The sequence below is a fragment of the Paenibacillus sp. J22P59 genome, assembly GCF_059383895.1.
In genome coordinates this window covers 1-230686 of record NZ_JBXENX010000002.1, presented here as the reverse complement: position 1 = coordinate 230686, position 230686 = coordinate 1, and the positions used below count along the sequence as shown (strand labels likewise).

172 protein-coding genes and 2 pseudogenes are annotated in these 230686 nt (G+C 45.0%); 121 read left to right on the top strand and 53 right to left on the bottom strand.

Annotated features, from left to right (window positions below):
* Window positions 1–124: 124 nt before the first annotated feature.
* Window positions 125–580 (top strand): annotated as a pseudogene (locus tag AC50YO_RS04310) (protoglobin domain-containing protein); the annotation flags it as partial.
* A 51-nt stretch (window positions 581–631) separates the two neighbouring features.
* Window positions 632–1126, top strand: coding sequence for a methyl-accepting chemotaxis protein (locus AC50YO_RS04305; RefSeq protein ID WP_494844116.1), 495 nt, complete (start codon window positions 632–634; stop codon window positions 1124–1126).
* 77 nt (window positions 1127–1203) lie between these two features.
* On the opposite strand, the gene AC50YO_RS04300 is transcribed toward AC50YO_RS04305, so the two are convergent.
* Window positions 1204–1707 carry a C40 family peptidase gene (locus AC50YO_RS04300; protein ID WP_494843643.1) on the bottom strand — a complete coding sequence of 168 codons (504 nt, stop codon included), beginning with the start codon at window positions 1705–1707 and terminating at the stop codon, window positions 1204–1206.
* Between the two features lie 283 nt (window positions 1708–1990).
* On the opposite strand from AC50YO_RS04300, the gene AC50YO_RS04295 reads away from it, so the two are divergent.
* The 13 genes from AC50YO_RS04295 to AC50YO_RS04235 all read left to right on the top strand — a co-directional run bounded on the left by AC50YO_RS04295 (window position 1991) and on the right by AC50YO_RS04235 (window position 19353).
* Window positions 1991–4822, top strand: coding sequence for an eCIS core domain-containing protein (locus tag AC50YO_RS04295; protein WP_494843641.1), 2832 nt, complete (start codon window positions 1991–1993; stop codon window positions 4820–4822).
* A 53-nt stretch (window positions 4823–4875) separates the two neighbouring features.
* A complete protein-coding gene (locus tag AC50YO_RS04290) occupies window positions 4876–8580 on the top strand; it encodes an eCIS core domain-containing protein (RefSeq protein ID WP_494843639.1) in 3705 nt (1234 codons plus the stop codon).
* Between the two features lie 328 nt (window positions 8581–8908).
* Window positions 8909–9703, top strand: coding sequence for a nicotianamine synthase family protein (locus tag AC50YO_RS04285; protein ID WP_494843637.1), 795 nt, complete (start codon window positions 8909–8911; stop codon window positions 9701–9703).
* Between the two features lie 220 nt (window positions 9704–9923).
* Window positions 9924–10898 (top strand): ABC transporter ATP-binding protein, encoded by a 975-nt coding sequence (locus AC50YO_RS04280; RefSeq protein ID WP_494843635.1) that lies wholly within the window; start codon window positions 9924–9926, stop codon window positions 10896–10898.
* Between the two features lie 3 nt (window positions 10899–10901).
* Window positions 10902–11711 (top strand): ABC transporter permease, encoded by an 810-nt coding sequence (locus tag AC50YO_RS04275; RefSeq protein ID WP_494843633.1) that lies wholly within the window; start codon window positions 10902–10904, stop codon window positions 11709–11711.
* 3 nt (window positions 11712–11714) lie between these two features.
* On the top strand, window positions 11715–12524 hold the full coding sequence (locus AC50YO_RS04270; RefSeq protein WP_494843631.1) for an ABC transporter permease: 810 nt from the start codon (window positions 11715–11717) through the stop codon (window positions 12522–12524).
* A 30-nt stretch (window positions 12525–12554) separates the two neighbouring features.
* Window positions 12555–13838 carry an ATP-grasp domain-containing protein gene (locus AC50YO_RS04265; protein ID WP_494843630.1) on the top strand — a complete coding sequence of 428 codons (1284 nt, stop codon included), beginning with the start codon at window positions 12555–12557 and terminating at the stop codon, window positions 13836–13838.
* A 55-nt stretch (window positions 13839–13893) separates the two neighbouring features.
* Window positions 13894–14994, top strand: a complete 1101-nt coding sequence (locus tag AC50YO_RS04260; protein WP_494843628.1) for a hypothetical protein — start codon at window positions 13894–13896, stop codon at window positions 14992–14994.
* A gap of 64 nt (window positions 14995–15058) precedes the next feature.
* Window positions 15059–16168: a radical SAM protein gene (locus AC50YO_RS04255; RefSeq protein WP_494843626.1), complete on the top strand. Its 1110-nt coding sequence runs from the start codon at window positions 15059–15061 to the stop codon at window positions 16166–16168.
* A 22-nt stretch (window positions 16169–16190) separates the two neighbouring features.
* Window positions 16191–17201 carry a Gfo/Idh/MocA family protein gene (locus AC50YO_RS04250; RefSeq protein WP_494843624.1) on the top strand — a complete coding sequence of 337 codons (1011 nt, stop codon included), beginning with the start codon at window positions 16191–16193 and terminating at the stop codon, window positions 17199–17201.
* A 13-nt stretch (window positions 17202–17214) separates the two neighbouring features.
* On the top strand, window positions 17215–17472 hold the full coding sequence (locus tag AC50YO_RS04245; RefSeq protein WP_494843622.1) for a phosphopantetheine-binding protein: 258 nt from the start codon (window positions 17215–17217) through the stop codon (window positions 17470–17472).
* A gap of 48 nt (window positions 17473–17520) precedes the next feature.
* Window positions 17521–18693 (top strand): radical SAM protein, encoded by a 1173-nt coding sequence (locus tag AC50YO_RS04240; protein WP_494843620.1) that lies wholly within the window; start codon window positions 17521–17523, stop codon window positions 18691–18693.
* Between the two features lie 390 nt (window positions 18694–19083).
* Entirely contained in the window at window positions 19084–19353 is a 270-nt protein-coding gene (locus AC50YO_RS04235; RefSeq protein WP_494843618.1) for a hypothetical protein, read from the top strand.
* A gap of 126 nt (window positions 19354–19479) precedes the next feature.
* On the opposite strand, the gene AC50YO_RS04230 is transcribed toward AC50YO_RS04235, so the two are convergent.
* Window positions 19480–20454, bottom strand: a complete 975-nt coding sequence (locus AC50YO_RS04230) for a hypothetical protein (protein ID WP_494843616.1) — start codon at window positions 20452–20454, stop codon at window positions 19480–19482.
* A gap of 160 nt (window positions 20455–20614) precedes the next feature.
* Here AC50YO_RS04230 and AC50YO_RS04225 point away from each other — a divergent pair, with 160 nt between their 5' ends.
* The 10 genes from AC50YO_RS04225 to AC50YO_RS04180 all read left to right on the top strand — a co-directional run bounded on the left by AC50YO_RS04225 (window position 20615) and on the right by AC50YO_RS04180 (window position 37265).
* The gene (locus tag AC50YO_RS04225) at window positions 20615–21901 is read left to right on the top strand and encodes an amidohydrolase (protein WP_494843614.1); all 1287 of its coding nucleotides are present in this window, start codon (window positions 20615–20617) and stop codon (window positions 21899–21901) included.
* 944 nt (window positions 21902–22845) lie between these two features.
* Window positions 22846–23529: a response regulator transcription factor gene (locus AC50YO_RS04220; RefSeq protein WP_494843612.1), complete on the top strand. Its 684-nt coding sequence runs from the start codon at window positions 22846–22848 to the stop codon at window positions 23527–23529.
* Window positions 23526–24785: a HAMP domain-containing sensor histidine kinase gene (locus AC50YO_RS04215; RefSeq protein WP_494843610.1), complete on the top strand. Its 1260-nt coding sequence runs from the start codon at window positions 23526–23528 to the stop codon at window positions 24783–24785. The genes AC50YO_RS04220 and AC50YO_RS04215 overlap by 4 nt, the downstream gene beginning before the upstream one ends.
* Before the next feature lie 106 nt (window positions 24786–24891).
* Window positions 24892–25677 (top strand): ABC transporter ATP-binding protein, encoded by a 786-nt coding sequence (locus tag AC50YO_RS04210; protein ID WP_494843608.1) that lies wholly within the window; start codon window positions 24892–24894, stop codon window positions 25675–25677.
* A gap of 1 nt (window position 25678) precedes the next feature.
* Window positions 25679–28024 carry an ABC transporter permease gene (locus AC50YO_RS04205; RefSeq protein WP_494843606.1) on the top strand — a complete coding sequence of 782 codons (2346 nt, stop codon included), beginning with the start codon at window positions 25679–25681 and terminating at the stop codon, window positions 28022–28024.
* A gap of 145 nt (window positions 28025–28169) precedes the next feature.
* Window positions 28170–31235 (top strand): ATP-binding protein, encoded by a 3066-nt coding sequence (locus tag AC50YO_RS04200; protein ID WP_494843604.1) that lies wholly within the window; start codon window positions 28170–28172, stop codon window positions 31233–31235.
* Window positions 31216–32313 (top strand): response regulator, encoded by a 1098-nt coding sequence (locus AC50YO_RS04195; protein WP_494843602.1) that lies wholly within the window; start codon window positions 31216–31218, stop codon window positions 32311–32313. The genes AC50YO_RS04200 and AC50YO_RS04195 overlap by 20 nt, the downstream gene beginning before the upstream one ends.
* A 145-nt stretch (window positions 32314–32458) precedes the next feature.
* Window positions 32459–35665, top strand: a complete 3207-nt coding sequence (locus AC50YO_RS04190; protein ID WP_494843600.1) for an S-layer homology domain-containing protein — start codon at window positions 32459–32461, stop codon at window positions 35663–35665.
* Window positions 35666–35835: 170 nt separating this feature from the next.
* On the top strand, window positions 35836–36609 hold the full coding sequence (locus AC50YO_RS04185; protein WP_494843598.1) for a hypothetical protein: 774 nt from the start codon (window positions 35836–35838) through the stop codon (window positions 36607–36609).
* A gap of 146 nt (window positions 36610–36755) precedes the next feature.
* Window positions 36756–37265 carry a hypothetical protein gene (locus tag AC50YO_RS04180; protein WP_494843596.1) on the top strand — a complete coding sequence of 170 codons (510 nt, stop codon included), beginning with the start codon at window positions 36756–36758 and terminating at the stop codon, window positions 37263–37265.
* Between the two features lie 11 nt (window positions 37266–37276).
* Here the strand turns inward: AC50YO_RS04180 and AC50YO_RS04175 are convergent, their stop codons facing one another.
* The 3 genes from AC50YO_RS04175 to AC50YO_RS04165 are packed head-to-tail and all read right to left on the bottom strand — an operon-like array spanning window position 37277 to window position 40941.
* Window positions 37277–38371, bottom strand: coding sequence for a Ger(x)C family spore germination protein (locus AC50YO_RS04175; protein WP_494843594.1), 1095 nt, complete (start codon window positions 38369–38371; stop codon window positions 37277–37279).
* The gene (locus AC50YO_RS04170) at window positions 38368–39444 is read right to left on the bottom strand and encodes a GerAB/ArcD/ProY family transporter (protein WP_494843592.1); all 1077 of its coding nucleotides are present in this window, start codon (window positions 39442–39444) and stop codon (window positions 38368–38370) included. The genes AC50YO_RS04175 and AC50YO_RS04170 overlap by 4 nt, the downstream gene beginning before the upstream one ends.
* 12 nt (window positions 39445–39456) lie before the next feature.
* On the bottom strand, window positions 39457–40941 hold the full coding sequence (locus AC50YO_RS04165; RefSeq protein WP_494843590.1) for a spore germination protein: 1485 nt from the start codon (window positions 40939–40941) through the stop codon (window positions 39457–39459).
* A gap of 157 nt (window positions 40942–41098) precedes the next feature.
* On the opposite strand from AC50YO_RS04165, the gene AC50YO_RS04160 reads away from it, so the two are divergent.
* Genes AC50YO_RS04160 through AC50YO_RS04150 form a run of 3 tightly spaced genes read left to right on the top strand, consistent with a single transcriptional unit; the run spans window position 41099 to window position 44830 of the window.
* Complete coding sequence (locus AC50YO_RS04160; RefSeq protein ID WP_494843588.1) at window positions 41099–42700, top strand: spore germination protein; 1602 nt, start codon at window positions 41099–41101, stop codon at window positions 42698–42700.
* Entirely contained in the window at window positions 42627–43727 is a 1101-nt protein-coding gene (locus tag AC50YO_RS04155) for a GerAB/ArcD/ProY family transporter (protein WP_494843586.1), read from the top strand. The genes AC50YO_RS04160 and AC50YO_RS04155 overlap by 74 nt, the downstream gene beginning before the upstream one ends.
* Window positions 43728–43729: 2 nt before the next feature.
* A complete protein-coding gene (locus AC50YO_RS04150) occupies window positions 43730–44830 on the top strand; it encodes a Ger(x)C family spore germination protein (protein ID WP_494843584.1) in 1101 nt (366 codons plus the stop codon).
* Between the two features lie 109 nt (window positions 44831–44939).
* On the opposite strand, the gene AC50YO_RS04145 is transcribed toward AC50YO_RS04150, so the two are convergent.
* From AC50YO_RS04145 to AC50YO_RS04125, 5 genes are all read right to left on the bottom strand, one after another.
* The gene (locus tag AC50YO_RS04145) at window positions 44940–46394 is read right to left on the bottom strand and encodes a SpoVR family protein (RefSeq protein WP_494843582.1); all 1455 of its coding nucleotides are present in this window, start codon (window positions 46392–46394) and stop codon (window positions 44940–44942) included.
* Window positions 46395–46462: 68 nt separating this feature from the next.
* Window positions 46463–47293 carry a GGDEF domain-containing protein gene (locus AC50YO_RS04140; protein WP_494843580.1) on the bottom strand — a complete coding sequence of 277 codons (831 nt, stop codon included), beginning with the start codon at window positions 47291–47293 and terminating at the stop codon, window positions 46463–46465.
* 267 nt (window positions 47294–47560) lie between these two features.
* Window positions 47561–48031, bottom strand: a complete 471-nt coding sequence (locus AC50YO_RS04135; RefSeq protein WP_494843578.1) for a C40 family peptidase — start codon at window positions 48029–48031, stop codon at window positions 47561–47563.
* A gap of 224 nt (window positions 48032–48255) precedes the next feature.
* Window positions 48256–49503, bottom strand: a complete 1248-nt coding sequence (gene odhB, locus AC50YO_RS04130; RefSeq protein ID WP_494843576.1) for a 2-oxoglutarate dehydrogenase complex dihydrolipoyllysine-residue succinyltransferase — start codon at window positions 49501–49503, stop codon at window positions 48256–48258.
* A 5-nt stretch (window positions 49504–49508) separates the two neighbouring features.
* Complete coding sequence (locus tag AC50YO_RS04125) at window positions 49509–52385, bottom strand: 2-oxoglutarate dehydrogenase E1 component (protein ID WP_494843574.1); 2877 nt, start codon at window positions 52383–52385, stop codon at window positions 49509–49511.
* Window positions 52386–52660: 275 nt separating this feature from the next.
* On the opposite strand from AC50YO_RS04125, the gene AC50YO_RS04120 reads away from it, so the two are divergent.
* The 3 genes from AC50YO_RS04120 (at window position 52661) to AC50YO_RS04110 (ending at window position 55763) form a co-directional block, all read left to right on the top strand.
* Window positions 52661–53911, top strand: a complete 1251-nt coding sequence (locus AC50YO_RS04120; protein ID WP_494843572.1) for an MFS transporter — start codon at window positions 52661–52663, stop codon at window positions 53909–53911.
* 117 nt (window positions 53912–54028) lie between these two features.
* Window positions 54029–54985, top strand: a complete 957-nt coding sequence (locus tag AC50YO_RS04115; RefSeq protein WP_494843569.1) for a 3'-5' exoribonuclease YhaM family protein — start codon at window positions 54029–54031, stop codon at window positions 54983–54985.
* A 97-nt stretch (window positions 54986–55082) separates the two neighbouring features.
* The gene (locus tag AC50YO_RS04110) at window positions 55083–55763 is read left to right on the top strand and encodes an HNH endonuclease (protein WP_494843566.1); all 681 of its coding nucleotides are present in this window, start codon (window positions 55083–55085) and stop codon (window positions 55761–55763) included.
* Between the two features lie 89 nt (window positions 55764–55852).
* Here AC50YO_RS04110 and AC50YO_RS04105 read toward each other — a convergent pair whose 3' ends face one another.
* Both AC50YO_RS04105 and glsA read right to left on the bottom strand, forming a co-directional pair.
* Window positions 55853–56221 carry a DUF4190 domain-containing protein gene (locus AC50YO_RS04105; RefSeq protein ID WP_494843562.1) on the bottom strand — a complete coding sequence of 123 codons (369 nt, stop codon included), beginning with the start codon at window positions 56219–56221 and terminating at the stop codon, window positions 55853–55855.
* 104 nt (window positions 56222–56325) lie between these two features.
* Complete coding sequence (glsA, locus tag AC50YO_RS04100; RefSeq protein WP_494843558.1) at window positions 56326–57273, bottom strand: glutaminase A; 948 nt, start codon at window positions 57271–57273, stop codon at window positions 56326–56328.
* Between the two features lie 120 nt (window positions 57274–57393).
* Here glsA and AC50YO_RS04095 point away from each other — a divergent pair, with 120 nt between their 5' ends.
* On the top strand, window positions 57394–58098 hold the full coding sequence (locus AC50YO_RS04095; RefSeq protein WP_494843556.1) for a copper homeostasis protein CutC: 705 nt from the start codon (window positions 57394–57396) through the stop codon (window positions 58096–58098).
* 720 nt (window positions 58099–58818) lie between these two features.
* Here the strand turns inward: AC50YO_RS04095 and AC50YO_RS04090 are convergent.
* Entirely contained in the window at window positions 58819–60174 is a 1356-nt protein-coding gene (locus tag AC50YO_RS04090; RefSeq protein ID WP_494843554.1) for a dipeptidase, read from the bottom strand.
* Between the two features lie 343 nt (window positions 60175–60517).
* Between AC50YO_RS04090 and AC50YO_RS04085 the strand changes: the two genes are divergently transcribed.
* The 5 genes from AC50YO_RS04085 (at window position 60518) to AC50YO_RS04065 (ending at window position 64405) form a co-directional block, all read left to right on the top strand.
* Window positions 60518–61921 carry an ABC transporter substrate-binding protein gene (locus tag AC50YO_RS04085; RefSeq protein ID WP_494843552.1) on the top strand — a complete coding sequence of 468 codons (1404 nt, stop codon included), beginning with the start codon at window positions 60518–60520 and terminating at the stop codon, window positions 61919–61921.
* A 126-nt stretch (window positions 61922–62047) separates the two neighbouring features.
* On the top strand, window positions 62048–63370 hold the full coding sequence (locus tag AC50YO_RS04080) for an ABC transporter substrate-binding protein (RefSeq protein ID WP_494843550.1): 1323 nt from the start codon (window positions 62048–62050) through the stop codon (window positions 63368–63370).
* An 84-nt stretch (window positions 63371–63454) separates the two neighbouring features.
* Window positions 63455–63685, top strand: a complete 231-nt coding sequence (locus tag AC50YO_RS04075) for a hypothetical protein (RefSeq protein WP_494843548.1) — start codon at window positions 63455–63457, stop codon at window positions 63683–63685.
* A gap of 30 nt (window positions 63686–63715) precedes the next feature.
* A complete protein-coding gene (locus AC50YO_RS04070; RefSeq protein ID WP_494843546.1) occupies window positions 63716–64039 on the top strand; it encodes a hypothetical protein in 324 nt (107 codons plus the stop codon).
* 18 nt (window positions 64040–64057) lie between these two features.
* Window positions 64058–64405: a hypothetical protein gene (locus AC50YO_RS04065; RefSeq protein ID WP_494843544.1), complete on the top strand. Its 348-nt coding sequence runs from the start codon at window positions 64058–64060 to the stop codon at window positions 64403–64405.
* Window positions 64406–64570: 165 nt separating this feature from the next.
* Here the strand turns inward: AC50YO_RS04065 and yhbH are convergent, their stop codons facing one another.
* Both yhbH and AC50YO_RS04055 read right to left on the bottom strand, forming a co-directional pair.
* Window positions 64571–65734 (bottom strand): sporulation protein YhbH, encoded by a 1164-nt coding sequence (gene yhbH / locus AC50YO_RS04060; protein ID WP_494843540.1) that lies wholly within the window; start codon window positions 65732–65734, stop codon window positions 64571–64573.
* 879 nt (window positions 65735–66613) lie between these two features.
* On the bottom strand, window positions 66614–67363 hold the full coding sequence (locus tag AC50YO_RS04055) for a glucose 1-dehydrogenase (RefSeq protein WP_494843537.1): 750 nt from the start codon (window positions 67361–67363) through the stop codon (window positions 66614–66616).
* Between the two features lie 174 nt (window positions 67364–67537).
* Between AC50YO_RS04055 and AC50YO_RS04050 the strand changes: the two genes are divergently transcribed.
* The 3 genes from AC50YO_RS04050 to AC50YO_RS04040 all read left to right on the top strand — a co-directional run bounded on the left by AC50YO_RS04050 (window position 67538) and on the right by AC50YO_RS04040 (window position 72523).
* Entirely contained in the window at window positions 67538–68176 is a 639-nt protein-coding gene (locus AC50YO_RS04050; RefSeq protein WP_494843534.1) for a TetR/AcrR family transcriptional regulator, read from the top strand.
* A 91-nt stretch (window positions 68177–68267) separates the two neighbouring features.
* Window positions 68268–69434, top strand: coding sequence for an exonuclease SbcCD subunit D (locus AC50YO_RS04045; RefSeq protein ID WP_494843530.1), 1167 nt, complete (start codon window positions 68268–68270; stop codon window positions 69432–69434).
* The gene (locus tag AC50YO_RS04040; protein ID WP_494843525.1) at window positions 69431–72523 is read left to right on the top strand and encodes an AAA family ATPase; all 3093 of its coding nucleotides are present in this window, start codon (window positions 69431–69433) and stop codon (window positions 72521–72523) included. The genes AC50YO_RS04045 and AC50YO_RS04040 overlap by 4 nt, the downstream gene beginning before the upstream one ends.
* A gap of 75 nt (window positions 72524–72598) precedes the next feature.
* On the opposite strand, the gene AC50YO_RS04035 is transcribed toward AC50YO_RS04040, so the two are convergent.
* Window positions 72599–73096, bottom strand: coding sequence for a hypothetical protein (locus tag AC50YO_RS04035; protein ID WP_494843522.1), 498 nt, complete (start codon window positions 73094–73096; stop codon window positions 72599–72601).
* A gap of 79 nt (window positions 73097–73175) precedes the next feature.
* On the opposite strand from AC50YO_RS04035, the gene AC50YO_RS04030 reads away from it, so the two are divergent.
* Both AC50YO_RS04030 and AC50YO_RS04025 read left to right on the top strand, forming a co-directional pair.
* The gene (locus AC50YO_RS04030; RefSeq protein WP_494843520.1) at window positions 73176–73559 is read left to right on the top strand and encodes a DUF423 domain-containing protein; all 384 of its coding nucleotides are present in this window, start codon (window positions 73176–73178) and stop codon (window positions 73557–73559) included.
* 281 nt (window positions 73560–73840) lie between these two features.
* Window positions 73841–75745, top strand: a complete 1905-nt coding sequence (locus AC50YO_RS04025; RefSeq protein ID WP_494843518.1) for a putative bifunctional diguanylate cyclase/phosphodiesterase — start codon at window positions 73841–73843, stop codon at window positions 75743–75745.
* Window positions 75746–75784: 39 nt separating this feature from the next.
* Here the strand turns inward: AC50YO_RS04025 and AC50YO_RS04020 are convergent, their stop codons facing one another.
* Window positions 75785–76258 carry a hypothetical protein gene (locus AC50YO_RS04020; RefSeq protein ID WP_494843516.1) on the bottom strand — a complete coding sequence of 158 codons (474 nt, stop codon included), beginning with the start codon at window positions 76256–76258 and terminating at the stop codon, window positions 75785–75787.
* 164 nt (window positions 76259–76422) lie between these two features.
* Between AC50YO_RS04020 and AC50YO_RS04015 the strand changes: the two genes are divergently transcribed.
* Complete coding sequence (locus AC50YO_RS04015) at window positions 76423–76728, top strand: YunC family protein (protein ID WP_494843514.1); 306 nt, start codon at window positions 76423–76425, stop codon at window positions 76726–76728.
* 94 nt (window positions 76729–76822) lie between these two features.
* Here AC50YO_RS04015 and mtnA read toward each other — a convergent pair whose 3' ends face one another.
* Both mtnA and mtnK read right to left on the bottom strand, forming a co-directional pair.
* Complete coding sequence (mtnA, locus tag AC50YO_RS04010; protein ID WP_494843512.1) at window positions 76823–77875, bottom strand: S-methyl-5-thioribose-1-phosphate isomerase; 1053 nt, start codon at window positions 77873–77875, stop codon at window positions 76823–76825.
* Between the two features lie 24 nt (window positions 77876–77899).
* Window positions 77900–79114, bottom strand: a complete 1215-nt coding sequence (gene mtnK / locus AC50YO_RS04005; RefSeq protein WP_494843510.1) for an S-methyl-5-thioribose kinase — start codon at window positions 79112–79114, stop codon at window positions 77900–77902.
* A 154-nt stretch (window positions 79115–79268) separates the two neighbouring features.
* Here mtnK and AC50YO_RS04000 point away from each other — a divergent pair, with 154 nt between their 5' ends.
* From AC50YO_RS04000 to sufB, 6 genes are all read left to right on the top strand, one after another.
* Window positions 79269–79850 carry a DUF1802 family protein gene (locus AC50YO_RS04000; protein WP_494843508.1) on the top strand — a complete coding sequence of 194 codons (582 nt, stop codon included), beginning with the start codon at window positions 79269–79271 and terminating at the stop codon, window positions 79848–79850.
* Window positions 79851–80028: 178 nt separating this feature from the next.
* Entirely contained in the window at window positions 80029–80808 is a 780-nt protein-coding gene (sufC, locus tag AC50YO_RS03995) for a Fe-S cluster assembly ATPase SufC (RefSeq protein ID WP_494843506.1), read from the top strand.
* Between the two features lie 24 nt (window positions 80809–80832).
* Window positions 80833–82140: a Fe-S cluster assembly protein SufD gene (gene sufD, locus AC50YO_RS03990; RefSeq protein WP_494843504.1), complete on the top strand. Its 1308-nt coding sequence runs from the start codon at window positions 80833–80835 to the stop codon at window positions 82138–82140.
* Window positions 82137–83363, top strand: a complete 1227-nt coding sequence (locus AC50YO_RS03985; protein WP_494843502.1) for a cysteine desulfurase — start codon at window positions 82137–82139, stop codon at window positions 83361–83363. The genes sufD and AC50YO_RS03985 overlap by 4 nt, the downstream gene beginning before the upstream one ends.
* Window positions 83350–83775 carry a Fe-S cluster assembly sulfur transfer protein SufU gene (sufU, locus tag AC50YO_RS03980; RefSeq protein WP_494843500.1) on the top strand — a complete coding sequence of 142 codons (426 nt, stop codon included), beginning with the start codon at window positions 83350–83352 and terminating at the stop codon, window positions 83773–83775. Before AC50YO_RS03985 ends, sufU begins: the two co-directional genes overlap by 14 nt.
* Before the next feature lie 30 nt (window positions 83776–83805).
* Window positions 83806–85203, top strand: a complete 1398-nt coding sequence (sufB, locus tag AC50YO_RS03975; protein ID WP_494843498.1) for a Fe-S cluster assembly protein SufB — start codon at window positions 83806–83808, stop codon at window positions 85201–85203.
* Window positions 85204–85322: 119 nt separating this feature from the next.
* Here sufB and AC50YO_RS03970 read toward each other — a convergent pair whose 3' ends face one another.
* The 3 genes from AC50YO_RS03970 to AC50YO_RS03960 all read right to left on the bottom strand — a co-directional run bounded on the left by AC50YO_RS03970 (window position 85323) and on the right by AC50YO_RS03960 (window position 88280).
* Window positions 85323–86384: an HD-GYP domain-containing protein gene (locus tag AC50YO_RS03970; RefSeq protein WP_494843496.1), complete on the bottom strand. Its 1062-nt coding sequence runs from the start codon at window positions 86382–86384 to the stop codon at window positions 85323–85325.
* Between the two features lie 90 nt (window positions 86385–86474).
* On the bottom strand, window positions 86475–87545 hold the full coding sequence (locus tag AC50YO_RS03965) for a ThiF family adenylyltransferase (protein WP_494843494.1): 1071 nt from the start codon (window positions 87543–87545) through the stop codon (window positions 86475–86477).
* Window positions 87546–87551: 6 nt separating this feature from the next.
* A complete protein-coding gene (locus AC50YO_RS03960) occupies window positions 87552–88280 on the bottom strand; it encodes a molybdenum cofactor biosynthesis protein (RefSeq protein ID WP_494843492.1) in 729 nt (242 codons plus the stop codon).
* Between the two features lie 99 nt (window positions 88281–88379).
* Between AC50YO_RS03960 and moaA the strand changes: the two genes are divergently transcribed.
* The 9 genes from moaA (at window position 88380) to AC50YO_RS03915 (ending at window position 96206) form a co-directional block, all read left to right on the top strand.
* Complete coding sequence (gene moaA, locus AC50YO_RS03955; RefSeq protein ID WP_494843490.1) at window positions 88380–89381, top strand: GTP 3',8-cyclase MoaA; 1002 nt, start codon at window positions 88380–88382, stop codon at window positions 89379–89381.
* A 6-nt stretch (window positions 89382–89387) separates the two neighbouring features.
* The gene (locus AC50YO_RS03950; protein ID WP_494843488.1) at window positions 89388–89843 is read left to right on the top strand and encodes a hypothetical protein; all 456 of its coding nucleotides are present in this window, start codon (window positions 89388–89390) and stop codon (window positions 89841–89843) included.
* A gap of 11 nt (window positions 89844–89854) precedes the next feature.
* Window positions 89855–91336, top strand: coding sequence for a bifunctional metallophosphatase/5'-nucleotidase (locus AC50YO_RS03945; protein WP_494843486.1), 1482 nt, complete (start codon window positions 89855–89857; stop codon window positions 91334–91336).
* Between the two features lie 111 nt (window positions 91337–91447).
* Window positions 91448–92566, top strand: a complete 1119-nt coding sequence (locus AC50YO_RS03940; RefSeq protein ID WP_494843484.1) for an HD-GYP domain-containing protein — start codon at window positions 91448–91450, stop codon at window positions 92564–92566.
* Window positions 92567–92707: 141 nt separating this feature from the next.
* Window positions 92708–93838 (top strand): radical SAM/CxCxxxxC motif protein YfkAB, encoded by a 1131-nt coding sequence (gene yfkAB, locus AC50YO_RS03935; protein WP_494843482.1) that lies wholly within the window; start codon window positions 92708–92710, stop codon window positions 93836–93838.
* 107 nt (window positions 93839–93945) lie between these two features.
* Window positions 93946–94977: a sporulation integral membrane protein YtvI gene (ytvI, locus tag AC50YO_RS03930; protein ID WP_494843480.1), complete on the top strand. Its 1032-nt coding sequence runs from the start codon at window positions 93946–93948 to the stop codon at window positions 94975–94977.
* 125 nt (window positions 94978–95102) lie between these two features.
* A complete protein-coding gene (locus tag AC50YO_RS03925) occupies window positions 95103–95333 on the top strand; it encodes a spore coat associated protein CotJA (RefSeq protein WP_494843478.1) in 231 nt (76 codons plus the stop codon).
* Between the two features lie 15 nt (window positions 95334–95348).
* The gene (locus tag AC50YO_RS03920) at window positions 95349–95612 is read left to right on the top strand and encodes a spore coat protein CotJB (protein ID WP_494843476.1); all 264 of its coding nucleotides are present in this window, start codon (window positions 95349–95351) and stop codon (window positions 95610–95612) included.
* Between the two features lie 24 nt (window positions 95613–95636).
* Entirely contained in the window at window positions 95637–96206 is a 570-nt protein-coding gene (locus AC50YO_RS03915) for a manganese catalase family protein (protein ID WP_494843474.1), read from the top strand.
* Between the two features lie 646 nt (window positions 96207–96852).
* Here AC50YO_RS03915 and AC50YO_RS03910 read toward each other — a convergent pair.
* A complete protein-coding gene (locus AC50YO_RS03910; RefSeq protein ID WP_494843472.1) occupies window positions 96853–98163 on the bottom strand; it encodes an amidohydrolase family protein in 1311 nt (436 codons plus the stop codon).
* 153 nt (window positions 98164–98316) lie between these two features.
* Between AC50YO_RS03910 and AC50YO_RS03905 the strand changes: the two genes are divergently transcribed.
* A complete protein-coding gene (locus AC50YO_RS03905) occupies window positions 98317–98745 on the top strand; it encodes a MarR family winged helix-turn-helix transcriptional regulator (RefSeq protein WP_494843470.1) in 429 nt (142 codons plus the stop codon).
* A gap of 401 nt (window positions 98746–99146) precedes the next feature.
* Here the strand turns inward: AC50YO_RS03905 and AC50YO_RS03900 are convergent, their stop codons facing one another.
* Both AC50YO_RS03900 and AC50YO_RS03895 read right to left on the bottom strand, forming a co-directional pair.
* On the bottom strand, window positions 99147–100067 hold the full coding sequence (locus AC50YO_RS03900; protein ID WP_494843468.1) for an NmrA/HSCARG family protein: 921 nt from the start codon (window positions 100065–100067) through the stop codon (window positions 99147–99149).
* Between the two features lie 28 nt (window positions 100068–100095).
* Window positions 100096–101106, bottom strand: coding sequence for an LLM class flavin-dependent oxidoreductase (locus AC50YO_RS03895; protein ID WP_494843466.1), 1011 nt, complete (start codon window positions 101104–101106; stop codon window positions 100096–100098).
* A gap of 343 nt (window positions 101107–101449) precedes the next feature.
* Between AC50YO_RS03895 and AC50YO_RS03890 the strand changes: the two genes are divergently transcribed.
* On the top strand, window positions 101450–101797 hold the full coding sequence (locus AC50YO_RS03890) for a winged helix-turn-helix transcriptional regulator (RefSeq protein WP_494843464.1): 348 nt from the start codon (window positions 101450–101452) through the stop codon (window positions 101795–101797).
* A gap of 382 nt (window positions 101798–102179) precedes the next feature.
* Here the strand turns inward: AC50YO_RS03890 and AC50YO_RS03885 are convergent, their stop codons facing one another.
* On the bottom strand, window positions 102180–103373 hold the full coding sequence (locus tag AC50YO_RS03885) for a GAF domain-containing protein (RefSeq protein WP_494843462.1): 1194 nt from the start codon (window positions 103371–103373) through the stop codon (window positions 102180–102182).
* 601 nt (window positions 103374–103974) lie between these two features.
* On the opposite strand from AC50YO_RS03885, the gene AC50YO_RS03880 reads away from it, so the two are divergent.
* The 3 genes from AC50YO_RS03880 (at window position 103975) to AC50YO_RS03870 (ending at window position 105840) form a co-directional block, all read left to right on the top strand.
* A complete protein-coding gene (locus AC50YO_RS03880) occupies window positions 103975–104742 on the top strand; it encodes a nucleotidyltransferase domain-containing protein (protein ID WP_494843460.1) in 768 nt (255 codons plus the stop codon).
* 253 nt (window positions 104743–104995) lie between these two features.
* On the top strand, window positions 104996–105307 hold the full coding sequence (locus AC50YO_RS03875) for a MerR family transcriptional regulator (protein ID WP_494843458.1): 312 nt from the start codon (window positions 104996–104998) through the stop codon (window positions 105305–105307).
* 128 nt (window positions 105308–105435) lie between these two features.
* Complete coding sequence (locus AC50YO_RS03870) at window positions 105436–105840, top strand: DUF5071 domain-containing protein (RefSeq protein WP_494844113.1); 405 nt, start codon at window positions 105436–105438, stop codon at window positions 105838–105840.
* 223 nt (window positions 105841–106063) lie between these two features.
* Here the strand turns inward: AC50YO_RS03870 and AC50YO_RS03865 are convergent, their stop codons facing one another.
* Entirely contained in the window at window positions 106064–106480 is a 417-nt protein-coding gene (locus tag AC50YO_RS03865) for a VOC family protein (protein WP_494843456.1), read from the bottom strand.
* A gap of 511 nt (window positions 106481–106991) precedes the next feature.
* On the opposite strand from AC50YO_RS03865, the gene AC50YO_RS03860 reads away from it, so the two are divergent.
* Window positions 106992–107324, top strand: a complete 333-nt coding sequence (locus AC50YO_RS03860; RefSeq protein WP_494843454.1) for a winged helix-turn-helix transcriptional regulator — start codon at window positions 106992–106994, stop codon at window positions 107322–107324.
* A gap of 85 nt (window positions 107325–107409) precedes the next feature.
* Here the strand turns inward: AC50YO_RS03860 and AC50YO_RS03855 are convergent, their stop codons facing one another.
* Window positions 107410–107973 (bottom strand): NAD(P)H-dependent oxidoreductase, encoded by a 564-nt coding sequence (locus AC50YO_RS03855; RefSeq protein ID WP_494843452.1) that lies wholly within the window; start codon window positions 107971–107973, stop codon window positions 107410–107412.
* Between the two features lie 298 nt (window positions 107974–108271).
* Here AC50YO_RS03855 and AC50YO_RS03850 point away from each other — a divergent pair, with 298 nt between their 5' ends.
* From AC50YO_RS03850 to AC50YO_RS03765, 18 genes and pseudogenes are all read left to right on the top strand, one after another.
* A complete protein-coding gene (locus tag AC50YO_RS03850; protein ID WP_494843450.1) occupies window positions 108272–108595 on the top strand; it encodes a YolD-like family protein in 324 nt (107 codons plus the stop codon).
* 125 nt (window positions 108596–108720) lie between these two features.
* On the top strand, window positions 108721–109296 hold the full coding sequence (locus tag AC50YO_RS03845; RefSeq protein WP_494843448.1) for a dihydrofolate reductase family protein: 576 nt from the start codon (window positions 108721–108723) through the stop codon (window positions 109294–109296).
* A 491-nt stretch (window positions 109297–109787) separates the two neighbouring features.
* Window positions 109788–115145: a beta-N-acetylglucosaminidase domain-containing protein gene (locus tag AC50YO_RS03840; RefSeq protein WP_494843446.1), complete on the top strand. Its 5358-nt coding sequence runs from the start codon at window positions 109788–109790 to the stop codon at window positions 115143–115145.
* A 665-nt stretch (window positions 115146–115810) separates the two neighbouring features.
* Window positions 115811–116206: a hypothetical protein gene (locus AC50YO_RS03835; protein WP_494843444.1), complete on the top strand. Its 396-nt coding sequence runs from the start codon at window positions 115811–115813 to the stop codon at window positions 116204–116206.
* A 91-nt stretch (window positions 116207–116297) separates the two neighbouring features.
* Window positions 116298–116765 carry a hypothetical protein gene (locus AC50YO_RS03830; RefSeq protein ID WP_494843442.1) on the top strand — a complete coding sequence of 156 codons (468 nt, stop codon included), beginning with the start codon at window positions 116298–116300 and terminating at the stop codon, window positions 116763–116765.
* Between the two features lie 108 nt (window positions 116766–116873).
* Window positions 116874–117470, top strand: a complete 597-nt coding sequence (locus AC50YO_RS03825) for a DUF3885 domain-containing protein (protein WP_494843440.1) — start codon at window positions 116874–116876, stop codon at window positions 117468–117470.
* Between the two features lie 115 nt (window positions 117471–117585).
* On the top strand, window positions 117586–117846 hold the full coding sequence (locus tag AC50YO_RS03820) for a hypothetical protein (RefSeq protein ID WP_494843438.1): 261 nt from the start codon (window positions 117586–117588) through the stop codon (window positions 117844–117846).
* Between the two features lie 108 nt (window positions 117847–117954).
* Window positions 117955–118467 (top strand): cysteine hydrolase family protein, encoded by a 513-nt coding sequence (locus AC50YO_RS03815; RefSeq protein WP_494844111.1) that lies wholly within the window; start codon window positions 117955–117957, stop codon window positions 118465–118467.
* Between the two features lie 190 nt (window positions 118468–118657).
* Complete coding sequence (locus tag AC50YO_RS03810) at window positions 118658–119242, top strand: GNAT family N-acetyltransferase (protein WP_494843436.1); 585 nt, start codon at window positions 118658–118660, stop codon at window positions 119240–119242.
* A complete protein-coding gene (locus AC50YO_RS03805) occupies window positions 119235–119522 on the top strand; it encodes a hypothetical protein (protein ID WP_494843434.1) in 288 nt (95 codons plus the stop codon). Before AC50YO_RS03810 ends, AC50YO_RS03805 begins: the two co-directional genes overlap by 8 nt.
* A gap of 2 nt (window positions 119523–119524) precedes the next feature.
* Window positions 119525–120610, top strand: coding sequence for an ABC transporter ATP-binding protein (locus AC50YO_RS03800; protein ID WP_494843432.1), 1086 nt, complete (start codon window positions 119525–119527; stop codon window positions 120608–120610).
* A complete protein-coding gene (locus tag AC50YO_RS03795) occupies window positions 120607–121398 on the top strand; it encodes an ABC transporter permease (protein ID WP_494843430.1) in 792 nt (263 codons plus the stop codon). The genes AC50YO_RS03800 and AC50YO_RS03795 overlap by 4 nt, the downstream gene beginning before the upstream one ends.
* A 54-nt stretch (window positions 121399–121452) precedes the next feature.
* Complete coding sequence (locus AC50YO_RS03790; RefSeq protein WP_494843428.1) at window positions 121453–122130, top strand: response regulator transcription factor; 678 nt, start codon at window positions 121453–121455, stop codon at window positions 122128–122130.
* Window positions 122114–122368, top strand: coding sequence for a hypothetical protein (locus AC50YO_RS03785; protein ID WP_494843426.1), 255 nt, complete (start codon window positions 122114–122116; stop codon window positions 122366–122368). Before AC50YO_RS03790 ends, AC50YO_RS03785 begins: the two co-directional genes overlap by 17 nt.
* 73 nt (window positions 122369–122441) lie before the next feature.
* Window positions 122442–123176 carry a sensor histidine kinase gene (locus tag AC50YO_RS03780; RefSeq protein ID WP_494843424.1) on the top strand — a complete coding sequence of 245 codons (735 nt, stop codon included), beginning with the start codon at window positions 122442–122444 and terminating at the stop codon, window positions 123174–123176.
* 229 nt (window positions 123177–123405) lie between these two features.
* A complete protein-coding gene (locus AC50YO_RS03775) occupies window positions 123406–123585 on the top strand; it encodes a hypothetical protein (protein ID WP_494843422.1) in 180 nt (59 codons plus the stop codon).
* Between the two features lie 173 nt (window positions 123586–123758).
* The gene (locus tag AC50YO_RS03770) at window positions 123759–124406 is read left to right on the top strand and encodes a 2OG-Fe(II) oxygenase (protein ID WP_494843420.1); all 648 of its coding nucleotides are present in this window, start codon (window positions 123759–123761) and stop codon (window positions 124404–124406) included.
* 105 nt (window positions 124407–124511) lie between these two features.
* A pseudogene (locus AC50YO_RS03765) lies at window positions 124512–125062 on the top strand (response regulator).
* A gap of 140 nt (window positions 125063–125202) precedes the next feature.
* Here the strand turns inward: AC50YO_RS03765 and AC50YO_RS03760 are convergent.
* From AC50YO_RS03760 to AC50YO_RS03730, 7 genes are all read right to left on the bottom strand, one after another.
* Window positions 125203–125610, bottom strand: coding sequence for a type II toxin-antitoxin system death-on-curing family toxin (locus AC50YO_RS03760; RefSeq protein WP_494843418.1), 408 nt, complete (start codon window positions 125608–125610; stop codon window positions 125203–125205).
* Window positions 125607–125870 (bottom strand): AbrB/MazE/SpoVT family DNA-binding domain-containing protein, encoded by a 264-nt coding sequence (locus AC50YO_RS03755; protein WP_494843416.1) that lies wholly within the window; start codon window positions 125868–125870, stop codon window positions 125607–125609. The genes AC50YO_RS03760 and AC50YO_RS03755 overlap by 4 nt, the downstream gene beginning before the upstream one ends.
* Window positions 125871–126107: 237 nt before the next feature.
* Window positions 126108–126692: a TetR/AcrR family transcriptional regulator gene (locus AC50YO_RS03750; RefSeq protein WP_494843414.1), complete on the bottom strand. Its 585-nt coding sequence runs from the start codon at window positions 126690–126692 to the stop codon at window positions 126108–126110.
* Window positions 126693–126853: 161 nt separating this feature from the next.
* Window positions 126854–127306 (bottom strand): VOC family protein, encoded by a 453-nt coding sequence (locus tag AC50YO_RS03745; protein ID WP_494843412.1) that lies wholly within the window; start codon window positions 127304–127306, stop codon window positions 126854–126856.
* 221 nt (window positions 127307–127527) lie between these two features.
* Window positions 127528–129210, bottom strand: coding sequence for a hypothetical protein (locus AC50YO_RS03740; protein WP_494843410.1), 1683 nt, complete (start codon window positions 129208–129210; stop codon window positions 127528–127530).
* Window positions 129207–135821, bottom strand: a complete 6615-nt coding sequence (locus AC50YO_RS03735; RefSeq protein ID WP_494843408.1) for a DUF7507 domain-containing protein — start codon at window positions 135819–135821, stop codon at window positions 129207–129209. The genes AC50YO_RS03740 and AC50YO_RS03735 overlap by 4 nt, the downstream gene beginning before the upstream one ends.
* 199 nt (window positions 135822–136020) lie before the next feature.
* A complete protein-coding gene (locus AC50YO_RS03730) occupies window positions 136021–136665 on the bottom strand; it encodes a class I SAM-dependent methyltransferase (RefSeq protein WP_494843406.1) in 645 nt (214 codons plus the stop codon).
* Between the two features lie 269 nt (window positions 136666–136934).
* Here AC50YO_RS03730 and AC50YO_RS03725 point away from each other — a divergent pair, with 269 nt between their 5' ends.
* Complete coding sequence (locus tag AC50YO_RS03725; RefSeq protein ID WP_494843404.1) at window positions 136935–137612, top strand: HAD family hydrolase; 678 nt, start codon at window positions 136935–136937, stop codon at window positions 137610–137612.
* Window positions 137613–138875: 1263 nt separating this feature from the next.
* On the opposite strand, the gene AC50YO_RS03720 is transcribed toward AC50YO_RS03725, so the two are convergent.
* From AC50YO_RS03720 to AC50YO_RS03690, 7 genes are read right to left on the bottom strand one after another with little or no spacing between them, the layout of a single operon-like run.
* Window positions 138876–139076, bottom strand: a complete 201-nt coding sequence (locus AC50YO_RS03720; protein WP_494843402.1) for a hypothetical protein — start codon at window positions 139074–139076, stop codon at window positions 138876–138878.
* Window positions 139073–140263, bottom strand: a complete 1191-nt coding sequence (locus tag AC50YO_RS03715) for a YheC/YheD family endospore coat-associated protein (RefSeq protein ID WP_494843396.1) — start codon at window positions 140261–140263, stop codon at window positions 139073–139075. The genes AC50YO_RS03720 and AC50YO_RS03715 overlap by 4 nt, the downstream gene beginning before the upstream one ends.
* Complete coding sequence (locus AC50YO_RS03710; RefSeq protein WP_494843392.1) at window positions 140220–140717, bottom strand: GNAT family N-acetyltransferase; 498 nt, start codon at window positions 140715–140717, stop codon at window positions 140220–140222. Before AC50YO_RS03710 ends, AC50YO_RS03715 begins: the two co-directional genes overlap by 44 nt.
* Window position 140718: 1 nt before the next feature.
* A complete protein-coding gene (locus AC50YO_RS03705) occupies window positions 140719–141876 on the bottom strand; it encodes a YheC/YheD family endospore coat-associated protein (protein WP_494843388.1) in 1158 nt (385 codons plus the stop codon).
* Window positions 141876–143252 carry a YheC/YheD family endospore coat-associated protein gene (locus AC50YO_RS03700; protein WP_494843384.1) on the bottom strand — a complete coding sequence of 459 codons (1377 nt, stop codon included), beginning with the start codon at window positions 143250–143252 and terminating at the stop codon, window positions 141876–141878. Before AC50YO_RS03700 ends, AC50YO_RS03705 begins: the two co-directional genes overlap by 1 nt.
* Window positions 143249–144499 (bottom strand): YheC/YheD family endospore coat-associated protein, encoded by a 1251-nt coding sequence (locus tag AC50YO_RS03695; protein WP_494843383.1) that lies wholly within the window; start codon window positions 144497–144499, stop codon window positions 143249–143251. Before AC50YO_RS03695 ends, AC50YO_RS03700 begins: the two co-directional genes overlap by 4 nt.
* Before the next feature lie 11 nt (window positions 144500–144510).
* A complete protein-coding gene (locus AC50YO_RS03690; RefSeq protein ID WP_494843381.1) occupies window positions 144511–145875 on the bottom strand; it encodes a YheC/YheD family endospore coat-associated protein in 1365 nt (454 codons plus the stop codon).
* 262 nt (window positions 145876–146137) lie between these two features.
* On the opposite strand from AC50YO_RS03690, the gene AC50YO_RS03685 reads away from it, so the two are divergent.
* Entirely contained in the window at window positions 146138–146440 is a 303-nt protein-coding gene (locus AC50YO_RS03685; protein ID WP_494843379.1) for a hypothetical protein, read from the top strand.
* A 75-nt stretch (window positions 146441–146515) separates the two neighbouring features.
* Here AC50YO_RS03685 and AC50YO_RS03680 read toward each other — a convergent pair whose 3' ends face one another.
* Both AC50YO_RS03680 and AC50YO_RS03675 read right to left on the bottom strand, forming a co-directional pair.
* Window positions 146516–146860, bottom strand: coding sequence for a helix-turn-helix domain-containing protein (locus tag AC50YO_RS03680; protein ID WP_494843377.1), 345 nt, complete (start codon window positions 146858–146860; stop codon window positions 146516–146518).
* A 164-nt stretch (window positions 146861–147024) separates the two neighbouring features.
* Window positions 147025–147369 (bottom strand): helix-turn-helix domain-containing protein, encoded by a 345-nt coding sequence (locus AC50YO_RS03675; protein ID WP_494843375.1) that lies wholly within the window; start codon window positions 147367–147369, stop codon window positions 147025–147027.
* Window positions 147370–147550: 181 nt separating this feature from the next.
* Between AC50YO_RS03675 and AC50YO_RS03670 the strand changes: the two genes are divergently transcribed.
* A complete protein-coding gene (locus AC50YO_RS03670; RefSeq protein ID WP_494843373.1) occupies window positions 147551–148036 on the top strand; it encodes a hypothetical protein in 486 nt (161 codons plus the stop codon).
* Window positions 148037–148058: 22 nt separating this feature from the next.
* The gene (locus tag AC50YO_RS03665; protein WP_494843371.1) at window positions 148059–149402 is read left to right on the top strand and encodes a DRTGG domain-containing protein; all 1344 of its coding nucleotides are present in this window, start codon (window positions 148059–148061) and stop codon (window positions 149400–149402) included.
* A gap of 66 nt (window positions 149403–149468) precedes the next feature.
* On the opposite strand, the gene AC50YO_RS03660 is transcribed toward AC50YO_RS03665, so the two are convergent.
* The 3 genes from AC50YO_RS03660 to AC50YO_RS03650 all read right to left on the bottom strand — a co-directional run bounded on the left by AC50YO_RS03660 (window position 149469) and on the right by AC50YO_RS03650 (window position 150685).
* The gene (locus AC50YO_RS03660; RefSeq protein WP_494843369.1) at window positions 149469–149765 is read right to left on the bottom strand and encodes a YtpI family protein; all 297 of its coding nucleotides are present in this window, start codon (window positions 149763–149765) and stop codon (window positions 149469–149471) included.
* A gap of 74 nt (window positions 149766–149839) precedes the next feature.
* Entirely contained in the window at window positions 149840–150355 is a 516-nt protein-coding gene (locus AC50YO_RS03655; protein ID WP_494843367.1) for a sporulation membrane protein YtrI, read from the bottom strand.
* Window positions 150356–150358: 3 nt separating this feature from the next.
* The gene (locus tag AC50YO_RS03650) at window positions 150359–150685 is read right to left on the bottom strand and encodes a YtrH family sporulation protein (RefSeq protein ID WP_494843365.1); all 327 of its coding nucleotides are present in this window, start codon (window positions 150683–150685) and stop codon (window positions 150359–150361) included.
* A gap of 130 nt (window positions 150686–150815) precedes the next feature.
* Between AC50YO_RS03650 and AC50YO_RS03645 the strand changes: the two genes are divergently transcribed.
* From AC50YO_RS03645 to ppk1, 9 genes are all read left to right on the top strand, one after another.
* The gene (locus tag AC50YO_RS03645; protein ID WP_494843361.1) at window positions 150816–154439 is read left to right on the top strand and encodes a DNA polymerase III subunit alpha; all 3624 of its coding nucleotides are present in this window, start codon (window positions 150816–150818) and stop codon (window positions 154437–154439) included.
* Between the two features lie 140 nt (window positions 154440–154579).
* A complete protein-coding gene (locus tag AC50YO_RS03640) occupies window positions 154580–155071 on the top strand; it encodes a phosphatidylglycerophosphatase A family protein (protein WP_494843355.1) in 492 nt (163 codons plus the stop codon).
* 307 nt (window positions 155072–155378) lie between these two features.
* Window positions 155379–155567 (top strand): glutamate decarboxylase, encoded by a 189-nt coding sequence (locus AC50YO_RS03635; RefSeq protein ID WP_494843353.1) that lies wholly within the window; start codon window positions 155379–155381, stop codon window positions 155565–155567.
* A 42-nt stretch (window positions 155568–155609) separates the two neighbouring features.
* Entirely contained in the window at window positions 155610–156482 is an 873-nt protein-coding gene (gene accD / locus AC50YO_RS03630) for an acetyl-CoA carboxylase, carboxyltransferase subunit beta (RefSeq protein ID WP_494843351.1), read from the top strand.
* Window positions 156472–157542 carry an acetyl-CoA carboxylase carboxyltransferase subunit alpha gene (locus AC50YO_RS03625; protein WP_494843349.1) on the top strand — a complete coding sequence of 357 codons (1071 nt, stop codon included), beginning with the start codon at window positions 156472–156474 and terminating at the stop codon, window positions 157540–157542. Before accD ends, AC50YO_RS03625 begins: the two co-directional genes overlap by 11 nt.
* A 90-nt stretch (window positions 157543–157632) precedes the next feature.
* A complete protein-coding gene (pyk, locus tag AC50YO_RS03620; RefSeq protein WP_494843347.1) occupies window positions 157633–159387 on the top strand; it encodes a pyruvate kinase in 1755 nt (584 codons plus the stop codon).
* Window positions 159388–159481: 94 nt separating this feature from the next.
* A complete protein-coding gene (locus AC50YO_RS03615; protein WP_494843345.1) occupies window positions 159482–159976 on the top strand; it encodes an acyl-CoA thioesterase in 495 nt (164 codons plus the stop codon).
* On the top strand, window positions 159969–160361 hold the full coding sequence (locus AC50YO_RS03610) for an FxsA family protein (protein WP_494843343.1): 393 nt from the start codon (window positions 159969–159971) through the stop codon (window positions 160359–160361). The genes AC50YO_RS03615 and AC50YO_RS03610 overlap by 8 nt, the downstream gene beginning before the upstream one ends.
* 84 nt (window positions 160362–160445) lie before the next feature.
* Window positions 160446–162509: a polyphosphate kinase 1 gene (ppk1, locus tag AC50YO_RS03605; protein ID WP_494843341.1), complete on the top strand. Its 2064-nt coding sequence runs from the start codon at window positions 160446–160448 to the stop codon at window positions 162507–162509.
* Here ppk1 and AC50YO_RS03600 read toward each other — a convergent pair.
* Window positions 162500–164026, bottom strand: coding sequence for a Ppx/GppA phosphatase family protein (locus AC50YO_RS03600; protein WP_494843339.1), 1527 nt, complete (start codon window positions 164024–164026; stop codon window positions 162500–162502). The two genes, ppk1 and AC50YO_RS03600, sit on opposite strands and share 10 nt — an antisense overlap.
* 349 nt (window positions 164027–164375) lie before the next feature.
* Here AC50YO_RS03600 and citZ point away from each other — a divergent pair, with 349 nt between their 5' ends.
* The 19 genes from citZ to AC50YO_RS03505 all read left to right on the top strand — a co-directional run bounded on the left by citZ (window position 164376) and on the right by AC50YO_RS03505 (window position 208442).
* Window positions 164376–165488, top strand: a complete 1113-nt coding sequence (gene citZ / locus AC50YO_RS03595) for a citrate synthase (protein WP_494843337.1) — start codon at window positions 164376–164378, stop codon at window positions 165486–165488.
* A gap of 72 nt (window positions 165489–165560) precedes the next feature.
* Window positions 165561–166856 (top strand): NADP-dependent isocitrate dehydrogenase, encoded by a 1296-nt coding sequence (gene icd / locus AC50YO_RS03590; protein WP_494843335.1) that lies wholly within the window; start codon window positions 165561–165563, stop codon window positions 166854–166856.
* A 91-nt stretch (window positions 166857–166947) separates the two neighbouring features.
* On the top strand, window positions 166948–167889 hold the full coding sequence (gene mdh, locus AC50YO_RS03585; RefSeq protein WP_494843333.1) for a malate dehydrogenase: 942 nt from the start codon (window positions 166948–166950) through the stop codon (window positions 167887–167889).
* 140 nt (window positions 167890–168029) lie between these two features.
* Window positions 168030–170165 (top strand): DNA helicase RecQ, encoded by a 2136-nt coding sequence (gene recQ / locus AC50YO_RS03580; protein WP_494843331.1) that lies wholly within the window; start codon window positions 168030–168032, stop codon window positions 170163–170165.
* An 83-nt stretch (window positions 170166–170248) separates the two neighbouring features.
* Window positions 170249–170674, top strand: a complete 426-nt coding sequence (locus AC50YO_RS03575; protein ID WP_494843329.1) for a hypothetical protein — start codon at window positions 170249–170251, stop codon at window positions 170672–170674.
* A gap of 42 nt (window positions 170675–170716) precedes the next feature.
* Window positions 170717–171673: a sugar kinase gene (locus AC50YO_RS03570; protein ID WP_494843327.1), complete on the top strand. Its 957-nt coding sequence runs from the start codon at window positions 170717–170719 to the stop codon at window positions 171671–171673.
* Between the two features lie 2 nt (window positions 171674–171675).
* A complete protein-coding gene (locus AC50YO_RS03565) occupies window positions 171676–172467 on the top strand; it encodes a DeoR/GlpR family DNA-binding transcription regulator (protein WP_494843325.1) in 792 nt (263 codons plus the stop codon).
* A 322-nt stretch (window positions 172468–172789) separates the two neighbouring features.
* Complete coding sequence (locus AC50YO_RS03560) at window positions 172790–174232, top strand: glycosyltransferase family 2 protein (protein ID WP_494843323.1); 1443 nt, start codon at window positions 172790–172792, stop codon at window positions 174230–174232.
* A 21-nt stretch (window positions 174233–174253) separates the two neighbouring features.
* Window positions 174254–175984 carry an ABC transporter ATP-binding protein gene (locus AC50YO_RS03555; protein WP_494843321.1) on the top strand — a complete coding sequence of 577 codons (1731 nt, stop codon included), beginning with the start codon at window positions 174254–174256 and terminating at the stop codon, window positions 175982–175984.
* The gene (locus AC50YO_RS03550) at window positions 175981–177741 is read left to right on the top strand and encodes an ABC transporter ATP-binding protein (RefSeq protein WP_494843319.1); all 1761 of its coding nucleotides are present in this window, start codon (window positions 175981–175983) and stop codon (window positions 177739–177741) included. The genes AC50YO_RS03555 and AC50YO_RS03550 overlap by 4 nt, the downstream gene beginning before the upstream one ends.
* Before the next feature lie 3 nt (window positions 177742–177744).
* Window positions 177745–178680, top strand: coding sequence for an alpha/beta hydrolase (locus AC50YO_RS03545; protein WP_494843317.1), 936 nt, complete (start codon window positions 177745–177747; stop codon window positions 178678–178680).
* A gap of 18 nt (window positions 178681–178698) precedes the next feature.
* The gene (locus AC50YO_RS03540) at window positions 178699–186681 is read left to right on the top strand and encodes an amino acid adenylation domain-containing protein (protein WP_494843315.1); all 7983 of its coding nucleotides are present in this window, start codon (window positions 178699–178701) and stop codon (window positions 186679–186681) included.
* Between the two features lie 30 nt (window positions 186682–186711).
* Window positions 186712–190599 carry a beta-ketoacyl synthase N-terminal-like domain-containing protein gene (locus tag AC50YO_RS03535; protein ID WP_494843313.1) on the top strand — a complete coding sequence of 1296 codons (3888 nt, stop codon included), beginning with the start codon at window positions 186712–186714 and terminating at the stop codon, window positions 190597–190599.
* 36 nt (window positions 190600–190635) lie between these two features.
* Complete coding sequence (fabD, locus tag AC50YO_RS03530) at window positions 190636–191910, top strand: ACP S-malonyltransferase (protein ID WP_494843311.1); 1275 nt, start codon at window positions 190636–190638, stop codon at window positions 191908–191910.
* A 9-nt stretch (window positions 191911–191919) separates the two neighbouring features.
* Entirely contained in the window at window positions 191920–192702 is a 783-nt protein-coding gene (locus tag AC50YO_RS03525) for a thioesterase II family protein (protein ID WP_494843309.1), read from the top strand.
* A gap of 16 nt (window positions 192703–192718) precedes the next feature.
* Window positions 192719–200182: a condensation domain-containing protein gene (locus AC50YO_RS03520; protein WP_494843307.1), complete on the top strand. Its 7464-nt coding sequence runs from the start codon at window positions 192719–192721 to the stop codon at window positions 200180–200182.
* A gap of 14 nt (window positions 200183–200196) precedes the next feature.
* Complete coding sequence (locus tag AC50YO_RS03515; RefSeq protein WP_494843305.1) at window positions 200197–201501, top strand: cytochrome P450; 1305 nt, start codon at window positions 200197–200199, stop codon at window positions 201499–201501.
* Between the two features lies 1 nt (window position 201502).
* Window positions 201503–207097: an HAD-IIIC family phosphatase gene (locus AC50YO_RS03510; protein ID WP_494843303.1), complete on the top strand. Its 5595-nt coding sequence runs from the start codon at window positions 201503–201505 to the stop codon at window positions 207095–207097.
* 19 nt (window positions 207098–207116) lie between these two features.
* Window positions 207117–208442 (top strand): glycosyltransferase, encoded by a 1326-nt coding sequence (locus AC50YO_RS03505; RefSeq protein WP_494843301.1) that lies wholly within the window; start codon window positions 207117–207119, stop codon window positions 208440–208442.
* Between the two features lie 191 nt (window positions 208443–208633).
* On the opposite strand, the gene AC50YO_RS03500 is transcribed toward AC50YO_RS03505, so the two are convergent.
* The 3 genes from AC50YO_RS03500 to nagB all read right to left on the bottom strand — a co-directional run bounded on the left by AC50YO_RS03500 (window position 208634) and on the right by nagB (window position 212136).
* Window positions 208634–210100, bottom strand: a complete 1467-nt coding sequence (locus AC50YO_RS03500; RefSeq protein WP_494843299.1) for a glycosyltransferase family 39 protein — start codon at window positions 210098–210100, stop codon at window positions 208634–208636.
* A 127-nt stretch (window positions 210101–210227) separates the two neighbouring features.
* The gene (gene nagA / locus AC50YO_RS03495) at window positions 210228–211409 is read right to left on the bottom strand and encodes an N-acetylglucosamine-6-phosphate deacetylase (protein ID WP_494843297.1); all 1182 of its coding nucleotides are present in this window, start codon (window positions 211407–211409) and stop codon (window positions 210228–210230) included.
* Between the two features lies 1 nt (window position 211410).
* A complete protein-coding gene (gene nagB, locus AC50YO_RS03490; RefSeq protein ID WP_494843295.1) occupies window positions 211411–212136 on the bottom strand; it encodes a glucosamine-6-phosphate deaminase in 726 nt (241 codons plus the stop codon).
* A 307-nt stretch (window positions 212137–212443) separates the two neighbouring features.
* Here nagB and fni point away from each other — a divergent pair, with 307 nt between their 5' ends.
* The 3 genes from fni to AC50YO_RS03475 all read left to right on the top strand — a co-directional run bounded on the left by fni (window position 212444) and on the right by AC50YO_RS03475 (window position 215335).
* Window positions 212444–213520 carry a type 2 isopentenyl-diphosphate Delta-isomerase gene (gene fni, locus AC50YO_RS03485; protein WP_494843293.1) on the top strand — a complete coding sequence of 359 codons (1077 nt, stop codon included), beginning with the start codon at window positions 212444–212446 and terminating at the stop codon, window positions 213518–213520.
* A gap of 73 nt (window positions 213521–213593) precedes the next feature.
* Window positions 213594–214343 (top strand): class I SAM-dependent methyltransferase, encoded by a 750-nt coding sequence (locus tag AC50YO_RS03480; RefSeq protein WP_494843291.1) that lies wholly within the window; start codon window positions 213594–213596, stop codon window positions 214341–214343.
* A complete protein-coding gene (locus AC50YO_RS03475; protein WP_494843289.1) occupies window positions 214340–215335 on the top strand; it encodes an MBL fold metallo-hydrolase in 996 nt (331 codons plus the stop codon). The genes AC50YO_RS03480 and AC50YO_RS03475 overlap by 4 nt, the downstream gene beginning before the upstream one ends.
* Before the next feature lie 142 nt (window positions 215336–215477).
* On the opposite strand, the gene AC50YO_RS03470 is transcribed toward AC50YO_RS03475, so the two are convergent.
* Both AC50YO_RS03470 and AC50YO_RS03465 read right to left on the bottom strand, forming a co-directional pair.
* On the bottom strand, window positions 215478–216179 hold the full coding sequence (locus tag AC50YO_RS03470; protein WP_494843287.1) for a glycoside hydrolase family 25 protein: 702 nt from the start codon (window positions 216177–216179) through the stop codon (window positions 215478–215480).
* An 838-nt stretch (window positions 216180–217017) separates the two neighbouring features.
* A complete protein-coding gene (locus tag AC50YO_RS03465) occupies window positions 217018–217548 on the bottom strand; it encodes a phosphatidylglycerophosphatase A family protein (RefSeq protein ID WP_494843285.1) in 531 nt (176 codons plus the stop codon).
* 128 nt (window positions 217549–217676) lie between these two features.
* Here AC50YO_RS03465 and AC50YO_RS03460 point away from each other — a divergent pair, with 128 nt between their 5' ends.
* The 4 genes from AC50YO_RS03460 to AC50YO_RS03445 form a co-directional block, all read left to right on the top strand.
* A complete protein-coding gene (locus AC50YO_RS03460; protein WP_494843283.1) occupies window positions 217677–218765 on the top strand; it encodes a GerMN domain-containing protein in 1089 nt (362 codons plus the stop codon).
* A gap of 525 nt (window positions 218766–219290) precedes the next feature.
* Window positions 219291–220583 carry an MFS transporter gene (locus AC50YO_RS03455; protein ID WP_494843281.1) on the top strand — a complete coding sequence of 431 codons (1293 nt, stop codon included), beginning with the start codon at window positions 219291–219293 and terminating at the stop codon, window positions 220581–220583.
* A 57-nt stretch (window positions 220584–220640) separates the two neighbouring features.
* Window positions 220641–228341, top strand: coding sequence for an amino acid adenylation domain-containing protein (locus AC50YO_RS03450; RefSeq protein ID WP_494843279.1), 7701 nt, complete (start codon window positions 220641–220643; stop codon window positions 228339–228341).
* A gap of 55 nt (window positions 228342–228396) precedes the next feature.
* Window positions 228397–230686: non-ribosomal peptide synthetase (locus AC50YO_RS03445; protein WP_494843277.1), on the top strand; the 2290-nt coding region annotated here is incomplete at its 3' end.

Sequence of the window (230686 nt, the reverse complement as noted above, 5' to 3'; positions counted from 1 at the left end):
ATTATAAATTTTTAATAAGCTTTTAATAAACTTTTACAATTTATGAAAGGGGTTACGAATCCGGAGCAATTGACGATATAATAGAATAAGTAGCTAGCATACATCCTAGGAGGAACCTTATTCCATGATTAATGTAGATGAACAAAGAAGTCGCCAGTTGGCTTATACCGGCATAACCGAGCAGGATTTGAACAGGCTTGCTTCTTGTCGGCCCGTATTTGTTCAGGTGGTAGGGGAAGTAGTAGATCGCTTCTATGAGAGTCTGGAGCAATATCCAGAGCTAATGGATCTGATTGCAAGAGTTAGCAGCATCGAACGACTGAAGGAGACGCAAAGGGAATATTGGGTGTCATTGACGGATGGTGTGATCGATCAGCCATTCCTTGATAATAGGATCAAGATTGGACTTGTCCATTCCCGAATTGGATTGACGACAGACTGGTATTTAGGCACTTATATGACTTATTTGGATATAGCAATTTCGGTCTTTAAGCGAGTTATTCCTGAGCAATGGACCGAGGTCATTCATTCCCTTACGAAGATGTTCAACCTGGATTCTCAGCTCGTGCTGGAAGCCTATAACCGTTCCGAGCAAGCGAAAATTCAGGAGCTTGCTGATGATCGTTCGGTGATGCTGAATATCGTTATGGAAGCCGTACAAAAGCTTGCTGGTCTTATGGTTGAGCTTGATGAAGGCGCACAAATGATTGCTTCAACTGCAGTCTCGACTTCTCAATCTCAGGATAAAGCACATGATCTGTTAGAAGAGCTCCAAGTTGACCTTGATGGTATTACGGAGATGGGCACACTTATTCGCGGCTTTGCTGATCAGACGCATTTATTAGGCCTGAATGCTGCAATTGAAGCAGCAAGGGCAGGAGAAAATGGCCGAGGCTTCGAGGTTGTAGCTAATGAGGTGCGTAAGCTTGCTGGCTCATCTCGCAAAGCATTAGAGACGATTCAGGGAAATTTGGACCAGATCGAGAAAAAGCTGATATCGGTTCGCAAAGAATCGGAGCAGACCTCCTCGGAGGCTCGCAATCAGGCTGCCAAATCACAGGAACTGGCGGTATTCGTTACAATGGTAGACAATGTGACCAGAGATCTGCGACAACTAACTACATAGCCATAATTAATAGATAATAACAAGAGCTTCAGCCTTCCACTAAGTGTAGAAGACTGAAGCTCTTATTTGTATTGCTACTAAAGAACGCGTCGCGCAGTGACATAAGTCTTGTCCCAAGTGCTTCCTTTGAAGTTGGAGATCGTCACTCCGAGTCCTTTTTTATACGTGTGAATGACTTTTCCGCTGCCCATATAGACACTTACATGATTGATAACTCCGTCCCGATTCGTATCGGAGAAGATCAGATCGCCTGCTCTAAGGTTGCTTTTGCTTACATATTTACCCGACTTCGCTTGCTGCTTGGAGGAGCGTGGCAGGCTGACTCCATTCTTCTTGAATATATATTGCGTAAAGGAAGAGCAATCAAATGAGCTTGTTATGCCCGAAGGTGCACCGAATCTATAATCGACGCCAATATATTTTTTTCCTGTATTAATAATTTGGGTTGCTTTTGAGGTGGTGCTTGCGGCTGCATGCACCTGCTCCGGAGCTGCGATAATGGTGCCGCCTAGAGCGACAGACAAGCTGATTGCGATTCCTGCTATCGTTTTTGTTACACGATGTTTTTTGGTTGTGTTCATGGTAGTACCTCCTATAGGTCATTGATGCATGAGTGATGTGTGCTTCCTGTTAACACCATAACACAGCATTTTTCGGATCAATTTACCAATAGGAGGACAACCCGTGGCTCTGTCTCAAAAAACGGGGCTTATTAGAAAAAGATGATAAAACCTTAATTTATCTGCCTTGACATCTAAAAATAATTGCATCTTCTGGGCAGAGATGGTTTATTCCTTCTGAATGAAATGCTATTCTTTTAATAACAAGAATGACTGTACGTTACTTAAATGGAGGTCAGCATGGGTGGGTGAACAACTCTCGGAGGACAAGAAACCATCTTACCAGCACCGGCAAAGGGCCGGTTCAAGAGCAACAGGACTTGCTTTCCAGCAGTCCGAGTCAATGGGGCTCGGTGCAGGAAAAAGCATGATGTCACTGGTTGGCAATCACGCAATGCTACAGATGATGAAGGATAGAAGCTTTGAGAATATAACTGATTCTACAAATGAACATCGTGTAGCTTCCTCTCATAATAAAGGTCTGCCTAGTCCGTTAAGACAGGGAATGGAAGCGTTATCAGGTATTTCGATGGGCGATGTGAATGTTCATTATGGTTCATCGAAGCCTGCCCATATAGGAGCATTAGCTTATGCCCAGGGTAATCAGATCCATCTGGGACCCGGACAGGAGAAGCATCTGCCCCATGAAGCCTGGCATATCGTACAGCAGAAGCAGGGACGAGTGACATCTACCCTTCAGACGAAGGGTGTAGCGATCAATGACAGTCCTAGTCTGGAGAATGAAGCCGATCGCATGGGCGCTCGCGCTGCATCGTTCAGATATTCAGCTAATGAGCAACGGCTCGCAAGCAGGCCGCTGGCAAGCACAATCGTCCAACGGGTTGTAGCTACGCAACTGACAATGGAGGAAGAGGCTGTTACTGAGGATAAGATGATCACGGAGGACGAGGTCATTACGGATAAAGAGGACATCACGAAGAAAGAGGTCATTAAGGCTGTCAATATCGTAGGCAGGCCTAAAAATACATACAGCGGCTCAATGGGTGATCATACTACTGCATATACGACCCATGTGAAGGGAATTCATAGGGGACTATATAAAAAAAGTATAAAAGACGCCATTAATTTCATGAATGAGCTTATGGATTCTATGATAGACCTGCCAGGTTATAGACATATAGATCACTTGCCTGATCGTCAAGCTAAAATGTGGAATGAAGCAAAGCCAAAGCTGGATTCTATCCGCAGCCAAATAGCAAAAACAGATAAACCGCCAAGTGATACCAGGTTAATCTCTTTGCTCCAGCAGTATGTTGGGGCCTATCTGGAAGTTAGAGAGCTGGTTCCCTATTCTACGATTAATGTGAAGGAAGCCTCATCGAAATTGGTCTCCGGGAAAGGCCATGGGGAGAATGCAGAGCTGCTGTTCAAGCATGAAACAAAGGAGGAGGTCTGTACATCACTCCAGCTTCAAGAAATGATGATTGGCCTATTCGACAGCAGCGCAGCTGCCGCAGCCGCAGGAGAGATAGACAGCGAGAAGCTGCCTAAGGTAGCGCCAGGTATGCAAGCGGATACCCCAATTTTTGAACGATTGGACGAGATCATTGCTCAGCATATCATGTCACTTAGAATAAATTTTCCTAAATGCTTCGAGGATGCACAGCTGTCAGAGATAGAGTGGCTGGAAGCTTTGAGGCTTGAATGCCGTCCGGTTCTTGATGATGTGCTTATGCTTACAGAGATGTCATTATCCAACATTATGAAAGCACATATTTTAACCAAATGGAGAGCTCTTGATGATGATGCGCTATCTAGAAAGAAGAAAGTGAAAAATGAAAGTGATTTAGATAGTAAAGAAGCTGTTGCTTTCGGCAGGCTTACGAAAATACATACTGCACGAATTAAGTTGGGTAACGTACTAGTTGGAGAAGAACTAGATAAGGTGGTTAATTCTCAATTGAGTAAGCTTACAGCAGAATATGGAAGTGTGAAGGGGGATAAATTTGTTTTTCCTAATAGACCTGTCTTAGAGAGGAATGGGAGGGCTAGCAAGAAAAGAAAGGAAATGGATTCCACAGGAGCAACCGAACAGGAGCATGGCAAAGACTTGATGGAAGCTTCACTTGAAGATGAAGTAAAGAAAGAAAAAAGTGAAGAGGAAAAAGAAATATCACATCTATTAAAAAAAGTAAAGATGATTAATGATGAGATAAAGAATGATGAAAAGCTTGAGGAGAAAGTTACAATAAATTTAAAGAATAGTTCCATTCACAAATCAGCTATAGCGAAGTCGCCTACGGAAATTATGAAAGAAGAGAAAGCATACCGGCTCAAGCCGTTGGCGGCACAGGTCATTCTCGATGAGAATGATAAAATTAGTGAAATTATAATGAGCGGGAGGCCTAGAACCTTATTCGGCTCCTCACATGGTGCTCATACAACAGCTTATATCGTCCACCAGGATCGAATAAGGAAAGCGTTGAAAAATCAGACCGTTGAGGAAGCAATATCCATTATAAAAAACACACTATGGGCGGAAGCCGAGGAAACAGCAGAGGAGCTTCAAGGTGCCTTTGCTGGTAAAACTCCGGTAAGACCGGAATGGTCCAAGAAGGACCAAGTTTCTATGGGGTATTTGCAAGAACAAATTAATGGGCTTCTTGATTATATCAATGCTATACCAGGTTCGGCACTGGATGCGACGGATGTGAACGGCAAAGCTGAGGGCCGTTGCCGAGCTGTATTATTGTATATTGAGAAATATGGTTCGGGAATGCTTTTAACAAAGAATCATGCCATGAACGCTATTTTAGGCTTGCTGGATACTAAGGCTGTTATTGTGAATGAAACAAAGCAAAGTGACACTAATGCTAAAGTGGACCATCTAATATGGAACCATTTTAAAGTTATTAATGAAACGTATCCTCATGCATTTGAGATATCCGGGCTCAAGCTAATGGCAAAACCAAGTAAAGGCGGATCGTCTAATCTGAAAATACGAGAATTAGTAAAAAAGATGGGCCAGGATGCAGCCGAAGGAGAAAATAAGAAGATTGAGTTTCCTAAGCTTCCTGCGGAATTTGAAGAAGAGGAGGAAGAAGAAGAGGAATAATTCAAAATAAGCGATAAGCGTTGTTGCAAAGCTGAGGACATATGATGATCACGATGGGGGATAATATGGACGGTTCATTCTCTACGGAAAAGAAACAAGCAACGGCAAGTCATCAGCATACAACCGGAGCACTAACAGATAAGAGCATCACTACTGAGCAGGCTGGAGATCTAAGTGTCGATAGGGTAAGACGAAATATGCTACAAATGCAGACTATGGTAGGCAATCGGGGCCTGCTGCAAATGATGGAGGAGGGCAAGCCTGCTGCAAAAAAAACCTCCCCTGCTAGCAGTGGCGGTTTTTCTGCGCAAGGCAAAAACTTGCCCAGCCAGTTAAAGCGGGGAATAGAAGGCTTATCGGGCATTTCAATGGATGATGTGAGTGTAGAATATAATTCTTCCAAGCCTGCCGGCATTGGAGCGCTTGCTTATGCGCAAGGCAATCAGATCCATCTGGGACCCGGGCAGGAGAAGCATCTGCCCCATGAAGCCTGGCATGTCGTCCAGCAGAAGCAGCAGCGAGTATCCGCTACTCTCCAGACGAAGGGTGCTGCAATTAATGACAGCCCTGAGCTGGAGCGCGAAGCAGATCAGATGGGGGCTCGTGCAGCATCAATTGGGCTTTCTGCTGGCAATAGACAACTCGTCAATAGGCCGCTGTCCAAAAAGGTTGCCCAGCGAATTATTGCCACGCAAGTAACGATTGAGAATGGGACTATTTCCTCTGTAAATATTGTAGGCAGGCCTAAAAATACATACGGCAGCTCAATGGGTGATCATACGACCGCTTACACGACTCATGTGAAGGGAATTTATGCAGGGCTGCAAGGTCAGGATCTCCAGGGTGGAATTGCCTTCATGGATGGACTCGTTCAAGCCATGAGAAGATTGCCGGGATACCAGCGAGTAGGCCAATTGACCGGACGTCAGGGTGCCCTGTGGGAAGAAGCACGAATCAAGCTTGAGGCTATTCGCCAGCGGCTAGCGGCTAAGGACCCTGAGCCAAGCGCGGCTCTGCTAACTTCCTTACTCCAGCAATATGTTGGAGCCTATCTGGAAGTTAGAGAGCTGGTTCCTTATTCTACGGTTAATGTGAGAGAAGCCTCTCTGAATAAAACCTCTGGGGTTAAGATTTTCTCGGGGCAAGGTCATGGAGAGAATGCGGAAGTGCTGTACGAGCACGAAACGAAGAAGAGAGTTATGGAAGCGAAAGAGATAGAGACGGCAATGCTAGGGTTGTTCGACGGCACGGCAGCCGCGGTAGCCTCTGGTGAGATAGACGAAAAGCAATTAATTAAGGTAGCGCCGGGAATTGGGACAGACACCCATGTCATGACTAGGCTGGATGAAGTTGTGAAGCAGCATATTTTGTCGCTTCAAGCCAGCTTCCCCCAAAGCTTCAAGGACTCAAAGCTGTCTGAAGCGGAGTGGAAGCTGCGTCTTCGTACAGCAACGATCAAGGATTTGATGCAAGTGCTGGATGCAGCCAGATCAGCCCTGTATGACAGCCTGAAGCGCAAAATCGAGGAGATATGGAGCTTCCAAGATGTACTCGGACCTACTAAGTATCATAGGGACAACTATCTCAAGAGCTATAAAGCTGCCGATGGTTTATACCAAAAGCTTGACGAAATAGAAGACTTGCTTGGCGGAAAACTATCGGCTCTGAAGGAGATGTTCGGCAGTAGGGTGGATGGCATATATAAAGCGCCGCTGCGCCCGCTTCTTGGGAAAAGAAGCCAAGCAAAAAGAGAACGGGAGCCAGTTGCACCAAAAACGAAGCCAATAAATGCCGCGAAAGAATCCAAGACGAAAGAAAGAGTCATTAAAAAGGTGAGAGTGGAACAGAAGCTGGGTGCGGAAAAAGATGCAGATGAGGACAACGATACACCTCTATTGCCTGGTACAATAGCAGACTCTCTCAAAATGTCCATGGAAAGCTTGAAGAAGCCAGATGAAACCGAAGATGAGGAAGCCGATGAAGATGAGCTGGCAGCCTCGGAATATTTGGAATATCGTTTGAAGCCGCTTGCCACGCAAGTTGTGATTGATGATAGCGGGGTTATAGAGGAAATTATTATGGCCGGCCGGCCTAGAAATGTATTCGGTTCGTCGCAAGGCGCTCATACGACAGCTTATATTGTCCATCAGGATCGGGTAAGAAAAGCGCTGCTTAATAAAACCGTGACAGAGGCCCTTAAGGAAATGAGAGATGTACTATGGAAGGAAGCAGAAGCTATGGCTGAAAAGCTGGCAGGAGCTTTCTCCCAAGCAGATCCCATTCCAAAGCAATTGCCTGAGAAGGATTGGACTGCGGAATATTTGCAGAAGCAAATTAATCAATTGCTTGATTATATTAATACGATTCCTGGCTCTACGATTAATGGGGTGGATATGGGGGGCAAGTCAGAAGGAAGGCACAGGGCCGTTCTTCTTCACATTGAGAGAAATGGCATAGGCCCTCCTGTAACAGCGAAGGATGCAGAGAATGCCATCCTAGGTATGCTAGATATTAAAGCCGTTAGGGACGGTCATCATATGGAGGATGAGGACGAAGACGAGCTTGAAATTGAGGATGGGTTAGACGATGAGGACGACGAGGTACATATGGTAGAAGAAGAGGTGGATGCTGCCCGTTATTTGGTATGGAACCATCTTTCGATCATGAATGAAACATATCCGATTGCTTTCGCCGCCTCCAAATTAAAGGTACCGGAAAGCCCGAAGAAAATATCAAGCAGGACGATGAACAAAATCGATAAAATGGCGGAGGCGGACGATAAGGAGAAAAAGAAAGCTAAAGGTCCGAAGCTGCCAAAGGCTGCTTATACGCCTCTTCATCTTTTTAAAGGAAAGATTACTGGGCTCAATGCCCTGACCTTCAATGACAAGGAGCTCGAATCTAGCAATCCCTTTGCATTAGTCCATGGACTTATCGGAGATCAAAACAGAACCTGGATTGGGCGGGATGGTGATTTGCTGGATGATCATAGAGATGAATTGGTCACTGCTTATTTGCAGGATATGATGGACAATGCTTATCTTGCTGAGGGAGAAGGCAATGAAATCGCGAATGCATTTAATATTACTCTTGATGTTTATCAGGATATACCGGATGGCTATGAAGCCGTTGACAATCCAGGCGGAGGAGACTGTCTGATCTATGCGATAGCTCATGCAAACAGGGCTGCTGAGCTCATACAGGCACAGGATCATTTATTAGTTGGGATTCCAGACAGGGTGAGGGGGGACGGGCATTTATCCAATGAGCAGATTCAAATCATCCGAAGAGACCTTAGCAACCATATGAGGGATAATAGAGCCGACGAGGTGATGGCAGCTGTGCAAGCTGTTGTCCATGGTATGCTTGAATACCGCCCGGAACCGGGATTAGGTGCGCGAATGAGAGCAATCCTTCAGAGGCGGGATTTTCAGTTAAATGTTCGGCAAATTCAGGTGCGGCGTGCTTTCGCTGAATACGAGCGGAAGTCAAAGCTAAAGATGGTCACTGAAGACTCGACTAAAAGCAAAGACAGCGACTCCATGGTCGAAGAGCCTGCTGTTACAACAGCAGATCATGAAGAAATAAGGATACAGCCAGTGGCTCAAGCAACATACGGGGATGGAGCGGCAGAAGCTAATGTAGCTTTGCTCCACATTGGTGCACATTATATGATGCTGGTGAGAAGGCCGCCTGCGGACCATGCAGCAGATGCTGATTTGGGCAAGGAAAATACGAAAATGGAGGAGGCAGATTAAAGAATTAAATACCATGAGAGCAGCATTCGTCTTAGCACAGAAGACAGGGGCTGCTCTTTTTTTCTCTGAATAAGGCTGTGAGATTTTTAAGAATGGGGAGGCTACTAGGGGGGATACACTTGGTCTTAGACTTTAGCAAAGGATGGTGCGCTTTTGCATCATCTTTTTTTGTGCTTTGTTGGTTCGTTTTGGGGATTTTGTTCTAAAGCGATCCGCGCCGTCGTATTGATGGCTAGTAACACTCATCGAAGAATCAGGAATGCTCCTGCCAACGAGGAAGCAGGTCCAATAAGTCGGAGAAATGTTAACGCATGCTAGGAGGGACCAGGTGAAGGACAAATATGCTTTTTTACTGTCTTTGCAAAGCATGGAGCGTGAGATCAGTAGACTATCCGGTTATTCGGAGCTGGGTCAGGAGGCTAGCTATGAGTCGCTTCAGAGCAAGCTGGATCAGCTATGTCGTTTTATCGTATCAGGGGAGAACGAGAAGCTGTGGGAGGAATGGCATTCGCATACGGAGATCAGGCTGCAAAGCAATCAGCTGCGAGAGACCTCTGTGAGAGCCTTATGCCGCATAGAAAAATATCAATCCAAATGTGTCTGTGAGGATAAGCTCGATATTAGTGACTATATGACAAGGCTATCTCGTGCCGTTGCGGAGGAGCTTGAGACGTTCCAAATTAATGGGCACTCCAAAGTATTGTTCATCGGCTCAGGAGCTTTTCCATTATCGGCCCTGACTATTTCCAGAGAAGCGGGCGCTGAGGTGATGTGCCTTGATAATGATAGGGAAGCTGTAGAGATGGGCAGAAAAATTTCCTATCATTCGGGTCTCTATTCCCGCATAGACTTTTCGGAGCATCTAGCTGGAGAGACGCCCTATTTGCAGGAGGCTACCCATGTTATAATCGCATCCCTTGTAAAGGATAAGCTTGAGGTTCTGGATGCTATTAAAAATAAAGGGGCTAATAATGGAAAGGTAATTATCCGATATGGGAATGGGCTCAAATCATTATTTAATTATCCGCTGCCCGCTAATCTGACATCAGATTGGAGAATCATCACATACGGGCGAAAGGGTAACATTTATGACACGGTGGTACTGGACAGGAAAAGAGAATAGGGCCCGAGCCCAGCCCGATTGTCAACATTCACGAAATGGATAAATAGTAGCAGAGTTATTACGACTGCATTCGACAAGAGCATTATGGTACGGTTAGATTCCAATAGAATAAGCTAGATTAGCTATAGACACATAATTAGAAATTTAATACAATAAAAGAAAGTCTTATTTTTACATTTAATCTCAATCATGGCAGTAAAAGTGGGGAGTAGGATTGCATATGGGGAATGCTGTAGAGGTCCAGAATCTTGTGAAATGCTTTGAATATTACAAGAAAGAAGTTGGGATCAGGCAATCTCTCAAACATTTATTTTATCGTAAAAAATTAGTGAAAGAAGCAGTCAATGAAGTATCGTTCTCGATTGAAGAGGGCGAGATGGTTGGTTTTCTTGGTCCGAACGGAGCGGGCAAAACAACCACACTTAAGATGCTATCCGGCATTTTGCACCCTACCTCTGGCCATGTGAACGTTCTTGGCTATACGCCATGGGAACGCAAGCGATCCTTCAAGCAGCTCTTCTCTATCGTAATGGGACAGAAGAGCCAGCTCTGGCCTGATCTGCCGGCAGGGGAATCGATCTATCTGAACAAATGCATTTATCAAGTGCCGGATGATGAATACGAGCGAACGCTTGACGAGCTGTCTGACCTGCTTGGTGTGAAGTCGCTGTTAGGTGTTCAGGTTCGCAGGCTGTCTCTCGGTGAGCGAATGAAGATGGAATTGATTGCCTCTTTGATTCATCGGCCGAAGCTAATGTATTTGGACGAGCCTACCATAGGGCTTGATATCATTTCGCAGCGGGCTGTCCGCAATTTCTTGAAGTACTACAATGAACAATATAACGCAACGGTCATTCTAACAAGCCACTATATGAAAGATATCGAGGACCTATGTCCGAGAGTTATTCTCATCAATACCGGCAAGATTGTGTATGATGGGGAGCTGAAGAAGATTAATACGTTTGTGCAAGAGAAGAAAACAATCAAGCTTCATTTTTCTGAAGAGGTCGAATCGGAGCAGCTTGAGCGTTTTGGTGAAGTGAAGGAATTTGATGGCTATTACGCGATTATTGAAGTGGACAAGCAAGAAGTTCGAGCATGCTCCCAGCAGCTTCTGGAGCAGTTCCCTGTTATAGACTATACAATAGAGGATCTGACGACCGAGGATGGGATTGTCGGGCTATATGAGAGGTAATGCATGATGACGAGGAATAAATATTTCGTTGCCTTTCGCATCGGCCTGCAAAGCTCGCTTGAATATCGGTTTAATTTCTTCCTCTCTTTAATAAGTGCGGCATTCCCGGTCATTATTCAATACTATATTTGGACCGCCGTCTACGGAAGCTCTGGGGAGAACGCCCTGTTTGGCTATTCTTATCAGGAAATGATTATGTATACGATCATGGCTGCAGTTATATCCAAGCTGGTTATTACTCACATTGAGTATTCCATTTCAGAGGATATTAAGAACGGAGGCTTGAATAAGTATGTTATTCAGCCCATCTATTATTTTGGTTTTCGAATAAGCTCGTTTTTTGGGCAGCGACTTATCTACTTCACGATCTCCTTGCTCATTATCTTAATACTAACCTTCGCTTTAAACAGCATGTATAACCTCCACACCGTAGAAGAACGAATGCTAACATTCTTTCTTTCCTTATGCCTTGCTATGATCCTTAGCTTTTTAATTTCGTATGCGATTTGTGCGTGTGCTTTCTGGTTATCTGAAATATCCTATTTTTTCGTTGTCACTAGCCTGCTAGTTAATGTAATGAGCGGCGGTATATTCCCATTAGAGATTTTTGGAGAAGGACTGCAGCAGATATTTCGCTTCATGCCTTTTCACTATCTGATTTATTTCCCGGTTAATGTATTGAACGGCAAGATTGCCGGAGACCTCGTCTGGGAAGGAATTGTCTGGCAGATCCTGTGGATCTTTCTGATGCTGGTCATTTGCCACCTTGTCTGGAAGTGGGGGATGAAGAGGTATTTGGGGTTAGGAGGCTGACCTGTGAACGCAGTCATGGAATTGCGAAGACATTTGTACATTCTTGCTCTATTTGCGAAGAACTCTGTTATTTCTCAGATGGAATATCGAGCCAATTTTATTACCGGCATATTCGTAGAGGCGGCCTTTCTCATGGCCAAGCTGTTGTATGTCGTTGTTGTATACAAAACAAACGTCCATATTAATGGGTTGTCGCCAGATACAATTCTCATGTTCATGGGAACGCATATTTTGCTGACAGGGATATATATGGGGCTATTTTTCAATAATTTTAGTCGATTAATTGATTATGTTCGTAATGGAATGCTTGATTTGATGATCGTCAAGCCGATCTCTCTACAATTTCTCGTGTCCTTTCGTTACATCGAAGTAGGAATGCCGATTCCGAATTTTATTGCTGGAGCCGTCATGATCATCATTAGCTGGAAGGCTTCAGGTGTGCCGCTCACTTTCCTCCATGTGGCAGGCTTCCTTGTTTTCCTGGTTATCGCTACTGTTATCACCTATTGCATAATGATTATTCCGCCGCTCTTGTCTTTCTGGTTCGTGAATACGTCGGCAGCCACCGAGATCTCTTATTCGGTCTGGGATTCCAATAATATGCCGTATTCCATCTACAGCAAATGGATTCAACGCATAGGCACATTCGTTATCCCCGTGTTTATTATTACGAACTTCGGGCCGTTGCTTGTGCTTGATAAACTGACCAGCGGACAGATTATTTGGGGAATCGCGTCACCGATCCTATTCTTCTTGCTTATTCGCATCGTATGGAAGCGGGCGCTGAGAAACTACAGCAGCTCGAATCTATAACGATATAGATTATGATGAAGAGGTGAATTCATGGGAGATCGCAAAAATCATCTACATTGGCAGCCTTTCGGGGAGGCTCGTACATCCAGGGCTCTATGGCATGTGAATATTAATGATGACCAGAGCTGGAATGAAGAGGTGCTCTTCCCGTCCTTCGAGGACCCGAAGCAACGAATGCTGATCGAGCAGCAGGAGCAGCAGCTGCTTTGGATTGCAGATGTGCAGGATACAGTATGGTTTAAGCATGAGCCTGATCCGCAGTTCTTGGCCTACGTGAAGAGCTCTCGGCAGGACTTGCCCCATATCTGTATTGCTGCAAGCGGTGCAGATGCAGCTGCATGGATGAAGGAACAGTCCAGCGAGCCATTCGTTTTTCTTCCGTTCTTGTTGACAGCTGAGCTGGCCGCGCAAGCAGAGCAATTCGGCTGGAATTTGAATCATTCCAATGCTGAATTAGTGAAACAAATGAACAGCAAGTATACCGCAAGAAGATTGGCGATGCGAAGCGGCTTTCGCGTGACGAAAGGCTACTTCTGCCATACGCCTGAGCAATTGAGTGAAGCCTATGCAGATATTCGTGCAGCAGGCTTCCGTAGGGCCGTGTTGAAGCAGCCCTACGGTTCATCTGGCAAAGGATTGACAATCATCGAAGATGAGAAGAAATTCCGGCAAGTAATCTCCTACATCGCCAAGCGGTTCAGCAGCTTTGAATTGCTGCTGGAGGCCTGGCATCCTATTAGTAGATCTTTGAACGCACAGCTCTGGATTGAGCCTGGTTCTGTACATTTGCTTGCTGTTACAGAGCAGAGAATTAACGCTTATGGCGTATATGTCGGGACGAATTATACGCCAGAATATGACGCCTCCTTAATGGAAAGCTATGAAGCTGAGATGCTGCGGCTGGCAGCCGTTATGCAGCAAAGCGGCTATATAGGTATAGCGGGCATTGATTCCATATTGGATGAGGAAGGCGATTTATACCCACTTATCGAGATTAACGGCAGGTTTACGCAAGTGACTTACTTATTGCCGTTCGTTGCAGCTTTACTCCCCTCTTATCAGTTTATAGAAAGCCGCTATATTCGTTTGGAGAGCTCTATTCCTATCTCTTTCGATGAATTGAAAGCCAGCTTCGAGTCTGAGCTGGAGCCTGATGCGGACCATCAATTTCTGATCTACACCTTCGCCGCTCACCAATTGTCTCATCACAATTTATATCGTATTTTTGTTCTGATCTACGGCAATGACGCTGTTAAGCATCAGGACATGTTGTCCAAGCTTGAGAAGTTCACCATGATGCAGGCTACTATATAGCAAGCTCAGCTTCACCTTTGACGCAAAGACTTGAGTGGAGAAGGAGGCAGCCTCAATGAACGAAGCAATAACCTTCTTGAGCGCAGGAAATTCACTTGGTGTATATATTCCAGCGAAGCTGCTTCAGCGGCAGCTCCAAGAGCAAGGAACACCGTCCACAATCTGTATGCTGGAGCATCTGTATGATGAGCAGACGAGAGATAAGATTCCTCAGTACCGCAAAGCCTTTCATAAGAGCTTCACAGTGGCCAAGATGGGCTACAAGATGGCTAAAGACAGCCGTACAAGCTTGGACGAGGAGCGAGTTACGGAGCTGCTGAAGGAATGGAAGGAAGCAGGCAGAAGACGTTTTTTTGCTTTTACCGGCTTCTGGATTCCGATTTTGGAGCGTTATCAGGCAATGGTGGAATCCAATGATCTTGATATTACACTCCTTCGTCTGGATGCCAGCGATACGCCTTCATTCTCCGTCTATGGGGAAGCCTGCAATCGTTTTGATAACGTCTGGCTCTATTCGAGAGAAGAGAAGGCTATTGCATATTCGATTGCTGTCAGTAATGAAGAGCCGATCCCTTTCATGGAGAGGAGCGATAAGCGCTTCATGATTCATGGCGGAGGCTGGGGAATTGGCACTTATAAGGACAAGATTGCGGAACTTACGGCTGCTGGGCTTGGCTTGAATATCATCGCTTATTATAAGGAGGATATCGCCAACGAATCTCTAGGCCATCGTTATTACATGATGGACCCCTTATGGAGCCCATGGCAGCGCAATAGGAACAATGAATTCGAATTTCCGCCGTTCGCAGAGATTACAGATGGAGAAGAGCCCCTGTTCGAGAGCTGCACTCAATATCCGCAAGCCTTCGAGCTGATGAGGCAAAGTCTAGGCATTATTAGCAAGCCGGGCGGAGCTACCTTATTGGACTCGCTGTCCTCTGCAACGCCATTGATTTATTTGGAGCCCTTCGGAGCACATGAGCAGTCTAATGCAGAGCTGTGGGATGCACTTGGACTCGGGATAAGCTATGAATCATGGAAGCAACAAGGATATTCATTAGAAGTGCTGGAGGGCATTCATAACAATCTTCTGAAGATGAAGCATCAGACGAGGAATGTGCTGAGCAGAATTACGAGAGGAGGTGATGTAGGATAGAGGCTGGCTTAAGGTCGGTTGTCATTAAACTCAACTATATTTTTAAAATATGAGGAGGTTATTTATGTCTGTACAACTTCGCAATGAAGGCGTTACTCCGTCAATTAATACCTCGATGCCTAGATGGATTTGGCTGCAGCTTCTTGAAGCGTGTAATTTAAGATGCAAAATGTGCTATGAGTGGGGAGACAATGGCGCGTACAAAGAGAGACCAATCCTTAAACAGCTCGATATTAACATTGTGAAGCAAATTATTCAGGATTGCAGTCCTGTGAAGCCCTATTATGATTTGTTCGGCGGAGAGCCTCTTATGTATCCGCAAATTGATGAGGTTCTTGCTGCCTTGAAATATTATGGAAGCCAGGTTGCCTTTCCAACCAATGGCACCTTGCTAGAGAAGCATGCGGAGATGATTATTGAGAATGAGCCGCATCGCGTATGGATTTCAATGGATGGCCCTGAGAAAATCAATGATGAACAGCGGGGCAAAGGGGTATTCAAGAAAGCAACGCGAGGCATTGATAAGCTGCACGGCCTTCGCGAGGAGAAGGGGCAAGAGTTCCCGAAGATCGGTACGATCTTTATTATTACCCCGCTAACCTATATGCACGTAGAGGAACTGTTCTTTGAAAGTATTGATATTACGAAGCTTGACCATATCAGTCTGGAATTCCAATCCTTCATCACGCCAGAAGACCACACTAATTATCGCAATATTCTGAAGGATAAGTTCGATGTGGAGACAGAAGCGCTTGGTTCTAAAGGGTTCGTCAGGGAATTATCGGAATTCAGTGAGATGGATGCGAAGAAAATTGCGCAGCAAGTACGCAACATCGAACAGTATTGCAAGGAAAAGGGTGTGTACTTCAACGCTTATCCTCAGAATATGACCGAAGAAACAGTCGATCTCTATTTCAGCGGCAACAGCCATAAGCTGTCTCATGCCAAGAAGAGATGCGAGTTCCCTTGGCTTAGCACCGAGATTAATGCAAGGGGAGATGTGACCTCCTGCCACGCGTTTTATGACTTGTCTCTAGGAAACGTGAATGAACAGAATCTTCTTGATATTTGGAATGGTCAAAAATACAAAGAATACCGCAATTATTTGAAAAAAAATTCATTCCCTATTTGTCAGGCCTGTTGCTTGAATTTCAAGACGACGACAGCCAAATAAAAGGAAGCATGAGGAACCACTTATGAAGCAAAAACGAATTGGCGTATTAGGCTGCGCGCAAATTGTTGAGCGAGCTTTATTCACTCCTATTAAAAGTGTAGAGCAACTAAGTGTCTATGCGATTGCGAGCAGATCGGAGCAAAAGGCCAAGCAGTATGCGGACAAATACGGTATTCCTCATGTCTACACCAGTTATGAGGAGCTGCTTGCCTGTCAGGAAATTGATTGTGTATATATTGCGCTAAGCAATGAGCTGCATAAGGAATGGACCATAAAAGCATTGGAATACGGAAAGCCGGTCTTGATCGAGAAGCCCATCTGTTTAAATACAGAGGAGCTCCAGCTGCTGATAAAGATGCAGGAGATAACGGAGCTGCCTGTATTAGAAGGCCTGATGGTTCAGCATCACCCTTGGCAAGGGGAGATTAAGAGGATGATCGAAGAGCGAACATATGGCAGCCTCATACAGATTCGCTCTGAAATATCCATTCCATTCAAGGACCCTGAGCAGAAGAACTATCGCAGCTTTCCAGAGCGGGGCGGCGGAGCCTTCTATGATTTCGGCTGTTATTGGCTGCAATTTATTCAAGCTGTGATTGGACTTGAGCCAGATAGCTTTGATGCGAATTCTGCCTTTGATGGGCCTAATGGCTGCGATGCTACCTTCCATGCGGAGCTGGGATTTGCAAATGGGGTACGGGCTGAGCTCGTCTCTTCCTTCGATTTGCCGGCAAGCTCCAGACATACGCTGGAGTTTGAGCAAGCAAATGTTGTTGTCGACGATTTCTTCCGTGCCAGCATGGGGAAATATCGGATTTCCATTCGGATCGAGCATAAGGAAAGCGGACTCAAAGATAAGATTTCTTTTGAGCCGCAAAGCTACTTTGTGAATCAGCTTGTTTTCTTTAATGAGGTGCTAGACGGTGTAACAATTAACCGTCCGCTTGCACAATCATACGAGCGAATTTTATGGCATGAGAGGCTTATGCAGAAGGCAAGAGAGAAGCTGACCATTGATTATTCATTATTTTAGAGGAGGAGTATTCATGACACTGCAAAAGGTTATGCATATTTTATGCGAAATCAAGGAAACCCCGGAGCTGCTCCCGGAACTTACGCCAGAATCAGATATTATTAACGATGTTGGGCTCGACTCTTTGCAAATGATCAACTTCATTTTGGCCATTGAAGATGAGTTTGATTTGGAGATTGACTTTGAGACCTTTAATTATGAGCATCTGAGTGCGATTCAGACCTTTGTCGCTTTCCTTGAGGGAGAGGGAGAAAAGAAAGCAGCAAGTTAGTCCTTGTTGCAGAACGTTAACCGTTCAAGTGGAAAGGGAGGATAGCTTATGCAGCCCAAAACGAAAGTGAAGTTTGATCGGAATACGTTTCAGAATATGAAACGTACGATACGTAACATTTCGAAGACAAGCAGAGCGCTAAGGCGTGATCCAACGTTCGCAATGGACATCCCGGAGGACATCGGAATTAAGCTGAATAATGGCTGTAATCTTCGTTGCAAGCATTGCTTTGAATGGGCAAGTGAAGGTTTCCATCATGATATGGCCAAAGAGGTCAAAAATCAGGAAATCGAGTTTTCTCTATTGGAACGGATATTGGAGCAAACCCGCGCACAGAAATCCCGATTATTTATTTGGGGCGGCGAGCCCTTGTTCTATAGTAAATTTGATGAGTTCGCCAGCCTGCTAGAGCGTGATCCTCGCAATACGACTTTTTGCACAAATGCTTTGTTAATTGAGCAGAAGCTGGACTCGATCCTCAAAATATCCGAGGATATGACGATGCTGATCAGCTTGGATGGCTTCGAGGCAGAGAATGATGCAATCCGTGGAAAAGGAACATTCAAAAAAGTTGTTCATATGGTTAATTTGCTGCTTGATTTGCAGCGTACCGGCGAGTACAAGGGGAGAATCTCGCTCAGCCTGACTATTAGTGATTCTATGGTGACGAAGCTATACGACTTCATGGAATATTTTGAAGGTCTGGGCGTGGATACGGTCTATTTTGTATTTCCTTGGTATATTCCGAGTGATATTGCAGTCAAGATGGATAGTTTCTATCAGACAAATTTCAATTGGCTCGAAGCCGCGCAGCAGCAACAGCGCTATAGCTGGCATTCCTTCTCCTTTCACGTCTCCGAGGAAAATATTGATCCACTCCTTGCAGAGGTTGATCGAATCAATAAGCGGTTATGGACAACGAGGATCCGCTTCCAGCCTGCACTTGAGTTGGATGAGGTAAGAGATTTCATCCTAGGCTCGGAGAAGCCGGCGATGAAGCGCGAGCAATGCTTGTCGATTGCCAATCGACTGGATGTTATGCCGGATGGGAAGGTTAATCCGTGCAAATTTTTCCCGGAATTTACGCTAGGTGACTTGAATGATGGGGATCTGAAGGATGTGTATCATAACGAGAACTTCCGCAAGCATCGGGAAGTGCTCGGAGAAGGGCTAACACCAATCTGCTCCAGATGTGTTCTATTATATAATTATGGCCGATAACGAAGCTGGCAATGTTGAAATGGTAAAGTGAACGATCTCTGCTCAGAGGTTAAGAGCAAGCTAGAAAAGAAAAACGGTGATTCCTTTCTCGATGTTTTCGTGAAAGGAATCACCGTTTTTCTATTGGATACTAGGTAAAAGGAATGAAGCAGAACTAAACATTCAAGCACGATGATAGATAAGATGAAATAGGTTCATGATCGTTCTTGGGGAAGGATTGCTATTTTATTTAAATAGACATTCTAAATAAGCTGGTATCGTTGCTTAACGATGCCAGCTTATATTCAACTTAAAATTTATATATTTAATTGAATTACTGGAACTTTATAGTTTGTTGTATCGTCTTGGTAAGCAGGTGTTTTTAATTAATTATTAAAGTAGGTGAATGGGGTGAGCAGAATGAAGAAAATGTATAGCGCGATTGCAGTAGTACTTCTCTTAGGCGGATTAACGACGGTGTATGTTCAATATTCCAATACTAACGTTTCTGAACAAACTAAAATATCCGCTGCGGAATACGAACGTATGTCGAATATAATAATAGCAGTAAATAAAGGAGAAATGCCTGTTTCTGCCCTCGAAGAGGCTGAAGCTTTTGTTGAGCAAAGACCAGAGAGTGTATCCAAGAAAGTCTGGGCTGAATATAAAGCGTTAAAGTAGCGAATTAACTTTTTAAAGCATGGCGGTCAAGGGAATAACAATTGGAGTTTTTTTTAGGCTGCGACTGCTTCTCGGTCATTTACTGGGAAACGGTCGTTTTTTTATTGTTAGGTTGATGATGATTAGTTATTTATTAAGAGATAGTTCTATAGGCAGTACGGGAATAAAGGGATTGTTCTTGAGCAACGAATAAAAAGCGATTTCCTTCTGCTTGAGCTGTTCGCATATTTCGGATAGCTTCTCTCTATTCAGTCGGAGAGAAATCGCCCCTTTGGCAAAGGCATTCTTCATCCGTTCGGCGGCTTGGCTAATGGCATCCAGTTGTTGAACAAATTCCTCCGGTCCATGAACATTTTCAAGGAATCTTCCGAATAAATACCTGGAGCCCGATATGAGACAGACGGCTTGCTCCAGCGTCTCGCATAAGGTACGGATATCATCGGTATCCTCGTTAATGAGATGATAGATATGGTCATAGAGATAAAAATCGTCATCTAACTGGCTATGCCATGCTGCGAATCTATTCTGCAGTGCTGCTTCGGCTTCTTGAATATTCCATGGAGCTAGCTGCACAGTAGTCACGATCTTGGTCCATTCTCGATTACCGGTGAATATAGCATCCTTCACTAAACGGTCGTTCACATAATCACAGAACTCAGGAGAGTTGTCTTGCAGCAGGTAAGAGAGTTGATTGTCTGATTCGCGGCGATCTCGGAGAAATACGGAATGAAGAGAGCCGGGATCACTGTAATCTACCCCTAATACCCGATTGGGTAAATAATCATTATTGACCCAGATATAGACGAAGTGATTGTCTCCGAGGTTTTGTTCCAGCACATGGTCAAGCTCTTCTTCTGTATATGCAAGATGTTCTGTAATTCGAATATTAAGGAGCATAGCGTCCTCATTGGTCAGCGAGCAGCCATCATACATCCAGCGATTTTGCTTCTTTTCAAATAGGTGGTTATAGAATGCTCGGGTGCTTTCGTAGGTTTTGTAGAACAACAGCTCTACCGGAATATGTTGTTGGTGAAACAGAAGGATGTACTGTGCTTTGCGGCATTCATAAAAATAATAAACGTATTTCATAAGCTTGGACATCACACATGCCTCCTATTTTTATCAAAAATGTACAAATAAAGTCAATAATACTATATACGCAATGATAGGTTCTCAGCAACGTTTTTAAGTATTGACCTTCACGCAACGGAAAGGTGTAACCTTCTATGCAGGACGAATGCAAATAGGAGGGATTATGCTAATGAAAATATTAATTAAGAACGTTAGAATCGTCACAATGACAGACAGGGCACCATTCATAGGGGATCTATTAATTGATGGGGATACAATTGCCGCGATGGAAGCCGATATTGCCGTGCAGGCGGATGAGGTTATTCTAGGGCGAAATTTCATGGCAATGCCTGGGCTAATTAACGCGCATCAGCATACCCCGATGGGTCTGCTGAGAGGATTCTCTGATGATCTTAAGTTAATGGACTGGCTGGACAAAAAGATGCTTCCTGCCGAGGGGAGGATGACGCCCGAGGATATTTATTGGGGAGCGAAGCTGTCTATGGCCGAGATGATTAAGTCGGGTACAACGGCTTTTGCAGATATGTATATTCATATGAATGAAATCGCAGAAGCTGTTGAAGAAGTTGGCATGCGTGCTTCATTAACGAGAGGACTCGTTTTTCTAGAAAATGACGGGGGCAGGCGAATGACGGAAGCTGTGGATCTGATTGAACGCTGGTCAGGGAAAGCAGACGGAAGAATAACGACGATGTATGGTCCCCATTCTCCTTATACCTGCCCTCCGGATCCGTTAAAGGAATTAATCGCGCTTGCTGAACGAACGGGGGTGCCGCTGCATATTCATTTGGCGGAGACCCAAGAGGAAGTCGTTAAAATTAGGGAGAAATATAATCAGACTCCGACAGAATATCTGGATGAGCTGGGGATGTTCGAACAAGCGCATGTTCTGCTCGCTCATGGCGTGCATTTGAACCGTCTCGATATTAGGAGATTAAGGGGGATGAGGGGCGGTATCGCTCATAATCCAGTTAGCAATCTCAAGCTGGGCTGCGGCATCGCACCAATATCCGAGATGGTCAGACATGGGATTACTGTAGGCCTTGGAACGGATGGAGCAGGAAGTGCGACGACGGTAGATATGTTCGAGGAAATTAAAGCAGCTTCTTGGCTGCAAAAGCTGGATTATGGAGACCCTACCAGGCTCCCGGCTATTCAGGCTCTGCGCATGGCTACAAGCGAGAGTGCTAAACTGCTCAAGATAGATGAAGAAGTGGGTACTTTAGAGGTAGGCAAGAAAGCAGATCTTATTCTCGTTGACTGCAATAAGCCGCATCTACAACCGATCCATCATATTGAATCTTTGCTTGCCTACAGCGTGAATGGAGCAGATGTCGATACCACGATTGTTAATGGCAACATTCTTATGAAGCACCGACAGCTCCTTACTATTAATGAGGATGAGCTATTCAGCGAAGTAGCTGCACGCTCGAAAAGAATTGTAGAAGGAATATAGAAGGAATATAGAAGGAATATAGAAGGAATATAGAAGGGGTATACAAGATCGTTAATAATTTTCTACGCCTCCGACATTGTTTGGCTCCTGTAGGGGCTAATGATTTGTGTGTAGAAGATTTATAGGCATGTTGTCTCGCAGCTTCCGATTCTCCTGAGAATGGTTATGCGTGTGAGGCGATTGCGCTAATGTATGAGGAAAAGCGTCTACAATGCGAACGTTTTGGTGCTGGCAACGTTGATGTATGAGTCTAACCTCATACATCAGGAGGCTAGGCTCCTGAGCTATGAGTCTAGACTCATAGAACACTTGTTAAGCACGGGAAAGCAGGCAGTATAGTGAGAACAGGCTCATAGAAGAGTGAGGTAGACTCATATATGACTCGTTACGTAGATGCTCATCACACATGTGAGCAAGTAGAATTACTCTTCTATATGAGAAATTAGATAATGAGCAAGTAGATAGTAAGATGAGGCTGGTGGTTACGTTCGATTGCAGGGGGATCGTCAGTTGAGTAACTTGCAAGGTGTTATACATATTTCATATTTAGACTTAGGCATTTCTCTTCTTTAGTTGTCCTATGGGAACGGTTATGCGTGTGAGGCGATTGCGCTATATGTATGAGGAAAAGCGACTATAATGCGGACGCTTTGGTGCTGGCAGCGTTGATGTATGAGTCTAACCTCATACATCAGGAAGCTAGGCTCCTGAGCTATGAGTCTAGACTCATACAATACTCGATAGGTATGGGAAAGCAGGCGATATGGTGAGTTCAGGCTCATAGAAGAGTGAGGTAGACTCATATCGTTCTATCCATAATATTCAATTAAGCATATCCGAAGCCTGCTTTCTCATGTTATCTTATGGATACGCTATAAACGAACACTTTCACTATTTTTTATAACTATTTTATAATTATTCTATAAGCTAATGGAGAAACAGGGATGAACTATGATTGTTTAATTGTGGACGATGAGATGGTGTTGGCAGAGACAACGAGTGAGTACTTTAATATGTTCGAGGTCAAAGCTGCTTATGTAACGGGTGCAGAGGAATGTATGCAGTTTTTGCAAGAGAATGAGACGTCATTGATTCTGTTGGACATTAATCTGGGGGATACCTCGGGCTTTGATCTGTGCAAAAAACTACGACAGACGACGCAGATTCCGATTCTGTTCATTAGTGCCCGCTCCAGCGATGACGATATTCTAATTGCTCTGAATATTGGGGGAGACGACTACATACAAAAGCCCTATACACTTAGCATATTGCTTGCCAAGGTTAAGGCCGTGCTCAAAAGATACGGGAACAGCAATCCCACCGAGATGCTGGAGTTCGGTCGGGTGAAAATTGACAGTATGCTGTGCCGAGTCCGTGTAGACGGCGTTGATATAAAGCTCAAAGCATTGGAATATAAATTGATTTGCTATTTGGTTAGAAACAAAAACAGAGTAATTACGAAAGAAGAGCTGTTCCACAACGTATGGGGCGACTCTTTCACCGGTGATGGAACATTAAATGTCCATATCCGCCATTTGCGCGAAAAATTAGAGGCTAACCCTAACCAGCCGGAATATATCAAAACGGTGTGGGGAACAGGATATGTCCTCGAGGATGGAAGGGCATGAGGATCAAAGGACTTTTCTTCATTCTCATAGCTGTTTTTATTGCAGGTATTGTATTTTCTATTCTTGTGATGATGACCAATAAGAATAATGATGTGGATCTTGTTGCCATCAATGAAACGGTAAAGACAGTCGAGAGCCATTGGGGGCAGGCTCAGCAAGGAGATTACCGTACATTGAAGCAGTCGTTCGTTGTTCTGGACAATAATGGCGATGTCATTTATCAGAATAGGGAGGGCATTGCTACAACGATTAACGAGGCGCTCAAAAATAGAGATGCCATTATAGATGTGGTAATCAACGGCACTACTGTAGGCAAGCTCATTATTCATAATAAGGATAAAGAAACAATACAGAGGATGAAGGAACAATTGGTTCTCATCATTGTGCTGCTTTTTACTACATTAACGGTGCTGTGCGTGATCTATATGCTCATCATTCATCATACGGTTCTAAGGCCCTTCAAGAAGCTGCAGAGCTTCGCACTCAATGTAGCGAGGGGAAATCTGGACATCCCGTTAACGATGGATAAAAACAATCCGTTCGGCGCTTTTACCGAAAGCTTTGATATTATGCGTGAGGAATTGGCTGCTGCGCGTCAAAGTGAATATGTGGCGAATCGCAGCAAGAAAGAGCTTGTTGCCAGCCTTAGCCATGATATCAAAACACCAGTCTCCTCTATTAAGGCTGTTAGCGAGCTGATGCTGATGAGAGCTGTGGATGAGAAAGTGATCAAGCAATTAAATACGATTTATTCAAAAGCAGAGCAGATTAACCTCCTCGTAACGGATATGTTCCATGCAACCTTGGAGGAGCTTAAGGAGCTGAAGGTTACGATTGCTGAGGAATTCAGCGGTGTTCTGGATGGGATGATCGCGAATGTGAATTACGATGACCAGATTAGCTATGATCCGATTCCGCCATGTATCCTCTTAACGGATGTGACGCGACTTCAGCAGGTATTTGATAATATTGTGAGCAACTCCTACAAATATGCCGGGACTCCTGTCACGATTGCTTCTCGCATAAACCGCACTCACCTGGAGATTGACATTATTGACTATGGACCGGGTATAGACGCAGAGGAATTGCCGCTGTTGTTCAATAAATTTTATAGAGGCACCAACGTAGAGGGACAAAGCGGATCAGGGCTTGGCTTGTATATCTCCCAATACCTCATGCGGAATATGCAAGGAGATATTGAATGTCACAATCGTAAGGATGGCTTCACCGTCAGGCTCAAGATTAAGCTCGCCTGAGCGATTTAAGAAACGGTTAAGGAATGGACAAAGATTAACTAAGAATTGCTCTTGTATGATAAGACTGTAAAAGCATTTGCAGTCTTATTTTTATTGGGATTAATAAATGGACCATAAGGGTGATGATGTTATGCAGCAGGTTATTGTACGGACGGACAAACTATGCAAAACCTTTTCAAGTGGCGGCATCCAGCAGCATGTGCTGAAAAATCTGGATATTAGTCTGATGGCGGGGGACTTTACCGTTATTATGGGCAGCTCCGGCTCGGGCAAATCGACTTTGCTCTACGCATTGTCAGGCATGGATAAGCCGACCTTGGGCGAGATCCGCTTCGAGGAGACGAGTATCGCTAAGCTGAATAATGATCAGCTTGCGATTTTTAGAAGGAATAATTGCGGCTTTGTGTTCCAACAAGTCTATTTGCTGGACAATATGAGTGTTTTGGATAACGTATTGACCAGCGGCTTGCTTGTCAGCAAAAAGAAGCAAGAAATCGTGCTGCGGGCCAAAAAATTGCTAGCTCAAGTGGGCTTGCATGAGGCGTCTTGGGGCAAATTCCCTTCTCAGCTATCCGGGGGTGAAGCCCAGCGGGCGGGGATCGTACGCGCATTGATTAATCATCCCAAAATCGTGTTCGCCGATGAGCCGACTGGTGCGCTCAACTCTGCTTCAAGCGACAGTGTGCTGGATGTTATGACAGAGGTTAACCAGAATGGACAAAGCATTGTGATGGTTACCCATGACATCAAGACTGCGCTGCGAGGCAGCAGAGTATTATATTTGCGGGATGGCGTTATTTGCGGTGACCTCAGGCTTGAGCCTTATACCAAAGACAGTAATCATGCTCGGCATGAGCAGCTAAAAGCATTCCTCGCTGAAATGGGGTGGTAGGATGAATATCGTTAAGCTCGCCATGGCCAATATTAGAAAAGGAAAAAGTGCGGCAATTTCCCTATTCCTTTTATTTTTTATAGCGGCGCTGCTGCTTAATCTGGGAATGACGGTCATTTCGACGATGAACACTTTTTTCGAGGATAAGGTTGAAGAGCTGCATGATGCGCATGTCACGATGATTATGCACAGTAACAACTTTAAGCAGCCCTATGAGGATTTCGTGAAAGGCTATGCGGGCATTAGAGAAACAGAGACGGAATCAATCATCCTGATGGGAATGGCAAAGTTCAAATACGGCGACAGCGATTTGAGCATTGGCACATCGCTGCTTAATGCAGCCTCCACTCGCAATCTATCGCCGATGAAGCTGATAGAGAAGCTGGATATGAGCCAACAGAATGATATCTATGTATCTTACAGCTTCAAAGCAAGCGGCGGCTACAAGCTAGGCGATCCGATGACGATCATCTATCAGGATAAGGAATATACTTATCGTGTTGCTGGCTTTTTCGAGACAACGATGCTCGGTACCAATAACATGGGCATGATGAAATTCTTTTTGCCGGATGCGGCTTATCAGCAACTGTCCAATGAACTCGGTGAATCAGCAAGTGGTACGCTTATGTCCATGACCTTGGCAGACAGCTCCCGAGCGGCTGACCTGCTCAGTGATTATACGAAGAAATTTATGAACGAAGATGCTGGGAAGTCCTCTTATCCTTTTTGGGGAACAGACTTTGGGATGATTAAAAGCGTTAATACGATGAGCATCAACATTGTCGCTATGATTCTAGTCGCATTCGCCGCAGTCATTGTCATTGTATCTCTCATCGTTATTAAGTTTCGTGTGACGAACATTATCGACGATGGGATGGTCAATATTGGCGTACTGAAAGCGGTCGGTTACACGAGCAGACAGATTCTGGCCTCGATAGTATGGCAGTTCATGCTAATCGCACTGGCGGCAGCGGTCATTGGCGTAACGGTCTCTTATGCTGTAATGCCCGTATTTGGCGGGATTATATCGTCCATGGCAGGGCTTTTGTGGCCGCAAGGCTTCAACGGAAGCATTAATCTAATTAGCATAGCACTCGTTGCCGTATTAGTGCTGGCGGTAACCTTGCTGTCGTCTAGGCGTATTAATAAGCTCGCTCCCGTCGCTGCCCTGCGAGGAGGCATCTTGACACACAGCTTCAAGAAGAATGTATTCCCGCTTGAGAAAGCGAAGGGAGGGATGCATTTTGTACTGGCTTGCAAAACCATGATTATGAATAGCAAACAAAATATAATGATTGCCAGTATTATTGCAGCCATTACCTTTGCATCGGTCTTTTCGGTCGTATTGTATTATAATATCGCCGTGGATAAGCAGGCCTTCATTCATCTGGTTGGTTCAGAGTCGTCCAGTGTCTACGTACAGTCCAAGTCCGATGTAGACAGTGAGAAGCTGCGAGCAGAGCTGGAGCAAATGAAGGGTGTAGAAAAGACGACGATATTAGATGTACTCCTCGTAACGATTGATGGAGATAGCTTTTACACGAATATATCGGATGACTACAGCAAGCTTGAAAATAATACCGTATACAAAGGGAGAAGCCCCAAATACGATAATGAAATTGCAATTTCAGGAGCCATATCCAAGCTGCTTCACAAAAATATTGGGGATACGGTAGAGGTGAAGCTAGGAGAGGCGACTCATTCCTATTTGATTACCGGGCTCAGCCAATCTATCAATTTTATGGGCCAGATCGCTTCATTAACCATACCAGGCATAGAGCATCTAAAGCCCGATTATAATGCTACATCTATTAATGTCTATCTGAAAGATGTAAGCAATGCCGACTTTATAAGGGAGCTCAAAGCGGAGCATGGAGATCAAATTCAGGATACAATAGATATTGACGAAATATTAGGCAGCCAGAGCAGCATTTATATTTCGGCGGTACTAGCTGTTATGATTATTATTCTTGCTATTACAGTACTCGTCGTCACGCTGATTCTATATTTGGTTATCAAAACGATGATTCTAAGACGCAAGAGAGAGTTTGGCATTCTGAAAGCGACAGGATTCACGACTCTTCAGCTTATGACTCAGATCGCTTGGAGCTTTGTTCCTATTGTCATCATCGGCGTTATTATCGGCGGTGTAATTGGCAGTCTATATACGAACTCGGTCCTTACGCTGCTGCTCTCAAGTGCTGGCATTTACAATGTGCAATTTATTGTGAAAGTGCCATTAGTCGTCTTGCTATGTGTCATAATTGTCGTGCTGGCCTATGTTGTATCTATGTTTGTATCAAGCAGAATTAGACGAATTACAGCGTATGGACTCATTACAGAATAGATGCAAAGCTATTAATTTTATTGAGAGAGGACTCTTCAGTTATTGCTGAATAGAGACCTCTTTTTTTTTTGCGTGAAGTGCTTTATATATTGAAGTGAATTGAAAAGTATTTACATCCCTATTCTCTACTAACTATAATAAGCACATGATTAAGACGATGAATAAAAATTTGGTTATTTTTCTGGGCGTAATTGGTATTTTTTTCGCTATTACTTTTATTTTCATATTTGAATGGCTGCATCCCACTGTGCCCTTTCCAGAGGCACGCCAAGGAGTGCTGGATGCAAGTCAGTGGGATTTTGCCAAGCAAGGCATTATTCCGCTGCGAGGGGAGTGGGAATTTTACGAGGGAGAGCTGCTGAAACCAGAGGATTTTGCAAAGGACAGGGAGGGACGAGCTTCAGAGCGTAGTATAGTTCATGTGCCCGGCAACTGGAAGGATGTTTTGGATTCCAGCAATGGATTCGGAGCGGGAACCTACCGGTTGCTCATTCATGTAAATAAGACCGACATCTACAGCCTTCGCGGAAAAAAAATCCGCCTCTCCAGCCAGATTTATATAAATGGTGCAGATGTGGGGGGCAGCGGTCATCCTTCCTTGTCAGCGGACAGCTTCGTTCCGAGCAACATTCCTTTCTTCGGCACAGCTAAAGCGGAGACGGGAATGGTCGAGATCATTATTCAGGTGGCCAGCTACGAGTATCTTGATGGCGGATTGGTTCAAGCGCCTGAATTCGGCCTTATGAACAATGTGCTGGAACGCCGTGATAGATCCAGGCTGGTAGATATTATTCTTGTAACGATGCTGCTCGTATTCGGGCTCTATTATGTCGGCATGATCAAGCATTGGCGGAATGAACCGCATTTGATGCATTTCAGCTTGTTTTGCTTGGCGACAGGACTGTTTTTCAGCTTTGATAATGAGATTCTAGCTATTACGATGTTCCCGTCGCTTACCTTTCCATGGCTGCAAAAAATGCTTTTTTTGCTTCCTCTTCTTTCGTTCCTGTTCTTTTTTCAATATATTTATCGTTACCTGAGTGAGAAGGATAATGCCTTTTTTAGATGGCTGAGACGAATTGCTTACTTCTATTTCGTAGTAATAACGTTGCTTCCCAACTCTTATTTGCCATCTACCCTTTGGCTGAATATGCTGCTGCCTATCCTTGTATTTATTTTTGTATTCGTCACTCTATTCCGCAGCAAGAGCCAGAGCATACAAGATACCTATTATATTATGCTAGGCGTTTTCTTTCTTATCGTATCTTGGATTTATGCACAATTCCGCTATCAGCTGGCGCTCGACAATCCCTATTACATGATTGTTACGCCGCTGCTGCTTGTGTTCTCCCAAGCCTTCCTTATGTCTGCTAGGTTCCGGGATTCCTATCAAGAAAGTGAGCGTCTGACAAAGCAGCTGATTGATTATGACCGTCAAAAGGATGAATTTCTTGCGAAAACCTCGCATGAGCTTCGCACCCCGCTGCATGGCATTATTAATTTGTCGCAATCGCTTCTGGAAGACCGTGCACAGCCGCTTCAATTGGAGCATAGGGACAATATCCAGCTCTTGAATCTGGTAGGCCGGCGGCTCGCTGGCTTAGTGCATGATATCCTCGATATGAACCAGATACGCTATGGTCAGTTGACGATGCATCGGACCGCTGTAGATCTGGGAATGTCCGCTCGGTTTGTCATTGAGGCGTTATCCATCTCCTCGGTTAAAAGGGAGGTTAAGCTGATTAATGAGCTGCCTGAGCTGCTCCCCTTGGTGGAGGCAGACGAGAATCGACTCCGCCAAATTTTGCATAACCTGCTGGAGAATGGCCTGAAATATACCGAGCGAGGCACGGTCAAGCTGACCGCTCGACATAACGAGGACATGATGATCGTGTCCATTACGGATACGGGGAGAGGCATTCCGGCGGCGGCCATGGATAATTTATTTGAGCCCTTCGTTCAATATAACGAAGAGGGGATTCGTCCTCGGGAAGGAATCGGCCTGGGGTTGAGTATTTCCAAACAGCTGGTCGAGCTGCAAGGAGGCAAGATGGAGCTGGAATCGGAGGTCGGAGTCGGTTCATGCTTCACGTTTACACTGCCGCTTGCACGAGGAGTGAAGGAGGAATCAGCTGCCGCAGCCGATTATCAAGATATGGGGGAATTCACACGGCTATCTGGTATCCTGCGAGAGGTGCAGGAGGATGAATTCCATATTCTAATCGTGGATGATGAGCCTTCCAATCTGAAAATATTAATTGATGCCGTATCCTCAATGAAATATGGATATACCGCGGTCGCCAACGGAGAAGAAGCATTGGCGGAGCTGCGCCAAGCCCCGGCACCGGATTTGGTGCTGCTGGATTTGATGATGCCGGGCATCTCGGGATTGGATGTATGCAGAGAAATTCGCTCTTTGCAGGGATTAGCCCAGCTTCCGGTATTGATGCTCACCGCTTCGGGCCAGACCGGAGATATCGTAGCTTCCTTCGCTCATGGAGCCAATGATATTTTGCAGAAGCCATTTGAGCTCGCTGAGCTAAAGGCAAGAATGCAATCTCTGCTGGCGATGAAGAGCTCATCGGAACAAGCTGTTCGCAAAGAAATGGATTTCCTTCAGGCACAGATTACACCGCATTTTCTGTATAACAGCCTCAATGCATTGGTAGGGCTTAGCTATAAAGATGTAGATAAGCTCCGCGAGACGATACAGCATTTGACGACTTACCTGCGGGCGAAATTTACATTTGTATTCCAAGGTGAGCTTGTGTCAGTGGATAAGGAATTAGAGCTCGTTCAAGCCTATCTGGCAATCGAACAGCTTCGGTTTGGTGATCGGCTTCAGGTTCGCTATCAGATTGATGAGGGACTATCTTGCCTGTTGCCTCCTCTCACGCTGCAGCCGATTGTAGAAAACGCGGTGCGTCACGGAATTGGGCCGAAGCCTTCGGGCGGTACAGTAACTATAATGATCTCCCAGAGCGGAAGCGGGGTCGATATTCGAGTGGAGGATGACGGGATGGGAATGAATGAAGAGGATGTATCGCTGCTTCATAATGATCTTGCCTCCGGAGTCGGCACGCGCAATGTAAACCGCCGCCTGCAAATGCTGTATGGACAGAAGCTGAGCATTCATAGCCAACAAGGAGAAGGCACACAGATCAAGTTTCATATACCAGGAGGAAATGTTCGTGAGAGCCATATTAATTGACGACGAAGAGATCGCGAATGATGTTTTGGAGATTCTGCTTCAAGAAGTTGGAGGAATATCGATTGTAGGCAAATTCGGGCTAGTCTCAGAAGCGGTTGAGCAAGCGGCCAAGCTGCAGCCAGATTTGATCTTTCTAGATATCCAAATGCCGGGAATGAATGGACTAGCCGGGGCAGAACTGCTGGTAAGCAGCTGTCCAGAAGCAGAGATTATTTTCGTTACCGCTTATCATCAATATGCGGTCGATGCTTTCGAGACGAATGCGATTGGCTACTTACTTAAGCCGGTTGCTAAGGATCGGCTGGTCAAGACGTTAGAGCGGTATAAGGCCCTATATACAAAAGGTGCGAAGCGTAACGCTGGTGGTATAGAGAAGGCGAGCGATTCGTCTGGCAGAGAAGAACAGCCAGGCAGCGAGCAGCTATCTAAAACCTTGCATCTTAAGGTGCTTGGCAGTCTGGAGCTATATGCGGAGGATGGGCAGCTTGTCACTTGGCGTACGAAGAAAACGAAGGAGCTGTTTGCTTATTTATGGCATCATGGAGGAGAACCAGTCTATCGGTATCGCATTCTGGATGACTTGTGGCCGGAGCTTTCTCCTGAGCGTGCCCAGTCATTATTTCATACGACACTATACAACTTGCGGAATAAGCTGAAGGCAGAAGGTTATCCAGAGATGGTCGCCTTCGGGGACGAGCGTTATTGGATGCAGACGCACAATATCGTTTGCGATAAAACCAGACTCGATACATACTTGCGTTCTGGAGAATACGTCGATGATATAGAGGAGCTGCTCTCGTTATATCGGGGCGGATACTTGGAGACGGAGCATTATAACTGGGCAGAAAGCAGAAGATATGAGCTTCATTCGCATTATGTCCGTCAGCTTGATCAGTTGTCCGAAGATACGGTTGGCATCATGCAAGAGCTGCTCTTGCGAAGATTGATCGAGCTGGAGCCCTACGTGGAGAAGTATTATAGCCGACTACTGATCTATTATAGGGAAACTGGCAATATTGGCGCGGCGGACAGGCTGCATGAGCAGAAGAAGTATAAGCTTGGGCAGGTAATAGAGTAGCCGGATCAAGGTTCATACGTGATTATTTTATGCCGCGAAACGACAAATTTCGCGGTTTTTTTTATTTTGTTGGGAAAATGTTCAGAGCGTAATTGTTATTATTCGGATAGAAAAACATCTAGAGCTCAGAAAAGGGAGATAACTTATGAGAATGCTTCAGTGGAAAAAAATTCATGCCAAGCTTTACCCTGTGATTATTATTCTTCTAGTGATCGGACAAATCAATCTTGCTGGTATTGTACAAGCCAAGTCTTCATCGAGCGTTCAGGCTGTAGCAGCAGGTAGATATTTCACCTTGTTGCTGCAAAATGATGGCACGGTTACAGGCATTGGCCATAATAATTTTGGACAAGCGACAATTCCAAGTGGCTTATCAGATGTTATTGCTATCTCAGCTGGCGAGAATCACGCGATGGCACTTGATGATCAAGGCAAAGTTACAGCTTGGGGGTACAATGTTAGTGGAAAAGCTACTGTTCCAGCAGATTTAGGCGTAGTTGGCGCAATAGCAGCGGGCGGAGGAATCTCGCTGGCTCTACAAATAGACGGGACTGTTCGCCAATGGGGGTATACCGGTTACGGCTCGGTTCCTGCAAGCTTAACGGATGTTATCGCAATAGCGGCAGGAAATGCCCATGCTGTAGCCCTTCAAGGGAATGGAACGGTTACGGCCTGGGGACTCAATAACTATGGGCAAAGCACGGTTCCAGCTAATCTTACAGATGTAACAGCAATAGCTGCCGGCTTGAACCATACGCTAGCGCTGAAATCAGACGGAACGGTTGTAGGCTGGGGATTCAACAATAACGGTGAGACTAATGTTCCTGCTGGCCTGACGAATGTCAAAGCTATTGCGGCTGGAAGCTCCTATTCTATGGCGCTGAAGGATGATGGGACTATCGTAGTGTGGGGGGGAGGACAGCCTCTACAAGTTCCTCAAGGCCTAACAAACGTAGCTTCGATCTATGCTGGAGGCGCGCATGCGTTGGTGATGAAAACGGACGGAACGGTTATAGGCTGGGGCAACAATGATCTAGGACAACTCCCGCCTATGGATACTGCACCTGAGCATGTATTTGGTTATCCTAAAGCGGATGATGTAAAGCAGAATAGTGCAAGCGTATTAGTGAAGATTAATGAGCCAGGTACAGCTTATTATGTAGTCGTTCCAGCAGGAAGCGCTATGCCAAGCTCTGACCAAGTAAAGGCGGGAACCAACCAAGCTGGCGACACTGCAGATGTGAAGGGCAATATTACTCTTCTGGCTAATATGGAGGCTCCTATTGAGCTGACAGGTCTGGCGCCAGGTACGGCGTATGATCTCTATATTGCAGCAGAGGATAATCAACTGAATTTGCAGGCAATGCCGACAAAGGTAAAATTTACTACTCTTCCTGCTGCGCCAGAGCTTGCACCTGCGCTTACAGGGCTGAACTGGGCACCAGGCAGTGAGGTTGGCACAACGAAACCAATAAGAATGCCTGATGTTCCGGGAATTATGTATGCAGTCGGGGCAGCGGGAGACTATACGCAACCGTTAGTGGGAGCAGATGCGGCTGAGTTGGGCTACACAACGGAGCTGATCTATAACCGCGATATCGCAGTAACGAGCGGCCAGCATATTTATGCTGTAATTGTGGATAGCGCAGGACATATCGTGAAATGGTCCGATATAGAAGTAGCCGATGAGAATATCGCGCGTTCTGCGCCGGTAGTTGAAGGCCTGACCTTTGGAAAGGGCAGTACGCCAGGAACGACGCAAGTAACAGGTGTGAATGATGAATCGACATTGAAGTATGTTATTGGCACGGCAGGAGCTTATTCTCAGCCGTTGATCGGTGCAGATGCTTCAGCTTTGGGCTATACGACGGAATTATCCAATAACCGCGATATTGCAGTAACGAGCGGTCAGCATATTTATGTTGTGTCCGTCGATAGTTCAGGCCGTATTATCAGCTGGTCCGATGTCGCGATTACGGACAGTCAGATCGCTGCTCCTGCACCTGGAGGAGAGACAGGCAACGGTGGAAATAACGGCAACGGAGGCAACAACGGCAACACAGGAGGCAACAGCGGAGGTACACCAGTGCTTCCTGGCAACAAGGATGAGAATGTGACGATTACACTTAATGGGCAGGCTGAGGATACGCTAGCTACAGCCCATATTGCAACGGTGGATAATAAGAAGGCAACAACTGTCGCACTTGACGAGAAGAAGCTGATTGCAAAGCTGGCTTCGTTTAGCGAGGGCTATGTGTTAACGATCCCCGTTCTGAATAAGTCCGATAAGGTTATCGCAGAATTGAATGCACAGATCGTTAAGAATATGGAAGCTAAGAATGCCATGCTAGAGTTGAAAACAGAAAATACGACTTACACGTTGCCTGCTTCTGAAATCAATGTAGATGCGATTTCTAGACAGCTTGGATCAACTGTGGAGTTAGCGGATATTAAAGTACGTGTGACCATTACGAATGTACCAGACAGCGAAATCTCCTTCGTACCGGATGCTTCCGGGGGAATGAAGCTTATTGCGCCGGCAGTTAATTTTCACATTACGGCAGTCTATGGCGGTCAGGAAATCAGCGTTGATCAGTTCAATTCGTATGTCGAGAGAAGCATTGCTATCCCGGCAGGCGTTGATCCTTCCAAGATCACAACAGGCGTCGTTATGAAGCCTGATGGCCGTATGATTCATGTACCAACGAAGGTTAAGCAAATGGACGGAAAGTATTATGCGATTATCAATAGCTTGACGAATAGCGTATATGCGGTTATTTATAATGAACGTTCGTTCAGCGATATTACGGGGCACTGGGCACAAGGCAGCATAGAAAATATGGCGTCACGCCTAGTCCTTCAAGGTGCTGATGATCAGCATTATTTACCCGACAATGCTATTTCGAGAGCTGAATTTACAGCGATCGTGATCAGAGCGTTAGGCTTGCAGAAGGCAGAACAAATGCCAGCTTTCAAGGATGTGAAGCAAACCGCTTGGTTCTATGAAGCAGTGTCGATAGGTTCTTCTTATGGTTTGGTGCAAGGCTATTCGGATGGAACGTTCCGACCAGCTCAGACTATAACAAGACAAGAGGCGATGGCAATTATCGCTAAGGCAATGGTAATCTCAGCAATGGATACATCCATAACAAAGGAGCAACAAGAAGCTATGCTCGCTCCATTCGCTGATGCGGATCAGTTCAGCGGCTGGGCCAAGCAGGCGGCAGCATTGAACGTACGCTACGGGATTGCTGCTGGCAATGAGAATAAGCTGAATCCTCTGCATAATGTAACGAGAGCAGAGACAGCGACCCTTATTGAGCGCTTGCTGCAGCAAGCCGATTTGATCTAATTCGTTATAGCACAATAACAAACAGACCTCCATGCCGAACGGGCAGGAGGTCTGTTTGTTATTAATACGGCAAGATTATTTCCCATGAGGGTCCTATGAAAATTAGAACTGTGGTGAGTCCAGTTAGTTGGCTATAATTAATAAAAGACAGTATAGGAGGAAAGGACACCGTGGCGAATTATAATCTAGCAGGCATTCTAATTCGAAAAGCAATCACGACTATTGTCGCTACCTTATTTATTTCTCTTGCAATGGCTTCTTTATATGTATTCGATGCTGACCGAGAGTCCAATTATAGCGCTGGATATCAACTTATGAGCTGGGCGTTCATCTACATGATGTATGTTGGAGTGATTATACTAATCTATGGAAATGCGGTATCCATTGGCATAGAGTGGGTGAAGCAGAAATGGGTGGCGATGCCTTCTTGGTTATATGTGCTTTTACATGGTGTTTTTGGGCTGCCACTCGGTCTATTATTTCAATATATTCCTGGATTTAATATAGAGATGGCACTTTGCGGCATGCTGGCTGCTATGCTATATGCGGCTATTGACAGAGGGCTCGCACATCGATTGTTCCATAATAAGAGTATCCTTATCATTCCAGTTGTTGTCTATGCATTGTCTTGGGGCGTTCTGGAGCTGATGTCTCCCCCTATGCCGCCCTTTACAAAGGAAGACGCAGTTGCATCTGCTACAGGGGGAAGCGGAACAAATATAGATCGTTTCCCCGATCAGATCGGCAAGTGGGAAGGAGAGATTAAAGGTTATCGAGTTACAAGAGAAACAAGTGTAAAAGAAACGGATGAAGAAAAGTACATCGTCACCTTCACCGAAACATGGGAAAAGGATGGAATAACCAATTTCCAATTTTTTTCATTTTATATAGAACGATGGTCCTTAACTGCCTATAAAAACGGAGGTGAGCAGCCGCCTTTTTAGAGGATCATTTGTTAGTAAGAATGAAATATAATTAAATATGGAATACATTAGAATTATGAGGTTTGTCAGTTAATAACTGGCAAACCTTGTTTTTACGTTATAATGAATAGTAGCTAGAGACTATTGCAGTTCAAGGGGGCGCTATTTTGCATAAGAAAAAAATGATAGTCTTTATTATTTTTTTATCTATTGTAATTCTCTACGCTGCTGCCGAAAGGCATAACCAAGCTACGGAAAGCCACACGGCAAGTGCAATCAAGAAAGAATTTGATGAGATTGCTTGGTCGACAACCTCTAACCCGGTGTTACAAGACATTCGGGTGATTGGTACCAATTATGAAGTGGCGTTTAAATACGGTTCAAAGAATAGAGGAATGAAAGCGATATTGTCTGAGCATCACCCCAAGTACTGGGATGGACATAAACGCTCTGAGTATCATTCCTTATTCGATGAAACCACTACGATGAAGGATATTATCCATATTGCAGAAGTTATTATCAACCAGTCGCAAGACAATAAATATAAAGTCGTTATTAAAAGAAAAGGAAATATTTCGCTAGATGGTCAAGTTGAGAATAAGAAATACCGTGTTATTGTGAGCCCTGATTTGGAAGTTGTTACGGTATATCCTTATGGCTGGAACATCGTAGACTAACAGGGAGCTAGTTATTCGCGGAACCCATAATCCTTTATTTTGAAATGAATATTGCATTCTATCTTAATAGTTGGATATTTCTCGCTCCAATTCAGCTCCTTCCATGCTTGGTAGGACATGCTGTTTCGGACAGATGTGCCGATACCAAGGCTATCGGCTTTTTTCTGCTGGATATAGGTTATGATCTGTTCGGCTTGTTGATTGGTAATGGCTCCTAATTCAGCTTCAAGCTTATGTCTGTCGGAATCCTCGCTAAGCTTTAATTCACCAATATATTCTAATACGGATGCCATTACCTCTACATGAATTGCAATATGGATGGATTCATTCTCTTCCTGTGAAATTTTCACTTTCCTCGTACTATTCAAAGAGCTCAACATAACAGTTGAGCCGGATTGCGATAGATCAAGACTGATCTCCCCATGTTTGAAGCTTCCTCGCAGAAAGGACAAAATAATAGAATCCTTCGAGTCTATTCTGCCTACATATTTATCGTCATGAAAAATACCAATCCCATCGATCGTAATCGTATCCCCATTATCTCTAATCATTGGAGCAATTGGATCAATGCCATCATCTCTATAATCCCTGACAAAAGAATAAATAGTAGTTGCCGGTATTTTATTGCTTCTAGCTTCCTTCTTGGTCAGACGGTCGATATATTTGCCTGTTAGAGGAAATGCTTTATAGTTCTTATGTATTAAGCTGCCGGCGTCTCCATTTACGATAATAAATTTTACTTTCTCCGAAATATTAGGGTCTCGTATTAGGCTATCCAGATAGCTCCAGAGACCATTTTTTGCTAATGGTAATCCAAACAGCGTTGTCCGCAATTGTCCGTTAACTAAATATAAGTCAGTTTGCCTGGACAGATTTATTCTTGCCTCTTTGCTGCTTTTCGCTACTGTTTCCATAACCTGTCTCGAATTTTTGATATCAGGATTGGATACCGGAACACTAATCGCAACTTTGATTTTCCGATTTGACGCGAAGTCATAGCTTATAGTCTGAATGAATCCCGTTCTCTCCAAAATACGCTGATCGCCGCATCCCGTCAGAAGAGCAAGCAGGATGAGCATGCCGGTGATGACACAACTTTTATTCATGCTGTCTTACCTCTCATTCTTTGTACAAATAGGAGCAGGATCAAGCCGATGGGAAGGGTGAATGCAATTCCTATCTCTGTATATCCCAGATAGGTCAGCCAGTTCTCCACATCGCGAATTGTAGTAGGAATATAAGAGACGCAATAGACGACTAACAAAATAAGGAAGATCAGCAGCTTGTCGTGAATCCGGAATACTCTTTGACTGATTTCCTTAGCTCCCCACCAATACATCACGATCGTAACGAGGATAGAAAACATTAAAAAGCCAAACAGCAGATTCTGAGTGCCTTGAACAAATGGAAATTGAATATAGGCCAATAAATTGAGCAGAGGAAATTGAAGCGTCTTTAATTGTTTGTAACCATAGAACCCAAATATAATCAAGCTGATGAACAAATAACTAATTGTAGTCATCAAATTACTAATCTGAGCAGCTTTTATTAACTTGGTTTTTTTGTTGGTATAGGGAAAGAGCAGTAGACATACTTCATATCCGAGAAAAGCAGTGTAAATGGAGGAGAAGCTGCTTATGGTTAGATTACTTTCTTGGAAAATGAAAGGGGTGAGCCTAGACCATTGAAAATCTCCAAAAAAATAAAATATTAATATCATCATCCAAAAAATAAGCAGAAAAAATACAGTTGCGGCTTTTGCAATATTGTAGATGTTCTTGATTATTAAGAGGAAGGCAATGACATCAAGCACCAGCTTGAATAGCATAGGATTTGTCGTCGGAAAAGCAATCATCTGGAAGATGAGAACATATTGTTTGGCAACGAGACAACCTATAATCGCCCACAGTGAGGCTAATACGATATAAAAGGGATACAAAATGAATTTGGGAATCGAGTTCTCCATAATGACGAAGATCGATTGTCCATTACCTAAACGATATACAGCAGAGATTAGTAACAGGTTAAGAGAAACGATTCCACCTATAGCGAACAAACCAAGCCATCCATTCGTTCCGAAATGTACGGCTAAGAGTCGGGGGAGGGTAATGATAACCGTACCGGTTTGTGTCATGTAGAGGAGAAGAGTTACGTGAAATTGTGATAAATATTCCTTCATGTCAGCTCATCCTCATTCTTTCATTTTATTTTTCACTTTATTAGGTGACTTAACCTGATTAGGCCTCTCCGATAAAAATTTGAAGGGCGCAACAATAAAGGTATCCATCCAATCATTCGGTTTGAAAGGGGCAACCGGTGTAAGATACGAGGAGCCTAGACTGGTCAGCCCGCTCAAATGGATGACAATTAGCGCTATTCCAGCAGTCAATCCAAAGTTGCCTCCTACTCCTGCCAGAATAATCAGACCGAATCGAAGAAGACGAACGGATGCACTCATGACATAGGTTGGTGTAACAAAAGATGCGATTGCCGAGGAAGCAACAGCAATGATTAGAATGTTGCTGGTTAGGCCTGCTTGGACAGCGGCTTGTCCGATAACAATACCACCAACGATACCGATGGTTTGACCGATTTTGGAAGGCAGCCGGGCACCGGCCTCTCTTAGAAGCTCTATAGTCGTTTCCATAAACAGCGCCTCATACAGAGGGGGAAAGGGGACTTTGCTTCTTGATTCAGAGAGGGTGAGAAGCAGATTCTCTGGTATCATCTCATAATGATAAGTAGTGATCGATACATATAGCGCAGTGAATGATAACGTAATAGCGAGTGCAGTAAATCGCAGCAGTCTGCTGGCGCTTCCAAGCATCCAGCGCTGATAGTAATCATCCGAGGAAGAGAAATATTCGAAAAAAGAAGTTGGAGCGCTAAAGGCTGAGGGACTGCCATCCACGATGCCGACAACACGACCAGAAACTAATTTGGAAGCAATGCCCTCCGGACGTTCTGAAGTAAGAAATTGGGGAAAGATTGAGTAAGGGAAATCATCCATGTATTGAAGCAGCATATTGGTATCAAATACAGCATCGATCTCCATGTTGGTAATTCTCTTAATAGCTTCGTCCACATAGGCCATATTAACGATATCTTTAATATATAGAAGATAGACATCCGTCTTTGTCACTTCTCCGACTGACAGCTTGATTACTTTTAAATGTGAGCTTTTAATGCGTTGACGAATTAAGGATAGATTAACACCGGCCTGTTCCGTAAAAGCATCATGGGGCCCTGTTATAACGGATTCTGTCTCGGATTGAGATACAGTACGAGATTGTGGACCGAAAACATCGATCAGATGAACATCGTCTTCAAAAAAAATAGCTGCGCGACCAGCTAAAATTCCAATAATTAATTCCTTCATATCAGTAACAAGGAAATATTGCGATTGATTTAAAAGCGAACGCATTTTGTCGGCGCCTGCCTTTAGCAGAGGCTCCTCTACCTCCTGATAAAGCCTGTCATTGTTAACCTGATGACCAAAAAACACAATATCAATACAATTATCTGGATAAGATTTGTGGACGATGTCTACACAGTCATGGAATTCATCCAAGGTATGGGCTAATGAAGGCTTTGCTGTTTGCTCATTTGTTTCGGATACGGGGGGAATAACATCTTTTGCTCTCTTTTTCTGTGAGCCTCGCTCTAGAAATCTCATGTATGCAATCACCTCATTTAAGTGTGGCAGGATGCATTTACTATGTGCTTTTTATAGGATAATTAACCATTAATTCAGTAAACATTGTTAGGATAGAATCACCTTTTATTGGAAACGATACCCATGAAGATCAGAGATAGAGGAATGGGGTACAGTTATGGGGTTTTTCAGTCAGATGTTTGATAATAATCGGCATATAAGCAAGGGCAGAGCTCAGGCTAATCAAATAGAACAGTTAGAGAAGAATGTAGCTGCTCGTATAGACGATAATTTTAGTTACGTCGATCAAGCCCTTTTTCATACCGCAGATCTGGTTAGAAGGCCGATTACTTATTTCTCCGAGCAAGGCTGCCTCCTTTACTTGAATTCCGTATGTGATCCGGACAAAATACAAAATATTATTTTGCGGCCCTTACTCCAGGCACAAGAAGTGAATCTGGAGCGTGATCTGATGGCCGCAATAGTAGAGAAGCACACGAATCTCGAGCGAGCAATTGATTTAATGATTCGAGGATACGTTGTTTTGTTCTTGGAAGGACGGCAAGAATGCCATACGATTTATGTCGCCTTCATTAATAACAGAGCAGTGAACGAGCCGGCGAATGAGAAGGCGATTCAAGGAGCGCATGATGGTTTTATCGAAAGTATGGATGTCAATCTCCAGCTTGTCCGCAAGCAGATTAATAACAGAAACCTAGTTGTGCGACAGTACACGCTTGGCAACATAACGAAGACAGATGCATCTATCGTATATCTGAATAATCTAGCCAACCCGGAGCTAATCGAGGAGATTGAACGAAGAATAAAGAGGGTCAATGCTGATAATTTAATGAATGGCTATTTGCTGCTCGAGCATATAGAGAATCAATCTTTTTCTCCTTTCCCGCAAATTATGCAGACAGAGCGTCCCGATAGAGTAGCGGGGAATTTGCTGGAAGGACGTGTTGCACTTCTTGTGGAAGGTACGCCAGCAGCTTTGATTATGCCTGTAACCTTCTTTGCATTTTATCAATCGCCGGATGATTACAACAGCCGCACACTTGCGGGCTCTTTTCTAAGACTATTGCGTTTGTTCAGTTTCTTTATTGCCATAACTCTTCCCGCTTATTATATCGGAGTCGTATCTTTCCATCATGAAGTTATTCCGATGGAGCTGTTCTATCAGATCAAGGGAAGTGTTGAGAAAATTCCGTACCCGCCTATTCTGGAAGCTCTATTCATGGAGCTCACGCTAGAGCTTCTTAGGGAAGCTGGGATGCGTCTGCCTGCTCCGATCGGACAGTCCATTGGGATTGTAGGAGGCTTGGTTATCGGAGATGCGGTTGTCCGGGTCGGGCTCGTATCTTATCCGATGATTATCGTTGTTGCTCTAACGGCAATAGCTTCGTTCGTCGTCCCCTCTCACGAAATGAGTTTTGCGGTTCGTCTGCTTCGCTTTCCGGTCATGATCTCTGCCGCATTATTAGGATTTATGGGGATTGTGTTTAGCGTTACAATCATCTTGATTCATCTATGCAAGCTCGAATCATTTGGTACGCCGTACTTTGCACCGATTATGCCAATGCGAGTGAGGGATTGGAAGGATGCGATCGTGCGGTCTCCTTTCTGGAAGCTGAATGAGCGGCCGCTAGATCCGCGCCCTCAGAAACTGGTTCAGGAGAGCAGCTCGAAGGAGGAAAGAAGCGATGAACGCAGACAAGGAGCAAATCACACCAGCCCAGTTAATGTTCCTGATCATTCAGACACAAATCGGAGTTAGTGTTCTTTTCTTGCCTTCTAAGGTGGAGGCGATCGCTGGCAATGATGCATGGCTCTCTGTTCTATTAGCTGGAGCAGCCTCCATGTTGATTATTGTAGTTATGTGGGCGCTCAGCAGGAGATTTCCAACCATGAATCTCTTCGAATATTTGCCGATGCTGCTTGGGAAGGTTATAGGGAAAATTGTGCATGTGGTGTACATCATCATGTTTATTCTCGAATGCTGCCTAATCTTGGTGCAATTCGCTGATGTGGTCAGGGATTGGATATTTCCTAATACTCCTGTTGGGGTTATTCTCTTTCTAATGCTTGCCACATCGTTATATATGATCAAAGAAAATATTCGATTAATTGCTCGGTTTTTCGTGATGACCTTCGTGTTGATCTTCATTTTGCTCTTAATTGCTATGTACGCATACCGGGATGCTGATATTTTATATATTTTGCCGTTTAATCAGGCTGGTATTGCTAATATCGCAAAAGGAATGCTGCTCTCTATGAATTCGTTATATGGCTTCGAAATTATATTGTTCTGTTATCCCTACGTACAAGGAACAAGCGGGAAAACGCTGAAGGCTTCTCTCTTCGCTAATACATTCTCTACTTTTGTTTATGCATTTATGGTTTTTACCTGTCTAATCGTGTTCAGCCCCGAGGAGCTTAAAGTGATCCCGCAGCCTGTTCTGTATATGGTTAAGGCATTGTCCTTCACTGTATTTGAGCGTGCTGATTTATACTTCCTAACCATCTGGACCATCGTGGTTATTTCGACAATAATGGCCTATCTATTCATGTCCGCTAAAGCAGTATCTGTTTTGTTCGGGAAGAAGTCGCATGCGGGGACTGCTCCGTTCGTGGCATTACTTATTTTGGGTATTTCTCTTTATCCCTATAGTCCGGATATGATTAAAAAATTTCAAACTATTGTAATGGTATTGCTTGGCATAACACTTGTTATATTTCCGATTTTTTTGCTCTGCATTTCGTATTTGTTAAAGATTAAAGGGAGGGAACAAGCAAAGGGATGAGAATGAAGCTTGCTTGGGCAATTGGAGTGGCTGTTCTTTTATTATCGGGCTGCTGGGATCAGCAATTACTGAAGAACGAGAGAAACGTGAGCATAGGCGGTATGGATCAAGGCCCAAATGGAATGCTCAGGTCAACGGTGTCTATACGTGATATTACGGTGACCGAAGCAGGAAGCAAAGACAAGAGTGAAGTGCATTCTGTACTTGCGAGAAGTACGGGACACGCGCGCGAGTTGCATAACGAGGAAGTGTCCGGGGGCTATTCGGCTACGAAGATGCGGGTGCTTCTAATCGGGGAGGAATTGGTAAGAAACCACGACGTTATGCCTTATCTTGATATCTACTATCGTGATCCGCAAAGTCCATTGAACGCCAGAGTTGTGATCACGCAAGGGACAGCGAAGAAAATGGTGGAGCATAAGCAGATTGGTGCAAAGACGATCGGACTGCATATTGATAATCTGCTGAAGAGCTTAGAGGAAGCAGCGGCCATTCCTCAGGTGAATATACAAACAATGCATCCGCTGGATCGTGGCTCTGACTTTGCACTTCCTTATTTAGTAGATCATGGTGGAATGCCGGCTGTGAAGGGCATCGCTTTATTCAGCGGAATTAAGATGACAGCCATATTAAACATAGAAGAGACAAGATTGTATTTGCTGCTGGACGGGTCCAAAAGTAAAAATGTAAGACTGACTCTAAAGTCTACGAATAATAAAGCAAAAAGCTATGATTACGTAACCATCAATGTCAAAAAACTAAAACGAAAGTTCAAGGTCGTCGTTGCGGATGATGGGCAGATTACAGTTAAGCTTCATTTGAAGCTGAAGGTTACGGTTGTAGAGGACCCGAGAAACCATTTGTACGATATGAATGTCATGCATGATTTGGAGCAATTGCTATCTAAGCGGCTTACGGAGGATTCGCGAATGACCATCAAGAAAATACAGCAGGCTCGTCATGATGGACTTGGTGTTGCCCGCAGGCTCATGTCATTCTATCCTAAGGTATGGGAGCAGATAAACTGGGCGAAGGAGTATCCGAAGGTTCCATTTGAAACGAGCGTTTCCGTGCAGATCATGAATACGGGAATTACGGAATAAAGAAGTCTTGATGATCACTAATGAAATTGAAGCAGCGCGTGCCGATTAGCATCGTTACGCGCTGCTTGTTCTTCCTTTAAACCATGGCATCATTTTTCTCGTTAGTTCCTCACACAAATTTCCTGCTCGTCTTCTTGCCATCACAGCTGAATACGATTTTTTTGTCTTCGACAATCGTTTCTAAATGTACGGGTTTGCCCCATAGCTGTACAACATAAGGGAGCGTACGCTCCACGTATTTGAGGTCAAGCTCAGTTCCTTCATAGTTATGCTTGAGGTATAGCTCACCAATCCGGTTGAAGTCACCATCGAGTACAGAGATGCTAGGGAAACCGCCATTCACTTTGGAATAGACGAGCTGATCACGAATATGCTCCCAGGATTTATCAGTAATTTTCCATTCGGGACCTTTCTTCTCAAAAATATAAAGGTCGAGATCATCGACCAGTTCTTTGGTTAAATAATTGCGGAGGAAGGAGATATCGGAATCGAATTCACGTACTTCAAAAATCTTCTGCCGCCCTTGACCAGGCTCGCGATTGAAGCGCCTGATTTCTTCCTTAGTAGGATTATCCCAGCGGCGCTCAATATCCTCGAATATTTTCAATCCGAGATAGTAGGGGTTGAGACTATTCCGCGACGGAATGACGACCGAAGAATTGAGCTTGGCGAACTCAATCGTCTCGTCGCTCGTAAGCGACAATTCACGAAGAATACGTTGATGCCAGTATGAAGCCCAGCCTTCGTTCATAATCTTTGTCTCGATTTGGGGCCAGAAATACAGCATCTCGTCCCGCAGCATGGAGAGGATATCACGCTGCCACTCTTCGAGATTAGGCGAGTACTCTTCAATGAACCAGATAAGATCCTTCTCAGGCTCAGGAGGAAAATGCTTGGCAGCTGCTGCTGAAGCCTCTAAAGCCTTCTGAGCGGCTTCATTCTCCTCTGTATCCAGTAACCACAAATCACCATAATCCGACTTTGCAGGAATAGCTTTGGAAGAATCACCCTTTTGCTGATTGAGCAATTTAATGTAACGCGATTTATCCAATTGGTAAGGCTTAATGATGGTAGGATCGACATGCTCTTGAATGGCGAGTATGGCGTCAATGAATTTCTCGACGGCTTCGATTCCGTGATCCATCTCATATTGATGAATGCGATCGGCAGTGGCGGACATGCTCTCTACCATGTTGCGGTTGGAGGCACCGAACCGTGCGTTGTTCTTAAAAAAATCACAATGGGCAAGCACATGAGCAACGATGAGTTTATTCTGGATGAGGGAATTGCCTTCGAGTAGGAATGCATAGCAGGGGTTGGAGTTGATGACAAGCTCATAAATTTTACTAAGGCCAAAATCATATTGCATCTTCATACGATTAAAATTTTTCCCGAAGCTCCAATGGCTGTATCTGGTTGGCATGCCGTAGGCTCCAAAAGTATAAATGATGTCTGCTGGACATATCTCGTAACGCATGGGGTAAAAGTCCAGGCCAAACCCAACAGCAATCTCAGTTATTTCATCGATAGCCCGCTCTAACGCTCGGGTATCCTCTTGATTCATACGTTTTCCCCCCGTGCTTCATAATACCGTTCATACCATAAGTATGTCTGGCATAACTGGGGTATGCGTTACCGCAGGTTGTGCGTAGAATCTTTCACAATCTGTTTTCTGTTATACATCGCATGATCCGCATCAGCTATTAGATCCTTCAAGCTAGTATAACGGCCTGGATTCGCACTGATTCCGATGCTTGCGGATATCGTGATGGAATGAGCTTCAATCAAAAACGGTTCAAGAAAGGATTGCTGAATCTTCGCTTCTACCGCGCGGACACTGTCATCAACTTCCAGATGCAAGAAGCAAATGAGGAATTCATCGCCCCCGTAACGAATGATTCGATCGGTCTTACGGATATGGCGCTGCAGACGCCGGGCAATCTCAATAAGGAGCTTGTCGCCAACATCATGGCCGTAATTATCATTCACGTCCTTGAAGTTGTCCAGATCGATGAACATGATGCCTATTGGGATTTCTGCATAATCCAAGAATAGATTATCCAAATATCTGCGACTGTATAGGCCAGTTAAACTATCTGTAATCGTTGTGTTCTCAAGCTCAGCTGCATAGCTAAGCAGAGCAGTGAAGGAATGGATCATAGCTAAGGCATCTTCCCCGAGCTCAATCGGCTGCTGATTATTAATGAGATAAAGCGCCCCATAGTTCGGAATCGTCTTGGTAGATAGGGGGATGATGACTGGGGAGTAATGATCTATTTCTTTTAACAGTGCTGCGTCAGAGAGAGGGTGCTTTGCATCCTCTTGCTTGCTGGAAGCGATAATTAGAGGAAGAGCATCGCCTTCAAATTTGACTATAATAATGGTTTGAATGTGCAATAAACGATGCAGCATGTGAATAACATGTTCAGCTGCTTCCTTTAGCGAGTGAATCGGGTTATTCATGTTATATACTCAGCTCCTGCGATATAGGTAAATGAATAATAATTTTTCCTATTGAATTAAGTTTAGTCTATATATGAACTAGACTCAATATAGAAAAGAAGGAATTAAAGAAAAATAATGATTATTCAATTGATAATAATCACTTATTGTTAGAAAAGTAAGGGATATTAATATGGTAATTAATCATAGATAAGCCGGCTAATGAGATAATGATTTATCTGCAAGTTAGCCAGCTTATTAGTTGTGTGATTTAGTTAGTGGAACGTGTTACTTCACTCTGCGTGCAGTCGTGTAATGTTTAGCCCACCAGCCCGTATTAAGCTTCGAGATGGTAACGCCAGGTGCTCCATAAGTATGAATGAATTGATTATTGCCGATATAGATGCCTACATGATGAATAGGAGAGTAGAAGAAGACAAGATCGCCAGTCTGCAAGCTGCTCTTTGATACGAATTTTCCGATCTTGGACTGATCTTTGGATTCACGAGGCAGTGTGACGTTTATTTGCTTGAAGACACGCTTCGTAAAGGAGGAACAGTCGAAATAGCGGGTTGTACTCGTTGAAGCCCCAAATTGATAAGGAACGCCCATATATTTTTTAGCTGTGGACACTATTTTCGATTGGGTAGAGGCTGTCGCTGCATAGGCAGGCTGAGCAGGCAATATTGGCGCTGCGCTAAAAGCGATGGAGAGGCCAAGTACAAGCGATACTGTAATTTTACCGATTCTGTTATTCATGATGTCGTCCTCTCGATATGAGATTATGTAATATATCAACCATAACACAGGATTTCTATGTAAAAGGTTACCTCTGAGACCAAATAACTAGACACATAGCGGTGTTGCTACCAATTCTGAAAAATTGATGAGAATATTCTCATCGTTGTTCGCATACAAAAGAAGCCATTCAACTCCCTAGTAAAGGGGCTGAATGGCTTCTATTTATGGTTATGAGGCGTATATTAACCTTCGAGCAATAGTGTTTCTGGATCTTCCAGCATCTCTTTAACTTTGACAAGGAAGCGAACAGCTTCTGAGCCATCAACGATACGGTGATCGTAAGAGAGTGCAATGTACATCATAGGACGGTTCTCAGACCGCTCTGCATCAATCGCAACAGGACGAAGCTGGATTTTGTGCATGCCGAGAATACCGACTTGCGGTGCATTCAAAATTGGCGTCGACAGCAGTGAACCAAATGTACCGCCGTTCGTAATTGTGAATGTGCCGCCTTGAAGGTCCGCAAGACCAAGTGAATTGGTACGAGCTTTACCAGCAAGGGATACGATTTGTTTCTCAATCTCTGCGAAGCTCAGGCGATCAGCGTCGCGTACGACTGGAACAACCAGGCCTTCTTTGGCAGATACCGCAATACCGATATCATAGTATTGCTTAGCAATAATGTCTTCGCCATCAATCTCTGCATTAAGAAGAGGGAACTCCTTCAAAGCGCCAACAACGGCTTTGGTGAAGAAGGACATGAAGCCTAGACCAACCTCATGCTTGTCCAAGAAGGATTGCTTACGGCGTTTACGGACATCCATAATCGCTGTCATGTCAACTTCATTGAACGTCGTAAGCATCGCAGCTGTTCTTTGAGCTTCAACGAGGCGGTTAGCGATTGTCGCACGACGGCGGGACATCTTTTTGCGCTCGTATGGCTTATCCGATGCGAATGCAGGCTTAGCTGGTTGTGCAGGCGCTGCTGCTGGTGCGGAAGGAGCAGCTGGCTGCTGTCCGTACGAGCGAACATCATCAGAGCTTACACGGCTAAGCGATGATTGCACTTGCGACAAGTCAATGCCTTTTTCTCTAGCAAGCTTTCTTGCAGCAGGAGAAGCTTGTACTTGTCCGCCTTTGCTGTCTGCTGCTTCTACTGCAGCCGGTTGAGCCGGAGCTGCTGGAGCAACTTCTGCTTTAGCAGGCTCAGCCGCAGCAGGGGCAGGAGTTGGAGCAGCCGGTGCTGCAGCTCCGCTGCCTGCACCGATGCTTCCAATAACTTCGCCGATTTGGACGTTGTCGCCCTCATTGCGAGTAATTTCTTGAAGAACGCCATCTTGCTCAGCGCTAATCTCGATGTTAACTTTATCAGTTTCGAGTTCGAGGAGTACATCGCCTTGTTTAACAGCATCCCCTATTTTAACAACCCATTTGGAAATCGTGCCTTCTGTGATCGATTCTCCCATTGCTGGTACTATAATTTGTTGCACTTAGGCTACCTCCCTGTGTTAACTGTCAATGACGGACTATGTTTCAATGTTTGCAAAATAATATGCTGTTGTTCGAAGCTGTGAACTTGTTGGAAGCCGCTTGCTGTACTGGAACGCTCAGGACGACCGATGTAGCTTACGCTAGCATTCTCAGGAGCAATTTTGCGGATACGAGGCTCCATGTAGCTCCATGCACCCATGTTCTGTGGTTCTTCTTGAACCCAGATGATTTCTTTCAGGTTCGGCATGCGCTCCATAATGGCTGCAATTTCTTTCTCAGGGAGCGGATACAGTTGCTCAACACGAGCGATATGAATCCAATCCCATTCCTTGCTTGCATCCTTCTCGATCGCTTCTTCCAAGTCAATGGCTATTTTGCCTGTGCAAAGAATGAGTCGTTCTACGCGGTCCGGACGTGAGCCAAGGCCTTGCTGCTCAACTACAAGCTTGAAGGAGCCTTCGCTTAGTTCACTAACGGTCGATGCGACACGCGGATTACGGATCAGACTCTTCGGTGCCATAATAATTAATGGTCTAGCTGCTTCGCTTTCTGTAATGGAAGCTTGGCGGCGCAGAATGTGATAATATTGCGCAGCACTGGATAAGTTCGCTACGGTCCAGTTCTCTTCGCCGGACAATTGAAGGAAACGTTCCAGACGAGCACTGGAGTGCTCAGGTCCTTGACCTTCATAACCATGCGGAAGCATCATGATCAAGCTTGATTTCTGTTGCCACTTCGAACGGCCTGCAGAAATGAACTGATCGATTAACACTTGAGCAACGTTCGTAAAGTCTCCGTATTGTGCTTCCCAAATAACGAGCGTCTCAGGAGCATGAACGTTATAGCCATATTCGAAGCCAAGAACAGCAGCTTCAGACAATGGGCTGTTATGAATAGCAAACGATGCTTTGGCTTGAGGCAGCTGATGCAGCGGGCTGAACGTTGCGCCTGTTACAGCATCATGCAGTACAAGGTTACGATGGGCGAAGGTAGCACGCTCTACGTCCTGACCGCTAAGGCGAATCGGCTTGCCGTCGGCAAGAATGGTAGCGAAAGCCAGCGTCTCAGCATGTCCCCAATCCAGCTTCTCACCGTCATTAAGCGCAGTAGCACGGCGCTCCAATATGCGTTGAAGCTTCGGATAAACGGTGAACTGATCCGGCCAGCGAAGCAGCTCATTGTTGATCTCACGAAGCGTCTCCGTGGATACAGCAGTAACAGCGGATCCGAATTCACGTTCGCCAGGCAAGCCTTGCGTTTGATGTACAGGTTCTTGACCGTCGCGTTGCTTCACTTCTTCATAAGCAGCCTTCAGGCGGTCAATCACTTCTTGCTTCAGTGCTTCGGACTCAGCTTCTGTAATGATGCCCGCTGCAACCAGTCTATCAGAATAGATCTTGCTTACCGTAGGGTGAGCTTTCACTTTTTTGTAAATAAGTGGTTGGGTTGTTTCTGGATCATCCGTTTCGTTATGGCCATATTTACGGTAGCCAATCAGATCGATCAAGAAATCTTTTTTGAACAATGTACGGTATTCGCTCGCCATGCGTGCAGCGGCAATAACCGCTTCCGGATCATCTGCGTTCACGTGAACGATCGGAATTTCATAGCCCTTTGCCACGTCGCTCGCATAGTGCGTGGAGCGTGAATCATGGCTTTCCGTAGTGAAGCCGATACGGTTGTTCACGATAATATGCAAAGTTCCGCCATGAGTATAGCCTTTGAGCTGAGCGATATTCAGGGTCTCAGCTACGATGCCCTCACCAGGGAACGCAGCGTCGCCGTGCATAATGATTGTAGCCGCCAGATCAAGATTCTGCTCAGGGTAGCCAGGCTTGCTGCGATCTTCTTGAGCAGCACGAGTGAAGCCTTCAACAACAGGGTTAACGAACTCCAAGTGGCTCGGGTTGTTCGCAAGCGTAATGCGGGTCTCAACCGTTTCACCAGTCTTGAAGGAACGGTTCGCGCCCAAGTGATATTTCACGTCGCCAGTCCAGCCATAGTTAATGCCGACAGAGCCTTCGGATGGAATGAGCTTTTTATTCGGTGAGTTATGGAACTCAGAGAAAATTTTGCTGTAAGGCTTGCCAAGAACATGAGCCAAAATATTCAAGCGACCGCGATGCGCCATCCCCATAAGGATATGGCTAACGCCATCGTTAGAAAGCTCATGGACCATTTCGTCAACAAGCGCAACTAATACATCATTGCCTTCAACCGAGAAGCGCTTCTGGCCGACAAAAGTACGCTGCAGGAAATCCTCGAATTGCTCTGCTTCATACAATTTGGTCAGCAGCTTCATGCGCTCTTCTTTCGTGAAGGTTGCAGTCGGAAGCTCCTTCTCAACACGTTTCTTGAGCCAAGCGCGTTCTTGCTCTTCATGAACGTGGCTGAACTCAAATGCAATTGTGCCAGTATAAGCTTTGCGAAGCTTCTCAATCGCTTCCCAGCCGTTGGTAACATCGGCAGGAGCCTGATGCCATACTAATTCAGCAGGCAGAGCGGATAGATCCGCTTGGGTAAGGCCATACGTTTCAATCTCAAGCATCTTGGTGCTTGCTTTTGGCCCGATATCGAGGGGATCGATATTGGCAGCCAAATGGGCGAACGCCCGTATATTCCAAACGAGTTTGCCGGCCGCTACAAGATTTTGCAGCACCTTGGCATCGATTTGGGCAATGCCGACAGGAAGTCGGACAGCCGCTGTCTCTTGTCCAGCGTACTGAGGCGGTTCGCCCCAGCGGTCAAACAACTCGCGATATTCCGCTACAACAGATTCAGGGTTTTGCTTGTAAAGTTCATATTGTTCCTGGACGTAACCAAGGTTAGGGCCATAGTAAGAAGCCCAAGGGTCTTGCGTGTGTACATTGCCAGATGACATCGACAGATACCTCCGCCTTTGGATTTTAGAATTTCATGGACGGAATGAGAACGTTCATATAGTTCTATTATAGTATAAACAACCCTTATAACTTAAATAACGATTATGTATCATTCTTATCTTGAAAATAGATTGATTGCGCTAACATACGACTTATTATGCCCTTTTTCTATCTTTTTAGCACATCGTACCTATTCCAAGACAAAAAAGCACCTCGTTCTACTATGAGGGTAGTATAATGAATAGGACAATCATGCGCAAGGCGCGCCGCATATTTGGCAAGGCCACATGAGCAGAAGAAGGAGAGACTAGATGAGAAGATGAATATCCAGCCAGGGAGCAGCCGTATAGCTAATCGTTCTTTCCATTTTATAAAGGCTTTCAATTTTTTTGCTTACGGGGCTATTGCGGTATACATGACTTATTTTTCGTTGTACTTGCAGGCCATAGGCATGACCACGCTGGAGATTGGCGCAATTATGGCAGGGGGACCCATTATATCCATAATCGCTAATCCTCTATGGGGATACTTAAGCGACAGGCTTCGCAATATTCGACTTATTCTGATTATCATGCTGTTAGGCAATATTATTGCGATGCAATTTGTATTTCTGGTTCATTCGTACACGGTCATTTATACCTGTATGCTGTTTTTGTTCTTTTTTCAAATGCCGCTTTTCTCGCAGAGCAACAGCCTTATCTTGAACAGTATTGAAGGAACGAGCCGCAAGTTCGGTGAATTCCGGCTGTGGGGCTCGCTCGGCTGGGCCGTTCTTGCTGTACTCGCTGGACCGATTATCGGGCAGATTGGCATTGAACGATTGTCTCTTGTGTATAGTATCATGATGCTGACAGCGATTGCCTTTGCGTTCACCCTTCCCCGCGGAGGAACAGCAAGCAAGGCAGATAAGTCGGAAAAAATGAGCTATCGCTTGATGTTCAGCAATCGTGCGTTTCTATTGTTTCTTTGCATCGGTCTTGTCATTTCTATTCCGAATTCAATGAACTCTACGTTCGTTGCCTTATATATTAACGAGCTTGGAGGAAGCACAGGAATGATCGGTTGGGCAACGTTCCTATCTTCCATATTTGAGGTTCCAGTGTTTTTGCTGCTTGACCGTTATTTGAAGAGAGATGTTCGCACGATGGTGCTTTGTCTGGTCGTTATCAGCGGGTTGTTCGCTCTTAGATGGTTCCTGATGGCAGGAGCATCCAGTGCGGAGCATATTATTCTGATCCAGACGCTTCATTGTCTGACCTTTGGAGGCTATTACTATATAGGGACACAATTAACAGCTCTTCTAGTGCCTGACGAGCTGCGATCATCAGGCCAAGCGCTGTATGCGCTGACGTGGGGTGGCCTGTCTGGCATTGCGGCCGGCTTCATAGGAGGCTGGGTATTCCAGCAAATGGGCGCTCAATCGATGTATCTGCTAGGTGGGGCAATGGCTGTAACAGGCATCCTTGGCTTCAGCCTGCTGTATGCTAATCTGAGGCTGCGCGCCAGCACGGCAAGTCGCCTCTAATTCTCAAAAAAGCTTGCAGGGGTTAAAGTCCCTGCAAGCTTTTTTGCTCGAAACGGAACTATCTAGGCGGCATCCATTGTATAATGGTACTATTCTGGTTCAGAAAGAGGAACGAAGATGACACTCATTAATCAGTTAATCAATCAAGATGACTTTACCGGCTTCTATTTGCTGAAGGAGCTTGAGATTAAGCAGACGAACGGGGCAAACCCGAAGGATTACTTCGATATCGTTCTAGGTGATTCCAGCGGCCATCTATCCGCTAAGCTCTGGGATGTATCGCCTACCGACAAGGAGACTTTTTTTCCGATGGGGCTAGTTAAGGTGCAGGGCCTTGCTCACACGTACCGCGACAAGCTGCAGATCAAAATTTCACGGATGCGCTTAGCGACGGAAGAGGACGGGGTTTCTCTAACCGATTTCATTCGCTCGGCACCTGTCCCGCCTATTGACCTTATTCACACCATTAATCAAGCAAAAGATAGCATTGAGGATCAAGAAATTAAGACGATCGTTTCTTATTGCATTGCTAAGGTAGAAGATAAGCTCTCTCATTATCCGGCTGCTAAGACACATCATCATGCTTATTTTGCAGGATTGGCTTATCATATTGTAAGAATGCTTGAGATTGGCGAATTTATTTGCAAGCAGCGACCTTTCCTGAATGCCGACTTTATTAAGGCGGGCATTATATTGCATGATATCGCGAAGCCGGAGGAAATGATCGCACAGCTTGGCATTGTCTCGGACTACAGCCTGCAAGGCAAGCTGATGGGACATATATCGCTTGCTTCCACTTGGATCACCGAAGCGGCTATTTATAGCAAGATTGACCTGCAATCGGAGAAGCTGCTTGGTCTGCAGCATATGGTGCTGTCGCATCATAACTTAGGGGAGTGGGGAAGCCCGGTACAGCCGCAGACTGCAGAAGCGGTAGCTCTTCATCATATTGATGCGATGGACGCCAAGCTGCAAATGGTCGAGGATGCGCTGCAGACAACACCTGAGACAGAGCCTTGGACACCATTCATTCGGGGACTTGAGAACAAGCCGATTTATCGAATGAAGCTATAGTACTGCTTCGCTGTATGATTAATGCTACAATAGTAGAAAAACTTGAGGTGAGCAAAGCGGGGGCGCCAGGACGAATGACAAGCGCCCGATGCATCTGATGGCTGATAACGAACAATTACCATACAAGCAATGTGCCCATTGTACGGAGCAGAAGCCCATGTCTGACTTTTTGCGAAGAACGGGTCGTCGTTCAGGGCCTCAGTCAAGACGCGGCGCATGCCGGGCATGCCGTAAGCTGAAGATCAAGGTATCCGCCCCTGCGGCAGTGATCATTCCGACAATAGCACCGCTATCGGAACAAGAGGCTGCAACGAGCGCAGACAAAAGGCGCCAGCGGGCCAAATCTTCAAGGGCAGTCAGGCCTAAGCCGCTGCCTAAGCCGAAGCTGTCCAATCATTCTCCTACGGATGTTTCGTTTCTTAAGGCTACTCGTCAAGGGACAATCTGGATGCGCGGCAAAACAGACAAGGGCCGCAGGTGGTACCAAGAGATTGAATTGGAACTGGCCGTCACTCTTGTAAAAGAACGGGCGGCTGTCATTGTGAATCGCCATACGATTCGCCGGCTATTCAGCAATAGAGACTTTCGTAAATTTATATTGACCAGAGATAATCATACCTGTTATTTCTGCGGGAAGCCTGGAGATACGATTGATCATTTGCTGCCTAGAGCCAAAGGAGGGCATACGACGCCTGATAACTGCGTCTGTGCATGCAATCTTTGCAACCAGTCGAAGGCAGACAAGGATCTTGAAGAATTTATGCGCGAGGGCTCCTAATGGTAAGCAACGAAGAAACACCCCCTGCACCAGCTGCTATAGCTGCGGGCAAGGGGTGTTCTGTCATTCTAATGGTTCAATATGGCTTATTAAATAAAGAAGCCAGTCAATAAGGAGCTGTAGAAGGAATTATATTCGGATGCTTCTGAGAATCCGATAACAAATAAGATCACGATAAAGACATCGATAACTAACCAGAGAAGTGTTCCGACTATGCCGCATATGAGACCAGCTATCGCCATCCCTTTCCCTTGTTCACCCGTCTTTGCAATGCGCTTCAAACTAATTGCACTGAAAATGATGGCTGCAATACCAATCAGAAACCCAAGGTAAGGGAAAACCACTGCCAAAATGCCAAGCACTAAAGCGGCAATTGACATTCCGTTGGTTCGATGCTGAGTGGGTGGCATAGGGGGTGGTGGATAATTGTAATTCGTTCCAAAATTGTTCTCGTTCAAAGAAATATCCTCCTGCAATGGTGAAATGTATAGTAGTAGTATACGTGTAAAAACACGTATTTACTATATTTATTCTTAAAATCTGGGTTTAATTCAAATTTTATTTAGAATAAGCTCCAATCAAGCTCGCGGGACAGCGTCTCCAGAAGATGCACACCAGCGATGCTGTTTCCTTTTGGATTCAAAGCTGGACCTATGACCCCAATGCCGTAGCGTCCAGGTACCATGGTCAGAATGCCGCCCGCAACGCCGCTTTTGGCTGGTAGGCCAACTTGAATAGCGAATTCGCCGGATGCATTGTACATCCCGCAAGTGACCATGAAGGTTTTGGCGACCTGTACATAACGGCGGGGAATCAATGTAATTCCGGTAATCGGATCGGTACCATCGCAGGCCAATACGAGAGCCATCCTCGATAGGTCTGTGCAAGTGACATTGATAGAGCAGTGATGGAAATAAACGTCCAGCACATCTTCTACATTGCCTTGTAATACCCCATTTTCCTTGAGAAAATAAGCGATTGAACGATTCAGATTTGCAGTAGCTGTCTCAGAGCGATATACATCAAGGTCATAATTCAACGCTGGATTATTCGCCAGCCCACGGAAAAATTCAAGCACTCGTGCTGATTTTTCCTCCGGACTGCTTCCATGAATTAAGGAGGATATGGCGATAGCACCTGCATTAATGAGCGGATTAAAAGGAATGCCTGGCTGCACCAGCTCTAGCTTTAGCATCGAGTTGAAATTGTCGCCTGTAGGTTCCATGCCAACTTTATCGAACACGGCCCTTTCCCCGTTATCCATCAGTGCCAGAATTAAGGTGAATACCTTGGATATGCTTTGCATCGTAAAGGAAAGGCCACAATCTCCAGCAGAGAATGCAGTTCCATTGCCATCAATAATATGAATGCCTAGCGCATCTTTGGGAGACTTGGATAGTTCAGGGATGTAAGAAGCGACCTTTCCTTGAGCAGAGCATGCTCTGCTATCCTGTACCCATTGCGGTAAAAGGGTGCTGAGACGTTGGATTTCTTCTGAATGTGCTGACAAAACAGTTCCTCCTGTGGAAGCTTGCTGGACACAGCTTAGCTTAGTGAATGGGGCAATGGAATGGTTGGATTCACATTGAAATGCTCTTATTGTATCATAAGATCGGAAGGATGGGAGCGAATGAAACTTGAAGTAATTGCAACCTGCGTGCAGGATGCTCGAATCGCAGAAGAGAATGGTGCAGATCGACTCGAGCTGATCACTGCGGTGACTGAAGGCGGGTTAACACCGGGAATTGGCATGATCAAGCAAGTGACGAACTCTGTTAGTATTCCCGTACATGTGATGGTTAGACCTCATAGCCGTACGTTTGTCTACAAGGGCTGTGATCTGGATACGATGGCAGAGGAGATTAAGGCGATAGCTTCTGTAGGAGCAGCGGGTATCGTCATTGGTGCTTTAACTACAGAAGGAGGCGTTGATGAACGAGCATTGGAACGGCTGCTTCCCTTGGCAGAAGGGATGAGCGTGACGTTCCACCGAGCCTTCGATGAATTGGACGAGCAGCTAGCTGCGCTTGCTGTTCTTCAACAGTACCCGCTTATTAATCGGATACTTACTTCGGGCGGAGCACAGCCAGCACCGCAGGCCATCGGCCCGATTCGTCAGCTTGTAGAGGAGACAAGAGGCACCACAATCCGTATTCTTGCAGGTCATGGGTTGTCCGCTGAAGGGTTGGAGTCCTTTATTGAACAGACAGGCGTATCCGAGGTGCATATTGGCTCGGCAGTGCGTTATAATCGTTCTTTATTAGAGGCAATTGATCCCGCTGCGCTGCGTATAGTTGCGGATATCGTTCACCGAACTGGTGAGAAATCGATTTAATGATAATCTGAGCTGCGTGGTTGGACAATCCTTATGAGGATGTCCCTCAAAAGTTATGAAGATGATTTGGGAGCTCTTTCTTTTACAGGTGCTTTTATAGGTAGAGGGACTTAAAACTCTTAAAACTTAACCTTTATTAGATCCATCCCTTACGCTACTGACGTTATATATGAGGAGTTTACTCTATTCTATGAACCGTTTTTCGTGAAAATCAGGAGGAATCATGGGAAGAACGGGGATAAGGTCAGCTATATTCAGTAGTCGGAAACCGCCCTTCTCCACTAATGAACATAGCTTCACTACTGCTTTTTTTTACCCTTTTAAGTAGTGGAATAGAGCAAATGCATTCATTAAATTGTACATGACATTCCTTCACTTGTTTAGGAGCCCACCTTTTGGTCGGCTCTTTCTTTTTTAGGGCGGAAATTAGAACAGCTGCCGGAAGCTGACTGCAGCTTTTTATGGGAATAGAAAAAACCTCAAGCGTCATGGTGCACTTAACCCAGGCTGCAATGTGCAGATCGGAGCGGGAATTCATTCATTATCGGCTGCGGCTGGAAAGAACATTATGCTTGCTTTGCGTAAGTAGGCCAAAAGCAGAAATGGCGGTGCAGGGACAACCCCTAGCATCGCCATTTCATTATTAACCGAATTTTTATAAAGCGATTCGTCGCTTCAAGTGAGCATACCTGCTTTTGGTCCAGTTCATCTTGAATAGCTTTACAGCCGCTTTAAAAAATCAACGACGGTCAATAAGCCTTTATCGAAGTTCTCCAGATTAAAGTGTTCATTCGGTGCATGCAGATTCTCATCGGGCAGGCCGAATCCCATCATAACTACTGGGGCGGATAATATTCGCGAGAACGTCTCTACGATCGGAATCGATCCGCCGTCTTTTGTGAATAATGCGCGAGTGCCGTACACATGCTCGTAAGCATCCGCTGCCTTTTGAAGCATAGGATGATCAGGGTCCATATTGAATGCTCTGGCTTTCTCGCCTGGTGTAACTTGTAGCTTGGCGCCGACAGGTACATTGGCATGCAGATGATCAATAATTTTTTGCAATATTTGTTCAGGGTCCTGATCGCCAACAAGGCGGCAGGTAATTTTGGCATGCGCTTCTTTAGGTATGACAGTCTTGGTGCCTTCTCCTTGAAAGCCGCCATATACGCCATTCAGCTCTAAGGTAGGTCTTGCCCCAATTCGCTCAACGAAAGAATAACCCTCTTCCCCGTATAGCGCATCGAGCTCTAGACTGCGCTTTAGATGCTCTTCATTGAATTGCTGCTTGGCAAATTCCTCACGCATAGCATCGGACAGCACCGGCACGCCTTCATAGAATCCATCTACTGATACCCGGCCCTTATCGTCATGAAGGGTGTTCAGCAAGGTAACAAGAGCATGGAGGGCATTGGGAACGCCTCCGCCGAAGCTGCCGGAATGAAGGTCTGTATTAGCGGTTGTGAGAGCGAGCTCAAGCGAGCAGAGCCCGCGAAGACCTGTAGAGATGGCCGGTTTGCCTGGCTCAAGCAGCGATGTATCGGAGATCAGAACAACATCAGCTGCCAGCTTCTCTTCATTGGCTTGCATGAAGGCTGGCAGATGAGGGCTTGATATTTCCTCTTCCCCTTCAATACATAGCTTCACATTAACAGGCAATGCCTGTTCTTGCTTTAATAATGCTTCTATGGCTTTGACATGGATATAGAGCTGGCCTTTATCATCGGTCGCACCGCGGGCATAGAGCTTGCCGTCACGGATAGCAGGCTCAAAGGGAGGCGTCTCCCATAGATGCAGCGGATCAACGGGCTGAACATCGTAGTGTCCATAAACGAGAACAGTAGGCTTGCCAGGGGCATGGATATGTTCCGCATACACAATCGGATGTCCATCAGTTGGATGAATCTCCACGTTCTCAAGCCCTGCTTCTTGCAATTTATTAGCGAGCCATGCGGCTGCATCATTCATATCTTTTTTGTGCGCGGATAAAGCAGAGATGCTTGGGATGGACAGGAATTGCTGTAGCTCCTCCAGATGCTGCTCACGCTTGTCATGAAAATAAGCTTCGTAATTCAATGTGTACAGGCCTCCTCAGACGGTTGTTATAACCTAAGTATACTCCTCTTGAGGCTCATATCAAACAGGAGGACAGAATCGCAGTTCAATCTATCAGATTATCTATCTAGTGGATATATATGTATAAATACACTAAAATAAGAGTGATATTAACATAATTTTATAGGGGGCTAGAGCAAAGTAGAAAAAGTAACACGAACTAAATAAGTACTATGGATGTAGGAGTAACAAGCGTTCAAATAATAGAAACTTATGAGGGCGTTTGGTTGGTCGAAGTTCTGAGGAGAACTAGAACGATCCAATTGTAATAAATGATAACAAGTTAATAGGGGGCAATGAGCAGATGAGAAACGGACAGGGACGAAATCGGGTTCTGCGAGCAATCGCAGTTATGCTTACACTTATTTTAATGGCTGGTTGTACGTCAATCGGCCTAACGAAGAAAAAAGAGACGGAGATTGGAAAGATTGAGTTGACTGTACTAGGTGTAAATATAAAAAATTATTCCAATAAGTATGCCTTTTTGAGCTATCAAGGAGGGGATTATTTGACTGAGAAGTATCCGCAGCTCACCTTCAATATTATTATCCCTACCCTGGAGAAGGACATGACATCGGAAGCAGTAGCCGAGCTAGTCAAACAGCACAAGCCAGATATTATCGTCGGCCCGGATTATCATTTCAATAAGCTTCGTGCAGAGGGATTATTATATCCGATATCGGCTATTTTTCAGGATGGGAACGTTAAACAAGAGGACTTTTTCCCAGAAATGCTACGTGTTCTTTCTGATGAATCAGGACAACTGCTTGGGATAGATCGAGCAGTTGATGTAAAAGGCATATTCTATAATAAAAATTTATTTGACGCTGCACAAATTCCATATCCGGAGGATACGATTACGGGGGAGGAATTACTTGCACTTACAGCTAGATTCGGCAGAGAGGGACAGAACGTTGGACTAGAGACTTATGGTGCTCCTGTCCGCCTTCTATTTGATCAGATTCGTACGATAAGCGGCTCTGAGCCATGGTCAGTTGTCGATAATCAATTATCAATGGACAAGTCCGCATGGGTAAATGCTATTCAAGCTTTATTGGATATTTATAAAATCCCGAATGCGATAAAACAAACGGCGAAGCCGTCATTGATGTATATGGCGCCAACTTTGTTCTATGAGGGCAAATCGGCCATGTTCATGAGCAACCTTTCTTATATAGATGTAATTGAAGGGTATGCTAATTTCCCTCTAGGCTTCGTTAGTGATCCAGTCGATTCAGAAACACGACAGAGCACCCGCGCCCTCAGCTTCTGGAATACGTATTCGATCTCCAAAGATGCGCCTAATAAAAATGCTGCAATCCGAGTGATTAGGGACCTTATGAGTGAAGAAGCTGACAGTTATTTTGCATCAAGAATAGACGCGGATGGGTTATCAACAAGAACAGATCGAATGAGCAATTATCAAGGCCTTGATTTGAGTGCTTTATTGGACTTGAAAATAGAGGATTCGAATAGGATTCCCAATGAGAAGATGCCCGAGAGTCTCCCAGAGGAAGGGACTGATATGGCATCTGCAGTGAAGATGCCTGAGAGCTTTCAAGAGGAAGGGACGAATATAGTCTACACCATGCTTGAAGAGGCTGCGACGACTGACAAGACAGCAGAGCAGCTTTATGAAGAGCTGTTGCCAAAGTTAACGGAGGCTTACAATCGCAGCTGGATCGTTAAAGATGGCAGTAAGAGCTAGCCTATTGGAGTAGAAGGCTGCAACTTGTTTTATTCTTGGAGGGCAAGTCGGCATCGAACAGCTGAGGAGAATGTGAACTAGCGTACGGATATTTTCTAATCTAATAAGGTAAAGGGAGTGCAATTAATGAGAACAAGAACGAAGCGAGGCGTTCAGGTCCTCACAACGATGACTGCCTTGGTGCTCGTATCAGGATGTACGTCAATAGAAATATCCTCCAAAAAGAAAAACGAAATATCATCAGCCGAAATAACAGTAATGCAATTGGGTATGAATAGTAACAACAATCAAGAACAGGACTCCTTCATGTATGATTTGGGAGGGGGTTATCTGAAAGAGAAATATCCACTCGTAACATTCAATATTTTGGAAATGAAAAAGAACGACACGATGGATTTCATTCACGACATAATTAAATGGAATAAGCCGGATATTATCATTGGCGATCAAAAATATTTCGACCATTTGCTGGCAGAGGGAATGTTATCCCCGATACCCGCTATTTTTCAGGAAGGGAACCTTGCTCAGGAGGATTACTATTCTGAAATGCTGCGCGTCCTGTCGGATGAATCAGGTCAATTGATGGGGATCGATAGAACGATCTCAGTAGAAGGGATATTTTATAATAAAAATCTGTTTGATGCTGAGCAGATTGCATATCCGGCAGATAGGATGACCTGGGAGGAGCTGCTTGAGCTTGCAGCCAGCTTCAACAAGAACGGCACACAGGATAGCATTGTTGGATTAGAGAGCGCTTATTTACCTGCCAACTTATTATTAAGCCAGATCTCATCTAACGGCGTACAGCCATTGTCCATTGTGGATCAGCAATTGCTTATGGATAAGCCGGCTTGGACGAAGGCAATCCAAACCGTGCTCGATGCTTATCGCTCTCCGAATGCTCTGTCCTATACGGATATGACTGATCTCTTATTCTATGAGGGCAAATCGGCGATGCTGAAGACGAGCTTATCACGCATGAATGAAATAAAAGAATATATGAATTTTCCTCTAGGATTCATCGTTGATCCAGTAGATTCGGCAACAAAACAAAATACGAGCGGTATGAGCTTCAAGAACGTGTACAGCATCTCCGAAAATTCAGAGAATAAAGAGGTTGCTATCCGAATTATTCGTGAGCTTATGAGCAGAGAAGCCGATAGCTTTTTTGCAAAAAGTACAGGGTTGGAGGGTGTATCCACAAGGCTGGATCAAAAAGGGGACTACCAAGGGCTGGATTTGAGTGCATTACTGGAATTGAAGATAGATTCGAGTACGAGAACGAATGCAAAATTACCTGTGAGCTTCATAGCTGAAGGAGAAAAGATTATAAATACGGAGATAGAAGAGGCCGTGAAGAGCCAAATGTCAGCTGAGCAGGTCTATGGGGAATTAGAGCGTCAGCTAACAGAATCATATGCACGTAATTGGGCGGCTGAGAGCGAGTAGGTAACGTTTGCATTTCAATCGGATACTGAAATCATCGAACTCGTCAAGAGAGAAAAGCCGGATATTATTGTAGGAGGGAAAGTGATGTTTGATACCCTTTCTAAAGAAGGCTTATTAGCTGATCTATCTGCTATTTTCCAAGACGGAGAGCTTGTTCGTGAAGATTATTATCCGGAAATGCTGCAAGCTCTGTCTGATGATTCAGAACAATTGCTTGGAATAGACCGATTTGTTGATGTAAGAGGAATCTTTTATAACAAAGATTTGTTTGATGCTCAAGAAATTGAATACCCTGCAGAGATAATAACTTCGTAGCAGTTGCTGCAGCTTGCTGGACAATTCTCTATGAAAAATATCGTTGGGCTCGATGCTTATAGATCGGAACCGGTAATGTTGCTGGATCAGATTGCTTATACGAATGGATTATTGCCATGGAGCAGTGAGAACAATCAGTTGTCCTTGGACAAGGCTGGTTGGACGAATGCTATTCAAATGATGCTGGATGCTTCTCGGTCACCGTCTGCTGTTGTGAAGGATACTCTAGATGGAGCAGCACTGTTCTTTGAAGGCAAGTCAGCTATGCTTGCCGGATGGCTGTATACGGGAAGCGAACTTCAAGATGTTAATGCTATTCGATGGGGCTATGTCGGATACCCTATCCATCCGTAGCGTAAAGAAAATTATGGCTTGGAGTTTAACAGCATTTATAGTATTGCAGGCGAGTCGAATAATAAGCAGCTTGCTTTGCACTTAATCAGGGAGCTTGTAAGTCAAAAGGCTGATCTTTACTTTGGAAAAAACAGAGGGCTTTCTTCACTGTCTACAAGGCTGTCCGAGATGATGGATGGCTTCAAAGGTATTGAACTAAGCTCGCTAAGGGAGCAACGAGTGGGCTTGAAGGAGTCAAAAGGGGAGAGAGCCGTCCCGATCAGCTTCCAGACATCCGCTTCCTCTATTATGGGGCCAATCATTATCAGCTCAGTAGAGAGTGGCGAAACGGCCGAGCAGGTCTACGAGAAGCTGGAGCCGCTGTGACAGGAGGCCTATGTTAAAGCCTGGGCAGAGGGAGTGAGCAGTCAGTAATACCGAACACTTATACAAAAGAAAAAGTTCCTATCCTGACTGGACGCGAATTGCAGCGCCACTAAGGATCGGAACTTTTTGTGCAGATTTATTTACGAATGTAGAGGTCTCTTACGTTTAACCGGGAACCCCTTCTCTTTTGTGGAAGAAGGATTTCAGGGCATTATAGACTTCGCCCTTCTCGCGAATGACGTAGTACATGAAATGGTCCATATTGATATGCTTGTAGGCGGACATTAAGGTGCTGGAGCGATTGTATTGATTCACCTCGCCATAGCCGAACAGGTTGGAGCGCTTAAGCAGCTCGCCAATCAGCTTGACGCAGCGCTCATTGTCTGAGGTAAGGTTGTCGCCATCGGAGAAATGGAAGGGATAGATATTGTAGGCATTAGGAGAGAAGCGGCTATCAATAATCTCGAGTGCTTTGATATAGGCGGAGGAGCAAATGGTCCCGCCGCTTTCACCGCGGGTGAAGAACTCCTCTTCCGTTACTTCCTTTGCCTCTGTATGATGTGCAATGAAGACAATCTCAACCTTCTCATATTGATGGCGCAGGAAGCGGGTCATCCAGAAGAAGAAGGAGCGGGCAACGTATTTCTCAAAGGAGCCCATCGATCCTGAGGTATCCATCATCGCGATAATGACGGCACTGGAAGTAGGTTTAACAATTTCCTCCCAGGTTTTGAATCGCAGGTCATCAGGTGAGATGCCATGGATGCCTGGCTGACCTGTAGTAGCGTTCCGTCGCAAATTTTCTATGATCGTACGCTTTTTGTCGATGTTCGACATGATGCCTTTTTTGCGGATATCGTTGAAGCGAATTTCCTTCGTCTCCAGCTGCTCCTTGTCTTTCTTCCGAAGGAAAGGCAGCTCGAGCTCCTCGAACAGCATGGTCTCCAGCTCTGCCAGACTAATCTCAGCCTCAATGACATCTTCTCCTGGCTGATCTCCAGCCCCCTCGCCTTTGCCCGGCCCTTTGGCTGCTTGCGGGTCTACACCGAGTACATCGCCTACCTGACTGTCGCCATCCCCTTGCCCGACATGTTTATTCTTATTGTAATTATATACAAATCGGAATTCATCAAGGCTCCGTATCGGTACTTTAATGACCTGCTTACCATCGGACATGACGATGCTCTCTTCAGACACTAAATCGGGCAAATTTTGCTTGATAGCCTCCCGCACTTTTTGCTGATGTCGGGCTTGATCCTGATAACCTTTGCGATGCAGCGACCAGTCCTCCTGAGAAACCACAAATAATTTATTCTCCTCCGAGCCCATAGGGTAGCACCTCCTTGCCTGAATTGGTTGTTGTTAATCAATATATTCAAGTGATTGCCGGATATGTGAGGCAAAAGCGGCCCGATTCTAGCAATCTATGGAGCAGCCCAAAAATTTGCCGCAGGGAGGTTGGTCGGACAAGCCTGTTGCATTTTTATGAGCGGGATTATTGTTGCTTGGTCGTGAGCGTTTGTTTAGGAGAGACATGAAGAAACAGCGGACGCAATTTAGTGAATCTGGTTTCGTTGTTAACATTTCCAACCCTGCTCTGGGTGTGTGAGGCAGAATCACAAAAGTGTGAGGAGAAACTCTTATAATTGAGACGCTTGGTGCAAGAAGCGGGGAAATATGAGGTAAACCTCATATTTCAGGAGGTTAGGTTCATGAGCAATGAGTCGGGCCTCATAGAATGCTGTTCGTGCAGGGGGAGCAGGCCGTATAGATGACGATTGCCTCATAGAAAAGTGAGGCTATGGTCGTTTGCTCACGGCTGAGGAGTCGTCAATTTACTCGCAGTTGAGAGTCGTCAATGTGCTAGCATAGGTTTCGTTGTTAGGTAACTGTACTGTGTGAGGCTATAGAGCGGTACTTGCGGACTGCGATGAGAACTGAATTCTTGGTTCAAGGCGTATTAAGACAGAAAAAAGAGTGAAGGAAAGCCCCATAAAGTAGCCGTGATCGCTTGCGATAACAAGTTATTCGATCACGTATACGCTATTTTGAAAAAAAGGACCGGCCCTACACTCTATAATCGATAGAAGCTTTATTTGCTACGTTTTTTAGTATACCAAGCGCAATACCTCTTCAACAGCTCAACCTGGCATACTATTAGCTGGTTAAATGTTCTATATAGCTTCCTTCGTGAAGGAACAAGAGAAATTAACGAGCGGTCCAGCCGCCGTCAATGACAAGCTCTGTACCGGTAACGAATGAGGATTCATCGGATGCCAGGTACAATACGCCGTATGCGATATCGTTAGGTTCACCGAGACGGGGCAGCGGAGTGCCTGCTTCAAACATCGCCTGGGCGCCATAATCGAGCGCCTCCTGAATCATCGGCGTGACGATGATGCCCGGGTGAACCGAGTTGACGCGAATGCGATCAGGCGCCAGCTCGATTGCAGAAGCTTTGGCTAACGCCCTAAGCGCGCCCTTGGCAGCCGTATAGCCATTCGTGTAGTTCAAGGCAACAAGCCCAGCAATCGAAGAGATATGAATGACGGAGCCGCCGCCGACTTTTTTCATTTCTGGAACAGCGGCTTTCATTCCAAGAATACAGCCTGTTAAATTGATATCGAGTACCTTGTTCCAATTGTCCCGAGAGAAGGTCTCCAGCGTCAGATCGGTGCTGATGCCCGCATTATTAACAAGAATATCTACCCGGCCGAAGGCAGAGACTGCCGCAGCAACGACCCTCTCCCAATCCTCTTCTGATGCAACGTTATGTGATAAGGCAATTGCTTGCCCACCGCTTGCCTTAATTTCCTCTACGACTTGTTCCAGCTGCGCCAGCTGCAGGTCAGTTGCGACGACCATAGCGCCCTCTTGAGCGAACAGCTTCGCCTCTGCAGCACCTTGCCCCATAGCGGCTCCTGTAATAATAGCTACTTTTCCAGTTAATCTTGCCATAGGATATTATCCTCCTGTCGATTATAATAGAGACTTAATAGACACGTGTCTATAACATCATACTCAGACGTGCTGGGGTGGAGCAACCATCAGAAATCCGCTAAGTGTAGTCTAATTATCGCTTTTTCATCGTTTGTCTATTTAGTAGATGAATATATACAGGAGGCGTACACGGTGTTGAAAAAAACGTTGAAAGTAGACCCGCGGGTTGTGCGGACTCAGCAAATGCTCCGGGAGGCTTTAATTGATCTCATGAGGGAGAAAGATTATGAGAAAATTACGGTCCAGGACATTGCGTCGCGCTCGACGCTAAACCGGGCAACCTTCTATTTGCATTACCGCGACAAGGAGCATCTATTGCAGCTAAGCTCAGACGAAATATTGGATGAACTGAGCAGCCAATTGCTGGCCCATGCTGACTATGGCAAAGCGTTTGATTATTTCGGCGATTCACCGCATGGTACCTTTGTAAGCCTGTTTGAGCAAATCGCACGGAATGCATCCTACTATCAAATGATGATGGTGAGGACGGGCATGCCCTATTTTACAGCTAGATTCAATGAGATTCTCAAGGCCTTCATCGCAAAGGGGATTCAAATTATGGAGCCGCGCGACGAGCAGCTGACTATACCAAGAGAGATGCTGATTACGTATGTATCCTCAGCGTTCCTAGGTGTTATCGTCTGGTGGCTGAGGGAGGACATGCCGTATACGCCAAGCTATATGTCTAATAAGCTAATGAAGGTGGCTATTCAAGGCGCTTACAGGAATAATCCTTTTGTATCGGAAGGCGAGCCTTCAAGAAACGTATAGGTTCAGTCACATTTGGGAGAAGGGAATGTCGGCGTCTTAAGCGAAATTGTACAGTTAGAGGCTGTGTATCAGGGAAAGGAATGGGAATGAGATGAAATTGTTTCATACCGCCGATTGGCATTTGGGCAAGCTTGTCCAAGGCGTTTATATGACGGAAGATCAGCGTTATGTGCTGAAGCAACTAATAGATGCAGTAGCTGTGGAGCGGCCTGATGCGGTTATTATCGCTGGTGATCTTTATGACCGTGCTGTGCCGCCAAGCGAGGCGGTTGAATTGCTCGATGAGGTGCTGGAGCAATTGGTTATTGAGCTGGATACACCTGTTATTGCTATTTCGGGCAATCATGACAGCCCTGATCGAATTGACTTCGGTACAGCGATGATGGAGAGCAGAGGCTTGCATATTGCCGGGCGCCTCAGAGCGGAGCATAAGCCAGTCGTTCTGCAAGATGACGATGGGGAAGTGCATATCCATCTCGTTCCATATGCGGACCCTGCACAAGTCCGTTATCTCTTTGATGATGAGAATATTCGGACGCATGATGATGCGATGCAGGCTATTACGGCTCGCATACGGCAGCAGCTTGACCCCAAGGCGCGGCATGTGTTGGTTGGACATGCTTTCGTGACCGCCGCAGGTGAGGCTGAGCCGAATACGAGCGATTCGGAGCGCCCGCTTGCGATTGGCGGTGCAGAGCATGTTCGGGCAGCGTATTTCGAAGCCTTTCATTACACTGCACTTGGGCATTTGCATCAGGCGCATTTTACCGGCCACGATAAAATCAGGTATGCGGGATCACCGCTTAAATATTCAATATCCGAAGAAAATCATAAAAAAGGCTATTATGTAGTTGAACTGGATAGGGCTGGGAACGTTGCGATTGAGAAACGAGAGCTCAAGCCGTTGCGGGATATTCGCAGAGTTATCGGCACGATGGAAGAGATTGAGCAGCACTCTGTGTGCGATGATTATGTTTTTGTTACTCTGCTGAATGAGAACCCTGTCCTGTATCCGATGGAGAAGGTGCGGGCGGTCTATCCGAATGCAATGCATGTAGAGCGAAGGATAGTGCCCACGGGATCAGCTCTTGAAGAAGAGAATCAAGCAGGAGCGGAGCGGCGGCGTGATGCTGATCCGGTATCCTTATTTGCTTCTTTCTATCAGGAAGTGAAGGGAATGCCGCTTAGTGACTCCAAGAAGCAGTTATTTACGGATACCTATGGGCAGCTGCTGAGAGAGGAAGGAGGACGCTCATGAGGCCGTTAAAAATTACGATGATTGCCTTTGGACCCTATCGCGATGCCGAGACCATTGATTTTTCGAAGCTGGGAAATCATCGGCTGTTCGTCATTTCGGGCAGCACAGGAGCAGGCAAAACGACGATATTTGATGCGATTTGCTTCGCTTTGTACGGTGTAGCCAGCGGTGAGGATCGCTCTGAGGCGCGAATGCTGCGAAGCCATTTTGCCGATGATGAGAGGCACACGGCTGTTGAATTCGACTTCGCTATTGACCGCAAAACCTACCGCCTATTCCGGCAGCTGCCCCATCGCAAAGGAACGAATAAGAGCGAGACGGGCGGTAAAGCAGAGCTGTATGATACGACAACAGGCACAGCTGTGCCGGCTGTTGACCGTTTCACTGTAGGAGACGTAAATGCGAAGCTGGAGACCTTGATCGGCCTTACGAGAGAGCAGTTTAATCAGATTGTGATGCTCCCGCAAGGAGAGTTCCGCAAGCTGCTTACCTCCGATACAGACAACAAAGAGGAGATATTGCGGCGAATTTTTCGTACCGAGCTGTACCAGCGGCTCGAGCTGCGCTTCCAGCAGCGGAATCGGGAGCTTAATGATACCTGGAAGGAAGCGAGGCTTCGAGTAGAGCTTGTGATGAAGCAGGCGGCGGAGTCTTTGCCGCTGCGTGAGGACAGCATGCTGGCGGGAACACTCGCTCAAGAGGCATATAATGCAGGGCAGCTTGGGACTGCGCTTGAGCAGGAGATCGCTTATTACCGCGGTCTCGTTGAGCAAGGCGAGGCAGGCAAGACAGCGCTTCAGCAGCAAGTAGAGGCGCATGAGGCAAAGCTGCGCTCAGCGATGGCGCTTAATGCGCGCTTCGCTGAGCTGGCAAGCGAGCAAGCTAAGCGCGAGCAGCTGGAGGCTCAGCAGCAGGAGCATGAGCGCCGTGAGCGGCAGCATCGACTCGCGGAGCAGGCGGCACAGCTGGCTCCGTACGCCGAGCAGGCTGAGCGCGCAGAGCGTGACTTGGCTGCGAAGCGCCAGCAGCGCGACACGAAGCTGCGAAGTGCCGAGGCAGCCGCGGCTGCACTGGCTGCGGCTGAGGAGCGTTACCGCCGCGAAGAGCTGCGGGAGCCTGAGCGGCAGGAGGCAGAGCGTGAGCTGCACCGGCTAACAGAGCTTGCTCCAGTGGTTATGACGCTGGAGGCGCAGCGCCTGGCGGTGGAGCAATTAGCTGCGGCGGAGCAGCAGGGCGCTATTAAGCTGCAGCAAGCCGAGCAGCAAATGGCTTCTGAGAAAGAGAAGAAGCAAGCGGGCAGCGCTAAGCTTAAGGCGATGGAAGGCGTAACGCTGCAATCGCAAGAGAAGCAGGAGCAGCTTCGACAGATTGAGCAGCAGGGCAGACATATTACGAAGCTGATAGAGCTGGAGAAAGAGCTGGGCCAGTATACGAAGCTTGAGGCAGAGCGTGAGCAAGCGCTTGTCAGGCTTCGGCAGGAGCTGGAGGAGCTGGAAAATAGCTGGATTGAAGGCCAGGCCAGCTTGCTTGCCGTTCATCTGCATGATGGCAAGCCTTGCCCTGTATGCGGCAGCGCGGAGCATCCCGATAAAGCTATGGCAACAAGTGCTGTGCCTTCACGTGAGCAGCTTCAGAGGGCAAAGGAGCAGCTAAGCCGATTCGAGCAGGAGCTGAACGAGGTTAAGCTGCAGTCTGCCGCAGCCCATTCGAGCTGGCAAGGCAGTGCAGCCGAGCTTGCTGAGTGGGGCTCGGAGGCAGCTGATCTTGCTCAGCAGCAGACGTCCTTAAGGCAGCGCTGGAAGCTGCTGAAGGAGGAGCTGGACTTCTTGCAGCAGCAGGTGAAGCTTATGCAAGAGCTGAAGCAGCAGGCCGAAGCGCAGGATGCCAAGCTTGAGCAGCTTCAACAATTGAAGGATCGTTTGCAGGCGGAGCAGCAGCGTATCGCCGTGGAGCGGGGAGCTAAGCAAATGCTGCTGGATAAGGAGCTTGAGCGAATACCAGAATCCCTTCGCTTGCCGGCAAGAATGCAACAGCGTTTGCGCGAGCAGGAGCAGGCGGCCCATACATTGGCCGCAGCTTGGAAAACGGTACAGAATGAGCAGCAAACGGCTCGAACCAAGCTTGCGGAAGAGAAGGCATATGCCGAGCAGACGCAGCAGCAATATGCAGAAGCACAGTTCAACGCGGATCAGGCGTTGAAGCGTATGACCGAAGAGCTGACAAAGGGGCAATTCGAGTCCATTGAACAGTATCGTTCTGCGGTATTGCCCGATCGCGACCGTCAGTTGCTTAAGGAGCAGATTGAGAGCTACAGGACAGCATGGCTCGCTGCTGAGCGTCGAATTGCAGAGCTCAAGCTCGAATTATCAGGCAAGCAGCAGGAGGATCTCTCCAAGGCGCATGCTGAGCTCGAAGCAGGCAAGCAAAAGCTGGAGGAAGCCTTCCACGCGCTGCAGAAGGCTGCGAGATCAGCGGAAGACGCGGAGCGGTTGAAGGGGTCCTTGCATGCCGCTGCGAGCAGAGTGAAGGAACTCGAGCAGGAAATCGAACAAGTGCTGGATGTGTATCAAATGCTCAAGGGGGACAATGCGCTAAAAATCTCGTTCGAGCGTTATATTCTCATTGAGTTTCTGGAGCAGATTCTTCATGCCGCTAATATTCGGCTTCGCCAGTTGTCAGGAGGGCAGTTCCTCTTGCAGCGAAGTGATCGGCTGGAGACGCGTGGGAAGCAGAGCGGTCTTGGACTTGATGTGTATGACGCCTATACAGGTCAGAATCGGGATGTAAAGACGATGTCGGGAGGGGAGAAGTTTAACGCTTCACTTTGCCTCGCCCTTGGCATGACGGATATTATTCAAGCCCATCAAGGCGGAGTCTCCATCGAGATGATGTTTATTGATGAAGGCTTCGGCTCTCTTGATGAGGATGCTCTGAACAAGGCTATTGAAGCATTGATTGATCTTCAAAGCTCTGGCCGCATGATTGGTGTCATTTCTCATGTGCAAGAGCTCAAGCAAGCCTTCCCCGCCATTCTAGAAGTGCACAAGACGAAGGAAGGCTACAGCCGCACGTCTATTGTGTTAAAATAGAGGTCATAAAAAGGCTGCATGACCAGTGAAAATGAAGGTCATGCAGCCAAAAGGATCGCTGAAAGCGACTTTTTATTATGCTTGAGCTATTAAGCTGATAACAAACAGACCGAATGAGCCGAATGTAATTAGGCCGTTCAATACCAATCCAATAATTCCGAACACCTTGCGGCGGTTTTTCATACAAACGCCGATGATGCCGAGGATGACACCAATAACAGCTAGCCCGAAGCCGCCAATCATACAAAAGCCTACAATTAAGACCGACACGAAGGCGCTGGATTCCGTATTCAAGGATGACGGATCATTGAGTAGGAACTGTGGATCGTTTATGAATTCCGAAGCAACGCCTACTGTAAGGACGAATCCTATAATAAAAGTAATAATTGCTGCAATTGCTAGAATAAACGAGGCAATTCCAAGACCGGAATGCTTGGCAGGTCCTCCGTATGGTTGTGCCGGGATATTAGCAGATGGTGCGGCTTGAGTAGCATAAGGATTATAGGTTTGTCTAGGTGATTGTTCCTTTTGCTCGACTTTCTGCAAGATTGAATCTTTTTTTTCTTCTTCCAAGCGTATCGACTCCTTTACGTATACAACTGGTGGCGTTATCGGTAAAATTATACACAAACTTGAGAGGGTTGAATATAACATGCTACAAAAATATTTCGCGACCGGTGCAATTGCCGCAGCACTTGCAGTAGCTTTAGGGGCCTTTGGAGCCCATGGACTTAAGGAAATATTGAGTGCAGACATGCTCACTATTTTTGAAACAGGGGTTCGCTATCACATGTATCACGCGCTAGGTCTAATGCTTGTTGCGCTATTGGCTGATCGGATCGGCGACAGCAAGCTGCTTCGAGTTGGTGCACGGCTATTGATTGCGGGAATTATTATTTTTAGCGGCAGTTTGTATGTGCTGGCTATTACCGACACCCCTATACTAGGAGCTATTACGCCAATTGGCGGAGTAGGTTTCATAAGTGGTTGGATATGTGTCACGCTAGCCGCTATCCGATCCCGCAAAGTATCATAAACAAGAACGTTATAGCCCATCAATTATACATGAAAGCCTTCTTCAGCACTGAGCTGCGCCAAGACGATTCTTCTGATTTATCTTGGAGACAGCTAAGGGCAGCCTGAAGAAGGCTTTTTTTGATTTTTATGAGCTGATCCATATAAATATATTTATAGTATTAATTGTTAAGGAAGGGTTCTTATTTACGTTTCATTAGTAAATATTTCTATACCGCACTCTACATTTCGATTATAATAAAACTAACATTCACTGACAGAGCATAGGAAGGAAGTTGTTGCGTGACGAAACGAATGGATGGTGCGTCTTTAGGACAACCACGATACACGGCTACGCAGCTTCTCAATAGGCCGCGAAGGATAGGGTTAGTCGTACTAATAGCCTCGATAATTATGGCTGCAGCGTCTATAATCTGGATTGCTGATCCGGTATGGCGATGGATAACGGTTGGGGCAGCATTTTGTTTATTGGCTGTTGCTGTTTGGCTGATTGCCAAACGTCAGCAATCCATTAATTTTCACATCTACCATACGCCCATCGTTGAAACGCTGCTTCGCACAGAAGCCGTCCCATTAGCCGTACTTGATCGCCAAGGCGTTGTGATGGAGATGAATGAGGCTTCCAGCAAAACATTAGGCTATCATCGTTCGGAATTATTAGGCAACTCTCTTACCCCATTAATTGAACCAGGCAACCGCCAACTGTTGACTGAAATGCTTGAGCAAGCGCTTAAAGGCGAGGCTAGGCAATCGAATGTCAGCATCACGCATCGTTCAGGATTTCCATTGGAATTGCAAGTATTATGCGCACCGATGATGAAGGATGATGAAGTAATCGGAACGGTTGTTATTTGTCATGATCTAAGCGATCGTAAGCGCAATATCGAAAGAATTCGATATATGGCCTACTATGATGATATGACAGGCCTTCCGAATCGAACCCTATTTCACATTAAACTCAATGAAAGCTTGAATCTGGCACAAGAGAACAATCGTCTTATTGGACTATGCTATTTGGATCTGGATCGGTTTAAATTGGTTAATGCGTCGTTTGGCCGGGAATTTGGCGACATGTTGTTAATGCAAGTAGCTGAGCGATTAACAAGAGCGATGTCCGAGAAGGGCTATGCTGCGAGAATGGAAGGCGATGAGTTTGCCTTGCTATTCAGCGAAGTAGAGTCGGAGGAGCATCTCGTAGAGCAGTCACGTGCTGTGCTGAGCCAGATTGAGGACCCCTTTGAGATCAAAGGCTTTCCCCTTCATATTACAGGCAGTATCGGAGCAGTGACCAGCAGTGAAGAAGGAGACGACGGCTATATGCTGCTGAAGAAAGCAGATATTGCACTAGTCAAAGTAAAAGAGAGCGGCAAAAATGATTGTATGCATTACTCCGATGAATGGAATAATTCTTCCCTTGAAAGGTTAACGCTGCAGCATGAAATGTATCATGCTATTCAACGCAAGGAGTTTATTCTGCACTACCAGCCCCAATACGATATGATGTCGGGTACTATGGTCGGCGTAGAAGCATTGGTTCGCTGGAAGCATCCGGAGAAGGGAATGATTCCTCCAGGTGAATTCATTCCTTTGGCAGAAGAAAGCGGAATGATTGTTCAAATTGGTGACTGGGTGCTGGAAGAGGCATGCCGTCAGAATAAAGCATGGCAAGAGGCTGGCCTGCCGCCAATGCCGGTGTCCGTTAATATGTCGATCAGACAGTTCGTACAGCAGGACTTAGCTCAGAAAGTGGCATTGGTGCTGGAGAAGACGGGATTGAAGCCGGAATTTCTTGATCTGGAAATTACCGAGTCTATGACGATGGATGTAGCCCATGTATCACGTTGTCTGCTAGCTCTAACCGAAATGGGTGTAGGCATTAGCGTGGACGACTTCGGAACGGGATACAGCTCTTTTCATTATTTGAAGAATTTCCCGATTGACCGACTTAAGATCGATCAGTCATTCGTGAGGGATATTCAACAGGACCCGGGAGATGCAGAGATTGTCGCAGCTATTATTGCGATGGCCCATAATTTGAATATTCAAGTGATTGCCGAAGGTGTTGAGACGGAGGCACAGATGGAGTTTTTGAGAAAGCATCGCTGTGACGAGATGCAGGGCTACTTCTGGAGTCCACCTGTAACAAGCGATAATATTAAGAGGATGCTAGGGGCAGCCTATATATAAAAGACAGCCAAAGGGATGTAGGTCCCTTTGGCTGTCTTTTTATTCTTGGAAATCTTCGATTTCATTGAGACGGAACGAGTAGACTTGCTTCTCGTCCACATGGTAAACGGTTACAATACTAGTGCCCTCGTCTATATTAATGATGCGGCATGGAATGCTGAGCGTGATGCCCAGCCCCTTATTAACAATTAATCGAATAAGCTTATTGCTTTTCATATAAGTTCGAATGGAGGCTAATCCGCTCGAAGAATTGTCTTCTTTGGTTGCAGCTTGTTTTGGAGAAGGGTCAGGTAAAGCTTGCGTAATGGGAATGGGATGCTGCTCTGTTGATTCAGCTAATTTTTGCTCAATTAATTGTCCGAGCTGAACACCGCTTGTTATTCGGTAATCTTGGAACGAAGCTTGATTAAGGGCTTTGATAACCTGCTCCAGAGCAGCTCGGTTGCTTGTTCCCTCAACCATTAGCTCGACCTGGAATAGAAAAGATTTGTTGTTTTGTGATTCTTGCTTCATAGGTCCTCCGGACTAGATGGGATTTGAACTAAATATATCATGATTTGGGTTTTCCATATAGTCTTAAATTAAGCAAATGTCCAAAACGAATGCCTTCCTTCGTGCATATAATGTGGATGCGGCATGAACCGTCCGATCTGATAGACGAAGGGGGTGGAACGAGAATGATGCGAATGATTCCGATTACTTTAGGTAACGGAGCAACTGCTCTTGGTATCGAAGTGAAGCTGCCCAAAACGACGTTGTTATCCGTTTCTACAGATAAAGGCTATATCATGTGCGGAGCTCTTGATGTCGGCTTATTGAATGATCGTCTAAAAGATAGAGAAATAATAGCAGGCAGAGCCGTTGGTGTTCGGACTTTGGAGGAACTGCTGGAAGCACCATTGGAATCGGTTACGACTACTGCGGAGACGCTTGGCATCTTAGTTGGAATGAAAGGAATAGATGCGCTTGAATTAATGCTCTAGCCATGGCCCTAGTCTATGAATAGCAATAGGAAGAGCCTCTATATTGTGCACCGCAGTGGGATGCTTAGAGGCCCTTCCTATTCTGAAAGCTCTTCTATTCGAACAGCTTGCGTAAATTTTCTGCGTAGGGAGCTCTAATAATTCCTTTTTCTGTAATGATCGCAGTTACATATTCATTCGGCGTAATATCGAAGGCGGGATTGAATACTTTTACCCCTTGCGGAGCAGTACGCTTGCCGAAGCCCTCTGTTATTTCCTCTGCATTACGTTCTTCAATTGGAATCTCAGCCCCAGTCGGCGTGTTAAGATCAATGGTAGATAACGGGCAAGCAACGTAGAAGGGAATATTATGTGCCTTTGCAAGAACCGCTACACTGTAAGTGCCAATTTTATTCGCAACATCGCCATTAGCGGCAACACGGTCGGTACCAACAATAACCGCATCAATCCAGCCCTTGGACATGACCATGCCAGCCATGTTATCGCAAATAAGGGTGACATCTACGCCTGCTTGCTGAAGCTCGAATGCGGTTAGACGGGCGCCTTGCAGAACAGGACGTGTCTCATCAGCAAATACGCGAAGTGTGATCCCGCGCTCAAGCGCCAGGTAAAAGGGAGCAAGAGCTGTTCCGTATTTGGCTGTAGCAAGGCCGCCTGCGTTGCAGTGAGTAAGGACGCCCATATCATCTTTGAATAAAGATAGAGCATGCTCACCAATCATTTTATTTGTTTCTTCATCCTCGCTCTGAATCGCGATCGCTTCGTCCAGCAGCGCCTGCTTGAGCGCTTCCAGCGAAATTCCGCTTAGCACGAGTGATTCCGCCCGTGCCCTCATCCGATCAAGCGCCCAGAATAGATTAACTGCTGTAGGTCTTGACGTAGCCAAATAGTCAGCTTGCTTATTTACCTCAGAGAGCCAAGCTTCTATTTGGATTTGATCGCGGCTGCCTAGAACGACGCCGTACGCTGCTGCGATACCGATTGCGGGAGCTCCTCTTACCTTCAAATGGCGGATAGCTTCCCACACATCCTCAGAAGTTGTGAGAGGCAAATAGACAATTTCCTCCGGGAGCAGTCTTTGGTCAAGCAAATCGAGCTTGTCTTCTTTCCAGATGACGGATTGCAAGCCTGTGTAAGTTGTAGTCATTGTGTTAACTCCTCTCTCATTTAATTATAGCTTGGCTTCGGCACTAAGAACAATGTCGAGCGCCTGTTCAATAGAAAAGGCTTGTCGGTTCAAGTGAATAAGGGATGTCCCGATATCTAATGCGAGCCTTTGTGCTCGCTCACGATTGGCATCATCAGGAATACGATCAATATCAGCTACATGGGAAAGACCGACGATCCTGCGTACTATTTTGCACCCTGCGAAACCGATCGCATCCTGGAGCAAGCGGTTCATGTAATAATCCTGATAGCCTTGTGCGGAGGAAGCAAGCCTGTCTACTCCATCCTTGTCCCATAAAGCACGGAATTTCAAGTCGAATTTATTCCAAACCTCACGGATCGTCTGAATTAAGTAGTTGCGGAAATCAGCACGCTCTGCCTCACCTGCAATCCAATGTCCCTGACCTGCAAAATTTAGCAGCAGGTTGGCGATAACCGCTCCGACATCAAAGCCGATCGGGCCATAGTAGGCGAATTCCGGATCTATAACCTTCGTGGATTGCGGAGTGACGAATACACTGCCAGTATGGAGGTCGCCATGCAGCAAGGCTTGTGAGCTAGTCAGAAATTTGCTGCGAAGAATTGCGACTTCCAAATGAAGGGCAGAGTCCTTGCGCAATACTTCGGCAGCATCCTCGAGCTCAGGCTCATAGTTATTATTGGATGACACGGTGTATGGATCATCAAAAATAAGATCCTCTGTTATTTTGCACAAGTCGGGATTAATGAATGTTTTGACTTGTTCCTTTTTCTCTTGCTGGTTCATGCCAAGATCTGATGTGTAGAATAAGGTGTTGGCCATAAAGGTTGAGATGTCTTCGGCGAATTGCGGATAGCGAATACCGCTTATGAGGCCTTGGCGCATAATGATATGGTCGCTCAGATCTTCCATAATGGTGAGTGCCAGCTCGGAGTCATACTTGAACACGTTCGGAACAAGGCCAGGAGCAAGCCTGCTTTGCAGAATGAGCGCTTCGCTCTCGATACGAGCACGATCGAGCGATAAAGGCCAGGATTCGCCTACTACCTTGGCATAAGGCAAGGCTTGCTTCATAATTAAGCTTTTGCCGCTGGCAGGGTCTGTAATATGGAATACCAAATTAAGATTGCCGTCCCCGATCTCGCGGGATTCAAGCGCTGCCCCTTCCGAGAAAAAGCCTTCCATTGTACGGGCAATTTCGATGGCTTCCTGTTCGGTTAATGGATGATAAGCAGACATGATTGTCCACCTCCGCTGTTATTTGAATGGTTGGATAAGCAAATGCCTAGTATTCTTCTCCGCTTAGTATAACGGATATTATTTGGCCTTGGAATACCTTCAAATGATATAATGTTACGCAGTAAAGGACAAGTATGGTTTGGAGGCATTGATTATGAACAGCGAAATACAGCTTCATCCCGTAGCATTGAAGGAATGGGCCGTTACGGTAAAGGCATTGCAAGAGGGCAAACTTATCATGGTCATCCGTAAAGGCGGGATTATTGAGGAAACGAGAGACTTTCAATTGATTAGTCCGGGATTTTATCTCATGCCTGCTTACGAGCATCAGAAGGAGCATCTATTAAAGTCCGCGTACCAAGGCCAGATCCAGGGTACGATGGCAGAGTGGTCCCCGGCGAGCGAGACGATGAAGCTGGAGGCTTATGCCGAAGCAGTAGAGGATATAGAGATCACCGATCAGGACACATTGGATCGGCTGCGTGAGTTTCACATTTGGACAGATACGTTCGCAGAGGAGAGGCTGAAGTGGAAACGTACGAAGCCGCTCCATCTTCTGCTGTTGAAAGTATATTTGCTGGATGAGCCTGTACATATCCCGATGCACCCGGCCTATACGGGATGTAAATCTTGGGTGAACATAGATGGAGGAGTGCCTCGGGCAGGGATGAAGCCGGTCCTGTCGGACCAGCAATTTGAAGAACAGGTCGCTCAAATTAAGTTGAAGATTTCGTAAAGAATGTCTATTTTAAGGGTAGAAATATGAAGTTCCGACTCTTATCGCATTGCTTTATAATGAAACTTATAATAAAATGATTATTGAGAATCAATGAGAATCACTCCACCCGAATTTACTTCTATTATTGGGTGAGTTGAATAACCGACTATACTAACCTTGGAGGGATCAGCATATTATGGCAACACAATTTGTCATCGACGGCTTAAAAGCCGAGATCGAAGGAAAAGAAATTTTGAAGGGTATCAACCTTGAAATTAAAGGCGGAGAAATCCATGCAATCATGGGACCTAACGGTACTGGTAAAAGTACATTGGCTTCCGCTCTAATGGGTCACCCGAAGTATGAGGTAACTGCTGGTACTGCTTTCCTTAACGGTGAAGATTTGCTTGAGATGGCTGTAGATGAGAGAGCGCGTGCAGGTCTGTTCCTTGCTATGCAATATCCTAGTGAAATTCCAGGCGTAACAAACTCTGACTTCTTGCGCAGCGCTATTAATGCACGCCGTGAAGAAGGCAGCGAAATTTCCCTCATCAAGTTCATCCGCCAAATGGAAGGCAAGATGAAAGAACTAGAGATGAACCCTGAGTTCGCTCACCGCTACTTGAACGAAGGCTTCTCCGGCGGCGAGAAGAAACGTAACGAAATTCTGCAAATGACACTGCTTGATCCGAAAATTGTTGTACTCGATGAGATCGACTCCGGTCTTGATATCGATGCACTCAAAATTGTATCGAACGGCGTTAACGCAATGCGTTCGGAAGACCGCGGCTTCCTAATTATTACACACTATCAGCGTTTGCTTAACTATATTACGCCAGACTTTGTTCACGTTATGATGCAAGGACGCATCGTGAAATCAGGTGGACCGGAGCTTGCAGAGCGTCTGGAAAATGAAGGTTATGACTGGGTTAAAGATGAACTCGGTATCGTTGACGAAACAGTAGGCCAAGCGTAAGCAGAGGAGAAGGGGGATTAACGGATGAGTACACAACTATCGACTCCGACTGACCGTCAGTCTGCCGAAGCTCTTGCTAGCAGCAAGGGAGAGCCGCAATGGCTCGTTGAGCTGCGCGGCGAAGCCGCTGAGCTTGCAGGTACGCTGGAATGGCCGAAGCCGGAAAAGACACGTCTTGACCGGTGGAACCTGACAGCTGTCGGAAATTATGAACAGGCTGCTCCAGCAGGAACAGTCGCTGAACTGCCGCAGGTGGTTCGTGAATTAGTAGCAGAAGGTACAGAGAATTTGCTTGTACAGCAAAATTCCAACGCTATTTTCAAGCAGTTGTCTGCTGAATTAGCTGCCAAAGGCGTTATTTTCACTGATTTAGAAACAGCATGCAGAGAGCATGGCGAGCTGGTACAGCAGTATTTGTTCCAAGCAGTAGCCAAAGGCGAGAGCAAGCTTACAGCCCTTCATGCAGCATTATGGAATGGCGGCGTATTCATCTACGTTCCTAAGAACGTAGAAGTAGAACTGCCTTTGCAGGCGATTCTGTTCAACAACAAGGCAGAGGCTTCATTCGCTCCGCATATTCTCATCGTAGCAGAGAGCAACAGCTCGGTTACTTATGTAGACTATGTAGTTTCTGAGCCGGGCTCCATTACGGCGCCGTTTGTTCATCATTCTATCGTTGAAGTGTTCGTCAAATCGGGCGCTCACGTACGTTTTGGCTCCATTCATCATCTGTCGGACAATGGCGTAGATCTGTCGCTTCGCCGTGCTATCATTGAGAATGACGGACAGATGGAATGGGTAGTCGGTGATTTGAATGATGGCTACACGCTGTCGGATACAGCTTCATTGCTCAAGGGCAATGGCTCTAATTCCGATGCCAAGGTCATCAGCATCGGCAAGAATGATCAGAAGCTAAGCTTGACGACGCAAGCGGTTCACTTCGGACGCAGCTCTGAGAGCAACATGGTGACTCGCGCAGTTATGAAAGACAACGCAACAGCGATCATCAACGGTATTACGAAGATTGAGAAAGGCGCAACCAAAGCGAACGGCGTGCAGACAGAGAAGGTTCTTATGCTTAGCCCGAAAGCGCGCGGGGATGCCAACCCGATTCTTCTTATCGACGAGGACGATGTTAAAGCAGGTCATGCGGCGAGCGTAGGACAAGTTAACATTGAGCAGGTCTACTACCTGATGTCCCGCGGAATCAGCAAGAAAGATGCAGAAAGATTGATCATTTACGGATTCCTTGCTCCTGTCGTATCGGAGATTCCTATTGATGCGGTACGCGAGCAGCTTCAACGTCTGCTCGAAAGGAAGCTGGAAGGATGAATATAGAAGCGGTACGGGAGCAATTCCCGATACTGCATCAAGAGATAAACGGGCATCCGCTCGTTTATCTAGACAGCGCGGCATCTTCCCAGAAGCCGCGTTCCGTCATTGATGCGGTTAGTCGTTATTATGAGCTGGATCATTCGAACGTGCACCGCGGCGTTCATACGCTCGGATCACGGGCGACGGACGCTTATGAAGGAGCGCGGGAGAAGGTTGCGAAGTTTCTGAATGCACCATCGGCAGAAGAAATTATTTTCACGCGCGGTACGACCACTGCACTTAATTTGGTTGCTTCGAGTTATGCACGCTCAGTGTGCAGCGAAGGCGACGAGATTGTTATTACGCCGATGGAGCATCATGCCAATCTTATTCCTTGGCAGCAAGTGGCCAAAGCTACTGGAGCAACCTTGAAGTATATACCGCTCCAGCCGGATGGCACCTTATCGCTTGTTGATGTGGAGAATACGATTACACCGAATACGAAGGTCGTTGCAATTACGTATGTATCTAATGTGCTCGGCGTCGTTAATCCGATCAAAGAAATTGCTGCGATTGCGCATCGCAATGGTGCAGTAATGGTTGTTGATGGAGCACAAAGCACGCCGCACAAAAAGGTAGACGTTCAAGATTTAGATTGTGATTTCTATGCTTTCTCTGGTCACAAGATGTGTGGACCTACCGGAATCGGTGCTCTATATGGCAAGAAGGCGCTGCTCTCCAAGATGGAGCCGATTGAATTCGGCGGCGAGATGATTGATTTCGTGGACTTGTACGAGTCGACCTGGAAAGACATCCCGTACCGTTTTGAAGGAGGCACTCCAATTATTGCGGGTGCAGTCGGCCTTGGAGCTGCTATCGACTTTTTAGAGCAAATTGGGATGGACGAGATCGACAAGCATGAGAAGCTGCTGGCTGCTTATGCTTACGACAAGCTTTCTCAGATTGAGGATGTTACGATATATGGCCCGAGAGCGAATCGTGTCGGATTGGTTACTTTTAACTTAGGTGATATTCATCCGCATGATGTATCAACCGTTCTTGATGCGAAAGGGATTGCTGTACGCGCGGGACATCATTGCTGCCAACCGCTTATGCGTTGGTTGAATGTATCGGCAACAGTAAGAGCAAGCTTTTATTTATATAATACCGAGGAGGACGTGGACCGCTTAGCGGACGGCCTGCTCACAACAAAGGAGTTCTTCGGTCATGCAATTGGATGATTTATACCGCAGAGTTATCATGGATCATTATAAAAATCCACGCAACCGCGGAACCATGGATGCCGAATCCGTTACCATTAACTTGAATAACCCGACCTGTGGTGATCGCATATCGTTGCAGCTTCAAATGGTAGACGGCAAGGTGAGTGACGCTAAGTTTAGTGGGGAAGGCTGTTCTATAAGCTTGAGCTCCGCATCTATGATGACGGAAGCTGTTAAAGGCAGAACCTTCGAAGAAGCAATCGAGCTTGCCGAAAGATTCTCAGGGCTAATGAAAGGCGAGTCGGTCGAATTCGAGGAAAACGAAGATATCGAAGCACTATCTGGTGTCAATAAATTTCCTGCACGGATCAAATGTGCCACACTTGCATGGAATGCCCTGCGTAAAGGGATCGAGCAGCAGCAATCTTAGCATCATTATGAAAGAGGAGCGTGAATAAGAATGGCTAAACAAATGCCTGAAATGGAAGAGTATAAGTATGGTTTCCGTGATGAGCATAAATCGGTTTTCCAGTCTGGTAAAGGTCTGACGGAAGAAATCGTTCGTACGATTTCTTCGATGAAGGGCGAGCCGGAATGGATGCTTGAATTCCGTCTGAAGTCGCTGGAGCAATTCAACAAAATGCCGATGCCGCAATGGGGCGGCAATATGGACGATCTTGACTTCAATGATATTCAATATTATGTGAAGCCGTCCGAGAAACAAGGCAAGACTTGGGAAGAGGTTCCACAAGAAATTAAAGAAACCTTCGATAAGCTGGGTATTCCTGAAGCAGAGCAGAAGTTCCTTGCGGGCGTATCGGCACAGTATGAGTCTGAGGTTGTCTACCACAGCATGCAGGAAGATCTGGAGAAGCAAGGTGTTATCTTCACGGATATGGATACAGCGCTTCGTGAATATCCAGACCTTGTTAAAGAATATTTCAGCACGATTATTCCACGTACGGATAATAAATTCGCAGCTTTGAATAGTGCGGTATGGTCGGGCGGAAGCTTCATCTATGTACCAAAAGGCGTGAAATGCGAAGTGCCTCTGCAGGCATACTTCCGTATCAACTCCGAGAATATGGGTCAGTTCGAGCGTACGCTCATTATTGCTGATGAGGATAGCTTCGTTCATTATGTAGAGGGCTGTACAGCTCCTGTATATAGCACGAACTCCCTGCATAGCGCAGTAGTTGAGATTCTGGTTAGAAAGAACGCTCGCTGCCGCTATACAACGATTCAGAACTGGGCTCCGAATATTTATAATCTGGTTACAAAACGTGCAGTTGCTGAAGAAAACGCGACAATGGAATGGGTGGATGGCAACATCGGCTCCAAGCTGACGATGAAATATCCAGCCGTTGTTCTGAAAGGCCGCGGTGCTAAAGGCATGGTTCTGTCCATAGCTGTAGCAGGCAAAGGCCAGCATCAGGATGCAGGCGCGAAAATGCTTCACCTAGCACCTGATACGACGTCAACGATTGTATCGAAGTCGATCAGTAAGCATGGCGGTAAAGTAACGTATCGCGGTCTGGCATCGTTCGGACGCAACTCCGAAGGAGCAAAAGCGAACATTAAGTGTGATACGCTAATTCTCGATAATGAATCAACGTCCGATACGATTCCTTATAACGAGATCATGAACGATAACATCACGCTTGAGCATGAAGCAACAGTATCCAAGGTATCCGAGGATCAATTGTTCTACTTGATGAGCCGTGGCCTAACGGATGCGGAAGCAACGCAAATGATCGTTATGGGCTTCATCGAGCCGTTCACGAAAGAGCTTCCAATGGAGTATGCAGTAGAGATGAACCGTCTTATCAAGTTCGAGATGGAAGGTTCTATCGGCTAAGCATTACTTCTGAATTAAGCGGTTAGCTTGATCGTAATCAAGCTTAAATAGCCTAGAAAAAGAGCCTCGCAGCTACAGGTATGTAGCTGCGAGGCTCTTTTGTGTTGGCAAGTGTGAAGCTAGATGAGAATCTCCTTGATTTCATACTCGCGTTCTATAGATAGATCAACGAAGCGTTCTTCGATTTGGATAAGCGGTCGGAAGAACTCGGTAGGATGAGTCATAACGATCACGCCATATTCACCGGATTCCAGCAGAGCATTCTTGCCTATAAAGTTAGGAATCATATGCTTGATGAATGTCTGGGTCGTATGGGCATCAATTTCTTTGAAGCTCAGCTTATGCAGCTCTCTCAACACGAAGAACAAATCGCGTTTTTGCTGATAGACTCTTTTGGAAATCATTGCACTATAAATATCTACGACAGCAATAATCTTGGCTACAGGATGAATCTCGTCACCAGAAATACCATGTGGGTAGCCGCTGCCATCGACTCGCTCATGATGCTGCAGGGCGCTAATCGCTACAAGCGAATGCTCATCAGGGAAGGATCTGGTAATAATGTCATGTCCGTAGATCGTATGCTTCTTCACTTCTTCAAATTCCTGTTCAGTCAGCTTGGCGGGCTTGTTCAAGATGCTGTCGGGAATTTTGCTTTTGCCGATATCATGGAGAAAGCCGGCTCTGCCGATCTGAAGTGCCTCATCATCTGTATAGCCTAACCATGAAGCTAAATAGTAGGACAACATGCCCACTTGTACGGAATGCTGATAGGTATAGTCATCTTTCGTATTGAGGAGAAGCAGCATAGATACGACATCTCGCTCTAATTGAAAGTTTTTTAATAAAGGCTGGAACGCGGCTGTTACTTCATCTTCATTTATGATTCCGTCACTATTTGCTTTTTGGAATAAGGCTTGGAAGCCCTTGACGGCTTGTTCATAATCAGGCTTAACAGAAGGCAGCCATTTCGGATTGACGATGGATTCTAGTGTACGATCGGGGATTTGCTCAGAGGCGCGAGGTTCGATTTCCACATAATCGATCTGGTGTTGAAATAATCGCGATATTTCCTTACTTTGCAATAAGGTCCCTTTAGACAACACATGGAGGCCATATCCGTTGAATATATTTTCGAGTAATAGATCTCCTGCTTTCAGATCTGTAACGTGAACCCGCATTTGCTGCACCTCTTATAATAGGGATGGTATATAAGTAGTATAGTAACAATACATGAATAGATTGGCAATAAGATATAATTGAAATCAAGACTAATTGCCTAATAATTCAGCATATATCGACCTTGCTTTTACGATATTATCGGTACCTTGTATGAGTGCTCTTCCATCAGGAAATAGGATGAAGGTAAGAGCATCGGCAAGCCGCAAACGAAGCAGGAACGGATTGAGCTCAATGTCACCTGCATGGCGCAGGCGCTCGGCGAGCTGGGTGAGTACGAGCCGTTGTGAGTGCATCGGTGTAATTTGAATGGTCTGGCGGCCGCATAGGGTAGCAGCTGCAGCTTCGTTACTATTCATATCGGCATATTCAAATTGGTGCTCGCCGCAGGTTGGGCAGCTTGCACGTTTGGCTTGCGATATGTCTATTGGCATATAAGAGTTCCGCCAGAAATCCGCTTGGAACAAGGTGCCGTGAAGCGCCTCCCGATTGCCGGACAACAGCTTGAGTGCTTCACCAGCCTGCATGGATGCAATCATATCAATAATTGGAGATAGCACACCGGTCGTCTCGCAAGTGTCTACAGCACCTCCAGGGGGAGGCGAGGGGAACATGCAGCGATAACAAGGCGTTGTTCCCGGAATAATGGTCATTGTCATTCCTGAAGATCCTACTGCCCCGCCGTATATCCAAGGAATCTGATGCTTGATGCTAATATCATTCATCAGATAACGGACAGTGAAATTATCGGTACCATCAAGGATAAGATCAACATCTGAGAGAAGCTGCTCGGCATGGGCTGCCGTGAGATCGGCAATGACCGGCTCAATCTTAACGGAGCTGTTGGCATGGCGCAAGTGAGCGGCTGCGGCCTCCGCTTTGGGAAGCAGCTGATGAACATCTTGCTCGGTATAGAGCATTTGGCGCTGCAAATTGCTCCATTCCACAATATCCCGATCAATGAGGCGAATATAGCCTACACCTGAGCGGACTAAATGCTGAGCGAGGACGGAGCCGAGGGCGCCGACCCCTACGACAGCCACCCGGCTTCGTTGCAAGGACAGCTGTCCAGCTTCACCGCCAAACGGAGCAAAGCGGAGCTGCCTTGCATAACGCTGGGCATCAGCAGGAGTGAGGCGATGGTTATTGTTATTCTCTGTCATCAGAACTCACTCCATCGGCAGGATGGGATTCCATGGCCCCTGCTGGTGACCTTTCCACTCAGAGCCATCCTCCCAGATTTCTTTTTTCCAAATTGGTACAATTTGCTTCAAGCGCTCGATGGCATATCGGCTTGCTTCATAACAGCTGTCTCGATGCGGGGAGGAAACGGCAATAATGACACTCGTCTCTGCAATAGGGACCACGCCGATTCGATGCGAAATGGCTGTGAGTGTACCGGGCCATCGCTCAGCGAGCTCATCGCCAATCTGCTCCATCATCTTGATAGCCATTGGTGGATAGGCCTCGTATTCCAATCGAACGGTCCGCTGACCGTTCGTCCATTCCCTAGTGGTGCCAACAAAGGCAATTGCTGCGCCATGCTCGGCAACATTGACCTTGGCAAGAACTTCTTCCGAGGTTAAAGGTTCCGTCGTTATAATATAGGGGTTGTATTCAGAAGAGCGGCGGCTGCCCGGAGCTTCTCCGCCCGATACGGGGGGAAGCAAAGCAAGCTCGTCTGCTATTTGGAGGATAGTCTCATCAGGGACATACCCATGGTTACGTGCAACGAAAGAAATACGGATAAGCTCTCCATGCTCCGGGTATAGCTGTGCAAGGAGCAGCTTGAGCTGGCTGACAGCCATTTGCTCTTGCGAATAATGTAACGTAATGGCAGGCGTTCCAAATCGTTCTGACAGCCCTGCAAAAAGCTTGATTGTCCAACTGAATTCCATTCCTTATTACCTTCCTAGACAAAGGATAAACACGCTTATAGCATACCATAATCAAGTGAAAAATGTTATGCTATTGACAGATAGAAAGGGAGTGAGAGAATGCCGCAGCTAGTCGATCGCTTTGGTCGAATACATGATTATTTGCGTATTTCTGTCACGGATAGATGTAATTTACGCTGCTTGTATTGCATGCCGGAGGAAGGCATGGAATTTGATGATGCGAATAACTTGCTCACCTTTGATCATATTGTTGAGGTTGTAGAGGCCGCTGCAAGCATGGGCATATCGAAGCTCCGCATCACTGGAGGAGAGCCTCTGGTTCGCAAGGGCTTGGATGAGCTGATACGAAGGCTGTCAGTGATTGATGGCATTGAAGATATAGCGTTAACGACCAATGGAATATTGCTGGGCAAGCAAGCGGCTATTCTGCAGCAAGCCGGCTTGAACCGCGTTAATATTAGTCTCGATACACTTGACCCAGCCCGTTTCAAGTTTATTGCCCGAAGAGGCGACTTGAAAAAAGTTATAGAGGGTATTGAAGTAGCCGCTGCTGCAGGCTTGACTCCAATCAAGCTGAATTGCGTGCTGCTGAAGGACGTGAATGAGGATGAGATTGCTGCCTTCCTTGACCTTGCGTATAAGCATCCGATGCATGTTCGATTCATTGAATATATGCCAATCGGCCATGCTGATGATAATTGGCGCAAGCACTATCTTCCGCTATCGCGTGTAATGGAGGTTGCCAAGGAACAAGGCTATCGGATTGCACAGAAAACGGATATAAGAGGCAACGGGCCCTCCGATGATTGGCAGATGGAGGGTGGGCAGGGTTCCTTTGGCCTTATACATCCTGTCAGCGATCATTTCTGCAAGAGCTGCAATCGGCTCCGATTAACAGCCGATGGCTCCTTGAAGCCATGCCTCTATTGGGTAGATGAGCTGAATGTAAAGGCAGCGCTCGGGAATCGTGAAGCGATGGTGACATTATTTCATAGAGCGATGGACTTGAAGCCGGAAAACCATGAGATGGCGGAAAAGTTGGCTAATGGAGCTCTTTCCCATGTGCCAACGGAACGGCGGATGTCCCAAATTGGAGGGTAATAGAGGATGAGCGGACTCATACAGATCTATTACGGAGAATATGGATCAGAAGTGATTACTCCTCAAAAGATGGCCAAGCAGGCTGGGGCGTCCTTTGCACTGTCCGAGCATGTGCCGGGTGTTCTAGGGGAAGCCTTTGATTGGAATGGCTGGTATGCGGCCTGGCGGCTTCTGCATGGCATTGACAGCGTACCTAGCGGCCTTCGGGTAGAAGCTGCAGATGGGTTTCAAGCATTCATACCGTGGAGTCAGCTATCGGGGGCAGTAGTTCTCTTCACAATAGATGGGGAACCGCTTAGCAAGGGCGGGCCTATACGACTCTACGTTCCGAATGGGAGCAGTAAGTGCTTGAACGTGAAAAGCATCGTGAAGCTTACGTTTGTCCATGACGCTCTGGAGACAGAAGCTTCTTACGGCTTCAAAAATTTATTTTCTGCTGAGGAAATTCGTAAATTCAAATAGTAAATACTAGGGTGATAACCAGCAAGGAGGCAGGCATGAATTCCTATAAGAACAGTGCAATGACTCGAGTCGTTCTACTCCATAGCAATGATATCCATAGCCGATTGGAAAATGCCGCGAGAATGGCTTCCTTTATTTCTGATGAAAGAAGGTACAATGGGGATGATCGGCTGCTGGTTGTCGATTGTGGCGATCATATGGATCGCATTCGTCTAGAAACCGAAGGCAGCGACGGAATGGTGAATGTAGAGCTGCTCAATGCTGCGGGCTATGAAGCGGTCACGCTTGGCAATAATGAGGGCCTAACCTATTCCAAGGATACGTTAACGAAGGTCTATGCGAAAGCGAAATTTGCCATTCTCGGAGCTAATATAAGAGGGCTGGAATCGGAATCGGAAGAGCAGCCCGACTGGCTTATGTCACATGCTATCGTTGAAAAAAATGGAATGAATATCGCTCTTATCGGTGTTACAGCTAGATACACGAATTTTTACGAGCTGCTCGGGTGGGAATTGTCTGATCCCCTGGAAGCAGTCAGAGAGCAAGTGGCAGAGCTGCGCAATGATGTCGATGTGGTTGTTGTTCTCTCCCATCTGGGAATCAATGTGGATAAGCAGATGGCAGCGGAGGTCGAGGGCGTAGATCTAATACTGGGTGCCCACACGCATCATTTGTTGGAGGAGCCGCTTATTATTGGCAATACGACCGTTTGTGCCGCCGGTAAATTCGGAGAGTATATTGGACGTGTTGAGATTGGCATGGATCCCGTAACCGATCGTCCCGTCTTCCATGCAGAATGCGTGCCCACAGCTGCCTTTGAAGAGCATCCGGAAGCCGCCGCGATTATTAGCAGCTACCGGGAGTCGGGCAAGCGACGATTAAATCGGGTCGTCGCTCAGCTTGACGGGCCTATGCCTGCCTCGCCTGAGCAGGAGTCACCGCTCGCCAACCTGCTGGCCGCTGGGCTCCGCACCCATGCTGATGCTGAGATCGGCATCGTCAATACGGGGCAGCTGCTTGGTGGTCTGGCTCCCGGGGACGTTACAGAAGGGCAGCTTCATGCTCTTTGTCCATCACCGATTAATCCTTGCCGGATGAGGATGGTCGGCAAAGATATTCGGATAGCGCTAGAGCAGGCGCTGCTGCTTGAATTTACGAGCAAGCCGATCAAGGGCTATGGCTTTCGCGGTGAAGTGCTGGGCACTTTGGCGATCGATGGCATCGTTGTAGATTATGATCCGACCAAGCCTCCTTATGAGCAGCTTGTATCGGTTAACGTGAATGGCGAGCCTTTAAAGGATGAGAGGGTCTACACGGTAGGGTCAATTGATATGTTCACCTTCCATATTGGTTACCTATCTCTAGGACAGTCTTCAGAGACCGTTTATTATTTACCCGAATTTATTCGGGATCTATTAGCCTCTGAGCTTGGCGATCGGGCAGCAATTGCTGCTAGCCACGTCAGCCGCTGGAGAAACGTGTCGAATAATTAGAATTAAATGGTTGCGAAATCATTGATTTTCCCTTACATTAACATTAACATTACTACTCGGTTTTTCCGATGTATAACTAAAAGAACAGAAGTAAGGGGAAGGATCGAGAAAATGCGGTTGGTGCCTATTTCAAAATGCATACCGGGAATGAAACTGGCTAAAAAGATTTTCTCTGGTGAAGGGGTAGTCCTTCTGGGGGAAAATGTCGAATTGACAAGCCGACTCATTGCTCGCCTTGAACAATGCGGGATTCAATATATATATATTAGTGATCCGAAGACGGAAGATATTGTTGTGCCTGAAATTATAAGTGAGGATACGATTCGTGTTGCCCTGAAGGAAATCAGGACCAACTTCCGTGAAATGATGGATCGTCCCAAACGGCAAAAGGGAGTGCCATTCCCTTATATCGCACAGCCCTTTAAACAAATGATGACGATGATTATTGATGACCTAGCCAACCATCAGGATGCGATGATTATGTTAATGAATATGGGTGCTGTGGATGATTATTTATTCCAGCATTCTTTGAACGTCTGCGTCTACACGACCTTGCTGGGCACGGCCTACGGCTATTCTCGAGAAGAGCTTATGGTGCTTGGAATGGGGGCGCTTCTGCATGATATCGGTAAAACACAAGTACCAGTGGACGTATTGCGGAAGCCGGGCAGATTAACGGATGAGGAATACGAGAGTATGAAAAATCATACGAAGATCGGATTCGAGCTCCTGAAGGATGAGCCTAATCTGCCGCTTATCGTGGCGCATTGCGCCTTCCAGCATCATGAGAGAATTGACGGAAGCGGTTATCCACGCGGCTTGAAGGGGAATGATATACACCCTTATGCGAAGTGGATAGGCTTAGTGGATTCTTATGATGCGATGACGACTAATCGAGTATATCGTGCGCCGATGCTGCCTCATCAAGCAATCGAAGTGCTCTATGCTGGTACAGGCACTTTGTATGAGCAGCCTATGGTGGAGCTGTTCCGGGATAAGGTAGCCATCTATCCGATTGGCATTACGGTCAAATTGCATACCGGAGAGTCCGGTGTTGTCGTCGATTTCAACCAATCCTATCCGCATCGACCGATCATTCGAATTTTACATAATGAAGCCGGTGAAGAATTGATTGTCCCTTATGAAGTGGATCTGTCGAAGCAGCTGACTACGATGATTGTTAGCGTCAATGACGAGCAGCCGGATGTGCCGCTCGTATCGGGAATTTAACAGAATAAGGGTTACTTGAGAAGCCGTAAGGCTTCTTTTTAGGTTTTATCCCTATTTTCATTGCTTCGGAGCGATTCGAACATTACAATGTAAAGAGATTCAATTAATCCAACCGTGTAAGGTAAGTCAGGTGCTGATACAATGAATACGATAGAATTTAATGCAAGACCGCTTTCTCCATTGTCCCCAACGAATGATCCTTGGGATCCTATTCGCTCCTTGCAGCAGTATAAGGAGCATACTTTAACGAGCGTTGAAATGACGGTATCCAATCTATGCAATATGCGCTGCGAGCATTGTGCCGTTGGCGATACGTTAGTTATGGCCGAACCAGATAAGCTGCCGATCGAGCTTATGCTCCAGCGTCTGGATGAGGTAAAGCATTTGGAGACAATCAGTATAACAGGAGGGGAGCCTTCGTTCTCGGATCGGACCGTTAAGGAATACATGCTCCCCCTTCTTCAGTATGCTAGAAGCCGCGGCGTTCGATCGCAGATCAACTCCAACGTGACATTGCCATACAGCAGATATGAGGTATTAGCCCCTTATCTGGATGTGATGCACATTTCCTTCAATTATACGAACGCCGATGATTTCCACCAGATCGGCTTCGCCAAAGCAGGCCACTCCGTATCACGAGCGGCGGCTGTGAAGCTGTATGATCGGATGATTGACAATGCTCGTCGATTAAGCGATGCGGGTGTGCTTGTATCGGCGGAATCTATGATCAATTATCGCACGCATGAGAAGATGGACGAAATTCATCGGCTGATTATGGATATGGGCTGTCAGAGACATGAAGTGCATCCGATGTATCCGAGCTCTTTTGCCAAAGATCTGCCTGTTATTACGAGAGAAGAGATGCGTCGTTCCATAGAGCGACTGCTAGATAGCAGGGACACCTCCGTCTGGATGCTGTTCGGTACGCTTCCGTTCTATCATTGCAGCGACAACGCAGAGGAACGCGCCCTGTTGACTCGTCTGGCGACAGAGCCTAATGTAACGGTGCGCAACGATCCGGATGGACGCAATCGCCTGAATGTCAATTTGTTTACAGGAGAGGTGTTCGTTACCGACTTCTCGGACGTTCCAGCATTCGGCGATATCGGCTCAGAGAAGCTGGATGATATCTTCTCCCGTTGGCTCGACCATTCGCTGGCACGCAGCGTGAATTGCCATTGTCCTGCGGCATCTTGCTGCGGTCCGAATCTGCTTGTGAAAGACATGTACTACAAAGAAGTGGATTTCCACAAGCGTTTCGCTCTGCTTTAATTAGTGTAGGATATTAATAGGCTGGATTAGACATGACTCCCGCAGATGGGAGTATGCTAGTTAGTAAGAATTGAATTTGGATAGCTGCTGGAGAGGGTGACAAGTTTTTGTCAATCAAAACGCTGGTTATGATTGCGGTAGGGTTGCTTCTCTTATATCTGTTTTTTACAGTGGGAGCGCCGTTTCTGCTTGCTCTTGTTGTCGCGATATTCATGGAGCCGTTAACACAGCTTTTCGTACGCAAGTTTCGTATGAACCGACTGATTGCCTCAACGATTTCGAGCACATTATTTACCCTTGTTCTAATCGGCTTGATGGTGCTGCTGGGGGTTAAAATCATTGCCGAGCTGATCGCTTTTGCTCAGCGGGTTCCCCATTATTTCACTGAGGCAAGCGATTACGTCACTACCTTAATGGAAAATGCGCAGACGCAGTATCAGAAATTCTCGCCAGACGCTGTGCAGCAGATCGAGACCTGGCTTACAGAGCTGAGCAAGGCACTAACCAGTATGGTTAGCTCACTGTCCACTACCGTTATCTCGTTCGTGTCGGGCATTCCGGGCATGTTCATCTTCTTCATCGTATTCCTGGTTGCTGTCTACATGTTCGGCTACAGCTTGAATACGATGAAGACGACCGTCCTTAGCTTATTCGAAGAGAAGTCCCGTTCCAAAGTCAATGAGATGCTGAACAATCTCAAAAAATCAATTTTCGGCTTTCTTCGCTCGCAATTGATTCTTAGTGCACTAACCTATGCGATCTCGTTGGTAGGCTTGCTCATATTGGACATCAAATATCCGCTTGCCATTGCGCTGCTTATCGTTATCGTCGATATTATGCCTATTCTTGGTACAGGATCTGTCTTGGTGCCTTGGGCAACGTATCTGGCGGTTACGGGTGATCTATTCACAGGGATCGGCTTAGTTATTCTGTTCCTGTTCATTACGGTATTCCGTAGAATTGTGGAGCCGAAGATATTGGGTGATTCTGTGGGGATTGGCGCCTTGTCTGCTCTAGTCAGCTTATATGTAGGCTTCAAGCTAGTGGGGGTTATCGGGGTATTCCTTGGTCCGCTAGTTGTCATCATCTACATGGCTGCTCGTAAGGCAGGGCTGTTCAAGATCAATATTAAATTGTAAAAGAACGAATCGACCCGGCAGCGGATATTCCGCTGCCGGGTTTGTTTGTGTTGTACAAGATATGAAATGCGGTATGTGGGCATATAGATTAATCATCAAGCTTATGCCAAAGGAGGAATACTCGCGTGAGTGATATTCTCAATAATCCGCTTAATCAGACGCGTGTCTACTCGCAGTTTCATAGTCCCCATGATCCTTGCCCTCCCATCAGGTATAAGAGCTATGTTCTTCCGCCGAATCAATTCATTGTTTTTCAGCCGCCGGGATTGCCGCAATTTGCCCTGCAGGATGCATTGAGGCTCGGTACATTATGGCCAGCGTTATTCAGCTCTTATGAATCCAAGTTCAGCCAGTGAGGAAGGTGAGCAACGGTGAGCATTAAACTCGATGAACAATATTATAAGAAGCTGGAAGAGCTTCAGGCTATTCAATTCGCGCTCGTTGAGCTGACACTCTATCTGGATACGCATCCAACGGATACGCATGCTCTTCAGCAATTCAATCAACTGGCCTTGCAGCGCCAGCAAGTTGCCCTTCAATATGAGCAACTGTACGGTCCACTGATGCAGTTCGGTCACAGCTTCTCACAATATCCGTGGAAATGGGCGGAAAGCCCATGGCCATGGCAGGTATAAAGAAAACTAAAGAGGGGGCTTAGCATGTGGATCTATGAGAAAAAGCTGCAATATCCTGTTCGGGTAAGCAAATGCGATCCCAAAATGGCAGGTTATCTAATTGAGCAATATGGCGGAGCGGATGGAGAACTGTCGGCAGCGCTCCGTTATCTGAATCAGAGATATACGATTCCGGATAAAGTTGTAGGCTTATTAACAGACATAGGGACAGAGGAATTCGCCCATCTCGAGATGATTGCGACGATGATCTATAAGCTGACCAAGGATGCGACGCCTAGACAGCTGGAAGAGGCGGGGCTGGGCGCTAATTATGTCGCGCATGACAGCGCAATGTTCTACAACAATGCAGCAGGCGTTCCCTGGACGGCTGCATACATAGCAGCCAAGGGAGACCCGATAGCTGATCTGTACGAGGATATAGCAGCGGAGGAGAAGGCGAGAGCGACCTACCAGTGGCTGATTGATGTGACCGATGATGTGGATCTACAGGACAGTTTGAAATTCCTTCGGGAACGAGAGATCGTGCATGCGCTGCGCTTCCGCGAAGCGGTGGAGATCTTGAAGGAGAAGCGGGATGAGAAGATTTATTATTGAGTAGACGTTGTGGATGAACTTAAAAGCAGGAAGTTTTGAAATGCACTGGAAGTAATCGGAATTGAAAAAGAGCAAAAGTAGTTATAAAGATTTTGATAAGTGGACAGATTAGCCATACAGTTTTTACTGTATGGCTATATTTTTTATAAAAGGTATGTTGCCACTAAGAACGTTTTTTAAAGAGAAATAGTTAGATGAAGTAAATTCTTTCTCTTTTCAGAGCTCAATTTTCCATGGAGTACGCTCCTTGCATAAGAAGGGAGTACCAAAAATATAAATTTTCGCTATGTACATTAGTTAAGAGAGATGATATCGGCAGTCTTCTCTATTGTTGCTGAGCTCTAGCTTAAAGTATTCGAAATCTGTACGTCATTAAGCTAACGGGCAGTATAATTCCAAAATGTACTAAAATTTAAACAATGACTACATTGATAATTCAATGGGAATAAAACGGGTTAGATTGTATCTGAAGGAACATTGATCTGGCTGTCGTTTCTGACAAGAGGATTTGGATTAATACATTAAAGTCGAAGAGGGACTAGGGACTAGTCCCTCTTCTTGATGATTTTACGATCAGCAACGGCATCATCATCTCCGGTTCGCTCATCATTCGAATTGACGACATTGTACAGGGAGATCGAACCGATTAACCTAGTTGCTGCGAACCTTTGAACCACACGGATGTGATCGACAAGGTATCCGAGATATTGGTTGTCGGATCACCGTTTACGAGAATAAGGTCAGCGCGCGCACCTTCGGTAATACGGCCGCGATCGTGAAGACCAAAGCAACGGGCGGGTTTGGTAGTAGCCGACTGAAGAGCTTCAATCGGAGTGAACCCGGCCTTCACCAGCAGCTGCATTTCGTGGTGGACGCTTGCTCCGTGAGCAAGGCCGCCAAGGTTCGGAACGGGAACCGGCGCAACATCTGTCCCTACCAGAATATCAACTCCGGCACGGTGAAGATCCATCACATTCTTAAAGCTGTTCTCCATATTGCCTTGCGGGAACGTATTGAAGCTTGAGTTCAAAATATCGATCCAATCCGGACTTAATTTGGAATGAACACGCGGATCATTCGCCAATTCCGATGCCGGTTTCCCAACAATCGATGAGTTCAACACCAAGCACGGTGTAACAAAAGCGCCTGAATCCGCTATGGATTTCACCAACTCGGACGTGTACTCGGGTCTGTCGATAAACAAGTGGCCCAAACCGTCGACTCCAAAATCGATGGCTGCTTGCGATGAAAGAGCCGTCAAGACGTGGGCGATGACCAGCTTATCGAACTTGTGGGCTTCTGTCACGGCTGTTTTTAGAATCTCGTCGCTTAGAACAGGCAGGCCGGGTGCACCCATGACCGTCCCTTCTTCAATCATGATTTTAATATAGTCGGCACCATTCTCCACTTGAGTATGCACATGTTTAATCGCTTCTTCCACCGTCGTCACTTGCGGTATTTCATCGTGATCGTGAGCGTATGCGGCCAACATCGCTTCCCGGTCTTCCTCCGATAACTTTTCTAGCTCCCTTAATACGAATTCAGGTATTTCATCCCCATCCGGCAGCAATTCATCTGGGTGTCCGCCCGGAGCGGTGATTGCTGTGCCGGCAGAACGGACGTCTGCAACGTCATCCACATTTTTTAACTGGATCTCGCGTCCTCGTTTCGTAAAATCGCCGTTCATTTCGAGTTCTGTCGTAACGCCGAATTTTAAGGCATCTCGTAATCCGCCGATTGAGGTGTGGACATGTGCATCAATCAGACCGGGCATTAAAGTCGCATTTTCCCCATCGATAATCGTTGCATCGGTCGGAAGGTCTCCACCCACTGCAATAATGGACTCCCCTTTGATGACAACATGTCTTGACGCTATAATTTGTTCTCCATCAAAAATACGTACATTTGTAATCGCCGTAACTTGTTCTAACGCAGTATTTTGAGTTATCTTCTCCATTTGAAATTCCTCCAAGGTGTTTGTTTATAACAATTCGAAGTATAACTGTTAGAGTTCTAACTGTCAATAAACTAAGTTATTTGACATGCGGATAGGATCACTGTATAGTTTAGTTGCTTATAATTAGCTTTCTAACAATTAGGAGGGGCGATCATGCAATCCCGAAAGGATACGCCTTATTTGGATTTGTTTCAGATTATCGGTCTTAAATTAAAGAAAAGAGCGGACGAGAGTATAAAGGAACTAGGGTTAAACGCTCAACAAGGAAAAGTAATCGACTATATTTACGAGAACCAAGATAATCATATTATTCAAAAGGACCTTGCAGATCGGTTTCATGTGCGTGGGGCCAGTATTACAAGCATGCTTCAAGGTCTAGAGCAAAAAGGATTCATTGAGCGCAAAATCCCTGCCAATAATGAACGGCAAAAAAATATATATGTATTGCCAAAAGCGATTGAGTTGATTGAAGGCTTTAATGACTCATTCCAAAAGGTGGAGGATGAAATCGTTCAAGCTCTTACTAACGAGGAGAAGCAAATCTTAAAGAAATTGTTGATCAAAATCAATGAGCGCATATAAAGAAGAGGATTCCCCATGAGGCTATGGAGACATTTACAAATTAAAATACGCTTGTCCCAGTGGAAGAGCATTTAAAACAGCAAGAAATGAACAATCCATATGGTGCATCAAATAATATTCCTTAGATAACAAGATCTAAACTAAAAGATCAGGAGTGTACAAATAAGCTTTAAGCTAACGGTGATGTACCAACGATAATGCGCACATTGAAGTTATAAGTGATTATAGGTTTATAAATGTATTTAAATTATTAATTAAATGTTCTGTTAACGAGGAAAGCTGCCGATGCATGATGTCGGCAGCCTTCTCTATTGTTGCTGAGCTCTACTTTAAAGTAATCTCATTACAATTATGAAAGCAGCCGCTCATTGAGAGCGACTGCTTTTTCATCTAACTGGCGGTTAATTTATTTTAAACTTATCTTTATATTTTTCTGCAAATTCTTTAAACGAAGTTAATTTGATATTGTAATTCTCTAATAAATCAATATCTACATTATAACCAACTACGTTGTTCCATTGTTCACCTCGTACAGCTAATGGATGAATTTCTTGCTCTAATGCTTCTTCAATACTAAGTGTTGTAATTTTAAGCTCTTTTCCTGTTACCTCCGAGATGATCTCGGCAATTTCTTTATATGAAATCGATTCGGCAGCTAACTCAATATTATGTTTATTGAATTTTTCAGGATCTGCAAAGGCTGCACAAACAAAAGAAGCAAGATCTTCAATTGCAATGTGATCTATAGGTGTATCCGTAAACGTAACCGTTTTTATTTCCCCTTGTTGTAAATCAGGATACATAAACGCAGATTTTTCAGCAGTGAAATTTTCCATAATACATGCTGGTTTCACGATAGTCCATGTAGGAAAGCCTGCTGACCGAACAGCTTCCTCTATATCCCACTTATCTGTCCAATATTTTTCAAACCAATAACCTGTTCCCCAATCTGGGAAGTCATTATATCTGCTTGTGGCTGCAACGGAAGTATGCACAAATTGTTCTACGCCACTTTTTTTTGCACTTTGAATTAATGCAAAAGCTTGTTTTCTCTCTCGATCCGTTTCATTGGTATCTATTCCAGAAATCGGCACAGAGAAAACAGCATCGACATTTTTCATCGCATTTTCCAAAGAGGATGGGTCATCGAAGTTACCTACTACAGCTTCTGCCCCTTTTTGAATAAGCGCCTGGGCTTTAGAAGAATTTATATCTCTAACTAAAATACGAACTTTAAATCCCTGTTTTAATGCTTCATTTGCAACAGCACCGCCTTGTAATCCAGTAGCGCCCGTAACTAAAATCAATTTTTGATTATTCATATTGATGTCACCTTTCATGGGTATATTTTTAATTTGGTTGTAGATTATAAGACTCAGCAAGTTTCTCATACAATTTTAATCGCGTATCAAGGCCTTCTTGGGCAGTTGACACGATGAGTTCTTGGACACCTAGGGTATCTGCCAAATAGTCCAATTTGGGCTTCAATTCGCTCCACGTACCTATTACATTCGTAGATAAAAACGATTGCGCAGCTTGATGATGAGCTTCAGAAAACTGTAACTCATGTGCATTCAGTGGATCAAAACCTTTGAAGTACCCTAAGCTTTGTAAAAATTTTAAACTTAGAATTCTTTTCTGATATTCCACTTCTTTATCCGTATCTCCGCCGATTACTGAAATGCCTAATATAACATCTGGTGCTGACACGCCATGATTTGCTTGATAAAGCTTGCGATACAATGAGATGGCTTCTTTTGCCCCTGCGGGATTGAAATGATATGCAAAAGAGTAGTTGGCTGCTTCAATTGCAGCAAGTTGGGCACTATATGAACTGGACCCTAGAATCCAGATTGGCGGAAGTGGTGCGTCTTGTGGCATCGCAATGATCTGGGCAAATGAATCATCAGACAACGACGCTGAAGAATGGTCATATCCTCTTAATTCGCGAAGCAATCCCTGTAAATCATCTGAGTTTAATGAATCTATAGAGCGACGTAAGGCAAGCGCAGTTTTACTGTCAGTTCCAGGTGCACGGCCCACACCCAAGTCAATGCGATCTGGGTAAAACGTCTCCAGTAGTTTGAAGTTCTCAGCTACTTTTAACGGAGAATGATTGGGAAGCATGACGCCACCTGAACCAACCCGTATGTGCTGCGTATTCGCAGCTATTTGACCGATCAATAGTTCGGGCGAAGCGCTGGCTACGGAGGAAAGATTATGATGCTCTGTGACCCAAAAGCGTTCGTAACCTAGTTCATCCACTTTACTCGCTAGTTTAACCGAATTTATTAAAGCTTGTTTGGCTGATGTTTTATGATCGACTGGAGCCATATCCAATATAGATAAACGTTGAACCATGTTCTACCTACATCCTTTCTAGTGATTGTTCTCACGTCCATATTGATAGGTAGTCCTAAATGCTCACGTAAAGTTGTTCCTTTATAATCCTTATGGTACAAGTCTCTATCTTGTAAAAGGGGGATGACTTTCTCTACAAATGTTTTGCGCAGCGAGTAATATCTTTTGGGAGCCCTTCAATTTCCATTCCTCCATCATGAAATAGATTATTTAAAAACCACAGCAAACGTGGTACTATTACCTTATTTCTTAAAAGTGATATTAGCAAGTACTGTTATTTTTAATAGGTACTATGTTTTTTGATAGTAAAGAGATTTTAATTAGCTTTTTTAGGAGGAGAAATGTGACTAAAAATACTAAGTTCCGTACACCTGACTGTGGTTTAGCAAAAGTTCAACAAATATTAGGAGGGAAATGGAAGCTCTTACTACTATGGTATCTTTCAGAGGAACCTAGACGTTTTGGAGAGATCCGTCGATGTTTCCCGGAGATTACTGAGGCCATGTTGACAAAACAGTTGAGGGAACTGGAGCAGGATAAATTAATCCATCGTGAAGTATTCAAGGTAGTTCCGCCAAGAGTAGAGTATTCATTAACAGATTTAGGAACAAAATTTTCTCCAATTATAGAGGCAATGCATGATTGGGGGGAAGAGAATTTGAAGGAGTACACACATTCGATAATTACTTGATATACTTGTTTTTGATAGTCGCTAAACACGATTAGCGTTACTATTAGGGGGTTTATTTCTCATATTTGTTATTCATTAATGCACCTGAATTATCAATTAAATGTTCTGTTAACGAGGAAGGCTGCCGATGCATGATGTCGGCAGCCTTCTCTATTGTTGCTGGTCTAATTTAAAGTATTTGAAATCTGTACGTCATTAAGCTAACGGGCAGTATAGTTGAAGATCCTGAAGGTCGACTGGTAGTGCTTTGGAGAAATAACGAGTTATAATGCATTTGCTGCTTAGCTAACAGCACTCGATAGACCAAAACAAGAATAAAAGGTAGCTGAAAGTAATGTCTATCTTTTATTTGATAATGTGTATATTAAAACAAATTATGCCTCTAGCACTCCCTTAACGTTATTCTAAATGCAAAAAGGCTACCACTGTCACTTGATTCTACAAGCCATATGTCTCCACCCATTAGTTCCACTAGTTGTTTACAAATTGATAATCCCAAACCAGCGCCGGCGAATTTTCCTGGTGTATTTTTTTCGTGAATTTGGGAGTAGGCCTTGAATAAGTGCTCCTTTTTATTCTCTGGAATGCCTATGCCTGTATCCCTCACTTTAACGATTAAATCGATTGAATCTCCTCGGGATAAACTCATTTGAACGTTAATAGAAATGTAGCCCTGTTGCGAAAACTTAATCGCGTTACCCACCAAATTAGAGAGTATTTGTCTGATTTTATTGCTATCTCCCATAACAAGGATATCTGCCGCTGAATCGAACTCTGCGTATATTTCAAGGCCCTTCCTCGATGCTTCCGCTGCAAACAATTGCATCACATGATTAACGTTCTCTTTGATACTGAACGGTTTATACTCAAGTTCCATTGCACCTGCTTCTATTTTCGAATAGTCCAAAATTTGATCCATCAACGAAAGAAGACTATTGCCGCTATCTTGTATAATATTTATATAATTGGCTTGCTCTAGTGACAATTCTGTAGAGTGAAGTAAGTCCGCCATACCTAATATACCGTTCATAGGTGTTCGAATTTCATGACTCAGTACCGCTAAGAGGTTTGATTTCTCCGTCATCAGCCTTGATGCAATAATCTCAGCCTTTTTAAGATTCTGAATGTTTGTTTCCAACTCCAAGAGTGTGGAAAAGAAATTCGATAATGAAAGGAGTAATTCTACATCTTTCTGTTGGTATTGATAAAATTCATGATCAAAAGCGCAGAGTGAACCATAGTTTGTCCCATCTTCCGATTGGATTGGAACTCCTAAAAAAGAACACGCTCCAACAAAAGGTGTAGCATCCATATCTTTAGTAAGAATGTGCGTCATATTATTATCTATGATAAGCGGACCTTGCGCATGCTCAGTTACGAGAGCACAATATGAATCTGGATTGGCTACGACTAGTCCCTCAGTAAGAATTACTTTACTACGATTGAAAGCCTTAATCACTTTCGTTGATTCCTTATCTAAACTCGCAATACAAAAAGTGTTCGCCGGCATCATTTTGCTGGCAGTATCCATTACACTTGCGGCCGATTCATAAAGCTTATCGGAAATAATAGACATTACATCTATGAAATCTGTTTTTAAGATATTGTCGTCCTCCTAGGACTAACTTTTAATTTAATCTTAGTATAACACTAATAGAAGTGGTTAAGGTTTTTATTGAATTAATGGATAGCAATACTTCAAAATGCGTGTTTTAATTAGAGTAAATTGGAATATAAAGCACTATTCAACTAACGGGTAACGATAGTTATACCCCAGAAGGACTACATATGTTGAAGGTTTGAATACAATTGTGATTTTTTTAATAATCACAATAAGATCACATTTTTTGCGTTCGAAAATGAGCGGCCGCTAAAGACTTTAAATTCCATCTTTACTTATAACAATGATGTACCAACGAAAATGTGCACATTGAAGTTATAAGTGTATTTGAATTATTAATTAAATGTTCTGATAACGAGGAAGGCTGCCGATGCATGATGTCGGCAGCCTTCTCTATTGTTGCTGGTCTAGTTTAAAGTATTCGAAATCTGTACGTCATAAAACTAACTGGCAGGTTAGTTGAATGATTTCGCGAATAACTTAAGTCATGAAGAATTTACGAAGTTCGCAAAAAAGACGTTAGCCGAAAGAAGTTCTTTGTTTTGGAGGAGTCTATATGATATTAGAAAAAGTTATAAATAGAATTGTAATACAAAGTGAATATAAGGATTTTGTTGATAAGTATATAGATAATATACTTACCGAATTTAAAGGTAAGATTCATAGCATTTATATGTGTGGCTCGATTCCAAAAGGAACTGCTAAACCTTTTAAGTCAGACGCAGACTTTACTATTGTATGTGTAAATCCCAAAGATATTGATTACGAAAGATTGTCAAGTATTAAAGACAGGCTTTTGGAAGAATATCCAGTAGTAACTAAGATTGATACGATAATTTGCTCGATTGATGATGTATTAAGTAAACCAAATGAGTGGGGTTTTTGGGTAAAGATAATTTGTGTTTGCATATATGGTCATGACGTTGGTGAAAAAGTACCACCGATAATTATTTCTCCAGAGTTCATTTTAGACTTAAATACAGAGACCAAGGAGGAAGTAGATCGTATACATAGTTTACTTTCTAATGCTAGTGATAACACAATGAAAACTAGATATATTAAAGGTTACTCTAAGAGATTAATTCGTGCATTATATTCTTTGGTTTTAGAAGAGACAGGTTTATGGCAAGATGACATTATTAAGATGAAGAATGCCATATTAAACTATTGTGAGATTGAATCCGCTTTAGTTGATTATCTGTATGCTTGTTACTTGGATAGTAATGTACTTGTTGAAGAGTTTCTGGGAATTGCAGATGAAGTATATAGCTATTTTGAGAACGCCTTAAATGCAATGGCTGCTTCCAGGACTTCCTTCGGCTAACACCATATTGACGCTCCGGGTCACTCTGAGAAGCGAGTGACCACGTTCAGCCCCTAAGCCCGTCGGGACGTCACTGCATTAGGTGTTCGGCAAGCCTCACAACTATAAGAAGCGACTCTAATTAAAACATAAGACTATTGAGCTAACGGAGAACGAAAATCTAATAAATATAATAGCGGTAGCCAAAGACATTAATTTCTATCTTTACTGATAACAATTGTCAGCTTTACTAGGTTGTATTTTTCCTTTACGAATGATGAAACATGCGCCTCCAGAGGAGATGCGGCCTTTTTTGGCAGTCTCTGCCGATACTGATCCCGCGGAATATCCCGAACTCGTGGAACTTTTAACGAGCCACCGGAAAAATGTTGTTAGCCAAATCGCCTCGTTGCAGCAGATCGTCGATTTTATCGACATGAAGTTGGAGGAGGGGAGATACCGACGGGACTGCCCGGATGTAGATCTAGACGGCTTATTAGAGAAAAGGATGGGGGAACCGAAACCAAAGTCCGTCTCACCCGTTGAGATGAGTTATTTTTCCGTGTCGGCCAAATCGGGCAGATAAACTCGCAATACGTGGCTACTTCCTCTCATAAATTGATGCAGTCAGTTGAGCTAACGAGGAACTTTAGTTGAACGGATCATGCGATTGCTCCAGTGGCAATAACAGAAGTACGATAGAGGAGGGTTTATCTGTTCCCCATAGAAGAGTTAGTTCCCAAAGACAAATTTGACATGGAGGCAATAAATAAGTTAAGAATGATTGCTTCCGGTAATTTTTCTCTTCAACCGATAATAGAAAAACTGTTCGAATGGACTCAAGATTGTAACTGGCCGATTGCACAGGAACTATGCACAATCCTTGCATTATCAAGACCAGAAGACATTATTCCACAAATAAGAATGGTATTAAATAGCGGTGATGATGGTTGGCAGTATTCGTGTATATATTTTCTTATACCAAATTTACCGAATGAAGTTAAAAAGGAAATCGGACCAGACTTATTAAGATTATTTATGAGTCCAACTAAGAATGAAAAACTATGTGAAATTGATTTAGCGGCTAGAGAAATATATAAGAATTACATCGAGAGGTAAAACTAACGGGAAACGATAGTTACACCCCTGAAGGCTACGTATGTTGAAGGTTTGAATATTGCCTTTCTAAAATCAAAGCTTCAAAAGCAGCTATGAGTGATTCTAATTACGTAAACAATGACAGTATGTTAACACAACTCTACGAATCGCGAAGGAGACGCCGGGGAAGATGCCCGGCGTCTTTCTTTTTAAACCCTAGTAAGGAGCGTGCTCTCCGTTTGCCTTAACCTTGTGCCACATCCAGGTTCATGTAGTTTATGGCCCACAGATGACCGTCCAAGTCCACGAAGCCCCAATGATACATGGCCCCATGATTTTCAGGTTCAGCGTGCAATGTCCCGCCCAAAGAGACCGCGGTATTCACGATCGCATCGACCTTTTCCCGGCTCTCGAAGGCCAATGCGATCGTCATCTGCGCATACTTGCTCGTATCGACGGATTCCTTCTCCGTGAGCGTATTAAAGAATGCTTGATTGATCAGCATGACCTGCAGGTTGTCGCCGATCACGATGGCTACCGAATTCTCGTTATCGGGGAATTGCTGGTTGAGCTCGAATCCGAGTCCGGTGAAGAACGCTTTCGATTGTTCCACATTTCTTACAGGCAGGTTGAAGCTCGTGAATGCGGATGTTAATGCCATTTTCAAAACACCTCTTCGTCAAATTAGTTTGGGTTCATTTATGCCTTCGTTAATATAGACGACAGTCGATCCGAGAATTCATCGGTCTAATGGATTCGGAGGCGTAAATTATGCAAAATAACTAAAAGGAATTCCTCTGAATATATGAAAATTAAGGATGGGTGCCGAGTGTCGATTACGCTATCGGATAGCGATAGTCCTCTAAGCTTCAGAATGTTACCATTAAAATAGAAGTTCACAACCCTCCGGAATATCTGAATCAATACTACGAGGGCTATCCATATAATGAGGATGATCCTTACAGTGTATTGATTCAAAAAAATAACACTTAACTTAACTGTCCATACAACACGACCACGGAGGGCTTTACTTTTTGTTGAGAAAATAAGTTCAGATATAGTATCATTTTCGATTTGTTTTTACGGATCTGCATACGATGCGCTAGAGTGGAATCAACCAGGTGTAAGATGAACATCTATATCATATACTTATCAAAAGGAGAGTGTTACTTGTGAGTGAAACCTGTGTTCCGACTGGCGTGATAATAAAAGACACTGGCTTTGGGTACACGTTGTCCTTAATAGGCGGTAAATATAAGATGACTATTATGTATCAGTTGTCTGAAAATAAGGTTGTGCGGTTTAATGAGTTGAAGCGATTTATAGGTACCATATCCTTTAAGACGTTAAGTATCATGTTAAAAGAGTTGGAAGCAGATGGTCTCATCATACGTAAGGAATTTCCACAAGTACCTCCAAAAGTTGAATATTCGTTATCTGAACGTGGTCTTTCTCTCATTCCATTGTTAAATATGATGTGCGAGTGGGGAGAAAAAAACAGGTAGACATAGCTATTTTTTTATTTCAAAAGAAGCATCTCCTGAACAAGGAAATACTTCTTTTTTTATAACAGTTTTAATAAAGCTAGCTTTAAAGGTAGTCAACAAAATTTAAATAATTTATTGAGCTTTTGTCCATTTGGTCTGCAGAAGGTTCTTTTTCTGCACCAGGCACATTTTCACCAGGCTCATTTTCCGTACCATAATACGCAAAGAACGAACGATAATTTGCATTGCAGTATAGGAAAGTAGATTCAAAAGGTGATAATAAATGTTCAAGTGTATAGCCGTATCTTCCCTCTTCACTATAATCTTCTTTTTTAATACCCGCAGATACTGCTAAAGCAACTTTGCGATTCTTTAAATGATCGCCTCCATTTGAACCATATGCCCATCCATAAGTTAAAACATCGTCAAGCCATTTTTTAAGGAGAGGGGGACAATTAAACCAATATATAGGAAACTGTAAAACAAGATTGCCATGAGCTTCAACCAATTTTTGCTCTTTTTCCACGTCTATGTTTCCATCAGGGAATACCACATATAATTCGTGAACAGTATACTTTTCTGGATATTTTTTGAGTTCTTCTACCCATCGTTTATTTATGACGGATGTTTCTATGCTTGGGTGTGCTACGATAACAAGAGTTCTCAAAGATTTGTCCTCCTTAATTCTTATTAATTTCTCTTTTTGAGTATAAAGATTGGACTGTCGATATGTAAGTACGCACATTTAGTACAGGTACTGTCATAAAGGTTAGTGTCACTCGAGACAAAATACCAAATGTTGTTAATATTGCATTATGATCAATGTTCTGTGAACGAGGAAGGCTGCCGATACAAGTAGGCAGCTTTTTTATTTTGCTCAAAAATTATTCATTGAATAAGGAACAAATGTTCGTATATAATAGGAACAAACTGCATCGCCCCGAGTAGATAGGAGGTCACTATAAATGAGAACAAAGCTTGAAGGAAACGGATTATGGGAGAGTAGTCGAATGATGCTGCCTAAGCATGTTCAGACGATTAGATATCAAGACCACGAGTTGAAGAGACGTGTGCGTAAAGAATTGGATTTGCAAGAGTGGGAAGAGGTCTCAAGGGCGCTGATGAGTTCCCATCAACTGAGGCAAGCAATTACTGTCTATATGTATGACGAATTCGAGCAGCTTAAAATTGTGGGCATAGTGGAACGTCTTGATAGTATGAAAGGGTTTCTGGTTGATGGGGAATGGTTCAAGATTGAGGATATTGAACGTGCATACATAGAGATTTAAAACATCAGATTTTCACTTGAACCTTACGTAACGTAATGATTTATAATGAACGTAAATGCAGGACGATACGCGGGCTAACGGTCAAAAAATCGAGCAATAAATTCGAAATCGAGGGAGAAACGAACATGAGAAAACTCGTTTTATTTCTGCACGCATCGCTTGACGGTTTTGTAGAAGGGCCGAACGGTGAAATGGACATTGGCTGGGTTTCCTACGATACTGATTTGGAGAAACATGCGCAAGAAATTCTGAGTACTGCCGACACAGTCATTTGGGGACGTGGGACTTATCAGATGATGCATAGTTACTGGCCATCTGTGCCTTCGAACCCATCAGCTTCGGAGTATGAACGGAATCATGCCGAATGGATAGAAAAGACAGCCAAAATCGTTTTTTCCACGACGTTGGAGAAAGTCGATTGGAACAATTCCAGACTGGTGAACGAAGATGTCGAGGAAGAAATCAAGAACCTCAAACAGCAGCCAGGCAAGGATATGGTCATCCTCGGCAGTCCCAGGTTGGCACACTACCTTATGCAGCTTGATTTAATAGATGAGTATAAAATTACGGTTTCTCCCGTCCTGATCGGAAGCGGCTTGCCGTTATTCCAAGGTATCAAGGAGAAGGTCAATCTTAAACTTATCGAAAACAAGACATTTGATTCTGGAGCCATAAGCCTCTCTTACCAGACGGTTAGATGACCTCGTCTCCTATAGGAGATTACGCATGATCTAGAGGCTTCCTAAGGATTCCGCGCCGATAGCTTTTATTAGTGAGTTGATTAGTAAGATAGATCTGTTTAAGGGATACACGAATGTGTATCCCTTAAATATTGTTTGCATAAAGTTTGATGTTTAATTGAAATAATTCGTATTTTTCAGTTATATTGCATGCATAATTTGTATATATTTATCGAAATTAACAGAAAAAAGATAGAATTGATATGTAGAGTGAATGATTAAGCTAAAAAAGGTTGTATAAATTTTCATACTTTTTTCTAAAATTGACCTGTGTTATGCTGTGCTTACCCTGAAAGAGATAAAGACACTAGCTTTATAATTATATGAAGGAGTGATCAATGATCTTGAAAAAGGCTGTTTTTTTTTTATAAAATTTAAAGCGCTTTCATTTTTAAGGGCAGATACCAAATAGAGAGTCTGCTTCTAAAAACATACCATTGGGAGGTTTTTTTATGGGGCAAAAGATGAATTCCAAGAGCAGGCTTAACAAAGTAAGTTTAATTGTTTTGAGTGCGATGTTATGTGTAACATCGTTTTTTTCAACCGTTGCACCAGTAAATGCATTTGTACCGCCTACGGATGCTAGTGTTCCGACACTGTTAAAACAAGGGTTTTCTGACAATGAAGATAAGTATGAAATTTATCCTGTGCCGCATTCTATAACCTATTTAGGAGGAGAACGTTTTACTTTAGGTAATGGAGTAAATCTGGTCTTTGAAGGTGGTACCAATGGAATTGATAAGTATACCAAAGACTTTCTAAAAGAAATTCTGAATAAATATAATTTAACTTATACGGAAAGCAGCCAGATTGACGCTAACAAAACCAATATTTTAGTAGGAATATCAGGCTCAGGCGGGATGGTTGACAATTACGTCAATGGTGCTAATGCAACGAATATCAATCCTGGTCTATTTAATAAAATTGACTCTTATAGGTTAGATGCCAAGGAAGGCGTTATTAGTATTTTAGGGAAAGACACAGATAGTGCCTTCTATGGTATTGCAACTCTCCAGATGATGTTTTCCTCATTTGCAGGACGGTATTTCCTGCCGGTTCATATTGAAGATTGGGCTGAAATGAAGTACCGCGGTATTGTAGAAGGGTTTTATGGCGCTTGGGAGCATGAAGGGCGTGCTAGCTTAATGCGCAGCTCCCGAGATGTAAAAATGAATAGCTATGTATATGCCGCAAAAGGGGATGAATATCATAGATCCAAATGGGCAGAACTATACCCCGAGGCTCAAATCAACCAGATAAAAGACCTTGTGGAAGTAGGGAAAGAAACAAAGGTTAAATTTGTTTGGTCTGTACATTTAGAATCCTTTTTTAGAGGAATAACGATAGCGACACATCCAGCTCAGTACGAGGAACGTTATACTCTATTAACTAAAAAGTTTGATCAGCTATATAATGCTGGTGTTCGGCGTATTGATGTTCTAAACGATGACTTTGGATCTGGCAGTAACCAAGATGTTGTAGCACTGCTAAACCGCCTAATGACCGATTATGTTGATAAAAGAGAGGGCTTAGAACCCATTGTATATTGTCCACAGGGCTATAACGTTAGCTGGTCAGGGAATGGGCAGGAGCTTGCGGCTCTAAGCAATCTAGATAAACGTATTATGATTTACTGGACAGGGCAGGATGTGAATAGTCCTATTACCCAAAGCAGCATTGATTATGTTATTAACAGAACAGGCTTGGAGCCTATGTTTTGGATTAACTATCCAGTGAATGAGCATGCCAAATCAGGCATTTACCTTGGAGAGATTAGCCACTATGTTCGTAATGGAGTAGTTGGACTTGGAGGGGCGGTATCCAACCCATCGCAATTTACAGAAACAAATAAAGTAGGGCTATTCCAGCTAGCTAGCTTGTTTTGGAATAATCAGAACTATAGCGAGTACGCAGTAACGCTTTGGGAGGACAGCTTTAAATATCTCCAACCAGAGGTATATGAGTCTTATTTAACGATAGGAAGAAATGTCGCTAACGCTCCTAATTCTACTCGTGTAGCAGGTTTTCCAGAAAGTGAATATATAAAAGACAGCTTAGAGAAAGTGTTAGCCAATGCAACTGCCGGCAAGCCGATTGCGCAGGATCAGCAAGCCTTGCAATTGCTAAGTGAATTTGATAACATCCTGCTCGCTGTTGAAGATTTTCGGGCAAATGTCAATAACCCTGTCCTGGTTCAGGAGCTCGATCCGTGGCTTAAATCATTAAAGGATATTGCGACTGCTGGTAAGGAAGCCCTCCGAGCAGTTATAGCATTGGAACAGAATGATGTGGACACGGCTTGGCGAAGCCTATCGTCTGCCAGCAGAGCCCTTTCAACTTGGGACAGCTATACGACCTTTCCTAATGAGACACGTGCAAAAGCAGGTACGAGAAGGCTGCAGCCTTTTGCTGCAGGGTTAATTCCTGTTGTAACAAATAAACTTACTCCCCTGCTTAATCCTGACAGCACGGAGTTTCTTCCTTCCTTTTATGGAATAATGGGTGGGGAACAAGTAAGTGACTCTAGTAATACAGCTAAAATGTTCGATGGCAATCCAAGCACCTATGCTAGCTTCCAAACCAAGCAGCAAAAAAATGATTATTTTGGAATAGACATTGGAAGGGCTATATCCGTCAATAGTATCGCAATTTTACAAGGGAAAACGGATACGGACCATGATTATTTCCATAAGGCTACATTAGAGTACTCCTCTGATGGTGACAAGTGGAACACATTAGTGCCGCTTGTGGATTCGCGCAGTATCGAAATGAAGGAGCTTAACATTAAGGCTCGGTATGTACGGGTTCGGCTTGTTGAGGCTGGAACCCCGGGAAAACCGGATTACTGGACCTTTATCCGTGAATTTACGATTAATGGAAACGCCTCTCCATTTGGTGTGTACACTAATGTAGATGGATTAAGAGATAGTGCTGTTACAGTAGATGGTACGGATTATACGCTTACTGCAGCATCAAATAGAATAACCTTGCCTGCTAAAGGATATGTGGGAATTAGCTTGCCTGAGATTGTAGGCGTTCATGCTATTACAGTAAATCCTTCGTTACCGAATGGAGCTAAGCTGGAATACTCCTTAAATAAAGCCGAGTGGAAAGATGCCTCTGCTTTAACTGGGAACACGGCGATGCGCTATGTTAGGTTATATAATAACAGTGCTGGACCTATAACCTTTGATTTTAATCGTTTATCCGTTTCTTTAGCCAGTGTAGATATGAATCCTAAGGTTATTGAAACCAACTTACAGAATGCTTTAAAAGAAGGCAGCTGGGCAAATCTTTTTGACGGAAAGGAAAATACGTTTGCCTGGACCAATGAGGCTCAAGCAGCGGGTCAATATATCATTGTAGACCTCGGTGTGTTGACAAAAGTATATGATGTAACACTAATTACTGCTGATGGGAATCCGCAAGTGTATAATGGAACCCTTTCTCTATCAGAGAATAAAAGCAATTGGACAACAATTGCCACTGTCAATGATGGTGGAGGCGATAGTCGTTTAGATCCTCCATATCGCTATGTTGAGGGGAATGGCAATGGAACGCTGGCCAGATACATTAAACTCGGGATTACCAAAAACAATGGCTATTACTTAAAGCTTCATGAGCTAGAAGTAAATAAAAAAGTAGAAGAAGCAGAAAAAATCAGTGCTTTTTCTGGTAAACCCGTGGGTCAATTTAAGAATATGGTAGATGGGAATTTATCTACAATGTTTGCTCCTGGCCTTATAGATATTGAAGATGGGTATTTTGAATATATCCTCTCAGACAATGTAAACGTCAATAGCATTAATATTTTACAAGATCCCAATAGCCTTTCTAATGCGGTTGTTAAAGCGCAGTCATTAGATGGCAGCTGGAACAATCTTGGGATACTTGATAAAAGTGCTACTATATTTGATACTAGACCTTTACATGGCATACAAAAGCTGCGTTTGGAATGGGTTAAGAATACGAGACCTGCTATTGCAGAAATTTTCTTTTCTACTACCGGACAAAATGGAGTGGAGCCAGATGAGGAGATAACAATCGTTCATCCTAGTATCTTTAACGTACCGTTGATCGAAGATGTAACTGTGAATAATGGTACCACTTGGGAATTGGTGGGGCTGCCAGAAAAGGTGACGGTGACCCTTAGCAATAACAAGACAGCCCTGCTGTCTGTAAACTGGAGTGCTAGCACATACAATTCGACAATTAAAGGAGAGTATACAGCGACTGGAAGCTTAGTGCTTCCTTCCAACATAACGAATCCAGCTCAAATAGCGTTGACGGCTAAAGTAATAGTTAAAGCTGCATTAGGGGAAACCAAGGAAGGAAACCTTGCTCTTAACCAACCTGTAGAGGTCTCAGGCTTAGAGGTGGCGGGTTCTTGGCCTGGCGGCAACATTGTAGATGGGGATTTCAATACCCGTTGGAGTGCCAATAAGATGAAAGAGCGGGATGACCTAAATCCAGCCAATCAAATAGCTGGAGCTAACTGGGTTGTCATTGATTTAGGCGAAGGCAACAATACAATAGAAAATGTAGATATTTATTACCATGCTAAAGCTAGCGGTACCAAATATGAAATACAGGTTTCGGATGACAAGAGTACTTGGACAAAGGTGACAGAGGTAATTAAGGAGCCTAGTGAGGTTCAAAATGATCGGCACACTATACCAGTGGGTTCGAATGGGGAAGGCAAATATGTACGTATCTACTATAAAGAGATGAATATCAATGCAAAGGCTGCTACTGGCATTAGTATAAAAGAGATTCAGGTAAATGGTAAGAAGTCGTTTGGCACACCTGCTGAACCAGAAAATCTTGCCTTACAGCATGCCACTTATGTATCGGGTACAGAGACTAAGGATTTCCCAGGCTCTAACGCAGTAGATGGGACAAATACCCGCTGGAGCAGCAATCTGATGAAAGAAAGGCAGAATCAGCCTGACGCTCAAGCGCAAAATCCAGCTTGGATTGTTGTAGACTTAGGTGAAGATGTAGATAAAATCAGCTCAGTTTCTGCAAAATATTACAATCTTGTCTATGGTACAGACTATACTATTCAGTTATCTGACAGTAAGGAAAGTAATGCTAACTGGGAGACTATTCACACCATTAGCAAACCGCATAGGGGAGCCGCTAATCCTACTGATCAAATTACTTTTGAGCGGCCAATTGCGGGCAAACGTTATATTAGGCTGTACTTCACCAAAATGAATGTAGCTGCAGCAGGCCACGCTATTGGATTAGAGGAATTAGTAGTAACAGGTACCCGTAAGGTTGTGGAGAATCCAAATGTTGTTAAGGCAGAGCAACAAGCTGCTTTTGGCATGATAGGAATGGAATTTAACGCTCTAAACTTGCCTAAGAGAACAGTTGTAGAGTTGGCTGACGGCAGCTCTCTAAGCCTGCCAGTGGTTTGGAGTAATCAAGGGTATAATGCTAATGCTAAAGAGCAGAATTTAACTGGTACACTAACCTTGCCTAACAACATCTCGAATACAACGAATATTAAGGCAACGGTCCGTTTAACATTAGAAGATAAGCCCCAAATCACTTCTGCCACTGCAAAAGGAATCACCGTTGCTTTCGGCACAGATTTCAATAATCTGCGACTGCCTAGTAAGGTTGTTGCTGAACTAAATAATGGATTCAGCGTACTTTCCAGTGTTAACTGGATAAAAGGTAATTTCAATTCCGCGCTCGAGGGAGAACAAACCATTAACGGAACGTTGATTATCCCTGGAGATGTTGGAAATAGCCAAAATATTAAAGCTAAAATTACGATTACTATACTGCCAGTTTAGTAGAAACTTTTGACTTTGAGACGGAGATACAAGAGGTAGAAGAAAAGATTACAAATGGTGGTTTAGTCACAGTGAACTTGCTCCGTATAGATGGATACAAAGAATAATGTTACTGGACAAAATAAATACGGTAAAGCAGTAATCAATTCAAGTGGTTCATTTGATGTGAACGAGTATGATGTAATAAATCCATAACACCTTTGCCCGCTGGCTTCGGAAAAAGGTTAACATCAGAAATCATCAAACGATGCTTGGTAAGTTTGTTAGCTATAGCACAGATAATGAGGTAGTAAGTATAGGTTTGTAAATGCAACTGAATTATCGATTAAATATTCTGTTAACGAGGAAGGCTGCCGATGCATGATGTCGGTAGCCTTCTCTATTGTTATTGATCTCTAGTTTAAAGTATCCGAATCTGTACGTCGTTAACCTATAGGTAGAAAGGTTCCAATATGTGGTACTATTATTTGTGAGGTGAATAATCATGAATTGGTTAACAGGAGGACCTTCTTAGAACTTAGCTTTATAATTAAAGAGCCAACTAAGATAGAGAAGGTCATCTCTAAGCTTCAGAATGTTACCGTTAAAATAGAAGTTCACAACCCTCATACCTGTATCAATACTACGAGGGTTATTCATATGTTGAGGATGATCCTCATAGTGTAATGATTCAGCAAATAACATTCAATTTAACTGTTAATACAACACGACTACGGAGCGCTTTACTTTTTGTTGATAAAATAAGTTCAGATATATTATTATTTTCGATTTATTTTTACGGATCTGCAGAAGATGCGCCAGAGTGGAATCAACCAGGTGTAAGAAATGATGAGTTAGATGAGTTTATCTGTCTTCTGATCTCAATCTATAGAGAATTAGAGTTTTACGTGGGCTGTTTGACTCTAGAAGAAGATATCAAAGGTTTGTTTGATGTTAATGAAGTATGGCCAAATGAAAATTATCAATTAGCCAAATTTCATTTCAAGGATAACCTACAAAAGTTTCAGGCAGTCTTAATATCACATTCAAGGACAAAGTACCTGACGAACAGTACACACTAATTGATAACTCGGCTCTACTTTACCGAAGAGCATTACGCTAACTGGAAACAGTAATGGAAAATGTGAAAACATGATGTAAGGAGTAAAATTTGTGAATAAAAAAATCTTGATTGATTGGGAATCCAACTATAATGCAATTAAACAAACAGTAGATGGTTTTTGGAAATGTTTTAGTAAGTGGAGTAAAGAAAATAAGGAAGAGTATCTCAGGACTTTTAATGGTAAGCTATATCCGGAATTTATAAGTGTAGAAGAACGAGAGATTTACTTGAAATATAAATTTAATGTTGAAGAGGCAGTTATTTTTTGTTCTGTTAATATTCTTTATTTGGAAATTCACATTGGAACTTACGACATTGAATTTAATCTAGATGGAGAGATTAACGACGAATATTTAGATTTCGATGGAGTCTTATTTGAAAATAGAATTTTGGAAATAAAGCATTTTTTAAGAATTGCCAGAAAAGCTATTAAAGAGGGGCTTGAGATAACAACTATCTCTAACATTACAGGAATTGATGCTAAATATTTAGGTGTATTAAAGGAGAAATATTGCTAAGCTAACGGGCAGGTTAGTTTAATTCACTTCCCGAATACCTCAGTAGACGAAAGATCACATGACAGAACAAACTTAGGGGATCAAATGCTACAGGATATATATAGTTACTTGCAAGATAAATTTCCTGAATATCGGAGTGATATCAGCATCCGTTTTGAGTTAGGTGCACCATATCGAAACGGGTCAAAGCGGAGAATTGTTCAAGTCAACAAAAGAGGGAATACAATTTTCGAAGAGCTTTTTAAACCGAAGGATTTTGTATACGTCTTAATCAAAGATTGGGGACCCTATGAAGATCCCATGTTTGGAAATACAACCCCGGACTATCTATATGAATTGCTCCAAGGAAAATCAATGGAAGAGGACACCCAGTTTGAAATCGATGAAGACGAGGATGAAGACGGGAATAGTATTGAAGTTAAGCATCAGTATCAGTTTAAAGTCTTATCAGGCTTGATCTCTTCAATTCCATACAAAAAAATTCTTGAAGGGATTTCTCATTATGAGCAAGGAAGAGAACCGTCTATTGGACAAAAAGTTTACTTTTTAAGTATGGAAAAGGACATTCTATTTCACATGTACGATGATAGAGGCTGCCTCGCATACGCCACTTCAACTGAAAATTTAAAGACACTATATGTAAAGTATAACGAATGGATTGTGGATTACTGGAGAGAGTACATTGATGATATATTCAAGGGATAGAGATATTTATTCATCCATTGGGACTTACGTCTGTTAGTCTGCCGGGGCATTTCGAGGGGAAATCACATAGAGAATGATAATGAGATTCTATTACATTGTTTGGAGGGGACAGTATTTGAACAGGTTTGTATTTCATATAGTTGCATGTGTCGTATGTATAATATTACCTGTCATTTTGGTGCTTTATAATTATTGGGATATTCATCAGCCTAAATTAGGAGCTGTAGGTGACGGAAAACCAAATTATCCTTCTTTCCTTCAGTTGATACCACCTGTAGTTTGTTTTCTTATGGGAATTGGGAACTTACCTATTGCTATTATGCGTTATAAACAAAATAAAATGACTCAACAGAATGAAAGTAAAAATGATGACTGATTACGCTAATGGAGAACGATAGTAATGTGCGTGGTATAAGCTAACGGCCAGGATAAAGATGATAGAATTAAAATTAACAAGTATACGAGAAATAATGGGGTGAAAATTATGGGAACTTGCGCAGATGTTTTATTAGTTATCGATTTACAAAATGGCGTATGTTACAGCGAAGAGCATTTATTTGGATTACAAGAATTACTTTCTAAAGTAAATGAAAGAATTTCTTTGTATAGAAAGCTACATAAACAAATTATTTTTGTTCAACATTGTGATGAGGAATTAGTACCTGGAGAAGAACTTTGGGCTATTAATGCTAAAATTGATGTTCAGGAACAAGATATCTTGATTAAAAAAATACATGCAAATTCTTTTTACAGAACGAACTTAAAAGAAATATTAGATCAATTAAATGCACATAGTATAGAATTTTGTGGTGCCCAAACCGAGTACTGTATGGATGCTACTATTAAATTTGCTCATGGATTGGGTTACAGAAACGTTATGGTACGAAACGCAACCTCCACATTGAATAATTCATTTATGTCTGCAAAAGAGACGATAAGCTTTTATGAAAAGATGTGGAGTCATAGATATTTGGAGTTTATAGAAGCTGAATATTAAAATGAAATGCACTTGAAATAATCCATTCATTCAATGCCTGGTAACAAGGGAGACTGCTGATAAAGAGGCAGTCTTTTTTCTTATTCATCGTAAAGTGTTAGGCTGGGTAGCACGGTAGTTTGGCAGGTATCTTAAGGGCAGGCGAAGAAGTTAATTATATAAATACTATTATTTGGAAGGGGTATCGGCGATGAGTTTCATTCAATTAGAGGGTGAAAGAATAATATTAATCCCACTTGAGTTGGATCACTCAGATTCCTTATTCCAATGTTCACAATCGCCTCTAATATGGGAAAACCTCCCCATTAAAATCCAAAGTTTAAATGAAATGCAGTCCTTTATACGCACAGCAATTTTAGGGAGAGACAATGGAGAGGATTTTCCTTATGTTGTCTTTGATAAAACGCTTAATAAAGTGGTTGGAATGACGCGATATTTAAGGATTTCGTCTATGCACAAGAATCTGAATATCGGCTGGACATGGTATTCACCTGAAGTGTGGCGAACAGCAGTAAATTTAGAGTGCAAATATTTGTTATTAAAACATGCATTCGAAGAATGGAAAGCTGTTCGCGTTGAACTAATTACGACGGCAACTCATTGCCGTTCACAAAAAGCTATTGAACGATTGGGGGCAAAGAAGGAAGGGATACTTAGAAAAAAATATAATGGATTAGATTATGTAGTATATAGTTTCATTGATGAGGATTGGAATGATGTTAAGTGTCGGCTTGAGTCAATCTTAAAAGTTCAGTGGGGTCGAAGAAATGAATAAAAAACAATGGAAAGCCTTATTAGTAGTACTTGGAGTATTCATTCTTGTGGGTGGAGGGGGTTACTATAATTTTGTATTTGCTAGACATATAGTTGTAGGAACTTTTATTAAGTCGGATAAGAACAATAACTTAGTTTTTAAATTAAGGAACGGTGAGGAGTTAATTGTGAAATCTCCAGAAATTATCGTACCCTTGCTTGTACCAGAGCAATCTTATTCGATAGCTATTTATAGTAATAAATTACGCTCTCCCTTTTTAAAGCATATTAAAGAGGTATAGGAATGAGGTTTATCCAGTACATATTCAGTTCACATTCCTCCGATATGATGGTTTTGTTCCCGGCACTAGTGTCCCAGCGCGTGCAGCAATTGCTGGACTCGGGAAGTGAAGCACTGAAGGGGGATTTTCTTATGGAACCGATTATTACGGTTAGCAATTTAGTGAAACAGTATAAAAAAGCGGAGCGTCCAGCTGTGAATGGAATCAGCTTCGAAGTGCAGCCGGGTGAGTTTTTTGCTCTGCTTGGACCGAACGGAGCTGGCAAAACGACGACGATTTCGATTCTGACTACAACGCTGTCCAAAACAGATGGCATAGTAAAGATTGCCGGCTACGATGTAGAACGGGAATCATCCGAGGTTCGGAGGAATGTCGGAATTATATTTCAGAATCCAAGCCTCGATCTGGATCTGACAGCGGAAGAGAATATCCGTCTGCATGTCAGTATTTACGGTATTTATGGCTATCGTCCCCTCTATAGGCTAATGCCATCCACCTATAAGCGACGGATCGAAGAGCTCGCGGAGGTAGTTGGCCTGCGCGATAATTTGTTCAAAAAGGTCAAAGGCTTCTCGGGCGGTATGAAGCGCAAGCTGGAAATTATGAGAAGCCTGATGCACAATCCGCGCATTCTATTCTTGGATGAACCGACGCAAGGGCTGGATGCTTCTGCTCGCCAGTCGATCTGGACATATTTGCAAAAGCTGAGAAAGGAAGAGCAGATTACGATTTTTCTAACCACGCACTACTTGGAAGAAGCGGAAGAGGCAGACCGTGTCTGCATGGTTGCAGGAGGACAAATAGCTGTCCTTGGAACGCCAGATGAAATTAAGAGACAGCTGGCAGGTCCTCAAATTATACGGCTTAATGCGGAGGATTTGGAGGGGCTCAAGGAAGAACTGACTGTGCTTCAGGCGGACTATATAGAAGAACAGGGAAGTCTTAGTGTTGTATGTGAAGAACAGACTGCCCAAGGGTTCATTGCTAAGCTTCAGACCCCGCTTACAAGGCTGGATATTCGACAGCCTACACTCGAAGAAGCTTATTTGAGAATGGTTAGCGGACTGCAGGAAGAGGTGAAAGCATGATCTCATTGCGCAAAGAATTTAACGCTGCAGCTGCTATCGCAGCGAGGGATGTGACCAAAGGGATAAAAAACCCGACCTTGATGTTCATATCCATTGCAATGCCCGTTATTTTTATAGGAATTTTTGGAGGCAGCTTGTCTCAAAATATGGCAGGGGGCCTAGGCTATAATTTTCTGCAATTTATGATGATCGGGATGATTGTGAATAGTATCTTCACTGGGCTAGTAACCGGTATGAGCTCGCTGATTGAAGAGCGGGATCAGAACCTGACTCAGGAGCTATATGTTTCGCCAATATCCCGATACTCTATCATGATCGGCAAGTTGGTCGGATCAAGCTTCACAAGCCTTATCGGCCTTCTCGGTATTTTATTGATCGCAGTCATTATGAACATCCCGCTTGGCGGCATGCATATCGTCTACCTCTTTCTTTTGACTCCTCTATTTTGCCTTGCTGGAGGGTCACTGGGCATTTTATTCATTGGATTCGTAAAAGATAGCAGAACAGCCGATGTCGGTTCCATGCTGCTTGTTATGCCGCAGATGTTTCTCTCCGGCGCTATGATTCCGATTCAGCATTCCACAGGCTTGCTAGGCTTTCTAGCTCATATCATGCCTATGACCTATTGTATCGATCTTGCGAGGGCGGTCTTCTACGCTGGAAGCCCGGTATATGACAAGGTCGTTCTTTATAACCCTATGTTGGATTTGGCTATCATCGCTTGCTTCGTTGTTGTTTTTACTGTAATTGGAACTATACTGTTTACGAGATCGGAGAGAAACCGATAAAATACGATAACAGGACTATGTTCAGATGATTGTATATAAAGGTGGGATGAGACTATGCCCGATATATTAATTGTCGATGACGACAGCCATATAAGGGAGCTTGTCGGCCATCTGCTGACGAGGGAGGGCTTCAGCATAATCGAAGCAAGCAACGGCTTCGAAGCGCTAAGACAGCTTCAAGCTGCGAGGGCAGACCTTGTTATCCTCGATATTATGATGCCGGGGATGGACGGCTGGGAGCTGTGCAAGCAGCTTGAAGCTGATTATGAAGAGCTTCCTATCTTAATGCTTACAGCTAAGGGAGAGACTGTCCATAAAGTAAAGGGATTCGAGCTGGGAACAGATGATTACCTCGTGAAGCCGTTCGACTCGCAGGAGCTTGTGGCACGAGTCAAAGCGCTGCTCAAGCGTTACCGTATCGCAGCATCTCAGCAGTTGCAGGCAGGAGAGCTGCTGCTTAACCGGAAGACTTATGAATGTCGGATTGGCCAGCAGGACCTGACCCTTCCGCTCAAGGAATTTGAATTGCTATTCCTGCTCGCCAGCTATCCGGGTAAGACCCTCTCAAGAGATCAATTAATCGAGCATATTTGGGGTTTCGATTACGAGGGCGATGAAAGAACAGTGGACGTACACATCAAACGCCTCAGAGAAAGATTGTCTCCTGAAGAGCATCGCGTAGCAATTCGCACGATACGAGGTCTTGGATACCGACTTGAGGTATTTCCGTGAAGCATTCTCGTATAAAGGATATTCTATGGCACGCAGGCTGGTTTCTCTTAGTCATAACTTGGCTCTTGCTCTGCTGGACAGCGGCTTATTATTTGACCCGATTATTGAATTGGCAGCCAGCCGCTCTGTTGGGGCTGCTCCTGAATGCTTTAACGGGTTTCTTCTTATTTGGTCTAAGTATGTCGCTCGTTTCCCTGCTCATGCGCAAGAAGCAAGTCGATTTTATCCAAGTCATTAAGGATGAATTGAAACGAATAGCCCGAGGCGATTTTAGGGTCCTCGAAATTCCCTCAAACTGGGAGAAGGGACGAATGAATGATCTCATTAAAAGTATTAATGAGATGGCTATAGATCTGGGAAGGCTGGAAGGAATGCGTCAGGAGTTTATCTCTAACGTATCTCACGAAATTCAGTCTCCTCTGACATCGATCAGCGGATTTGCTCGGGTATTGAAGGATAAGGATCTCAGCCCCCAGCAGAGGGATCATTATCTTAATATCATTGAGCAGGAGAGTATTAGACTTTCCCGGCTGTCGGAGAACATGCTTCGGCTTGCATCGCTGGAATCGGAGCACCATCCGTTCCACCCTGAGCAATTGCGGCTCGATAAGCGGCTGCAGGCTCTTATTCTGGCGAGCGAGCCTCAGTGGAGCAAGAAGGAGCTTGAGGTGAGTGCAGACCTTGCGCCGCTTACGGTTGAAGCCGATGATGATTTGTTAAGCCAGGTGTGGGTTAATCTGCTTCATAACGCAATTAAATTTACTCCCGAGAATGGAGCAATCCGAGTCTTGCTGAAGCAAGAAGGCGACAATGCTGTAATATGTGTGGAGGACTCAGGGATCGGGATGCCGGAGGAGAGCCTTGACCAAATTTTCGAGAGATTCTACAAAGCGGATAAATCGAGAACACGAGTCGGTGGAGGAAGCGGGCTGGGGCTATCTATCAGCCTCAAAATCGTCCAAATGCACAAAGGTACCATTGAAGCGCTGAGCCGTCAAGGAGAAGGGACTGTAATGACGGTGAGGATTCCGCTTCGCCAGGTATGAGGAAGCTATGTGATAGAAGGATTATTAATACCATCCGTATGAGGATGGTATTTTTGTTTATGGGAAAGTGTTTATATCGTCTTGATTCATCTGTAAGTGTTCCTTGTAGTTGAATCAAAATCAAAATAATTAATGGCAATAAGAAAATTTATTGACAAAAAATAGATATTTAAAGTAATTTAAAAAAAGCATGAAATGATTATTGGGATCAGGAGAGGATGGAATTGTAATGGCAGCCAATTGGTGGTTAGCTCTCATTGTTATGGTTGTAATAAATGGGATTTTGGTTTGGAGTTTGTTTGTTGAGTCGGATAGAATAAGTGGAAGAGCCAAAAGGTGGTTTTTTATAGTCGGAAATACCATAGGTCTCATTATTGCTGTTTCTCAATTTTTCTGGATGGATTTTTAGATATGGATTCGGTAAAACCCCGCCCCCAAGAGGTTGGGTTTCTTATTTTCTCGTCCTAATTTTAGGCTACCAAAAAGTTTAGCTAGTTTGACTTTTCTGAAAATAAATGAGCGAATTATTCCATTTTAAGGTATGTTATATGGTGGATGTCTGAAAATAGGGGCTGTGTAAGGATGATAGAGAATTCGACAGAGAAAGAACGCACGATATTTGATCATACTGGAAATACGATTAAGACAGATGATCGAGAGATTCGAATTCTTGCCAAGTATGAGGCACCTTTGGTCGTCGTATTAGGAAATGTGCTTAGTGATGAGGAATGTGATGAGCTGATTAATCATTCTAGGGAACAATTGCAACGTTCAAAAATAGGCGGAGATCATGCAGTCAATGCTATTAGAACGAGCAGCGGGGTGTTCTGTGAGCAGAATGAGACGATTACAAGAATCGAAAAGCGATTTTCTCAAATTATGAATATTCCTATCGAGCATGGCGATGGCTTACAAGTTCTCCTATATACGCCGGGTCAAGAGTATCAGCCTCATTATGATTTTTTCGCAGAAAGCAGCCGTGCAAGTGCCAACAATCGAATTAGTACGCTCGTCATGTATTTGAATGATGTAGAGGACGGCGGAGAGACGGCGTTCCCTATGCTTAATATTTCTGTTTTTCCTAACAAAGGCATGGCGGTCTACTTTGAATATTTTTATAATGATCATGAATTAAACGATTTCACCTTGCATGCAGGTACACCAGTCATTACAGGGGAAAAGTGGGTTGCAACGATGTGGATGAGAAGACAAGCCCTTCGTTCCTCCTAGTTGTATGGATTGTGGATTTTTGCTGTATTCGATCAAAAAATGCTCTTAGCTGTAAGTTTGTAGAGCAAGGAACCTCAATAGCTATTAAGGGGAGCATTAGCAACTTTGCTTTCGTTAGAAGATGATATCGAAGTAGTCGGTCAAACGGAAAATGGGGAAGAAGCGATATCCATGATTCAGCAATATGAACCAGATGTAGCTGTTTTTGGATATTGAGATGCCACTGAAAACGGGGCTGGATATTGCGGAAGCAATTCAAAAAAGTAAGTCAGCTTGTCGTGTAATTATCTTGACGACATTCGCGCGTCCTGGCTCTTTTCAGCGGGCTATGCAGGCAGGAGTGTATGGTTATCTTCTCAAAGATACGGGCAGCGACGAACTGTCTGATGCGATTCGTCGGGTCTATGCTGGGAAACGTGTCATTAATGCAGAATTGTCGCTCGCGGTATGGGATGATCCATGTCCATTATCACCTCGAGAGCGTGAAGTCATGACGCTGGCCGCCCAAGGCTTAGTTCTTCAAGATATTGGAGCACAGCTGTTTCTATTCTATGGAACGGTACGGAAACTATATGTCAGAAGCGATTGGGAAGCTCGGGGCGAATACACGGATCGAGGCGATAGATATTGCACTCAGTAAGGGATGGTTGGATTAAAGACAGCTCCGAGGTGAGCTATCGTAGATTGCTTCTCTTCCATCATCACTATGGAGCTATGACGAATGGTGGTTTTGCACAGCCATGATTCGCCTCCATTACCATTAACACCATCCTCATCAGAATGGTGTTTTTGTATTTTAAGATATTGATATCTTGATGCTATGGGCTTCAATAATCGCAGTTGCTTGTTTGCGATCGAAAAGATGATTAACCATATCTACCGTAAAATCTTCGGCTTTTTGAGTATCCATTTTAAAGTGCAGGCCATTGTATCGCAGAAATATAACCAGTGCTGTAAAAGCGGTACGTTTGTTGGCATTGTGAAAGGGATGATTTTGACCAAGTGATTCGAACAAAGCCGCAGCCTTCTCGAAAATAGTAGGATAAGCATCTTCGCCAAATAGCGAAGATTGCGGTCGGTGAATAGCTGATTCGAGCAGCCCGATTTCTTTAACGCCTATATATTCCCCTGGACTGTAGCGCTGAATCATGGCTACATTAATGGCTATCACTTCCTGTGCAGATAAATAACGAGTTTTCGTCATCTATCTTTGAGTCCTTGAAGCGTTTGATCGTATTCCTCAATGACATCTGTCAAAGTGGTCATAAAGTCTGGGCTGATTCCTACAGGCAATGAGACTTTTGTTGACTTCTTAATTATTATTTCTCCTGAATCTGGACTAACCTCAATGTTCACTGTATCACCTTGATCCAATCCAATTTGCTTCAAAGCGTCAGTCATGGTTATTCCAAGGCTGTTTCCAAATTTGGTTACTTTTCGTTCCATCTCAACCATCCTATTCATAAGTTTTCCTCCTTATCATCATATTCAACTGTTATAACAATTATACAATTATAAACATGAAATTCAACCTCATTAGGGCGTCTGCTCAGGGAACATCGAATCTGTGACTACACGAGTAGAAGCAAGCGTGGTGCGATCTTCGGACAGGGTTTCAAATCCCCTCGCCTCCACTACCCAAACCCACAACCCCATGTGGTTGTGGATTTTTACTGTCTACTCGCAGTACAATTCATTCAATCAACGCCTAAACCCATCCAACATAATGGAGAGGATGATCTTGGTATCTGCCAATGCTTGTTCATAATCTGGCATTTGCGCAATCCAGAGCGCTGATTCATTCATAGCTCCAGATAGACAATGGGTCATGGCTTCAATGGAGCCCTGTTTGAGGCATCCTTGCTTCTCCATGATTTGCAGTTGCCCTCGCAGCAAGCGCATGGAGTTATGCTCATCCATCATTCGCCAAGTCTCCCATCCCAGTACAGCGGGTCCGTCAACGAGCATAATTCGCTTGTTCTGAGGCTCAACTGCTGCAGCTACGAATGCAAGGCATCCAAGAAGCAGCTGTTCCCACACTTCCTCACTTTTTGCTGCCTCCGCTTCAATTCTTCCTGCAACGTCTTTCTGCACCGATTCGAGTACAGCATGAAAGAGGCCTTTTTTATTTTTAAAATGATGGTAGAGTGCCCCTCTCGTTAGGCCAGATTCCTGCGCAATATCCTCCAAAGCAGAGTTCGCATATCCATGCTCGGTGAAATAACCTCTGGCGACTTCTATCAGCTTGTTGATCGTTTCATTCGTTTCTTCTTTGTTTCTTCTCATGAACGGTCTGTCTCCTGTCTCAATCCTGTATTGCCCATTCAGACTGTTTTCACAGTTTTTCCAAAATGGCTATTGCCTCACGATCTCCCGATTTCGTTAATGCTAGCAAATAAAATAGGCCAACTCCCCGGCAAAATATTGCTTCAATTGTAACGCAGTACTCATTCTATTTCACCATCGTTATTATCTAACCATACTTTTTCTGCATAGTTAGTACTCTCTGTTTCTGACGGAGGGATTATTTGGATGATATCAATTAATACACCATTAGGGTCGCTCGTTATAAAGTGCCGCTGTCCAAACTCTTCATCGCGAATATCGAGCTGCAAGGGCAGCTTCTCATCCAGAATAAGTCTCTTATACTCTAAATCTACATCGTCTACTTCAAAATTTAGTATTAAGCCTTGGACTGTTTTTTGGTAAACAGAGGGTATGGTAGGGTGTGATGCATCTAAGAGAGCTAATTCATAAGGGACTTTACCATTAGTCAATTTAAGGCTCACATACCAGTCGGCTTCATATACCTTTTCAAATTGAAAATAGGTTGAATAGAATGCAGAACTGAGTGCAACCTTCTCCGTCAATATAACAGGGTAGAAACTTGAAGTTATCATTGGTAAATATCCCCTTTGCTTTAATATGGACTTATACTAACATACGTACAGTATGTATGTAAACAAACAAATCTTACTGGCACATATAGCAAAAAGAGCACTCATTAGAAGTGCTCTTTTTGCTTTTCTGTTGCAACCATAAATATAGCTCCGACAAAATTTCTGTTTGCTGTGTAAGCTGAATATTTGGCGGCTCTTTGCATCCCATTGTAGTCTGATTCTTACTCATAAGGGTCTTCAATCAAAACAATGTAGCCGTTTGAACGGACCGTTTCTTCATGCAAGCGTCCTTCTACCTCGAACTGATATCGCGCCTCCACATAACCTCTGATCATTGATGCTTCCAATAATGGACTTGTCACAGCGGTGTAGCTGATTCGCACGGCCTGCTGAGGTGCGATTATTCCAAGGGAAAGCCCTTCGCTGGTTAGCAAGCTGCTCGCCTGTTCCCCATTAATGCGAATGGTATGGCTTAGCAACTCGTCTCCCGGATCTGTTAATTCGAGCAGTTGGACAGCCGCTGCCGAGTTGCCCCGGTTAGTCAGCTCTACTCCATATTCTAGCCAATCACCAGATTCGATAACAGGTGGGGATACAGTAACGTGAACGTTAATTAGCGGTAAGATAAGCTCAGTATGGACGGTATTAGACAGAAGCTTATTCTGGATCAACCTGCCGTCTGGCAGCCTGAATGTGAAATTCAAGCTTGCCTCATTGGCAACGGATAGATAAGAGCTATCGGAGGCGGAGGCCGAGACTGTCGCCTGAAAAGTAATGACAGCGCTAGAATACGCCTGTACCGTACCAAGATTAATTCCTTCTGCAGGACGGCTCCCCTTGATAGGCACCCCATTAAGATGAACACTGTCCCATACAAATAAGGTGTTGCTCGGCAACCTATCTACAAGTGTGCCGTCAATTGCGAAGGCGTTGCTATTCGTCACAGTTAACTCGTACACAAGAATATCGCCTCGCGTAGCAAGTGTCTTGTCAACGGTCTTGGATAAGGTTAGGGAAGGATGAATAACCGTGACAGCGACGTCATTTGTTTCTGCCTCATAAAGCTTATCGCTACCTAGGTAACGAACCGTCGCTTGACTGATTAGCGGATTATCACTGGGTACTTTCACGATACGGACTCGGTAGGTAATGTTCAGTATGGCTTGAGGATCGAGAGAACCAACTGGAATTCCAATATTCGGATCTAATGAAGGAGCATGAACATCCCCAATCATGAGGCTGCCCGGCATAAAAACAGCACCATCAGGCACCGGTGAAATCACAAGGACATCTTGAAGCCGCAGATGCCCTTGATTGACGATTATGATCTCATACGTAACGATATCCCCGACAAAGGAATACGCTGTTCCTGCTGTCAAGCTCACGGCTAAGGAAACTTCCTCAACCGGAATATTTAATGTGTTGGAGTAAATGAGGTCAGTTATCGTTCGGCCATCCAGCGTCTGGAATACGAACTCGGCATAAGCTTGATTGACGAGCTGCAGCCCAGACGGCAGGGAGGTGACAAGTGCCTGAAACTCAATGCGAGTGGAAGTTCCTGCTTCCACGAGGCCTAATGCGACGCCAGACGAGAGCTTCGCTCCAGGTAAGGGAACGCCATCTCGAAGCAGGCTGTTCGAGATAAAAGAAGTGCCTTCAGGCAGCTTATCATAGAGCGTAACATCGGCTGATTTGTTCCCATCATTGTCGAGATCAAGACGATAGACAATCGTTTGATCGAGAGCAGCATAGCTTGTTTCTGAGCTTTTGAGCAGGGACAGCTTAGGACCAACGAGCGGAGTGGACACTGTGTTCGAGTAGGTCACCTGTTCCGCACCGGCATATTGGAAGGTTACGAGCGATTGATTTTGCAGCAGCAGATCTGCTCGTGAACCTATTGTCATATCGCGATGACCTGTACCTGGAACGTTACGGTGGAGGAGCTTCCTGCTCCAATTGAGCCGATTGTAATTCCAGTGTTCGGATTGGCGGATGGCCTCGATACAGTGTCAACAACAACACTGCCCGTAACGAAGCTGGTACCCGTTGGAACAGGGTCCACGAGCACTACATTATTTACGGTTGTAATGCCGCTGTTCGTTACGACGATTGTGTAGGTAATGAGATCGCCGACTACTGCATCGATTGCATTCGTGCTTTTGACAACCGTTACGTTAGGGGCTGAGACAGGAATGACCAACTGGTTGGATTGAACACTTCCAGTACGAACGACTCCGTCTGACAAAGTGAACGTGTAGTTGGAAGTTGCTCGATTGACGAGCTGCTGCGGCGAAGGCAAGGCGTCCACTGTTACCTGCAGCGTTACTTTAATATTAACTGTGTCCCCAGGCAGAACAGTCCCTACTGGAATACCGCTGGCTGGATCGGCGCCCGGCTGGGTTACGCCATCTACGATGACGCTATTGGGAACGAACACCGCTCCTGTTGGAATATTATCGAACAATACCACCTGAGCTTCCCAATTGCCCGTGTTGGTCACGTTGAGTGTATACACAATCGTATCTCCCACGGTTGCATTGGTGGTATTTGCGCTTTTGGCTACTGCAATAATAGGCTGATAGACGGGAGTAATAAGCGTATTAGAGAAGGATGCACCTGAGAAGGCGCCAGTCGTGAAGCTGACCAGAGAACGATTGCTGAGTTGGGCAGGAATCAGCAATGCAGTAACAGTGACGCTGAACGTGACGGTAGCTGAATCACCAGGAGCGAGTGAACCAATCGAAATGCCTGCTGCTGGATTGGCTGTCGCTTGAGGCAGGCCATTGACGGTAACACTTCCAGCATTAAATGTTGAACCAACAGGGATAGGGTCACTGAATAGAATGTTCGTAATGGTAGTCAATCCATTATTCGTTACCACAATACTGTAAGGAACGGTTTCACCCACGGCAGCGACAGTCTTAAGTGTTGATTTGATCACCGAAACGTTCGGCGATGAGACAGGCACCGTAACGGTATTGGATACAAGAGAGCCATTCAGGGTCCTGCCGTCTGGCAACGTGTAGGAGTATGCAGCGGAAGCCTGGTTCGTAATTTGCTGATTGCTTGGAAGGGAATTGACAACGACAGAGAACGTAACCGTCGTCGTGCCCGACACCTGACCGAGAGGGATTCCTGTGGCAGGGTCTGTACCTGATGCTGGAAATCCATTGATAAGGACGCTGTTGGGAACGAGTGTCGTATCGGCTGGGATCGTATCCGTTAAGGTGACAGAAGCTCCGTAGTTTCCTGTATTTGTTAAGACGACCGTATAGACAACTGTATCGCCCACGGTTGCATTGGTCGTATTGGCACTTTTGGCAGCAGCTAGTATCGGCTGATAGACGGGAATGGTCACGATGTTGGACAAGGAAACGCCAGAGAAAACCCCAGAGGTAAAGCTGACGGTCGATTGGTTGTTAAGCAGGCTAGGTGCGGGCGGCAGTGCCGTTACGGATACGTTGAAAGAAACGGTAACCGTTGCGCCTGGAGCAATCAAGCCAAGAGTGACTCCGCTGGCGGGACTCGCTGTCGGTCTCAGTGTGCCGTCGACGGAAACAGACCCCGCAATGAAAGCTACGCCCGCGGGCAGCGGATCGTTGAATACAACATTGGTGACGCTATCGATGCCACTATTCGTAATCGCGGTCGTGTAGGTAATCGTGTCGCCGACTGAGACAGCTGTAGATAAAGAGCTTTTGACTGCTGTTATATTCGGCGCCGATACTGGAATAACGACCGTGTTGGATGAGACGGACCCGGTTTTCGTACGGCCATCGGGCAGGGTGAAGGAATAGGCTGCTGTTCCTTGATTGCTTAACTGCTGAGGTGTAGGCAGGGTATTGATGACAACGGAGAACATAACCGTCGTTGTGGCTCCAGCATTAATAGAGCCGACATCAATGCCCGCGGACGGATCAGCACCGGGAAACGGGAAGTTGTTGACCATAACGCTGTTTGGAACGAGAGCGGTACCCGCTGGAATCGGGTCGGTAAGAATCGCAGTAGCGGGGTAGTTGCCCGTATTGCTAATGGTGAGCGTATAGCTGATCGTATTGCCGACTGTTGCGTTATTGGAGCTTGCCAGCTTAGCGATAGACAGTGCTGGCTGGTAGACAGGCGTGATTACTGGGCTGGAGAACGAAGTGCCAGAGAAGACACCGGAAGTAAAGCTGACTGCTGCTTGATTGTTCAGGTTAGCAGGAGCAGGAACAGAAGTGACAATAATATCAAACGCGACTGTTACTGTCGCGGATGGGGCAATGGTTCCAAGCGATATGCCCGTGGCAGGCACAGCAGCAGGCAAGGAACTTCCATTGACGGTGACTGTTCCTGGAACGAATGCGGCCCCTGCGGGAACGGGATCAGTGAACTGTACATTATTTACAGGCTCTATGCCATCATTGCGAATAAGCGTTGTATACGTAACCGTGTCTCCAATGGACACAGAGGTCGACAGCGTAGATTTCGTTACGGTAACATTAGGCGCTGATACGGGAAAGGTGACGGTATTGGATACAGCAGATCCGGTCAGTTGCCTGCCATCGGGAGGCGAGAAAGTATAAGTGGCAGATGCCTGATTGCTAAGCTGCTGCGGAGTAGGCAAGGTTGTGACAACTACTTCGAAGGTGACTGTGACAGTTGCACCGGGAGCAACTGATCCGATATTGATACCTGTGACTGGAGAGGTCCCAGCCTGTGGAGAGCCGTTGACGTTAACGCTGTTCGGCGAGAACTCTGTGCCGTTAGGAATGGTATCGAAGAGGGTTACGGTTCCTGCCAGATTGCCAGAGTTGCTTACGACAATCGTATAGATGATTGCATCTCCAACTGTTGCATTGCTTTTGCTGGCACTTTTGGACAAGCTGATTTGGGGCTGGGTAACCGGCGTTGTCGTGACGTTGGATGAGGAAGAGGCAGAGAACGAACCGGAAGTAAAGCTGACGGTCGATTGGTTATTAATTTCCGATGGAATCGGCATCGTAATGATCACCTCGAATGTCACGGTAGCCGTAATGCCTGGCGGCAAGGTACCGATTGGAATGCCGGCGGATGGATCAGTGCTCGGCCGCGGTGAGCCGTTCACGAGTACGCTTCCGGTAAGGAAAGACACATTGCTTGAGAAAATATCACTTAGTACGACGTTATTGACGTTCGTTATCCCATTGTTCTTCACTGCAATAGAGTAGGTAAGGGTATCGCCAGCTACGGCGGATGCAGGGCTAGCGGTCTTAATTATGCTTACACTAGGTGCCGATACATTCACGGTAACGGAATTGGAAGCTGCGGTATCGGTAATTGTGCGACCATCAGGCAGCAGAAAGCTATACGAGGAGGATGCTGCATTTACAAGCTGTTGAGTCGCTGGCAGCAGATTGATCGTGACCACGAAGCTTACGGTAACAGATGCACTGGGGGCGACGGAACCGACAGGAATACCTGTTGCCGGGTTTACTCCGGGTGTTGGGACGCCGCCTACAATGACACTGTTGGTATCGAAGGTTGCTCCTGAGGGGATGGGATCTGATAGGGTAACATCAGCAGCAATGTTGCCAGTGTTGGTCACGATAATAGAGTAATTAAAGGTATCCCCGACGGTGGCGTTCACGACACTAGCACTTTTAGCCAGACTAATAATAGGCTTGTATACAGGCGTTACGACGGTATCTGAGAGGGACGAGCCGTTGAACGAGCCGAACTGGAAAGCGGCGCTCGCTCGATTATTAAGCTGGCCGGATGCTGGCAGTGAAAGAACTTGGATTTGAAAGGTAACTGTAATGGAGGTTTGTGAGTTGATTGTCCCTACTCGTATACCGGCATCAGGGTTTTCGTTAGCAGCTGGAGCCCCGTTAATGGTGACACTTCCATTGACGAATGCTGTTCCTGCAGGGGTAGGATCGGCTATGACAACGTTCGTAACAGGATCGACACCGTAGTTGGTGGCGACGATTGTATAAGTTAATACGTCATTGACGGTAACGGCTGTCTGATTCACGCTCTTGACCAGCACTACATTCGGAGTAGATACCGGGATCGTAATGGTATTCGATTGGCTGGAGCCATTCAGGGTACGGCCGCTAGGCAACTGGTAAGAATAAGCTGCTGCAGCTTGATCGACCAGAAATGCAGGCGAGGGCAGGGAATTTACCGATGTTTGAAAAGTTGTCGTTGTGGTCGTTCCGGGAGCAAGCGAGCCGAGCGGAATGCCGCCCGTGGGCGAAGCTCCAGGCTGCGAGATTCCGTTGACGGTTACACTGCCGGCAATAAAGGCAGAGCCTGTCGGAATATTATCGGACAGCGTACTTTGTGTTGCGATATTGCCCGTATTGCGAACGACGATTGTATAGGTGAGTGTGCCTCCTACCGTGACGTTCGATCGGTCCGCGCTTTTGACAATCTCAACAGCAGCCAGATATACGGGGGTCGTGACGGAATTGGATAAGGCAGCGCCTGTGAACGTGCCTGAGCTGTAGGATACAGTGGAACGATTGACCAGTTGGGCAGGTGAAGGCAGTGAGCTTACAGCAACCTGGAATGTAACCGTGATAGAGCTGCCTGCTGTGATAGTGCCTAATGAGACGCCGCTAGATGGGACAGCAGTAGGCCGAGATTGCCCCCCGACAGTTAGAGATCCGCTCACAAATGTCGTTCCGGCTGGCAGAGGATCGGTTAAAACCACATTGCTGACTGATTCCGTTCCGCTATTGGTTATGATCGAGGTATAAGTGAATGTCTCTCCAACGGCAATGTCGGTGATAGATGCGCTTTTCGTTACGGTAACCGCTGGCAGGCTGACAGGAACGGTCACCGTATTGGAGGCAGCGGAGCCTGTAACTGTACGGCCATCCGGCGGCTGGAAGGTATAAGCAGCAGTAGCTTGATCGACGAGCCGCGGAGGTGATGGCAAGGAGTTGACGAGAACCTGAAACGTTACGGTTGTAGTGGCACTAGCTGCTATTGTACCGATTGGAACTCCTACTGCTGGATTCGCTCCTGCGACGACAACCCCATTGACCCTGAAGCTGCCAGCAACAAATGAGCTTCCTGCAGGGATATTATCGGTGAACGACGTAGTAGCTCCAATGTTTCCATTATTTGCGATTAGTACGGTGTAAGTTACAAGATTGCCGACCGTGGCATTGGCAGTGCTGGCCGTTTTCACCAAGCTCAGAATCGGCGAGTATACCGGGAGGCTGACGCCATTCGAGGGAATGACCCCGGTAATGACACTGCCTCCGGCGACGCTCTGAAAGGTGAAGGCTGCATTAGCCGTATTAACGAGCTGCTGCGGTGAGGGCACCGCTGCCACTGTCGTGCGATATGTAACCGTAATGGTGCTCCCAAGATTGAGTGAGCCGAGCGGAGCGCCTGCCGTAATGTCAAAGGTCGGCTTGGCTACGCCCCCTACAACGACGCTGCCAGGGGTAAATGCGAGACCAGTGGGCAGCGTATCGGATAAAACGATGCTCGCCGCATTGGCAGTTCCCGTATTGCTGATGGTTACTGTATAGGTCACGGTATCGCCAAGGACAACCCCACTAACATTGGCACTTTTGACTACGTTGATTTTTGGGGCATTGATATCGACCTGAATGGCATTGCCGTTAACGACGTAAGCATCACCCGAAGTAGTGAGGCTTAGTACGGCGGAGGACTGGTTATTGGTCAATCTTGCGGATACGTCGACATTCGTGATGTCCCAGCCTTGCCGTCCACCGATTATATTGGTGCCTGGCGCACCGTTCGTTTGGTTGCGAGTGCCGAATGTGCCCGTCGTATCAAGCTGACCTGCATCGTTATTAATCTGTGAAGCAAAGAAATTATTGGCGAAGTTGTTAGGTCCAGATAAGGCTACTAAGGAGGAGGCAGTTGGCCCGAATAACGCTTGATCGCCTGTTCGGTTGGCATCCCCTTCTTGCGCACTGAATAAGGCTCTGCCGCCAAGTGCGCCAGATATTGGTGTCGCAAATCCGGTCAGCGTCGTATTGACAGGGCCAGACGAAGCTTGAACTAGCACTGCTCCGGCACGGATCGACATATTGCGGAACGGAAGGGCTGGATTCTGGTACATGACGCAAAGCGTCCAGCCTGCATGATTAGCTGTGGCATCCCCGGTGATGACAATCGTGCCTACGACACCCGCTGTTGTATAAAATCCGGCCATACCTTGCTGTACGAGGGTTGTCACATTAGCTGACCTTACAAAAGCGAAGGCGCCGTTGCCGAGATCTACCTGATTGGCCGTTGCCGAATCAGGCGTAACGCTGGCCACTCCAGCCGGGGTTGTGAAGGTGACGGGATTATTAATTGCCGCGGACAAATTCACCGTTCCATTAATATATGATCCTCCCCAGATCAGCTCAGCATAGAGGATCGTGCTTCCAGTCGGCAAATTTAATCTCGCTGATGAGCTATTGGCCGTATAGAGACTTGTCGTTCCACTTGGATAGGTCCCGAAGGTGGAGGCCGTATTTGTCGTGATGAATGCGCCGATACTGTCTTGAGTTCCCGGCACCCCTATCGTCTCAGAACGGCTGAGGCCTAATGTATTGCCAATAAAGCTGATAGCTCCGGTTGCATTGAACGTAGCTCGAACAATAAGAGGAATTCATCTCACCACCTTGATTTTAGATCATCGACTGCGGATAGGCTATCTCAGGGTAAGGGTACTGTTATGAAGTATACGAGGTTATACGGAGAAACTTGTTTGTCTACTAAGAAAAAAACTCTGCATCACGAAATGGCTTGCGCAGTTCAGAAGCTGCTTCGGGTTCGGGATAATCCAGATTGCTCATTTGCTCCAGCTCTTCAAGGGCTATTGGATTCTTGATCGCGACCAAATGATACATAATCTCTTGTACGACATTAGGCTGGATGCTTTGCAGCATTTCCAGCTCTTCTCGTTCATAGAGGGGAGACGCATAAGCGGGATCGTAAAACAGCTCCATGCGCAGCAGCCGGAAATCGAATGGCGGATAATCTTCCGGATAATGGACATTGGCTGGACAAAGGGGGCCGTGGGAAGGCTGGAAAAACTGCGCGGTGAAATAACGAGGCGTATGCTCGTCAAATTGTTGCTTGAAACGGGGATTGGACATATGGATAAAGCTATGGGCATAAGGAGCCAATATACAAATGACCGCTTTATGTGCACAGATTCTGTACAATTCCGTCATAACGGCGAATAGATCGTCCACATATGGCAATGATCGGCTAGCCATGATAAATTCAACGGAGTCATCAGGGAATGGAAGCGGGTTGTTGATATCGCTAATAAGATCGACGTCAGGGAATGGCAGGCGGTCTATGCCGAAGAAGTCAGGATGCTTGCGGCTGCCGCAGCCAATATCGATTTTCATGCGCATAACCTCCTGTACCTATTGTATTAACAAAGGTAGAAGCGGCTACGGTTATCGGCCTATTATAGAAGTCTGAGCGGATATACTCTAAGCTAAGCACGGATAACCTATCTGGAACATGTCTCCGAACACGACTGATCATTTTTGAAGTATATTTTGTATTTTCTATTTCCAAAAAGTAAAGAGCTCTCCATCCCATTCCTTGTCACCTTTCCCCATTTCCAGTATGATTAAGAGCAATGAGGATAGTGAAGGGGACGAATGACAGGATGACTACAACGAAGCTGCCTAAACCGGAAGCGGTTATTTTTGATATGGATGGGACATTGTTAGAGACGGAGACACTATTGATTGATGTGCATGCGAGATTATTCCAGACACTTCGGGAGGAAGGGCTGTATGAAGGGGATACTCCTCCAGTAGAGAACTTGCTCGGTTGTCTAGGCATGCTGTTAGATGATATATGGCGGAAGCTGATGCCAGGCAGCACGGAGGAAGCGCGTAAGCGTGCAGATGAGCTGCTCCTGCAATACGAGCTTGAAGATCTTGAAGCGGGTAAGGGCAGCCTTTACCCTCACACGGCGGAGACACTTGAGAACCTGAAGGCGCTTGGAATTAAGCTGTTCATCGCAAGCAATGGACTGGAATTGTATGTGAAGGATATTGCTCGGCTGAAAGGGATTGCCCACCTATTCGATGGCATGTACAGTGCCGGTGAATTCCAGACGAAGAGCAAAGTGGATCTCGTCGCCAAGCTGCTTCAGGATCATGGGGTCAAGGACGCGTGGATGGTCGGAGACCGTTCCTCGGACGTCGAGGCAGGCAAAAGTAACGGACTGAGCGTCATCGGCTGCGCGTACGCGGGCTATGGACGGGATTCAGAGCTGGAAGGCGCGGATGTGCTTATAAGCGGAATGCCTGAGCTATTGGAAATTATGGAGCAATAAAAATAAAACAGGCATCTTGTGCATCGTAATTGATTGCGCAGGATGCCTCTTTCTATTATTAAATGCTTTATTTATACCTATCAAACACAGGTCTAATTCATAGATGAGTTGATGGAATAGTATGGTATGGTTCATCATGTGAATGAACTTCTCTATTTAGTGAGCACATTTTCGCTATTAATACTACTTTTCGAGCTTGATCCAGGGTTAGCGTAATCAAGTTCACGACTCGGAAACCGACCTGCTTCACTAATGAACCTAGGTTCATAACAGCTCAATTCTGCTAGACTTTGTAGGACCTTAATGAAACTAGGAGGAGCTAATTAGCGAAATTGCTTCATTAAATAAAACGCAGGGAAGGGCATTGTCCATCTCTACTTTTTCAGCTAGTTCTAACGTATGATTTACTGCGAACATGTATTGCCCACGCACATGAGATCTGTATACGGTGTAACCCGTAATTTTGTGAATGGACTTCTCTATTTAGTGAGCACATTTTCGGTATTAATACTACTTTTCGAGCTTGATCCAGGGTTAGCGTAATCAAGTTCACGACTCGGAAACCGACCTGCTTCACTAATGAACCTAGGCTCACAGTAGCTCCATTTCGCTAGACTTTGTAGGACAATAACGAAATTAGGAGGAACTAATTAGCGAAATTGCTTCATTAAATAAAACGCAGGGAAGGGCATTGTCCATCTCTACTTTTCCAGCTAGTTCTAACGTATGATTTACTGCGAACATGTATTGCCCACGCACATGAGATCTGTATACGGTGTAACCCGTAATTTTGTGAATGGACTTCTCTATTTAGTGAGCACATTTTCGGTATTAATACTACTTTTCGAGCTTGATCCAGGGTTAGCGTAATCAAGTTCATGACTCGGAAACCGACCTGCTTCACTAGTGAACCTAGGTTCACAGTAGTTCAATTTCGCTATTCTTTGCAGAACAATAACGAAATTAGGAGGAACTAATTAGCGAAATTGTTTCCTACCTTAAGAGACGAAAATACAGCATCCGCCCGACTTTCTCTAATATGTCTAGACGTAGTGTTACTGCCGGCATGTGTCGCCCCTCGTACGGTGTTAGCTGAGTGCACATTGTGAAGCGGGCGGTGTCATCGCGGCACGCGGTGCTCGGTCACACGTCGGCGGTCAAACCTCCACATTGTCTCCTGCCTAAACGCAGGCAAGGGCAGTGCCCACCTCGGCTTTTCCAGCTAGTTCTAACATATGATTTACTGCGAACATGCATCGCCGCCTAACCGTATATTCGGAGCAGCGTGTAATGCAGTCCGTCAAGGAACAAAAGACGGCTGCCCATTTTTAAAAATGGGAAGCCGTCTTTTTTAATATCACCAAAGGCATTATGCAGACTGCCTAATTGTCCACATTGCCCATTTTGTGCTGTCCGCCTCAGTCTGAGAGCCCCCCGATAGAGTGTCGTAGTAGGCCCCTTCAAGAAGGAAGGGGCTCGGATAATTGGCTTTTATGAGCTACTGATTGCTCGGAGGACTCGGCAGCTGTGTTGACTGTTTGCTTTGGCTTCTTATTCTTTTTCTGCCCATGCAGCCAGAGTGCATATTCAAGAGGACGGATGATCGCTTTGTTATAGGTTTCTTTCTCGCCCGCTTGTGCGAACACTTCTCTCGCGGGCTTCGGGTTAACCTCCAGCAGCCAGATATGTCCTTTGCGATCGATCGCTAAGTCGAGTGCCAGTTCACATAATCGACCATAGCTTTGCTCCAAATATTGCGCGACACTCACACTGAATTGCTCTGCTTCGGCCGTGACTTTAGCTGTTTTGTCCTCATTGGCGAGCCATTGCTTGAGCAAGGGCTCCATCCCTATGGCATGACCGCCTCCATGAAGGTTCGAGGTAACGCTGCCCGCAGCACCGACGCGGCCTGCGCAGCCCGTCACCTTCCATTGGCCATCCCCGTTCTTCTGCACGAGCATGCGATAATCGTGGACGCGGCCGTTCGGCAGCTTGAGCTGAATACCTTGCTGAGCGATGTAGCGAACACCTTTCAAATCCCAGTCGGCTAAATAGCCGCTGAGCGAAGAGGATGACAGCTTCTGAGGGCTGATAATGCGCCGGGCTTGGTCGCGTCCTTGAATATGCAGCAGGCCATCCCGCTTACGTTCGATTCGCAATATACCTCGTCCGCCGGTCCCGTTAATGGGCTTCAAATAAATCAAAGAGTGCTTGCGGAGCATCTCCTGCACTTCCTGGGCACCCTCTATATTACGAGTGACAGGCAAGTAGCTTTTGAATCGCGAATCTTTGACTAAGGTTCGATGTACGGTCCATTTATTGCGCAGCGGGCGATTGAGAAAATTAAGGTGACTATAGCGAGTACGGAACTGCCTTAGCTGCTCGAATCGATGTGTTTTTTGGATGCGGCAGCGATCATAGATCATATGCGGAAAGGACATCCATTTTTTAGTCCATTTTTTCGATTCCAAATTATACGTCTGCGCATGAATCCGATTCTGCTTGTAATTGACATCCGCAGGGGTGAATACGATGATGTCTAATCCAAGCTTGTGTCCGGCAGCGGTCATTTTCTGATAAATAGAGCGTTCTTCGAGCATGCCATTCTCATTGAGATATAAAGTCAATATCCCTAATACGGGTCGCGTCACAATCGGTTCTCCTTTCAAAACGGAGCGTGGGCTTGCCTGTTGGCCCGGTATGCATGGAGACCGCTGCCATGCCGAGCCGGAAGCACAGCGCCATACTAGGTATGTTATCCATAGCTACTTGGCAGGATAAGCGGCTGAAGCGGCTGAGCATAGCTTCGACGATTGCGGACCCGATACCAATTCCCCGAGTATCCGGGTGAGTAACGACGAAGCAGCCTTCTTCTCCAGCAGCAGCAGCGAACCCTAGCCCTACGATGCGGTTGCCCATTCTTGCGACAGCAATGAGGGCGCCGTCATCGTCTTTCTTATCGCTTCCAAGCTTGGCGGGATCCAGCGTGCGAAGCGTATGCAGAGCTGCAACGGTCAGCCGCTTCTCCCCGAAACGGACAGCGAAGTCTAATAACCTTTTGCGCTCTATGCGCCATTGCTCGGGGGTAAGCAGTTGCAGCTTCATATTAGGCGCCTCCTACTTTTTTGTTCTTTTTTATTTTGGCCAGATACGAACCATAGTGGAAAATACGTTCCAGCGATTTCTGGCGAATATGCGGCTCGTCGAATTTCATTGGCTTGGAATTGGCTTCAAAAAACCATATATTCCCGGCATTATCTATACCCAGATCCATCGACATCTCTCCAAGCAGCTGCCTGGAGCCTCGTTCTACTTGCCTTGCAAGCAGCAAAGCGGTTTGTTTGGCCTTTATTAGTATTCTACGTGCCTGCTCCGGATTAAATGAACTAATCAGCAGTTTTTCGGGGTCTTCAATCATTCCTCCGCGGGGCACATGTGTCGTAATACTGGAGGAACCAGCGACTCGCGCTCCAATTCCAGTAACATCCCATCTGCCTATCTCATTCTTTTGCACCAGTGCGCGGAGATCGAATCTTCGATCATTAAAGGAAGCGAGCTGAATGCCTTGCTGCGTTATATAAGGCTCGCCTGCGCATTGCTTCTGAATGCGATTCCACAGCTTGCCGATTGTAGCACAATTATAAGTGATGCTTTTTTTGTCTTCTTGAATTTTCAAACGATAGGGAAGCTGCTTATCCGCCTGTACCTTAATCGTCATAATGCCTTTGCCGGCTTTACCGCTCTCCGGCTTCAGATAAAGAAAGGAATGCTTCTGCATCATTCTACCGAGCCCAGATATAGATAGCAGCTTGCGGGTTGTAGGAATAAAGGGTTTGGTTGTTTTGGACAGCTTTAGCCACTCGAATAAATACCATTTATTGAAAAAGGACGGATTGAACAATTTGACACGCGGGTCCTTTGCACAAGCGGCTATTTTTTTTCTGACGAAGGGCTGAATTTCATCCTCACGCAGAGGGATTCGGTTATAAATAATGTCTGGGAAAGGCAGCAATCGCTGCTGCCATGACTCATTCTCTTCATTATAGACAAAGCCTTTCAGACTGGAGCGGCTCAAATACAGCTGCTTCGCAGTTAGAACATAGACGATGAAGCCATTTTCTTGGCCGGTACGAATAAGGTCGGCGAAATTGCTGCGATTGCCCCTGAAAAGCTGGATATCATCATCTATCGTCAATATGGCTAGTACGGGGCGCCCGCCTCTGGTTTCTACCAGTTCCGCTTGTTCTGGCAGCAAACGTTCCATCAGCTGTTCCCTCCTTGAAAATTGCTCAAGTACAGGCAATGTTCAATGATATAGTCGAGTGATGCACGGCCCTCTGATTTGAGAGAGGGATGCTTGAAGATGGAGCGCCCGGGCTTGGCGTTAGCTTCGAACATCCAGATTTCACTATCCTTGTCGATTCCGATATCGAGTCCAAGCTCTCCAAGCCGATGCGGGTAATTTCGCTCGATCGCTTCTGACAGCTTGATGGCTGCTACCTTGGCTTTCTCTAGTACCTCATCGGCTTGACTGCCGAAGGTCCGGCCAAGCGCCTGCTCGGGAGTCATAAGAGAGCCGCCATTCTTCACATGTGTCGTGACACTGCCTTTACCGGCTTTTTTGGCACCAATCCCGGCTGGTATCCATTCGTTCTTGCCATTCTTATGCATATGGAAGCGGAAATCCAGCGGGCAGCCGTCAATTTCCGCAAGGCGAATGCCTTGCTGTACGACATAGTTGCCGAGCGAGCTGCCATGGCGAGCGTGCAGCATGCGAATCAGGCTGTTAAAGGTAGAGAAGCGGAGCAGGACGTTGCGGGCTCCCTTGCGATAACGAGCGAAGTAGCCGCGTTTGGGATGATAAGTTAGCCGATAGATGCCGATGCCGAGGCTGCCTGCCGTAGGCTTGAAGTAGAGGAACTGATGCTTCTCCAGCATTTCTTTAATTTTCTCTGCGGATGGCGCCGATACAGACTCAGGTAGATGCAGCAAAGCCTCAGGTTCCTTATCCAGCAGCTTGTAAACATCTGATTTATTGAAGAAGCTCCAATTAAAGAATGGGATTTTCTTGCGAACGAATCGTTCCCGGAGCGAATTAATGGAGGAGGAAGTTTCAGCCTTGCGGCTGGGCAGACGATTATAGACGACATCAGGCAGCGGAACGGTTTTACGATACCAGCCGCCTTGCGCATTCAAGAAATAGCCGGATACCGTTTCTTGCTGCCAGTTGATATCATGAGGCGTAAAGCCGAATAAATAGGCGTTGTTTTCGCCGGCACGAATAATTTGCTTAATAAATCCGGTGCGGCTGCCGAAGGGCGTGCTATCCGTTGAGGGAAATCCGGAGTCGCTCAATATGCCGACCAGCGGTCCAAGCTGGACTTCATTCTCACCGGAATTCAGCACGTAGATATTGCCTGATTTGGGTACGCGAATGAATTGACGTACACCTGCCGACAAATAGAGATGATTGCCCGCGCGTTTTACTGGTTTGACGGTAGCAGTGATGACCTCTCTGCCTAGTTTCAGGTGGACGTTTTTTTTGCCGGAAAGCTTGAGTTCCTTGATGAGCGGGTTGGATAAATAAATGACTTTTTCTGTTTGTTGCGAAAAATGTACGTTACAAGTTGTCAAACTCATGGATGAACCTCCTGAACGTTGTCAGACTCTTTTTGCAAAAGGCAGGGAAGATGTGGGTTAACAGCTTGCTTAATAAACAAAGAAGGGGCTAAGCGTTGGGAGAGCAAGCGAGCATACTGAAGGGGGTACTCGATCGACCGCTTAGCGGCTGCTGCTTCCTGCGTCTGCCTGAAGCATGCTCTGCCAGGTCTGGAATTAGCCTCGAGCAGCCAGAGCTTTCCTGCTGGTTCAATTCCGAAGTCGAGTCCAATCTCAGCCAGCCTCCCGTAGCTGGCTTCTAATTGCTGCGCGGTATATTCGGCAAGCTTAATGAGCTGTTTATGCGTCTTGGCTGCTTGAGCCTCACCTAAATTCTGGGTTAAATATTCGCTGGCCTGCATAGCGCTGCCGCCTCCATGCAAATTTGACGTAATGGATCCGGATTGCCCTAGCCTGACGGCCGTACCTGTTACTATCCAACGTCCCTTTCCATCCTTCTGGACGAGTGCTCTTACGTCGAAGGGATTGCCTCTTGCATCCATCAAATCCAGATAGGGCTGAACAATATAAGAAGCGCCTCCGATAAAGCGATCAACCCATGCTATCATCGCTGAATTGGAAGTGAATGCGCGTTGAAATGGCTGATTGCGAGTGTTTCTTCCTTCAGCCATCCACTCTCCTGTAAGAGGACAGCGCTGCAGATGAAGAACTCCTTTTCCTTGCATGCCCGCTGAAGGCTTCAAGAACAATCCTGCCGGATGCCGATCAAGGAGCGGAAGCAGCTTCATTGCGTTATGGAAACGCTCGGTCGGGACTAGATAAGGCTTAATTCTAGGAGAATTGAGCAGGGTGCAATGAACATCCCATTTGGAGGGAAGGCCCCGATTAAGAAGAATGGGCTCTTTAAGCTGCGCTATGGCGAGCAAAGTGTCCATGCCTGCTTTTCTTTCATTGGAATGTTTGTAGCAGCACCTGTCATATATAATATCCGGGAGAGGACATTGTTCTTGCACCCATTGTCCTTGTCGATATCGGAATCCGCTTATCATCCTCCCGTTGAACTCCTTTGGAGAGAATACATATAAATCAATGCCAAGAGGCGCTGCGGCCTTGCTCATCTCCTGAAAGAAGAGAGGCTCAGGCAGAATCACATCTATAATATCCGCATTTATATCCGAATCACTAGTCTCTAGTGTAGAGCGACTACTGCTGTTCCGTCTGGTAATAGAGGCAACAAATATACCTAGCCTTAAGAGTAAGGGGATCATAAGCACCTCCATCAAAAACCGGATAAAAAACGGGAGTATTGAATAACCATTTTTACCGAAGGGCGAATTTTATTGTCATTGAGCGGCGTGTTGTCATTCTTCGATGGCTTGGAATTCACTTCTAGCAGCCAGACCTTCCCATTCGTGTCCAATGCCAAATCGATGCCAAGCTCGCCGAAGTGGGCAGGGATATAAGTATCAATCCCTTTGGCAATGAGCAGAGCAGCGGTTTGGAGCCTGCTGGAGGCATCAGCTCTGCCCATTGTTAGATTGGATTTGGCAACAGCTTCACCAACGGTACTGAGCGTTCCTCCTCTTGCTAGATTGGATACGAAGTGATGGCTGCCTGCTGTACGGGCGACAATGGACGTGATGGACCATTTACCCGAAGCATTTTTTTGGACGAGAGCACGGAAGTCAACCGGTCTTTTTTGAATATCGATGAGCTGCAGCCCCTGTTGAATTTGGTAGCGTACGGTTTTCATTTTGGTTGAGATCGTTGAGAATAGCTTAAGCACATTCGGATACTGCTGCTTGCGTGAGCCGGCGGCAGTAGCGAATAGGGCTTGATAGGTGCCGCCCTCAAGCTTCGACACACGAATGATGCCTTTGCCCAAGCTTCCTCTAACAGGCTTAAGAAACACATTGTTGTACCTTGAGCACATGGATTTCAATGTAGTGAACCCGCGTAGAAGATGAGACTCTGGCAAATAGCGATTCAAGGAGTCGTCTTTTTTTAAGGCTTCAAACACTTCGGTTTTGTCTAAAAATTTCTCATTGAAAATAGTCGTATTATGCCGAGACTTTACTTCCTTCAAAAAATTTTGCACACTGGACTTATTTTCCAGCTTGCGAGAGGTCAGACGATTATTCACAACATCGGGCACGGGAAGCGTCGTGCGTCGCCAGCCATCAGAGTAGATCCAGCCTTCTATAGAGTTGTAGTTGCTGCCGATATGATTGGGAGTGAAGAAGTAGACATGGGCGCCTTGGGCAGCGCAGCCGTCAACAAGTTCTTTGCAAAACATAGTAATGGATCCGAACGGTTTATCAGGAGCGCTGGGAAAATCACGGCTTATAAGCACACCGATCAGCGGGCCAAGTGTAAGAGTAGAGGAGCTCTGTTTGAAGCTCATTCTTAGCGACATATTGTTCAGGATTCCGATTTGCTTTGCAAGAGACTGGTTGATTCGCAGCCCATCGTACTTGGCGACCGCTATCACCTTGATAGGTTTTTGGAAGGCTCCGAATTTTAGTACGACCGGCTGGCCTTGTGGAATTTTCCATTGCTTCAAGTAGCTTTCACCGAGCATGAGCGTATCTTCTGCATGCATGCCGGCGCTGATTACTTGAACGGCTACTTTCGATTTGGGCATCGTAAATCTCCTTCCAAGCAGGAGGATGACGGTATAGGCCATTAGGTGTTTTACACGAATTAATTCATCATATGAGGACATCTATCCCTTGGTGATTAGCCAAACCTGAAAGAAAATAAATTCATTCATCGGGATGCTCGTATTTCTCATATAGGAGAATGCCAATGGTTCAAGCTCCGGTCTAAAAGTCATATTTGTCTCACAACGCTCATAGGATGGTAGTGCGGACAAGCGCAAAACCAATGAAAACTGGAGTGAGAGCATGATGAAGGGTAAAGGCCGTCATGTATTATATTTGCTAATCGCCATTGCGATGCTGGTCTATGGGCTTCCGAAGCTGGATTTGGGCGGGCCGATGAATGCGGTAACGTTATTTGGGCTTGTATGGGTCGCTTTCGCCTTGCTTGTCATAGCTGCACATCTGAACGCGCTGCTGTTGATTGACGAAGAGAAGCGCAAAGAGCTGGATCGGATCAAGAGAGCGAAGCGGCGCATGTGGGAGCGTCAATTGCAGCAGGTGATTTCGGGGCGGTCTGGCGGCAGAGAAAGAGGGAAGGGCCAATAATTCACCTAATCAAATAGGAGGTACGGGAGCCAGCTCCCGTACCTCCTATTGGTTTGTTTCATGATGAATAAACCATTAATCCATCTCTTTAAATTGAACGAGCTGCTTTACGAATTTGTATACGGCCTCTTGCTCCTTCACGGACAGGCCATGCAGTTGATGAGCAATTTTATCGGCGTAAGTGTCTGAGTCCTGATCGCTTGGCGGGGAAGTGATATTCACGAGTTTTTCCAACGGGCAGTTGAGAGCATATGCAATCTTGCCCAGCACATCAATCGTGGGGTTTTTCTCGCCTCGTTCAACCTGTCCCATATAGGAGGAGTTGATGTCTGCCCGCAGAGCAAGCTGCTCTTGGCTTAACCCTTTGGATCTTCGTATAGTACGGATGTTATCTCCTATAAAACGGGAGAATTTGCTCACAATCGTCACCTCAGCCTAAAGATAGAGCTTTACCGCTAGCGCAACAACGTTCTATAGGATATATTTGGAATAGCTACTATAGTCATGAAAAGCAAAGAAAATAGGATGTATAGGAGCGAACTCCCATACATCCTATATTGTTGCGCTTAATGATGAATAAACGATTAATCCATCTCTTTGAATTGAACGAGCTGTTTTACGAATTTGTAAACGACCTCTTGCTCCTTGGCGGAGAGGCCATGCAGTTGATGAGCAATTTTATCAGCATAGGTATCTGATTCCTGTTCGTCCAGCGTGGAATTGATGTTCACGATCTTCTCCAATGGGCAATTGAGGGCATGAGCAATCTTGCCCAGCACATCGATCGTAGGGCTCTTCTCGCCTCGTTCAACCTGTCCCATGTAAGAGGAGTTGATATCTGCCCGTAGAGCAAGCTGCTCTTGGCTTAATCCCTTGGATTTTCGTATTGTACGGATGTTATCTCCTATAGAACGGGAGAATTTGCTCACAATCGTCACCTCAGCCTAAAGATAGAGCTTTACCCCCAGTGCAACAACGTTCTATAGGATGGATTTTAAATAATTACTATAGTCATTGCTTTTGTGATTTCTTTTTATTATAATTGTGTTAAAAGGTTCTTTTTAATATCATCTTTTCCTCAACAGGAACTTTTTACAAGGGGAATCAATTATGGTGGATGAATATGAGTTTTACAAGAATGTGCAGACGTATTATAAGAATGTCAATTTCTATGTGGAATTTACGTATCGTTTGTTGCACAAGATGAACAAGTCATTGCAAGCCTACGGCAGCTTTAACTGTCGAGTTGATCCTCATTTGCAGCTAGTGGACTATACAATTGACCTGAGATCAGAGCTTGTATCACGACCCTACAGCGAGAAAGTGTCTTTCCTGTTTCCTAGCCAGTACGCGGAGATCCCGCCGCAAGGAATTAACATAACGAATATGTCGATTTGCCAGCTTCGTTATGCGGTTCCGATTCATTATGATTGGAAGGCCTTTATCGTAAGAGGAGCCCATGAGGCAATTAACAAGCAAACGTTGCAGCAGCTATTCGATAAGTACCGATTCATTGGGCTGAATGGTGTGAAGGTGGATGCGGAACTGAAGGTCGCTGATGTCGTATTGGATTGGTATAATGATATTAGATCATAACAATCCTTAGGAGGGACATGTCTTGGATACGAGAGGTCCTGGTACGGAGACAAGCACCAAGCGGGAACAAATATTACATCATATTCAAGAGTTGAAGATTGGGACAAGGATATCCGTAAGAGCCATTGCCAAAGCTCTTAGCGTAAGCGAAGGGACGGCTTATAAGGCGATCAAAGAAGCAGAGAGTGCAGGCCTCGTAAGCACGAAGGAACGAATCGGTACTGTACGCATTGATCGCAAGAGGCGTGAGGCCCTTGATCAGCTAACCTTCGGTGAAGTAGCCGAGATTGTGGAGGGGCATCTGTTCGGAGGGGCGTCGGGCCTCGAGAAGACGCTGCACAAGGTTGTCATTGGTGCGATGGAGCTTGATGACATGCTTCGTTATATTGATCAAGGCAGCCTGCTCATTGTCGGCAACAGGGTTGGTGCCCATCGCTGCGCCTTGGAGCAGGGAGCGGGCGTTCTGATTACAGGGGGCTTCGAGCCTAGCGATGAGGTTAAACAACTGGCGGATGAGACAGGCCTGCCGATTATTGCTTCCCGCCATGATACGTTTACCGTTGCCTCCATGATCAATCGCGCGATGTATGACCGTCTTATCAAACGGAAGATTATGCTCGTTGAGGATTTGATGACCTTCAGCAGGCCCGTTGATGTCCTGCATACGGGGGATACGCTGCATCAATTCCATAAGCTGGGACGAGAAACGGGCTATTGGCGGTTTCCTGTGCTGGATGAACGGGGGAAGGTAGTCGGTATGCTGACAGCCAAGGACGCAGCCGGATGCTCGGACGATCATCCGATTGACAAGCTGATGACCCGCCATCCGATTACGGCAGCCCCTAATATTACGGTCACCTCCGCGGCACATACGATGGCAGCGGAAGGAATTGATCTGTTGCCTATCGTAGACCGCCATCGCAAGCTGCTAGGTGTAATTAGCCGCCAGGAAGTATTGGATGCCTTGCGATTCGCGGGCAAGCAGCAGGAATCGGGGGAAACCTTCGATGATCTCATGTGGACAGGCTTTCTAGCAGAGGAGCAAGCAGATGGAAGCTCTGTCTACAAAGGCTCTATTATGCCTCAGATGTCTGGTTCCCTCGGCATGGTATCCGAAGGGGTGCTGGTTACTTTGATGACGCAAGCCGGAAGACGGATGATCCATGAGGTCGGCAAACGTGATTATTTGGTAGACAGCATGACTACATATTTCGTTAAGCCTGTTCAGATCGATAGCCAGATTACTATTGTCCCGAGAGTGTTCGAGATGAGCCGCAAATCAACTAAGCTTGAGATTGAAGTAATGGATCAGAACGGCTTAGCAGCCAAGGCGATGATGACCGCACAGATGATCGATCCCTATTAAGCATTTATACATAAAGAAAGCATACGAGCCATGGAATGGACCGTATGCTTTCTTTATGTATAGCTTTTATTGTCGCATTGTCCGGAAGATGCTGTGATTGCGCAGCCCTGCGAATAAATTGAAAACACCAATAACCAGGAACAGGGAGCCGATGACGATTCGCGCTGTTGATTCGTTGGATAGGAATAACTGAACGCCAGCGATGAATAAGAGCATGATTCCCATACTGATATTCATTCTGGAAGCATTCAGGCCTCGCAGCCGCTGATCATTGGATCGACGGGATTTGTAACTGAAAACAACCGTTAGTAACAGCGTGATCATAATGCCAGGGGCAAACACCCACTGTATAAGGGAATCCATTGCTTCCAAACAGCTCCTTTTATCTCATTGCTGTTATTGTAGCATGAAATATTGGCAACCGGAAATAATGTCCATCACGAAGGAGCACTCTTATAGATTCGGACCTGTACCCATACCTGCAATACATTATCGACCACCAGCATCGTTTTTACTTCTGCGCTGTAATTTTTGTCATATACGTCATTATAAATTTTGCGGCTTAACAGCTTTCTTGCGAATTGAGCATTGGAGTCTATCTCGTAGATGCTTTGTCCAAGAAAGCCGGAGAGATCGTCTTTAATTCGCTTAATAAGCTCAGCTTCTGTCACCATATCGAGATTCGGGCGCCCGGTATTCTGGCCTGTCTCAGCTTCAATACGGGGACGTATGCTCTTGATTACTGTGTGTTGATTTTTGAATTTTTTCAAATTATCAATATCCTGCTCGTATTGCTCCAGCTTGACTTCAAGCTCACTCTTTAAGGTAACGAGAGCTTCAAATTGCGCCTGATAAAAAAGATTATAAATAATGGCCCCTATTAACATTCCTAGCAGCAGCACTCCAAAAAACTGCATCCCTCTTACATATCGCTCGAACGGCGGCATACGCATCCTTTATGCGGTTCCTTTACAGATAAGCTTGACCATCTCCGTACCCATGTGCGCACCTAGAAAAGCAGCGGCAATATAGCCGATTTGCAGCACCGCAGGCGATAGGTGGCCCTCCATAATATTGCTTTCGATGACGCGCATCGGATCGATCGAGCCTCCGACTGCCGCGACAATTGCCCATATTTTTAAATTTGCTGCTGTGCTTACCATCATGGATGATGGAGGCATCAATAGGAAGACAGAGCCGATCCCCGCCAGCATCGATCCGCCAATGACTACACCGAATGCGATGAAGAAATCAAGCCCAGCCTTTGTTAGAAAATAATTCACCTGCGAGCACCTGCCCTTTTATATTCATTCAGCCTGTCCGGCTTCCTTACTACCATTCTATGGGCGGTACTGCTTCTATTATGATAAAATAGAAAAAGCGAAAGATTGAACCGGAAGGGAAGATTCTAAGATGAGCGGGAGAGGATCAACATTCGTGCATTTGCACGTTCATAGTGAATACAGCTTGCTTGACGGCGCCGCTCGCATACGTGACCTTGTCGCACGAGCCGCGGAGCTTGGCATGAAATCGCTCGCCTTGACAGATCATGGCGTGATGTATGGTGCGATTCCATTCTACCGGGCTTGCAAGGAGCAAGGAATCAAGCCGATTATTGGCTGCGAAATGTACTTTACAGCAGGGTCAAGATTCGAGAAGGGGACCCGGAAGGATAATCCAATCTATCATTTGATTCTGCTCGCCAAGAATGAACAGGGCTATCGCAACCTGATGAAGCTCTGTTCGATCGGGCATTTGGAAGGCTTTCATTATAAGCCGCGTATTGATCCAGAGATGCTGGAGGCTTATTCGGAGGGGATAATCTGCTTGAGCTCTTGCCTGCACGGCGAAATTTCGCAGCATTTGCTGCATGACCGGCAAGACGAAGCGCGTAATGCGGCTCTTCGGTATAATCGCATATTCGGGGATGACTTTTACCTAGAGCTGCAGGATCATGGCATGCTGGATCAGAAGAAGGTTGCCGCGGGCATGATTGCGTTGTCTCGTGAGACGGGAATTAAGCTGGTTGCTACGAATGATGTCCATTATTTGACCGTGTCCGATGCGGCGGTGCAAGATGTGCTGCTATGTATTGGGACAGGCAAATCGGTGGATGATCCGGATCGGCTAAGAATGCTCACGGATCAGCTCTATATGAAGAGCGAAGAGGAGATGTCCTTGCTGTTCCGGCATGTGCCGGAGGCATTGGCCAATACAATAGAAGTAGCGCAGAAATGCTCCTTGGAGCTCGAATTCGGACGCGCTGCACTGCCTGTGTTCCGCCCGGTGCCGGATGCGATGTCATCGACGGATTACTTGACGGAGCTGTGCAGGAATGGCTTGCTTGCCCGTTATGCAGGCTTGCCTCAATGGACCGAGGACAGCGGCTTCCAAGAGCGTATAGAGAAGCGGCTCGCCTATGAGCTGTCTGTTATCGAGAAGATGGGATTCAGCGATTATTTTCTTATCGTCTGGGATTTTGTGCGATTCGCACATGAGCGCGGAATACGGACTGGACCGGGCAGGGGTTCCTCAGCAGGAAGCTTGGTTGCTTATACATTGCGAATTACCGATGTTGACCCGATCAAATACAAGCTGTTGTTCGAGCGGTTTCTTAATCCTGAGCGTATCTCCATGCCAGATATTGATATTGACTTCAATGATGAACGGCGAGATGAGGTCATTGCTTATGTAGCAGCCAAATACGGCGACGAGCATGTGGCTCAAATTATTACATTCGGCACGATGGCGGCGAAGGCAGCTGTGAGAGATGTAGGGCGCGCGATGAACGTGCCTTTTGCCGAGGTCGACCGTGCAGCGAAGCTCATTCCTAATCAGCTGGGCATTACCCTTGCGGAGGCTCTCAGGCAGAGCGATGGGCTGCGTGAGGCAGCTGAGCGACAGCCGAAGACCGACGCCATGCTCCGAATGGCGCTCAAAGTGGAAGGCATGCCTAGACATGCTTCCACCCACGCAGCTGGGGTCGTTATTTCTAATGAGCCGCTGACCGATTATGTTCCTCTGCAATCTGGTGGAGAACGCTCAGTGCTCACGCAATATTCAATGGAGCATTTGGAAGCGATCGGGCTTCTGAAGATGGACTTTCTTGGACTGCGTACGCTATCCATTCTGGAGAGAAGCTTGGATTGGATTAAGGAGCTGTACGGCAAGGAAATTGACTTCCGTCATATACCGGATAATGATCCCCATACTTATGCGATGCTTGGTCGCGGCGAAACAATGGGCATATTCCAGATGGAATCTTCAGGTGTACGGCGGGTGCTGCGCGAGCTGAAGCCGACCGAATTCGAAGATATCGTATCGGTTCTTGCGCTCTATCGCCCAGGTCCGATGGAATTCATATCCAAATATATTCAAGGCAAGCATGGGGTGGTTGAGGTTACATATCCTCATCCGTCCTTAGAGCCGATACTATCAGATACGTATGGCATTATCGTATACCAAGAGCAGATTATGCAGATTGCTTCGGCGATGGCCGGCTTCTCTCTAGGTGAAGCTGACCTGCTGCGCCGAGCCGTCTCCAAGAAGAAGCGCGAGGTGCTTGATGAGCAGCGCTCGCATTTCGTTCAAGGGAGTACAAGCGAGGGCTACACGAGCGAGGATGCGAATCTGGTCTATGATATGATCGTACGTTTTGCTGATTATGGCTTTCCGCGCGCTCATGCTGCTGCCTACGGTGTATTGGCTTTTCAAACCGCATGGCTTAAGGCGCATTATCCAATTCCCTTCATGGCTTCCATGCTGGCCTCCGTTAACGGGAATCAGCGGAAGACAGCTGAATATGTCGATGAATGCCGCAGAATGGGCATTAAGGTGCTGCCGCCGGATGTGAATGAGAGTGATATTACGTTTACGCCGGTTGAGGGGGCCGTCCGCTTCGGACTTGCCTCCATTAAGAATGTTGGTACGCAAGCTATTGAAGCTTTGCGCAAGGAACGGGGCGATCGTCCATTCGACAGCTTACTGGATCTCTGCCGCCGCGTTGATCTTCGTGTCGTCAACAAGCGCGTAATCGAATCGCTTATTCAAGCAGGAGCCTTGGATAAGCTGCCGGGCCATCGGGCGCAGCAGCTAGGTGCGCTGGATGAATCCGTAGAAGCGGCACTTAAATGGAGAAAAGAGCGCGAGGAATTGCAGATCGAGCTGTTCGGCTTCGATGAGGTGCAGAATTGGGATGTCGAAATGCCCGATATCCGCCCTTATCAAGCAACGGAGCAATTAGAGCTGGAGCGGGAGCTGCTGGGCATTTATTTGTCAGGACATCCGCTGGATGCTGTAGAAGAGCAGCTTGAACCGCTTGGTCTGGATCGCCTAGTTGATCAGGCAGAAGCAAGCGAAGGGGCGGCAGTCATAGCAGCTGTTCGGCTTGTATCACTCAAGCCCTTCACGAATAAGAAAGGCAATGCGATGGGCTTCCTGGAGCTAGAGGATCGAATTATGCGTGTGGAGGCGGTTGTATTCCCGGCTGTCTGGAAGCGCTGCTCGGATAAGCTGGAGAAGGGCGGCTTAGTCATTATGCAGGCGACCATTCAAAGGCAAGAAGAGGAATTTAAGCTGATTGTGGAAGACGTTGTGCCGTTGGGGGACCCGGATGTGAATCTGCCTGAGCAAGTTCGGCGGCTTCGGAAGCAGGCTAGTACCCGTGCAGAATGGAGCTCCAGACAGCAAGCCGGAGAGGCTCGCCCAGCAAGACCGGCAGCGACTGCGCAGCAGCGGGGGGCAGGATCAGAGGCACCCTCCGTCAAGCAAGTTCCGCCTGCTGCTGCTTCTTCCGAATCCAGACGACAACGAGTGTATATTAAGATCTCGGAGAGCAGCGAGCAGTCCTCAGCGCTGGAAAAGCTGAAGCAGCTATTGTCCCTGACCGCTCATTCTGGTCAGCTGGATACAATACTTTTTTATGAGCGTACACAGAAGTCGATTGCACTGAGCGCAAGCTACCGCGTCAAGCCATCTGAGCAGTTGTTCAGTTCGATTGAGGAGCTGCTGGGCCAAGGTACTGTCGTAGTTAAATAAAACTTGATGCACAACGGACTCTCCTCCCGCATACATTTAGAGATACAAGCGGATTATTGACAAGAGGGGCGGACATCCGCCTCTTTTAACCCGCTGCGTTGCAAAGTGACGTACAAGCATTTGCGGGAGGGGTAGATGGAATGTCTGAAGTTGAAAAGTGGCTCTTAAAACGTGGGGTAAGCGTTGATCATATTGCTGAAATTGTGTTGTCCTTGCAACAGCCGTATAATGCGGATTTGAAATTAACGGAATGTGAGGAAAGCGTGCGGGCCGTACTTGGCAAAAGAGAGGTGCAATATGCGCTGTTTACAGGCATTGCCCTTGATGAGCTTGCAGAGCAGAAGCTGCTGCCGCAGCCTTTGCAGGCGATCATGGAAGCAGACGAATCCTTGTATGGCGTTGATGAGACGCTGGCTCTTGGCATTACGAATGTATATGGAATGATTGGCCTTACGAGCTTCGGTTATTTAGATAAGGTAAAGCCCGGGATAATCCGCCAGCTAAACGTGAAAGGCGAGAAAATTCATGTGTTTCTCGATGATTTAGTTGCAGGGCTGGCGGCCGCCGCATCGGCTAGAATAGCTCATCAGGACCCAAAAGCGCTCCGATATCATTTGCCCGATTCCCCATGACTATGTTATTATTGTGACATCATATGGCCTGTTAACGGGACGAAGCTTTGGTTACTGTACCAGAGAAGAGCATCCTTGAATGCGAACATGGAGTTTTTGATTGGCAATATCACTTCCGCAATGCGAGGTTGATTCTCCTAAGAATAATCTCGAATCGAAGTTTTTTCTCAAAGGAAAAGATCGTAGTTTCTGATACGCTTCTTATCTTTAACCGCGAAACGCCATGTTGCCGCTAAGATGCAGCAATAGACGTTTACGCTTGAGATGTGAACTTTGCCAGTAGCAAGGTTTTCAGGGGGTACCATAAATGTGGACGGTCATTTACATCGCTCCAACCGCTAAAATTGCGGAAAACATCAAGAAGCGGCTTACAGAAGAAGGTTTTCTAGTAAAAGTCCGTCCAGTTAATCTGTCTAAACAGCAATTTGAAATTTTGGTCCCGTCAGGTGAATTGGAGGAAGTACAGGAAGTATTCAACTCCATTATGCAGCCTTAACGGTCAGCCCTTGTTTCGATTGCGCCTTGAGAGGTGTCATACGTGCAAATTAAGGACTTATTTTCAAAGAAGAAGTATGCGACCATTCCTTCGGAGCGCCCTAAGCGCGACATTCCGGAAGGTCTAATGAATAAGTGTTCCAAATGCGGCACCATTCAGTACAGCAAAGAATTAGATAAAAACTTGAAGGTGTGCTCGTCATGTGGACATCATCATCGTCTTAACGCATGGGAACGGATCGCTCTGACGCTTGATGATGGGCGTTTATTTGAATATGACGCTGATATGGAGTCTGTCGATCCAATCGGCTTTCCTAACTACGCTAAGAAGCTGGAGCAGCAAAGGGAGAAGAATCCAAGTCTTCGCGACGCTGTCGTGACAGGTGATGGAACCATCCATGGCTACCCGGTAGTTGTAGCTGTTATGAGCTTCGACTTCTTTAGCGGCAGTATGGGTTCAGTGGTAGGCGAGAAGATTACAAGAGCAATTGAAGCGGCGCATGCCAAGCAGCTTCCTCTTCTTATATTCTCTACCTCGGGCGGTGCTCGGATGCAGGAAAGCATTCTGAGCCTCATGCAAATGGCCAAAACAAGCGCTGCTCTATCCAAGTTCCAAGGTGCAGGCGGACTCTTCATCTCGGTATTTACAGATCCGACGATGGGCGGGGTATCCGCTAGCTTTGCGAGCTTAGGGGATTACAATTTGGCTGAGCCTGGTGCACTTATTGGCTTTGCTGGCAGAATTGTTATCGAGCAGACGATTCGCCAGAAGCTGCCGGATAACTTCCAGACGGCTGAATTCAATATGCAGCATGGGCAGCTCGATATGGTTGTTCACCGCAAGGATATGAAGCTAACTCTGTCCAAGCTGCTTGATATGCATACTGTAGGGGAGGGATTATCCCATGGCGGGTGATCAGAAGCTTCCATTTGAGAAGCCGCTAAGCGACTTGCGTGAGAAAATTACGACGCTCAAGACGTTAGCTGAGAACAACGGCATGGACTTCTCAGAGGAGATCCTGCGGTTAGAAGATCGTTGCAAGCAGCTAGAGGACGAGCTGTACAATGAAATGACGCCAGCTCAGAAGATGCATGTAGCGCGTCATCATCAGCGTCCTACTTCACTTGACTTCATTCAAGCGATATTTACCGATTTCATGGAGCTTCATGGTGATCGCTTGTTTGCGGACGATCTTGCAATCGTTGGCGGATTGGCGAAGCTAGGTGGCGTGCCCGTTACGGTTATTGGCCATCAGCGCGGCAAGGATACGCGGGATAATATCGCTCGGTTCTTCGGCAGTCCGCATCCCGAAGGCTTCCGCAAAGCTCTCCGCTTCATGGAACAGGCGAATAAATTCAAACGTCCTATTATTACCTTTATAGATACAAAGGGTGCTTATCCGGGCAATACAGCAGAGGAGCGTGGCCAATCTGAGGCGATTGCACGCAATCTGAGGGAAATGGCCGGCTTCGGTGTGCCAATAATTTGTGTTGTAATAGGAGAGGGCGGCAGCGGCGGCGCGCTTGCGCTTGGTGTAGGCAATCGTGTGCTCATGCTGGAAAATGCGATTTATTCGGTTATTTCACCGAATGGCGCTGCATCCATTCTTTGGAAGGATGCTTCCAAAGCAGATATAGCAGCAGAAGCGATGAAAATTACGGCTAAAGATTTACTTGAATTTGAGATTATTGAGGATATCGTTGCTGAGCCTCAGGGCGGAGCGCATCGTGATCTTGACTTTACAGCAGAGCAGATCAAGCAATTGCTGTGGAAGCATCTGCAGGAACTGCGAGTCATGACTTCTGAGCAGCTGATTGAAGACCGCTACCAGAAATTCCGTAAAATCGGCAAATTCCAAATTGCCGAGAAAACAGTCGTACCTGATCCGGTCATAAATACTGCTGCCGAGCAAGCAGCAGGCGAGACCGTTGCGAGCGACACCGCTACAGAAATAACCGAGTCTGCGCAAGTGTAGAGCATTCCTTATTTCATGCTGTACAAGCTGCGAAGAATCGTGTAATTTATATTTCAGATTGAATAAGGCACTAATCGGAGGAAAACTAACATGCGCAAAACGAAAATTGTATGTACAATCGGTCCAGCCAGCGAATCATTGGAAAACACAAAGAAACTAATCAAAGCGGGTATGAATGTAGGCCGTTTGAACTTCTCCCACGGCGATTTCGAAGAGCATGGCAACCGGATCAAAAACATCCGTATTGCTAATGAAGAGCTCGGTACTTCTGTAGCGATTCTGCTTGATACGAAGGGTCCAGAGATCCGTTTGGGCAAGCTGAAAGAAGAGCCGATTGAATTGGTACAGGGCGAGATCGTTACCCTGACAACAGAAGAGATTCTGGGTGATATTACCCGTGTTCCTATTACTTATAACAACCTGCCTGAAGATGTATCTGTCGGTTCAACGATCCTTATCGATGACGGCTTGATCGGCTTGACGGTTGAAGAAATAAAAGGTACTGAAATTGTTTGCCGCATTGTGAACAGCGGACAAATTAAAAGCAAAAAAGGCGTAAACGTTCCAGGCGTGAATATTTCATTGCCAGGCATTACAGAGAAGGATGCTAACGATATCGTATTTGGTATCGAGCAAGGCGTTGACTTCATCGCTGCTTCCTTCGTCCGCAGAGCAAGCGACGTGCTTGAAATTCGCGAGCTGCTGGAGCGCCACAATGCTGGTCATATCCAAATCATTTCCAAAATCGAGAATCAACAAGGTGTTGACAACCTCGATGAAATTCTGGAAGTATCTGACGGTCTGATGGTTGCACGTGGCGACCTTGGCGTAGAGATCCCAGCAGAGGAAGTGCCGTTGGTTCAAAAAGCAATGATCGCTAAATGTAATCGCGTAGGCAAGCCGGTTATTACGGCAACACAAATGCTTGATTCCATGCAGCGCAACCCGCGCCCAACTCGTGCGGAAGCAAGTGACGTAGCGAACGCCATCTTTGATGGTACAGATGCGATCATGCTTTCTGGCGAGACAGCTGCTGGTAAATACCCAGTTGAAGCGGTACAAACAATGGCTCGTATTGCAGAACGTGCAGAAGCGGCTCTTGAATATCGTGAAATCTTCACGAAGCAAGCGAACGCACAGCAGACAACGGTTACGGAAGCAATTAGCCAAGCTGTTGCGAACTCTGCTCTTGACCTGAATGCAAAAGCAATTGTAACGTCGACACAAAGCGGCTTCACTGCTCGTATGGTATCGAAATACCGTCCGAAATCCCCAATTATTGCAGTAACGAATGATCAGAAGGTTATGCGTCGCCTTTCCCTTATTTGGGGCGTAACTGCTGTACTGGGAGCAGAAGCGGAGACGACTGATGCAATGGTCGAGAATGCTGTTGAAGGTGCTAGAAGCACAGGCCTTATCAGCTTGGGCGATACTATCGTTATTACAGCAGGCGTGCCTGTAGGACGCTCTGGAACAACTAACTTGATTAAGATTCACCATATTGGTGAGCTTTTGGCGCAAGGACAAGGCATCGGAAGCCAAACGGCTACTGGCCAAATCGTCGTAGCCCGCAGTGCAGAGGAAGCGAACGCAAAGATTACTCCGGGTTCCATTCTTGTAACGCTGTCCACAGATAAAGATTATATGCCTGCATTCGAGAAAGCAGCTGCCGTAATTACAGAGCAAGGCGGCATTACAAGCCATGCAGCTGTATGTGCGATCAACCTAGGTATTCCTGTTATTCTGGGTGTATCCGGTGCAACGGAAGTGCTGAAGGATGGTATGGAAGTAACACTATATGGCGAGACAGGCGTAATTTACTCCGGTCAATCCAAAGTACTATAATTCATTAATCACATATCTCTACCAAGTAGAGGCAACGTAAAGCGAGGGTGATTCCGATCACCGTCGCTTTTGTTGAAGCTAAGGAGGAATAGGGATGCCTTTACAGCAATCACAATGGTATTTGCATCCGCTTCGTGTTCGTTACCAAGAGACTGATCAAATGGGAGTTGTATTTCACGGCAACTATGTCACTTGGTTCGAGATTGGTCGAACGGAGCTGATCCGATCAGCAGGCTATGACTACAAAACGATTGAGCAGGGAGGATTATTGCTGCCGGTTATCGATTTGCAATGTCGCTATGTCCTGCCTGCACGATACGATGATACGCTGCTTATTTGTACACGCGTATCGGAATTTTCGCCAGTGAGGCTGTCCTTTGATTCAGAGGTTCGTCGAGTAAAAGAAGATCAGTATCATTCAGGTATGTGCAGCACGAGTGAAGAGCTCCCTGGGGAGCAGCTTGTGGCAGGCGGAACGAAGCATATGTGGGTTAATGAAGGCTGGCGGCCTACACGCTTGGATCGGAGCATGCCAGAGCTTTATGGGCTGCTGCAAACGATTACGGACGGAGGGATGCAGCATGATTAAATGGCTTATTGTGGCCCTAATTATTATTCCAGCAATTGAATTCTGGGGGATTCTTCAGATGGGCGGCTGGATAGGCGGCTGGAACACCTTTTTCCTTATCCTCTTCATCGCAATAGCTGGGGCATACTTGGCTCAGGCAGAGTGGAGAAAGGTATGGTTCGAGGCACAGCGTCAAATGCAAGAAGGACAAATACCTGGTCGTATGCTGCTGGATGGCTTGTGTGTATTGGCAGGCGGGGTTTTGTTATTCATTCCTGGATTTTTCAGTGACATCATCGGAATTACGCTGATGCTGCCGTTCACGCGGGTCTTCTATCGGCAGCTGTTGCTTCAGTGGCTGGAAAAAAGAATGAAAAATGGGTCCTTTCGAATTGGGCGATACTAACATTTACGCTACTTTTACAAATCATTAACATACCTATAATAGTTATCCTGCATAATGGGAACATAATAGGGGAGGCGTGCAGGAATGAATAAACATTTGTCGCACTATGTGAATCGGGATTTGAGCTGGATTGAATTCAATCGCAGAGTGCTGCAGGAAGCACAGGAGACGAATAATCCGCTTCTTGAGCGCGCCAAGTTTCTAGCGATTGTCTCCAGCAACCTGGATGAATTTATGAGTGTTCGCGTGGCAGGCATTCAAGACCAGATAAGAGCAGGCTATACGAAAACAGATTTTACCGGCTATACGCCTGCCGGTCTGTGGAAGCGGCTCATTAAACGAACAAGTACGATGGTCTATGAACAGTATAAGGCATACAGAGAAGTATTCCGCGGCTTGGGTCGGGAAGGCATTGCGATTAGATCCATTGCAGAGCTGAACGTGACGCAAACGAAGGCCGTGTCAGAATATTTTCATGAAATTGTATTTCCAGTGCTTACACCAATGGCTGTCGACCAGAGCCGTCCATTCCCTCTAGTACGCACCAAAGAGTTGTACCTATCGGTATTGTTGAAGCTGGAAGATGATGCTCGCGATGAAGATCCTCTCTTTGCGATCGTTCAGGTACCCTCAATATTGCCCCGTTTCGTTCCGGTTCCGGGAAGAATCAATAGCAAAAAAACAGAATTCGTGCTGCTGGAGGAGCTAATCGAGCAGTTTATTCATACGATGTTCAAAGGGTATATACCGTTTGCTGTTCATGCCTTCCGCCTGACTCGCAATGCGGACCTGACATTGAATGAAGATGGAGCAGAGGATTTGTTGGAGGAAATTGAGAAAGAGCTTCGCAGACGTCGATGGGGGATTCCAGTCCGTCTGGAGTATGCGCGAGGCATGCATCCATATGCTCTCGAAATATTAAAGGACGAGCTTGAGATTGAAGATAACTTGATTGAGATTGATGGACCGCTTGATTTGAGCTTCTTGATGAAATTTGCTTTATCGGTTCCCGGTCATGATAATTTGCGATTCGAGCGAATGGAGCCCGTCTATCCCAAGGAATTCGACGACACGGATGATATGTTCGAGGTTGTGCGGCAAAGAGATGTTCTTCTCTATCATCCCTATGAATCTTTCGAAGCGGTTAATGACTTTGTGACGCAAGCGGCTTATGATCCTGAGGTACTTGCCATTAAGATGACCCTATACCGGGTAAGCGGACATTCTGCTCTTGTTCAGGCACTTTCCAAAGCTGCCGAGTCAGGCAAGCAAGTTACGGTGGTCGTTGAGCTCAAAGCAAGATTCGATGAAGCTCGGAATATTGCTTGGGCACGTCAGCTGGAGAAAGCAGGCTGCCATGTCGTATATGGGCTTGTCGGTCTTAAGACACATGCCAAAATACTGCTTGTCGTCCGTCGTGAGGAAGGAATGCTTCGCCGTTATGTGCATGTGGGCACAGGAAATTATAATGACAGTACGGCAATGCTGTATACCGACATAGGTTTGCTTACCTCACACCCTACTATCGGGGGCGACGCGTCTGCTTTGTTCAATGAAGTGACAGGCTATTCCTCCCCTTATGATTGGAAAGCATTCGGTGTGGCACCTACTGATCTGAAGGAGAAATTATTCCGGCTGATTGATCGAGAGTGCGAGCAGGCAAGAGCAGGGCTGCCAGCCCGAATTATCGCCAAGATGAATTCCTTATCCAATCAGGAGATGATCGACAAGCTGTATGAGGCTTCTCAAGCAGGCGTGAAGATTGAATTGATCGTCCGTGGGGTATGCTGTCTGCGTCCTGGAGTTAGCGGCAGAAGCGAGAATATACGAGTCATTAGCATCGTAGACCGTTATTTGGAACATGCACGTGTCGTCTACTTTCAGAATGGCGGCGCTGAGGAAGTCTACTTGTCTAGTGCGGATTGGATGACGCGCAATCTAACGAGACGGATCGAGCTGATCTGTCCCGTATATGATGAGAACCTGCGCCAAGCATTAATCAATATGCTGCAGCTGAATCTGCATGACAATGTGAAGTCTCGGGAGCTGCAATCCAATGGCAATTACGTGCACGTTCAGAATGAGCTCCTGCCGTTCCGCAGTCAGTTCGAAGCCAAATTCATTCCACAGTGGAAAAGCTACGTATAATCAGGCTCTTCCAGATAGGGGACAAGACTCCATAGCTTCTTGAAGTCCGAGGAGAGCTCAGCTACTTCTCTGCGTTCTACAGTTAACGGTCCATTCGATCGAATAGGCCGCAGGCGCAGCTCATCGGGATTCCGGATGGCTTCGAGCTTGCCAATAGCCTGCGTTTCACTGCGATCAAGGGCAGCTGCAAGCTGAAGAAGCGTCCCCAGTTTATAGATCATATCCAAGTCGGATTCCCGCAGCAGTTGCTTGTATTCAAATAGCTGTTGCCGGACCCGGCTTTTATTTTTATAGGATGCAATAGCAGCTATTATTAATATTTCGCGGTGGGATAAGCCATTGAGATGTGAATTGACAATCAAATAAAAGGTATGCTTGGCATATTCGTAATAATCAATTGAAGCCCCGACCCGGAATAAAGTAGAAGCTGCATCTAGCAGTACCCGTGCACGGTTGGGCAGCAGATGCTCAGGCCGCAGCTCATCATAGAGCTGGAGAGACAAACGATTGACCTGCATGACATGCTGCTGGGGGGCAGAAGGATGCAGCGCACTGACGTTCTGGAGACTGAAGGCTAAGACATCCTTATGTTTGGGGCGTCCAGGAAATCTAGTGGCATAAAACAATCCATCCCGAAGCCCAGAGCCGCAAATCCGGTAATGCGATGCTTTGACTGTTCGATAGACGATACGCAGTATAGCCAGTCCCGGTATGATGACATCGACCCTGTCCTTGGAAAGACCAGGAAATTTGCGGCGCTTCTCAAAAGGCGTGTTATACAGCGTCTCGAATAATTCATTAGCTGCTTCACCTGCTATAGGGTAGTTATGCGTCTGGGTGAACGGGTAATGGGTAGCTGCTTGATGAATTTTACCTAGCGCCCTCGCCGTACCTCCGACACCAATGAGGGGCTGTTGTGGAGCTGAGGTCAGCCATGGAGCTGATTTAAGAGCTGTTGTAACATGAGCTTCAAGCGCTTTAAGCTCTTCATCATTCAAGCTTCCATCGACTGAGTATTTGCGATTCAAGCTGACACAGCCAAATGGGAAGGAAATGGAATGGACCAGCTCACGATTCTGGAAGAGGGAGATCTCTGTGCTTCCGCCTCCAATATCAACGAGGAATCCGTCTAGAACGTCCATGGCATTGATCATGCCCAAAAACCCATAAGTGGCTTCATCCAATCCGCTAAGCAGCTCGATTGTGATGCCGGTCTCGGAATAGATGGCTGCCAGCACCTCTATACGGTTAGCTGCATTGCGTATTGCCGCGGTAGCGACGGCGCGGATATGCCCAGTTCGATTATGCGCACAGATCATGCTGAAGTGATTCAACGTATTCAGCAGCTCGCTAATCGCTTCCTGAGACAAATGCCCATGCTCATCAACCCGCTCGCTAAGCCTTGCGGAGCGCTTGCTGCCATCGATGACACGGTGAGCGCCATTCGTTGTCCGTTCATAGATGACGAGTCTTATGGAGTTAGAGCCAATGTCGATGATGCCAATGCGTTGTTCCATCTATATGCACCTCCGGAATCCTTCGTTTAGGTATCACTTGTTTTTTTATTTTATCATAGAGGCTATTTTACCATAGAGGCAAGGGAAAGTCCGTTCGGGTTGAGCGTGCAGCCGCTTCTTTTCGACAGCATTTGTCTAATTCTGCTTGCTTTGGGGAACAATTCTGCTTGAGCAAATAGAGCTGCAAGCGTTGGAAATAGGAAACGAAAAAAAACTTTATAGCGTTGATAAAGACTTTCTATGTCTGGTTTTGTTCACATCCCTGTCAAAATCATTTATGATTAGAAGCGATGGTACAAATTCGTAATATTTTCTATAAGCCAATTTTCAAGTTAAAGGAGAGATAACGATGACAGCAACAAAAGGTCTTGAAGGAATTGTCGCCGCATCTTCGTCCATCAGCTCGATCATTGATGGAGTTTTAACATATCGTGGTATAGATATCGACGATCTGGCTGAGAACGCGACTTTTGAAGAGGTTGCTTATTTGCTATGGTATGGCAAATTGCCTAATCGTTCCGAACTTGAAGGACTGCAGAAGCAATTGGATCAATATGCAGCTATTCCTGATCAAGTCATTCAACAAATTAAGCTGTACCCAAAAGGTGCAAATTCAATGGCAGCTCTTCGCACGGCTATCTCCAGCCTTGCTCTATATGATGAAGCAGCTAACGATATGTCTCCTGAGGCTAACCAAGCGAAAGCAATTAAGCTGCAGGCTCAACTGCCTACTGTAGTTGCTGCATTTGCTCGTATTCGTGAAGGCAAAGAGCCAGTTGCACCTAAGAAAGGCGTATCTATCGCTTATAACTTCTTATATATGCTGACTGGCACTGAGCCAGCGGAAGTTGCGATCAAGGCACTGGATCAAGCTCTTGTTCTTCATGCTGATCATGAGCTTAATGCTTCGACTTTCGCAGCACGTGTAACAGTTGCAACATTGTCTGATATCTACTCTGGCGTTACTTCAGCTATTGGCGCTTTGAAAGGCCCACTTCATGGTGGAGCTAATGAAGCGGTAATGGTTATGCTTGAGGAGATTGGCTCTTTCGCCAATGTTGAGAGCTATATCAACAACGCGCTTGCTAACAAGCAAAAAATTATGGGCTTTGGACACCGTGTATATAAAGACGGTGACCCGCGTGCCAAGCATCTTCAGCATATGTCCCGCGAGCTGGGCAAGCTGACAGGCAACATGGAGCTATACGAAATGTCGATCAAGATCGAAGAGCTGGTTACTGGCCAAAAAGGCTTGAAGCCAAATGTGGACTTCTACTCCGCATCGGTCTACACGACATTGAAAATTCCACGCGACCTGTTTACGCCAATCTTTGCAATCAGCCGTGTATCCGGATGGAGCGCACATATTCTTGAGCAGTATCAAGACAATCGCTTGATTCGTCCTCGTGCAGATTACGTAGGTCCAGTTAACGCGAAGTACATTCCGATCGAGCAACGCTAATAGTTAAGCTTGAACACAGCAATTCCTTATACGGGACTTGATCCCAAATCCATTTCTAGGAGGAAATTAATCATGGCACAATTTGAGAAATTTGCGCTTCCAACTGAAGGCGACAAAATTACAATCGACAACGGTGTATTGCAAGTTCCTAGCAACCCAATTATTCCTTTCATCGAAGGTGACGGTACAGGCCGTGACATTTGGCGCGCATCCAAACGCGTTCTTGATGCAGCTGTAGACAAAGCTTACGGCGGCAGCAAAAAAATCGCTTGGTACGAAGTATTCGCTGGCGAAAAAGCATTCAACCAATATGGCGAATGGCTTCCAGCTGACACATTGACTGCAATCCGCGAATATATCGTTGCAATCAAAGGACCTTTGACTACGCCAATCGGCGGCGGTATCCGTTCCCTGAACGTAGCGCTTCGTCAAGAGCTTGATCTGTACACTTGCTTGCGTCCTGTTCGTTATTTCGATGGCGTGCCTTCTCCTGTTAAACGCCCTGAGCTTGTTGACATGGTTATCTTCCGTGAGAACACAGAAGATATCTATGCAGGTATCGAGTATCAAGAGGGTTCTGCAGAAGTGAAAAAAGTAATCGCGTTCCTGCAAGATGAAATGGGCGTTAAAAACATCCGTTTCCCTGAAACTTCCGGTATCGGCATCAAGCCAGTATCTGCTGAAGGTTCGAAACGTCTTGCTCGCGCAGCGATCGAATATGCAATCAAGCATGGCCGCAAATCGGTTACACTTGTACACAAAGGCAATATCATGAAGTTCACAGAAGGCGCGTTCAAAAACTGGGGTTATGAAGTGGCTGAGCAAGAGTTTGCAGAGCAAACATTCACTTGGGGCCAATATGACCGCATCAAAGAAGCAGAAGGCACAGACGCTGCGAACAAAGCACAAGCAGAAGCAGAAGCTGCTGGCAAAATCGTCGTAAAAGACGCTATCGCTGACATCGCTTTGCAACAAGTTCTGACTCGTCCAACTGACTTCGACGTAATCGCTACGTTGAACCTGAACGGTGACTACCTGTCCGATGCACTGGCTGCACAAGTTGGCGGTATCGGTATTGCACCGGGCGCGAATATCAACTACCTGACTGGACATGCTATCTTTGAAGCTACGCATGGTACAGCTCCTAAATATGCGGACAAAGACTTGGTTAACCCAGGTTCGGTAATCCTCTCCGGCGTTATGTTGCTTGAGCACCTTGGCTGGCAAGAAGCGGCTGACCTGATCTACAAAGGTCTTGAGACTTCGATCAACAACAAAACAGTTACTTATGACTTTGCTCGTCTGATGGAAGGCGCAACGGAAGTGAAATGCTCCGAGTTCGCCGATCATGTTATCACTAACATGTAATTAGAAGTGGGGAGGGGGCCTATGCCCCCTCTTTACTCTATCTAGAACATACTGGATGCTAAGAAAAAGATGAAATTGGAGGTTATTGATAATGGCTATTAAACGCAGAAAAATTACAGTTGTAGGCGCTGGATTCACAGGTGCTACAACAGCTCTGATGGCAGCACAGAAAGAGCTTGGCGATGTGGTATTGGTTGACATTCCACAGCTTGAGAACCCTACAAAAGGTAAAGCGCTCGATATGCTGGAATCCACTCCGGTTCAAGGTCTGGACGTTAACATTATCGGTACTTCTAACTATGAAGATACAAGAGACTCTGATGTTGTTATTATCACTGCAGGCATCGCTCGCAAACCGGGCATGAGCCGTGATGATCTCGTGAACACAAATGCAGGCATTGTAAAATCCGTATGTGAGAGCGTCAAGGCAACTAGTCCTAACGCATACGTTATCATTCTTAGCAATCCAGTAGATGCTATGACTTATGTCGCTTATCAGGCACTCGGTTTTCCTAAAAACCGCGTAATCGGTCAATCCGGTGTGCTTGATACAGCACGCTATTGTACATTTATCGCGCAGGAGCTTCATGTATCCGTAGAAGACGTTCGCGGCTTCGTGCTTGGCGGCCACGGCGATGATATGGTACCGCTCGTACGTTACTCCAACGTTGGCGGCATTCCAATCGAGAAGCTGATCCCAGCTGAGCGTATCGACGCGATCGTTCAACGCGCACGCGTTGGCGGCGGCGAGATCGTTAACCTGCTTGGCAATGGCAGTGCGTATTACGCTCCAGCAGCAGCGCTTGTCCAAATGACGGAAGCGATTCTGAAGGACAAAAAACGCATTCTTCCTGTTATCGCTTTGTTGGAGGGCGAATATGGGTATAACGACCTGTTCATGGGCGTTCCGACGATCATTGGCGGCGACGGCATCGAGAAGGTGCTAGAGCTTGATCTAACTGAAGAGGAAAAAACTGCTCTTGATAAATCGGCAGAATCCGTTCGCAGCGTTATTCAAATCGTTACGGCTTAACTAACTTTCTGCACGGCTGGCTGAAAGGCCTCGCGCAGTGCAGAAAGCTAGCAGGACGCATACTACTGGTTAGTTTGGGAGGACCCTGACACTTCACTGGCAGGGTCCTTTTTTATTCATGGTGAACGGAGGGATTCAGGGTGCTGCAGCAAGCAAGAGATCATTTGAAAAGGGTCTATGGGTATGATACTTTCAGGCCTGGGCAAGAGGATATTATAGCGGGCATTATGGCGGGGCAAGACACGCTTGCCATTCTGCCTACGGGAGGCGGGAAATCGGTTTGTTATCAAATTCCGTCCTTGCTTCTTCCGGGAACCACTTTAGTTATTTCTCCTCTTATATCTTTAATGAAGGATCAGGTCGATGCTTTGAATCGTCTAGGCGTTCCGGCGGCCTTCTTGAACAGCTCCCTTGGTGCTGCTGAATATCGAGAAGTGCTGCGCAGCGCCATGCGCGGGGAATATAAGCTGCTCTATGTCGCTCCTGAGCGGCTGGATGCGCCGATGTTCGCAACTCTCTCAGAGCAAATGAATATTCCGCTAATTGCCATTGATGAGGCGCATTGCGTCTCGCAATGGGGACATGATTTCCGCCCGAGCTATCGCCAATTGGCTGGCTGGATTGCCAAGCTGGCGAGCAGGCCGCTGGTTGCTGCTTTTACCGCTACTGCGACAACTGAAGTAGCCGAGGATATATCTGCAATGTTGGGACTTCGAGATCCTAACATATTTGTTACGGGATTTGCGAGGCCGAACTTGTCGTTGTCCGTTGTTAGCGGGGGCGACAAAAAGCAGTTCCTGCATCGTTTTCTTACGGAACGGGAAGAGCAATCGGGCATTATTTATACAGCAACTCGCAAAGAAGCCGAGCAGGTGCAGGAATTGCTGGTGCGCAAAGGGATTGCGGCTGGCAAGTACCATGGCGGCCTTTCGGATGCGGAGCGTGCAGAGACGCAGGAGAAGTTCCGTTTTGACGAGCTGCGTGTTATGGTAGCGACGAATGCCTTCGGAATGGGAATAGATAAGCCTAATGTTCGCTATGTACTCCATTGGCAAATGCCGGGCGACATCGAGTCCTATTATCAGGAGGCAGGAAGAGCGGGACGTGACGGTGAAGAAAGCGAGTGCATTCTGCTGTTCGAGCCGCAGGATGTGCAGGTGCAGCGATTCTTGATTGAACAAGGAATGGGTGAGGCAGATCGCAAGACGATCCAGCTCTCCAAGCTTCATACGATGATGAACTACAGCCGCACACAGCGCTGCTTGCAGCAATTTATCGTCGATTATTTTGGCGAGAAGGGTGTGGAGGCTTGCGGCAAATGCAGCAGCTGTCTCGATAAGAGCGAGCTCGTTGACCGGACGGCTGAAGCCCAGAAGGCACTCTCTTGCGTAGGAAGAATGAAGGGTCGCTTCGGAGTTATGATGGTCGCGAAGGTATTGAAGGGATCGCGAGACAAACGCCTGCTGGAGTTCGGCCTTGATCGGCTGACTACCTATGGCTTGTTCAGCAATTGGCCGGAAAAGGAAGTGGCCGACTGGCTATATTGGCTCGTTGCAGAAGGATATCTTCGAATGAGCGAAGGGCAATATCCGACAGTCTCCCTTACGGCTACAGCCCTTCCCGTGCTGGAAGGAAAAGAGACGGTCATGCAGCGCTTGCGGACGACGGTGAAACGAAGCGCAGCAGCAAGCGGGTCGGTATCGTCCCCGCTATTCGAGGCACTCAAGCAATGGCGTAAAGAGGCGGCTGCACGCGAGGGCGTTCCGCCGTTCATGCTATTCTTCGATGCTACATTGAAGGAGCTGGCAGATACGAGGCCCCTTAGCGAAGAGCAGCTGCTTGCTACCAAAGGGATTGGCGCAGCGAAAGCAGGTAAATATGGAGCAGAGGTGCTCGCGATTATTCAAGCACATGCAGGTGATGTGAATACTGTAGAGTCAAAGCCTAAGCCGGAGGCAAAGCGCAAGGATAGCGAGGATACGCCGAGCTATCTTATATCCCTCGCGCTGTTTAATCAAGGGCTTTCCACGAAAGAAGTAGCGGCGGAGCGCGGTTTTTCTCGCGTTACGGTAGAGGGGCATATTATTAGATGCGCTGAGGAAGGGTATGAGCTGGATTGGTCACGCATCATTCCAGAGGCATACGAGCAGCTTATTGTGGAAACGGTAAGGGAGCTCAGTACAGAGAAGCTGCGTCCGATTAAGGATGCGCTGCCGGAGGATATCGATTATTTCGCTATCCATGGCGTTATTGCCAAATACGGCTTAAGTCACTAAATATTCAATCGGCAAACTTTGTGTTTATGATTGTCATTTAGTATACTGTTCAATAGAATGATTCTAATTCAGGAGGTAATAAAATGGTAAACGCAATGATATTTCTACATCTATTAGGTGCGATTGGCATGGGCTTTTATGTCGTACTGCCATTCATGGTGGGCAAAGCGTCCAGGCTAGCAGGTGTAGGACAAAGCGGTTTGGCTGAAGGCTTGATTTTGGCTAATCGGATCGCGCAGTACTTTCTAATTTTGCAATTCCTCACAGGCGGTTACTTGATTTCTCAAAAGGATTATTCCGTAGCCTGGATGGTGCTGGTTATCGTATTGTTCTTGGCAATCGCTGCAATCGGCGGAATTATGACTAAGCCGCTCAAGCTGATCGTTGCTTCTATTAAGGATGGCAAAAGTGCGACGGCTCACATCGCCAAAGCTCGTATGTTCAGCGTTATCGTTCTTGTGCTTTATCTTGTTATTATCTATTTCATGAAGTACCCAATGTTTAATTAGCTTTAGCAAATCTATTGCTTAGCCATGTAGGGGGAGAATATTGTGCAACAGGCATCACCAGACGTAATTACATTCGGGGAATCAATGGCCTTGTTCATGCCGCCGGAGCATAAAGCATTAGAGCGGGCGACTGTGCTTGAACAGGGCTTTGGCGGAGCGGAGAGCAATGTAGCTATTGGTCTTGCCAGGCTGGGCTGCTCAGCAGGCTGGTTCGGCGTTCTTGGAGACGATCCGTTCGGACGCATGATTATGAAGACGATGCGAGGCGAAGGGGTAGATGTCTCGCATGCGCAGCTCAGCAAGGATGCGCCAACGGGGATGATGTTCCGTGAGAATGTTGCAGGAAGGCTTGCTGTACATTATTATCGCAAGCATTCTGCTGCTAGCCGCATGGAGCCTGAGCAGCTCAATGAATCTTATATTCGCGGCGCCAAGCTGCTTCATGTAACGGGCATTACAGCAGCATTAAGCGACAGCTGCAGGCGTACGGTGCGCAGAGCCATTGATATTGCAAAGGATGCAGGTGTGAAGGTATGCTTCGATCCCAATCTCAGGCTGAAGCTATGGAGTATTGAGGAAGCACGCGAGGCGCTGCTGCCATTCGCAGAAGCAGCGGATTACTTTTTGCCTGGATGGGACGAGCTCAAGCTTCTGTATGAGACGGACAACTATGATGAAGTGAAGGCTAAGCTTCAGCAGTTGAATGCGGTTACGGTTATTAAAGGATTGGGCGACACGACGATTATATTGGATAAAGGGACAGAGTCAACAGTGCCCTTCTATCCTGCTGAGCAGGTCGTTGATACGGTAGGTGCTGGAGATGGCTTCTGTGCAGGATTCCTAGCGGGAATCTTGAAAGGAATGAATCCAGTGGAAGCGGTTGGTCTTGCCAGTATTAATGGATCGCTCGTCGTTCAGATGCGCGGAGACTGGGAGGCGCTTCCCGAATGGAGCGCTGTGGAGCAGCGTATGTCCTCCAAAGCATGGGTGGAGCGGTAATAATGGCAGAGTTGAACGTTTCCGCATCCAAGGGCCAGCGTCGAAGAGAAGCGATTCTGCAGCTACTGAAGCAGCAGGGGCGTATTACAATCCAGGAAATGGTCGAAAGATTTGACTGCTCCGAGGCTACGGCAAGGCGCGATTTGGAGCAGATGGAGACGCAATACCCTATTATTCGTACAATAGGCGGAGCCATGTATGATGGTCTAAGCACCGTTCGTGATATGGGCTTCGCTGAACGCGAAGGTTTGTCTTTCCTTGAGAAGGAACGCATCGCTGCAAAAGCAGCTTCGCTTATAGAAGAAGGCGATATCGTCGGATTATCAGGGGGCACGACCAATTATTTGATTGCGAAGATATTAAAGCTGCGCAGCGGAATAACGGTCGTGACGAATGCGGTTAATATTGCAATGGAGCTTGCGGGAAGCAGTATTCAGGTCGTCGTCACTGGCGGCATTATGCGACATAACAGCTTCGAGCTGTGCGGTCCGCTCGGAGAAGGCATGGTAGCCCATTTGAACATTGGCAAAATGTTTATTGGCGTGGATGGGATTTCTGCAGGTGGAGGCATTACAACCTATTCGGAGCAAGAAGCAGAGACGGCTAAGGCAATGATCAAAAGATCGCAGACGACTTATGCGGTATTCGATCAGACCAAGGTCGGCAAAACCTCTTTGTTCTCTATTGCTTCACTCACGGAGCTGCAGGCTTGGATTACGGATGGACCAATGTCTGAAGAGCTGGAGCAATCCGCTCATAGCTATGGCATTCAGATCTATGTTGCAGATCAGTAGCTTCACAACAAACAATCTCATAAGAAACAAAAGGGTACCCCAACAATAAGACATTTAAAAAGCGTCTTATTGTTGGGGTACCCTTTTTTGTATACTGTGATGAAAATAAGAGCAAGCCTAAATGCAAAAGAGATTTTATTAAAAATAGCCTGATGAGATAGGAGCTGCGATCTCTGAATCGCTAGGCTCAACAAAAGATTATTGAAATGGAGGATGGTAAGGATTGAAATTGGTGGAGATAGATGTTATAAATGAAGGAACAATTTCTATTTCCTTACATAAGTACTAATTTTAAATCAAAATGTATAATATGGGGGTCAATATGGTAGAGGTATCCGTTATCATTCCAGTGTACAACAATCTAGCGGAGCTAGAAAGATCTTTGTTCTTTTTAAGTGAACAGAATGTTACGAAGGAGATCGTGTATGAGGTTATAATCGTCGACGATGGATCAACAGATCCTATTAGACAGCTAGTCGAAAGCTACGAATCCAAATTGCCAAATTTAAAATATATTTTTCTGGAAAGGACCCCGTTATCCAATCGCTCAAAAACTAGAAATAGGGGGATAGAAGCCAGTTCAGGAGAAAAGCTGTTATTTCTTGATTGTGGAATTTTGGTGCCGACGAATTATATAGAAATGGCATCTAAACTATTAGGCAATGATAAGAATAAAGTATTGCTGCACTACATTGTTGGACTATATACCGATATGGATGAACAAGTCTCAGCCGAAATAAACCAGGTTACTCCTGCAACGCTGGCTCAATTTTGCAACAACAAGAAATACAAGAGCGAATGGGAAGATTACAGAATGTCTACTTTTGAAAGTGTGAACAATCAGTTGGATAAACTGCCGGCACCTTGGGTACTAGGGTGGAGCGGAGCAATTAGTATATCTAGAGAACTAGTATTGAAAACCAATAAATTTGATGAATCGTTTACAGAATGGGGAGCCGAAGATATAGATTTCAGTTATGGATTGTATAGGAATGGCGGCGTATTTGTTGCTACAGAAGAAATCAAAGTACTGCATATTCCCCATGAACCGACTAACAATTCCGAGAGTAAAATCAGATCCTCATTAACGAATAAATTTAAAATGCATCAAAAGTATTATGACTTTGATACTGAGCTGTACTCATTCTGCACAGACATGTATTATAACCAGTTAATGGGCAAGTACGGGCAACAAATAATTAAATATTTCACGCCTGAATATGAGGCACCGTTAATTGAACTGTTGAACTCCACTTATTTAAATAACAGTCGAGAACAATCTTTACTTATAGGCTCTGATACTCGTTCATTTATAGAAGAGCTGCAAATAACGGACGTATTTATTCAAAATAAAAATATCATTAAAGACTATTCGCACTATTTCATGAATAATAGAAAAATCCATTATGCACTCGGTCTAGATACGTCTTTTGATGATCAATTTTTTAATGTAGTTGTACTAACTGACTATTATAGAATGTCTAGCGAGCACATGCTTATTTTTATGTTCAAGGAGCTGCTGCGGATCTCACGAAAAATCGTGCTGATTCATACGGAGGAGCACCACTGCTTCGAAAGCGGAGCAGGATGGCTCAATTGGGAGAAAGTGAGCGGTTTCTTACAGAATTATGGGTTTTCATTCGAGAAGCTGGACGGGATTGACGGCCATAATCTAATTGAAATTACAGCTGCAGAAGAGCTGCAAAAAATATCAAAATATGAGATGTTAATAGAATATTATAGGAATGCTTTGGAATTTGAGTGATGATTATTAAGGAGGTTGTTCATGTTTAAAGGCTTTGTCTTTTTGTTTTCCTATTTTCAAAACCAAAGGTTGAAGATGAGTGTATTAATGGTTTGTATCCTCATTGGTGTAGCACTCTCTATCATTAATCCTCAGGTCATCCGGCATTTCCTGGATATGGCCACTAATGGGGGCGATTGGAATCAACTTGTTTGGACAGCAATAGGTTTCATTGCAATATCAATTGCTATACAGGCTAATCAGGTCGGCTCTGTCTATTTAGGTGAAATGCTGGGCTGGCGAGCAATTAACTTGTTAAAACGGACAGTATTGAAGCATCTATTTAATTTAGACAGTGCTTTCCATAATCAGCATCGCTCAGGCGAGATGCTTGAACGTGTTGAAGGCGATTGTAATAATCTATTCACCTTTTTTTCACAGTTTTTGTTTCAGATCATCAGTAGTTTGTTTTTATTAATTGGTGTAATTACTATGCTGTTCATTGAACATTGGTTTATGGGCGCGGCCATACTTGTATTCTCCATTGTGACGTTGACCTTATTGATCTACTCCAGAATATTTGTGGCTAAGCCTGCACGAATTGAAAGAGAGGTCAGTACGGAATATTACGGTTTAATAGAAGAGAGCTTGAACGGCGCAAAGGATATTCAGAGCAACGGTGGACTGAACTACTTACTGCAGAAATTCTATGGGCTGCATCACAAATTATTTAAAGCTAGCCGATTCTCATGGTTAGCGAGCAGATTGTCAGTGTGGGGAACAAGTATCGTCCTTATTGCTTTAGGCAATGTGATGACGTTCTCCATAAGCATTTCGCTCTTTAATAGCGGAGTCATTACCATTGGAACCGTGTTTTTGTTTTTTTACTATACAGAGTTAATATTCAAGCCTCTTGAACAGATAACTTATCAGCTGCAGTATTTGCATGTGGCGTCAGCGAGTATGAACCGGATCAAGACGTTGCTGGAAACGGAATCGGAACAAGCCGGCACTATTAAATTGACTAGTTCTGTGAAGGAAATTGTTTTTGATCAAGTTAGCTTTAAATACGAGCAAGGTGAGTACGTATTGAAAAACATTAATTTTAAGCTTGAAACGGGGAAGTGCCTTGGTTTATTAGGCAGGACTGGCAGTGGCAAAAGCACGATTGTAAGGTTATTAAGCAAGCAGTATGCAGCTTCCAAGGGAAGTATTGAGTTGAACGGCATAGATATTCGCCAATTGGATGAAGAGTATTTGCTTACTAAGATCGCCTATGTAACACAAGAGGTGCAATTGTTTGAAGGGACAATTCGTGAGAATATTACTTATTTCAATAATGAATACACGGATCGTCAAATTATGGATGTCGTTGAGCAATTAGGCTTGAATACGTGGTTCAACAGATTGGCTAGTGGACTTGACACAAAGCTTTCAGGAAGAGGAGGCGGACTTTCGGCCGGGGAGGGGCAGTTGGTTTCGTTCATTCGAATATTTCTGAAAGATCCGGAAATTATTATTTTGGATGAATACTCCTCCAAGATGGACCCTTTCACAGAAAAAATGCTCGATGGAGCAGTCGACCAGTTATTTAAGAATCGCACCGGCATCATTATTGCACACCGATTGAAAACGGTCAGGAAGGCCGATCAAATTATGATACTTGAGCTTGGAAAAACGATAGAATATGGGAATTCTCGTGATTTGGAGCAAGATTCCAAGAGTCATTATTATCGCTTGCTGAATGCCGGAATGGAGGGACAGCTGGCATGAGTACTCTTCAACTCGTATGGAAAGTAATTAGTTTTCGCAAATGGGTCTTTTTTATAAACCTTATCTTATTCGTAGTTTTTACCGCTTTATCTATTTTAACCGGTTACGTTGTTTATGAATTGTTTGAAAGCTTGGATAAGAATTCATCCTTTAGCACGGAGCTTTTAATTGGGAGTATTGTGGTGTTGGCCTTATGTCGTATCGTTACAAATGTCGGAAGCCTATTTTCCTGGGCGATCATACAATTTGGCTATCTGCTATTGCTCCGCAAAAATATGTTAGAGCAAATATTAAAAGGACGTAATGCAAAAGGAAGCGGTACAGGAGATACAATGAATCGAATTCGCGATGATGGGTTCGCGATTATTCATTATTTGGAGTATTGGATCGATGGCAGTGCGGCACTGATCTTCACCATTACTTCCCTTATTATTCTTTGTACGATTGATCCTGTCGTTACTCTGCTTATTTTCATACCGCTGTGTACGATTCTAATTGTTGCGAAGCAATTGAATCAAAGAGTAGAGAAATATTATCGCTTGGCTAGAAATAGTGATGGCAAGGTTGTGAGCTTCCTGGAAGAAATATTGGGAGGCGCAAAAGCGATCAAGCTGGCTTCTGCCAAAGGCTCTATTCTTAATAAGTTCGATCAGTTGAATGAAGAGCGGCAAATAAATGGGGTTAAAAATGCTACCTTTATTTCGATACTGGGCTCAATTAATGATAATATTTCAAACCTGGCTATTGGAGGAATTCTATTAGTCGCTGCTGGTTCTATGAGAGCTGGGGAATTTACAGTAGGTGAATTCGTATTATTTGTTACTTATTTAACACAAATCGCTCATTATATAGCGAAGCTAGGCTGGTTTTCAGCAAAGCACAAAACCGTTCAAATATCGATAGAAAGAATGCGGAATGTCATTGGAGACCAGCCTGCGGAGGCTCTAGTTGAATATTTTTCAACAGAGGAAGAGATTGAACCGAGAAAAGAGCAGCCGCTGCAGGTGCTGGAGCTCATAAACTTAGGCTACCAATATCCGGATTCGGATCAAGGCATTCATGCGATTAATCTGAGTATTAGTAAGGGACAGTGCATCGTGATTACGGGGAGAGTAGGATCGGGGAAAACAACATTAGTTGAAACCTTGTTAGGCATTCTGCCTAAGGAAGAAGGACAAATTCTGTGGAATGGTCATCATGTAGATGATCCTGCGGAGTTTTTCCAGCCTCCAATCTCAGCTTATACGCCTCAAATCCCTAGACTTTTCAGTGAAAGCTTGAAAGGCAATATATTGATGGGGCTTGATGAGCAAGATGTCGAGCTTGAGAAAGCACTATTCACATCCGTTATGAATGAGGATATTGATGAGATGAACGAAGGGTTGAATACGATGGTCGGTCCTCGCGGCGTTAAGCTGTCAGGGGGCCAGATTCAGCGTACTGCCGCTGCACGTATGATGATACGTGATACGGAGCTGTTTGTAATGGACGATATCTCCAGTGCACTTGATATCGAGACGGAGAAAAAACTGCTTCAGAGACTGCTTGAAAAGAAAGACAAGACCTACATCTTGGTGTCAAACCGTGTTGCTGCATTTGAGAAGGCGGATTGGATTATCGTCATGGATGAGGGAAGAATCGTGGCTGAAGGGAATTTGCAGCAATTGCTTCAAGAGAGTAAGGAAATGTTGGAGTTATATGAACAAAGCGTTACCCTTGAATCTCCAAGTTGGCAATCAACTGAAAATGGAGGCTAACGAATGCAACCTATTCTTCGGAAGGCAAGCAGCAGCAAACTTATTCGCATCGCGATTATTCTCTTTCTGATTGCCTGTCTGGCTGTAACGGGTATCTCTACCTACGTGGGCTGGGTGTTAACGCACCCTACCCCATTGCCTTTGAATCTCACACCGGAATCAGAGGGAATGAAATATTCGGACGTTTCCTTCCAAAGCACTGATGGTTTGGAATTGCGAGGCTGGTTTATTTCATCAGAAGAGAACGGCTATTCTCCTAAAGGCAAAACGATTGTCTTTGTTCACAGTTACAATGCAAATCGCTCAGATGAAGGAATTGGAGTATTACAACTGGCGAAAAATTTGCAGGTTCTGGGCTTTGATGCATTAATGTTCGATATGCGTGCTAGCGGGGAATCAGATGGGAAGCTGAGCAGCATTGGGTACCATGAACGAAAGGATGTCAATGGAGCGGTCGCTAAAGCCAAAGAATTGAATCCCAATGACAAAATTATCGTTATGGGATATTCAATGGGAGCAGCGACAGCCCTCTTGAGTGCTGGAGAAAATCCAGATATTGACGCTGTAGTGGCAGACAGCTCCTTTTCCAGCCTAGAACCATTTCTTTCGAACAATTTATCGCTTTGGTCCGGTCTTCCCAATTTTCCATTCACCCCATTACTACTTGGCATACTTCCTTTATTAACTGGTATCGATTTGGATGATGTAAGCCCCCTGCAGGCCGTCAGCAAATTAAACGACAAGCAAAAGATCTTGCTTATCCACGGCAAAGGGGATTCATCAATACCGTATCAAAATTCAATTGCGATATATGAGAATCTTCCGGAAAACCAAGCAGAATTATGGCTGGCCCCTGGGTCAGGTCATGTAAGCAGCTACAAAGATCATACAAGCGAATATGAACAAAGAGTCATACAATTTCTCAATAAGATTGAGTAGCGCAAATGGAGGTAAGTGATGAAGGGTGAAATCGAATCCTCTAGCCGGATTATCGAGAAACTAACAGATGAACAAAAGAAGCTGCTGGCTATGAAATTGAAAAATCGCAGTATACAAGGGGATGGACGTACTCTGCGAATTCCACAAGTAGAGCGGAGTGAGCTTAAGGCCTATCCTTTATCTTACTCACAGGAGCGAATTTGGTTTCTTGAGCAATTCGAGCCTGGCAGCTTTGCTTACAATTCTACGTGGTCATGCATGATGAGAGGGAACGTTAACCAAGCTTTCTTGGAAGAAAGCATTAATAAAATGATTCAAAAGCATGAGATATTACGAAGTACTTATGTTGAAACGAATGGACAGCCAGCTCAATTCATCGTCCCTCATCACAGATTTAAGATGAACTATATAGATGTCCGAGAACTGGAAGAGGACAAACAGGAAGAGGTCATTCAAAGACTGTACAGCGAAGAGATTAAAAACCCATTGAAACTTGATGAAGCGCCATTGCTGCGGACGACTTTGGTCCAACGAACAGAGAACGAGCATCTGTTCTTGATAACGATGCATCATATTGTTGGAGATGGGTTATCTTTTGCTATTTTTATCAAAGAACTGTCCGATATATATCAAGCTTTAAGCACAGGGGAGGAAATTCAAGAAACTAAGCTTGAAATTCAGTACATAGATTATGCCTGTTGGCAAAGGGAGGGAATTAGTAAGGGACTCTTTGATCATGATTTGAATTATTGGAAAGAAGCATTAACTGGTGCTCCAGAGGTTACCGAGCTTCCACTAGACTTTCCTAGGCCGGCTGTCCAGTCCTCTCAGGGAGATACGATCAAATTCGAGTTCGATGCAGAATTGCTGCAAAGGCTTAAACTATTAAGTCAGAGAAATAGCGCAACGTTATTTATGACCTTGTTCGCAGCCTTTAATTTATTATTGCACCGTTACACGCAGCAGGACGATATTGTAATTGGTTGTCCTATTGCGAATCGTGTCGTTGCCGAAACGGAAGGATTGATAGGCTGCTTTCTGAATAATATTGCGATACGTACAGATTTGTCAGGGGATCTAACCTTTCAAGCACTTTTGGAACGGGTGAAAAAGCGTTGCATGGAGGCTTACTCCCATCAAAATGTTCCATTTGAAAAGGTCATTGAATCCATAAAGCCTGTAAGATCTGCTGCTTACACACCATTGTTTCAGGCACTGTTTGAAGTTCAGACCGTTAAAGCAGGCAACGATTATATGGGCAGCATTGAAATTGAACGAACAGAAGTGGAGTCCAAGACGGCAAAATATGATTTAACACTGCATCTGTTAGATACAGCAGAGACATTAGCAGGTACGTTGGAGTATAGAACAGACCTCTTTCAAGCAGAGACAATGAATGGCTTGATTAGGCACTATAAGACTTTGTTGGAGCAGATTGTTCTTGATCCTGCCTGTCGAATAGAGAAATATCAACTGCTCTCCACACAAGAGCGGAGAATGATCGTACACGATTGGAATGATACCTCGGAACAATTCGATGTTCAATGTATCCATCATGTGATAGAGATGCAGGTTCGAGCTACACCAGATGCAACAGCAGTAATCTTTGGGGAAGAAGCAATAACCTATTCGGAATTGAATGATAGTGCTAACCAACTGAGCTGGTATCTGCTACGAAAGGGCATTACACCGAATAGTGCAGTTGGGCTAAGCATGGAACGTTCTCTAGAGATGGTAATTGCAATGCTGGCTATTCTTAAAGCCGGAGCAGCATACGTTCCGCTGGAGCCAACTTTTCCGAATGAACGATTGCATTATATAGTCAGCGATTCAGCGATTCAATGGATTATTGTTCATAAGGCTTTTGATCATTTGTTCACAGAGCTGCCGGTTGAAACAATTAACGTAGATGAGGATCTGACTTATAAATCGGAATGCACCGATAATGCCGAGGTATCCAGTTCGTTAAGCGACGCTGCTTATATCTTGTATACTTCGGGGTCTACTGGCAAACCAAAAGGCGTAATTATTGAGCATGCAGGAGTGTACAATCGCATCGCCTGGATGCAGCGACAATTTAAACTGACGGCCGAAGATCGAGTATTGCAAAAAACACCTTATACCTTTGACGTGTCGGTATGGGAGTTTTTCTGGCCAATAATGTATGGTTCAGCCTTGGTAGTTGCGCAGCCTGAAGGACATCATGACCCTGAGTATTTGATTCGAACGATAGCTGAAAAGCAAATCACGACGATCCATTTCGTGCCGTCTATGCTGCAGATTTTTTTGGAGCAGAAGAACTTATCAGGCAGCTATTCCTTGAAGCAAATCTTCTGCAGCGGAGAGGCGCTTACTTATGAATTAAAAGAACAATGCTTGACTAAGCTGGATGCGCGGCTGTTCAACCTTTATGGACCGACGGAAGCTTCAATTGATGTAACGTGGGAAGAATGTACACTTAACGGTAATAAGGCATTAACGATAGGAAAGCCAATAAGCAATATGCAGGTTTATATTTTGGATGCTCACTTGAACGTGGTGCCATTCGGAATTCCAGGAGAATTGCATATTGGAGGAATAGGGCTGGCTCGTGCTTACGTCAATCGGGAGGATCTTACGAATGAGAAATTCATTATCCATTCGCTGGATCATACCATTACGAAACGATTGTATAAGACCGGTGATTTGGCAAAACATCAAGAGGATGGCACGATCGAATATTTGGGGAGGATAGATCACCAAGTTAAAGTGAATGGATTGCGGATCGAGCTTGGGGAGATCGAAAGCGTGCTTAATGAGCATGCCCAAATTAGAAATGGTGTCGTTAATGCGGAATATGATGATCAAGGTAGAGCTAGGCTGATTGGATATATCATTACGCAGGGCAATCAGGATATTCCAGCAGCAGAGCTAAGAACATGGTTAGGCCATAAGCTGCCTGAATATATGATACCTCGCTTCTTTGTTGCTATAAGTGAGATTCCATTAACCTCCAGCGGCAAGGTCGACCGCAAAGCCTTATCAGGCCTGAAAAAATCGCGGGTTGAAGAGAGAAAAGAAGCTTCAGGAACTATGACATCTACAGAGAAATTAGTATTAGCCATTTGGGAAGAAGTTCTTGGCATTGCTAATATTCAAATACATGATAATTTCTTCGAACTTGGCGGAGATTCGATTATAAGTATTCAGATCGTATCGCGAGCTAGAGAAGCAGGGCTGACCTTTACACCGAAGGATGTTTTTCAACATCAGACTATATTCAGGCTGGCAGCCGTCGCAGATACGAGACAAAAGACGGATGCAGAGCAGGGGCTAGTAACGGGTGAGTTACCTTTGACAGCAATCCAACAGTGGTTCTTTGATCAACAATTCCAGAATATGCATCATTGGAATCAAGCTCTTTTATTTCAGGTTGATCACTCCATTGATGCAACCATGCTTGAGAAGGCGATTTACAAGCTTATTGAGCATCATGATGCTTTGCGAATGCGATATAGAAAACAGGATGGGCAATGGATACAATATGTTGCTAGCGAAGAAGCCCATGCTATTTTTGCAACTATATCGGTTGCAGACTTGCAGGAGCAGGAAAGAAGCGAAGCTGTTGCTGAACACGCGAGTCAATGTCAAGGAGCATTGAATCTGGTAGATGGTCCAATCATTCGCAGTTTGTATATTGATCATGGTCCAGATCGTAACCCATACCTTTTCATTGCTATTCATCACTTGGTTGTTGATGCTGTATCCTGGAGAATATTGCTGGAGGACTTAAACACGCTTTGTAAGCAATTGAAGGATCAGCGCGCCTTTTTATTACCATATAAAACCTCTTCATTCAAAATATGGTCTAAAAAATTAAGCGAGATGGCAAATAGTAAAGCGACAGATTTAACCTACTGGGACAAGCAAAAGCAGCATTTGCCGCAGCTAGCCCTAGAGGCTGAGTTTGTATCCCACCCGGCAATCGAGTCAACGGCGCATACAGTGACAGCAATCATTGAGGAAAAAGAAACAACGGCACTTATGAGCCTTGTTCCCATTCATTCCAAAACCAAAACCAATGAAATTCTGGTAGCTGCTCTTGATATGGCTTTGTTCCAATGGCTGGGTGAAAGTCCGATAGCGGTAGATATGGAGGGCCATGGGCGAGAAGAAGAGGTTGTGGAAGGAATTGATCTATCCCGTACAGTAGGGTGGTTCACATCCATCTATCCCGTTGTGATGAACGAGATTGGAACGGATGATCCTCAAAAAGTAATAGCGAATGTAAAGCATAAGCTTAGGTCTATCCCGAATGCAGGAATTGGATACGGTCTGTCTACCTATTTGTCGAATAGCCCTAATAAAAAGAGAAGTATAGTCGAGTCAACACATTCTATTTTATATAATTTTTTGGGCAGGACAGATTCAAATCAGACCGAGCAAGAGCTGGTGCATCCTGTTTTTGGGAATGCAGGACTATATAGAAGCCCTGATGCTAGAATGCCGTATTTGTTAGAAATAACATCACAAATAACGGCTAATCAACTGCATGTTCATATTCGGTATAGTGAAGCGCGTTACCGGGAAGCAACCGTGAATCGCTTTCTCAAGCTATATCAAGAAGCGATTAGCGTGCTTATAAATTACTGTCTTCATGAAGGTAGATATTGCCTTGTAGCATCCGATTTCCCTCATGCTGAGCTCGGCAATGAGGAGCTCGATCAATTGCTTAACAATGCTCATCTACATGCAGCAGCAGAAGAAATAGAAGATATTTATGTATTATCTTCTATGCAGCAAGGAATGCTGTTCCACACCTTGCTTGCCCCTGATTCGGGCTTGTATTTCCAACAATTCCAATCTCGTATCAAAGGCTCTTTCCATATTGACTCTTTTAAGTACGCATGGCAGGCAGTGGTTGATCGCCACGCTGTGCTGCGAACCTCTTTCCATTGGGAAGGCCTGGAGCAGCCTCATCAGCTTGTTCACAGAAGAGTCAAGATAGAGGTTGAGAGGATTGATTTAAGAGATTCGGAATTTACGGAGCAAGAGCTATGTGCACGTTACGCAGAAGAGGATTTGAAGAAAGGATTTCAGCTGACGCAAGCTCCTTTAATGAGACTGCTGCTGCTCCACTTAAAGGATGAAGAGTATTTATTAATATGGAGCCATCATCATCTTATTCTGGACGGATGGTCACAATCTATCTTGCTTGACGAGGTATTCCATTTGTATGAGGCGCATGCTAATAACGGAAAAAGTTCCTACACCGATCCTGTTCCTTTCGGACATTATATTGAATGGCTTAAGAAGCAGGATATTCAGAAGGCCAAAACCTTCTGGAGTGGATATGTAAAGGGATTCCAAGCTCCCACTTCTATTCGAAGCTATACAAGTGTGCAAAACAGAGAAGAAATCAATTACAAAGTAGAAAAGCATCTTATGTCAGCCTCTTTGTCGCAAAGGCTCGTCGCTTTTGCCAAAGAAGAGCAAATTACGCTAAGCACTATTTTTCAAGGGGTTTGGGCTATTCTGTTGTCGAGGTATGCGAACGAAAGGGATGTCCTGTTCGGAGTAACGGTATCGGGTCGCCCAACGGATATGCCTCGAGTCAATGAAATTATCGGTTTGTTCATTAATACTTTACCAGCCAGAATGAAACTTCAGCCAGGTGAGAAGGCATTAGCTTGGTTTAAAGACATTCAGACTCAGCAGTTGGAATCGCAGCAGTACGAGTATACGCCGCTCACCAGCATTCAAGAGTGGAGCGAGGTTCCTCAAGGAGTCGCGATGTTCGAGAGTCTTCTTGTATTTGAGAACTATCCTATCGGAACTTATGGTGATGAGAGCGAGCTTCCAATCCAACTGGATGAGTCTCTGATGAGAGAAACGACGAATTATCCGATCACATTGACGGTTCAACCAGGAGAGACATTCACACTAGATTTAACATACGACGCGAAACAATTGTCGAGTTTTCTAATTCAGCGTCTATTAAACAATGTTTCAAGTATACTATCCATTCTTGTAAGCGATAGAGAAGTAGCACTGGAGGACTTGCGGAATCAATCCCCACAAGAGACGAAGGAGCTTATTCAAACTCTAAATCAAGATTTTGATCATAGAAGCGTGGACCACAATAGTCGCCTTATTTATGAAGTTCTCGAAGAAGCTGCGGAGCTTAAAGGGGATACGATTGCTGTTATATCAGGTAACCAATCCATAACCTATCGTGAATTAAATGAAAAGGCCAACCAGCTTGGCAGCTATTTAATCAAGCAAGGAGTAAGCTCAGAGACCATTGTAGGGGTCTACTTGGAAAGATCCATAGAAGCCATTATTGCTATTATTGCAATTATGAAATCCGGGGGAGCCTACTTGCCGTTGGACCCCGTCTATCCTATGGACCGAATCAAATACATGCTCGCTGACGCTAAGCCGCTGCTCGTGGTGACAGAAAGGCAATACAGTACAGTTTTACAAGAGCTAGGTGCAATCAAACAGGTCATTGTCGAGCTCGAAATGGCGGACTTCCGGCAAGAGCCTATAGATAACCTTAGGATAAATGTTGCATCGCATGATTTGGCCTACGTCATTTACACATCAGGAACAACAGGAAAACCTAAAGGAGTCATGATTGAGCAGAGAAATCTTGTGAGTATAGCCCATTGCTGGAAGCAAGAATATAGGTTGGCCGAACGTGAAGTTCGTCTGCTGCAGGTAGCAGGATTTTCCTTTGATGTATTCACCGGAGACCTTGCAAGAACATTGATTTGCTCAGGTACGATGATTATTTGCCCCGATCATGTGCGAATGGAATTGCCTAAGCTCTATGAATTGTTGCGAGACCAGCGAATAACATTGTTCGAATCCACACCTGCACTGATCTTGCCTTTAATGGACTATGTGTACCGACAACATCTTTCATTGCCGAGTTTGTCCTTGCTCATCCTAGGATCCGACACGCTTTCATTATTTGAGTATCAACGTCTGCGGGAGAGGTTTGGAGGAGATATGGAGATCATTAATAGCTATGGCGTAACGGAAGCAACGATAGATTCCAGCTATTTTTTCTCCAAAGAGCCGATACCAACGTTCCGTTCAGGCAATGTTCCAATCGGTAAGCCGCTAGCGAATACTCTCTTTTATATTCTAAATGATAATGGCGATCCCGTTCCTATGGGCGTTGAGGGTGAATTATACATCGGTGGTTCCGGTGTAGCTCGGGGTTATCTCAATAACGAGACACTAACTGCTGAGAAATTCAAGCCCGATCCGTTCTTAGAAGGAAGTCGAATGTATCAAACAGGTGATCATGCACGATGGACAGATGAAGGGGTCATCGAATTCATAGGACGGGATGATGGTCAGGTCAAACTCGGTGGAATAAGGGTTGAGCTGGGAGAGATTGAGAGCGTGCTTAAAGGATTGGCAGGAGTTGAAACGGCAGCCGTCATTCCTCTGGGAGAGGGACTGGAAAAACGATTGTGCGCTTGTTATGTAGGAACGGCAAAGAAGGATGATCTGATTATGAGATTGTCTGAAAAACTGCCGCGAAATTATGTGCCTACTATATTCGTACCGCTGCCAGAGATGCCGCTCACCGTGAATGGAAAGATAGACCGTAAAAGTCTGGTCGAACAAGCCTTGAGGAATAAAGAGGCAAGTCCGCCTGCTGCAGCCTCCTATGGAGAGCTCGAAGAGGAGCTGCTAACCATATGGACTCGTGTGCTGGGTATTCCTGTTAGAAGCATTTCGGAGAGCTTCTTTGACTTAGGAGGCAATTCCATCCTGCTGCTTCAATTATTTAATGAAGTGAATGGAAGGTATCAGGTTGAAATTACTGTAGCTGATTTATTCTCACAGCATACGATTCAAATGTTGTCTCACTTTATTCGTTCGAAGAAGGAACAGCCTGTGTCCATTGAAGAGCAAATGTCAACAATAATGGATGATCTCGCTGCGGGTACAATTGGCTGGGAAGAAGCGCAGGAAAGACTAAATTCGCTAAATTCCTGAAATTCGTTGTTATATTAGGGAGGCTGTCAGGTGGAGTTAATTAAAAAGTTTATTTTGCAGCAGTTGGAATCGAAAAAAATTGAAAAAGAAGATGCTACGCAATATATTCAGGAAATTATGGAAGCGGAAAAAGAAAAGAACAAGCGTATACAAAATACGCAGAGCAAGGAAGAGTTCGCTATCGTAGGCATGTCCTGCAAATTTCCTTCAGCAAATTCGGTAGATGAGTATTGGTCTATGCTGGAATCAGGCACAGATGCGATTGCAGACTTCCCCACCGATCGAGTGAAGGATGTTCTGCAAGTAAATCATGATATCCATGAGCGCTATAAAGATGTTTCGCTGAGACAGGGAGGGTATTTGGACCACATTGATCTGTTTAATCCTGTGTTTTTTCAAATTACACCTGCTGAAGCTTTAGCTATGGATCCGGATCAGCGTCTATTTCTTGAGGCCGTGGCGGAAGCTTTTGAGAATGCCGGCTATACGCGAGACAAATTGAGTGCTTCGCGGACAGGGGTGTTTCTAGGGCATTCCTCGGATAGTTCCTACAAACAATTATTTTCCGCTAAGGACGCTAATGTTGAGATAGGCACATTAAGTGCTGTTATTCCATCGAGAGTTTCTTATCACTTTAATTTAAAAGGCCCGAGTGTTCTAGTGGATACGACTTGTTCTTCATCATTGGTTGCCTTAAATCAAGCATGCAAGTCAATTTCTAGCGGTGATTCCAGCATGGCTGTGGTAGGGGGAGTAAGTACAATTTTACTTCCGATCTTTGAGGAAGATGCCAAAGTCGGTAATGAAGCAAGTGATTTCCGTTGCAAATCCTTCGATGCGTCAGCCGATGGAACGAATATCGGGGAAGGGGTTGGAGTTGTCCTTATAAAGAGGTTGGAGGATGCTCTAAAAGATAAGGATTTCATTCATGCTGTCATTAAGGGAAGTGCTGTTAATAGTGACGGACGCTCTAATGGTATTACGGCTCCGAATCCCGAAGCACAAATAGATGTTCTCCTGCAGGCTTGGAATAATGCGGGGGTTGATCCGCAGACGATCTCCTACATTGAGGCTCACGGTACGGGGACGAAGTTAGGTGATCCAATAGAAATTCAGGCGCTTAGCAGTGCTTTCAAAAAGCATACGAATAAAACACAGTTCTGTGCGATAGGCTCTGTTAAAACCAATATTGGACATTTGGATGCAACTGCCGGCATAGCGGGACTTATCAAAGCTGTTCTATGTCTGAAAAATAAAAAAATCCCAGCTTCACTTCATTTTAATACGCCTAATCCGCTTATTAACTTCCAGGATTCTGCGGTTTATGTGAACAATAAATTGGCTGATTGGCCGTCATCACCGGAGCAGATCAGACGAGCGGGGATTAGCAGCTTTGGAATAAGCGGTACGAACTGTCATGTTGTAATTGAAGAAGCCCCTTCAATAGAAGTACTACAAGAGGAGCAGGGCAAACCGCAATTATTTACTGTATCCGCCAAAAATGATAAGTCGCTCGTAGATACGGTATACCGCTATAAGCAATTTTTTGAAAAGAACAGCAATTACCGTCTGGATGAAGTTTGCTATACGGTTAACGCATGCAAGGAGCACTATGCTCATCGAATCGCCATTATTGCAGAATCCATGGAAGAACTGATTCTCAAATTATCAGAGGTATGCTTGACGAGGGATAATTATGAGGAAGTACTGAATTCTTTGGAGAAGCAGAATATACACTACACGATTCTAGAGGGAGACCATTCTCAAGTTCGTGATTTGGAAAAGGCGAGAATAGAGTATGGCAATCACGAACAATTATTAAAGCACTATGTTAGTGGGGATCTCATTGATTGGAATTATTATTACAAGAACACCCCATACCGGAAAACTTCTTTACCTACTTATGCTTTCGATCATAAAAGATACTGGCCTAAGCTAACGCTCAAAGAGAGTACAGCCGTAGTTAATGAGGCTAGTCAGTTTTTGTACAAGCCGCAATGGAATGAGCAAGCTATTGATGCATCACAATTAGATCAATTACAGCCCAATGATGAGTGGCTTATGTTCGTCAATAATGATCCGCTTTCCGAACAACTAGCGGGGAAATTACTTGACCGGAAGCAATTGGTTATTCAAGTAGCCGTGGGAACGAAATTCGAAAATTTAGGGGATAATCGTTATCTGATCAACCCTACTGTTCAAGAAGATTATGAGTTTCTCATGGAAGTTATTGGTGTAGACCGCTTGAATGCCTTAAAAGGGATTATTCATTTATGGAATAGCGGTGCAGAAGATACCAGCTTGTCTTCTTTGGACGCTATAGCTTGCTCGCAGTATGAAGGGTCCTACAGTTTGTTGTATATGATTAAAGCAATGATCAAACATAAAGTAAACGCAACCTTCCAAATGAATGTGATTACTTCTTATGCCTATCATATTCAGAATCAACAGACTCAGTTGTATCCAACGCGCGCTGCCTTGCCAGGTCTAGCAAAGGTTATCTCACAAGAGTACCCGAAGCTATCGGCGTTTTCTATTGATATCGATCCGCTATATGACACGGTTGAGAGCAGTGTAGAGCAAGTGATGCAGGAGCTGCTTCTCACACGAAGCAAGAGAGAAGAGCAGGCCGTACATCGTCAGGGATACCGTTATACGCAAACGCTGAATAGAGTCGATCTTGGCCAAGTTAAGGACCGTGAAGTTCCTATTAAGGAAAACGGCGTTTATATGATTGCAGGTGCTGGATATCTTGGTGTAGAGGTCGCCAAGTATTTGGCGAGAAGAGCAAAAGTGAAGCTGGTTATGTTGAATAGAAGCCGTTTGCCTATGAAGAGCGAATGGGAAAATGTATTGCGAAAAGAAGATGAAAATACAAGATTATTCAATCAAATCTCAAGCTTTCAAGAGATTGAAAAGAGTGGCTCTGAAGTACTAGTGTTGGATACCGACATTACGAGTCCAGAATCGTTGCAAGCAGCACTCGATACTATTCATCATTCCTATGGGAAAATCGATGGCGTGATTTTTGCCATCAAAGAAATATACGGAAAAATGATTGAGGATATGCCAGAGCATGAATTCGAGGCTGCCGTTCTAAGCAAGTTTAAAGGGGCGTGGTTATTGGATGAATTTACAAAAGAAGAGAACCTAGACTTCTTTATTAATTTCTCTTCTATTTCATCTATTATGGGCGGGCCGAAAAATAGTGACTGTACGACAGTTAATATGTTTTTAGATGCATTCGGAGAATACAGAACCATGCAAGGCAGAGAGACCATTACGTTAAACCTAACAGAGATTCTTACCGGCGATAAACATGAATATTTAATTAAAGATACTATGATTCCACCGCTGAATTACGATTATTTCATAGCTTGCTTCGATTTGGCTCTCCAAAAGGATATGGGGCTCGTCGTGATTGCGGATTTCGATTTAAAGGTTATGAAAACCTTGCTGCCAATTATAAAGATTAATTTCTCAGAGGAATTGCTGCTGGAAATTAATCGCTCTGGAGATATAGAAGGTGGAGTGAATTCCTCCTTGCCTGTACTTGCCGAATTAAGTGTCGAAGAAATTATTGACCGTCTAAAGACAATCTGGATTGAAGTTCTAGGTTTCGAAGAGATTGATCCCGAGGCTAACTTCTTCGATATTGGAGGTACCTCTTTAAGCGCAGTAAAAATGATTAAGATGATTAACACCGAGCTGTTAGACAGCTTCGAAATTGCTGACCTCTATAGCTATCCAACGCCTTCCCTGATTGCGAGCTATTTGAAGGAACAGAGTAAAGAGCAGGATCATGAACTTGAGACAGAAGAATCAGACGAAGATAAGCTAATGGACGTACTTGATAACTTGGACAATGATGGAATTTCACTAGATGAAGCCATGATGTTGATTAATAAAATGAAATAGGCGGCCAAATTGAGTTCGAAGAGGGGTGGATAATAAATGAAGACAGCGTTTCTATTCCCAGGCCAAGGATCGCAATATGCAGGTATGGCAAAGGATATAATCAATAACTATCCCGAAGCAAGAATAACCTACGAAGAAGCAAGCGAGGCTGTTCAATTTGATGTGTTAAAGCTGTGCAGCTCCTATGATCAGAAGTTTATAACTCGAACCGAATATGCTCAGCCTGCAATTCTAACGACGAGCATAGCCATATATAGAATTCTGCGCAATCATACTCAATTGGAGCCCGCTTGTATGGCAGGACATAGCTTAGGGGAATATTCGGCGCTTGTATGCTCTGGCGGATTATCTCTAGCGGATGCGGTCAAGCTTGTTCACTATCGCGGTCTATTTATGTCAGAATGCTCTAAGCATACATCTGGAAAAATGGCGGCTGTGCTTGGAATCCATACGGACGAAATTGAGAAAGCCTGTGCCATTGTTTCTGAACAGTATGGGCTTGTATCGATCTCGAATTACAATTCAGCAGATGAAACGATTATATCGGGATCAGCAGAAGCAGTGGAAGAGGCAGGACGTTATCTTGAGGACAAAGGCGCAATCATTGTAGGGCTTGATGTGAGCGGGGCTTTCCATAGCCCGCTGATGTCTGGTGCTTCTGAGAAGCTGGCTGACTATTTGAAACAGACGGTACAGTTCCAGTCTCTCCAAGTGCCGGTATACTCTAATGTTACAGCACAATTCCATTCAACAGAGCATTTAGAGGAGACTCTAATTGCTCAGCTTGTACAACCAGTGCGGTGGACAGAGACGATGAAGGCTTTGAACGAGCTTAATCTGGGTGCTGTGATAGAGATCGGTCCCAAGCAAGTATTGACAAAGCTGCTGGCTAAAAGCTATCCGGCTATTCCTTGCTATTCTACGAGTACAGCGAAGAGCATTGAAGCGGTGATTCAGCTAACGACAAAAGATGGCATCCATGCATCTTCTGCTAACAATCCAGAGCTACTGTCCTTTATTAATCGAAGTCTGGTATATTCCATTTCAACTAAGAATCGTAATCCAGAGTATAAGGCTCTAGAAAAAGAGGTTTCGGATGCTTTTATGGAGCTTAGACAATTACAGCTTAAAGCTGAAGAGCTTCAGCATAGTGATATTACGAAGGCATATGGTTTAGTTAACCACATTTTCTTATGCAAGAGAGTCCCATCGAACGAAATAAAAGACCGATGCAGAGAACTGATTGCAATAACCCGCACTGAGTCTATTCTTGCTAAAGAATTAGAACAATTGCAGCTGCAGACGGGCTAAGAAGAGAGCGTGGCAAAGTTGCATCCTGACGAGGGCTCTACGATATGGATACAAAAATGGAGACATAGCAAGCAGGCTCGGTTCCGAGTATTCGTTCTTCCCTATGCAGGCGGAGGAGCTACTATGTACAGAAGCTGGCTGGAATCGCTGCCAGCGGATATAGATTTATTTGCTATTCAACTGCCAGGCCGGGAAAACCGTATGAGGGAGGCTCCTTATAAAAGCATGGAGAAGCTTTTGCAGGAACTAACTCCTGCTATCTCCGAGTTTTTGACTATACCTTATTGTTTTTTTGGGCATAGCATGGGGGCTTTAGTCGCTTATGAATTGACCAAGGCGATTCAAGAGAGCAGGAACATACAGCCTAGCTGGTTATTCTTATCGAGCATTCCTGCACCGCATAAGCTGAACTTTGATCAGCCTGCGTATAAATTGCCTGATCTTGAGTTTATTGAATACGTGAAGAAGCTGAACGGAACAACAGAAGGCGTATTTGATAACCCTGATCTAATTACTCTGTTAATGCCACTTCTACGAGCTGATTTTCAGCTCGTAGGATCCTACAGCGAAAAGGAAACGATAATTGAGAAGCTAATGGCATGCCCAGTAAGTGTGCTTGGCGGTATTGATGACGCTACCGTCAGTATAGAACAGCTTTATGCGTGGAAGAGGTATGCGTCCAATACGATCAGCTACCATCTGTTCCAAGGCGATCACTTTTATCTTAATGATAATATTTCCCCTATTATTCAGTTGTTGATTAGCAAAATGGATGAAACTTTGAAGATTTAAATAAAAGGGGTGTAGTATGGAACAATATGTTCAGATGATTCTGAATCTTCTAAAATCAAAAGAGATAACTAAAGAAACTGCTCATCAGCTTATAAAAGCCAACGTGCAAAAGAGCAAAGGAAATGCTATATCGAATGATGACCCTATAGCTATTATCGGTCTATCCTGCAGAATGCCGGAGGCGGACAATCCCGAGCAGTTCTGGGATAATCTCCTCAATGCTCGGGATAGTGTCAGTGATTTTCCGGAGCAGCGCAAAAAAGATACGGACCCTTTTCTATCTATGATTCATCCAGATGCTTTTATAGGGGACAAGCCCTACTGGACTGCGGGTTATTTGAATGAAATAGATAAATTCGACAATGAGATATTTGATATATTGCCTGGCGAGGCGAAATATATTGATCCGCAGCAGCGCATATTTATGGAGCTTGCCTGGGAAGCGTTTGAGGATGCTGGCTATAGCAAAGCCAAGATGCTTAATAGCAAAACAGGTGTCTATATTGGCAATTGCAGTAATGAATATGCGATGGCAATTGAAGAGCCTTCTCCATCGGCAGTACCTGGCAACTTGGTTCCCTTTATCGCCTCGAGAATTTCTTATTATTATAACCTGAGGGGTCCTGCTGTTGCTGTATCCACCACTTGCTCTTCTTCATTGGCAGCTGTTCATTATGCTGTTCAGGCTCTGCGCAGCGGGGAGTGCCAGATGGCACTTGCAGGAGGCATTAACTTATATTTGTTTCCGGTGGATACGTCTTCTGATACTGCCCATACCGTCGGCATTTCTTCAACGACCGGCAGATGCCGAACGTTTGATAATGATGCTAATGGAGTGGCAAGGGGGGAAGGCGGAGGCGCGCTTGTATTGAAGCCTCTTAGCAAAGCGCAGGAGGACGGAGATCACATATACGGTCTGATTATTGGCGGAAATATTAATAATGATGGCTTTTCTGCTGGTCTGACAACCCCTAACCCTGCAGCTCAAGCGGATATGCTCGTTGATTCATGGAAACAGGCTAATATCGACCCACGCACGATTTCTTACATGGAGGCCCATGGTACGGGAACAAAGCTGGGTGATCCTATCGAAATTAATGCCATTACGAAGGCATTCTCGCAATTTACAAAGGATAAGCAATTTTGTGGAATAGGATCTGTTAAAAGTAATATCGGCCATCTTATTAATGGAGCATCCGGTATTGCAGGTCTAATTAAAACGATTCTTGCGTTGAAGAATAAAACCATACCAGCTACTTTGCATGTGGAGAATCCTAATACATTAATTGATTTTATGAAGTCTCCTGTATACGTGGTAGATCGTTCTGTCCCTTGGGAAAGCGACGATCATGGGACTCCGCGACGTGCTGGGGTTAGTGCGTTTGGCTTCAATGGCACTAATGTGCATTTGTTGTTAGAAGAGGCACCCGTTGTTAAGGAGCCTGTTAGAGCTCCGGAGCCGTACTTCTTTTGCCTATCTGCAAGAAGCGAGGAGCGCTTGATGGTTTACGTCAAAAAATTCGTAGACTATTTTGCTGCTGCTGACTGCAAGCATCATCTGGGAGATATTTGCTACACGCTGGCGGCGGGCAGACATCATCATGCTGAGCGACTCGTAGTGATGGCCTCAACTCTTGATGAATTAAGAGATAAATTGGTAGATATTTGGCATATGAAACATCTGATGACGATTAAGGAGCAAGGAATATTTGCCTCTAAGGAAATTTCGCTGGAGCTGGAGAGCGAGAATCCAATAGAGAAAGAGCTGCTTGATTATCTCAAAGGCGGCACTCCACCACGGATTAAAGAGAGCGGCTTCATGACAGTATCTCTTCCCGCGTATCCATTTGAACGGAAAAGACATTGGATTGAGATGAGCCGTAATCTTAAGCTTCCATTCAAAGCAGGGGATCAAGTAGAAACGGAGCCTTCCACCCTTCTTCCTAAAGACAACAATCAGGTTCAAGATGTAGAGCAAAAGCTCATGCACATATTCAGCGAGGTACTGGGTATACAAGAGTTTAGTTCTGATGAGAATTTCTTCGATCTTGGTGGTGACTCATTGCTGGGTATGCAGTTAATTAATCTGATCAATAAAGAGCTTCGTAAAAAATTATCTTATGAAATGATATTCACTTATTCCAGCGTGAATGAACTTGCAACTGTCTTGAATGACGGCGAAGAAAAACAACATATCGGGATCATTGCCGTTTCTCCAGACCAAGACCACTATCCGACGTCCTTCGCACAAAGAAGGCTCTGGATTATGGAGCAGCTGCAGGATAAGAAAATCGCTTACAATATGTCGCAAGCTTATCGACTACATGGAAATGTGGATGTGTCTGCTTTCCGTGAGGCTTGGAATATGCTGGTTGAACGCCATGAAAGTCTGCGTACTGTATTTCTAGAAACAAACGGTGAGTTAAGGCAAAAAGTATTGGCGAACGTAGACAGCCAGTTCCAATATATAGATGGAAATCAGGCAGGATCAGAGCTTATTAATGAGCTTCGCAATCAGCCATTCGATCTGACCACAGGACCACTTGCTCGGGCCTTATTAGTTCGCGAAGAAGAAGAATACATCTTTATCGTTGTCATTCATCACATTATAGCGGACGGCTGGTCGCTTCAAGTGGCTTACAATGATCTCCTGCGATTCTATTACAGCCTTGTATCCAAGCAAATGAATTCCTTAGAGCAGCTTCCCGTTCAATATAAAGAATATGCTTCCTGGCAAAACCGCTTCTTGAATGAAGAAGGCTTTGCGCAATATGAGTCTTACTGGCTTAGCAAACTGTCAGGAGAAATACCGGTATGTGAGATTCCCGGGGATAAACCCCGCCCTGCTGTATTCTCCTTTGAGGGCTCAAGGTTCCCATTCCGAATTCGACCAGAGCTTGTTACGAAGCTCAAAGCTCTATCCAAGACTCATAATGCTACGCTGTACATGACGCTGTTATCCTCTGTCTATACTTTGATTCATAAGTATACGGGGCAGAACGACATCGTTATTGGATCTCCTATTTCTGGAAGATCCAATTATGATTTGCGAAATGTCATCGGTTTTTTTGTGAATACATTAGCGGTACGGACGCAGGTTGAATCATCCGATTCCTTTGTAAAGCTATTGAATACGGTTAAGAGTAATGCCTTGGAGGCTTATGAGAATCAGGAGTATCCATTCGACTTGCTCGTTGACAAGCTTAATTTGGCCAGAGATACGAGCCGTTCACCTCTGTTTAATATTAATGTTGTTCTGCAGAACGTAGCATTGAATGATTCGGTTGACTCTATACCTGGACTTAGACATGAAACCATTAACGAGGTCCGGCATGTAAGTGCCAAATGGGATATGGAGTTTGACTTTACAGAGGAGGACAACGGGGGATTACTATGTCTTCTCGAGTATTACACCGGCATTTACAGCCATGAAATGGTAGAGACTATTGTGGATAACTATCTGGTTCTCTTAGAGAAAATTATAGACAGTCCGCTATCGACGATCCGGGATTTGAAGCTTCTGTCATTAAAGTCTATGGATCTGTTAACAAAATTTGCTGGCGAGCGAACAAATGTGTTGCCGGAGCTGACTATCGATGGATGGTTTAGACAACAAGTCAGGAAGACTCCCGACAAGATCGCCATCGAGAATGATGAGCAATCTATGACCTTCCAACAGTTGGATCGTTATAGTAACCAAATAGCAGCGACAATCGCATCTTCTAACTATAAAACAACAGTACCAATTGGTATCTATATGAATAACAGCGCCGACATGGTTAGCTGTCTGCTCGGCATTCTCAAATCAGGAGCTGCCTATGTGCCGCTTGATCCGAAGCAGCCAACTTCGAGGCTTAAGCAAATTATAGATGAGACCGGGACAGAGCTTGTATTTTCACATAAAAAATATTTGGCGAGCCTGAACAAGCTGCAATGGGAGTGCGATTCCTTAAACTCTTATATTTGTCTGGATAGCGATCATATTATGGCTGAAGAAGAAGAAGAACAAAATGCTCTTATGGATACCCAAATATGGGATTATGTCGCTGAAACAACGACTGACCAGATAAGCGGAAGCGGCTGGGTGAGCAGTTATACAGGCGAGCATTTGAGTGCGGAAGAAATGGAGGAGTACAAGCAAAATATTGTCGATAAGCTATCTCCTCATCTCCACCCACAAAGTCGCGTGTTAGAAATAGGCTGCGGATCTGGCTTAACACTATTCAGTTTGGCCTCTAAGGTAGGGCATTACTTAGGAACGGATATTTCGCAAGCCATCTTAGATAAAAACAAGGTAACAGGCGATGGAATGGGGCTTAGCAATATTGAGTTCCAACAGATGGCTGCACATGAAACGGACAAGCTTCACGGAAGAACGTTTGACGTTATTATTCTTAATAGTGTTATCCACTGCTTTAACGGCCATCACTATTTGCGTAAGGTCATTGCTTCCTGTATCGAGCTCTTGTCTGATCAAGGAATCATATTCCTTGGAGATCTTATGGATCAAGGAAAAAAATCAAGCTTGATTGCTTCTCTGGAACAGTTCAAGCAAGACCATTATGGTACTGCCTATCGAACAAAAACCGATTGGGAAACGGAGCTTTTTGTAGCAAAGGACTATTTATTTGATCTTCAGGCGGACCTTCCATACGTTGAGGAAGTTCATGCTACTGATAAAAGGTATACCATTGAAAACGAGCTTTCGCTGTTCAGGTACGATGCCATTATTACGATTAACAAATCGCAATCTAGCAAACCAAGCAGCAAAAGAAAATATCAATTGGATCGCAATGCGATTGCCAAGGACGATGCTGAGATTAACAGCAGTCACAGTTCGAATGATCCAGCTTATGTGCTGTTTACTTCAGGATCTACAGGCAAGCCGAAGGGCGTTGTCGTGGAACATAAAAGTGTAGTGAACTATATTTCATGGTCACTCAGCTATTACTTTGGTGATGGAACGGTCCCGGTGTTCCCTTTCTATTCCCCTCTATCCTTTGACTTAACAGTTACCAGCCTGCTCTGTCCATTGCTGGGCGGCGGAACGATGAGAATCGCAGAGGGAGAATTTGATGAAATCGTAGATGAGCTGGCTCAAGCTCCTGGGCTGACTGCCATGAAGCTGACGCCTGCGCATTTATCTTATATGGTCGAAACAGCAACGCCAGTTGACTGCTCCAAATTTATTGTTGGCGGCGAGGCTCTTACAACAAATTTAGTCAATCGTTTATTTGAACAAAACCCTTATGCAGTAAGTGTCTATAACGAATACGGCCCTACAGAAGCGACGGTTGGCAGTATCGTCTTTGAAGCTCGACGTGATACCCTTCTTGATCGTGCCACGGTTCTTATTGGCAGGCCTATAGCGAACACTTTCATTTATATTGTGGATGATCAGATGAACAGATGCCCGGTAGGCGCGGTAGGAGAGATACTCATTGCCGGAGATTGCTTGGCGAGAGGCTACTACAATAATGAAGAGATGACAGACCAGAGATTTTTTGTATATTACCACGACGGGGTTTTGCCAATACGAGCCTACAGAACGGGAGACTTGGGCAGATTCCTTCCAAATGGAGATATTGAGTATCGGGGCCGCAAGGATAGACAGGTGAAGATTAGGTCGTATCGGATTGAGATGGAAGAGATTGAGCATGTTCTAAAGCAGCATCCGGCTATAGCTGAGGGTCATGTTACCGAACTGGTTGATGCGAATGGCAACAACTTCTTAAGCGCCTATGTAAGCCTAGAAAATTCCGTAACTATGGAAGAACTGAGGGATTACGTAGCGAGAAGATTACCGGAGTATATGATTCCGCATTATTTTATTGAGGTTGATGTGATTCCACTTACTGCGAATGGAAAAGTAGATAAGAAGGCGCTGCCTAACCCATTGGTTGCCGCTGCGAGAACCTCTGATCTCATTGCTCCCCGCAATGATTTGGAAGTGAAGCTATCCAAGCTATGGTCGTTAATACTTGGCATCGAATCAATCTCTATGACGGATGATTTTTTCACTCTCGGGGGAGATTCGATAAAGGCATTGCAGCTAATTCCAAAGGCAAAAGCGCAAGGAATAGAGTTAACAATTAGAGATATATTCAAGCATCGTACGATTGAGAGCATTATCAATAATCTATCGGATGGGGAAAAACTGGAGATTAATCAAAGCCCTCTTGAAGAATACCTACCGCTGAGCCCGATTCAGAGATGGTTTATTGAGCAGGATCATCCTTATCCGAGTTATTTTAATATGGCTCATTTATTCAAGATCCCTGCCTATACTGATATGAATTTACTTCAGCAAGCGCTCGAGGGAATTCTAACTCATCATGACATGCTTAGAGCAGTTTATAGCCAGCAGGATAGTAGACCAGCCTTATATATTCGCAGGCCAGATCAGCTTAGCTTCCAGATTGACCAGATTGACCTGTCACAGCTTAACGCTGCTGAACAAGAAACACAGCTTGTTGCATTCAGTGAACGTATTCAGACAGAACTATGCTATGAAAAGGATATATTGTTCAAAGCAGTTGTCTATGACCTAGGGGATGGCGGAAAACGATTGCTGCTTGCCGTTCACCATTTGTTAATAGACGGAGTCTCCTGGAGGTTTATTATCGAGGATCTGATTACCCTGTATACATCAGGGATGTCGGCAGCTCTTCCTTCTAAGACCCATTCATTCAAGAATTGGGTAAATTCGTTGGAGGAATATGCGAAGACTCAGGATGCGGAGCTGACTTACTGGCTTAACCTGCCAGATGGAGAAGGTGAGCTTCTTCCAGCATATGAGCTTGGCAAAGTTAGTGATTTAAGAGCAGAGTATATCCATTATGGTCAAAAAGAAACGAAAGCTCTCCTGCAAGCGGCTCGTGACGAATATGGGACGAATATGAATTCGCTGCTGCTGACGACATTGCTTCAAGCATTAAGCAGTACATTCGGACAAGAAAAGCTGTTGGTGCAGTTGGAAGGCCATGGACGCGAGGAAACGAATGAGCAGCTAGATATTACGCGTACCGTCGGATGGTTTACGTCGATCTATCCTGTACTCTTCGAGGTCGAAGAAAATCTTGAAGCTACTTTAAGATCAATTGATGCTGAATTGAATCTTATTCCTGCCAGAGGATTCCCTTATGCTATCGCCAGGTATATTGGAGAGAATGCACAGTTAAGCAGGCTTCAGCCGCAAGTGCTGTTCAATTATTTTGGCGAGGCAGAGCAACCATGGATGGAAAAAGCTGCGAACGACTTTTTACAGGAAGGCAAGGAACCGTTTGGGCGTGTATGGCATGAATCAAATATAGCCCCATATTTGGTAGAGTGTAATGCAATTGTGAATCGGGATGGCGAGCTGGAGATAACGATTGAATACCATCAGGACATTATTGAAGCAGCTGTAATGCAGCAGGTCAGAGCAACGATTAGTAGACATATAGAAGAGATCGTATCGAAGATTACGATTAAGAACTAAGGAGAGATGTTGCTTTGAATGCAAATGTTGCAATGAGCGAGGAGGTCATTCCAGGTCCTGGAAAGATCCAAACGCTTGTATATGGAGTTAACCTATTAAGGACTAAAAGTATCCTGTCTGTGATGAGCAGTCTTCATCGGAAATACGGGCCTGTAACTAGAATCAAGAATTATGTGCTTCTCTCTGGGAGAGAAGCAAGCAAGTTCGTGATGTCGGCTAGCGCGGATAAGCTTCAGCGTAAGCCAATTGCTGAGGCAGGTCCTATTTCACTTGGCTCCAAGGATGGAGCTGAACATAAGGAGCATCGAAAAGTCGTTATGAGTGCTTTTCGCCAATCGCAATTATCTCGCTATATCGCAATGATGTCCGAGTTAATTCAAGCTCGCATGAACGGCTGGGGCCAAGAGATTGATCTGTTCAAAGAATTGCGTCAATTGACACTGGATATGATTCTGGCGACGATGATCGGGGTCACACCAGAATCTAAGCATTATAAGAAATATATGGAGCAGTATTGGCTGCTGGTGAACCGAGGCAATGAAAGTCAGGCTCCGGATAGCTCCTATCAAATCGGTATGCTGGCTAAAGAAAAAATTTGGGGAATTATCCGGGAGCTTATTCAGGAAAGAAAAAATCATCCTTCCGATGATGCCCTCTCTTGTCTTATTGAGGCTTCTAGTCAAGCGGAGGATGCCCTCAGCGAAGAAGAAATCATTAGCTATGCTTACATGCTGACGGAATTTGGAGAAGGCGATCTGGCTAATATTTTAACTTATGTAGTATCGGCGCTTGTTTTTTATCCGGAGGTTCGGGAACGGATTGAGCTTGAAGTGAAAGCTGTGGACAGCTTGTCGATGGAGAGTATCGGAAGAATGAAGCAGACGTTGAATGTTACCCGTGAAGTGGAACGTTTATATCCTCCGGTGCCCTTTGTAGCTCGTTATGCAGTAGAAAATGTGACTTATCAGAATCATATTATTCCCAAAGGGTCTACCGTTATTGCGAATATTTACCTAACCCATCGCTGCAATAAAAGCTTTACCGAGCCATTATCATTTGATCCAACACGGTATGAGCGAACAAAAGATGAGATGGATAGTCCAGCTTCTCTGATCGGATTCGGTGTCGGTCATCATATGTGTGTAGCGAAGCAGTATGCCCAGCTCCAAGCAGGCATATTCGTGTATCATCTTGTGAACAACTTGAAAGTTTCTATTCCGAGCTTGACGAAAATTCCAGCTATGAACTATAAAGGAGCCGCCTGTCCTGAGGTGCCAATCTTACTTCATATAGAGAAAAAGAAAGGAGAGGAGTTGTAGTATGGCGCTGAGTACTTATTTGGATATCCCTCTTACCTCTTTTGCGGATATATTGGCCTATCGAGGAGCAAGTCAGCCGAATGCTTTAGCCTATACTTTCCTAGGCGAAGAAACGCAAAGTATCACGTATCGGCAGCTAGATATCCGATCTAAGGAGATCGCAAAAGCAATTATGGAGGTTACAAACGCAGGGGATTTTGTACTCATTTTGCATCAGCCTGGTATAGATTATATAGCGTCCTTCTTCGCTTGCATTTATGCAGGAGTAGTTGCTATTCCTGCTTATCCCCCTTCAACCAAGCGTTATGCGGATAGAATTGAACGGATTATTAATGATTCAGGGGCGAGAGTAGCTCTCACGTCAGAAAGATTACATGCTAAGTTCACTACTACACTGCTGAATACGAGCATGACTTTTATAGAAACAGATCATTATGCCGGAATTGATGATTCTCTACTGAGCTGGGTGCCCGATTCTAAGGACAAGCAGTCGATTTGCTTCTTGCAATACACCTCAGGCTCTACAGACAACCCGAAGGGCGTCATGGTCACTCATGGTAATTTGCTGCATAATTCAAGTGTCATTCAAAAAGCTTTTGGAAATTCAGAGAAAAGCATAGGACTGGTATGGCTGCCTCCTTACCATGATATGGGGCTGATAGGTGGAATTCTACAGCCGATGTATGTAGGGTTTCCTATGTATTTGATGTCGCCTGGTGATTTCGTTCAAGCTCCTATTAGATGGCTGGAGGCCATTTCAGCCTATCGGATTACGACTAGCGGAGGCCCTAATTTCGCTTTTGATATAAGTACGAACAAAATTACGGATGAGCAGCTATCCAGTCTGGACTTAAGCTGCTGGACGCTGGCTTTTACAGGTGCCGAGCAAATCCAAGGAGATGTTCTTAACCGGTTTGCCGAAAGATTCGCATCTTGCGGATTTCGTAAAGAGGCGTTCTTCCCTTGTTATGGACTTGCGGAATCGACATTATATGTTACGGGAGGTGAGCTGCATAAGCCGCCAACCGAGCTTCATGTAGATAGAAAAGAGCTGCAAAATGGCGTGGCGGTACTTGTTGATGATCATACGGATACGGCTATGACTCTTATTGGCTGCGGCTCCTCTTATTCCGATCAGACATTGTTGATTGTTGATGCAGAAACGAATGAGGTTTGCCAAGCAGGTACCGTTGGAGAAGTGTGGATTCAAAGCCCGAGCAAGGCTCTAGGGTATTTGCATCAGACTGAGCTGAATAAGAGCCTATTCGAGGCAACAACAAATGATTGCTCCCAAGAAAGCTTCTTACGGACGGGAGATCTGGGTTTTATGCTCGGTGAGGAATTATTCATTACCGGAAGGCTGAAGGAGCTAATTATTATTCGGGGACAAAATTATTATCCAACGGACATTGAAGCGGTTGTTGAAAAGTTGGATGAAGCTTTCATCTCCGGGGGCTGTGCAGCATTTTCTGTTGACCATAATGGAGGAGAAGAGCTTGTCATCGTTCAGGAGCTGAGCCGTCATTATCGGAATGGAAATACAGAAGAGCTTGCCGCCAAAATTAGGGAAGCAGTGGCTAGAAAATTTGGCATCCAGACCGGCGTGATTGAATTTATTAGGCAAGGATCATTATTAAAAACATCTAGCGGAAAAATTATGAGACGTGCTTGCATGGAAAATCATTTGAGAGGGGATTTAAAGCTCGTGCAGAGCCATCGTCTGCACGCAGGTTCTGCGCTTCCTTCTGCTGAAGAAAGCGGAGATACGATTGAGCTAAGTGAACTGATTCAGTTAAGCAGCGAGCTGAGAGCGCAGTATTTTACGCAATATATTCGTTCTTATTTGATCAAGGAATGCCAACTCAATCATGAGCTTGTAGGGACAGGGGCCTCTTTGATTTCCTTAGGCATGGATTCTCTGGGTACAGCTTCCTTACAAGCACGAATTGAAGAACAATTCGGAATACGGATGACAGCTGAAACGATATTATCGGATCAAATGACGATAGAGAGCTTGGGTGAGTTAATGTCCGAGCAGGCTCTAGCGATTAGAACCTATAATACCCAACAAGTAATGGATATGGACTTAAGCGATTCCTCAAGAGAGCTGTCCCAAGATCAGCAGCGGTTATGGTTTCTTGAGCAGTTGAATGCAGGACAATCCACGCATCATATAGCAGCAGCGGTGGAAGTCAGTGGGAAGCTAGTGATGGCAGAGCTGAAGGCTAGTCTGTCTTCTCTGTTGGAGAGGCAAAGTACGCTTAGGACGAAATTCACCTATAAAGAGGGCAAAGTCTATCAAAGTATTTCGGAGACCTATGAAATTGATTCAATCTGGAATTATATAGATGAAGCAGTGCTTCAAGAGGATCTCTATGAGCTATTGCATAAAGAGGAGCGAAAGTCGTTTGATCTTGAGAAAGGACCTTTATGCAGACTCACTATTGTGAGAACAGGAAATGAACAATTTACGTTGCTATTTGTTGTTCATCATATTATAGCGGATTTGAAATCTGTATTTATTATTTTGGATGAACTGTTTCAGATGTATTGTCATCGAACGAGCTTATCCGGAGCTCCTGTTGTATCCTTCATGGAATATTTGTCATGGAACGCTAACAGATTGACGACGATAGATCTCGATGCTCAGCGTGCTTTTTGGAAAGAAAACTTGACTGGAGCTCCTTCTCTGCTAGAGCTGCCTACTGATTATGAGAGACCAGCGGAACCGAGCTTTAGAAACCGTCAGTATAGCTTCCAGATTCCTCGGCAAGTCCTGGATCTAATGTCGGATTATTGCACCAAACATGCAGTGACTCCATATATGACAATGGTAGGGGCATTTACAGCGTTGTTGAGCATATTCTCCGGTTCAAAGGATATTGTCATTGGTTCTCCTATTGATGGTCGCAATATGCGCCAAGTAGAGAAAGCAATCGGTTTTTTTGCCCAACCTATACCATTAAGAATTAAATTCAAGGAGAACAGCGGTTTCGAGGATATTCTACAGAATGCCAGACAAGCTGTATTATCCGCTCTATCCAATAAAGACGTAACTTTTTCACAAATTGTGGAGATTCATAACCCGGCCAGAACAGCACAATACAATCCTATATTTCAGGTTATGTTTAGCTATATGAAGATGCATTTGCAGGATTACAGCGAGCATGGAATGCAAATAAGCCCTCTAAATTTGCCAGAGGCGTCCTCAGAATTTGATTTATTTCTAACGGTTCTGGAGAATAGTGAAGGTGATTTTACAGGAACATTGGGATATAACTCAGACTTGTTTACTGCTGAGACAGCAACGGAGCTATCTGAGCTCTTTATAGAAGTACTGTCGTATGGAATGAAATCGCCAGGAACGCCTCTAGAAGCATTGTCTATGCCTGCTTTGGATCAGATTGTTAGCAAGAGGAGGGGCATAGAGAAAGCTAAAGTGCTTGTTTCGTCGACCTTCACGGCTAATATGATAGAAGAGCCGATTGTTTTTTGGATGCAAGAAATGGGATATAAGGCTCAGGTGGAATTTACGAATTACAATCAAGTATTCCAACAATTATTAGATCGTAACAGTGATATGGCACATAATGATTCTGGCTTTAATATTATCCTTATTCGGTTGTCTGATCTATTAGCCGATCATAATCAAGTAGGCAAATTCAGTTTGGAGGAGCTTAACCAGCTTCGCACGAACGTGGAACAGCTCCTCCAGTCATTGCAGGATTTTACTAAACGATCTGCCGGGCGCTGCTTGCTATGCGTATGCCCTGAGTCACCAGGTCTAATGGAGAACAACTCGAACGAACTAATTGAGCTTGAAAACGATCTTATTCATCATGCATCGGCATTACAAGGCGTCTATACGCTAGACTCTGTACAGATGAGAGCGGGTTACGCAATTTCACAATACTATGATGACTTTTCAGATCGAGTAAGCCAAATTCCTTACCATCATTCTTTTTTTAGTGTTCTAGGCACGGCTGTAAGCAGAAAAATGGCCAGTATTTTAAGGCTTCCGCGTAAAGTGATTGTTCTAGACTGCGACAACACGATTTGGAGTGGTGTGTGCGGTGAGGATGGCCCTGCTGGAATTGTGCTAGATGAAAGAAGTCTATTTATCCAACAATTTGTGATTAAGCAGCATAGTCAGGGAATGCTTATCTGCTTATGCAGTAAAAATACGGAAGAAGATGTTTGGAATGTATTTGAAACACGGGATGATATGCTTCTCACACGCGATCATATCGCAGCCTTCCAAATGAACTGGGATAAGAAATCAGATAATATGAAGCTGCTGTCCGAAGAGCTTAATTTGGGGCTCGATAGCTTTATTTTCTTAGATGATAATCCTGTAGAATGTGCGGAAGTAGAGTTGAATGCACCCGATGTGCTGATCATTGGCGTAGAGGGGGAAGCTGAAGCATTCACATCTTACATGGAGATACTATGGGCCTTTGATCGTTCGACCGTGACGGAAGAGGATTTGAAGCGGAATAAGATGTATCAGGAGAATAAGCATCGTCAACAGTTCATGAAGAAGCTGGATGATGAAAAAACAGTAACCTTTGAAGACTTTATAGCACAATTACAAATGGAAATCACTATAGAAGAGCTGCAAGAAGCACAGATACCAAGGGTCTCTCAATTAACTTATCGGACCAATCAGTTCAACTTTACTAATCGACAATTAGCTGAAGAAGATCTGCGGGGGTTAACTAGCTTAGATCGGGAGAATTGTATTACGATCAGCGTTAGAGATCGGTTCGGAGATTATGGCTTGATAGGTGCTCTGATATATACGGTTCTGGAACAGCAGCTTGTAGTAACAGATTGGTGGCTTAGCTGTAGAGTTCTGGGCCGAGGGGTCGAGTACAAGCTATTAAAGCATCTAAGTGAAACAATGAAACACGAAGAAGCGCATAGCCTGATTCTTGAGTTTGTACGGACTGCCAAAAACACGCCGGCTTATCAGTTCGTTACTAAAATCGCAGGCTCCACACAGCTAGCAGAAGACAATGACAATGGTATAACGCGCTATAGCTTGCCGTTGTCTTATGCTCAAATGGCAGTGATGCCTAGTCAACAATTGGAGACAGCCCATGATGAGGAAGACGAGAAGGATATAGCTGTTGTAGAAACGGCTAGGGGCATTAATGATATAAAAGTTAATCGCAGGCTACTGGGTCTTCAGGATGCAGAAACATTAGCTCAATTTATTCAAAATAGTGGAGAAAAGCAATCTATTAAACGGGATCAAACAGAATTTGTTGCTCCTCGAAATCAAATCGAGCAAGAGGTCTCCCAAATCTGGCAAAGCCTTTTGAAGATTGAACAAATTAGCGTGCATGATAATTTCTTCTTTATCGGTGGTCATTCTTTATTATCCCATCAGGTTATTTATCGAATCAGGGATGTGTTCCAGATCGAATTGCCGCTCAGCGTATTGTTTAGTACGGATTTTACGATTGCAGGCATTGCAACTGCTATTGAGCAAATCATGATGGAGCAAGTGGATGATTTAGAAATGGAGGAGCTTGCGCGCGAATTAGAAAAGCTAAGTGAGGAAGAAATTAGAAAACTGCTAGAAGGATGATAAAAGACTAGGGGGGTTTATGGCACATCTCATATTGTTAACTATTGGTTCAGGAGGTGATGTGAATCCCTTCATGCAAGTGGGGCGTATTCTTAAGGAGGCAGGGCACAGTATTACCTTGATAACCCACTGCAAATACGAGCAACAGGCAAAGGAACTGGGTTTTTTATTCATTCCCTTTGACACAATAGAGGAATATCAATCCATGATGAATGAAGGGGTCATGCTTAAGATTCGTGATCCCCATGTGTTCGTTAACTATTGCAAAGCTTATGTTTTTCCGAAAATTCAATCCGTGTATCAGCAGATTGCTGCGATGTCAGACCATACTTCTGTACTTGTTAGTCATTATATGATTCATGGTATTGCCCAGATGATTTCGGAGAAGCTGAAGCTTCCTTATGTAACGCTTTTTCTTGCTCCAAGCTTTCAAGATAATGTCCTTGCTGGAAGTCTTATGTCTTACATAGCAGAGGATATGACGAAGGCTAGAGCGATAATCGGTTTGCCGCCGATTATTAATTGGGAAGAAATGATGAACTTTTATACTGCTGGAGTTGCGCTATGGCCAGAGAGCTTTGCTCAGCCAGAGGGAGGCTGGCCTGCTACAATTACGCCGACTAATTTTTTACTGCATGATAACCCAGAGCCTATGCCTGAGGAGCTTCAGAAGTGGTTTGAAGAAACGAAGCCTGTCCTGATTACGCATGGGACAACTCCGCCGATATCCAAGTCCTATTTTGAATCTTGTATTCATGCTTGTATTGAGCTTAACCAAACTGCAATCGTAGTTGCAGCCAACCGGGCCCATGTACCTGAGACTCTTCCCGCCAATATTAAGTATGTATCGTTTCTTCCATTCTCAAAGGCAATTCCGTTATCAAAAGTAATTGTGCATCATGGAGGAATAGGGACGCTTGGTCAGGCGGTGAAAGCGGGAGTGAAGCAGCTAATACTAGCTGATGGGTTCGATTGTGCCCGAAATGCAACTCATATAGAAGCTCTGGGGATGGGAAGCTACCTGCCGATATCCAAATGGAATAAAGAAGAGGTAGCTGGGGCTTTGAAGGAGCTTCTTCATCAAAATAATAAGCAGCAATGCAGCGGAACGTTAGCAGCAAGTGCTGAAACTAATATGGATATCGGCGCTATTCTCAAGAAGGTCATTGAAGAAGCGGCAACAAATGGAGTTCTTCCAGAAGCTTGTAAACTTTATTCTAGAGCCAAGATTGTTAGGGAGGCAATAGCTCACTCAAACGTCAGAGAGACTATTAAAAACCTGTCGCAAGACAAACGGAATGAGTTGCTGTTAAGGTTACGCAATAACAAAATGGCTGGAAAGTAGCGATGTAGATTCTATTGGCAACGCTGTTGAATTTAATATGAATACAGCGATAGTGTATAACTAAACAATCTACTCGTTATACTGGTCCAATTAAAAGTGTAAAGAAAAAGGCGGCATTTCGTTCAAAATTGAACGAAATGCCGCCTTTCTTAATTTGAGGCATCCTTATAGCTTATGTGAGAAGACTTCTTCTAATTCATTTTAGTGAAGCTCCCGGATTTGCCTTCACGGGCAAATAAGGTTTGGATCGTTCGATGCAGCGTATAAACACCATAGCCTTGCAAGATGATGAATACAGGAATCAAATCGAAGCGATAGCGGGATTGGATTTCTATCAACAAATGAACAGCAGCATAGCCTAGCAGGAGAATGAGGAAGAATAGCGATTGATGATTGATTCTTTCTCTGAATAGGGCAAATAAGGCGAATACACCGAATAAGGACATGGAGATATACATGGCTCTCTCTATGGCATTCAGCGACATGGCAAGCTTCGGCTTATCCATTTCCCATAAGCTCCATACAGTAGAGCCGTCTGGCGATCCCCAGAAAATAGGGATTTTCTTGATGATGAAAGCAAGTGCTGCCGGCTTATCGGCGATCCGCTCTTTAATAACCTCGAGCTCTGCCTGATCCCGTTCTTCCCCAAGCGGATACTGCAACACATAGGTGGCATCCTCCATCGACCAGCTGCCGCTGGTTGCTTGATTCATACCAACCATGAACTTCCAATAAGGCTCGCGGTTGGATAATGGATAAGGCGTAAATCCAGCATAGATGAAGGCGGAGCTGACAAGCGTCTGCACCAGATAAAAGACAGCTATAATTCCAGCTAGCTTGGCAGAAATAGCAGCCCATTGCTTGCGGTTAAGCTTGATTGCTGGAATCAAGTGAAACAATAGGACGTATACAGCAATTGCGATTAAATAGACAGTGCCTATAGGTCTCATAATATGAGCTATAGCGAAGGAAAGGCCAATGAAAATCCAGCGATATTTTGTATCTATTCCTTTGTAAATCAGCAGTGTACATCCAAGCATGAAGAAGAAAATCGACATGTGCTGATTCGTAAGAACGGACGACATAATGATATTAGGGATATAGAAAGCATAGAACAATGCTGCAATTCGGCCGGTGAATTCATTAAATACTCGTGTTGCTGAGAAATAGACTAGCAAAGCTGTTCCAATACCGAGCAATATATTGATAAGCTTCAGAATGAGGAGTGGATGATCGAATAGCCGAATAATAAGGGCTTCATACATCGTAAATCCCATTTGATAGACCCAAGCTCTGAAATATTCGTCTGCATTAAATGAAAAATTGCCCGCTGCAGCGCTTGTTGCGGCTGTATACATAAACGAAAAATCCGAACCTGGCTGGGTCGGTATAGTAAGAACCCAAATCAGTCTGGTTAGGAGAACGGAGGCTATTAACAAAATAAAAAACCATCGGCGAGTACAATAGCGATAAAGGGCATAGCCGAAGCTAATCGCAGCAGCTAAGACGACCGCTGTACCACCGACAGCTATCAATGGTGAATTTAAGAGGGAAAAGGTAGAGGTAAAGGATGAAGCAAATGTAATTAGAAAAAATAAGAAGCCCAGCACGAGAATAGCCCGCGATGAGAATAAATTGAGTTTATTAAAAAAATTCATAAATACTCCCTTCTTTACTGTAAATCTCCTACTATTCTATCGGTTTCATGACAATAAAGCTACTAGTATTAATAGTAGGCAAAAAAAATCTGCCCAATATTGGGCAGATCATTATATCAATATTTGTCTATTCGTTAATAGAGAACACTTGCTTGCCGCTAACCCAAGTTCGTTCAACTTGGTTCAATGCACGGTTAGTCAGGACGAGATCAGCTTGCTTGCCAACTGCAATCGAGCCAGTACGCTCATACAAGCCGAGCTGACGAGCAGGGTTGCCGCTAGCATATTGACTGACTTCGTTAATGGACAAATCAGTATTGTCCAGCATGTAACGAACCGCTTGAATCATCGTCAGGCTGCTTCCCGCAAGGTTGCCTTCCTCCAGACGAGCGACACCGCCTTCTACATGAACTGGAAGCCCTCCAAGATCATAGAGTCCATCTGGCATACCCGCAGCTGACATAGCATCGGAGATAAGAATAAGCTTATCTATTGGCTTGGATTTCACCAAAAGGCGGATAGCGCCTGGGGAAACATGATGACCATCGGCAATCAGCTCTGCGTAGATCCGATCATCAGACAGGACGGCACCTACAGTACCGGGCTCTCTATGATGAAGGGGACGCATGGCGTTATAAGTATGGACGGCATGCGTAAGACCAGCATCAGCAGCTTTACCCATTACGTCAAACTTGGCATCGGTATGTCCGCAAGCAGCCACAATGCCATTCTCGGCAAGCCAAGTAATGAGTTCAGTTGCGCCTTCATTCTCAGGAGCAAGCGTCAGCAATTTAATAATACCCGGGAATTGCTGGGACCACTCTTGCAGCCAATCTATTCTTGGCGGGGACAAGAAAGCAGGGTTTTGTGCACCCATCCAGTTTCGACTAATGAAAGGGCCTTCGAGATGTACGCCATAGAGGGCAGCATAAGGCATATCAGAAGCAATGTAATCAGAAGCAGCCTCAAGCACGGATTGAATCGCTTCGTGTGAAGCCGTTACTGTTGTAGCCAGCATGCCGGTTGTTCCTTGTGATGCATGGAAACGGGTAATCGTATCATAGCTGTCTCGATTCGCATCCATGAAGTCACCGCCGAATCCACCGTGAACGTGAATGTCAATGAAGCCGGGAAGCAGAAAGCCGCCTTTGCCATCTATCGTAAGCAGATTGTCAGCATCAATAGAAGAGCCGTCCTCAATAATTTGAACGATAATGCCGTTGTCGACAAGAACACTGCCTTCTATGACACGATTCTCCTGAACAATCTTTACCTGCTTGATCAGATATTGATTACCGTTGTGTTCCATATTAGCCTAACATCCTTCCCGCTTCGCGGTCGAGGAGCACGATAACACGAGGATGCGTCTGCAGCAAGGAAGCTGGAACCTCCGTCGTAATTGGTCCAGTTAACGCTTGCTTGACGATTTCTGCTTTATCCGCCCCGCGAGCCGCTAATAGTATTGTATGTGCTTTTAAAATTGAACCGACGCCCATCGTAATGGCTAATTCCGGCACCTCTTCCATGGAAGCGAAGAAACGGGCATTAGCTTCACGAGTCTCAGCCTTTAGCTTAACTACATGCGTTCCGCCTGACAATTCTTTGTCTGGCTCGTTGAAGCCGATATGTCCATTGTGGCCAAGACCCAGAAGCTGTACATCAACTTGCTGCTTCAGAAGCTTTTGGTCATATTCTGCACATTCAGCTCCAAGGTCGCTTGCCATTCCATTTGGCAGGAAGGTTTGCTCTGCCGGGATATCGATATGGGAGAATAAGTTGTCGTTCATATAATAAGCATAGCTCTGATCATTATCGGACTGCAAGCCTACATATTCATCCAGGTTATAGGTAGTAACCTCTGCGAAAGAAACTTCTTTATTATTATATTTTTCGACCATTTTGGCATAGATGCCCAGTGGTGTTGATCCTGTTGCAAGGCCCAATATAGCATTCGGCTTATTCTTTACCGTATTGACTAAAAGATCGGCTGCGAACGCATCCAGCTCCTGTGTGCTATTGAAAATTTTAATATCCATTTTGTATATCCTCCTAATTAGTTTTGCGTAGTAGATATTTGTTTGGAAGCTACGCTGTAGGTTCATCTAGTATACTTTCATTTTAAAGTAAAGTTATCAGTTTAACAATGAAAATGATTGAAATAATCAAATTAATGATTTTGCCAATCAATAATGGCTATTCACTTCTCTTCCTATTAATATCGCTCCTCTATCCTATGTTATTGCGCCTGCTTGCCTTGCCCCTCAGGCTGGCACTGCGTTATGATGGACGAAACGAAAGATTGTAGGCATACGAGTAATGCGCCTGAATCAAGGAGGACCAAGGATGAAGGCAGAACAGGTTGTACAATTAAGTGGGGACGCTTCCACAGCGAGAAGAAAAGGCGAGCATATTCGCATTTGCTTGCAAGAGGCAGTGGATGGCGAGGGCATTGCAACGGGATTGGAGCGCTACCGGTTTCGCCATAATGCTTTGCCAGAGCTGTCCTTTGACGAAATTAGTCTAGAGACGAAGTGGCTCGGTCTCAAGCTTGGAGCGCCTTTCTTAGTCAGTTCAATGACTGGGGGTACGGATGAGGCGGGGGCCATTAATCGAAGGCTTGCAGAGGCGGCTGAGCATCAGGGCTGGGCGATCGGTCTTGGATCGATGCGGGCGGTTATCGAGCAGGAGGAGCTTGCAGCATCGTTTCATATTCGCAGTGAGGCGCCAACGGTTCCTGTTATAGCGAATTTGGGTGCTGTGCAATTAAACTATGGTTTTGGCGTAGATTCCTGTCGCAAGGCGGTAGATATAGCGGAGGCCAATGCGCTTGTGCTGCACTTGAATAGTATGCAAGAGGTATTCCAGCCTGAAGGGAATACGGATTTCAGCGGGCTGCTGCCTCGTATTGAAGAGGTATGCCGCTCTCTCGACGTACCTGTCGGTGTGAAGGAGGTAGGCTGGGGGATCGATGCCGAGACAGCTGCCTCCTTATCATCGGCAGGCATATCGTTTATTGATGTTGCAGGAGCCGGCGGGACTTCTTGGAGTCAGGTGGAGAAGCATAGATCGAGCAATCCTCTACAGAAGCTTGCAGCGGAGGCATTCGCAGGCTGGGGCTTGCCGACGGCTGAGAGCATCCGCGAGGTGCGGGAAAGACTTCCTCACATGATGGTTATTGCAAGCGGAGGCTTGAAGAATGGTGTGGATGCAGCCAAGTCAATTGCTCTTGGAGCGGATCTGGCTGGATTTGGGAAAATTCTGCTTCCACGAGCGGCGAATGGCAGCAGCAACCGGTTTTCTGTCGAGCAGTTGATTGAACAGTTCCAGCGAATTGAATTCGAGCTTAGAACGGTTATGTTCGGTATTGGCTCAGCCAATGTTAGCGCTCTAAAAAATACGAATCGGCTTATTTCACTATAAAGGCTGAGCTGGTTCGCTTTTGATTATTTCTGAACGGTCTAGAGAATAGAGAGAAAAGGGGGCAGCAATCGTAATGAACAAGTGGTATGAACAAAGCTTCGGAACCGATTATATGGTTGTATATAAGCATCGCAATTGGAAGCAGGCTTACAAGGAAGTTCAACAAATGGCAAAATGGTTGGATTTGCCCCAATCGGCGAAGGTGCTGGATGTAGGATGCGGGATGGGGCGCCATGCATTGGCATTGGCTGATCTTGGCTGTCAGGTAACGGGGATCGACTTGTCGGAGGATTTGCTCCGTGAGGCGGTTAGCAAGGATGTGGAGCAGCAGGTCAAATGGGTACATGGTGATATGAGAGAGCTGCCATTTTCCTCAGGGCAATTTGATGCCACTTTTAATTTGTTCACTTCCTTTGGTTATTTTGAGCAAGAGGCGGATAATGCAAGGGTTATACATGAAATTAGAAGGATGCTGCGGCCGGGCGCGTCTTTTCTAATTGATTTTCTGAATCCGCATTATGTGGAAGAAAACCTGGTGCCACATTCGGAGCGCATTGATGCAGATACCGGTTGGACTATTGTCGAGAACCGCACGATAGAGGATGGCTGGGTGAAGAAGAAGATTTCAATTACAATGCCTGACGACTCTAAGGAAGTGAGATATTACGAGGAAAGAGTCTGCTTGTACTCGCTCCATTGGTTTGAGAAGCATTTGGAGCATGCCGGATTAGTGCTGGAGAAGGTGTTCGGGCATTATGACGGGTCAGCCTATAATGAGGAAACTTCTCCAAGGCTCATTATGATTGGAAGGGCGCCTCTATGATGATTGAAGAAACGCAAGTAGAGACGACTTTATGGAATGATGGTTGGATTCAGGTGAAGGTACCGTTGCCGTTCTCTCTGAAATGGGTGAACAGCTATCTGATTCCGGATGCGGACGGCTATACGCTGATTGATCCTGGTCTGAATACAGAGGAGAGCATTCAGGCTTGGGCTGCAGCTTTGAGAAAGCATAATATCAACATGGAGCAAATCAAACAAATTATCGTTACTCATCAGCATCCTGATCATTATGGCTTGGCAGGTTACTTTCAGGAACGTACAGATGCGCCTGTCTATATGTCGAAGCGTTCGCATGAATATACTGTGCGTTTGTGGGGAGAAGACAGTACGTTTGATGAGGAGCTGGAGGCGATGTTTACCGCCAACGGTATGCCTGCCGAGCTGACAGCTGCCATCAAGGACAATCTTGCAGGGTTTGTCGCCAAGGTCTCGCCCCAACCGACCGTGGCTTACATACAAGCAGGAGAAACTATTGAGATAGGCGGTAAAGAATGGCTCCTGATTGATGCACCTGGACATGCGTTCGGGCAATTGTGCTTATATGAGTCCTCCAATGGCTGGATGCTGTGTGGGGATCAGGTGCTTCCGCGTATTACACCTAATATCTGTCTAGTGCCGGGAGAGGAAGAAGATCCGCTTGGCATTTTCTTGAACAGCCTTGACGAGCTTCTTGGTTATGAGGTAACGATGGCTTTTCCGGGACACCGTGATCCGTTCCCAGAGTTCGCTCGAAGAATCGAAGAAGTGAAGCAGCATCATGTTCGTCGTCTGGACAAAATGGAGCAGCTGCTCACTGAGCCTCTGTCGGCGTTTGAAGTATGTGAACTGTTGTTCGGCACTCGACTGCGCGATAATCCGCATAACCTGCGATTCGCAATGTCGGAGACGCTGGCCCATTTGTATTATCTTGTCTTACGTGGACGTGTAATACGTACGAATACCGGAGAACGAGTTGAATTTGTATCGTTTTGAGGGTGATTCGGGCTACACAGGTTTTATTAATAAGGATGGGGATGTGAAGATCCCCTCTCAAGTCCAAGACAGTTATATTACAGCAAAAGGGCGACCCTGGTAGGGGTCGTCCTTTTGCTGTAACAGAAACGAAGCTTCACTTCTAAGTGATATATTTATCCCAAGCTTCCTGTGATCCTCGGAAAACATTGATATCGACATAAGCCTCAATGCCGTCTATTCTGCCGCGGTTATTATATTGCCAGAAGGTCCATTCCCGTTCATCCTGCAAGGAAGGAGATTTGACGATATCTCTGATCCATATCTCATTGTTCTCGAAAGCACCTGCAATATATTTATTATAGGTTGCATACGTCACATATAAAAGCGGCCGTTTTCCATAATGCTCTTCGAGCGTGGAGCCTAGTGCATCAAGTTCTTGCCGAATCTTCTCTACGTTATGGTCCAAGCCAATTTCGATATCAATAACAGGAGGGAGATTGTTATGATTTGCAGGAACAGTTGCTATAAAATGCTGGGCCTGTTCCAGCCCCGTACTTTGTGTCGTGAAAAAATGATAAGCACCTACAGCGAATCCACGCTTTCTTGCTTCATTCCAATTAGAAGAGAAGGTATCATCCAAGAAATCTCTTCCTTCGGTTGCTTTTATGTATACGAATTGATAATCAGCCGTATCCGCTACCTTTTTCCAATTAATATTGCCCTGATAATGAGAGACATCCAACCCCTTAACCTCGTAACCTCTGACGAAGAGATTATTGTGCCAGATCAATCCTTTATACTCAAGAATACCCAAAGCGAGCATGCAGATGCTTGCTAGTAGGAGCAGTTTTTTTCTTTTCATTTTGAACCTTCCTCCAAATATTAGGTTTTAACTAACCTCTTAAACGATGGAATGAAGGAAAAGGTTGTGTGATAATTTTGGACGCCTGATTTTCTTCTGACCGCAGCCCAGCCATTGGAGAATGAATTCGCTATTCCGAGCTGTCTATTCTAGCTGAGCTTGAGCTGTCTATAACGCTGATGCTTCTCATTTATTCATAGGAAAGGGAGCGCCGCAAGGTTCCTGCAGCTGTTCCAATCGTCGCCCTGAAAAAGGACAGGGTGCCAATAGAAAGGTTCAGCGAGAGAAGGAAGGTCATGTACAAATGAATGAACCTATTTGCTCTATTTTACTCTCCAGAAAGGTAGAAGAAGGCAACAGAGAAGTAGGGTTCACTAGTGGAGCAGCTCGGTTCCCGACTACGGCATCTAGCTTACGCTATCTTCGATTTTCGCTTAAATGAAGCTGATTTTTACGGGGAATACTTCATAGAATAGGGAAGTTCCTCATACGCACGATCTGTCGTGTAAGGGATAAACTTCTAGAGGATGTGGCGGTTTAATTCCAGAAGGAAGGTCATGTACAAATGAATGAACCTATTTGCTCTATTTTACTCTCCAGGAAAGTAGAAGAAGGCAATAGTGAAGTGAGGTTCATTAGTGGAGCAACTCGGTTCCCGACTAGGGCAACTAGCTTACGCTATCTTCGATTTTGGCTTAAATGAAGCTGATTTTTACGGGAAATACTTCAGGCTTAGAAGCTTTTATCTATAAAATACCTGAAAAGGAAAGGGCCTGTCCCAAAAATCATGAAGCTGATTTTTGGGACAGGCCCTTTTTTTGCTGTAACAGAAAATAATCTATACCTCAGACGCCGCTTCCCGCTCCGCTTGTTTGCGATGGGCAAGGCGGCTTGCTGCGGATGCGGCAATCGCTCCAACGATATCATCGAGGAACGTATGGATCGGTCCATCGTTCTTGTCATTGAGCTTCTTCAATATGCCGGGCTTCAGCTTATCAATATAGCCAAAGTTCGTAAATCCGATGCTGCCATATACGTTGACGATGGATAAAGCTAATATTTCATCACAGCCATACAAGGCTTCGTCATTGCTGATCATATCCTGCAGCGGGGCCATAAGCTTGCCTTCCTCTGCTAGAATATCAAGTTGAATGCCGGTTAATACAGCATTTTGCACTTCACGTTTGGATAACACAGCTTCAACGTTAAGGATGCATTCGGCTAATGTTAATTCTGGGTAGTAGTCCTTTTGCAAAAAATGAACAAGCTGTCCAATGGCGGTTTTGGAGACGCCTCGTTTGGTTAGCCATTCATTCGTTGCTTCTGCAACTTTGTTGCTGTTCAAGCTATATGGACTTGGATTGATCATTCATATACCCCCTTATGATTTTGTGGACAAAACAGGTCTAAAAAAGGGAAGGGCTCGTATACATAGTACTACAAATAAACAAATGTACAAAGCCGGAAGGCAATAATCGTTGGGGAGGCAAGGTAATTATGGTTCAAATGAAATGGATGCGCCGCACTGCAATCGGTGGGCTTATGGTGTTACCTATCTTAATGACAGGGTGTGGATTGTTCTCGAAGGAGACAAGCCAATCTATTGATCCCCCGCCGTCGGAGAACACGAATAACACAGGCAGCGAAACGCCGAGTACAGGAAAGATTGATGTGCCCGGGCAAGGAAATGATTCACAATTAACGGTATATTTGGAGGACGGCAAAGGATATTTGGCGCCGGTAGCACTTAAGACAAGCCTTGGTGACAATGAGACGCCTGGACAAAAAGCGCTGGAGATGATGGTCGATGGAGGCAGCTACTCCAAGCAGCTTCCTGCAGATTTTCGAGCTGTCATACCGCAAGGAACACAAGTGAAATCCTATAATGTAAACAAAGAGAAGAAGCTGGCAACCGTCGAATTCTCTGCGCCATTCAAAGACTATAATGCAACGGATGAGAGAACAATTGTTGAAGCGATCACATGGACTTTAACCGCCATGACCGGCATTGAAGGAGTAGAAATTTGGTACGAAGGCGCGAAGCTGCCGGAAATGCCAGTGGATGGATTCCCGCTGGATGAGCCGCTTACCCGTTCGGTAGGTATTAATCTGGAAGCAGCTGAGGGAGTGAACTATGCGAATTCCACACCAGTTACGCTCTACTTCTCTTCCCAAACGTCGGATAACGAGCAATATTATGTTCCGGTTACAAGATTGATTACTCGCTCGGATAAAGCTGTGCAGGGGGATACAGAAGCAGTGGCTCTTGCAGCTCTGGAGCAGCTGATCGCTGGACCGCTTAACAAGAAGGAACTGACAGGCGTTATAACCAATGATGTCAAAGTAACTAGTATCGAGCAGACCGAGGACACGGTTGCGATTGATTTGCAGGATGAGGCTTATGAAGCCGGCCAGCCTGCACCTGCGGAAATGCTGGAGGCGCTCGTCCTCTCTGTAACGGAAAATACGGGGGCAGCTAAAGTGCAAATCCGTCTGAATGGCGCAGCGAATGTTGTTGATGAGAATAATAATTCGTACAGCGAGCCGGTAGCGCGTCCGCATCATGTGAATGCGATCAAGAGCTAGAAAATAGTACCTGACCTTTTGTACATGCAGTACACCCTTTGAATAGGCATTGGAGACCCTTAGGGGGACCGATGAATTCTAAGGGTGTATTTTTTTGTGATAAGGAGGGCATTGAAGATGTATTGAAAAATCAGTATAACGTCGCATTACAATAGTGAATTCAATGCAATGACTAAAAGTAATAAGCTGAGCAGTCACCGTGATAGACTTGCCCGCAGATGGAATATCTGGATCATATATGTAGAGAAAAGCAACACATTTTCAAAAAATTAAAATTACTTTTTTGAACTTTTATTACGAAAAATATATAAAGAAACCTTCAATTATATTATTTAATTATTACTGGATTTTTATACGTCAATAGGATAATATGGGTATATTATACTGGGAATTTGCGGTTTATGTTGCTATCTGTAACTATCTGGCGAATTAATCAGGTCATCATAGAAGCAGTTTTTAGTTCGTTTTTTTGAAATCCAGTTTGATAAATATGTTCTATATTTCGAATCTATCTGGGAGGGTTATATGAGTGCTAATGTACAATCGATGCAAGTAAAACTACAGGAAAGAGATTTCAAAAAGAAAGAGCAGAAGAATATTGTATACTATCTCATTGCTCGCTTCATATCTCTGTTTGGGACGAGTATTTACAATTTTGCAATCAGTTTTTACATTCTGAAACTGACAGGTTCCGGTCTTAGTTTTGCTTTAACCTTAGCCCTTGGAACGATTCCTGCTGTGATTTGTGGGCCGATTTCCGGAGTCGTATCAGATAGGGTCAACCGTAAACACTTGATCATTTTGATGGATTTATTAAGTGGTGCATTATTGTTGGGAATGCTATTTCTTACTTTTGTAGATGGACTTAGTGTTACTTATATTTATATAGCAACTGTGCTGCTTGCAGTCTGTCATACATTCTTTGATACCCCTATGGGTGCCTCGATTCCCAATATTGTGGACGGGAATACACTTCCTAAGATCAATTCATTGAATGAAGCTGTAACCTCTATTACAACGATGGCAGGACCTTTTCTTGGAGGTATCGTTTTTGTTTTTATAGATATCCGTATGTTCTTGTTATTAAATGCGCTCAGTTTTCTTTTATCAGCTATAGGGATGAGTTTAGTTGATTTCCGTTTGAATTTAACAGAAATTTTGGACGAAAACGTGCCTAAAGTGAGAGGAATCTTGGCAGAGATTAGAGGTAGTATCGATTTTATTTTGGGGAAACGTTGGATGGTCGTTTTACTTATTTTTTTTATTTTTTTAAACTTCTTTACTACTTTTGGTCTTGCCATCCCCATCCCCTATATCGTAAACGAAGTGTTTCAATTATCCTCTGTACAATTCGGTATTATTGAGGCGATGTTCCCTTTAGGTATGCTAGTAGGATCGATTGTTTACTCAATAAAACCAGGTACAGGCAGCCATTTCAAAAAAATGATTTTTTTCTTCGTAATTGTAGACTTGGGAGTTACGCTGATCGGCCTTACTGCGTACAACCCATTTTTTGAATTTACCCCAACAGTGAACTGCTCACTGTTAGCTATTCTTTTTTTTCTGGTGTCATTTTCCGTGCCATTTATTATGATCCCCATAAATATTCTTCTTCAAACTCTTGTACCTGACAACATGAGAGGAAAAGTGTTCGGTCTTTTGGGAACGGTAGCAACGCTTTTAATTCCAGTCGCAAGCATTATGTCGGGCATACTTCTTGATATTATCTCGGCTTATATACTACCTCTATTTTCAGGAGTCATACTTTTCGTTATAACCATTTTTATGTTTGCTAGTAAAGAACTTCGTAAGCTCTGAGTTGATAGAACAGTAGTATTGGGGAGCTGATGAAAGATATTTTTAGGAGGATTTTGCATGATAGTTGAATGTTTTGAAGAGCAGGTTAGATTAAGGCCCAATCAACTGGCGGTAATTACTGAGAAGGAATCTTATACATATGGTGATCTAAACCGTAAAGCCAATGTGATTGCTCGAGCAATTCGTAGTATAGGGGGAGAGATTCAGGCTTCTGAGCATAAGGCTGTTTTATTGTTTGAACATGGATCTGATATGATTGCCGCGATGCTGGGAGCATTAAAGGCGGGGGTACTTTATGTTCCGATTGATCCTAGTTATCCCGAACAACGAGCTCAATACATTGTAGAAGATGCGGAAGCGAATTTAATAATTACAAATGATGAGAATATTCAACTCGCTCACCGATTGAAGAAGAAAACCAGCCATATCAATGTTGTGAATTGTAGTGAGTTGCAGACAGGAACGAATGAAGAGAATCTGTTGCTACCAGTACAGCAGGACAGATTAGCCTACATTTTGTATACGTCTGGATCTACAGGGGTTCCCAAAGGTGTAATGCAGACACAACAAAATATATTGCATTTTGTCCAAGCTTATATCGATTGTTTGCAAATAGCGGAGAAAGATCGACTTACGCTATTTTCTTCTTACTGCCACGATGCTGCTGTAATGGATATATATAGCGCATTATTAAGCGGGGCTACTCTATATCCAAAAGATATACGTAAAAGGAATCATGATGAGGATTTGTCTGAATGGCTAGTAGAGAACAAGATTACAATTTGGCATTCCGTACCGACCTTGTTTAGGTATTTCATGAATTCAATGAAGCATAATTTCGAATCCCCTCATCTTCGTTTAATCGTTCTTGGTGGAGAAATTGTACTGCCTTATGATATCGAAGAATATAGGAAGAAATTTCTTAATGCTTCTATGTATAATCTGTATGGACAAACCGAGTCATCTTATAATGCGGGGCTATGGATCACGCAGGAGAGTTCAAATGATACGATTTCCTTGGGAGACGTCGTTGAAGAAACTGAGATTGTTCTGTTAAGTGAGCAAGGAGAAAGAACTAGGGAAATAGAGACCGGTGAGATAGCAATTGTGTCGCGGTACTTGTCACCAGGTTATTGGAAGGATGAGGAACGGACCAAGTTAGTTTTCTTTGAAACGACTGAACAACGGAGCATATATCACACTGGCGATATGGGACGGAAACTGCCAGACGGACGAATTGAGTTTATGGGGAGAAAAGATTTTCAGGTAAAAGTCCGAGGATACCGTGTGGAGCTCGGTGAGATCGAAAGTGCCTTGCTACGTATGGAAGGAATTAAGGATGCAGTGGTACTCGTTAATGAGGATCACAAAACGGGTGTACAACTAGTTGCTTATATCGTTTGTGAAACAGAAACTTCTGATCAATTTCTTAGAGAAGAGCTGAATGATAGGTTGCCGCAATATATGGTACCATCGCAATTCATACACGTTGAGAGTATCCCGCTCACGACGACAGGAAAGACGGATCGGAAGGCTTTGAAAGATCAACAAGAAACGTCTGGGCTTTATCATATTGCTCCCCAAAACCCTATACAGGAAGAGCTTTTCCGCATTTGGAGTAGGATTTTCGATAATGAAGAAATCGGTATCCGGGATGACTTCTTTCACTTAGGAGGCCATTCATTAACAGCGATGCTCATGGCAACAGCTATTCAGAATAGCTTCGAGAAGGGCGTCTCTGTTATCGATATTTTTCGAAGGTCTACTATTGAGAACCTGGCGGAGTTGATAGGAGAATCTTACGAAAAGGACACCCTGTCTCTTTTGGATAGAGAAATTCTTCAGGTACAAACTTCTGAATATTATCCTGCTTCTCCCGTTCAGCAGAGACTGTATGCGATACAGTATTCCAACAAAGAAAGCACAGAATACAACGAAACTAAAGCTTACGTCATACAGGGTAGCTTGGATAAGGCAAGATGGGAGTGTGCCTTTACGAAGCTGATTCAACGACATGAGTCGCTGCGTACAACATTTCATATTAAGAATGATGATATCGTTCAACGAATTAATGAAACATTCTCAGCAAAGGTGTCGTTGTCTACAGTCGAATACAATAAGGACAACGACGAGAGCAGGCTAGATGAGTTGATTCTACATTTCGTCAGGCCCTTTGATTTGGAAGAAGGGCCATTGATTCGTGCCACAGTTACAGAGGTGGAGAACAACGCCTTTTTGTTAGTGGTAGATATGCATCATATTATCGCGGATGGAGAATCAACTTCCATTCTGATTAAAGATCTGTTCAAGCTTTATAACGGAGAGGTTCTGCCAGGATTAGGACTCACCTATAAGGATTACGCAAATTGGCATAGAGATATTCATCTCAACGGCGCCATAGAGAAGCAAAAAGAGTATTGGCTTGAACAATTTACCGGTGATATTCCCGTGCTTAATATGCCTATAGATTACAAGCGATCTCCTGCTAGAAATTCTGAGGGGCTAACTCTTTCGTTTGAATTGGACGAAACGCTATCCCGAGAGATTCGTTCCCGTTGCGCACTGACAGGTACGACAGTATATCAATGGTTATCGGCATGTTTTTATATTCTGCTCGCCAAGTATAGCGGTCAGGAAGATATGATTATAGGGACACCGATACTCGGACGAAATCATCCAGAATTGTCGCAGACAGTAGGTATGTTCGTGGGAACACTCGCTCTACGGAATATGCCGAATGCTACAAAAACGTTTCGAGAGTTCTTGAAAGAGGTTAAGGACAATGCGCTAGCAGCGTTTCAGCATCAGGAGTACGATTTTGGAGAGCTGGTTGAGGCTCTGGGAGTAACGTCCGTCCCAGGACGCAATGCATTATTTGATATCTTTTTCACGGTGCAGCACTTTGATAAGCCGTTCTTTTCTGATGATAAATGGACCATAACTGAATATCCGGTGAAGAAAAAAGAGGCTAAATTCGATTTAACGGTTGTTGTTTATGATGGAGAAGAGATATTAAAGGGTGTTGTGGAATATAGAACGGATTTATTTCGAGCAGATACTGTGGATAGGCTAGTTAGACATTATAAAAAAATATTGGAAGCGGTTGTTAGCAACGAGGATACAACCATTGCTGACATTGAGTGGATGACCAGAGAAGAAGTCAGCCAAATTATTAGTGTATTTAACGACACACGAAGGGAATATCCAAGAAATAAAACGGTGCACGAGTTGTTTGAGGAGATAGCGGTCCGTGCAGGTGATCACTTTGCTGTTATTACGGGCGATATGAAGCTGAGCTATAGGGAGTTGAATGAGAAGGCTAATTCACTTGCGCATGTCTTAAGAAGTTACGGTGTGAAGAGAGATGTGATTGTACCGATACTCTGCGACAGGAGCGTAGATACAATCGTCGCTATGGTGGCAGTGATCAAAGCAGGTGGAGCTTACCTTCCTATCGATGAGGAGTATCCAGAAGCTCGAATTCGCTATCTATTGAATGACAGTGGAGGAACGGTGCTAATCGGCAGAGGTCAACGTTTGCAGGCATTTGAAGGAATATCGTTTCTAATCGACTTTAATACGTCAGATCTGTGGTTGGAGAACAGAGAAAACCTCGAGCAAACTGTCTCTTCTGAAGATATGGCTTATGTGATTTATACTTCCGGTACGACAGGAAATCCAAAAGGCGTATGCATAACACATCGGTCACTAGTGAAGATGGTTATTAATACCGATTATATCTCTCTTGAGCAAGGAGACCGTCTGATGCAATCAGGTTCTCTATCATTTGATGCATCTATTCAACAAATTTGGCTCGCCCTATTGCATGGTATTCCTCTTTACATAGAAAAAAAGGAACTAATGCTAGAGATTGATCAGCTTAATCAATACTTAGAAAGAAATCAAATTACTCATATGGTTTTTCCAACGACTCTCTTTAACCAGTTGAGTCAGGAGCGAGTTGAGGTATTTGCGCATCTTAAGCATATACTTGTCGGTGGTGATGTGATCTCGAGTCGACAGGTTTCCCGTGTTCTTCACGAATATCCTGATCTTCGAATTGTTAATGGTTATGGTCCAACGGAAAATACAGTCATCTCTACCGCTTATCTTATGACCGGGGCTTGGGATGAGCAGCACGCCATTCCTATTGGCAAGCCAGTCAGTAACTCGACTGTTTATATTATGGATAAGTATGCAAAATTACTACCGGTGGGGGTACCGGGTGAATTATGCGTCGGTGGAGACGGAGTGGCCCGGGGTTACTGGAATCAGACAGAGTTGACGAGAGAGAAGTTTATGGAGAATCCGTATATATCGGGAGATCGCTTGTATAAAACAGGTGATTTGGCCCGCTGGCTTCCAGACGGAAATCTGGAGTTCATGGGTCGGATTGACCACCAGGTAAAGATCCGCGGATATCGTGTAGAGATAAGCGAGATCGAGAAGCAATTGGAAGCATATCAAGGCGTAAAAGAAGCTGTTGTTATTGAGCATAAACGCAGTGAAGGGGATAGTTGCCTATGGGGGTATTGGGTTCCCGAAGCCATAAGCAATCCGCTTGATATCGATTTGAGAGCAATACTTCATCAGGTTCTTCCTGACTATATGGTACCCGTTTCTATAATGATGCTAGAAAGAATGCCGCTTACGCCGAATGGAAAGATTGATAAACGTGCCCTCCCTGAGCCAGAAATGTTGGAAAGCGAGGCAATCACGCTGCCAAGGACAGATACCGAGGAAAAGATATCGGTAGTGTGGTGTGAAGTACTTGGCTTGAAAGCAGTAGGGATTCATGACAGCTTCTTCGATATCGGAGGGGATTCTATTAAATCCATACAAATTGTTTCAAGATTGAGACAGTATGGAATTCAGCTGGAAGTAAAAGAGATCATGCAATACAGAACGATTGCTGAAATCGCAAAGCGTGCGAGGAGAAATATACTCATACATCCGCAGGAGGCTGTGGAAGGTTATATAGAGCTTACCCCAATTATGCAATGGCTGGCGCAGACTGATGAGGATGTATTCAATCATTTTAATCAGTCTATGATGCTTTTTGCACAAGAAGGATTCGAAGAAATTATCATTCGAGATGTACTAGAGAAAATGATCGTTCATCATGATACCTTGCGGATGGTCATGAACTACGGTATTAAACCTACTGTTTTCAATCGTGGAACTGAGCTGGAACGGCTTAGTTTGGAACGGGTAGACTTTTCGGAATCGTTAGACGATGCGTTGGAATTCGAGTTGGAGCGGGAGGCGCAGCGACTACAGGAGTCTATTTCTTTACAAGAGGGTCCATTAATTAAGATGGGCTTGTTTCATACACGAAAAGGAGATCATCTCCTATTTGTGATTCATCATCTTGCTGTTGATGGGGTATCATGGAGAATTTTACTCGAAGACTTCCTGCAAGGATACCAATCTGCAAGGTTAGGTCAGGAGATTCTGTTTCCTGAGAAAACATCATCATTTCAGTTATGGGCTAGAAAGTTAAAGGAATATGCTCATAGTAAACGTTGCTTGAAGGAACTTGGATATTGGCAGCAAGTAGCGGAGGAAAGCCGCCAGATAGTGCTTGATAGGTCGGTTGAAGAGCGTAGCCTCCAGAAGCATATGATTCACCGAACGATAATATTAGACAGTGGGCTCACGATTAAGTTGCTTAATGAGAGCAACAAGGCGTACCGTACTGAAATTAACGATCTGCTTCTTTCAGCTCTTGGACTTGCAGTAAAAGAATGGAACGGCCAGACAAAGCTGACGATTATGCTGGAAGGCCACGGAAGAGAAGATATTGGTGCTGGGATTGATGTGAACCGAACGGTGGGGTGGTTCACGAGTGTATATCCCGTCTTATTGGATATGCGGGATGTCGATTTAGATATGACAATCAGAAGAACGAAAGAAATTCTAAGAAAAGTGCCGAATAAAGGGATCGGTTATGGTGCGCTCTCTTATATGACGGATGAAGGGTATAAACAAGGGCTCGATCTAACTGTACAAGCTGACATCAGCTTCAATTATCTAGGTCAGTTTGATCAGGACATGAATCGCGAAGATATTAGCTACTCCAAGCTTCCCAAGGGAAACGAAATGCACATGGATTTTGCTATGAATCAGGGCATTCAGATCAATGCTAGGGTGGAGTTCGGACAACTCATCGTGAAGATTGAATGTAATGGAGAACGGTATGCGAAGGATGCTGTCGATACTCTTGCCCTAGTATTCCAGAGCAAGCTAGAGGAAGTCATCACTGTCTGTACGGAGAAAAAAGAGACAGAACTTACTCCTTCAGATTACGGGTCTCACGATTATTTTCTAGAAGATCTTCAGGAAATTCGTGAAGAAATCGCAGAACGATATGGAAACTCTGCTGTCATTCGTAAAATCAATCGACTTGCTCCTATGCAGGAAGGAATTCTGTTTACTTATCTTAATCATCCGGAGTCGACAGCGTATGTTATCCAAATACCAATGAAAATCGAAGGGGATTTTAATCTAAATCAACTAGAGGCAGCGGTAGAACAACTTATCAACCGTCATGATGCTTTACGAACAGTAATATTTGATCATTGGAAGCATCCTTCTCAGATTGTGCTGGATGGTTTAGTAAACCCTATAGTTTGTGAAGACTACTCAGCGCTTCCAGATCGGGAAGAAGCTTATGAGGCATATAAAAGGAGACTGGTCCGAAAAGGCTTCAAACTGCTCAAGGAGCCTTTATTCAAAGTGAATGTTGTTCAGATGGGAAGCGAGAGCCTGCGTTTGCTATTAACTGTTCATCATATTTTGGTTGACGGATGGTCCATTGCTATTTTGTTACGGGAGCTCTTTGTCTTGTACCGCAGCCTGTCTGAAGGTGAGATTGTACAGCCTACTTTATACAATAAAAATGAGCATATCCAATGGCTAGAGGAGCAGGATCTCGAAGAAGGTCTGAACTATTGGAGAAAGTATTTAGAGGGCTATAATACGGCGGCTATATTGCGGTCTCAGGAAATAGAGAGTAAGTACTATAAGGATTCTGTATGCTCGTGGAAGCTAAGTTCAGCGTTGACGGAGAGGCTGGATAGTCTAGCCAGACGTTGCCAGGTGACGATGAATATTGTCTGTCAGGCTGCTTGGGGACTGTGGCTCCAGAAGTATAACGATCATAGCGATGTTGTGTTTGGTTCAGTCGTGTCAGGAAGACCTCCAGAAATCGAAGGTATTGAAAGTATGGTTGGTCTGTTCATTAATACAATACCTATTCGGATGCAATGTGAGAATGGGCTTACAGTGGAAGAGCTATTAGTTGGTTTACAGGAATCGGGCCAGAAATCGAAGCCTTATGAATTTGTGCCTTTGGCCCAAATACAGAAGGATAGCGTTCTAAAGCAAGATTTAATTCAGACGCTAATTGTGTTTGAGAATTATCCACTAGAGGAGGATGAGAAATCAACTTCTCAGTTCCGTGTTGTAATGGAGAATTCCAGAGAACAGACGCATTATGACTTAAATGTTGCTTTTTCGATGAAGGATAGTTTGGGTGTAGATCTTCTTTACAATGAAAATTGTTATTCGGAGACTGCTATCAATAAAATTTCTGTTCAGCTTACCCTCATTTTGGAACAGATTGCGGATAATAGTTCGGTTTCTGTAGACGAGATTTCTTTGATTACGAAGCAAGAGAGAGAAAAGCTCCAGATGGGTATCAAGCGGAGTAAGCAACATCTAGAGAAGGTCGTCGATTTAAACTTTAATTTCTAGATTCAAGCAAAGTACAGTATTAATCCATAATCATAGCAGATAAACGGAGGTTTCTATGAAGTACAGTCTGAGCGAGTTGAGTTTCCTAGATGGGTGGAAGGAATTTAAAAGTTTCTGGACAGAACGGCTTGAGGATGTGTCTTTTGAACAGATTATTCCTTGCGATGAGCATCATCCTGCCGGTTATGAGCGTGCTGTTGTAAGCATAGAAATTGATGCTGCGTTATGCCAGAAAATACAGAAGATTAGTGGTGCGAATGATTTATTAACTTGCATTATTTTAATGTCGGCTCTTCATATACAAATGTATCGTTACACAGGGGAGAAAAGTGTTATTAACATTCTTCCCTATATGGATGAAACGGAGGAAGAGGAAAGAGTAGTAGCTAATGACCGACTGCCGTTCGTCCTGAGGCTAGATGGGGATATGGCCATGAATGAAGTACTTGGTCTATGTAAAAATGAATTGATAGAGCTTTATCAGCATCAGTATTACCCCTTAGAGGAATTAAATGGGAAAGAGGAGAAGGGGTTGTTTAGCTTCTGTATGCGGAACATGAATGATCCCTTGGCAATAGCGAAATTTACAGATACGGATAACAGCCAAATTCATGTTATTGTCGAACGAACGGATGAGTTGATTTCCGTAGAGATGATCTATAATGCGAAAGCTTATTATAAGAGCACGGTAGAAGCTCTATTGGGCACTTACTTGCAGGTTGTGGAGAATATGATCAGCGATTTAAAAGAGCGAGTAAGCAGCCTCGAAGTGGTATCGAGAGAGGAGCAAGTTCAACTGCTGCAAGCTTTTAATGATACAAAGCGCGAATATCCCAGATCTTCAACGATTCAGGAACTATTCGAGAAGATTGTCTCCCAGGCGGGTGAACGAATTGCAGTGGTTTCGGGGGGACGGGAGCTCCGATATCATGAATTAAATGAGAGGGCCAATGCATTGGCTCATGTTTTGAGAAGCAATGGCGTGATGCGAGACGGAATCGTACCTATTCTGTGCGATAGGTCTGTTGATTCAATTGTCAGCATGATCGCTGTCATCAAGGCTGGTGGCGCTTATCTGCCTCTTGATGAAGAGTATCCAGAAGGTCGTATTCGATATTTGTTACATGACAGCGGAAGTACGGTATTAATAGGTAAAAAGGAGCTTATAGGTCGTCTGGGTCTTGATCGGCTTGATATTCGAATAATTGATCCATGTGATGCGAGTCTTGAGCAGGAATCTACGAAAAATCCAGTTTGTGTAAATAGACCAGAGGACTTGGCATACGTCATTTACACTTCAGGGACGACTGGAAACCCTAAAGGGGTATGTCTCGAGCAGTATTCTCTCATTAAAATGACGGTTAATACAAGTTATATCAATTTGGGAACCGGGGATAGGCTCCTTCAGTCGGGCTCTCTTTCTTTTGATGCTTCTATACAGCAAATTTGGCTTTCACTTCTTCACGGGATCCCACTACATATTGAGAATAAGGAACTAATGTTGGATCTTGATCGACTGGAGTCTTACATCCAAAGGAATGGGATAACGCATATTATTTTTCCGACAACCCTCTTCAATCAGCTAAGCCAGGAGCGTATTGAAGCATTTGAAGGGATTAAATACGTTATCGCAGGCGGAGATGTTATTTCGAGTCGGCAGGTCAGTCGTTTGCTCCAGAGGTATAAGGGGATGAATATCGTCAATGGGTATGGTCCTACGGAGAATACCGTTATTTCTACAGCCTTTAGTATGACGGGAGAATGGGACGAGACTAAGAGCGTTCCGATCGGTAAGCCTGTCAGCAATTCGACATGTTACGTTATGGATAAGCAGGGAAGATTGCTTCCGATTGGCATGCCGGGTGAACTATGTCTAGGTGGAGACGGTATAGCCAGAGGCTATTTGAACCGAGAAGAACTGACGCGCGAGAAGTTTGTAGATAATCCGTATGTACCGGGTGAACGCTTGTACAAGACAGGGGATCTGGTGCGCTGGCTTCCGGATGGAAATCTTGAATTTCTGGGACGGATCGACCAACAGGTTAAAATACGTGGTTATCGGGTGGAACTTGGTGAGATTGAGAAACAGCTTGAAGGTATTCCTGGTGTTAAAGAGGCGGTGGTTGTAGAGCACAGGCGGGAATCCAATGACAGCTATCTCTGCGGTTACATCGTGAAGGAAGAGGGAGCGGAGCTGACCACCCTGCAGATTAGGGAATGTCTGGCACTGACCCTACCGGACTATATGATACCAGCGTATTTCATGCTGATGATGGAGCTGCCGCTTACACCAAACGGAAAAATCGATAAAAAAGCGCTGCCTGAGCCTTCTTTACAGCAGGAAG

Bases quoted from the DNA above. Each gene is read 5' to 3' on its own strand.
- mtnA (WP_494843512.1), bottom strand. From the start codon at position 77,875: ATGACTACAACTTACACAGGCTTGCAATCCGTCATCTGGAAAGAAGAC.
- yhbH (WP_494843540.1), bottom strand. From the start codon at position 65,734: ATGGGCTCGGAGGAGAATAAATTATTTGTGGTTTCTCAGGAGGACTGG.
- AC50YO_RS04055 (WP_494843537.1), bottom strand. From the start codon at position 67,363: ATGGCAAGATTAACTGGAAAAGTAGCTATTATTACAGGAGCCGCTATG.
- AC50YO_RS03520 (WP_494843307.1), top strand. From the start codon at position 192,719: ATGGAACAATATGTTCAGATGATTCTGAATCTTCTAAAATCAAAAGAG.
- AC50YO_RS03540 (WP_494843315.1), top strand. From the start codon at position 178,699: ATGAAGGGTGAAATCGAATCCTCTAGCCGGATTATCGAGAAACTAACA.
- AC50YO_RS03775 (WP_494843422.1), top strand. From the start codon at position 123,406: ATGGCAGCCAATTGGTGGTTAGCTCTCATTGTTATGGTTGTAATAAAT.
- AC50YO_RS04000 (WP_494843508.1), top strand. From the start codon at position 79,269: ATGAACAGCGAAATACAGCTTCATCCCGTAGCATTGAAGGAATGGGCC.
- AC50YO_RS04275 (WP_494843633.1), top strand. From the start codon at position 10,902: ATGATGACGAGGAATAAATATTTCGTTGCCTTTCGCATCGGCCTGCAA.
- AC50YO_RS04200 (WP_494843604.1), top strand. From the start codon at position 28,170: ATGATTAAGACGATGAATAAAAATTTGGTTATTTTTCTGGGCGTAATT.
- mdh (WP_494843333.1), top strand. From the start codon at position 166,948: ATGGCTATTAAACGCAGAAAAATTACAGTTGTAGGCGCTGGATTCACA.
- AC50YO_RS03800 (WP_494843432.1), top strand. From the start codon at position 119,525: ATGAGGTTTATCCAGTACATATTCAGTTCACATTCCTCCGATATGATG.
- AC50YO_RS04265 (WP_494843630.1), top strand. From the start codon at position 12,555: ATGGGAGATCGCAAAAATCATCTACATTGGCAGCCTTTCGGGGAGGCT.
- AC50YO_RS03875 (WP_494843458.1), top strand. From the start codon at position 104,996: ATGATGAAACATGCGCCTCCAGAGGAGATGCGGCCTTTTTTGGCAGTC.
- nagA (WP_494843297.1), bottom strand. From the start codon at position 211,409: ATGGAACACAACGGTAATCAATATCTGATCAAGCAGGTAAAGATTGTT.
- AC50YO_RS03905 (WP_494843470.1), top strand. From the start codon at position 98,317: ATGCAATCCCGAAAGGATACGCCTTATTTGGATTTGTTTCAGATTATC.
- AC50YO_RS04110 (WP_494843566.1), top strand. From the start codon at position 55,083: ATGGCTGATAACGAACAATTACCATACAAGCAATGTGCCCATTGTACG.
- AC50YO_RS04075 (WP_494843548.1), top strand. From the start codon at position 63,455: ATGTTTGATACCCTTTCTAAAGAAGGCTTATTAGCTGATCTATCTGCT.
- AC50YO_RS03575 (WP_494843329.1), top strand. From the start codon at position 170,249: ATGGTAAACGCAATGATATTTCTACATCTATTAGGTGCGATTGGCATG.
- AC50YO_RS03545 (WP_494843317.1), top strand. From the start codon at position 177,745: ATGCAACCTATTCTTCGGAAGGCAAGCAGCAGCAAACTTATTCGCATC.
- AC50YO_RS03710 (WP_494843392.1), bottom strand. From the start codon at position 140,717: ATGAAGCTGCAACTGCTTACCCCCGAGCAATGGCGCATAGAGCGCAAA.
- AC50YO_RS03465 (WP_494843285.1), bottom strand. From the start codon at position 217,548: ATGATCAATCCAAGTCCATATAGCTTGAACAGCAACAAAGTTGCAGAA.
- fni (WP_494843293.1), top strand. From the start codon at position 212,444: ATGAAGGCAGAACAGGTTGTACAATTAAGTGGGGACGCTTCCACAGCG.
- AC50YO_RS04260 (WP_494843628.1), top strand. From the start codon at position 13,894: ATGAACGAAGCAATAACCTTCTTGAGCGCAGGAAATTCACTTGGTGTA.
- AC50YO_RS04045 (WP_494843530.1), top strand. From the start codon at position 68,268: ATGAAATTGTTTCATACCGCCGATTGGCATTTGGGCAAGCTTGTCCAA.
- AC50YO_RS03600 (WP_494843339.1), bottom strand. From the start codon at position 164,026: ATGGAACAACGCATTGGCATCATCGACATTGGCTCTAACTCCATAAGA.
- AC50YO_RS04165 (WP_494843590.1), bottom strand. From the start codon at position 40,941: ATGAGATTTCTAGAGCGAGGCTCACAGAAAAAGAGAGCAAAAGATGTT.
- AC50YO_RS03810 (WP_494843436.1), top strand. From the start codon at position 118,658: ATGAGTTTCATTCAATTAGAGGGTGAAAGAATAATATTAATCCCACTT.
- AC50YO_RS04240 (WP_494843620.1), top strand. From the start codon at position 17,521: ATGCAGCCCAAAACGAAAGTGAAGTTTGATCGGAATACGTTTCAGAAT.
- AC50YO_RS03460 (WP_494843283.1), top strand. From the start codon at position 217,677: ATGGTTCAAATGAAATGGATGCGCCGCACTGCAATCGGTGGGCTTATG.
- AC50YO_RS03970 (WP_494843496.1), bottom strand. From the start codon at position 86,384: ATGCGGGTTCACGTTACAGATCTGAAAGCAGGAGATCTATTACTCGAA.
- AC50YO_RS03965 (WP_494843494.1), bottom strand. From the start codon at position 87,545: ATGACAGAGAATAACAATAACCATCGCCTCACTCCTGCTGATGCCCAG.
- fabD (WP_494843311.1), top strand. From the start codon at position 190,636: ATGAAGACAGCGTTTCTATTCCCAGGCCAAGGATCGCAATATGCAGGT.
- AC50YO_RS03645 (WP_494843361.1), top strand. From the start codon at position 150,816: ATGAGCGGGAGAGGATCAACATTCGTGCATTTGCACGTTCATAGTGAA.
- AC50YO_RS04135 (WP_494843578.1), bottom strand. From the start codon at position 48,031: ATGAATAACAGAATCGGTAAAATTACAGTATCGCTTGTACTTGGCCTC.
- AC50YO_RS03695 (WP_494843383.1), bottom strand. From the start codon at position 144,499: ATGATCCCCTTACTCTTAAGGCTAGGTATATTTGTTGCCTCTATTACC.
- AC50YO_RS04225 (WP_494843614.1), top strand. From the start codon at position 20,615: ATGAAAATATTAATTAAGAACGTTAGAATCGTCACAATGACAGACAGG.
- sufC (WP_494843506.1), top strand. From the start codon at position 80,029: ATGGCAACACAATTTGTCATCGACGGCTTAAAAGCCGAGATCGAAGGA.
- AC50YO_RS03660 (WP_494843369.1), bottom strand. From the start codon at position 149,765: ATGGATTCCCTTATACAGTGGGTGTTTGCCCCTGGCATTATGATCACG.
- AC50YO_RS03815 (WP_494844111.1), top strand. From the start codon at position 117,955: ATGGGAACTTGCGCAGATGTTTTATTAGTTATCGATTTACAAAATGGC.
- AC50YO_RS04095 (WP_494843556.1), top strand. From the start codon at position 57,394: ATGAAACTTGAAGTAATTGCAACCTGCGTGCAGGATGCTCGAATCGCA.
- AC50YO_RS03470 (WP_494843287.1), bottom strand. From the start codon at position 216,179: ATGAAAAGAAAAAAACTGCTCCTACTAGCAAGCATCTGCATGCTCGCT.
- AC50YO_RS03730 (WP_494843406.1), bottom strand. From the start codon at position 136,665: ATGAAAATCGATATTGGCTGCGGCAGCCGCAAGCATCCTGACTTCTTC.
- AC50YO_RS03705 (WP_494843388.1), bottom strand. From the start codon at position 141,876: ATGGAACGTTTGCTGCCAGAACAAGCGGAACTGGTAGAAACCAGAGGC.
- AC50YO_RS03755 (WP_494843416.1), bottom strand. From the start codon at position 125,870: ATGAATAGGATGGTTGAGATGGAACGAAAAGTAACCAAATTTGGAAAC.
- AC50YO_RS03865 (WP_494843456.1), bottom strand. From the start codon at position 106,480: ATGGCATTAACATCCGCATTCACGAGCTTCAACCTGCCTGTAAGAAAT.
- AC50YO_RS03725 (WP_494843404.1), top strand. From the start codon at position 136,935: ATGACTACAACGAAGCTGCCTAAACCGGAAGCGGTTATTTTTGATATG.
- AC50YO_RS04170 (WP_494843592.1), bottom strand. From the start codon at position 39,444: ATGAAGGAATATTTATCACAATTTCACGTAACTCTTCTCCTCTACATG.
- AC50YO_RS04030 (WP_494843520.1), top strand. From the start codon at position 73,176: ATGCTACAAAAATATTTCGCGACCGGTGCAATTGCCGCAGCACTTGCA.
- citZ (WP_494843337.1), top strand. From the start codon at position 164,376: ATGACAGCAACAAAAGGTCTTGAAGGAATTGTCGCCGCATCTTCGTCC.
- AC50YO_RS04215 (WP_494843610.1), top strand. From the start codon at position 23,526: ATGAGGATCAAAGGACTTTTCTTCATTCTCATAGCTGTTTTTATTGCA.
- icd (WP_494843335.1), top strand. From the start codon at position 165,561: ATGGCACAATTTGAGAAATTTGCGCTTCCAACTGAAGGCGACAAAATT.
- AC50YO_RS04070 (WP_494843546.1), top strand. From the start codon at position 63,716: ATGAAAAATATCGTTGGGCTCGATGCTTATAGATCGGAACCGGTAATG.
- moaA (WP_494843490.1), top strand. From the start codon at position 88,380: ATGCCGCAGCTAGTCGATCGCTTTGGTCGAATACATGATTATTTGCGT.
- AC50YO_RS04150 (WP_494843584.1), top strand. From the start codon at position 43,730: ATGAAGCTTGCTTGGGCAATTGGAGTGGCTGTTCTTTTATTATCGGGC.
- AC50YO_RS03795 (WP_494843430.1), top strand. From the start codon at position 120,607: ATGATCTCATTGCGCAAAGAATTTAACGCTGCAGCTGCTATCGCAGCG.
- AC50YO_RS04145 (WP_494843582.1), bottom strand. From the start codon at position 46,394: ATGAATCAAGAGGATACCCGAGCGTTAGAGCGGGCTATCGATGAAATA.
- AC50YO_RS03845 (WP_494843448.1), top strand. From the start codon at position 108,721: ATGAGAAAACTCGTTTTATTTCTGCACGCATCGCTTGACGGTTTTGTA.
- AC50YO_RS03760 (WP_494843418.1), bottom strand. From the start codon at position 125,610: ATGACGAAAACTCGTTATTTATCTGCACAGGAAGTGATAGCCATTAAT.
- AC50YO_RS03610 (WP_494843343.1), top strand. From the start codon at position 159,969: ATGATTAAATGGCTTATTGTGGCCCTAATTATTATTCCAGCAATTGAA.
- AC50YO_RS03960 (WP_494843492.1), bottom strand. From the start codon at position 88,280: ATGGAATTCAGTTGGACAATCAAGCTTTTTGCAGGGCTGTCAGAACGA.
- sufB (WP_494843498.1), top strand. From the start codon at position 83,806: ATGGCTAAACAAATGCCTGAAATGGAAGAGTATAAGTATGGTTTCCGT.
- AC50YO_RS03740 (WP_494843410.1), bottom strand. From the start codon at position 129,210: ATGACAATAGGTTCACGAGCAGATCTGCTGCTGCAAAATCAATCGCTC.
- AC50YO_RS03635 (WP_494843353.1), top strand. From the start codon at position 155,379: ATGTGGACGGTCATTTACATCGCTCCAACCGCTAAAATTGCGGAAAAC.
- AC50YO_RS04290 (WP_494843639.1), top strand. From the start codon at position 4,876: ATGGGGGATAATATGGACGGTTCATTCTCTACGGAAAAGAAACAAGCA.
- AC50YO_RS03745 (WP_494843412.1), bottom strand. From the start codon at position 127,306: ATGATAACTTCAAGTTTCTACCCTGTTATATTGACGGAGAAGGTTGCA.
- AC50YO_RS03510 (WP_494843303.1), top strand. From the start codon at position 201,503: ATGGCGCTGAGTACTTATTTGGATATCCCTCTTACCTCTTTTGCGGAT.
- AC50YO_RS04210 (WP_494843608.1), top strand. From the start codon at position 24,892: ATGGACCATAAGGGTGATGATGTTATGCAGCAGGTTATTGTACGGACG.
- AC50YO_RS04175 (WP_494843594.1), bottom strand. From the start codon at position 38,371: ATGAATAAAAGTTGTGTCATCACCGGCATGCTCATCCTGCTTGCTCTT.
- AC50YO_RS03750 (WP_494843414.1), bottom strand. From the start codon at position 126,692: ATGAGAAGAAACAAAGAAGAAACGAATGAAACGATCAACAAGCTGATA.
- AC50YO_RS03625 (WP_494843349.1), top strand. From the start codon at position 156,472: ATGGCGGGTGATCAGAAGCTTCCATTTGAGAAGCCGCTAAGCGACTTG.
- AC50YO_RS03640 (WP_494843355.1), top strand. From the start codon at position 154,580: ATGTCTGAAGTTGAAAAGTGGCTCTTAAAACGTGGGGTAAGCGTTGAT.
- AC50YO_RS04015 (WP_494843514.1), top strand. From the start codon at position 76,423: ATGATGCGAATGATTCCGATTACTTTAGGTAACGGAGCAACTGCTCTT.
- AC50YO_RS04080 (WP_494843550.1), top strand. From the start codon at position 62,048: ATGAGAACAAGAACGAAGCGAGGCGTTCAGGTCCTCACAACGATGACT.
- AC50YO_RS03685 (WP_494843379.1), top strand. From the start codon at position 146,138: ATGATGAAGGGTAAAGGCCGTCATGTATTATATTTGCTAATCGCCATT.
- AC50YO_RS03700 (WP_494843384.1), bottom strand. From the start codon at position 143,252: ATGAGTTTGACAACTTGTAACGTACATTTTTCGCAACAAACAGAAAAA.
- AC50YO_RS04125 (WP_494843574.1), bottom strand. From the start codon at position 52,385: ATGTCATCTGGCAATGTACACACGCAAGACCCTTGGGCTTCTTACTAT.
- AC50YO_RS03550 (WP_494843319.1), top strand. From the start codon at position 175,981: ATGAGTACTCTTCAACTCGTATGGAAAGTAATTAGTTTTCGCAAATGG.
- AC50YO_RS03500 (WP_494843299.1), bottom strand. From the start codon at position 210,100: ATGAATTTTTTTAATAAACTCAATTTATTCTCATCGCGGGCTATTCTC.
- AC50YO_RS03940 (WP_494843484.1), top strand. From the start codon at position 91,448: ATGCGGTTGGTGCCTATTTCAAAATGCATACCGGGAATGAAACTGGCT.
- AC50YO_RS03850 (WP_494843450.1), top strand. From the start codon at position 108,272: ATGAGAACAAAGCTTGAAGGAAACGGATTATGGGAGAGTAGTCGAATG.
- AC50YO_RS04160 (WP_494843588.1), top strand. From the start codon at position 41,099: ATGGGGTTTTTCAGTCAGATGTTTGATAATAATCGGCATATAAGCAAG.
- AC50YO_RS04155 (WP_494843586.1), top strand. From the start codon at position 42,627: ATGAACGCAGACAAGGAGCAAATCACACCAGCCCAGTTAATGTTCCTG.
- AC50YO_RS03475 (WP_494843289.1), top strand. From the start codon at position 214,340: ATGATGATTGAAGAAACGCAAGTAGAGACGACTTTATGGAATGATGGT.
- sufD (WP_494843504.1), top strand. From the start codon at position 80,833: ATGAGTACACAACTATCGACTCCGACTGACCGTCAGTCTGCCGAAGCT.
- AC50YO_RS04115 (WP_494843569.1), top strand. From the start codon at position 54,029: ATGACACTCATTAATCAGTTAATCAATCAAGATGACTTTACCGGCTTC.
- AC50YO_RS03560 (WP_494843323.1), top strand. From the start codon at position 172,790: ATGGTAGAGGTATCCGTTATCATTCCAGTGTACAACAATCTAGCGGAG.
- AC50YO_RS04245 (WP_494843622.1), top strand. From the start codon at position 17,215: ATGACACTGCAAAAGGTTATGCATATTTTATGCGAAATCAAGGAAACC.
- AC50YO_RS04020 (WP_494843516.1), bottom strand. From the start codon at position 76,258: ATGAAGCAAGAATCACAAAACAACAAATCTTTTCTATTCCAGGTCGAG.
- AC50YO_RS03690 (WP_494843381.1), bottom strand. From the start codon at position 145,875: ATGCCCAAATCGAAAGTAGCCGTTCAAGTAATCAGCGCCGGCATGCAT.
- AC50YO_RS03900 (WP_494843468.1), bottom strand. From the start codon at position 100,067: ATGAATAATCAAAAATTGATTTTAGTTACGGGCGCTACTGGATTACAA.
- AC50YO_RS04040 (WP_494843525.1), top strand. From the start codon at position 69,431: ATGAGGCCGTTAAAAATTACGATGATTGCCTTTGGACCCTATCGCGAT.
- mtnK (WP_494843510.1), bottom strand. From the start codon at position 79,114: ATGTCTGCTTATCATCCATTAACCGAACAGGAAGCCATCGAAATTGCC.
- nagB (WP_494843295.1), bottom strand. From the start codon at position 212,136: ATGGATATTAAAATTTTCAATAGCACACAGGAGCTGGATGCGTTCGCA.
- AC50YO_RS03985 (WP_494843502.1), top strand. From the start codon at position 82,137: ATGAATATAGAAGCGGTACGGGAGCAATTCCCGATACTGCATCAAGAG.
- AC50YO_RS04300 (WP_494843643.1), bottom strand. From the start codon at position 1,707: ATGAACACAACCAAAAAACATCGTGTAACAAAAACGATAGCAGGAATC.
- AC50YO_RS03565 (WP_494843325.1), top strand. From the start codon at position 171,676: ATGGCAGAGTTGAACGTTTCCGCATCCAAGGGCCAGCGTCGAAGAGAA.
- AC50YO_RS04280 (WP_494843635.1), top strand. From the start codon at position 9,924: ATGGGGAATGCTGTAGAGGTCCAGAATCTTGTGAAATGCTTTGAATAT.
- ppk1 (WP_494843341.1), top strand. From the start codon at position 160,446: ATGAATAAACATTTGTCGCACTATGTGAATCGGGATTTGAGCTGGATT.
- AC50YO_RS03670 (WP_494843373.1), top strand. From the start codon at position 147,551: ATGGTGGATGAATATGAGTTTTACAAGAATGTGCAGACGTATTATAAG.
- AC50YO_RS03770 (WP_494843420.1), top strand. From the start codon at position 123,759: ATGATAGAGAATTCGACAGAGAAAGAACGCACGATATTTGATCATACT.
- AC50YO_RS04190 (WP_494843600.1), top strand. From the start codon at position 32,459: ATGAGAATGCTTCAGTGGAAAAAAATTCATGCCAAGCTTTACCCTGTG.
- AC50YO_RS03895 (WP_494843466.1), bottom strand. From the start codon at position 101,106: ATGGTTCAACGTTTATCTATATTGGATATGGCTCCAGTCGATCATAAA.
- AC50YO_RS03805 (WP_494843434.1), top strand. From the start codon at position 119,235: ATGAATAAAAAACAATGGAAAGCCTTATTAGTAGTACTTGGAGTATTC.
- AC50YO_RS03780 (WP_494843424.1), top strand. From the start codon at position 122,442: ATGAATGATCTCATTAAAAGTATTAATGAGATGGCTATAGATCTGGGA.
- AC50YO_RS03555 (WP_494843321.1), top strand. From the start codon at position 174,254: ATGTTTAAAGGCTTTGTCTTTTTGTTTTCCTATTTTCAAAACCAAAGG.
- AC50YO_RS04255 (WP_494843626.1), top strand. From the start codon at position 15,059: ATGTCTGTACAACTTCGCAATGAAGGCGTTACTCCGTCAATTAATACC.
- AC50YO_RS03950 (WP_494843488.1), top strand. From the start codon at position 89,388: ATGAGCGGACTCATACAGATCTATTACGGAGAATATGGATCAGAAGTG.
- AC50YO_RS04085 (WP_494843552.1), top strand. From the start codon at position 60,518: ATGAGAAACGGACAGGGACGAAATCGGGTTCTGCGAGCAATCGCAGTT.
- AC50YO_RS04205 (WP_494843606.1), top strand. From the start codon at position 25,679: ATGAATATCGTTAAGCTCGCCATGGCCAATATTAGAAAAGGAAAAAGT.
- AC50YO_RS04250 (WP_494843624.1), top strand. From the start codon at position 16,191: ATGAAGCAAAAACGAATTGGCGTATTAGGCTGCGCGCAAATTGTTGAG.
- AC50YO_RS04140 (WP_494843580.1), bottom strand. From the start codon at position 47,293: ATGAATAACCCGATTCACTCGCTAAAGGAAGCAGCTGAACATGTTATT.
- yfkAB (WP_494843482.1), top strand. From the start codon at position 92,708: ATGAATACGATAGAATTTAATGCAAGACCGCTTTCTCCATTGTCCCCA.
- AC50YO_RS04305 (WP_494844116.1), top strand. From the start codon at position 632: ATGCTGAATATCGTTATGGAAGCCGTACAAAAGCTTGCTGGTCTTATG.
- AC50YO_RS03915 (WP_494843474.1), top strand. From the start codon at position 95,637: ATGTGGATCTATGAGAAAAAGCTGCAATATCCTGTTCGGGTAAGCAAA.
- pyk (WP_494843347.1), top strand. From the start codon at position 157,633: ATGCGCAAAACGAAAATTGTATGTACAATCGGTCCAGCCAGCGAATCA.
- AC50YO_RS03455 (WP_494843281.1), top strand. From the start codon at position 219,291: ATGAGTGCTAATGTACAATCGATGCAAGTAAAACTACAGGAAAGAGAT.
- sufU (WP_494843500.1), top strand. From the start codon at position 83,350: ATGCAATTGGATGATTTATACCGCAGAGTTATCATGGATCATTATAAA.
- AC50YO_RS03880 (WP_494843460.1), top strand. From the start codon at position 103,975: ATGATATTAGAAAAAGTTATAAATAGAATTGTAATACAAAGTGAATAT.
- AC50YO_RS03655 (WP_494843367.1), bottom strand. From the start codon at position 150,355: ATGCGTATGCCGCCGTTCGAGCGATATGTAAGAGGGATGCAGTTTTTT.
- AC50YO_RS03615 (WP_494843345.1), top strand. From the start codon at position 159,482: ATGCCTTTACAGCAATCACAATGGTATTTGCATCCGCTTCGTGTTCGT.
- AC50YO_RS03835 (WP_494843444.1), top strand. From the start codon at position 115,811: ATGATTCAGCAAATAACATTCAATTTAACTGTTAATACAACACGACTA.
- AC50YO_RS03480 (WP_494843291.1), top strand. From the start codon at position 213,594: ATGAACAAGTGGTATGAACAAAGCTTCGGAACCGATTATATGGTTGTA.
- AC50YO_RS03840 (WP_494843446.1), top strand. From the start codon at position 109,788: ATGGGGCAAAAGATGAATTCCAAGAGCAGGCTTAACAAAGTAAGTTTA.
- AC50YO_RS04220 (WP_494843612.1), top strand. From the start codon at position 22,846: ATGAACTATGATTGTTTAATTGTGGACGATGAGATGGTGTTGGCAGAG.
- AC50YO_RS04230 (WP_494843616.1), bottom strand. From the start codon at position 20,454: ATGTCCAAGCTTATGAAATACGTTTATTATTTTTATGAATGCCGCAAA.
- AC50YO_RS03885 (WP_494843462.1), bottom strand. From the start codon at position 103,373: ATGTCTATTATTTCCGATAAGCTTTATGAATCGGCCGCAAGTGTAATG.
- AC50YO_RS03450 (WP_494843279.1), top strand. From the start codon at position 220,641: ATGATAGTTGAATGTTTTGAAGAGCAGGTTAGATTAAGGCCCAATCAA.
- AC50YO_RS03910 (WP_494843472.1), bottom strand. From the start codon at position 98,163: ATGGAGAAGATAACTCAAAATACTGCGTTAGAACAAGTTACGGCGATT.
- AC50YO_RS03790 (WP_494843428.1), top strand. From the start codon at position 121,453: ATGCCCGATATATTAATTGTCGATGACGACAGCCATATAAGGGAGCTT.
- AC50YO_RS03505 (WP_494843301.1), top strand. From the start codon at position 207,117: ATGGCACATCTCATATTGTTAACTATTGGTTCAGGAGGTGATGTGAAT.